General features: G+C 62.6%; 175 protein-coding genes, 3 tRNA genes, 1 other RNA gene and 1 pseudogene (1 of these 180 running past the window's edge). 95 read left to right on the top strand and 85 right to left on the bottom strand.

Translation table 11 applies throughout. From position 1 onward, the window contains the following. Window positions 1-71: 71 nt before the first annotated feature. From P3T43_RS09445 to P3T43_RS09430, 4 genes are all read right to left on the bottom strand, one after another. A complete protein-coding gene (locus P3T43_RS09445; RefSeq protein ID WP_429280770.1) occupies window positions 72-1106 on the bottom strand; it encodes an ABC transporter substrate-binding protein in 1035 nt (344 codons plus the stop codon). A gap of 344 nt (window positions 1107-1450) precedes the next feature. Then, entirely contained in the window at window positions 1451-2134 is a 684-nt protein-coding gene (locus P3T43_RS09440) for a carbonic anhydrase (RefSeq protein ID WP_429280769.1), read from the bottom strand. A 206-nt stretch (window positions 2135-2340) separates the two neighbouring features. Next, window positions 2341-2604, bottom strand: coding sequence for a hypothetical protein (locus tag P3T43_RS09435; RefSeq protein WP_429280768.1), 264 nt, complete (start codon window positions 2602-2604; stop codon window positions 2341-2343). A gap of 254 nt (window positions 2605-2858) precedes the next feature. Then, window positions 2859-3071, bottom strand: a complete 213-nt coding sequence (locus P3T43_RS09430; RefSeq protein ID WP_429280767.1) for a DUF3820 family protein — start codon at window positions 3069-3071, stop codon at window positions 2859-2861. A 124-nt stretch (window positions 3072-3195) separates the two neighbouring features. Between P3T43_RS09430 and P3T43_RS09425 the strand changes: the two genes are divergently transcribed. From P3T43_RS09425 to P3T43_RS09410, 4 genes are all read left to right on the top strand, one after another. Then, entirely contained in the window at window positions 3196-4248 is a 1053-nt protein-coding gene (locus P3T43_RS09425) for an NADP(H)-dependent aldo-keto reductase (protein ID WP_429280766.1), read from the top strand. Between the two features lie 148 nt (window positions 4249-4396). Then, a complete protein-coding gene (mnmH, locus tag P3T43_RS09420; protein WP_429280765.1) occupies window positions 4397-5674 on the top strand; it encodes a tRNA 2-selenouridine(34) synthase MnmH in 1278 nt (425 codons plus the stop codon). 56 nt (window positions 5675-5730) lie between these two features. After that, a complete protein-coding gene (locus tag P3T43_RS09415; protein ID WP_429280764.1) occupies window positions 5731-6789 on the top strand; it encodes a permease in 1059 nt (352 codons plus the stop codon). Window positions 6790-7059: 270 nt separating this feature from the next. Next, complete coding sequence (locus P3T43_RS09410) at window positions 7060-7482, top strand: hypothetical protein (RefSeq protein WP_429280763.1); 423 nt, start codon at window positions 7060-7062, stop codon at window positions 7480-7482. A gap of 127 nt (window positions 7483-7609) precedes the next feature. Here the strand turns inward: P3T43_RS09410 and P3T43_RS09405 are convergent, their stop codons facing one another. Together P3T43_RS09405 and nodI are read right to left on the bottom strand one after the other, a co-directional pair. After that, complete coding sequence (locus P3T43_RS09405) at window positions 7610-8437, bottom strand: ABC transporter permease (protein ID WP_429280762.1); 828 nt, start codon at window positions 8435-8437, stop codon at window positions 7610-7612. 66 nt (window positions 8438-8503) lie between these two features. After that, window positions 8504-9418, bottom strand: a complete 915-nt coding sequence (gene nodI / locus P3T43_RS09400; RefSeq protein WP_429280761.1) for a nodulation factor ABC transporter ATP-binding protein NodI — start codon at window positions 9416-9418, stop codon at window positions 8504-8506. Window positions 9419-9668: 250 nt separating this feature from the next. Between nodI and P3T43_RS09395 the strand changes: the two genes are divergently transcribed. After that, on the top strand, window positions 9669-10139 hold the full coding sequence (locus P3T43_RS09395; protein WP_429271629.1) for a universal stress protein: 471 nt from the start codon (window positions 9669-9671) through the stop codon (window positions 10137-10139). A gap of 139 nt (window positions 10140-10278) precedes the next feature. Here the strand turns inward: P3T43_RS09395 and P3T43_RS09390 are convergent, their stop codons facing one another. The 3 genes from P3T43_RS09390 to lexA form a co-directional block, all read right to left on the bottom strand. Continuing rightward, window positions 10279-10923 (bottom strand): DUF2939 domain-containing protein, encoded by a 645-nt coding sequence (locus P3T43_RS09390; protein WP_429280760.1) that lies wholly within the window; start codon window positions 10921-10923, stop codon window positions 10279-10281. Between the two features lie 213 nt (window positions 10924-11136). Further along, window positions 11137-11481 carry a hypothetical protein gene (locus P3T43_RS09385; protein ID WP_429280759.1) on the bottom strand — a complete coding sequence of 115 codons (345 nt, stop codon included), beginning with the start codon at window positions 11479-11481 and terminating at the stop codon, window positions 11137-11139. A gap of 31 nt (window positions 11482-11512) precedes the next feature. Next, a complete protein-coding gene (lexA, locus tag P3T43_RS09380) occupies window positions 11513-12166 on the bottom strand; it encodes a transcriptional repressor LexA (protein ID WP_429280758.1) in 654 nt (217 codons plus the stop codon). A gap of 290 nt (window positions 12167-12456) precedes the next feature. Here lexA and P3T43_RS09375 point away from each other — a divergent pair, with 290 nt between their 5' ends. The 6 genes from P3T43_RS09375 to P3T43_RS09350 all read left to right on the top strand — a co-directional run bounded on the left by P3T43_RS09375 (window position 12457) and on the right by P3T43_RS09350 (window position 18633). Further along, on the top strand, window positions 12457-13497 hold the full coding sequence (locus tag P3T43_RS09375) for a sulfate ABC transporter substrate-binding protein (protein WP_429280757.1): 1041 nt from the start codon (window positions 12457-12459) through the stop codon (window positions 13495-13497). Window positions 13498-13615: 118 nt separating this feature from the next. Then, window positions 13616-14533, top strand: a complete 918-nt coding sequence (cysT, locus tag P3T43_RS09370; RefSeq protein WP_429280756.1) for a sulfate ABC transporter permease subunit CysT — start codon at window positions 13616-13618, stop codon at window positions 14531-14533. Continuing rightward, window positions 14530-15507, top strand: coding sequence for a sulfate ABC transporter permease subunit CysW (gene cysW, locus P3T43_RS09365; RefSeq protein WP_429280755.1), 978 nt, complete (start codon window positions 14530-14532; stop codon window positions 15505-15507). The genes cysT and cysW overlap by 4 nt, the downstream gene beginning before the upstream one ends. Before the next feature lie 10 nt (window positions 15508-15517). Next, the gene (locus tag P3T43_RS09360) at window positions 15518-16576 is read left to right on the top strand and encodes a sulfate/molybdate ABC transporter ATP-binding protein (protein WP_429280754.1); all 1059 of its coding nucleotides are present in this window, start codon (window positions 15518-15520) and stop codon (window positions 16574-16576) included. Between the two features lie 60 nt (window positions 16577-16636). Further along, a complete protein-coding gene (locus tag P3T43_RS09355) occupies window positions 16637-17563 on the top strand; it encodes a CysB family HTH-type transcriptional regulator (protein ID WP_429280753.1) in 927 nt (308 codons plus the stop codon). Window positions 17564-17598: 35 nt separating this feature from the next. Next, window positions 17599-18633, top strand: coding sequence for an asparaginase (locus P3T43_RS09350; RefSeq protein WP_429280752.1), 1035 nt, complete (start codon window positions 17599-17601; stop codon window positions 18631-18633). A gap of 396 nt (window positions 18634-19029) precedes the next feature. On the opposite strand, the gene P3T43_RS09345 is transcribed toward P3T43_RS09350, so the two are convergent. The 3 genes from P3T43_RS09345 to gcl all read right to left on the bottom strand — a co-directional run bounded on the left by P3T43_RS09345 (window position 19030) and on the right by gcl (window position 22690). Continuing rightward, the gene (locus P3T43_RS09345; RefSeq protein ID WP_429280751.1) at window positions 19030-20100 is read right to left on the bottom strand and encodes a 2-hydroxy-3-oxopropionate reductase; all 1071 of its coding nucleotides are present in this window, start codon (window positions 20098-20100) and stop codon (window positions 19030-19032) included. Next, window positions 19988-20797, bottom strand: coding sequence for a hydroxypyruvate isomerase (hyi, locus tag P3T43_RS09340; protein WP_429280750.1), 810 nt, complete (start codon window positions 20795-20797; stop codon window positions 19988-19990). The genes P3T43_RS09345 and hyi overlap by 113 nt, the downstream gene beginning before the upstream one ends. Before the next feature lie 117 nt (window positions 20798-20914). Then, complete coding sequence (gcl, locus tag P3T43_RS09335; protein ID WP_429280749.1) at window positions 20915-22690, bottom strand: glyoxylate carboligase; 1776 nt, start codon at window positions 22688-22690, stop codon at window positions 20915-20917. A gap of 241 nt (window positions 22691-22931) precedes the next feature. On the opposite strand from gcl, the gene P3T43_RS09330 reads away from it, so the two are divergent. The 6 genes from P3T43_RS09330 to P3T43_RS09305 all read left to right on the top strand — a co-directional run bounded on the left by P3T43_RS09330 (window position 22932) and on the right by P3T43_RS09305 (window position 27026). After that, the gene (locus P3T43_RS09330) at window positions 22932-23846 is read left to right on the top strand and encodes a LysR family transcriptional regulator (protein ID WP_429280748.1); all 915 of its coding nucleotides are present in this window, start codon (window positions 22932-22934) and stop codon (window positions 23844-23846) included. A 173-nt stretch (window positions 23847-24019) separates the two neighbouring features. After that, entirely contained in the window at window positions 24020-24394 is a 375-nt protein-coding gene (gene rpsF / locus P3T43_RS09325) for a 30S ribosomal protein S6 (protein WP_429280747.1), read from the top strand. 38 nt (window positions 24395-24432) lie between these two features. Next, window positions 24433-24732, top strand: coding sequence for a primosomal replication protein N (gene priB / locus P3T43_RS09320; RefSeq protein WP_429280746.1), 300 nt, complete (start codon window positions 24433-24435; stop codon window positions 24730-24732). A gap of 2 nt (window positions 24733-24734) precedes the next feature. Continuing rightward, window positions 24735-25010, top strand: a complete 276-nt coding sequence (rpsR, locus tag P3T43_RS09315; protein ID WP_074264854.1) for a 30S ribosomal protein S18 — start codon at window positions 24735-24737, stop codon at window positions 25008-25010. Window positions 25011-25038: 28 nt separating this feature from the next. Further along, the gene (rplI, locus tag P3T43_RS09310) at window positions 25039-25491 is read left to right on the top strand and encodes a 50S ribosomal protein L9 (protein WP_429280745.1); all 453 of its coding nucleotides are present in this window, start codon (window positions 25039-25041) and stop codon (window positions 25489-25491) included. Between the two features lie 149 nt (window positions 25492-25640). Further along, the gene (locus tag P3T43_RS09305) at window positions 25641-27026 is read left to right on the top strand and encodes a replicative DNA helicase (RefSeq protein WP_429280744.1); all 1386 of its coding nucleotides are present in this window, start codon (window positions 25641-25643) and stop codon (window positions 27024-27026) included. Window positions 27027-27096: 70 nt separating this feature from the next. Here P3T43_RS09305 and P3T43_RS09300 read toward each other — a convergent pair whose 3' ends face one another. Continuing rightward, window positions 27097-27846 carry a class I SAM-dependent methyltransferase gene (locus P3T43_RS09300; protein ID WP_429280743.1) on the bottom strand — a complete coding sequence of 250 codons (750 nt, stop codon included), beginning with the start codon at window positions 27844-27846 and terminating at the stop codon, window positions 27097-27099. 414 nt (window positions 27847-28260) lie between these two features. Here P3T43_RS09300 and P3T43_RS09295 point away from each other — a divergent pair, with 414 nt between their 5' ends. Both P3T43_RS09295 and P3T43_RS09290 read left to right on the top strand, forming a co-directional pair. Further along, window positions 28261-28887: a DUF47 domain-containing protein gene (locus P3T43_RS09295; protein WP_429280742.1), complete on the top strand. Its 627-nt coding sequence runs from the start codon at window positions 28261-28263 to the stop codon at window positions 28885-28887. Beyond that, a complete protein-coding gene (locus tag P3T43_RS09290; protein WP_429280741.1) occupies window positions 28887-29897 on the top strand; it encodes an inorganic phosphate transporter in 1011 nt (336 codons plus the stop codon). The genes P3T43_RS09295 and P3T43_RS09290 overlap by 1 nt, the downstream gene beginning before the upstream one ends. 30 nt (window positions 29898-29927) lie before the next feature. On the opposite strand, the gene P3T43_RS09285 is transcribed toward P3T43_RS09290, so the two are convergent. From P3T43_RS09285 to P3T43_RS09230, 12 genes are all read right to left on the bottom strand, one after another. After that, window positions 29928-30734: an SDR family NAD(P)-dependent oxidoreductase gene (locus P3T43_RS09285; protein ID WP_429280740.1), complete on the bottom strand. Its 807-nt coding sequence runs from the start codon at window positions 30732-30734 to the stop codon at window positions 29928-29930. A gap of 114 nt (window positions 30735-30848) precedes the next feature. Beyond that, window positions 30849-31919: an NlpC/P60 family protein gene (locus P3T43_RS09280; protein ID WP_429280739.1), complete on the bottom strand. Its 1071-nt coding sequence runs from the start codon at window positions 31917-31919 to the stop codon at window positions 30849-30851. A 251-nt stretch (window positions 31920-32170) separates the two neighbouring features. Beyond that, complete coding sequence (locus tag P3T43_RS09275; RefSeq protein ID WP_429280738.1) at window positions 32171-34021, bottom strand: PhoH family protein; 1851 nt, start codon at window positions 34019-34021, stop codon at window positions 32171-32173. Window positions 34022-34365: 344 nt separating this feature from the next. Continuing rightward, window positions 34366-34827, bottom strand: coding sequence for a peroxiredoxin (locus P3T43_RS09270; RefSeq protein WP_429280737.1), 462 nt, complete (start codon window positions 34825-34827; stop codon window positions 34366-34368). Window positions 34828-34847: 20 nt separating this feature from the next. Then, the gene (locus P3T43_RS09265) at window positions 34848-35744 is read right to left on the bottom strand and encodes a polysaccharide deacetylase family protein (RefSeq protein ID WP_429280736.1); all 897 of its coding nucleotides are present in this window, start codon (window positions 35742-35744) and stop codon (window positions 34848-34850) included. 10 nt (window positions 35745-35754) lie between these two features. Then, window positions 35755-36801, bottom strand: a complete 1047-nt coding sequence (locus P3T43_RS09260; RefSeq protein ID WP_429280735.1) for a bifunctional UDP-4-keto-pentose/UDP-xylose synthase — start codon at window positions 36799-36801, stop codon at window positions 35755-35757. Beyond that, window positions 36798-37733 (bottom strand): formyltransferase, encoded by a 936-nt coding sequence (locus tag P3T43_RS09255; protein ID WP_429280734.1) that lies wholly within the window; start codon window positions 37731-37733, stop codon window positions 36798-36800. Before P3T43_RS09255 ends, P3T43_RS09260 begins: the two co-directional genes overlap by 4 nt. Beyond that, window positions 37730-38782 carry a glycosyltransferase gene (locus P3T43_RS09250; RefSeq protein WP_429280733.1) on the bottom strand — a complete coding sequence of 351 codons (1053 nt, stop codon included), beginning with the start codon at window positions 38780-38782 and terminating at the stop codon, window positions 37730-37732. The genes P3T43_RS09255 and P3T43_RS09250 overlap by 4 nt, the downstream gene beginning before the upstream one ends. A 6-nt stretch (window positions 38783-38788) precedes the next feature. Beyond that, window positions 38789-39940 carry a DegT/DnrJ/EryC1/StrS family aminotransferase gene (locus tag P3T43_RS09245; protein WP_429280732.1) on the bottom strand — a complete coding sequence of 384 codons (1152 nt, stop codon included), beginning with the start codon at window positions 39938-39940 and terminating at the stop codon, window positions 38789-38791. 87 nt (window positions 39941-40027) lie between these two features. Further along, window positions 40028-40399, bottom strand: coding sequence for an SMR family transporter (locus tag P3T43_RS09240; RefSeq protein ID WP_429280731.1), 372 nt, complete (start codon window positions 40397-40399; stop codon window positions 40028-40030). Window positions 40400-40424: 25 nt separating this feature from the next. Beyond that, window positions 40425-42107 (bottom strand): glycosyltransferase family 39 protein, encoded by a 1683-nt coding sequence (locus tag P3T43_RS09235; RefSeq protein ID WP_429280730.1) that lies wholly within the window; start codon window positions 42105-42107, stop codon window positions 40425-40427. 241 nt (window positions 42108-42348) lie between these two features. After that, window positions 42349-42723, bottom strand: a complete 375-nt coding sequence (locus P3T43_RS09230; protein ID WP_429280729.1) for an Mth938-like domain-containing protein — start codon at window positions 42721-42723, stop codon at window positions 42349-42351. 382 nt (window positions 42724-43105) lie between these two features. Between P3T43_RS09230 and P3T43_RS09225 the strand changes: the two genes are divergently transcribed. The 6 genes from P3T43_RS09225 to moaE all read left to right on the top strand — a co-directional run bounded on the left by P3T43_RS09225 (window position 43106) and on the right by moaE (window position 49550). Then, window positions 43106-44353: a pyridoxal phosphate-dependent aminotransferase gene (locus P3T43_RS09225; RefSeq protein WP_429280781.1), complete on the top strand. Its 1248-nt coding sequence runs from the start codon at window positions 43106-43108 to the stop codon at window positions 44351-44353. 77 nt (window positions 44354-44430) lie between these two features. Next, window positions 44431-45762: a homoserine dehydrogenase gene (locus P3T43_RS09220; RefSeq protein ID WP_429280728.1), complete on the top strand. Its 1332-nt coding sequence runs from the start codon at window positions 44431-44433 to the stop codon at window positions 45760-45762. A gap of 13 nt (window positions 45763-45775) precedes the next feature. Further along, window positions 45776-47227 (top strand): threonine synthase, encoded by a 1452-nt coding sequence (gene thrC / locus P3T43_RS09215; protein ID WP_429280727.1) that lies wholly within the window; start codon window positions 45776-45778, stop codon window positions 47225-47227. A gap of 320 nt (window positions 47228-47547) precedes the next feature. Continuing rightward, a complete protein-coding gene (locus P3T43_RS09210) occupies window positions 47548-48780 on the top strand; it encodes a molybdopterin molybdotransferase MoeA (protein WP_429280726.1) in 1233 nt (410 codons plus the stop codon). A 27-nt stretch (window positions 48781-48807) separates the two neighbouring features. Beyond that, window positions 48808-49065 (top strand): molybdopterin converting factor subunit 1, encoded by a 258-nt coding sequence (moaD, locus tag P3T43_RS09205; RefSeq protein ID WP_429280725.1) that lies wholly within the window; start codon window positions 48808-48810, stop codon window positions 49063-49065. A gap of 8 nt (window positions 49066-49073) precedes the next feature. Then, window positions 49074-49550 (top strand): molybdopterin synthase catalytic subunit MoaE, encoded by a 477-nt coding sequence (gene moaE / locus P3T43_RS09200; RefSeq protein ID WP_429280724.1) that lies wholly within the window; start codon window positions 49074-49076, stop codon window positions 49548-49550. Window positions 49551-49583: 33 nt separating this feature from the next. Here moaE and P3T43_RS09195 read toward each other — a convergent pair whose 3' ends face one another. After that, the gene (locus P3T43_RS09195) at window positions 49584-50105 is read right to left on the bottom strand and encodes a group III truncated hemoglobin (RefSeq protein WP_429280723.1); all 522 of its coding nucleotides are present in this window, start codon (window positions 50103-50105) and stop codon (window positions 49584-49586) included. A 243-nt stretch (window positions 50106-50348) separates the two neighbouring features. Here P3T43_RS09195 and P3T43_RS09190 point away from each other — a divergent pair, with 243 nt between their 5' ends. Beyond that, window positions 50349-50849, top strand: a complete 501-nt coding sequence (locus P3T43_RS09190; RefSeq protein WP_429280722.1) for an Rrf2 family transcriptional regulator — start codon at window positions 50349-50351, stop codon at window positions 50847-50849. 120 nt (window positions 50850-50969) lie between these two features. Continuing rightward, window positions 50970-53567 (top strand): ATP-dependent chaperone ClpB, encoded by a 2598-nt coding sequence (clpB, locus tag P3T43_RS09185; RefSeq protein WP_429280721.1) that lies wholly within the window; start codon window positions 50970-50972, stop codon window positions 53565-53567. A 243-nt stretch (window positions 53568-53810) separates the two neighbouring features. Here the strand turns inward: clpB and P3T43_RS09180 are convergent, their stop codons facing one another. The 4 genes and pseudogenes from P3T43_RS09180 to P3T43_RS09165 all read right to left on the bottom strand — a co-directional run bounded on the left by P3T43_RS09180 (window position 53811) and on the right by P3T43_RS09165 (window position 63754). Beyond that, on the bottom strand, window positions 53811-54311 hold the full coding sequence (locus tag P3T43_RS09180; protein ID WP_429280720.1) for a YidB family protein: 501 nt from the start codon (window positions 54309-54311) through the stop codon (window positions 53811-53813). A gap of 131 nt (window positions 54312-54442) precedes the next feature. Continuing rightward, a complete protein-coding gene (locus P3T43_RS09175) occupies window positions 54443-55063 on the bottom strand; it encodes a ComEA family DNA-binding protein (RefSeq protein ID WP_429280719.1) in 621 nt (206 codons plus the stop codon). A gap of 174 nt (window positions 55064-55237) precedes the next feature. Next, window positions 55238-57611, bottom strand: a pseudogene (gene pbpC, locus P3T43_RS09170) (penicillin-binding protein 1C). Beyond that, window positions 57608-63754 (bottom strand): MG2 domain-containing protein, encoded by a 6147-nt coding sequence (locus P3T43_RS09165; protein WP_429280718.1) that lies wholly within the window; start codon window positions 63752-63754, stop codon window positions 57608-57610. Before P3T43_RS09165 ends, pbpC begins: the two are co-directional and overlap by 4 nt. A 155-nt stretch (window positions 63755-63909) precedes the next feature. Here P3T43_RS09165 and P3T43_RS09160 point away from each other — a divergent pair, with 155 nt between their 5' ends. Together P3T43_RS09160 and P3T43_RS09155 are read left to right on the top strand one after the other, a co-directional pair. Beyond that, on the top strand, window positions 63910-64368 hold the full coding sequence (locus P3T43_RS09160; RefSeq protein ID WP_429280717.1) for a MerR family transcriptional regulator: 459 nt from the start codon (window positions 63910-63912) through the stop codon (window positions 64366-64368). Continuing rightward, window positions 64320-64742: a carboxymuconolactone decarboxylase family protein gene (locus tag P3T43_RS09155; RefSeq protein ID WP_429280716.1), complete on the top strand. Its 423-nt coding sequence runs from the start codon at window positions 64320-64322 to the stop codon at window positions 64740-64742. Before P3T43_RS09160 ends, P3T43_RS09155 begins: the two co-directional genes overlap by 49 nt. A 149-nt stretch (window positions 64743-64891) precedes the next feature. Here P3T43_RS09155 and P3T43_RS09150 read toward each other — a convergent pair whose 3' ends face one another. From P3T43_RS09150 to trxA, 6 genes are all read right to left on the bottom strand, one after another. Beyond that, window positions 64892-66271 carry an MATE family efflux transporter gene (locus tag P3T43_RS09150; RefSeq protein ID WP_429280715.1) on the bottom strand — a complete coding sequence of 460 codons (1380 nt, stop codon included), beginning with the start codon at window positions 66269-66271 and terminating at the stop codon, window positions 64892-64894. 2 nt (window positions 66272-66273) lie between these two features. Further along, window positions 66274-68046 (bottom strand): ArnT family glycosyltransferase, encoded by a 1773-nt coding sequence (locus P3T43_RS09145; RefSeq protein ID WP_429280714.1) that lies wholly within the window; start codon window positions 68044-68046, stop codon window positions 66274-66276. Window positions 68047-68329: 283 nt separating this feature from the next. Next, entirely contained in the window at window positions 68330-68593 is a 264-nt protein-coding gene (locus tag P3T43_RS09140; protein WP_299635513.1) for a type B 50S ribosomal protein L31, read from the bottom strand. A 164-nt stretch (window positions 68594-68757) separates the two neighbouring features. Next, on the bottom strand, window positions 68758-69609 hold the full coding sequence (locus tag P3T43_RS09135; protein ID WP_429280713.1) for a M90 family metallopeptidase: 852 nt from the start codon (window positions 69607-69609) through the stop codon (window positions 68758-68760). Between the two features lie 467 nt (window positions 69610-70076). After that, on the bottom strand, window positions 70077-71345 hold the full coding sequence (rho, locus tag P3T43_RS09130) for a transcription termination factor Rho (protein ID WP_074298516.1): 1269 nt from the start codon (window positions 71343-71345) through the stop codon (window positions 70077-70079). Window positions 71346-71571: 226 nt separating this feature from the next. Continuing rightward, the gene (gene trxA / locus P3T43_RS09125; protein ID WP_006048864.1) at window positions 71572-71898 is read right to left on the bottom strand and encodes a thioredoxin TrxA; all 327 of its coding nucleotides are present in this window, start codon (window positions 71896-71898) and stop codon (window positions 71572-71574) included. Between the two features lie 375 nt (window positions 71899-72273). Between trxA and ffs the strand changes: the two genes are divergently transcribed. The 5 genes from ffs to P3T43_RS09100 all read left to right on the top strand — a co-directional run bounded on the left by ffs (window position 72274) and on the right by P3T43_RS09100 (window position 77888). Beyond that, window positions 72274-72372, top strand: an RNA gene (ffs, locus tag P3T43_RS09120) — signal recognition particle sRNA small type. A 260-nt stretch (window positions 72373-72632) separates the two neighbouring features. Further along, entirely contained in the window at window positions 72633-75374 is a 2742-nt protein-coding gene (gene dnaX, locus P3T43_RS09115; protein ID WP_429280712.1) for a DNA polymerase III subunit gamma/tau, read from the top strand. Window positions 75375-75434: 60 nt separating this feature from the next. Then, complete coding sequence (locus P3T43_RS09110) at window positions 75435-75761, top strand: YbaB/EbfC family nucleoid-associated protein (RefSeq protein WP_429280711.1); 327 nt, start codon at window positions 75435-75437, stop codon at window positions 75759-75761. Between the two features lie 189 nt (window positions 75762-75950). Continuing rightward, the gene (gene recR / locus P3T43_RS09105; protein ID WP_429280710.1) at window positions 75951-76547 is read left to right on the top strand and encodes a recombination mediator RecR; all 597 of its coding nucleotides are present in this window, start codon (window positions 75951-75953) and stop codon (window positions 76545-76547) included. 117 nt (window positions 76548-76664) lie between these two features. After that, window positions 76665-77888, top strand: coding sequence for a CaiB/BaiF CoA transferase family protein (locus tag P3T43_RS09100; protein ID WP_429280709.1), 1224 nt, complete (start codon window positions 76665-76667; stop codon window positions 77886-77888). Between the two features lie 153 nt (window positions 77889-78041). Here the strand turns inward: P3T43_RS09100 and P3T43_RS09095 are convergent, their stop codons facing one another. Further along, window positions 78042-79016 (bottom strand): NADPH:quinone oxidoreductase family protein, encoded by a 975-nt coding sequence (locus P3T43_RS09095; RefSeq protein ID WP_429280708.1) that lies wholly within the window; start codon window positions 79014-79016, stop codon window positions 78042-78044. 149 nt (window positions 79017-79165) lie between these two features. Between P3T43_RS09095 and surE the strand changes: the two genes are divergently transcribed. From surE to rlmD, 6 genes are all read left to right on the top strand, one after another. Beyond that, a complete protein-coding gene (gene surE / locus P3T43_RS09090) occupies window positions 79166-79924 on the top strand; it encodes a 5'/3'-nucleotidase SurE (protein WP_429280707.1) in 759 nt (252 codons plus the stop codon). Then, window positions 79921-81021 (top strand): protein-L-isoaspartate(D-aspartate) O-methyltransferase, encoded by a 1101-nt coding sequence (locus tag P3T43_RS09085; RefSeq protein ID WP_429280706.1) that lies wholly within the window; start codon window positions 79921-79923, stop codon window positions 81019-81021. The genes surE and P3T43_RS09085 overlap by 4 nt, the downstream gene beginning before the upstream one ends. A gap of 11 nt (window positions 81022-81032) precedes the next feature. Beyond that, window positions 81033-81968, top strand: coding sequence for a peptidoglycan DD-metalloendopeptidase family protein (locus P3T43_RS09080; RefSeq protein WP_429280705.1), 936 nt, complete (start codon window positions 81033-81035; stop codon window positions 81966-81968). 11 nt (window positions 81969-81979) lie between these two features. Continuing rightward, entirely contained in the window at window positions 81980-83068 is a 1089-nt protein-coding gene (gene rpoS / locus P3T43_RS09075; protein WP_429280704.1) for an RNA polymerase sigma factor RpoS, read from the top strand. 4 nt (window positions 83069-83072) lie between these two features. Continuing rightward, window positions 83073-83849 carry a 3'-5' exonuclease gene (locus P3T43_RS09070; RefSeq protein ID WP_429280703.1) on the top strand — a complete coding sequence of 259 codons (777 nt, stop codon included), beginning with the start codon at window positions 83073-83075 and terminating at the stop codon, window positions 83847-83849. A gap of 193 nt (window positions 83850-84042) precedes the next feature. Next, window positions 84043-85347, top strand: coding sequence for a 23S rRNA (uracil(1939)-C(5))-methyltransferase RlmD (rlmD, locus tag P3T43_RS09065; protein WP_429280780.1), 1305 nt, complete (start codon window positions 84043-84045; stop codon window positions 85345-85347). A gap of 209 nt (window positions 85348-85556) precedes the next feature. On the opposite strand, the gene P3T43_RS09060 is transcribed toward rlmD, so the two are convergent. After that, a complete protein-coding gene (locus P3T43_RS09060) occupies window positions 85557-86360 on the bottom strand; it encodes an outer membrane protein assembly factor BamD (RefSeq protein ID WP_429280702.1) in 804 nt (267 codons plus the stop codon). A 161-nt stretch (window positions 86361-86521) separates the two neighbouring features. Between P3T43_RS09060 and P3T43_RS09055 the strand changes: the two genes are divergently transcribed. From P3T43_RS09055 to P3T43_RS09005, 11 genes are all read left to right on the top strand, one after another. Further along, the gene (locus tag P3T43_RS09055; protein ID WP_429280701.1) at window positions 86522-87781 is read left to right on the top strand and encodes an RluA family pseudouridine synthase; all 1260 of its coding nucleotides are present in this window, start codon (window positions 86522-86524) and stop codon (window positions 87779-87781) included. Next, window positions 87778-88644 (top strand): peptidoglycan editing factor PgeF, encoded by an 867-nt coding sequence (gene pgeF / locus P3T43_RS09050; protein ID WP_429280700.1) that lies wholly within the window; start codon window positions 87778-87780, stop codon window positions 88642-88644. The genes P3T43_RS09055 and pgeF overlap by 4 nt, the downstream gene beginning before the upstream one ends. Before the next feature lie 439 nt (window positions 88645-89083). Next, window positions 89084-90934, top strand: a complete 1851-nt coding sequence (gene phaC / locus P3T43_RS09045; RefSeq protein ID WP_429280699.1) for a class I poly(R)-hydroxyalkanoic acid synthase — start codon at window positions 89084-89086, stop codon at window positions 90932-90934. A 180-nt stretch (window positions 90935-91114) separates the two neighbouring features. Further along, window positions 91115-92296 (top strand): acetyl-CoA C-acetyltransferase, encoded by a 1182-nt coding sequence (locus tag P3T43_RS09040; RefSeq protein ID WP_429280698.1) that lies wholly within the window; start codon window positions 91115-91117, stop codon window positions 92294-92296. Window positions 92297-92467: 171 nt separating this feature from the next. After that, window positions 92468-93208: a 3-ketoacyl-ACP reductase gene (locus tag P3T43_RS09035; RefSeq protein ID WP_429280697.1), complete on the top strand. Its 741-nt coding sequence runs from the start codon at window positions 92468-92470 to the stop codon at window positions 93206-93208. Between the two features lie 139 nt (window positions 93209-93347). After that, the gene (gene phaR / locus P3T43_RS09030) at window positions 93348-93929 is read left to right on the top strand and encodes a polyhydroxyalkanoate synthesis repressor PhaR (RefSeq protein WP_429280696.1); all 582 of its coding nucleotides are present in this window, start codon (window positions 93348-93350) and stop codon (window positions 93927-93929) included. Window positions 93930-94109: 180 nt separating this feature from the next. Continuing rightward, on the top strand, window positions 94110-95471 hold the full coding sequence (gene rimO / locus P3T43_RS09025) for a 30S ribosomal protein S12 methylthiotransferase RimO (protein ID WP_429280779.1): 1362 nt from the start codon (window positions 94110-94112) through the stop codon (window positions 95469-95471). Window positions 95472-95474: 3 nt separating this feature from the next. Further along, complete coding sequence (locus tag P3T43_RS09020; protein ID WP_429280695.1) at window positions 95475-96404, top strand: sugar kinase; 930 nt, start codon at window positions 95475-95477, stop codon at window positions 96402-96404. 130 nt (window positions 96405-96534) lie between these two features. After that, window positions 96535-97719 (top strand): beta-ketothiolase BktB, encoded by a 1185-nt coding sequence (gene bktB, locus P3T43_RS09015; protein WP_429280694.1) that lies wholly within the window; start codon window positions 96535-96537, stop codon window positions 97717-97719. A gap of 44 nt (window positions 97720-97763) precedes the next feature. Next, window positions 97764-98405: a hypothetical protein gene (locus P3T43_RS09010; RefSeq protein WP_429280693.1), complete on the top strand. Its 642-nt coding sequence runs from the start codon at window positions 97764-97766 to the stop codon at window positions 98403-98405. A gap of 67 nt (window positions 98406-98472) precedes the next feature. Next, window positions 98473-99660 (top strand): cystathionine beta-lyase, encoded by a 1188-nt coding sequence (locus P3T43_RS09005; RefSeq protein WP_429280692.1) that lies wholly within the window; start codon window positions 98473-98475, stop codon window positions 99658-99660. A gap of 577 nt (window positions 99661-100237) precedes the next feature. Here the strand turns inward: P3T43_RS09005 and serB are convergent. Further along, window positions 100238-101077, bottom strand: coding sequence for a phosphoserine phosphatase SerB (gene serB, locus P3T43_RS09000; RefSeq protein ID WP_429280691.1), 840 nt, complete (start codon window positions 101075-101077; stop codon window positions 100238-100240). Window positions 101078-101529: 452 nt separating this feature from the next. Here serB and P3T43_RS08995 point away from each other — a divergent pair, with 452 nt between their 5' ends. From P3T43_RS08995 to P3T43_RS08985, 3 genes are all read left to right on the top strand, one after another. After that, window positions 101530-102513: a Ku protein gene (locus tag P3T43_RS08995; RefSeq protein ID WP_429280690.1), complete on the top strand. Its 984-nt coding sequence runs from the start codon at window positions 101530-101532 to the stop codon at window positions 102511-102513. A 24-nt stretch (window positions 102514-102537) separates the two neighbouring features. Further along, window positions 102538-105315: a DNA ligase D gene (ligD, locus tag P3T43_RS08990; protein WP_429280689.1), complete on the top strand. Its 2778-nt coding sequence runs from the start codon at window positions 102538-102540 to the stop codon at window positions 105313-105315. Between the two features lie 138 nt (window positions 105316-105453). Then, the gene (locus P3T43_RS08985; protein ID WP_429280688.1) at window positions 105454-105777 is read left to right on the top strand and encodes a hypothetical protein; all 324 of its coding nucleotides are present in this window, start codon (window positions 105454-105456) and stop codon (window positions 105775-105777) included. A gap of 39 nt (window positions 105778-105816) precedes the next feature. Here P3T43_RS08985 and P3T43_RS08980 read toward each other — a convergent pair whose 3' ends face one another. Further along, on the bottom strand, window positions 105817-106779 hold the full coding sequence (locus P3T43_RS08980) for a LysR family transcriptional regulator (RefSeq protein ID WP_429280687.1): 963 nt from the start codon (window positions 106777-106779) through the stop codon (window positions 105817-105819). A gap of 175 nt (window positions 106780-106954) precedes the next feature. Between P3T43_RS08980 and P3T43_RS08975 the strand changes: the two genes are divergently transcribed. Further along, complete coding sequence (locus P3T43_RS08975; RefSeq protein ID WP_429280686.1) at window positions 106955-107977, top strand: zinc-binding alcohol dehydrogenase family protein; 1023 nt, start codon at window positions 106955-106957, stop codon at window positions 107975-107977. A 216-nt stretch (window positions 107978-108193) separates the two neighbouring features. Further along, window positions 108194-108754: a DUF6013 family protein gene (locus P3T43_RS08970; protein WP_429280685.1), complete on the top strand. Its 561-nt coding sequence runs from the start codon at window positions 108194-108196 to the stop codon at window positions 108752-108754. Between the two features lie 33 nt (window positions 108755-108787). Here P3T43_RS08970 and P3T43_RS08965 read toward each other — a convergent pair whose 3' ends face one another. Both P3T43_RS08965 and P3T43_RS08960 read right to left on the bottom strand, forming a co-directional pair. Next, the gene (locus tag P3T43_RS08965) at window positions 108788-109594 is read right to left on the bottom strand and encodes an ABC transporter permease (RefSeq protein ID WP_429280684.1); all 807 of its coding nucleotides are present in this window, start codon (window positions 109592-109594) and stop codon (window positions 108788-108790) included. Beyond that, window positions 109591-110319: an ABC transporter ATP-binding protein gene (locus P3T43_RS08960; protein WP_429280683.1), complete on the bottom strand. Its 729-nt coding sequence runs from the start codon at window positions 110317-110319 to the stop codon at window positions 109591-109593. The genes P3T43_RS08965 and P3T43_RS08960 overlap by 4 nt, the downstream gene beginning before the upstream one ends. Window positions 110320-110508: 189 nt before the next feature. Between P3T43_RS08960 and P3T43_RS08955 the strand changes: the two genes are divergently transcribed. Further along, window positions 110509-113031, top strand: coding sequence for an AsmA family protein (locus P3T43_RS08955; protein ID WP_429280682.1), 2523 nt, complete (start codon window positions 110509-110511; stop codon window positions 113029-113031). Between the two features lie 34 nt (window positions 113032-113065). On the opposite strand, the gene P3T43_RS08950 is transcribed toward P3T43_RS08955, so the two are convergent. Then, entirely contained in the window at window positions 113066-113560 is a 495-nt protein-coding gene (locus tag P3T43_RS08950) for a hypothetical protein (RefSeq protein ID WP_429280681.1), read from the bottom strand. Window positions 113561-113950: 390 nt separating this feature from the next. Here P3T43_RS08950 and P3T43_RS08945 point away from each other — a divergent pair, with 390 nt between their 5' ends. From P3T43_RS08945 to P3T43_RS08935, 3 genes are all read left to right on the top strand, one after another. Next, window positions 113951-115561: a sensor histidine kinase gene (locus P3T43_RS08945; RefSeq protein WP_429280680.1), complete on the top strand. Its 1611-nt coding sequence runs from the start codon at window positions 113951-113953 to the stop codon at window positions 115559-115561. A gap of 101 nt (window positions 115562-115662) precedes the next feature. Continuing rightward, on the top strand, window positions 115663-116142 hold the full coding sequence (locus tag P3T43_RS08940; RefSeq protein ID WP_429280679.1) for a response regulator: 480 nt from the start codon (window positions 115663-115665) through the stop codon (window positions 116140-116142). Window positions 116143-116196: 54 nt separating this feature from the next. After that, window positions 116197-118185 (top strand): response regulator, encoded by a 1989-nt coding sequence (locus P3T43_RS08935; RefSeq protein ID WP_429280678.1) that lies wholly within the window; start codon window positions 116197-116199, stop codon window positions 118183-118185. Between the two features lie 142 nt (window positions 118186-118327). Here the strand turns inward: P3T43_RS08935 and mscL are convergent, their stop codons facing one another. From mscL to mfd, 4 genes are all read right to left on the bottom strand, one after another. Continuing rightward, window positions 118328-118774: a large conductance mechanosensitive channel protein MscL gene (mscL, locus tag P3T43_RS08930; RefSeq protein WP_429280677.1), complete on the bottom strand. Its 447-nt coding sequence runs from the start codon at window positions 118772-118774 to the stop codon at window positions 118328-118330. Between the two features lie 92 nt (window positions 118775-118866). Then, the gene (locus tag P3T43_RS08925) at window positions 118867-119889 is read right to left on the bottom strand and encodes a threonine/serine dehydratase (protein ID WP_429280676.1); all 1023 of its coding nucleotides are present in this window, start codon (window positions 119887-119889) and stop codon (window positions 118867-118869) included. 152 nt (window positions 119890-120041) lie between these two features. Beyond that, window positions 120042-121292 carry an acetylornithine deacetylase gene (gene argE / locus P3T43_RS08920; protein WP_429280675.1) on the bottom strand — a complete coding sequence of 417 codons (1251 nt, stop codon included), beginning with the start codon at window positions 121290-121292 and terminating at the stop codon, window positions 120042-120044. Between the two features lie 119 nt (window positions 121293-121411). Further along, a complete protein-coding gene (gene mfd / locus P3T43_RS08915; protein ID WP_429280674.1) occupies window positions 121412-124891 on the bottom strand; it encodes a transcription-repair coupling factor in 3480 nt (1159 codons plus the stop codon). A 122-nt stretch (window positions 124892-125013) separates the two neighbouring features. Between mfd and ispD the strand changes: the two genes are divergently transcribed. Both ispD and ispF read left to right on the top strand, forming a co-directional pair. Further along, complete coding sequence (ispD, locus tag P3T43_RS08910) at window positions 125014-125724, top strand: 2-C-methyl-D-erythritol 4-phosphate cytidylyltransferase (protein ID WP_429280673.1); 711 nt, start codon at window positions 125014-125016, stop codon at window positions 125722-125724. A 32-nt stretch (window positions 125725-125756) separates the two neighbouring features. After that, window positions 125757-126236, top strand: a complete 480-nt coding sequence (gene ispF / locus P3T43_RS08905; RefSeq protein WP_429280672.1) for a 2-C-methyl-D-erythritol 2,4-cyclodiphosphate synthase — start codon at window positions 125757-125759, stop codon at window positions 126234-126236. Between the two features lie 816 nt (window positions 126237-127052). Here the strand turns inward: ispF and P3T43_RS08900 are convergent. From P3T43_RS08900 to ompR, 4 genes are all read right to left on the bottom strand, one after another. Next, a complete protein-coding gene (locus P3T43_RS08900) occupies window positions 127053-127577 on the bottom strand; it encodes a carboxymuconolactone decarboxylase family protein (protein ID WP_429280671.1) in 525 nt (174 codons plus the stop codon). Between the two features lie 75 nt (window positions 127578-127652). Further along, window positions 127653-128201 (bottom strand): peroxiredoxin, encoded by a 549-nt coding sequence (locus P3T43_RS08895; protein ID WP_429280670.1) that lies wholly within the window; start codon window positions 128199-128201, stop codon window positions 127653-127655. 276 nt (window positions 128202-128477) lie between these two features. Then, window positions 128478-129827 (bottom strand): ATP-binding protein, encoded by a 1350-nt coding sequence (locus tag P3T43_RS08890; protein ID WP_429280669.1) that lies wholly within the window; start codon window positions 129825-129827, stop codon window positions 128478-128480. 44 nt (window positions 129828-129871) lie between these two features. Then, window positions 129872-130606: a two-component system response regulator OmpR gene (ompR, locus tag P3T43_RS08885; protein ID WP_006048917.1), complete on the bottom strand. Its 735-nt coding sequence runs from the start codon at window positions 130604-130606 to the stop codon at window positions 129872-129874. Window positions 130607-130835: 229 nt separating this feature from the next. Here ompR and P3T43_RS08880 point away from each other — a divergent pair, with 229 nt between their 5' ends. From P3T43_RS08880 to P3T43_RS08870, 3 genes are all read left to right on the top strand, one after another. After that, complete coding sequence (locus tag P3T43_RS08880) at window positions 130836-131168, top strand: hypothetical protein (RefSeq protein ID WP_429280668.1); 333 nt, start codon at window positions 130836-130838, stop codon at window positions 131166-131168. A 169-nt stretch (window positions 131169-131337) separates the two neighbouring features. Then, entirely contained in the window at window positions 131338-132951 is a 1614-nt protein-coding gene (locus tag P3T43_RS08875) for a DUF1800 domain-containing protein (RefSeq protein WP_429280667.1), read from the top strand. A 77-nt stretch (window positions 132952-133028) separates the two neighbouring features. Then, the gene (locus P3T43_RS08870) at window positions 133029-134258 is read left to right on the top strand and encodes a DUF1501 domain-containing protein (RefSeq protein WP_429280666.1); all 1230 of its coding nucleotides are present in this window, start codon (window positions 133029-133031) and stop codon (window positions 134256-134258) included. Between the two features lie 126 nt (window positions 134259-134384). Here P3T43_RS08870 and P3T43_RS08865 read toward each other — a convergent pair whose 3' ends face one another. Beyond that, on the bottom strand, window positions 134385-135221 hold the full coding sequence (locus P3T43_RS08865) for a squalene/phytoene synthase family protein (protein WP_429280665.1): 837 nt from the start codon (window positions 135219-135221) through the stop codon (window positions 134385-134387). 232 nt (window positions 135222-135453) lie between these two features. On the opposite strand from P3T43_RS08865, the gene P3T43_RS08860 reads away from it, so the two are divergent. Next, window positions 135454-135540 (top strand) — tRNA-Leu (locus P3T43_RS08860). 222 nt (window positions 135541-135762) lie between these two features. On the opposite strand, the gene P3T43_RS08855 is transcribed toward P3T43_RS08860, so the two are convergent. Beyond that, window positions 135763-136215: a MarR family winged helix-turn-helix transcriptional regulator gene (locus tag P3T43_RS08855; RefSeq protein WP_429280664.1), complete on the bottom strand. Its 453-nt coding sequence runs from the start codon at window positions 136213-136215 to the stop codon at window positions 135763-135765. A 65-nt stretch (window positions 136216-136280) separates the two neighbouring features. Then, a complete protein-coding gene (locus P3T43_RS08850; RefSeq protein WP_429280663.1) occupies window positions 136281-137426 on the bottom strand; it encodes a glycerate kinase in 1146 nt (381 codons plus the stop codon). Window positions 137427-137867: 441 nt separating this feature from the next. On the opposite strand from P3T43_RS08850, the gene tig reads away from it, so the two are divergent. The 5 genes from tig (at window position 137868) to P3T43_RS08825 (ending at window position 144717) form a co-directional block, all read left to right on the top strand. Then, window positions 137868-139214 (top strand): trigger factor, encoded by a 1347-nt coding sequence (tig, locus tag P3T43_RS08845; RefSeq protein WP_429280662.1) that lies wholly within the window; start codon window positions 137868-137870, stop codon window positions 139212-139214. Window positions 139215-139380: 166 nt separating this feature from the next. Continuing rightward, complete coding sequence (gene clpP, locus P3T43_RS08840) at window positions 139381-140034, top strand: ATP-dependent Clp endopeptidase proteolytic subunit ClpP (RefSeq protein ID WP_429272381.1); 654 nt, start codon at window positions 139381-139383, stop codon at window positions 140032-140034. 178 nt (window positions 140035-140212) lie between these two features. Beyond that, a complete protein-coding gene (clpX, locus tag P3T43_RS08835; protein ID WP_074298724.1) occupies window positions 140213-141484 on the top strand; it encodes an ATP-dependent Clp protease ATP-binding subunit ClpX in 1272 nt (423 codons plus the stop codon). Between the two features lie 184 nt (window positions 141485-141668). Then, complete coding sequence (lon, locus tag P3T43_RS08830) at window positions 141669-144089, top strand: endopeptidase La (RefSeq protein WP_429280661.1); 2421 nt, start codon at window positions 141669-141671, stop codon at window positions 144087-144089. 337 nt (window positions 144090-144426) lie between these two features. After that, window positions 144427-144717 (top strand): HU family DNA-binding protein, encoded by a 291-nt coding sequence (locus P3T43_RS08825; RefSeq protein WP_429280778.1) that lies wholly within the window; start codon window positions 144427-144429, stop codon window positions 144715-144717. Between the two features lie 267 nt (window positions 144718-144984). On the opposite strand, the gene P3T43_RS08820 is transcribed toward P3T43_RS08825, so the two are convergent. From P3T43_RS08820 to P3T43_RS08760, 13 genes are all read right to left on the bottom strand, one after another. Further along, window positions 144985-145587: a hypothetical protein gene (locus P3T43_RS08820; RefSeq protein ID WP_429280660.1), complete on the bottom strand. Its 603-nt coding sequence runs from the start codon at window positions 145585-145587 to the stop codon at window positions 144985-144987. A 179-nt stretch (window positions 145588-145766) separates the two neighbouring features. Beyond that, window positions 145767-145979 carry a hypothetical protein gene (locus P3T43_RS08815; RefSeq protein WP_429280659.1) on the bottom strand — a complete coding sequence of 71 codons (213 nt, stop codon included), beginning with the start codon at window positions 145977-145979 and terminating at the stop codon, window positions 145767-145769. Between the two features lie 151 nt (window positions 145980-146130). Beyond that, window positions 146131-146661, bottom strand: a complete 531-nt coding sequence (locus P3T43_RS08810) for a hypothetical protein (RefSeq protein ID WP_429280658.1) — start codon at window positions 146659-146661, stop codon at window positions 146131-146133. A gap of 65 nt (window positions 146662-146726) precedes the next feature. Then, on the bottom strand, window positions 146727-146900 hold the full coding sequence (locus tag P3T43_RS08805; protein ID WP_429280657.1) for a hypothetical protein: 174 nt from the start codon (window positions 146898-146900) through the stop codon (window positions 146727-146729). A 61-nt stretch (window positions 146901-146961) separates the two neighbouring features. Further along, complete coding sequence (locus P3T43_RS08800) at window positions 146962-147123, bottom strand: hypothetical protein (RefSeq protein WP_429280656.1); 162 nt, start codon at window positions 147121-147123, stop codon at window positions 146962-146964. A gap of 75 nt (window positions 147124-147198) precedes the next feature. Beyond that, window positions 147199-147807 carry a hypothetical protein gene (locus P3T43_RS08795; protein ID WP_429280655.1) on the bottom strand — a complete coding sequence of 203 codons (609 nt, stop codon included), beginning with the start codon at window positions 147805-147807 and terminating at the stop codon, window positions 147199-147201. A 281-nt stretch (window positions 147808-148088) separates the two neighbouring features. Next, a complete protein-coding gene (locus P3T43_RS08790) occupies window positions 148089-148400 on the bottom strand; it encodes a hypothetical protein (protein ID WP_429280654.1) in 312 nt (103 codons plus the stop codon). Between the two features lie 2 nt (window positions 148401-148402). Next, window positions 148403-148687 (bottom strand): hypothetical protein, encoded by a 285-nt coding sequence (locus tag P3T43_RS08785; RefSeq protein ID WP_429280653.1) that lies wholly within the window; start codon window positions 148685-148687, stop codon window positions 148403-148405. 85 nt (window positions 148688-148772) lie between these two features. Continuing rightward, on the bottom strand, window positions 148773-149297 hold the full coding sequence (locus P3T43_RS08780; RefSeq protein ID WP_429280652.1) for a hypothetical protein: 525 nt from the start codon (window positions 149295-149297) through the stop codon (window positions 148773-148775). A 2-nt stretch (window positions 149298-149299) separates the two neighbouring features. Further along, complete coding sequence (locus tag P3T43_RS08775) at window positions 149300-151393, bottom strand: lytic transglycosylase domain-containing protein (RefSeq protein WP_429280651.1); 2094 nt, start codon at window positions 151391-151393, stop codon at window positions 149300-149302. Next, entirely contained in the window at window positions 151393-151809 is a 417-nt protein-coding gene (locus tag P3T43_RS08770) for a hypothetical protein (RefSeq protein WP_429280650.1), read from the bottom strand. Before P3T43_RS08770 ends, P3T43_RS08775 begins: the two co-directional genes overlap by 1 nt. After that, window positions 151809-152159 (bottom strand): hypothetical protein, encoded by a 351-nt coding sequence (locus P3T43_RS08765; RefSeq protein WP_429280649.1) that lies wholly within the window; start codon window positions 152157-152159, stop codon window positions 151809-151811. Before P3T43_RS08765 ends, P3T43_RS08770 begins: the two co-directional genes overlap by 1 nt. 14 nt (window positions 152160-152173) lie before the next feature. Continuing rightward, on the bottom strand, window positions 152174-152680 hold the full coding sequence (locus P3T43_RS08760; RefSeq protein WP_429280648.1) for a hypothetical protein: 507 nt from the start codon (window positions 152678-152680) through the stop codon (window positions 152174-152176). A 129-nt stretch (window positions 152681-152809) separates the two neighbouring features. Here P3T43_RS08760 and P3T43_RS08755 point away from each other — a divergent pair, with 129 nt between their 5' ends. From P3T43_RS08755 to P3T43_RS08730, 6 genes are all read left to right on the top strand, one after another. Continuing rightward, on the top strand, window positions 152810-153760 hold the full coding sequence (locus tag P3T43_RS08755; RefSeq protein ID WP_429280647.1) for a baseplate hub protein: 951 nt from the start codon (window positions 152810-152812) through the stop codon (window positions 153758-153760). A 402-nt stretch (window positions 153761-154162) separates the two neighbouring features. Next, on the top strand, window positions 154163-154426 hold the full coding sequence (locus P3T43_RS08750; protein ID WP_429280646.1) for a hypothetical protein: 264 nt from the start codon (window positions 154163-154165) through the stop codon (window positions 154424-154426). After that, window positions 154419-156062: a VapE domain-containing protein gene (locus P3T43_RS08745; RefSeq protein WP_429280645.1), complete on the top strand. Its 1644-nt coding sequence runs from the start codon at window positions 154419-154421 to the stop codon at window positions 156060-156062. The genes P3T43_RS08750 and P3T43_RS08745 overlap by 8 nt, the downstream gene beginning before the upstream one ends. Window positions 156063-156679: 617 nt before the next feature. After that, window positions 156680-157129 carry a hypothetical protein gene (locus P3T43_RS08740; protein WP_429280644.1) on the top strand — a complete coding sequence of 150 codons (450 nt, stop codon included), beginning with the start codon at window positions 156680-156682 and terminating at the stop codon, window positions 157127-157129. Further along, entirely contained in the window at window positions 157126-157695 is a 570-nt protein-coding gene (locus tag P3T43_RS08735; protein ID WP_429280643.1) for a hypothetical protein, read from the top strand. Before P3T43_RS08740 ends, P3T43_RS08735 begins: the two co-directional genes overlap by 4 nt. Beyond that, the gene (locus P3T43_RS08730) at window positions 157692-158195 is read left to right on the top strand and encodes a hypothetical protein (RefSeq protein ID WP_429280642.1); all 504 of its coding nucleotides are present in this window, start codon (window positions 157692-157694) and stop codon (window positions 158193-158195) included. The genes P3T43_RS08735 and P3T43_RS08730 overlap by 4 nt, the downstream gene beginning before the upstream one ends. A gap of 145 nt (window positions 158196-158340) precedes the next feature. Here P3T43_RS08730 and P3T43_RS08725 read toward each other — a convergent pair whose 3' ends face one another. The 4 genes from P3T43_RS08725 to P3T43_RS08710 form a co-directional block, all read right to left on the bottom strand. Then, window positions 158341-158898 carry a hypothetical protein gene (locus P3T43_RS08725; RefSeq protein WP_429280641.1) on the bottom strand — a complete coding sequence of 186 codons (558 nt, stop codon included), beginning with the start codon at window positions 158896-158898 and terminating at the stop codon, window positions 158341-158343. Between the two features lie 116 nt (window positions 158899-159014). Beyond that, window positions 159015-159593, bottom strand: a complete 579-nt coding sequence (locus tag P3T43_RS08720; protein WP_429280640.1) for a hypothetical protein — start codon at window positions 159591-159593, stop codon at window positions 159015-159017. Between the two features lie 53 nt (window positions 159594-159646). After that, entirely contained in the window at window positions 159647-160087 is a 441-nt protein-coding gene (locus P3T43_RS08715) for a helix-turn-helix domain-containing protein (protein ID WP_429280639.1), read from the bottom strand. 171 nt (window positions 160088-160258) lie between these two features. Beyond that, window positions 160259-160948, bottom strand: coding sequence for a tyrosine-type recombinase/integrase (locus P3T43_RS08710; RefSeq protein WP_429280638.1), 690 nt, complete (start codon window positions 160946-160948; stop codon window positions 160259-160261). Window positions 160949-161308: 360 nt separating this feature from the next. Between P3T43_RS08710 and P3T43_RS08705 the strand changes: the two genes are divergently transcribed. From P3T43_RS08705 to P3T43_RS08695, 3 genes are all read left to right on the top strand, one after another. Then, a tRNA-Val gene (locus P3T43_RS08705) sits at window positions 161309-161384 on the top strand. A gap of 34 nt (window positions 161385-161418) precedes the next feature. Continuing rightward, window positions 161419-161495: transfer RNA gene (locus tag P3T43_RS08700), tRNA-Asp, on the top strand. An 86-nt stretch (window positions 161496-161581) separates the two neighbouring features. Continuing rightward, complete coding sequence (locus P3T43_RS08695; RefSeq protein ID WP_429280637.1) at window positions 161582-163513, top strand: SurA N-terminal domain-containing protein; 1932 nt, start codon at window positions 161582-161584, stop codon at window positions 163511-163513. Window positions 163514-163633: 120 nt separating this feature from the next. Here the strand turns inward: P3T43_RS08695 and P3T43_RS08690 are convergent, their stop codons facing one another. Beyond that, window positions 163634-163975, bottom strand: coding sequence for a hypothetical protein (locus P3T43_RS08690; protein WP_429280636.1), 342 nt, complete (start codon window positions 163973-163975; stop codon window positions 163634-163636). A gap of 116 nt (window positions 163976-164091) precedes the next feature. Next, a complete protein-coding gene (locus P3T43_RS08685) occupies window positions 164092-164787 on the bottom strand; it encodes an arylesterase (protein ID WP_429280635.1) in 696 nt (231 codons plus the stop codon). Between P3T43_RS08685 and P3T43_RS08680 the strand changes: the two genes are divergently transcribed. Further along, complete coding sequence (locus P3T43_RS08680) at window positions 164786-165472, top strand: ABC transporter ATP-binding protein (RefSeq protein WP_429280634.1); 687 nt, start codon at window positions 164786-164788, stop codon at window positions 165470-165472. The genes P3T43_RS08685 and P3T43_RS08680 overlap by 2 nt on opposite strands. A 133-nt stretch (window positions 165473-165605) precedes the next feature. Here the strand turns inward: P3T43_RS08680 and pgi are convergent, their stop codons facing one another. The 3 genes from pgi to P3T43_RS08665 all read right to left on the bottom strand — a co-directional run bounded on the left by pgi (window position 165606) and on the right by P3T43_RS08665 (window position 170523). Then, window positions 165606-167228, bottom strand: coding sequence for a glucose-6-phosphate isomerase (gene pgi, locus P3T43_RS08675; protein WP_429280633.1), 1623 nt, complete (start codon window positions 167226-167228; stop codon window positions 165606-165608). Window positions 167229-167500: 272 nt separating this feature from the next. Beyond that, on the bottom strand, window positions 167501-169129 hold the full coding sequence (locus P3T43_RS08670) for an NAD(P)H-hydrate dehydratase (RefSeq protein WP_429280632.1): 1629 nt from the start codon (window positions 169127-169129) through the stop codon (window positions 167501-167503). A gap of 92 nt (window positions 169130-169221) precedes the next feature. Further along, complete coding sequence (locus tag P3T43_RS08665) at window positions 169222-170523, bottom strand: FAD-dependent oxidoreductase (RefSeq protein WP_429280631.1); 1302 nt, start codon at window positions 170521-170523, stop codon at window positions 169222-169224. A gap of 313 nt (window positions 170524-170836) precedes the next feature. Here P3T43_RS08665 and purL point away from each other — a divergent pair, with 313 nt between their 5' ends. After that, window positions 170837-174910, top strand: a complete 4074-nt coding sequence (gene purL / locus P3T43_RS08660; RefSeq protein WP_429280630.1) for a phosphoribosylformylglycinamidine synthase — start codon at window positions 170837-170839, stop codon at window positions 174908-174910. Window positions 174911-175070: 160 nt separating this feature from the next. On the opposite strand, the gene P3T43_RS08655 is transcribed toward purL, so the two are convergent. The 5 genes from P3T43_RS08655 to P3T43_RS08635 all read right to left on the bottom strand — a co-directional run bounded on the left by P3T43_RS08655 (window position 175071) and on the right by P3T43_RS08635 (window position 178969). Further along, window positions 175071-175850 (bottom strand): peptidylprolyl isomerase, encoded by a 780-nt coding sequence (locus P3T43_RS08655; protein ID WP_429280629.1) that lies wholly within the window; start codon window positions 175848-175850, stop codon window positions 175071-175073. 10 nt (window positions 175851-175860) lie between these two features. After that, complete coding sequence (locus P3T43_RS08650; protein ID WP_429280628.1) at window positions 175861-176175, bottom strand: BolA family protein; 315 nt, start codon at window positions 176173-176175, stop codon at window positions 175861-175863. Between the two features lies 1 nt (window position 176176). Next, window positions 176177-176710, bottom strand: coding sequence for a septation protein A (locus tag P3T43_RS08645; RefSeq protein ID WP_429280627.1), 534 nt, complete (start codon window positions 176708-176710; stop codon window positions 176177-176179). Window positions 176711-176924: 214 nt separating this feature from the next. Further along, window positions 176925-177344 (bottom strand): peptide-methionine (R)-S-oxide reductase MsrB, encoded by a 420-nt coding sequence (gene msrB / locus P3T43_RS08640; protein ID WP_429280626.1) that lies wholly within the window; start codon window positions 177342-177344, stop codon window positions 176925-176927. A gap of 68 nt (window positions 177345-177412) precedes the next feature. After that, entirely contained in the window at window positions 177413-178969 is a 1557-nt protein-coding gene (locus P3T43_RS08635; RefSeq protein ID WP_429280625.1) for a protein adenylyltransferase SelO, read from the bottom strand. 130 nt (window positions 178970-179099) lie between these two features. Here P3T43_RS08635 and P3T43_RS08630 point away from each other — a divergent pair, with 130 nt between their 5' ends. From P3T43_RS08630 to P3T43_RS08615, 4 genes are all read left to right on the top strand, one after another. Then, on the top strand, window positions 179100-180746 hold the full coding sequence (locus P3T43_RS08630; RefSeq protein ID WP_429280624.1) for a 3-(methylthio)propionyl-CoA ligase: 1647 nt from the start codon (window positions 179100-179102) through the stop codon (window positions 180744-180746). 154 nt (window positions 180747-180900) lie between these two features. Next, window positions 180901-182985: a 3-hydroxyacyl-CoA dehydrogenase NAD-binding domain-containing protein gene (locus P3T43_RS08625; RefSeq protein WP_429280623.1), complete on the top strand. Its 2085-nt coding sequence runs from the start codon at window positions 180901-180903 to the stop codon at window positions 182983-182985. A gap of 107 nt (window positions 182986-183092) precedes the next feature. Then, on the top strand, window positions 183093-183719 hold the full coding sequence (gene pncA, locus P3T43_RS08620) for a bifunctional nicotinamidase/pyrazinamidase (protein ID WP_429280622.1): 627 nt from the start codon (window positions 183093-183095) through the stop codon (window positions 183717-183719). Window positions 183720-183819: 100 nt separating this feature from the next. Then, window positions 183820-184998 (top strand): acetyl-CoA C-acyltransferase, encoded by a 1179-nt coding sequence (locus tag P3T43_RS08615; protein WP_429280621.1) that lies wholly within the window; start codon window positions 183820-183822, stop codon window positions 184996-184998. An 89-nt stretch (window positions 184999-185087) separates the two neighbouring features. Here P3T43_RS08615 and P3T43_RS08610 read toward each other — a convergent pair whose 3' ends face one another. After that, on the bottom strand, window positions 185088-185594 hold the full coding sequence (locus P3T43_RS08610; protein ID WP_429280620.1) for an LEA type 2 family protein: 507 nt from the start codon (window positions 185592-185594) through the stop codon (window positions 185088-185090). A 171-nt stretch (window positions 185595-185765) separates the two neighbouring features. Between P3T43_RS08610 and P3T43_RS08605 the strand changes: the two genes are divergently transcribed. Beyond that, the gene (locus P3T43_RS08605; protein WP_429280619.1) at window positions 185766-186356 is read left to right on the top strand and encodes a BPSL1445 family SYLF domain-containing lipoprotein; all 591 of its coding nucleotides are present in this window, start codon (window positions 185766-185768) and stop codon (window positions 186354-186356) included. A 119-nt stretch (window positions 186357-186475) separates the two neighbouring features. On the opposite strand, the gene P3T43_RS08600 is transcribed toward P3T43_RS08605, so the two are convergent. Further along, window positions 186476-187462, bottom strand: a complete 987-nt coding sequence (locus tag P3T43_RS08600; RefSeq protein ID WP_429280618.1) for a zinc-dependent alcohol dehydrogenase family protein — start codon at window positions 187460-187462, stop codon at window positions 186476-186478. A 100-nt stretch (window positions 187463-187562) separates the two neighbouring features. On the opposite strand from P3T43_RS08600, the gene P3T43_RS08595 reads away from it, so the two are divergent. The 4 genes from P3T43_RS08595 (at window position 187563) to P3T43_RS08580 (ending at window position 191043) form a co-directional block, all read left to right on the top strand. Further along, window positions 187563-188432, top strand: a complete 870-nt coding sequence (locus P3T43_RS08595; protein ID WP_429280617.1) for a LysR family transcriptional regulator — start codon at window positions 187563-187565, stop codon at window positions 188430-188432. Between the two features lie 196 nt (window positions 188433-188628). After that, window positions 188629-188970: a PadR family transcriptional regulator gene (locus tag P3T43_RS08590; protein WP_429280616.1), complete on the top strand. Its 342-nt coding sequence runs from the start codon at window positions 188629-188631 to the stop codon at window positions 188968-188970. Next, window positions 188967-190151, top strand: a complete 1185-nt coding sequence (locus P3T43_RS08585; protein ID WP_429280615.1) for a DUF1700 domain-containing protein — start codon at window positions 188967-188969, stop codon at window positions 190149-190151. Before P3T43_RS08590 ends, P3T43_RS08585 begins: the two co-directional genes overlap by 4 nt. 94 nt (window positions 190152-190245) lie before the next feature. Beyond that, on the top strand, window positions 190246-191043 hold the full coding sequence (locus P3T43_RS08580) for a BPSS1780 family membrane protein (RefSeq protein ID WP_429280614.1): 798 nt from the start codon (window positions 190246-190248) through the stop codon (window positions 191041-191043). 54 nt (window positions 191044-191097) lie between these two features. On the opposite strand, the gene P3T43_RS08575 is transcribed toward P3T43_RS08580, so the two are convergent. Beyond that, a complete protein-coding gene (locus tag P3T43_RS08575; RefSeq protein WP_429280613.1) occupies window positions 191098-191574 on the bottom strand; it encodes a GNAT family N-acetyltransferase in 477 nt (158 codons plus the stop codon). An 88-nt stretch (window positions 191575-191662) separates the two neighbouring features. Further along, on the bottom strand, window positions 191663-192721 hold the full coding sequence (locus tag P3T43_RS08570) for a LacI family DNA-binding transcriptional regulator (RefSeq protein ID WP_429280612.1): 1059 nt from the start codon (window positions 192719-192721) through the stop codon (window positions 191663-191665). Window positions 192722-192893: 172 nt separating this feature from the next. Here P3T43_RS08570 and P3T43_RS08565 point away from each other — a divergent pair, with 172 nt between their 5' ends. From P3T43_RS08565 to P3T43_RS08550, 4 genes are all read left to right on the top strand, one after another. After that, window positions 192894-193973 (top strand): fatty acid desaturase family protein, encoded by a 1080-nt coding sequence (locus P3T43_RS08565; RefSeq protein WP_429280611.1) that lies wholly within the window; start codon window positions 192894-192896, stop codon window positions 193971-193973. Between the two features lie 46 nt (window positions 193974-194019). After that, a complete protein-coding gene (locus tag P3T43_RS08560; RefSeq protein WP_429280610.1) occupies window positions 194020-194328 on the top strand; it encodes a non-heme iron oxygenase ferredoxin subunit in 309 nt (102 codons plus the stop codon). Between the two features lie 86 nt (window positions 194329-194414). Continuing rightward, entirely contained in the window at window positions 194415-194717 is a 303-nt protein-coding gene (locus P3T43_RS08555; protein WP_429280609.1) for a Dabb family protein, read from the top strand. Window positions 194718-194726: 9 nt separating this feature from the next. Beyond that, a protein-coding gene (locus P3T43_RS08550) for a PaaI family thioesterase (RefSeq protein ID WP_429280608.1) crosses the window boundary here: on the top strand, window positions 194727-195271 show its 5' portion. It continues 43 nt past the right edge of the window; the window shows 545 of its 588 coding nt (coding positions 1-545); its start codon is at window positions 194727-194729; its stop codon lies off the right edge, out of view.

Genomic DNA, 195271 nt, shown 5'->3' with positions numbered 1-195271 from the left:
CTCCAATGCGCCTGAACGGACGGCGTGAAACGCCATCCGTTCAGCACAAAGCGTCGTGACGTCGTCGCGGATCAGGCGCCCGCGAGCGAGGCCTGAATCTTCGACGCGACGTCGGCCGGCACCCACTGCTTCCACATCTCCGGATGCGTGCGCAGGAATTGCGTGGCCATGGTGCTGCCGTCTACCTTCTTGACGCTCATGTCGAGGATGGTCTGATTCAGAAAGTCCATCGGGAACTGGACCTTGTTGAACACGGCCATCAATTGCGGATCGTCGTTGTAGAAGGGCGTCGATACCCCTACCGTCACATGCGAAACCATGTACGACGACGCGCACTGCGACGTGCTGCTTTCGTCACGCAGCGTCTTCCAGCAATCGGCGTTGTACGGCGGCATCTTCAGTTCGGTGAGCTTGTATTTCGCCATCAGCGCAGCCGGACCCCAGTAGTAGAACAGGATCGGCTTGCCGCGCGTGTAAGCGGAAGCAATCGCGGCATCGAGCGCGGCGCCCGTGCCCGGGCGGAAATTCGTGTACGAATCGTCGAGCTTGAGCACCTTCAGAAGACGCGTGTTCACGCGTTCGCAATCCCAGCCGCTTGGGCAGTTGAGAAAGCGGCCCTTGCCGGGTTCTTCGTCATCCATGAATACGTCTTTGTACTTCGGCAGATCGCTCACCGAAGCGAGGCCCGGCGCCGACGGCTTGATGCCGCGCGCAGGATCGCCCTTGACGACGTAATCCGGCACGAACCAGCCTTCCTTGGTGCCGCCCGGCAACGTATCGCCGACCAGCTTGACATTGCCCGACGCAACGGCCTTGGCGGTGATTTCGCTGCGCCCGGTCCATTGTTCGGCCCAGACCTGCACGTCGTTGTGCGCGAGAGCGGTTTCGGTGGCGGCCGTGCTACCGGGCACCTCATCGGTCTTGCAGCCGTAGCCTTTCTCGAGAATCTGCCGCAGGACTTCGGTCGCGAACGCGCCGCTTTCCCACGTGATGCCGGCAAAGTGCACCGTCTTGCCGGCGCCGCACCAGTTGTCGGCCGCGTGGGCGCTGCCGGTCGCGAGTAAGGCCACGCTCAGCAATGCCGCGCGAAGGTGTTTGAATTTCATGATCGACCTGTCTCCTTGTATTGTCTGAATATCTTTTAATTGATCGTGGTCACGCCTGACTGTGACTTCGGAGCCTCGCGGCACGAAGCGCTACGCCCTCCAGAATCGCTGCGCAGTCGATGGTGTAGCGTGATTGTGCGGTTCGTTGCCGCTGGCGAAGAATTGATGTTTTTTGATCTCAGGTATGAGCCTGACTCAACTTCGGGTTTGTACGGAGCGGTGCGAGGGGAGGGTGACAGGAGGCAGACGGGAGCCGCGTCGGGGACCGTCCACCTGCCTTGAGTTGCAGCCTGAAGGCGAGGGTGCTGACGATGTCAGCGCGGCATGGTTCGTACCGGAGTCGTTCAGGTGGCCTGGGCGCGGCCAGCGGATTGATCGACATGGGTCCGTAGCGCACAGGCATCGCGATGCTCCGCCAGCGAAACGAATCGCGGTGGCTTGGCGCTGCCGTCGAGCGCGTCGATTGCGCCGTTTTCGATGTCGTAGACCCAGCCGTGCAGGTTCAGCTTACCCTGCGAGAGGGCAACCGCCACCGACGGATGAGTCTTGATGTTGGCGAGCTGCGCCTCGACGTTGTCGCGCACCAGTGCATTCAGACGCGCCTGCGGCGAAGCATGGGTGCGGGCGGCGTTCACGGCTTTGGCCGAATCGGCATGCCGCAGCCACGCGCCCACCGCGGGCAGATGATCGAGGCACATGCAGGTCGAGATGGCCGTCATCGCGCCGCAGTCGGAGTGTCCGCAGATCACAATGTCCGTGACGCCCAGCACGGCGACCGCGTATTCGACAGTCGCCGAGACGCCGCCGGGTTCCGGTCCATATGACGGCACGATATTGCCGGCGTTGCGGATCACGAACATATCGCCGGGCTCGCGCTGGGTCAGCAGTTCGGGCACCACGCGGCTGTCCGAGCAGGTGACGAACAGCACGCCGGGGTTCTGGGTGTTGGCGAGGCGTTTGAAGAGCTCGGAATGAGCAGGAAAGACCTCGCGCTGAAATTTCAGAAAGCCTTCAATGATGCTTTGCATGAGCGTTTCTCCCGGCGCCGGGGGCACCAAGCATTGACTAAGAGATGAATGGGTTCGACCAAAGGTCCAGGACCGGATTATGAATGATCCGGCGCGCCTGTCGTGGCGATCGGGGTGAGTCGCTCAATGCGGTGATGAAGATCGTTCGGCGCAGCGGGTCGTTCCAGCACGCCGCATGCGCTGTGCATGCGGCACGCGCAGGGCGTTCAGTGGGCCGCGCCGATCGGCGCCAGCAGGTGCAGCGAGTGGTGCAAGATCGGGTACACGCACACGAGGAACGCGGCATACACCGCGGCCATCGTCACGCCGGCGGCGGTGCCCCACACGTCGCGCGAGGCGGGGCCCTGACGGAAGTGGACCGGCAGGCCCACGACGATATAGCCGAAGAGGAAGAATGCAATGACGGCCCCGACGGGCGACATGTCGTGACCGATGTATTCCAGTAGATGAATGACGCTGGGATTATTCATGGAGACAGACAAGATCTGCGGGAGAAACGGATCAGGTGCTATTGATTACAACCGATGGAAACACCAGGGTCAAGCGACAAAAAGTTAGTTTTTTTTACAGAGCAAAGGGTACGCGCGAAGCTTTCATTTTGTATTGAATGGGTGAGGCGATTGTCGACTGCATTTAGAAAAATGAAAGCCTGTTTCTGCCTGACAAAAGCTGCGCCGCTCTTGCCCGGCGTGACTCGGCGCGACTTCCCGACAGCGTGTGCGACTTAACGTTTTTTGAGCGGTTCGATTAACGACTTCAGGCCGTTGTGATCGATCTCCTGCATTAACGCCAGCAATTGGCCGATTTCGCCAGGTGGAAATCCCTGACTCGCAAACCAGTTCAGATAGTGTCCCGGTAAATCCGCGATCAGTCGGCCTTTATATTTTCCGAAGGGCATGACGCGGGTCACCAGCAGTTCAAGTTGTTCCGGATTCATCGCTTTCGCCAAGGAGTAGATGTCGCTGCCGAAGCCGGCGGGCGCATTTTAGCTGCGCTGCAGGCATTGTGCGGCCGTGGTAAGTTCGGGGCTTTTCGATTGTTGAACGAACGGGAAAAGTGCAATGGAATACCGCCGGCTAGGCAACAGCGACGTTGAGGTCAGTTTGATCGGGCTCGGGACGATGACCTGGGGCGAGCAAAACACCGAACGCGAGGCGCATGAGCAGATCGATTACGCGCTCGATCAAGGCATTAATCTGATCGATGCCGCGGAGATGTACCCGGTGCCCCCACGCCCCGAGACGCAGGGCGCCACCGAGCGCTACATCGGCAGCTGGCTCGCTCGGCATCGCGGCGCGCGCGAGAAAATCGTGCTTGCCACCAAAATTGCCGGGCCGGCTCGTCAGCCGCACAACCCGCGCCATATTCGCGGTGAAGGCAACCAGTTCGACCGCAAGAATCTCACTGAGGCGCTCAACGACAGCCTCAAGCGTCTGCAAACTGACTACGTCGATCTGTACCAGTTGCACTGGCCCGATCGCAGCACCATGACGTTTGGCCGCACCGCCTATCCGTGGGTCGAGGACGCGTACACCGTGCCGATCGAAGAAACGTTGTCGGTGCTGGCCGGTTTCGTGAAGGAAGGCAAGATCCGGCATATCGGCGTTTCGAACGAAACGCCGTGGGGCGTCGCGCAGTTCCTGCGTGCGGCGGAGAAGCTCGGCTTGCCGCGCATCGTCAGTATCCAGAATCCGTACAGCCTGCTGAACCGCACCTTCGAAGTGGGGCTGTCCGAATACAGCCATCGCGATGGCATTGGCCTGCTGGCCTATTCGCCGCTGGCGTTCGGCTGGCTGTCGGGCAAGTACGAAGGCGGCGCGCGTCCTGCGGGCGCGCGCATCACGCTGTTCGAGCGCTTCAAGCGTTACAGCAAGCCGGAAGCCGTCGCGGCGACCACTCGCTATGTCGAACTCGCGAAGCGGCATGACCTGTCGCCCGCGCAATTCGCGCTGGCGTTCGTCAATAGCCGGCCGTTCGTCACGAGCAATCTGATCGGCGCCACCTCGCTCGCGCAACTCAAGGAAAATATTGGCAGCGCGGCAGTGAAGCTGTCGCCCGAGTTGCTGGCAGAAATCGACGCGTTGCACGAACGTCAGCCCAATCCCGCGCCGTAACTTCCGGCGGGACACGGCGCACAGGCTGGCGGTAAACGCGAGGCCGCCCCAGCCTGTGCCGGCTCGCCCCATGCGATAATTCGGCATAACCGTTGTCCCCATCCCGGCTGTTTCGTTCGAAACCAGCCTTTCCTCGCGCGTCGTCCCATTGAAAAACCTGCTGGTGTCCCTCGATCAACTGCCGCGCTTCGACGAGATCGTCGACGTGCGCACACCGCTCGAGTTTGCCGAAGATCACATTCCAGGCGCGCTCAACGCGCCGGTGCTGAGCAATGAAGAGCGCGTGATCGTCGGCACGATGTACAAACAGGTGTCGCCGTTCGAGGCCACGCGGGTCGGCGCGGCCATGGTGGCGCGCAACATCGCGCATCACCTCGAAACCACCTTTGCCGGCCGCCCGCGCAACTGGCGTCCGCTGATCTATTGCTGGCGTGGAGGCAAGCGCTCCGGTTCGATGACGACCTGGTTCAACCTGATCGGCTGGCAGGCGCGTCAGCTCGACGGCGGCTACAAGAGCTATCGGGGCTCCGTGCTCGAAGCGCTCAAGCGTTTGCCGGGCCAGTTCGACTACGTCGCGTTGCTCGGCCATACCGGCAGCGGCAAGACGCGGCTGTTGCAGGCGCTGCGCGAAGCGGGTGCCCAGGTGCTCGATCTGGAAGCGCTAGCCTGCCATCGTGGCTCGCTGCTCGGCGCGTTGCCGGATCAGCCGCAGCCGGCGCAAAAAGCCTTCGATACGGCGTTGGTCAGCGTGTTGTCGGGCTTCGACGCACAGCGGCCAGTGTTCGTGGAAGCCGAGAGCCGGCGGATTGGCGCCATCACGTTGCCGCCGATGCTGCTCGAGCGCTTTCACGGCGGCGCGTGTGTGGAAGTGGCAACCACCTACGCCGATCGCATCGCGTTTTTGCTGCAGGACTACGCGCATTTGTTCGATAACCCGGAGTCGTTCAAGCATCAGCTCGACCGCCTGATTGGCCTGCATAGTCGTGAGCAGGTCAAGCATTGGTGTCAGTTGGTCGACATGGGTCTTGAGGGCAATCCCGGCGCTGCCTCGACACGTGCCGAACTGTTCGGTGAACTGATCGAGCGGCACTACGATCCTGCCTATCAGCGCAGCAGTCGGCAGCATTTCAGCCGCCTTGGCGAAGCGGTGCGCTTCGGCTTCAGGCCGAATGCCGCAGATAGTGTCGGACAGGCCACCGCGCTGCTGGCGAGTCTCGCACTGGCAGGTGAAAAGGCGGACGGAAAGCCTGACGGAAAGCCCGATGGGAATGCAACCGAAACGGCCCGTGGCAGCGCGTCCGTGGGCGTCCCGCAACGGACTGGCGGGACTGCGCACGCCTCGCACCCGCGTGCGACGGCCGCCGGCACGACGGAAGACCTGCCTGATGCCGCCGCAGCGCGGCCGGATCCCGTCAAACCCCAATAGTTTCGAGTCGTTTCTGCCTCCACAGTCTTCGCTTCCACCCAGAAAACACTATAACGATGAACACCACACGCCAGACTCAACCCGCATCCGGATGGCTGATTTTTCTGCTGCTCGCCGTCGTCGGGCTCTTTTATGTGAAGTGGTTTCCGTACTACCACCGCGCATTCACGGCCGCCGAGACGCATTCGATCGGCAAATCGATCCTCATGGGCACCGAGGCAAGCCCGCCCGCACCGTCGCTGGCAGCCGCGCTCGGTTATGCGCTCGCTTACGGCAAGGCGATCTGGCAGGCGATGGTGCTCGGTCTGTTGCTCGGTTCGGCCGTGCAGGTTCTGCTGCCGGTGCAATGGATCGCGCGGGTGCTCGGCAAGACCGGCTTTGGCAGCGTCGCGGCCGGCGGTCTGCTGGCGATTCCGGGCATGATGTGCACCTGCTGCGCGGCGCCGGTCGTGGTCGGCTTGCGCCAGCGCCAGGCATCGCCGGGCGGCGCGATAGCGTTCTGGCTCGGCAACTCGGTGCTTAATCCGGCCACGCTCGTATTCATGGGTTTCGTGCTCGGCTGGAACTGGGCCGCGCTGCGCCTCGTGCTGGGCGTGCTGATGGTGTTTGGTCTTGGCTATCTGGTGAACCGGCTCGTGACGCGCGAAGAGGCCGAAGCCGCCGATAGCCAACTGGCGCAGCTTGCTGCACTGCAGGAGCAGGATCGCGGCAATGCTTTCGTGCGCTGGCTGAGGCTCTTTGCCCGCATGGCGGTGCGCCTGATTCCCGAATATATCGTCCTGATCCTGCTGCTCGGTGCCGCGCGCGCATGGCTGTTCCCGCACGTCGGCCCGGAGATCGGTAACGAACTTGGCTGGATCGTCGCGCTGGCGGTCGCGGGCATGCTGTTCGTGATACCGACCGCGGGCGAGGTGCCGATCATTCAGGCGATGCTTTCGCTGGGCATGGGCGTCGGCCCCGCCGGTGCGTTGCTGATGACCTTGCCGCCAATCAGCGTGCCGTCGCTCGCCATGCTGGCCCGCTCGTTCCGGCCGCGTCTACTGACTGTGGTGGCGGTGTCGGTGGTGTTGTTCGGGGTGGTAGGCGGCGGCCTTGCGGTGGCATTCGGCTTCTGAATCCGTGAGCGGCGCGCGCGGTTTTACCCACGTTGCGCGATAAATCTCGCTGTCAGTTGCTGAATCACGACCTAAACTGGGGAACTGGGGCTTGCGGATCGAACTGGGGCATGTTCAATGCGGCTGTGATGCCCACCAGTGGTACGATTCAGCCCGAAAACAATCACAAGCGGCGTGCCCTTTGCGACCTGCGTCAGCGACATGCGCGCAGACGAAGTAGGCCTCCATGGGCCGCCTCGTACACTCGAGCGATGGCAATCAGGAAATCGAATGGCGCAACAAAAAACCAATCCGAAACTTGAACAGGCGCTGACACGCGGGGACCTCGCGATCCGCCAGGCGAACTCGGCGCGTGCCACGGCGCTGCTGCGCGCGTTGGGCAAAATGATCATCGACGCATCGGCGACGATCGGCGTGGAGGCGTTCACGCTCATCCCCGATGGCGATCGCATTTACGATCCCGCCGACGGCCTGTGGCCACAGGAACTGCTGGTGTCGCTCGACGGTCCGGTGGAAGAGTCCGATCCTGACGAGCTGCGCACGGTTCGTCTGATAGCCGACGATCCGGGCACGGTGTTTCGCGTCGAATGGCAGCGCGCGGATGGGAAGCTCGGGCGTCAGGAAGGCGGTCCGTTTGCAACGGTCGCGTTCATCTCCGACGTCGATATTCCCTGGACGGATGACGAAGACTGAGGCCGGTGGGCACGCATTGCGCGCGGTGTTATCCGAAGACTGAGCCGGCAACGCGCGCGCGAGGTGTTGCGGCCGAGCTGAGGCTTGCCCGGCGACGCGCCGCCGCGTCGGATATGTTCGCGCGTGCCTAGCGCATCATCCTGCGCCGGAACAGTACCGCCGCGATGCAGAACGGCACGACCACATAGGCGACCAGCACCGCGACGTGCAGCGCCACGTGGTCGAGCGGGCGGCCGAGCATGGCAGGCCGGATCAGATCGACCGCGTGCGCCAACGGCAGCAACTCCGTCACGAAGCGGGCGACCGGCGGCAACTGGGCAATGGGAAAGAACACGCCGGAGAGCAGCAGCATTGGGGTGAGGGCCAGCGTCTGATAGAACATGAAAAAATCGTACGAAGGCGCGAGTGCCGTGACGATCATCGCCACCGTGGCGAACGCGAGTCCGGTCAGCGCAATGACGGGCAGCGCCAGCAGCATCGACGGGAAGTTCGCATAGCCGAGCGCGCCGGCCACCAGCATGATCGCCACCCCGGACAGCATCGACTTGCTGCCTGCCCACATGACTTCGCCCAGCACGATATCGCCTAGCGTGAGCGGCGTGTGCATGATCGCCTCCCACGTGCGCTGGACGTGCATGCGCGAAAAGCCCGAATACATCGACTCGAAACTGGCCGACATCATCACGCTCGAAGCCACCGTACCGGCGGCGAGAAAGGCGATATACGACACGCCGTCGACATGTCCCACCATCAGGCCCATCCCGAAGCCCAGACCGAACAGATAGATCATCGGATCGGCGAGATTGCCGAACATCGACGCCATCGCCAGCTTGCGCCACACCAGATAATTGCGGCGCCACACGGCGATCCAGTTGACGGCATTGGCGGGGAGCGCCGCGAACGGTTCGCTGGCGGGAGTGGCCTGGCTGGGAGTGTCGTAGGTACGTGCGTCCATGGCGGATGGGGTCGAGGCAGGCGGGGTGGCGGGTACAGTATGTGTGCGGGTGCCGGAGGGCGGCCGTCAGTCCTGCATTTCGCGGCCCGTGAGCCGCAGGAACACGTCTTCCAGGTTGGCCGGGCGGTGCAGATAGCGCAGATCCGCGCGCTGCTTGAGGCGCGCGTGTACCGGTTCCGCGTCGCTGACGTAACAGAACAGCGTTTCGCCGCTGATCTCGGTCCGTTCGGCGAGCGGCGCCAGTTCGTCGCGCAGGGCGATGGGATCCGGACCGTAGATTTCGATCACATCGCAGCCAATCTCCGAGGCGATCAGTTCGTTCGGCGCGCCTTCCGCAATCTTGCGTCCTTCTTCGATCACGCACAGACGGTGACACAGCCGCTCCGCTTCTTCCATGAAGTGCGTGGTCAGAAGAATGGTCTTGCCGCGTACCAGCAACGAGCGCAGGCGCTCCCAGATCAGGTGGCGCGCCTGCGGGTCGAGACCGGTGGTGGGCTCGTCCATGATGAGCACGTCCGGATCGTTGACGAGCGCGCGGGCGAGCGTCAGACGCCGCTTCATGCCGCCGGAGAGTTCGCCGACCCGCGCATCCGCCTTGCTCTCGAGCCGGGCAAATTCCAGCAGCGACGGCACCATGGCGCGGGTCTGCGCCGCGCTCATGCCGAAGTAGCGGCCGAATACCAGCAGGTTCTCGCGCACCGTGAAGTCCGGATCGAGATTGTCGAATTGCGGCACGACGCCCACACGCGCCCGCGCGAAACGGGAACGTGCCGGAATCGGCTCGCCGCACAGGCGGATCGTGCCCGCATCCGGCGCGGCGATGCCGAGCAACATGCGCAAGGTGGTGGTCTTACCGGCACCGTTCGGACCGAGCAGACCGAAACACTCGCCGCGCTGGACGTGGAACGACAGGCCGTCGACGACAGTCTTACCGGCATAGCGCTTGTTGACTTGCAGGAATTCGATGGCGGCTTCTGGCATGGGTCGTTAGGGATTCCGAAGGACGTGAACGGCCGGTAAGGCTGCCCATTCTAGGGCATCGGCGCCCGCGTGTTGACGCTCTTGCACTGCGAGGGTGCGGCTTCTTGCACTGCGGCATGGCACGCGCAGCGGCTGCGTCATAGCGAACGCCGCGCTGGCGCGAAGTTAGCGTTTTCCATCCCTTGCATGCTGAATTGCGGCGCACCATGATGCAGGACAGAGCCGCGATAAACGCGGTAGGGAGAACCAAATGGCGAGCTACAAGAAAATCCTGTTGTGCTACGACGGCTCGCGCGAAGGCCGCAAGGCGCTGCGCTGCGGCGCCGATCTGGCGCTGGACCTGAAAGCGGAAACGCATTTGCTGTCAGTGGTGGATATGCGCTCGAGCATCGCGCAGAGCGCGGGGCTGCTGACCGACGTGGCCTGTGGCAGCTTCGAGAAGACCGCCCGCGACATTCTCCAGGAAGGCGTCGACTGGCTCACCGAGCGAGGCGTCACCGCGCAAGGGCATTTTGCATTCGGCCATCCGATCGACGAAATCGCCAATCTGGCCAACGAACTTCAGGTGGATCTCGTGGTAGTCGGCCACCGATGCCGCACCGGCCTCTCGCGCTGGTGGATGGGCGCGGGGAATACGCCGCTACTCGACCGGGTTTCGTGCAGCATTCTGGTGGCGTGCTCGTCGGTACAGGAACAGCAGCAAGCGGCTGAGGCGGCTTGAGTCTGAGTCTGAGTCTGAATCCGAGCCGGGGTCTGGGTGAGAAGACCAGACTCCGGACGGGTGGAACGAGGCGAGGCTTGCTATTCACGGTTCAGCTTGCCCGCCGTTCGTATTCGGTCTGCGCGTTCGGCTGGCCCCGTCAGTTTGCGTTTAGATCGACCGCAGCCAGCTTCCATGAAAACAGCCCTTCGCGTCGCAGAATGGCGGAGTAACGTGCATCGCCGACGCCATGCTGATAGGTGACGGCGAATTCATTGATGCCGCGATAGCCGGCCGTGGTCTGCGGCGGTTGCGGCGGCGCGGTCGACGGGGTGGCTGGCGCGGGCGCTGCGGGAGCGGGCGCTGAATCTGCACCACCGGCAGACGGATTGGCACTCGCATCCTGCGCTGTGGGCGGGCGCTGGTGGAGATCGCCGCGCGGCGGCATGCCGTTCAATAACGCAGCCACGCCATCCGGGGTTGCATAGGCATCCACCAATGGACCAATCAAGGCTACGCCAATCATTGCGCCAAGCGCTGCGAGCGGATTACCGCTCGCACGGGCTTCGATTCGCCGCGTCAGCAGCCCGCCAATCTGCTCCTTTAGGCTCTCGCGTAATGCCGGATAGTCGACGTATTCGCTGACGGTCTGCGCATCGCGTGCGTCGGCGGCGCGCTTTAGCCGGTCGAGTGCGAGGTAGGGCGAGGCATAGGCGTATCCGAGCACAGCCACGATCACAATCGCGAGGAGCCCAACGATCAGCGGCCGCGCAAAGCCACGTGTTGCAGAGGTTGAAACAGACATCGTGCGAGATTCTCCGCTGTGGGTGATCTAAGGTGGACCGCCGCCGCGAGAAAACGATCCCCGCAAGCTTCACGCGACGTTCCCGATCCACCCATTTCTCAGCGTCAACTGGCGCACGTCTGAAACGGACGACGCATAACGAACAACTCGTAACGAACAACGAACACGGAGAGAGGCCAAGCCTCGGCTTCCGGGTGTTGCGCAACATAGCCTTTATTCAAACAGCGCGTTTTGCACGCCGGCCCGTTCTTCAGCGATGCAATGGTCGATCATCCGGCACACCGCGTCCACCGTGCCGACCATGATGAGACGCGACGGCCCGTGGTAGACCCGCACCGGTGCGCGCCGGGCCGGTTCTGCGGTGTTGAGGCCGGAATTCAGCGAGACCCGCGCGAAGGCTGGCAGCGCCGACGGCAATGTTGAAGTCTGCGGCTCTTCTGCGTCGAATAACGAAGGAGTAGCGCTGGACGCCTCGATGGGTGCGCAGGGCACAAGGCTGCGCAAATGGCGCAGACGACCGAACTGGCGGAAGGGCAGCAGGCGGGCAAGGCGTTCCATGAGTCTCTCCAGGCTTGGTTCAGGTCAGGGTTCAGAACTCGGTGGGGCGAATCAGCCCGACCGCGATGCCTTCCAGTGCGAATTCCGCACTGCCGGCCTGAACGAAGATGTTTTCGTAGTCGGGGTTCTCGGCGATCAGCTCGATACCATTCGGCCGGCGCTTGAGACGCTTGACCGTCACGTCGTCGCCTAGCCGCGCGACGATGATCTGGCCGTCTTTCGCTTCGCTTTTCTTCTGCACGGCGAGCAGGTCGCCGTCGAAAATGCCGGCGTCCCGCATGGACAGCCCGCGCACCTTCAACAGGTAGTCCGGCTTGCTCGAGAACAGCGCCGGGTCGCAGGCGTAATGCTGCGAAATGTGTTCCTGCGCAAGGAGCGGGCTACCGGCGGCCACCCGGCCGATCAGGGGCAGGGACAACTGCATCAGGCTGGCATGCGGCAGCGTGAACTGATGCGGTGCGTCGTCCTGGCCGGCCAGCAACAAACGGATGCCGCGCGAAGCACCGGCAGCGAGTTCGATCACACCCTTGCGGGCGAGCGCCCGCAGATGCTCCTCCGCCGAGTTGGCCGAACTGAAGCCCAGCTCAGCGGCGATCTCCGCGCGGGTGGGCGGAAAACCGGTGCGTTCGATTGCCCGGCGGATCAGATCGAAAACCTCTTGCTGTCGTGCGGTAAGTTTGGTCATGGGGCCACTGTATGGATAGACAGGTGACTGTATTTTTATACAGTATTCGGCGCAATTCAAGCTTTACTTTAAGTTCGTGCCCTGGGTGTCGTGACAGCGCCGCTTCAGGGTGTTCCAGCAGCCGTTTGCGTGCCGCAACGCCGCGCCCAGCTGTCATTACCACTTTTACGTATTAAAAAATGAATAAACATTATTTTTAATGATGAAAGCCTTTCGATAGAGTGGCCTGCAGTTCGACACAAACAACCCGGGACGCACTGTCCCAGCCAACCACGACGCGGAGAAGGTGGATGATCGATCAGGGCACGGGGCTCGCAGGCAAGACCAGGAAACTCATCACGCTACTGGCGTTCGGCTGCGCAACGGCACTCGGCCTGGTGGCCCAGACGGCCGCCGCGGACACGACGCTGCTCAACGTGTCGTATGACCCGACGCGCGAGCTGTACCAGCAGGTCAACCAGGCGTTCGGCAAGCAGTGGAAGGCGCAGACCGGTGAAACGCTCACCTTCAAGCAGTCGCACGGCGGCTCGGGCGCGCAGGCGCGCTCGGTGCTCGATGGCCTGCAGGCGGACGTGGTGACGCTCGCGCTGGCTTACGACATCGACGCGCTCGCCGGCAAGGGCCTCATCGACAAGAACTGGCAGAAGCGCCTGCCAGACAACGCAGCGCCGTACACCTCGACGATCGTATTCCTGGTGCGCAAGGGCAATCCGAAGCACATCAAGGACTGGGACGATCTCGTCAAGCCTGGCGTGTCGATCGTCACGCCGAATCCGAAAACCTCGGGCGGCGCGCGCTGGAACTATCTGGCGGCCTGGGCCTATGCCGAGCATCAACCGGGCGGTAACGATCAGAAGGCCAAAGACTTCGTCTCGAAGCTCTATAAGAACGCCGGTGTGCTCGACTCGGGCGCGCGCGGAGCCACCACGAGCTTCGTGCAACGCGGCATCGGCGACGTGCTGATTGCGTGGGAAAACGAGGCGTTTCTGTCGCTGAAGGAATTCGGTCCGGACAAGTTCGAGATCGTGGTGCCGTCGGTGAGCATTCTGGCCGAACCGCCGGTGGCGGTGGTCGACAAGGTGGTGGACAAGCACGGCACGCGCAAGCAGGCGGAGGCGTATCTGAACTTCCTGTATAGCGAGCAGGGTCAGGAAATCGCGGCCGAGAATTTCTACCGTCCGCGTTCGGACAAGGTGCCGGCCGCGCTGACCGCGAAGTTTCCGAAGCTGAAGCTGTACACCGTGGACGATTCGTTCGGCGGCTGGGCCAATGCGCAGAAGACGCACTTTGCCGATGGCGGCGTGTTCGATTCGATCTACGCGCCGCAATAAGGCGCCAATGGTAGGAAGCGAAGCACGCCCGAAGTGGCGTGCTTTTGCGTCGCACAGTTGGGCCACACGTTCGGCCAACGGTGGCCGCCGTGGTTTTCACCCTGAAAGAGCATCCTGCATGACGACGTTGACCTTTCGCAAGCCAAGCGCGTTACCCGGCTTCGGCCTGACGCTCGGCATCACGGTGGCGTATCTGAGCCTCGTGGTGCTGATTCCGCTCGCGGGGACCTTCCTCAAGACCGCCTCGCTTAACTGGACCCAGTTCGTCCACGCCGTGGCCTCGCCGCGCGTGCTGGCGTCGTACCGGCTGACCTTTTTCTCCGCGCTGGGCGGCGCGCTGATCAACGCGGTGTTTGGCTTTCTCGTGGCCTGGGTGCTGGTGCGCTACACGTTCCCGTTCAAGCGTCTGGTCGATGCCATCGTGGATTTGCCGTTCGCGTTGCCCACTTCGGTCGCCGGCATCTCGCTCGCGGCGGTGTATGCGGGCAACGGCTGGATCGGCCAGTTTCTCGAGCCGCTCGGCATCAAGATCGCGTTCACGCCAGCGGGCGTGCTGGTGGCGTTGACCTTTATCGGTCTGCCGTTCGTGGTGCGTACCGTGCAGCCGGTGCTCGAAGAGTTCGAGCGCGAGCAGGAGGAGGCCGCGGCGTGCCTCGGCGCGTCGCGTTGGCTGACGTTTCGCCGCGTGGTATTGCCCGCTGTGTTGCCGGCGCTGCTGACCGGTTTCGCCTTGGCTTTCGCGCGGGCGTTGGGTGAATACGGGTCGGTGATTTTCATCGCCGGCAACGTGCCGATGAAATCGGAGATCACGTCGCTGCTCATCATCACCAAGCTCGAGCAATACGACTACGCCGGCGCCACGGCATTGGCGGTGGTGATGCTGGTGGTGTCGTTCCTGATGCTGCTGTTGATCAACACGCTGCAGTGGTATCTGCAGCGTCGTACGCGGCGCGGCGCGGCCGCGCCGGCGCTGCCGGTCGTAAGCGCCGCCGCAGGCGCCACAGGCACGACCAGCTCGGCAGGAGGTGCGCGATGAGCAACGACTCCGCAACGCTGCCGCCGCTCCCGCCCGTGCAACGTGCCATTTCGAACACGCAGCGCCGTGCCGATCCGGTGACCGAACCGCGTCTCGTGCGCTGGGTGCTCACGGGCATCGCGCTGCTGTTTCTCGCGCTGTTTCTGGTGGTGCCGCTCGTCGCGGTGTTTTATCAGGCGTTGGGCAAGGGCATTGGCTTTTATTTCGCGGCGCTCGCCGATCCCGACGCGGTCTCCGCCATCAAGCTGACGCTGCTGACCGCCGCGATCGCCGTCCCGCTGAACCTGGTGTTCGGGCTCGCCGCGTCATGGTGCATCGCGAAGTTCGAATTCAAGGGTAAGGCGCTGCTGACGACCCTGATCGACTTGCCTTTTTCCGTCTCGCCGGTGGTCTCGGGTCTCGTCTATGTGCTGCTGTTCGGCGCCCAGGGCTGGTTCGGTCCGTGGCTGCAGGATCACAACGTGCAGATCATTTTCGCGGTGCCGGGCATCGTACTCGCGACGATTTTCGTGACCTTCCCGTTCGTCGCGCGCGAACTGATTCCGCTGATGCAGGCACAGGGCAACGACGAAGAGGAAGCCGCTCACGTGCTCGGCGCGTCCGGTTGGCAGACCTTTCGCCGGGTCACCTTGCCGAACGTCAAGTGGGGTCTCCTGTACGGCGTGATCCTGTGTAACGCACGGGCAATGGGCGAGTTCGGCGCTGTTTCAGTCGTATCGGGCCATATTCGCGGCCAGACCGACACGATCCCGCTACATGTCGAGATCCTCTACAACGAATACAACTTTTCGGCGGCGTTTGCCGTGGCCTCATTGCTCGCGCTGCTCGCGCTCGTGACGCTAGGGCTCAAGCTGCTTGCCGAGCGGCATCTGTCGGCGGAACTGGCAGCCGCGCGGGACCTCCCCGCGCACGCCGGCCCCGCCACTTCAATCTCTTCGACAGCACGTGCGTCGACGCAGCACCCGGTCCAGTAAGGAGTCTTGAATGGGCATCACCGTTCGTAACCTGCAAAAGCGCTTTGGCGATTTCACTGCGCTCGATAACGTCTCGCTCGACTTTCCGCCGGGCGAACTGGTTGCGCTGCTCGGGCCGTCGGGGTGTGGCAAGACCACACTGTTGCGCGTGATTGCCGGCCTCGAATACGCGGACTCAGGTCAGGTCGTGTTGCAGGGACAGGATGTCGCTACGGTGGGCGCGCGCGAGCGCCAGGTCGGCTTCGTGTTCCAGCATTACGCGCTGTTCCGTCACATGACCGTGTTCGAGAACGTTGCCTTCGGGCTGCGGGTGAAGCCGCGCAAGGAGCGGCCGTCGGAGGCGGTGATCCGCGAGAAGGTGCATGAGTTGCTGAAGCTCGTGCAACTGGACTGGCTGGCGCAACGCTATCCTTCGGAACTCTCGGGCGGACAGCGGCAGCGGATTGCGCTGGCGCGTGCGCTCGCGGTCGAGCCCAAGGTGTTGTTGCTGGACGAACCGTTCGGCGCGCTGGACGCGAAGGTCCGCAAGGAACTGCGTAGCTGGCTGCGCCGTCTGCACGACGATCTGCATATCTCGACGATCTTCGTGACGCACGATCAGGAAGAGGCGCTCGAAGTGGCGGACCGCATCGTGGTGATGAATCGCGGCCATGTGGAGCAGGTGGGCAGCCCGCAGGACGTGTACGATCATCCGCAGACTTCGTTTGTCTACGAGTTTCTCGGCGCGGCCAACCGGCTGCACGGCCAGGTCGATCAGCAGGGCTTCGTGGTGGACGGCGCGGCGTTGCCGGTCGCGGCGGCGGCCGGTTTCGAAGGCCCGGCGTTCGCGTACGTGCGGCCGCACGACCTGCAACTGTATCCGCAGGCTGCGGGGCATCGCGACGGCATCGTCGTGGATGTGCGGCGTGTCGTGACGCTCGGCGGCTCGGTGCGCGTCGAACTCGCCGGGCGCGAGGGCAATGTGCTCGAAGCGGAACTGGATCGCGAAGCGTGGCGGGCGCTGCAACTCGCGGTCGGCGACGGCGTAACGGCGGTGCCGCGTGCCCTGCGCGTCTTTCCGGCGCCTTGAGACTGGCTGGTTTAACCTATATTTCAAGAACTTAACTCTGGCTGAACCGGAGACATACAGATGAACTTCCAGCAACTGCGCTTTGTGCGCGAGGCCGTGCGCCAGAACATGAACCTGACCGAAGTGGCGAACGTGCTGTACACGTCGCAGTCGGGGGTGTCGAAACAGATCAAGGACCTCGAGGACGAACTCGGCGTCGACATCTTCATCCGGCGCGGCAAGCGTCTGACCGGGCTGACCGAACCGGGCAAGGCGGTGCACCAGCTGATCGAGCGGATGCTGCTCGACGCGGAGAACCTGCGCCGCGTCGCGCGTCAGTTTGCAGATCAGGACAGCGGCCATCTGGTGGTGGCGACCACCCACACGCAGGCGCGTTATGCGTTGCCCAAGGTGATCCGTCAGTTCACCGAGGTATTTCCGAAGGTCCATCTGGCGCTGCGCCAGGGCAGTCCGCAGCAGATCGCGCAGATGATCATCAATGGCGAAGCGGATATTGGCATCTCCACCGAAGCACTCGACCGCTTCCCGGACATCGTCACGTTCCCGTGCTATTCGTGGCATCACATCGTGGTCGTTCCGAAGGACCATCCGCTGGTGGGCCGCACGAACCTGACGCTCGATGAGATCGCCGAGTTTCCGATCGTGACCTACGATCAGGATTTCACCGGCCGCTCGCATATCGATCAGGCCTTCGCCAAGGCGGGCGCGCTGCCCGACGTTGTGTTGACCGCTATCGATGCGGACGTGATCAAGACCTATGTCGAACTCGGCATGGGCATTGGCATCGTCGCGGCCATGGCCTTCGATCCGAAGCGCGATACCGAACTGGTGGCGCTCGACACCGAGCATCTGTTCGAGGCCAGCACGACCCGTGTCGGCCTGCGCAAGGGGGCGTTCCTGCGCGCTTATGCGTATCGTCTGCTGGAAATGTTCGCGCCGCAGTTGAAGGAAGCGGATATCGCGGCGCAGTTACGCGCCGTGGACTGAGGTCGACGCATGGCGCATGGCTTACAATCGCCGCCATGAATACTTCGACTTCCTCCTCTTCGGTGACGCCGGCGGCGCAAGCGCTGCCGCGCATCGCCGTGCTGGCGACGGGCGGCACGATCGCCGGTTCCGCCGCCGATGTCACCAGTACTTCCGGTTACCAGGCCGGCGTGGTCGGCGTCGAGCGTTTGCTCGAAGCCGTGCCCGCGCTGTCGGGCGTGGCGCGAATCCAGCCTGAACAGATCGCGAGTGGCGACAGCAAGGACATGGCGCTCGCGCTCTGGACCACGCTCGCGCAGCGCGTCAACACGCTGCTGGCAAGCGATGAGATCGACGGCATCGTGATTACGCACGGCACGGATACGCTCGAAGAAACCGCGTACCTGCTGCATCTGACCGTCAAAGGGACCAAGCCGGTCGTGCTGACCGCGGCGATGCGCCCCGCGTCGGCGCTCTCCGCGGACGGCCCGCTGAATCTGCTCAATGCCGTGACGGTTGCCGCGAGCGCGGCGGCGCATGGGCAGGGCGTGCTGGTTGCCTTCAACAACCGGATTCATTGCGCGCGCGACGTCGTCAAGACCAGTACCTATGCGGTCGATGCATTCCAGTCCGTGGAAGTCGGCGCGCTTGGCTGGGTGCAGGACGGCCGCGTCGAATTTCAGCGCAAGGTCGTGCGTCCGCATACCGTCGACACGGAGTTCGTGATCGGCAGCCAGTGGCCGAACGTCGAGATCGTCACGAGCTATGCGGGTGCTTCGCGGATCGGCGTGGATGCGCTGGTGGCGGCGGGCGTGCGCGGCATCGTCGTGGCCGGCACGGGCAACGGTTCGATTCACGCGTCGCTGCAACAGGCGCTCGCGGACGCGGTGAAGCAGGGCGTCGTAGTGGTGCGGTCGTCGCGGGTCGGCTCGGGCCACGTCATGCGTAACGGCGCAGCGCCCGACGATGCGCTCGGTTTTATCACGGCAGGCGCGCTCAACCCCTACAAGGCGCGCGTGCTGCTGATGCTGGCACTCGCGGCGGGCGGCACGGGTGCCGTAGCGTTGCAGAAGATCTTCGATACGTATTGAGAGGACCGCCCGTGTGTCGATTCGTGCGGGGTGATCCGGAGGCTCAATAACTACGCGGCGATAGGGACACACTGTCCTTATCGCCGCGTAGTTATTTGTGGCGCGAAATTTGTGGCGCAAAATCCGACAGCCGGACACCCGACGACGACGTCTGACCGACCAAGGCTTCCCCGGCGTCGCCAGGTGCCGCTGCGGACCCCACTTGCCGCTCTCAGCCCAGAGCGGCTCGATTTGTCCAGTGCGATACGCGTGCCGCGCACCGTACCGGACGCCCCACCTGCCGGTTGCCGTCAAACGCACGGCAACCCATGTTGCTGCTCACTGAGCGCCGCAGCGAAGCTGTGGCTACCTCACGCCCCAACTTCAGCGGCGGCCCAGTGTGCGCCTGCGATGGCGTCAAGCCGCCTTCGCTTCCTTACCCGGCGCCTGAGCGACTTCGAAGTTCGCCATGATTTCCAGCGCGCGCACCATTGCGGAGTGATCCCACGCCTTGCCGCCGTTCGCGGCGCACACGCTGAACAGTTGCTGCGCGCTCGCCGTGTGCGGCAGCGCGATGCCGAGCTTGCGTGCGCCGTCAAGCGCGAGGTTCAGATCCTTCTGATGCAGTTCGATACGGAAGCCCGGATCGAAGGTGCGTTTGGTCATACGTTCGCCGTGCACTTCGAGAATCCGCGACGACGCGAAACCGCCCATCAGTGCTTTACGGACACGTTCCGGATCGGCGCCCGAACGCGCGGCGAACAGCAAGGCTTCGGCGACCGCTTCGATGTTCAGCGCGACGATGATCTGGTTCGCGACCTTGCAGGTTTGACCCGCGCCGTTCTCGCCGATCAGGGAAATGTTCTTACCCATCAGTTCGAACAGCGGTTTGGCGAGCGCGAAAGCTTTTTCCGGACCGCCGACCATGATCGTCAGGGACGCTTCGCGGGCACCGACTTCGCCACCCGACACCGGTGCGTCAAGGTAGTCGACGCCCAGCGCGTTGATTTTCTTCGCGAAGGCCTGCGTGTCGAGCGGGGAGATCGAGCTCATGTCGATCACCAGCTTGCCTTGCGTGAGACCTTTGGCGACGCCGTCGTCGGCGAACAGCACATTGGCGACGTCCGGCGTGTCCGGCACCATGATGATGACGATATCAGCCGCTTGCGCGACGGCGGTTGAGTTCGCGACCACCTCGGTCGTCTTGGCGAGATCTTCGGGCACCGGATATGCGCCGTTGACGAACAGCGAGTGACCGCCCTTGATGAGGTTGCGCGCCATATGGGCGCCCATGATGCCGAGGCCGATGAATCCGATCTTTGCCATTTGTGTATGTCTCCAGTAGGTTGAGGTAGAGTGTCCGGGCGGGGCGCGCTCAGGCGGCCACGTGTGCTGCGCCGCGTGCCTGGCCGGCCACGCGCTGGATCCAGTCCAGACCTTCGGTGGTGGTCGTGCGCGGCTTGTATTCGCAGCCGATGTAGCCGTCATAGCCGAGCGAATCGAGCAGGGTGAAGAGGAACGGATAGTTGATTTCACCCGTGCCCGGCTCGTTGCGCCCGGGGTTGTCGGCGAGCTGGATGTGCGCGATCGACGCCAGGTTCTTCCTGATGGTGGCGGCGAGTTCGCCCTCCATCCGCTGCATGTGATAGATGTCGTATTGCAGGAACAGGTTGTCCGAGCCGACGGCGCGAATCACGTCCAGCCCTTCGGACGAGCGGTTCAGCGCAAAGCCTGGGATATCGAACGAATTGCACGGCTCCACCAGCAACCTGATCCCTTCTTTTTTCAGTGCGGCGGCGGCGAAGCGAAGGTTGTCGACGATCGTCGCATGGGCGCGGCCGGGATCGACGCCGGGGCCGGGAATGCCGACGAGGCAGTTCAGTTGCGGCACGTTCAGGGCACGAGCGTATTCGATCGCGCGACCGACGCCTTCCTGAAACTCGCCGACCCGATCCGGCAGGCAGGCAATACCACGTTCACCGGCTTCCCAGTTGCCGGCGGGCAGGTTGTGCAGCACGAGCTTCAGACGGTTCTGCTGCAGACGCTCGGCCAGTTCCTCGCTCGAGTACGGATACGGGAACAGGAATTCGACGGCATGAAAGCCCGCGTCCGCTGCCGCTGCGAAGCGGTCGAGGAACGGGACTTCGTTGAACAGCATGGTGAGATTGGCTGCAAATTTCGGCATGGTGCTGGGGTCTCGCTGGTCGGTCAATGAAACAGCTTCGATCCGGCGGTGCGGCGCAAACCGCACGCCGTACTGCCTGATCGAGCAAATAAAACTGCTTAGGCTAACTGATCAAACTCAATCGAGCATGCTGATGGCGGTCGGGGCGTCCTGACGCTTCGCAGCCAGTTCTTCGAACTCGTTGATGGCGTCGATTTCGGTGCCCATCGAAATGTTGGTCACACGTTCGAGAATCACTTCGACGATCACCGGCACGCTGAACTCGGAGAGCATGGCTTGCGCTTTCTGCAGCGCCGGCTTGATCTCTTCCGGCTTGAACACACGGATCGCCTTGCAACCGAGACCTTCGGCCACCGCAACGTGATCCACGCCATAGCCGTTCACTTCCGGCGCGTTGATGTTGTCGAACGCGAGCTGCACGCAGAAGTCCATCTCGAAGGCACGCTGCGCCTGGCGGATCAGCCCGAGGTACGAGTTGTTCACGACCACGTGCACGTACGGCAGCTTGAATTGCGCGCCAACCGCGAGTTCTTCGATCATGAACTGGAAGTCGTAGTCGCCCGAGAGCGCGACGATCGGCCGTTGCGGGTCCGCAGCACGCACCCCGAGCGCTGCTGGAATGGTCCAGCCGAGCGGGCCGGCCTGGCCGCAGTTGATCCAGTTGCGCGCCTTGTAGACATGCAGGAACTGCGCGCCGGCGATCTGCGACAGACCGATCGTGCTCACGTAACACGTGTCGCGGCCGAACACCTGGTTCATCTCTTCGTACACGCGTTGCGGCTTGATCGGCACATTGTCGAAGTGCGTCTTGCGCAGCAACCTACGCTTGCGTTCCTGGCAGTCCGCGACCCACTCGCTGCGGTCCTTCAGCTTGCCGGCGGCCTTCCATTCCCTGGCCACTTCGACGAACAGTTCCAGCGCGGCCTTCGCGTCCGAGACGATGCCGAGGTCCGGTCCGAACACGCGGCCAATCTGCGTCGGTTCGATATCCACATGCACGAACTTGCGGCCCTTGGTATAGACCTCGACGCTGCCCGTGTGACGGTTCGCCCAGCGGTTGCCGATGCCGAGCACGAAGTCGGAGGCGAGCATCGTCGCGTTGCCGTAGCGGTGCGAGGTCTGCAGGCCAACCATGCCGGCCATCAGCGGGTGATCATCGGGGATCGCGCCCCACGACATCAGCGTCGGAATCACCGGCACGCCGACGATCTCCGCGAATTCCACGAGCAGGTCTTCCGCGGCGGCGTTCAGCACGCCGCCACCGGAGACGATCAGCGGTTTCGCGGAGTCGTTGAGCAGCGTGAGGGCGGCTTCGATCTGCTTGCGGGTCGCTTTCGGCTTGTAGACCGGCAGCGGTTCATAGGTGTCGATGTCGAATTCGATTTCGGCGAGTTGCACGTCGATCGGCAGGTCGACCAGCACCGGACCCGGACGTCCCGAGCGCATCAGATGAAACGCCTGCTGGAACACGCGCGGCACCAGCGCCGGTTCGCGCACGGTGACGGCCCACTTGGTGACTGGCTTGGCGATCGACTCGATATCGACGGCCTGGAAGTCTTCCTTGTACAGACGCGCCCGTGGCGCCTGACCCGTGATAGCCAGAATAGGAATCGAGTCGGCCTGCGCGGAGTACAAACCGGTGATCATGTCGGTGCCGGCGGGGCCCGACGTGCCGATACACACGCCGATGTTGCCCGGCTGCGCCCGCGTATAGCCTTCGGCCATATGCGAGGCGCCTTCGACGTGGCGCGCGAGCACATGGCTGATGTTGCCTGCCTTGCGCATGGCCGAATAGAACGGGTTGATAGCGGCGCCCGGTACACCGAAGGCGGTGTCGATGCCTTCTTTTTCGAGCACCAGCACGGCTGCGTCGACGGCTCTCATCTTGGCCATGAATGTCTCCTCTGAATGTCTATGAATGCGGATTACGGCGGCTGAGGTCAACTTTAGGCCTGCCCGAAAGGTTTGATAAGATCAGTCCGGGTCGCTTTTTTCGAAACAAAAAGTATGGAATGGTGGCAAGTGTGCGACACCGTGCCGTGCCGTGCTGTGCCGTGAGCCGTCAGGGCTGACGGCGCGGGCCACGCGCGCAATGGACAGCGCACCAGTACCCGCCGCCCGACAGGAGACGACAATGGACCGCTTCAAGCAGATCGAAACCTTCGTGCGTGTCGCCGATGCGGGCAGCCTGGCCGCCGCGGCGATGGAGGAGGGGGTGTCGCCGGTGATTCTCGGCCGGCGTATCGACGCGCTGGAAAAGCGTCTCGGCGTCAAGCTGATGTACCGTTCGACGCGGCGCCTCGTGGTCAGCGAAGAGGGCGCCGCGTTTCTGGAGCGCTGCCGCGGCCTGCTGTCGGAGTGGGATCAGGCGGAAAACGAACTGGCGGCGGGCCGCCGGGCGGTGAGCGGGCACCTGATCGTGTCCGCGCCGGCCGCCTTCGGCCGCAAGCATGTCGCGCCGCTCGCGCCGCCGTTTCTCGCCGACAAACCGGAATTGCAGCTGTCATTCAACCTGACCGACCGCGTGGTGGATCTGGTGCGCGAAGGCTATGACCTGTCGATTCGCATCGGCGGGGCGGTCGATCCGAATTTCGTGGCGGTGAAGCTGGCCTCGAACCGGCGCGTGGTGTGCGGCACGCCGGAATACTTCCGCAAACACGGCAAGCCGAAGACGCTCGAGGACCTGCCGCAGCACAACTGCCTCGCCTTCAACCTGCAAGGGGGCCAGAACCGCGGCTGGTATTTTCGACGCAACGGCAAGCTGGCGACGGTGCGGGTCGGCGGCACGCTCGATTGCAACGACGGGGAATTGCTGCACCGCTGGGCGTCCGAAGGGCTGGGGCTGGGCTGGCGTTCGACCTGGGAAATCCATCAGCAACTCGCGCGTGGCGAACTGGAAACCGTGCTGGACGAGTTCGCGCTGCCGGACTACGACATCCTCGCGGTCTATCCGCAGCAGCGTTATGTGCCGGCAAAAGTGCGCTATTTCATCGACTATCTGAAAGACGTCTACGCCAGCAAGGATTACTGGAATCAGGCCACCTACTAGCGGCTCGGGCGGCCCGCACCGTCTAAGCCCTTGAAAATACGTCTGAATCAGGCGCCCGATTAACGGGATATGTTGCAACCCGTCCCCATTCAGGCTACAATCTTCGGCTTCTCACTTGCCACACCGGTTCCGACGCCCGGGTGGCTTTAATCCACAAGTCATTAGGAGTGTGTATGCGTCATTATGAAATCGTCTTTATCGTGCACCCCGATCAGAGCGAGCAAGTGCCCGCCATGATCGAGCGTTACAAGACCACGATCGCCACGCACGGTGGCCAGATCCACCGTATCGAAGACTGGGGCCGTCGCCAACTGGCCTACATGATCGAGAAACTCGCGAAGGCCCATTACGTCTGCATGAACATCGAATGCGACCAGACCACGCTCGACGAGCTGGAACACGCATTCAAGTTCAACGACGCCGTTCTGCGTCACCTGATCGTCAAGATGAAGAAGGCCGAAACCGGCCCGTCGCCGATGATGAAGGAAGTGCAGCGCGAAGAAGCCAAGAAGGCAGCTGCTACGCAGCCGTCCGAAGCGCAGGCTTAAGACACACTATTTAAGCTACCAGGTAAAGCGTCGTTCTCGTGAATCGGCTGCAACTCTCAGCCAGCGTCGTCGAACGCGAACCGGTGCGGTACACCCCCGCCGGCGTTCCGATCGCAAGCTGTACGTTGCAACACCGCACTGAAGTCGTCGAAGCCGGCATTGCCCGGCAAGTTGAATTGACGATGCCAGCGGTGGCGGCCGGCGAGGCGAGCGGCAAGCTGGAAAACTGTGTGATGGGCGTCGAAACGCTCTTCACCGGTTTCCTGGCAAAGAAAAGCCGCAACGCCAGAACCCTGGTATTTCACATCACAGCATTGCAGGACATTGGAAAGGACTGAACATGCCCCGCCCGACTGGTAAGAAATTCGACAAGCGTCGTCAGCAACAAAATCCGCTCTTCAAGCGCAAGAAGTTCTGCCGTTTCACGGCAGCTGGTGTCGATCAGATCGACTACAAAGACATCGAAACGCTGAAGGACTTCATCGGCGAAAACGGCAAGATCACGCCGGCGCGTCTCACGGGTACGAAGTCGCACTATCAACGCCAGCTGGATACGGCAATCAAGCGCGCGCGTTTCCTCGCGCTCGTGCCGTACACCGACCAGCACAAGGCCTAACCCGACGACGCGACAAGGAGCAATCAGAATGCAAGTTATTCTTCTGGAAAAAGTCGTCAACCTGGGCAACCTGGGCGACATCGTCAAGGTGAAGGACGGTTACGCACGTAACTTCCTGATCCCGAACAAGCACGCACGCCGCGCAACGAAAGACGCTATCGCTGAATTCGAAGTTCGCCGCGCAGAACTGGAAAAGGTTGCTGCTGAAAAGCTGGCAGCTGCTCAAGCTCAAGGCGAAAAGCTGGCAGGCTCGACGGTTCAGATCGGCCAGAAGGCTGGCGTCGACGGCCGTCTGTTCGGCTCGGTGACGAACGCTGACATCGCTGACGCACTGGCCAAGCAAGGCTTCGCAGTGGAAAAGGCGCAAGTGCGCCTGCCGGAAGGCCCGCTGAAGATGGTCGGCGACCACGCTGTGCAAGTTTCGCTGCACACCGACGTGCTGGTCGATGTGACGGTGTCGGTGCTGGGCGAACACGTTTAAGCATCTTCACAGTATTGGCCAGGTAGTTTGACTGGCGGAAGGCAGGTGCCGGGTGACCGGCTCCTGCCTTTTTTGTTGGCCGGTTTTGGTTCGCAAACACGTATCTTTTCGATTTCCTCCGCGCTCATTTACCCCGATAATTCCATCCCATGAACGCACCGTCCAAAGATCCCCAGCTCGAGTCGCTGAAAGTCCCGCCGCATTCGATCGAGGCCGAACAATCGGTGCTGGGCGGCCTCCTGCTCGACAACGCCGCATGGGACCGCATTGCCGACTTCCTGTCGCAGAGCGACTTCTACCGCTATGACCACCGCATCATCTTCGAACACATCGGCAAGCTGATCGCGGCAACGCGTCCGGCCGACGTAATCACGGTCTATGAAGCGCTCGGCACCTCGGGCAAGGCGGAGGAGGTCGGCGGCCTGGCGTATCTGAACGCGCTGGCGCAAAACACGCCGAGCGCGGCCAATATTCGCCGTTACGCGGAAATCGTGCGCGATCGCGCCGTGTTGCGCCGGCTGGTGTCGGTCGCGGACGAAATCTCGGCGGATGCCTTCAATCCGCAGGGTAAAGAAGTCCGTCAATTGCTAGACGAGGCTGAATCCAAAGTGTTCTCGATCGCCGAGGACGGCGCGCGGGGCACGCAGGGCTTTCTGGAAATCGGGCCGTTGCTCACGCAAGTGGTGGAGCGGATCGACACGCTGTATCACACCGCCAATCCAAGCGACGTGACCGGCACGCCGACGGGCTTCGTCGACCTCGACCGGATGACTTCCGGCATGCATGGCGGCGAACTCATCATCGTAGCCGGCCGGCCGTCGATGGGTAAGACGGCGTTCTCGATGAATATCGGCGAGTACGTCGCCGTAGAGTACGGTTTGCCGGTTGCGGTGTTTTCCATGGAAATGCCTGGCACCCAACTCACCATGCGTATGCTCGGCTCGGTCGGCCGGCTCGATCAGCACCGTATGCGTACCGGCCGTTTGACCGACGAAGATTGGCCGAAGCTGACACATGCCGTACAGAAGATGAGCGAAGCGCAAATCTTCATCGACGAAACCGGCGGTTTGAACCCGATGGAATTGCGCTCGCGGGCGCGCCGGTTGTCGCGCCAGTGCGGCAAGCTGGGCCTGATTATCATCGACTATCTGCAGTTGATGAGCGGTTCGTCTTCCGGCGAAAACCGAGCGACGGAAATCTCGGAAATCTCGCGCTCGCTCAAGAGTCTGGCCAAGGAACTCGATGTGCCGGTGATTGCGTTGTCGCAGTTGAACCGGGGCTTGGAACAACGCCCGAACAAACGTCCGATCATGTCGGACTTACGCGAATCGGGCGCTATCGAGCAGGATGCCGACGTGATCCTGTTCATTTACCGCGACGAAGTCTACAACCCGGACAGCCCGGACAAGGGCACGGCAGAAATCATCATCGGTAAGCAGCGTAATGGTCCAATTGGTCCCGTTCGGCTCACGTTCCACGGTCAATTCACGAAGTTCGATAACTTTGCGGGCGCGCAGAATTTCTACAGCGAATAAAACCTGTTGTTCCGGCATCCAGGCCCGCTGAGCGCGGGCCTTTTCGTGTCCACGATGGCCACGCGTCGCGTCATCTCAGACAAACATATTGCCGATAGCTGAATTTTCGCAACGAGGCATAGCGGCCCAGATAGCGGTCGAGGCTGACGAATTGTCGCTGCATGAAGCCGCGCAGCAGGTACAGCGAGGCCATCTGCACGTAGATCATCTCCGGGAATTCCGTGTGAACCTGGAAATGCTTGCGCAACTCGTCGATTTCGCCCGGCGCAAGCGGAGATTCGTCGACGTCTCCGTATTTCGGTACCCAGAACTTGCCGATGACATGATTGCGGAACCACATCATGGCGTTGCTCCGGCCGTTATTTTCGAAGAAGAACGCACGGCCCCCCGGTTTAATGGCGTGGCGCAAGGTCTGCGCAAACTGCCCGAACGGTTCGATGTGGTGAAGGATCATCGCGCCGAACACCAGATCGACCGTGCCTAGCGTCGCAATCTGCAGAGCGGGCAGCTCGACCGGTGTGATGTTGTCGATCCGCTGCTGGGTGCAATAGCGTTTGAGGTTGGCAATGGCAACCTCGCTGAGATCGATGCTGATCACCCTCGCGCCGAGCGAAGCGAAAAACAGCGACGACGCCCCCGAGCCGCAGCCCACATCGACCAGCGTCTTGCCACGCACGTCGCCGAAATGCTCGACCGCGCGTTTGAATACCGCGTTGTCGACGTCGGGAATATCAACGTGATGGGTCGCCGCGTCGCCATGGTTTTGAAACGCTTCATTCCAGAACTGCCGGGCCTTCGCCTGTTGCATGGTTTCTTCCATGAAGGATCTCCTTGGAGCACACGGCGAAATGGGTACGGCACACGGTGGTACGAGGTCTGACGCGGTACGCCGCGCAAGATAGCCGCGACAACTCGACGATGTGTGGTTCGTACGCGCGGCGCGAAGCCCCGTGCGTCTTCCCGCTAATCAGACGAAATACTGTGGCGTCGTTTCGAATGCCAGTGTCATGACGCGGTCCCGCTATCTGGAGTCAGTCGATCCCGGCAGAAGGTTCCATCACAAGACGCCAGCGGGCAGGCAGGATCGGATAGAATCGCGATCTGTCACGGAGCTGTCATGTCGATGAGTGCGGCACAGCATTTCAGACAGTGCCCGTAAAGCCCCGGCCGTTTCGTGCGGCAATGTTGGTAAACGATTGGTTTTGCTGCATAAAATTGCTTTTCGGAGCCCAGAATGTTCGGTCGATTCATGCCCACCGAGGGCAAGTTCTTTGAAATTTTTAACGAGCACGCCAAGTGCATTGTCTCGGCGAGCCACGAACTCGAGCTGCTGATCGACAATCTGCAGGACGCCGAGATCCATAAGCAAAACGTGCAGAAGGCCGAAAAGGCTGCCGACAAGCTGACGCACGAGACGATCGATCTGCTGCACAAGACGTTCATCACGCCGCTCGACCGCGACGAAATCCATAAGCTGATCACCACGATGGACGACATCCTCGACCTGATGGAGGACGTCGCCACCGCCATTTCCCTGTATGACGTGCAGGCCGTGACGTCCGAGGCGAGCCAGTTGGCGCACATCTGCACCGCGACGGCCGAGCGCGTGCAGTTTGCGGTCAGCCTGCTGTCGGACATGAAGCAGGCAAGCCAGATACTCAAGGCGTGCGAGGAAATCGACCGGCTGGAATCGGAAGCCGACCGCGTGCTGCGCGCGGGCATCTCGAAGCTCTTCCGCGAGGAAGACAACGTCAAAACGCTCATCAAGCTGAAGGCGATCTACGAACTGCTCGAAACCATCACCGACAAGTGTGAGGACGTGGCGAACATTCTCGAAGGCATCGTGCTGGAAAACGCCTGATGCAATCGATACAACTTGCTATCTGGGCCGTCGCGCTGCTGGTCGCCGTATCGCTGGTGTTCGACTTCATGAACGGCTTTCACGACGCGGCGAATTCAATCGCCACCGTTGTGTCGACCGGCGTTCTCAAGCCGCAACAGGCCGTCGCTTTCGCGGCGGCGTTCAATGTCGTGGCTTATTTCATCTTCCACCTGAAAGTCGCGCAGACGGTCGGCAAGGGGACGATCGATCCGGCCATCGTTGATCACTACGTGATCTTCGGCGCCCTGGTCGGCGCGATCGGCTGGAACATCGTTACCTGGCACTACGGCATTCCGTCCAGCTCGTCGCATGCGCTGATCGGCGGCCTGGTGGGCGCGGCGCTCGCCAAGTCGGGCTGGCATTCGCTGAACTTCGACGGTCTGATGAAGACGGTGGCGTTCATCTTTATCTCGCCGCTGCTCGGCTTCGTGCTCGGTTCGTTCTTCATGCTGGCCGTTTCGTGGATCTACTTCCGGACGCCGCCCAGCAAGGTCGACCGGCGCTTCCGCCGTCTGCAGCTGATTTCTGCCGGCCTGTATAGCCTTGGGCACGGCGGCAACGATGCGCAGAAGACCATCGGTATCATCTGGATGCTGCTGATCGCCACCGGCTATGCCTCGTCGATCGCCGACGCGCCGCCGCTGTGGGTCATCGGCGGGTGCTATCTGTCCATGGGGCTAGGCACGCTGTTTGGCGGCTGGCGCATCGTGCGCACGATGGGGCAGAAAATCACCAAGCTAAAGCCCGTTGGCGGCTTCTGCGCGGAATCGGGCGGCGCGATCACGCTCTTTATCGCGTCGTTCCTCGGTATTCCGGTGTCCACCACCCACACGATTACCGGCGCCATCGTCGGCGTGGGCGCGACCCAGAAGCTCAGCGCCGTGCGTTGGGGCGTGGCTGGCAATATCGTCTGGGCGTGGATTCTGACGATTCCCGCTTCGGCAGTACTCGCCGCAGCGGGCTGGTGGCTTGGCCACCGTTTCCTGTAACGCCTGATCCCTCTGGCAGCGGCGCGGCCTTCAGATGAGCGGCGCGCTGCCTCCATCCATCGGCACGATCGCGCCCGTCACATAGCTGGCGCGGCGGCTCGCCAGAAACAGCGCGACGTCGGCAATTTCCTCCGGTCTGGCGTAGCGCCCAAGCGGCACCTTGGCCTGACCGCGTGCCAGCGCCTCCTTGGTGTCGATCCCTTGCTGGCCGGCTTCCAGCTTCAACGCTTCTTCGACGCGTTCGGTCAAGGTTGCGCCCGGATTGATGGCGTTGATGCGGATGCCGTAACGCGCGTAGTAATGCGCAAGGCCGACGGTCGCGAGCATCAGCGCGGCGTTGGCAGCGCCGCCGGCGATGTGGATATCGCTGGCCATCTTGCCGCCCATCCCGATGATATTGACGATCGTGCCCGGCTCCGCGGCTTCACCCGATTTCGCGCGTTCCGCCATGCGGCGCAGCACTTCCTGCTGCGGATAGATGTACGGGAAATACTTGGCCTCCATGGTGGCCTTGAAGGCGGCGGCGTCGAGCGTTTCCGGGTCGTAGCGGCGGGCGGCGCCCGCGCTGTTGATCAGCACGTCGATCGGTCCGACGGCGGTGGTGACTTCTTCGACGATGTCTGCCGCGCCATGCGGCTCGTGCAGGTCGGCGCGCGTCAGGTGCACATGCAGGCCCTCGCTCGCCAGTTGTTCGCGGGCGCGGGCGAGATTGGCCGGGTCGCGCGAGACGATCGCCACCTTCGCGCCTTCGGCCGCGAACGCGCGAGCGCAGGCAAGGCCAATCCCTTTGCTGCCGCCAGTGACCAGTACGACTTTGTCCTTCAGTCCAAGATCCATGTTGAGCACCTGCCGTCAAAGGAATATCGGGGACGATAGCAGATAGCATAGTCGCCCGGATTCACGGGCGCTTTCAATTGCAGGAATCAGATGAGCGCAGCGGGCGCTTGCCGCTCAGAAGTTGCCGTTTGCGAAATGGGCGATCGGGTCGTCGCTGGATTGCGTGGGGGCGGGAATGGCTCGCGAGTGGGTCGAGGCGCGCATGATCTGCACGCCGCCGTTCGAGTCGACCTGCTGTTCCTGGCGAGCCGCGACGGAGGCGGGCGGGGGCGGTTCGAAGGCGTCGGCGGCGGCGTCGATGGGATCCGGTGCGCGGGCGACGCTCGCGGGGACGGCGGCGGAACGCGACGGCGCGTCCGCGGCAGATGCGGCAGCGGTCGCATCCATGGCGCTTGCGCTGCCTTGAGGCGGTTCGACGGCAAGGTTCGCGGGTGTGACTGCGCCTGCTTCCCGCGCCTGGGTCTGCGCGGCGCTCATTGCAGAGGGCGGCGGCTCGAAGGCATCAGCGGATGCTGCTACGGGCGTAGGCGCGGGTTGGGCCGCGCCCGCATAAGCCGCTTGCGAGTCCGTCGGAACCGGAGCCCCACGCTGCGGCGACGGGTTAGATGCCTGATAAGTCGGTGTTTCGAACGGCGTCGGCGCGTGCGTGGGCGCAGCCACGCGGCGTATGCCGTCGAAACGCTTGGCCCAGTACGGATTGGTCAGGTAGTCGATACGAACCGTACCGCCCGTCGACGGCGCGTTGACGAACCGCAGCTTGCCCACATAAATGCCGACATGCGAGTGGGGCCGCCCGGTCGTATTGAAGAAGATCAGGTCGCCGGGTGCGACTTCGTCGGGGTCGATGGACTCGCCGCTTCCGCTCATATCGGCGGTGGTGCGCGGCAGATTCACCGAGGCCGAGCGTGCGACGACGTAACGAACCAGGCCGCTGCAATCGAACCCGCTATCCGGCGTATTACCGCCCCAACGGTATGGAATGCCCACGAGGCTCATGGCCTGAATGGAGATTTCCTCTCGCCCGACGCTGTGATCGACGAAGTTTGGAAAGCCCGGCGGCGTGGTGTGCCAGGCGCCATTGGACGCTGTCGACGCACCGCCCGAGCTGCGCGAAATCCGCTGCGGCGCGCTGGAGCAGGCGGCGAGCAGCAGAAGGATCAGCAGCGAAAACCCAAGTCGGCGCATGAAGACAAGGCGAGCGTAAACACTCGCTTAAGGCGGGCGATGTCGCGATGGTAGCCCGTCCACCTTGGCGTGAGCAAGCGAAGTTGATAAATGACTTGAAGTTTACGCGCTAAGTGTTGCTTTGCCGGATGCGAATGCCAGACCTTCCGCACGCTGCCGCACGGGCCTCGATAAACGAAAGAAAGCCGCGCCGGTATGACCCGGGCGCGGCTTTCGGACTTCGGCAACAGTAAAAAGTAAACCGATCGAGCCTACAGGATGTCGGACGCGTAATCCGCCAGACGGGAGCGCTCGCCGCGCGCCAGCGTCACATGCCCGCTGTGCGCCCAGCCCTTGAAGCGATCCACGACATACGTGAGGCCCGAACTGCCTTCCGTCAGATACGGCGTATCGATCTGCGCGATGTTGCCGAGACAAATGATCTTCGTCCCAGGGCCGGCACGCGTCACCAACGTCTTCATCTGCTTAGGCGTCAGATTCTGCGCCTCGTCGATGATGAGGTACTTATCGACGAAAGTCCGGCCGCGCATGAAGTTCATGCTTTTGATCTTCAGGCGCGAACGGATCAGTTCCTGGGTGGCAGCGCGGCCCCATTCACCGGCGGCATCGTCGGTTTTCTGCAGCACTTCGAGGTTGTCGTCGAATGCACCCATCCACGGCTGCATCTTTTCCTCTTCCGTACCCGGCAGGAAGCCGATGTCCTCGCCGACCGGCACCGTGGCGCGCGTCACGATGATCTCGTTGTAACGCTTGTCGTCGAGCACTTGCGCAAGACCTGCCGCCAGCGCAACCAGCGTCTTGCCGGTACCGGCCTGACCCAGCAGCGTGACGAAATCGATCTCCGGATTCATCAACAGGTTGAGCGCAAAATTCTGCTCGCGATTGCGCGCCGTGATGCCCCACACGTTGTTTTTGTGGTGACCGTAGTCGCGCAAGGTCTGCAGCAGGGCAGTCTTGCCGTTCAGTTCACGCACCAGCGCGTGGAACGCCGGCTCGCCGTTCTGCGGTTCCAGATACACGAACTCGTTGACCAGCATCGAGGCGCACAGCGGACCGGTCACACGGTAATACGTGGTGCCTGTCTTGGTGTCCTGCCAGCTCTCCATGCCCTTGGCGTGCTTGGTCCAGAAGTCCTGCGGCAGGGCGCGGATACCGGAGTACAGCAGGTCCTTGTCTTCGAGAACCTGGTCGTTGAAGTAGTCTTCAGCGGGCAGACCCAGCGCGTGCGCCTTGATGCGCATGTTGATGTCTTTCGACACCAGCACGACCTGGCGATCCATGCGATCGCGCTGCAGCGCGCGCACGACGCCGAGAATCTGGTTGTCCGCCTTGCCTTGCGGCAGGCCTTCAACCGGCTCGATATCGGTCAGCTTGGTCTGGAAGTACAGACGTCCGGCGGCTTCGCGGCTGCCAAGGCGCGATAGCGAAATGCCTTCCGACATATCGCCGCCGTTGGCAACCAGTGCGTCCAGCGTGCGGCTCACCTGGCGCGCATTCCGCGCGACTTCCGACATGCCCTTCTTGTGGTTGTCGAGTTCTTCCAACGTCATCATCGGCAGATAGACGTCGTGTTCCTCGAAACGGAAGAGGCAGGTCGGATCGTGCATCAGCACGTTCGTGTCGAGCACGAACAGCTTGCGGGTTTCGACCTGCTCGGCCGCACTGCCGCGTTTTTTGGCGCTGCCGCGGGTGGCGGCGGCCGGCGCGGCCGTGGTGGTGCTGGCCGGCTGCTTGCCGGCGCGCACCACTACCGGTTCGGCTGTGGAAGGCTCGGCGCGTGCTGATTCCTCCCGCGCTGTGGGAGCAGGCACAGGTTGCAGCAAGGCCGCGGTCTGTTTGGTTTTGCGGCCGCGAGCGGGAGCGGCTGGCTCGACGCTGGCGGAAGAAGCTGCCGAAGAGGCAGGAACCGGCCGCAGCGTGGAGGCTGCGTTGGCAGCGCGCGCCATGGGTGTGGCGACGCTGGCGGGGCCGAAATCGGCCGACTCTGCTTGCTCCCCTTCGGTCGTCTGTTTTTTCGCGGACCGGGCGGGTGTGGCGCGGGCCTTGTATTCGTCAGGCGGTAAAAGATTGCCGAGCTTGCTGGGTGCGGTAGGCAAAGGCATGGTTTCCCTCGAAAAAATCGGGTCACATATCGTGCGCCGCCTGTCGCATTCTGCCGGTGTGCCGGAAGGCACACGCAGTTTGCGCCCGGAGGCGCGCTTTCGGTCTAGAAATGCCGGTTCGCCTGAGTTTCGATCGGCTCCTTGACGAGAGCGCGTGGCCGAACAAATGAACGGCTTCGCGCAATTAAAAAAGCCGCCGCCCCGGAAAACGGGGCAAGCGGCTCGACTTCGGTCATCGCGTTGCGCCTCACGGCCTCATCAACAACGTGAGAGGCGTGACATGCGGCGCAGCCGCGGGAAGAATGGGGTGGACAGGCACTCATTGCAGCCCAATATAACGCGCCTCACAGCGCTTGTACAGCCTCCAGAATTTCATCGACATGACCTGGTACTTTCACGCCACGCCACTCGTGGCGCAGGACACCCTCGCTGTCGATGACAAACGTGGAGCGCTCGATTCCACGTACTTCTTTGCCATACATTTTCTTCATTTTGATGACGCTGAAGAGCGCGCAGAGGGTTTCTTCCGCATCGGAGATCAGCGGGAAGGGCAGCTCGAGCTTGGCCTTGAAATTCTCGTGCGAGCGCAGGCTGTCACGCGACACACCAAGGATCTCGGCGCCGGCCTTCCTGAACTTCGGATACAGGTCGCGGAACTGCAGACCTTCAGTGGTGCAGCCGGGCGTGTTGTCCTTCGGATAGAAATACAGCACCACCTTCTTGCCCCGCAGACTGGACAGCGTGATGTCGCCACCGGTTGCGGGGGCGGTGAAGTCGGGGACGGGTTGGTCGACTGCGATGGGCACGAGGTTCTCCGGTGGTTTTGTTATGACGGCTGGACGATCAGTTCGCCGGAGCGCCCTGAAATCTCACCCCACGTGACAGGGTACGATGGCAACGTACTACGGTCTAGCGCGGCGTGGTAATCGCCCATGGTTGCGAACGTGTGACCTTGCGCGCGCCAGCCTTCCAGCAACTGTTCGAAGATGGGCGCGAGCTTTTGCCCTTCGAGTTCGGCGTGCAGTGTGAACACCTGATCGTGCGGATTGTTCTCGGTGCGCTTCAACATCCACGCAGCCACGTTGTCCAGTTCGACACCGTCGACGCCCAGCACTTCGTCGAGCGTGGGCAGCGTGGTCGGCATCTGCACGTGCGCAAGCGGCTTGCCGTTCACCACCGGGAAATAGGGTGAATGGCCGCGTCCGTCGGACGCGTACCGCATGCCCCAGGCATCGATCTGCTCGAAGGCGTGCTCGTTCATCTGCCAGCCGGCTGCACCGTGCGTGACGGGCGGCGCGCCGAAGATATCGACGAAACGCTCATGGCTCTTCTGCATCTGCGCGACGGTCCAGTCGCGCGCCCGCGTGCGCACGTTGTCCTGCCAGTAGACGTGGTCCCACGTGTGGATACCGCATTCGAAACCGGCTTCGTGGATCGCACGCATCTCGGACGACGCCCGCGCGCCGATATCGGGCCCCGGCAGCAGCACGCCGTACATCAATTGCTTGACGCCGTAGTGCTCGACCACCGAGGTTCGCGACACCTTCTGCAGAAAGCCCGGCCGCAGCACGCGGCGCATCGCCCAACCCGTGTGATCGGGTCCGAGGCTAAAGAGAAAAGTGGCGCGCGCCTTGAAGCGGTCGAAGATACGGGCCAGATTCGGCACCCCTTCGCGGGTGCCGCGCAACGTGTCGACGTCGATCTTCAGGACGATACGAGGCAAGGCGCGGCCCTTATTGCTGTTCGACGAGGGCGCGCGCTTCGGCGACGTGGCCGCGATACGCTTCGAAAATCTTGCGCAGCGCTTCGTCGAAAGTCGACTTCGGCGCCCAGTCGAGTTCCTGCATCGTGTTGTCGATCTTCGGCACGCGGTTCTGCACGTCCTGATAGCCCGCGCCGTAGTACGCGCCCGACGAGGTTTCGACCAGTTGCACCTGCTTGGCCGTCGCGGCGTATTCCGGGAATTCCGCGGCGAGCGCCAGCATCTTGTGCGCGAGCTCGCGCACCGAGAAGTTGTTGGTCGGGTTGCCGATGTTATAGATCTTGCCGGTCGCCACGCCGTCCTTGTTCTCGATGATCTTCATCAGCGCGCCGATGCCGTCGTCGATGTCCGTGAAGGCACGCTTTTGCGCGCCGCCGTCGACGAGACTGATATTCTCGCCGCGCACGATATGGCCGAGGAACTGCGTCACCACGCGCGAGCTGCCTTCCTTCGGCGTATAGATCGAATCGAGGCCCGGGCCGATCCAGTTGAACGGACGGAACAGCGTGAAGTTGAGGCCTTCCATGCCGTAGCCCCAGATCACACGGTCCATCAACTGCTTGGAGCACGCGTAGATCCAGCGCGGCTTGTTGATCGGGCCGTACGAGAGTTGCGACTCTTCCGGGTCGAACTGCTCGTCCGTGCACATCCCGTAGACCTCGGAGGTGGACGGAAACACCAGATGCTTGCCGTACTTGACGGCCGAACGGACGATGGGCAGGTTCGCCTCGAAGTCCAGTTCGAACACGCGCAGCGGCTGCTTCACATACGTGGCCGGCGTGGCGATCGCGACGAGCGGCAGGATCACGTCGCACTTCTTCACGTGATACTCGACCCACTCCTTGTTGATCGTGATGTCGCCTTCGAAGAAATGCATCCGTTCGTGGTTGACGAGGTCGCCGAGGCGCTCGGTCTGCATGTCCATCCCGAACACTTCCCAATCGGTCGTTTCGAGAATGCGTTTGGACAGGTGATGGCCGATGAAGCCGTTGACACCCAGAATCAGGACTTTTTTCATGAATGACGGGAAGATTGAATGAGCTGGGTGAATTCGGCTGGGGAGACGACGGACTCGCTGCCCGCGTGCTGGCGCCGCAATTCATGGATGGCGATGGCGCGGCCATCGCCGCACACCGCAAAAACGGCATTATCGCTTACGTGGAGGCCCGGCGGCAAATCCGACCGGAGTGCGCCGGGACGCGCCAGGCGCGCCTGCGCGACGATGAAGCGGTGGCCTTCGATTTCCGTGAACGCGCCGGGATAGGGCGGCGCCACCGCGCGAATCAGGTTGTATATCTGCTGGGCCGGCTGACTCCACTCGATCCGCCCGTCTTCCGGCTTGCGCCCGCCGAAGTAGCTGCCGTGCGCCAGATCGTTCGGCAGATGCGGCGCTTCGCCTGCGAGCAGCGCCGGCAGCACGCGCCACAGCGTCTGCTCGGCGGCCACCGTGACCTTGTCGAACACCTGCGCGGCGGTGTCGTCGGGCAGGATCGGCACCGGCGTCTGGGCGATGATCGCGCCCGCATCCGGCTTGGCGGCCATTTCGTGCAGGGTCGCGCCGGTTTCGGTTTCGCCCTTCAGCACGGCCCAGTTTGTCGGCACGCGGCCACGGTATTTCGGCAGGAGCGAGCCGTGCATGTTGTAGGCGCCGCGCGCGGCCAGCGCGAGCAGGTCGATTGGCAACATGTGGCGGTAGTAGAACGAGAAGATGAAGTCCGGCCGGGCAGCGCTGAGCGCGGCGCGCAGTTCCGCGCTTTTCGGATCGGCCGGCGTCACCGTGGGAATGCCGTAGCTCGCGGCGACCGCGGCCACGCTGCCGAACCAGATGTTCTCGCTCGGGCTGTCCTCATGGGTGACCACCAGCGCCACGTCCACGCCGCGCGCGAGCAGCACCTGCAGGCAGCGCACGCCGACGTTGTGATACGCGAATACGACCGCGCGTGGCTTCATGGGTTGGGTCCCTGATTGATGAGCGGCGCGGCCTGCACCGCCTGCACCACGGCCTGGCGCGGCGCTTCGGCGACGGTGGTGCCGTTGCGCTGTTCGAGAATCGTCTGCACCAGATAACGGGGACGCGCGCGCACCTGCTGATAGATCCGGCCGATGTACTCGCCGAGCAGCCCGAGCGCGAAGATGATCACGCCGAGCAGGAAGAAGGTGATGGCGAACAGCGTGAACACACCTTGCACTTCCGCGCCGATGATGAAGCGGCGAATCAGCAGCAGCACGAACAGGGCGGCTGAGCCCAGCGACAGGATCACGCCGATGAACGACAACCACTGCAGCGGCACGACCGAGAAGCCGGTGACGAGGTCGAAATTCAGGCGGATCAGCGCGTACAGCGAATACTTCGATTCGCCCGCAAAGCGCTCTTCGTGCGCGACCTCGATCTCGACCGGGTTCTGCGCAAACGTGTAGGCCAGCGCCGGAATGAAGGTATTGATTTCGCCGCAGCGGTTGATCGTGTCGATGATGTGGCGGCTGTACGCGCGCAACATGCAGCCCTGATCGGTCATCTTGATGCGGGTGATGCGCTCGCGCAGACGGTTCATCGCGCGTGAAGCCTTGCGCCGGAACAGGCTGTCCTGGCGCTGCATGCGGATCGTGCCCACGTAGTCGTAGCCTTCGCGCATCTTGTCGACCAGCTTGCCGATTTCTTCCGGCGGATTCTGCAGGTCGGCGTCGAGCGTAATGACGATCTCTCCGCGCGACTGCTCGAAGCCGGCGAGGATCGCCATGTGCTGGCCGTAGTTGCCGTTCAGCAGGATCACGCGCGAGGTATCCGGCCGCTTGCGGAACTGCTCGGCCAGCAACGCCGCGGACTTGTCGCGGCTGCCGTCGTTGATGAAGATCACTTCGTAGGCGGTGCCGAGCGCATCGAGCGCCGGATACAGGCGCGCGAACAGCGCGGCCAGTCCGGCCTCCTCGTTGTACACCGGGATGATGACCGAAACTTCCGGCGTATCAGACATCGGGGAGCGATGTTCCGTTTGACTCATTTCCGCTTATTTTCCGTATTGTTCGAAAATTTCATTGACCGCCTGGCACACGCGCGCCACGTCGCCTTCGTTCATCAGCGTGAAGAGCGGCAGCGTGACCGTGGTGGCGCCGAAACGCTCCGCGTGCGGGAACATGCCTTCCTTGAATCCTTGCGCGCGGTACAGCGTGAACAGGTGGATGGCCGGGTAATGCACGCCGGAGCCGATGCCGCGTTCCTTCAACTGACCCATGAAACCCGCGCGGTCGATGGACAGCTTCTCGAGCGGCAGCGTGATCTGGAACATGTGCCAGTTGCTGTTTTCAAGGTCAGCAAGCGGCAGACCCATGCCCAGGCTGGCCGCGGCGCCGCCTTCGAACCCCGCAAAGTAGGCCCGTGCGAGCTTTCTGCGCTGGGCGATGAAACGCTCCAGATGCGGCAACTGGCCGAGACCCACGCGTGCGGCGACGTCCGTGAGATTGTATTTGCCGCCGAGCACGTCGCAGTCCATGCCGTCGAAACCCGTGCGGGTAATGCCTTGCAGCCGGTACTTCTGGGCGAGGATGGCTTCGTCCTCGTTGTTCAGGACCAGCGCGCCGCCTTCGATCGACGTCAGATTCTTGTTGGCGTGGAAGCTGAACGACACGATGTCGCCGAGCTTGCCGATGCGCTCGCCCTTCCACGAGGAGCCGAAGGCCTGGGCGGCGTCTTCGATCACGCGCAGCTTATGGGCGCGGGCGATGGCGTAGAGCCGGTCCATATCCACCGGCAGGCCCGACAGAAACACCGGGATGATGGCTTTGGTGCGCGGCGTGATGGCCTTTTCGAGCAGATTCAGGTCGATGTTGCGGGTCGTCGGGTCGATGTCGACGAACACCGGCGTCGCGCCCGTTTCGAAGATCACGTTGCTGGTGGAAACCCACGAGGCGGGCGTGGTGATGACTTCGTCACCCGCGCCGACCCCGGCGATGCGCAGGCCGATTTCCAGCGTGGCCGTGCCGGAGTTGAAGGTGCGCACAGGACGGCCGCCGCAGTATTCCGACAGCGCGGCTTCGAACAGCTGGTTCTGCGGACCGGTGGTGATCCAGCCGGAGCGGAGCACCTCGGCCACGCCCTGAATGGTCTCTTCATCGATTTCCGGACGGACAAACGGCAAAAACGGGACTGATGACTGGCTCATGAATGCTTCGCTCGAAAGAAATTGGGGCAGCAACCAACAAGGACGGCGTCCGGCAAGGATACTTCGGCAACCTGGGGCGGCGCGAGCCTAGCTGCGCGCCAGGATGACGACGCCGATCAGGATGATGCCGATCCCGACCAGCCGCTGCACCGACAGCACCTCGCCGAACAGATACCAGGCGGCGATCGCGTTGACGACGTAACCGAGCGACAGCATCGGATACGCAATCGACACGTCGACGCGCGACAGCCCGACCACCCACACCGCGACACTGATCACATAGCAACCCAGCCCGCCGATGATCGGCAATTGCGTTGCCAGTTTGAAGCCAATGGGCAGGATGTTCGCACGGGTGAATTCGAAGTGTCCAACGGCATTCGTGCCGGCTTTCAGCAGGAGCTGCGCGCAGGCGTTCAGCGCGACGCCGGCGAGGATACAAAAGAGCGAAATCGGGTTCATCAACGGTCGAGGTCCTGATATGGGGTCATGGCTGCGGTTTTTCTACGATTACCCGCCGCGAGTCGCGCGCGACGATCTGCATGGGCACATGCTGCGCCAGCAACGCATCGTAGCGGCCCGGCGGGAGCAGCGCGAGGGCGTAACGGTCCGCGTCCCAGCGTTTGATCCATTCGTCTACCGTCGGCACCCACTTCTGCGGTTCGACGGATACGCCGAACGCCAGTTCATCCGGATGTTCGACCATGATCATGGTGTGGTCGACGTAGAAGGGCAACGTGTGGTCGAGCACGCCGACCGAGTAGAACGGCGTATCGGCCGGCAGTCTGGCGATGGCGGCCTTGACGGCCGGCGCGAGCGGCGCGCCGGAGCTCAGGCGGCCGAATACATCGTGCCCGGTGCCGGCGATGGTGCCGAGCAGCAGCCAGGCGGCGCCGAACAGCGCCGTGGCGCCGACGATGCCGCTGCGGCTGTGGCGGTTCAGCCACATTGCGGCGAGCGTCAACACAAAGGCGACGCCGAGCGCGGCCAGCACCCAGCTGCGATAGGCGACGTACAACTCGGTGGGATTGCGGCTGTCGCCGAAGCGGCCCATGAACAGCGCGCCAATTGCCGCTACCGCCAGAAACACGGCGTATCCGGCCAGATGGCGGCGCAGCATGGCGGGCGTGACGAGCGGCAGGTACAGGCCGATCAGCAGAGCCAGCGCCGGGGCGATGGGCAGGGTGTACGACAGCAGCTTCGAATGCGAGGCGCTGAAGAACAGGAAGATGAACACCGTCCAGACCAGCATCATCGTGACCGGCGAGAAGCCGTTCGGCTGACGCGGCAGGCGCAGCGCGTGGCGGATGCTCTGCACGCTCACCGACAGCCACGGCAGGAAGCCCACCAGGATCACCGGCACGAAGTAGTAGAACGCGCCGGGGCGGTTCTGCTCGGGCGTCAGATAGCGCTTGAATTGCTGGACGATGAAGAAGAAATTCAGGAATTCCGGATTGCGCTGTTGGACCAGCACGAACCACGGCGTGGCGATGGCGAAGAACAGGATCATCCCGCCGATCAGGTGCAGGCGCTTCCAGACGGCCCAGTCGCGCGCGATCAGCGTGTACAGCACCAGCACCGCGCCCGGCAGGATCACGCCGATCAGACCCTTCGACAGCATCGCGAGCGCCATCGAGGCCCAGCATAGCCACATCCACAGGCGCACGTGGCTGGACGGCAGGCTGGGACGCTGGGCCAGCAGCAGGGCGCACAGGGTCAGCTCCATCCAGAATGACAGGCCCATGTCCAGTGTGTTGAAGTGGCCCATCAGGTTCCAGTAAGGCGAAGTCGCCAGCACGATGGCCGCGCACACGCCGGTGGCGGCGTTGAACACGCGCGCGCCGGTGAAGCCGATCAGCAGGACGCCCGCGAAGCCCGTCAAGGCCGTGTAGAGCCGGGCCTGCCATTCTCCGATGCCGAACCAGGCGAAGCTCAGCGCGTTCATCCACGTTTGCAGCGGTGGCTTTTCGAAGTACTTGTAGCCGTTGTAGCGCGGTGTGATCCAGTCGCCGGTCAGGAACATCTCGCGGGCCATTTCGGCGTAGCGGCCTTCGTCGCTCGGCAGCAGGTGGCGCCAGCCAAGCGGCACGAACCAGATCACGGCGAGGGCAAGCACGAGCAGCAGTAGGGTGCTGCGGTTGAGCGGTAGCCGGGAAGGCATATCGTTCATGGGTTGTTAGCCTGTCTTTTGCGACGCCGCACAGGCGGCGTGTCAGTGTTGTTGGGAGCGTACGGCCGGTTGTGCACGACCGGTAGCGGATTACCTTGCGGACCGCCGGTTGCGGAGGGCCGGTTGCCGACGGCTGGTCACAGACGGCAAGTCGCGTGGGGCTGGCGTCCGCAGGACCGACCGCCGGCAGCCGACGCGCAGTTTACGATACCGGCCCGACCCGGCGGCCGAATTGCGCCGCTTACGCTTCGATCAGCAAAGCCGCCGCGACCTTGCGGCCCTCGGCCATCAGAATGTTGTACGTGCGGCAGGCGGCCTTGAAGTCCATCGTCTCGACGCCGATCCGATGCGCCGCGAGCGCCGCGGTGAGCCGCGGATGCGGGAACCGCAAACGCTCGCCGCTGCCGAAGATGACGACCTCGGGCGCGGGCTCGATCAGCATGGCGAAATGCTCCGCGGTCAGCGCTTCGAACGCAGCCACAGGCCAAGGCGTGACGGCCGTTTCCGGCATCACGAGGATGCTGCCCATATGGCGCTGAAGATTGATTTCGACATAGCCGGCGCCGTAGCCGGTCACGGTGTTGAGGGCGCCGCTGGAATCCTGGTGTAATTTCAAATTCGTTTTCCGAAGTCGTTCTTTCCGGACTGCATGCACTTGGTGCATTGCGGAAGTCGGCCAAAATCCGCTAAATTATAACTTTTTAGCCGCCCGGCGGCGCCCCTTGCTTCGCGTGCCGCCATAAGCCGCACCCGGAGCGGCTGCCGGACACCGGTCAATGCGCCGGTTCTGGCATGGCCAAACAGCTTATCAGGCGCTCCCTTAAGGTAACCTGAGGGTCCTTGAACGGTCCGCGGCAATACCTCGAGCACCCCGGCGCAATCCGCACCGTCAGCACGAATCAGACACATTCGCGGGAGCGCGCCTGAAACGGCCGCTTCGCACCCCGATGCCCAGGCCCCGTGCGTTGCGGGCCGACCCACTATTTATCCAGGATGAAGTGCCCGCCGTGAAACCGATCCTCAAATCCAATAAGCTGTTGAATGTCTGCTACGACATCCGCGGGCCCATCCTCGAACATGCGAAGCGGCTCGAAGAAGAGGGTCACCGCATCATCAAGCTGAACATCGGCAACCTCGCGCCGTTCGGCTTCGACGCTCCCGACGAGATCATCCAGGACATGATCCTGAACCTGCCTGGCTCATCAGGCTATTCCGACTCGAAAGGGGTGTTCGCGGCACGTAAGGCGATCATGCATTACACCCAGCAAAAGGGCGTGCAAGGCGTCGAGCTGGACGATATCTACATCGGCAACGGCGCCTCGGAACTGATCGTGATGGCCATGCAGGGCCTGCTCAACGACGGTGATGAAGTGCTGCTGCCGGCGCCGGACTATCCGCTATGGACGGCCGGCGTCAGCCTGTCGGGCGGCTCACCGGTGCATTACATCTGCGACGAGTCGAATGGCTGGATGCCCGATCTGGACGATATTCGCGCCAAACTCACGCCGAACACGCGGGCGCTCGTGGTCATCAACCCGAACAACCCGACCGGTGCGCTGTATTCGGACGAACTGCTGCTCGGCCTGATCGAGATCGCCCGCCAGCATGGCCTCGTGATCTTCGCCGACGAGGTCTACGACAAGATCGTCTACGACGGCAAGCAGCATACGTCGATGGCGGCGCTCTCCGAGGACGTGCTGACGGTGACCTTCAACAGCCTGTCCAAGAGCTACCGTTCGTGCGGCTACCGCGCCGGGTGGATGTTCATCTCGGGCCTGACCGGCGAGAACCGCCGTCGCGCAAAAGACTATTTCGAAGGGCTCGGCATTCTGGCCTCCATGCGCCTGTGCCCGAACGTGCCCGGCCAGTATGCGATCCAGACCGCGCTTGGCGGCTACCAGAGCATCAACGACCTGATCCTGCCGAACGGCCGCCTGTACAAACAGCGTCAACTCGCGTATGACATGCTGACGGCCATTCCCGGCGTGACCTGCGTGAAGCCGGAAGCCGCGCTGTACATGTTCCCGCGCCTCGATCCGAAAATGTACCCGATCGAAGACGACCAGCAGTTCATCCTGGAGCTGCTGCTGGCCGAACGGGTGCTGCTGGTGCAGGGCAGCGGCTTTAACTGGAAGACGCCGGACCATTTCCGGGTCGTGTTCCTGCCGAATGTCGACGACCTGGCCGATTCGATCAACCGGATCGCCCGTTTCCTCGACGGCTACCGAAAACGCCACGCGGTCTGACGCGGCGTGGGCCCATCGCCCGCGCGCCAGACCTCGACACCTGTTTCCCTTAATCCTTACTCGAAAACACACGCTGCATGGAACCGATCAAAGTTGGACTACTGGGCTTCGGCACGGTGGGCAGCGGCACCTTCACGGTACTGCGCCGCAATCAGGAAGAAATCAAACGGCGTGCCGGGCGCGGCATTGAGGTTGCGCGCATTGCCGTGCGCAATCCGGCCAAGGCCACGGCGGCGCTCGGCAACGCGGCCGCCACGGTGGAGATCACCGATAGCTTCGACGCCGTGGTCGACGATCCGTCCATCGACATCGTCGCGGAAATGATCGGCGGCACGGGTATCGCGCGCGAGCTGGTGCTGCGCGCCATCGCCAACCGCAAGCACGTGGTGACGGCCAACAAGGCCTTGCTGGCCGTGCACGGCACCGAGATTTTCGAAGCCGCGCGCGCCAACGGCGTGATGGTGGCGTTCGAGGCGGCGGTGGCGGGCGGTATTCCGATCATCAAGGCGCTGCGCGAAGGGCTGACGGCGAACCGGATTCAGTACATTGCCGGCATCATCAACGGCACGACGAATTACATCCTGTCCGAGATGCGCGACCGCGGGCTGGATTTCGCGACCGCGCTGAAGGCCGCTCAGGAACTGGGCTACGCCGAAGCCGACCCGACCTTCGACATCGAAGGCGTGGACGCCGCGCACAAGGCAACCATCATGAGCGCGATCGCATTCGGCGTGCCGGTGCAGTTCGACAAGGCCTACGTCGAAGGCATCAGCAAGCTCGCCGCGATCGATATCAAGTATGCCGAAGAGCTCGGCTACCGGATCAAGCTGCTGGGCATCGCGCGACGCGCCGACAGGGGCATCGAACTGCGCGTGCATCCGACGCTGATTCCGGAAAAGCGCCTGCTGGCCAACGTGGAAGGGGCGATGAACGCGGTGGTGGTGCATGGCGACGCGGTCGGCACCACCTTGTATTACGGCAAGGGAGCGGGCGCGGAGCCGACGGCCTCGGCCGTGGTGGCGGATCTGGTGGACGTGACGCGTCTGCATACCGCCGATCCGGAGCATCGCGTACCGCATCTGGCTTTCCAGCCCGACAGCCTGTCGAACACGCCGATCCTGCCCATCGAGGAAGTGACGAGCGGCTACTACCTGCGCCTGCGCGTAGCGGACGTGACCGGCGTGCTCGCCGATATCACGCGCATCCTCGCCAACACCGGTATCTCGATCGACGCGCTGCTGCAGAAAGAGTCGGAGCAGGTGGACGCCAACGGCAAGGGCGAGACCGACATCATCCTGATTACGCACGAAACGGTTGAAAAGCACGTCAACGCGGCGATCCAGAGCATCGAAGCGCTGCAAACCGTGGTTTCGCACGTGACCAAGCTGCGCATGGAAGCGCTGAACTAGGCCAGAGACTGATATGAACTACCTTTCCACGCGCGGCGCCGGAGCCGGCGAGCGCCATACGTTTTCCGACATCCTGCTGGGCGGACTCGCAAGAGACGGCGGCCTGTATCTGCCCGCCGAATACCCGCGGGTCTCGGCCGACGAACTGGCGCGCTGGCGCACCCTGCCGTACGCGGATCTCGCCTTCGAGATCCTGTCGAAATTCAGCGACGACATTCCTGCCGAAGACCTGCGCATGCTCACGCGCCGCACGTACACGGCTGCGACTTACTGCAACGTGCGCAACCACGAAAGCGCCGAGCAGATTACGCCGCTCAAGACGCTTGGTGTCGAGAACGGCGCGCCGCTGTCGCTGCTCGAGCTCTCGAACGGCCCTACGCTGGCGTTCAAGGACATGGCGATGCAGCTGATCGGCAACCTGTTCGAGTACGCGTTGGCGCGGCACGGCGAGACTCTCAACATCCTGGGCGCGACTTCGGGCGACACCGGCAGCGCCGCGGAATACGCCATGCGCGGCAAGAAGGGCATCCGCGTGTTCATGCTGTCGCCGCACCAGAAGATGAGCGCGTTCCAGACGGCGCAGATGTACAGCCTGCAGGATCCGAACATTTTCAACCTCGCGGTGCAAGGCAATTTCGACGGCTGCCAGGATATCGTCAAGGCCGTCTCGAACGATCACGCGTTCAAGGCGAAGTACAAGATCGGCACGGTCAATTCGATCAACTGGGCGCGCGTCGTCGCCCAGGTCGTCTACTACTTCAAGGGCTATTTCGCGGCCACCACGTCGAATGACGAGCGGGTGTCGTTCACGGTGCCGTCGGGCAACTTCGGCAACGTCTGCGCGGGGCACATTGCGCGCATGATGGGTCTGCCGATCGAGAAGCTGGTCGTGGCCACCAACGAGAACGACGTGCTCGACGAGTTCTTCCGTACCGGGATTTACCGCGTGCGCAAGGCGGCGGAGACCTATCACACCAGCAGCCCGAGCATGGACATTTCGAAGGCGTCGAATTTCGAACGCTTCGTGTTCGATCTGCTGGGGCGCGATCCGGCGCGCGTGCTGCAATTGTTCCGCGATGTCGAGGAAAAGGGCGGTTTCGATCTGGCGGCGAGCGGCGATTTCGTGCGGGTCGCGCAGTTCGGCTTCGTGTCCGGCCGCAGCAGCCATGCCGACCGCGTCGGGGCGATTCGCGATGTATTCAAGCGCTACGACACGATGATCGACACCCACACGGCAGACGGCCTGAAGGTGGCGCGCGAGCATCTGCAAGCGGGTATTCCGATGATCGTGCTCGAGACGGCGCAGCCGATCAAGTTCGGCGAGACGATCCGTGAAGCGCTGTTGCGCGAGCCGGAGCGGCCGGCGGCGTTTGCCGGGATCGAGTCGCTGCCGCAGCGTTTCGAAGTGCTGCCGGCGGACGTGCAGTGCGTCAAGCACTTCGTCGTCGCGCATACGGGCGATTGAGGACGACTCGGGGCGGCCGGTTCCTGGGCGCCCGATTCGACGGCCATGGTGCAGCGCCTGCTGGCAGGGCCGGGCACCATGGCCGTTTTACTTGTGGCGCTTGCCACCCGGTTTGCTCCGCGCCAAGAAAACGCCGTATCTGTCGCGTCTGGCGCCTTAACCGCTGCGGTTCGAATCTGGCGAATCCGTCAGCTACGGTCGAAATCTGACCATCAGGTCACGGGCCCCCGTCGACTGGCGCAGACCGCTACAATATTCTTTTCAGTCCAGCGCGCCCCCGACCGATGTCCACCCCTCCATCTACCGCGCCTCGCGCGCCGATGCTGTCAACTGCCGACGCCCTTGCCACCTTGCTCGGCGCCTCCAATGCCGTTGCCGGCGAGGAGACGCTGCCCACGCTCGAGGCGTTGAACCGCGTGCTGGCCGTCGACGTCGTGTCGCCGCTCGACGTGCCGCCGATGAACACCAGCGCGATGGACGGCTACGCCGTGCGGATCGCCGATCTCGCCCAGGGCGAGCGCCGTTTGCCGGTCTCGCAGCGCATTCCGGCAGGACACGCGCCGCAGCCGCTCGTGGCAGGGACGGCGGCCCGCATTTTCACGGGGGCGACGGTGCCGCCCGGCGCTGACGCCATCGTCATCCAGGAGCAGACCGAAGCTGCCGGCGACGCGGTCACGATCCTGCACATGCCGAAAGCCGGCGAGTGGATTACCGCGCAGGGCGCGGATATCCATAGCGGCTCGGTGATCTTGCCGGCGGGTACGCGACTGACGCCGCAGGCGCTCGGGCTGGCTGCATCGGTGGGCTGTGCGGAATTGTCGGTACTACGGCGCGTCAAGGTAGCGGTGTTCTTCACCGGCGACGAATTGACCCTGCCGGGTGAGCCGCTCAGGCCCGGCGCCATTTACAACTCGAATCGCTTCACGTTGCGCGGGCTGCTCGACAAGCTCGGCTGCGAGGTGACCGACTACGGCATCGTCCCCGACGCGCTCGACGCGACGCGCGCGACCTTGCGCGAGGCGGCGCAGGCGCATGACCTGATTCTCACCTGCGGCGGCGTGTCGGTGGGCGAGGAAGACCACGTGAAGCCGGCCGTCGAGGCGGAAGGGCGTTTGTCGATGTGGCAGATCGCCATGAAGCCGGGCAAGCCGCTCGCGTTCGGCGCGGTGCGGCGCGGTGCGCCGGCGGCCGAAGGCGCGACGGCTCCCGCTGAAACGTTCTTCATTGGCTTGCCGGGTAATCCGGTGTCGAGCTTCGTCACCTTCCTGCTATTCGTGCGTCCGTTCCTGCTGCGTCTCGCGGGCGTGCGGATCGTGACGCCGCGTGCGCTGTCGTTGCGGGCCGATTTCACCCAGTCCAAAGGCGACCGGCGCAACGAATTCCTGCGCGCCCGTATCAATCCGGCCGGCGGCCTCGATCTGTTCCCGAACCAGAGTTCGGCGGTGCTGACGTCGACGGTGTGGGGTGACGGCCTGATCGACAACCCGCCCAATCACATGATCAGCGCCGGCGAGACGGTGCACTTCATCCCCTTTTCCGAATTGTTGAACTGACGCCGGCAGCGTCCGGTGACGACCCCGATGAAGATCCAGCTGAAATTTTTTGCAAGCGTGCGCGAGGCACTCGGCGCCGCCGACGAAGCCGTGGAGGTGCCCGATAGCGTCGCCACGGTGGGCGACGTGCGGGCATGGCTGCGGGCGCGCGGCGGCATCTGGGCGGAGACGCTCACCGAGGGCCGCGCGCTGCGCATGGCCTGCAATCACGTGATGACCGACGCCGGCACGCGCCTGACCGAAGGCTGCGAAGTCGCGTTCTTTCCGCCCGTGACGGGCGGCTGAGGGAGACGATGACCGTTCGCGTCCAGACCGAAGACTTCGACCTGACCGCCGAAGTGGCCGCCTTGCGTGCACAGAATCCCAAGGTCGGCGCGGTGGCGTGCTTCGTCGGCACCGTGCGCGATCTGAACGACGGCTGCGTGGTCGAAGCCATGGAACTCGAGCACTATCCGGGCATGACCGAGAAGTCGCTCGCGGCGATTGTCGACGTGGCGCGCGAGCGCTGGCCCGGCATCGAGGTGCTGGTCATCCACCGCGTCGGCAAGCTGTATCCGCTCGACCAGATCGTGCTGGTGGCGACCACCGCGGCGCATCGCGGCGACGCGTTTGCGTCCTGTGAATTCGTGATGGACTACCTGAAAACCGAAGCGCCGTTCTGGAAAAAGGAAAAGACCGCCGAGGGCGAACGCTGGGTCGATGCGCGCGTGTCCGATGACGCCGCGCTGGCACGCTGGGGCATGGGCCCGATCAATACGAAGTCCGAATGAAGCGCGGCGCGCCCGCCGCGCAGAGCCGCTCCGTCAGGGCTCGCTCGGGCGCCCGATGATCTTTGCCGGAAACGGCTCGCCGCGCGGTTCGTCACGCTCACGCCTCGAGGGTGCGATACGGTCGAGCAAATCCTGCTGCTCGGCGGGAATCGTGTAATCCCATCCAAAGCGGCTCAACTGCAGGCTTTGCGCGATGCGCAATGCCGGTTCCATGAAACGGATCGCCGCCGCCGGTTCGTAGCGCGATTCCACCGTGTCGAGAAACAGGTAGAGCCAGTGGCTGAAATGACGAGGCTCGATGCCCGGCAGCGGCTGATGCGCCTGCTGCACATTGCCGCGATACTGTTTCGCGCCGAGCACCAGACTTGCCCAGAACGTGCACATCTTCGGCAGGTGTTCGTCCCAGCGTCCGGCGAGCGTCTGCTCGAAGACAGGACCGAGGATCGCGTCGGCGCGCACACGGTCGTAGAACGCGTAGACCAGCTCGCGGATGTTGGCTTCAGTGGCTTCGGCGTGTCGCGGTACGGCCGGCACGGGAGGAAATAGGGGATTCATACGGTGACCCAAAACAAACACAAAGGCGGCAAAGGTGGCGCGAACGAGTTCAGCACAACAGCGTCACACAGAAAAATACCGCTGCTCGCAGACGATACCATTCAAAATGGCAGCCATTCAGCGAACAGTCCTGCATAACATGCGCGATGCCCGCATGTTATTGCGAAGAGGCTGCGCCGACAACCCTCGCGCCGCTACGGTCTTTCAGAGGATCGCCGCCGCCACTCATCATGACCCGCGCTTATGAGACTGACTGATTACACGGATTATTCATTACGCGTCCTGCTGTACCTCGCGGTCCGCGACGAGGGCCTGGCGACGATCCAGGATATCTCGGACGCCTACGGAATCTCGAAGAATCATCTGATGAAGGTGGTGCAGCGGCTCGGTGAACTGGGCTGGGTGGAGACGGTACGCGGTCGTAACGGCGGCCTGCGGCTGTTCCCGCACTCGGGCTCGTTGACCGTCGGCGAGGTGGTGCGCGCGACCGAAAGCGACTTCGCGCTCGTCGGCTGTTTCCCGGATGGCGTGGGCAGTCATCGCGATTGCGTGATCCAGCCGCAATGCCGGTTAAAGGGTGCGCTGGAAAAGGCGCGCGACGCGTTTCTGGCGGAGCTGGACGGTCATACGATCGGTGAACTGGCCGAGCCTGCGGAGCCGCTGGCGATGTTGCTCGGCATGCGGCAGGTCATTCCTATCGCATTGGCGACGGCGGGAGGCGGCGACGCGGCGGCGGTCGATTGAGCAGGAGAAAGCGGTGGTACGCGGCAATTGTTAAATACTTGCTCCCGCGGGCAAAAAAACGCTTGAAACCCGCAGAAAACGCCTCATTTTGGTGATATTCGAAAATTGGAGGTCTCTTAGATGAGAGTCGACAAGCTCACCACTAAATTTCAGGAAGCGTTGGCGGATGCGCAGAGTCTGGCCGTCGGCCACGACAATCAATACATCGAACCGCTCCACCTGCTGGTCGCGCTGATCGCGCAGCAGGACGGGTCGGCTCGCTCGCTGCTGTCGCGCGCCGGCGTGCATGTGCAGGCGCTGCAAACGGCCCTGAACGACGCGCTGACGCGTCTGCCGCAGGTTCGGGGGACGGACGGCAACGTCCAGATCGGCCGCGAACTGACCGGCCTGCTGAACCAGGCCGACAAGGAAGCCCAGAAGCTCAACGACACGTTTATCGCGAGCGAGATGTTCCTGCTCGCGGTGGCCGACGACAAGGGCGAGGCCGGGCGTCTCGCGCGCCAGCATGGCCTGTCGCGCAAGTCGCTCGAAGCGGCCATCGCGGCGGTGCGTGGCGGCTCGCAAGTGCATAGCCAGGACGCCGAAAGCCAGCGTGAAGCGCTCAAGAAATACACCGTCGACCTGACCGAGCGCGCGCGCGCCGGCAAGCTCGACCCGGTGATTGGCCGCGACGACGAAATCCGCCGCTCGATCCAGATCCTGCAGCGCCGCACCAAGAATAATCCGGTGCTGATCGGCGAGCCGGGCGTCGGCAAGACGGCCATCGTCGAAGGACTCGCGCAGCGTATCGTCAACGGCGAAGTACCGGAGACACTCAAGGGCAAGCGGGTGCTCTCGCTCGATATGGCGGCGCTGCTGGCCGGCGCCAAGTATCGCGGCGAATTCGAGGAGCGCCTGAAAGCCGTGCTGAACGATATCGCCAAGGACGAAGGTCAGACCATCGTCTTTATCGATGAAATCCATACCATGGTCGGCGCGGGCAAGGCCGAAGGGGCAATGGATGCGGGCAACATGCTGAAGCCGGCGCTGTCGCGCGGCGAGCTGCATTGCGTCGGTGCGACCACGCTCGACGAATATCGTAAGTACATCGAAAAGGACGCGGCGCTCGAACGCCGTTTCCAGAAAGTGCTGGTGGACGAGCCGTCGGTCGAGGCGACCATCGCCATTTTGCGCGGCCTGCAGGAGAAGTACGAACTGCATCACGGCGTGGACATCACCGACCCGGCCATCGTCGCGGCGGCGGAACTGTCGCATCGCTATATCACGGACCGTTTCCTGCCGGACAAGGCCATCGACCTGATCGACGAAGCCGCTTCGAAGATCAAGATGGAAATTGATTCGAAGCCCGAAGAAATGGACCGGCTCGATCGTCGTCTGATCCAGTTGAAGATCGAACGCGAAGCCGTCAAGAAGGAAAAGGACGAAGCGTCGCAGAAGCGCCTGCAATTGATCGAGGAAGAAATCGAACGGCTCGACCGCGACTATTCGGACCTCGAAGAAATCTGGACCGCGGAAAAGGCGGCGGTGCAGGGCAGTGCGCAACTGAAGGAAGAGATCGAGAAGACCCGTGCGGAAATCACGCGGCTGCAACGCGAAGGCAAGCTCGAGAAGGTGGCTGAGTTGCAATATGGCAAGCTGCCGGGACTCGAGGCGCAACTGAAGGAAGTGACCCAGGCCGAAGCAAAGGAGCAGAACAATCCGACCCGTCCTCGTCTGTTGCGCACTCAGGTGGGCGCGGAGGAAATTGCCGAAGTGGTGTCGCGTGCCACCGGCATTCCGGTTTCGCGCATGATGCAGGGCGAGCGCGAAAAGCTGCTGCAGATCGAAGCCAAACTGCATGACCGCGTGGTCGGTCAGGACGAAGCGATTACCGCGGTCGCCGATGCCATTCGCCGTTCGCGTGCAGGCTTGTCCGATCCGAACCGTCCGTATGGCTCGTTCCTGTTCCTCGGCCCGACCGGCGTGGGCAAGACCGAGCTGTGCAAGGCGTTGGCGTCGTTCCTGTTCGATTCGGAAGATCATCTGATCCGTATCGACATGAGCGAGTTCATGGAGAAGCACAGCGTCGCGCGGCTGATCGGCGCGCCGCCGGGCTACGTCGGCTATGAGGAAGGCGGTTACCTGACCGAGGCGGTACGTCGCAAGCCGTACAGCGTGATCCTGCTCGACGAAATCGAGAAGGCTCACCCGGACGTGTTCAACGTGCTGCTGCAGGTGCTCGACGACGGCCGCATGACCGATGGCCAGGGGCGCACCGTGGACTTCAAGAACACGGTGATCGTGATGACGTCGAACCTCGGTTCGCAGGTGATCCAGTCCATGGTGGACGAGCCGCAGGACGCGATCAAGGATGCGGTGTGGGAAGAGGTGAAGCTGCATTTCCGCCCTGAATTCCTCAACCGGATCGACGACGTCGTGGTGTTCCATGCGCTCGATCGCTCGAACATCCAGTCGATCGCGAAGATCCAGTTGCAACGGCTGCATGAACGGCTCGCGAAGCTCGACATGCAACTGGTCGTCTCGGACGAGGCTTTGGACCTGATCGGCAAGGTGGGCTACGATCCGCTGTTTGGCGCGCGGCCTTTGAAGCGCGCGATCCAGCAGGAGATCGAGAATCCGGTCGCGAAGCTGATTCTGGCCGGCAAGTTCGGTCCGAAGGATGTGATTCCGGTCGAGGTGGAAGACGGCAAACTGGTGTTCGACCGGGTAGTGCATTAAGCGGTTTGGCGGGTATCGCCAGGCAATGCTGCGTTGTGCCGGTTCGCGCCGGTTCGTGCCGGGCGAGGGCGGATGACGAGAGCGTCTAAGCCTCGCAGCATGCGGCACACGGTGACGTGATCTGTACGGCGGCGAAGATCGCACCTCCTGATGGGCGAAAGCAAAAGGGCAACAAATTTCGATTCGTTGCCCTTTTTATTTGTCGCGACGCATTGATCGCGCCGTGCGTGCTGCGTCGACGCGTTAAGCGTCGCGTTTGCCGAACAGCGACTCCAGACCGCCGAGTGCGCCTAGCACGCTCGTTGCATTCAACTGGCCTTCTGCCGGGACTTCACCCGTGGGCGTCGCCGCGTTGACGACGTGCGGCAGGACCTGCGACAGCAGTCCGGCGATCTGATCGGGCTGCACGCCAGCCTTGGCCGCGAGATCGTTGACGGTATCCGAGCCGAGCACGCTATGCAGCGTATCTGCCGAGACCGGCTGATTCTCACCGTTGCTGACCCACGAACTGATGATGTCGCCCGCGCCCTTGTCCTTGAACTGCTGGATCAGGCCATTCAGGCCGCCCGGCTGATTGTTGACGAATTCGAGCGCGGTGCTGATAAGGGCTTGCTGGCCGCCGCCTGCGGGCGACTGGCCGAGCAAGGAACCGAGTGTGTCGAGTAGGCTCATGACGGTCTCTCTTGAATGCCAGCGCGTGGTACTGACGCTGGCGGGTGAAAACGCCGCGCGGTTGCGCGGCACCGGATGGATAGGTAGCAGGGCGTCGGCGTTAGCGTGTGCGCCCAGTTGAACGACCTCAGTGCACTACGTTCACGATTCCCTGACGATGTTCAGGTGAGCGAAGCTGCGGCAGCCGATTTACCCGACGACGTTCAGGTGCCCGAAGCTGCGGCCGCCGAGGCAGCCTTGCTCTTCTTTGCCTTCTTCGATTTCGCGGCCTTGCCGTCAGAGGCCGCAGCCGGTGCGCTTGCCACTGCGGCGGCAGGCGCGGAGGCAGCGGCTGCTGCGGAAGCGGCCGCCTTGGTTTTTTTCTTCGACTTCGCCGCTTGACCGGCCGATGCCGCAACCGGCGCACTCGCGGTAGCGGTCGCCGGTGCTGTAGCCGGTGCCGCTGTCGGTGTTGCGGCCGTCGTGGCGGCGGGGGCCTTTGCCGCCGGTGTGCTCGTGCTGGTCGTACTGGACGTGCCGGACTTGGCAGCGGCCTTGGTGCCGCTCGGCGCAGCGGATGAGCCGTTGATCGTGAGGCCCGCGGCTTCGAGATTGGTTACCGACTTCGTACCGATGCCCTTGACGCGGGCCGCGAGATCGTCCGCGTCCTTGAACGGTCCATTCTTGGTGCGTTCGTCGATGATCGCTTTCGCGTGTACCGGGCCGATGCCCTTGACGGTTTCGAGCGTGGCCTGATCGGCAGAATTGACTTCCACCGCGGCGGCGAAGGTGGCTGACAGCGACAGGGCCAAGGCAACGCACAGCATCAGCAGCTTCTTCAGCATGGCAAGCACTCCATTGAGGGCAAAAAAGTTAGCCGGGAACGGACGACGCGTTCAGTCAGCACACGCTGCGCTTAAGCATAGGACAATTCGCGCGCCCTTTTTATGAAAGCCGATGATTTATACCGATCGATTTCTGACAAGTAAATCATCGTGAAGATTATTTAAACCTTTTGCCTATTTCGTAGACCTTTGTGATGCGATCGGTGTCGCAAGGGTGCTTGTGCCTGCACCTGCACCTGTACCTGTGCCCGTGCCCGTGCCCGTGCCGGACGTGCGCACTGCCGCGCCGCGCACTTCGAAGCGCACGGAATCGGCGACACTGCCGTCGGCATCGACGAGTTCCAGCAGATGATGGCCAGGCCATGGCAGCCACGGCACACGCGAGGCACGCCCGAGCGTCTTGCCGTCGAGACGCCATGTGCTTTGTGTCGACGCACCGCTCGCGCGCTGGAACGAAATACGCTGGCGCGCTGCGGGAATATCGGGGTCGAGCGCGAAGATGGTGCCGTCGGTGGGCGCGCCGATATGCGCTGCGCCGCGCGTCGAGACGCGCTGGACGGCGGCGTCGGCATTCGCTGCGAGCGCGACGACCGGCGTTTGCATGCCGCGCAGGAACCAGTCGTCACGGGCGGGTTCGACGCCATTGTCAAACGTGACGCGCGTTTGCATCACACCCGGTGGTGCGGCGGGCGGCGTGCTGGGCAAACGCCGATGCAGATAGCCGACGATCGCGGCCCACACTGGCGCCGCACCGCTCACGCCGGACACGTCCCACATCGGCGTGCCGTCCGCATTGCCGACCCACACGCCCACCGTATAGCGCGAGGTAAAGCCGATCGTCCAGTTATCGCGCATGTCCTTGCTGGTGCCCGTTTTGACCGCGGAGTAGAAGCGCGTGGCGAGCGGGCTATCGAAGCCGAAGGTGCGGGTGCGCGCATTGTTGTCGGAGAGCACGGTGGCGATGATGAAACTCGCGTCGGCGCTGAACACGCGCTGGGTCGTCGTCGCTGCGGTGTCGCCTGGCGCGGGCGGGCGGCGCGGCAGATCGACCGTGGCGCCGGTCACGCCGCCGTTCGCCAGGGCCCGGTAGGCGTTGGTCAGGGCGAGCAGAGTGACGTCCGCGCTGCCGAGCGCGAGGCTGTAACCGTAGTAATCGCCGCTTTGCGTGAGCGGCAGACCCAGCGCGGTGAGTGTTTTCGCAAAGCGATGCGGCGTCACCATCACCAGCGTGCGCACCGCCGGCACGTTCAGCGATGAGCCGAGCGCCGTGCGGACGCTGACCCAGCCCTTGAAGTCCTTGTCGTAGTTCTGCGGGATATACAGGCCGCCGCCGGCCGCGAGATCGAGCGGTGCGTCGTCGAGCAAAGAGGTCGTGGTGAGCCGCCGTTCGTCGATGGCCTGCGCGTACAAAAACGGCTTGAGCGTCGAGCCGGCCTGACGCAGTGCGAGCACCGCGTCGACGTCGCGCGCGCCGGATAGCGCACCCGACGAGCCGACCCACGCGCGCACCTCGCCGCTGGCGTTATCGAGCACCACCACGGCGCCGTCCTGCACGTTACGCGGATGCGCGCGCGCGTTCAGTTCGAGCAGGGTGCGCGTGAGGGTGTCGCGTGCGAAACGTTGCAGGTTCGCGTCGAGGGTCGACCTCACGCGCGCGCCGGCGAGCGGATGCACCTCGGCTGCGACGCGCCGTGCGAAATGCGGCGCGAGACGAGCGTCGTCGGGGGGGGGGGGAAAGCGTGGCGGGCGCGGGACGCGCGAAGGCCAGTTGCACGAAACCGGCGAGGTTCGCGCATTGAGCGGCCGCCTGCATGTCGCGCAGGATCCGGCAGGCGCGTTCGCTGACTTTCGCGTAGGGGCCGTTGGGTGCGCGGATCAACGCGGCGGCCACCGCCGCCTCACGTTCGTCGAGCCCGGAGGGCGCCTTGCCGAACAGCGTCATCGAGAGCGCCGCGAGGCCGATCGTTTCGCCGCGAAACGGCGCCAGATTCAGATAGGCTTCGAGAATCTGGTCCTTGCGCCAGCTACGTTCGAGCCGTAATGCGCTGACGGCCTGGCCGGCCTTCTGCGCGATCGAACGTTGTCCTGAACGTTGCGGGTCGTCGTCGAGCAGGCCGGTCAACTGCATGGTCACGGTCGAGGCGCCGCGCGTGCGGGTATTCCACAGATTGGCCCAGGCGGCCCCCGCTGCGCCGCGCCAGTCGACGCCGCTGTGTTCGTAGAAGCGTTTGTCCTCGGAAACGACGATGGCCTCGCGAAACGCCGGCGAGACGTCGGCGAGCGCGACCCAGTCGCCGCGCCGCTCGCTGTGATCGATACGCGTGCGTTGGACGGTCTCGCCGTCGCGCGCCAGCAGCACCCAGTCGGAGCTGTGCCAGCGGGCGTGCACCTCGTCGAAAGTGGGGAGCGCGAAGACGCTATGCGAGAGGCCAAACAGGCTGAAGCAAACGGCGATGCGGGCAAGCGGGCGCGATACTCGCCACACCACGTTGCGCCGCCCGCCGCGCTTTGGTTTGCCTGCACGCCAGCCTGTTTCAGACGTGTTCATTTCGACGCCGCGGAAACCGTGCCGGCTGCGGGCGCCACCACCACCGGCGAATTCGGCAACGCACCGAACGTCGCGGGTGCGTAGAGCGCTTCGACCCGCGTCGGCGGCAGACCAAACGTGCCGACGTTGTTGAGCCGCACCGTGTACTCGATCGAAAATTTGCCCTTCGGCAAGTAATCGTAGTACGCCCGATAACCGTCGAAACCGCGTTCGATAAACGCCGGCCACGCGGCACGACCACTGCCGTCGCCCGAATCGCCGCTGTTTTCACCTTGCGTTGCCGCTTCGGAATCGCGACCCAGACCTGAACCGAGAATGGTCGCGCCCGCCGGCACCGGATCGTTCACGACCACCCAGGTCATGTCGGTCTGTGCATCGATGTCCAGATGCACCCGCACCACGTCGCCGCGCGTATAGACACCTTTCACAGCCGGGTCGAGCGGGGTGAGGGTTTTGGTGATGCGGTAGCCCGCCGCGAATGGCGTTTTCAACGGCACGGCGGCGAGGCTTTCGATCGTCGCCCACGGTTTGCCGGTGCCGTCGTGCGTCAGCGTGAGCGGCGCTGCGGTGCCCTGATTCGCAGGGGGCCACGGCAGAAGCTGGCTGCGGGTGTCGCGGGTTTGCGTGGCGGGCGTGGCGGAACTCGCTGCAGGCGCGGCAGCCTGATTCCACGAGATCGTCTGGTCGAACGCGCCGAGTTGCAGCCGGGTCTGGCCGGTGACGGGCGTGCTCTCGAACACCTGCGAGAAGCGCTGGATTGCGAACGAGCCCCACACGTTAGCGGTAGTGGTTTGCCAGGCGCCATTGCGTTGCAGCGCCAGCAGGCCGCCGACGAGACGCGGCATCTCGTCCTTCCACGTGGGCGAGTCGACAAACATCAATGCGGTGCGTGCCGCGTTGTCCTCGGTACTGGTCATCAGCCACCACAGATCGTCGTCGGCCGCGGTGGAGAACGTGAGGCGCGTGCCCTGATAGGTGAGCCGAGCCCGCAGGATCTGTTCGAGCTGGGCGCGCTTGTCGTCACGCTGCGGGATCTCCGGCACGCGCGACAGGATCGCGTAGTAGTCGAGCAGCGCCGAAGTCGGCCATTGGTTCGGCGCAATCTCGATCGAGCCGAGCATGCGCGCCTGTGCCATCCCGAAGCGTGACAGCGCTTCGAGCGCTTCCAGCTTGCGTAGGTCGAGGTCCTTGCGCGGCGCCCAGGTGTCGCGCTGGAGTTTGCCTTCGACGAAACTCACCAGACCCGCTTCGAGCTTGCCGCGCACGTCGTCGGGGAGCGCGAAACGCGGATCGAGTTTCGCTGCTTCGTCGCTCGCCGCGAGCAGATAGGCGGTGAGCGTCGGGCTGCCCTGGCTGCGGCTGTCGTCGGCGGGCGGGAAGTAGTTCGCGAGGCCGTCGCCGTCGAGATAGACCGGCATCTTTGCCACCACCGCCTGCCATTGCGCCGGGTCGCGCAGACCGATGGCGCGCGAGGTCTGCTGTTCGAGGCAGTTGTACGGATAACGTTTGAACCAGCGACGTACGCCCGGCATGCCGTCGGCGAGCTTCGCCTGCAACGACACCGCGATGCCGCCGCGCGGCACACCGGCCTGCGTCGTGCTCGCGTCCGGCGGTGCGGCGACCGGCAGCGACAGCGTGCCGTCGACCTGCGCCAGCGTCGCTTGCTGGACGGTGAGCGGTACGGCGGCGCTCACGTGCTGGGCGATCTTCAGCGCATCGCTCGCGTGCGGTCCGCCTTGCTCGACGGCGGCCACCGTCCACGTGAGCGCGCCCGAGGGCGTGTCGGCGAGGTCGTTGGGCGTCGTCACGGTCCATGCAAGTTCGCGCGCCGAGTCGGCGGCGAGATCCACGCTTTGCGGGGCTAACCTGAGCCCCGGCACGTTGGGTGTGACGACCACTTTCATCGCGCGTGCAGTGGTATTGCGCAGCGTGAACTGCGCGCGGAACACGTCGCCTTCGCGCACCAGCGGCGGCAAACCGAAGATCAGTTGCAGATCCTGCGTACTGCGAATCGAGGTGCTGCCAGTGCCGAAGGTGCCCGGGCCGACCGCGGCGATCGCGACGATCCGGAAGCTCGTCAGGGCGTCGTTGAGCGGCACGTCGAGCGCGGCTTCGCCGTTGGCGTCGAGCGTGACGCGCGGATTCCAGAGCAACAGCGTGTCGAACAGTTCGCGCGTCGAGCTGTGGCCGCCGCCACCGCCTGCCGGCACGGCTTTGCGTCCGAAGTGACGGCGCCCGACGATCTCCATTTGCGCGGTCGAAGTTTCGACGCCATAGGCGCGCCGCTGCAGCATCGCGTCGAGCACGTCCCAGCTCTGGTTCGGCATCAGTTCGAGCAGGGCTTCGTCGACGGCGGCCACGGCGATCTGCGTGCCGGCCGGCGCGGGCTTGCCGCCCGGCATCTGCACGTGCAGCCTGATGTGTGCCTTGCCGCGCACGGTGTAGGACTTCGCATCCGGTGTGACGGTCACGGCGAGCTTGTGCGCCGCCGTGCCCACCTTGATTTCGGCCATGCCATAGCGGAACGCCGGCTTCGACAGGTCGACGAGCGGCGTCGGCGCTTCGTATTGACGCCCCTCGTACCAGAACGCGCGGGCCCACTCGAGCGGGGCCTTCCAGCCCCACGTGAAAAACGAATACCAGGGCACTTCGTGGATGCGGCCGCGCAACGCCAGCACCGACACATACACGTTCGGCCCCCACGCTTCATTCACTTTCAGCTCGACGGTCGGGTCCTTGCCGTCCAGTTGGACCACGTGGGTTTCGAGGATGCCCTCGCGTTCCACTGCCACCAGCGCGGTGGCGAAGCGAAACGGCATGCGCACCTGGAAGCGCGCGGTCTCGCCGGGCTCGTATGCGGTCTTCTCGGGCAGAACGTCGATGCGGTCGGTGTTCTCGCCGCCGAACCACAACCCGTCTTCGCGCGTCACCCATACCGAACTGCTCGCGCTCGACACGTTGCCGTCGCCGTCTTTGGCGGTGACCACGAGATCGATGTTGCCCGCGTCGCGCAGCTTCGCATCGCAGGTCATGAGGCCGTGGTCGTCGCTCTTGCCGCTGCATAGCGAGCCGAGGTCACGGCTTTCGGTGTGGTTGTCGTAGGCATAGAAACCGCCGACCATGCGCTTGCGCGAACTGGTCGTGATGCGCGCGAAGCCGTGCACGTCGAGCGCCACACCCGCGCGCGGCTTGCCTTGCAGATCGAGCGCGAGCGCCTTGACCGGCACCGTGTTGCCGACCGACACCCATTGCCCCGATTTGATGCCCGCGACGACCGCGGCCGGCCACAGCGTGGCGCCGCCGGAAAGCGTCTGCACCTCGCCGTTCGGATCGGCGAAGGTGGCTTCGAGCGCGAGGCGTTTGGGCGCGTCGACGTGGGGCAGATTCTTGAGCGTCAAGGCGCCGGAGCCGTTGCGATCGAGCGTGACTGCCTGCTTGTCGGCGATCAGTTTGGCGCCGTCGTCGGCGGGTTGCTGCGCGTCGCTGTCATCCTCGTCCGAGGCGAAGGTGTCGTCGCCGGTGTGCGGCGTGTAGGGCGTGAAACTGAAATCGGGGAAGCTGTCGGTAAAGCTGGGCGAGGTGTTTTTGAGCAAGGCCGATACCTGCACCGGCAGATTCGATGCCGCGCCCCCCGACACATAGTCGATCTGCAGGGCAAGCGGTGCCGCATTCGCGGCGACCAGCGGATGGGCTTTTTCGTCCCGCACGGCAATCGTGCCTTTGAATACCGGCAAGCGGAATTCCTCGACGCGGAAGCTGCCCGATTCATAGCTCATGGATGGCGCGGCGCTGTTATCGCTGTCGCCGGACGCGTCGCTATCGTCGCTGGAGCTGTTGGAACCGTTGGAGCCGTTGGCGTCGTCGCTTCCGCTGCCGTTCGCCGCGCCGGAGGACGCGGTTGCGTTCGGGTCGCCATCATCGAGCGTGACACTGTATTCGCCCAGCTTCGCGGCGACCGGAATCGTGAGGGTCGAATCGGCGCTGTGGTCGGCCGCCCATTTGAGCGGCAGATGATAAGTCTGGCCGCTGCCGACATGACGAATCGTCACCCGGGTCGGATACTTCTGCGGATAAGCGAAGCCGTGCAGCGTTTCGACCCGCATCAGATGCTTCATCGAAACCGTCTCGCCGGCGCGTAGCAAGGTCCGGTCGAACACGGTATGCGCGCGCACCGTCTGCTCGATGCTGGTGTCGGTGGGCACATTGAAGCGCCAGGACTCGATGCCACGGTTCCAGTCCGAGCGCACGAAGGCCATGTCGGGGCCGGTCTTCGGATCGTCGACACGCGCCGAGACGAAGAAGCCTTCGAAGCTGCCGTCGCCGCATGGCTTGACCGGCGAGAGCGGCTTGCCGATGGCCAGCACGCCGTGTGCGTCGGTCGTGCCTTCGGCGAGCGGGGCGCCGTTGCAGTCGCTGACCTGGATGGCGGCGTTCGGTACCGGCTGGCCCCGGTCGAGCGAGGTCACCCACACCACGCTGTTTTCCCGCCCTTGCTTGAAGTGCACGCCCAGGTTGGTGACGAGCACCGCCGTGCGCACGTACATGGGCGCGTGCTTGCTGAGCAGCGATGCGCCAAGCGCGGGTGAAGCCAGTTCGATCACATAGAAGCCGGGCTTCGTCACGGGCACGCCGACCACTTCGAATGGCCGCAGCGCCTTCGGGTCCTCCTTCGGCAAGGCGAGGGTTTCGACGCCGCGCTGTCCGGCGAGTAGCGACAGCGAGCGGATGTCGATTTCAGGGTCCTTCTTGCTGCTGTCATCGTCGCCGGAATCGGCTGGGGCACGCGGCACGTATACCGGATTCTTCGAGCGCGCGAGCAGTCCGGGCATCAGCGAGTCGATGCTCGAGCGATTCATCGAATAGCCGTCGAACCGGTCGACCAGACGCATCCAGTTGCGGATATCGGTGTCCGCATCGACACGCAGCGTGGTGAATTGCGCGCTGCCGGCATTGAGCCCGGCCACATGCAGGTCCGCTTCGACGTTGCGCAACGTCACCGGCACGAGCGCGGGCATGTCCGGTTCCGCAAACCGCTCGACGATGCCGAACGTGCCCGACGAGAATTTGGCCAGCGGCGGCATCGGCGCCGTGTGGGTCTTGAGCGGGAACAGGTCGGTGTTGGTCAGCGCGCGGCCACTGACGTCGTGCAGATTCGCAGGAATGTCGATCGTGAGTTCCGCGTGCTCGGGCAGCGGTGCGGCAAATTCGACCGTGGATGTTTCGGAATCCTTGTCATCCGGTTTGAAGAATGGCGAGATCGTGCCGCCGGGACCTTTCAGTGTGAGTTTTTCGGCGTCGGCCCGGCTGATGGGCGCGTTGAAGCGCACCTGCACCGGCCGCAGCGGCGTACACGGCGCCTTGGCGTTCTCGCGCTCGCACGAGAAGCTGGCAGCGAAGGGCTCGCGCACGGTGTAGTCGAAGCGCCGCTCGACGTCGTTGGTAAGGCCGCTCGGACTTGCCACTCCGGCGCCGTAAACCAGTTGCATTTTGGTGGCCGAAGGCAGCGTCTGCTGACACTGAAGCGTCAGGACGCGCGCCGCCATTTTTTGCAGGCGGAAGTGCTTGAGGAGCGCTGCGCGCGCAGCAGCATCGAGATTTTTGACAGGAATGCGATTGCCGAGACCGCTCGATTCGCACCAGACATGCTCATGCACCGATGCTTCCGTGGCCGGCCCGTTCAACTGCAGGACGAACGCCTGGTCTTCTTCGATCTCGCCACTGTCCGGACGAACCTCCTGGACGAATGGGCCGCCCGTTTGAAACGCATAGCGGTGCGGACCGGTGATGGCGTGGCCGGCGAACGACTTCAACCCGTCGTTGAGATCGACCGTGCAACTGACGCCCGGCGGCAAGTCCGCAGCGAAGTCCCATGCCCAGGTCTTGTCATCGACCCAATGTGCCTCGCCGGTACTCGCGGCCGCGTCGTTGCAATGCACCTGTGCGGGAGCCGGCGCGGTGGGTGAACCGAAGGCGATCATTGCTTCGTCGAACTTGACGACCACCTGGCGAACCTGCGTCACCTTGCCTTGCGGTGTGACGCGCGTGATGCGTGCTGCATCGGCGTGCCACGAAGCGGTTGCCAGTAGAGCGAGCGCCGCTATCGTTGCCCCTATCCACGTTCGTCTGAGGGTGTCGCTTCGCATCGATCGGGCTCCTGTTCGCGCACAGAGTGCTGGCGATTCTACCGGACGATCATCAGTATCCCAAAGCGTGTCAAGTGTCAGAAGATCCTGAGTGGCAATGACATTGCAAGCCGCTTGACTTAGAGTGCACTCGAAGTCCTAACCTGAGTTCCGTCATGTCAAAAGCACTCACCATCGGTCAGGTCGCTGCTACCACGGGCGTCTCTAAGCACACGCTGCGCTACTACGAACAGGCAGGCCTGATTCGGGCCGTCGGCCGCACGCAGGCCGGTCATCGCCTGTATGCCCCCGCCGATCTCGACTGGCTGCAGTTCGTGATGCGTCTGAAGGCGACTGGCATGCCGATCGCCGGGATGCAGGCGTTCGCCGCGTTGCGCGCGAAAGGACAGTCCACGATCGGCGCACGACGCGACCTGCTGGCAACGCATCGCGATGCGGTGCTCGCGCAGATCGCGGAGTTGCAGACTAACCTCGCGGCGATCGTCGACAAGATCGCCTATTACGAGGCGGCTGAGTGCACGGTGACACGACCGGTCGACCCCCCTCAATCAGACAAGGACTCACCATGGAACACGCACACGACGAGCGCTACACGCGGGGCTGGAACAAGCTGAAGGAGATCGACGGAGCCACCGGCGAACGAGTGATTGCCGCACTCGCACCGATCGCGCCGGACTTCGGGCGGCTGTTGATCGAGTTCGGCTTCGGAGATATCTACAGCCGGCCGCAACTCGATCTGCGTGCGCGAGAGATTGCGACGATTGCTTCTCTGGCGACGCTCGGTTGCGCGCAACCTCAACTGAAGGTGCATATCGAAGCCGCGCTGAATGTGGGTTGCACGCGTGACGAAATCGTCGAGGTGTTCATGCAGATGGCGCTCTACGCGGGATTTCCAGCCGCGCTGAATGCGCTGTTTGCCGCGCGCGAGGTGTTCGGGCTGCGGGATGAACAGGAGGGCTGCGCAGACGCGCTGAGCGAGGTGGTTTGATGACGTTGCGCAGAGGTGAGCCGGGAAGTTTGATGACGTTGCGTAGAGGAGCAGTGACATTTAAGAAGTCTTCGCCGTCGCTTAAAACGCAACTAACGGTCAATTTCTTCGGCTCCCTCCGGCAACAGCGGGCCAACCCGACCGATGCGTTACGCAGGCTTATCCCTCTGCGCTTCAAAACCCGCCTGCAGATACCGCCGGCTAACCGAGCGCAAGTAGATCAACAAGCCGGAACCGGCAATCGCGAGACTCGCCACATTGGCGACCCAGAACCCGCGAGCGCCGGTCAACCAGACCGGGATGGCGCCGCCGATATCGAAACCGAGCAGATACCCGCCGCCCAGCCCGACGCCCCACAGCGCGACGGCATAGATCACCGTAGGCACGACGGCCACCTTGTAAGCGCGCAGCATGAAAGCGGCGGTCACCTGCAGCGAGTCGAACACGTGATAGAACACCACGATCAGAACCAGCGGCATGGCGGCAGCCGCGACCTGGGCGTTCGGCGTGTAGCCTTCGATGATGAGCGGCCGCAGCACGAGTACGATCAGGCCATAGCAGCAGGCAATCGACACTGCCATTAGCATGCCGTGCCGCGACAGCGTGCGCGCCGCTTCGTGGCGATGCGCGCCGAGCGCTTGCGCCACGAGGGTGGAGCTGGCAATGCCAATCGACAGCGGCGTCATATACAGCACGGCGCCGATGTTGCCGGCAATCTGATGCCCGGCGAGCGTCGTGGTGCCGAAGCGCGCAATGAACAGCGCCATGAAGGTGTACGACGTGACTTCGATCAGATACGAGAGTCCCATCGGAATACCGAGGCGCAACTGCGCCACCTGACGGCGCCACACAGGCCAGCAGAAGCGCGAGAAGATCGCGAATGGCCGGAACACGTCGAGCCTCGCCATCAACAGCATGCCGACGATGGCCAGTGTCCAGTTGATCAGGGTACTGGCGAGCGCGCAGCCCGGGCCGCCCAGCGACGGCACGCCCAGACCGCCGAAGATGAACCAGCGGTTGAGTGGAAACTTGAGCAGGAGCGCGCCGACCTGCAGGATCATCACCAGCCGTGGCTGGCCGACCGCGTTGGTCAGCGAACTGTAGATGCGAAACGTCAGGCCGGCCGGCAAGCCGAACGCGAGTATCTGCAGATAGGCCACGGTGCGTTCGTGCAAGGCCGCCGGGATCCTGGCAAGACGGAGGATCGGTTCGGGGAAATACAGGACCAGGAAACCGGCGGTCATCAACGCCAGCGCAAGCCAGAACGACTGACGCACTTCCTCGCCGATCTCACGATAGTGCCGCCCGCCGTAGAGTTGGCCGGCAATCGGCTGAAGGGCGGTGAGAATGCCGGTCAGGCCGATGTAGACCGAGATGTAGATCGACGAGCCGAGGCCGAGCGCCGCCAGGTCGATGGCGGAGTAGCGTCCCACCATCGCCGTGTCGATCACGCCGAAGGCGATGATCGCCAACTGCCCGATCAATACCGGCCAGGCGAGCGCGGCGATTTTCCGCACGTCAGCAAACATGATCAGTCCGTGCTGGCGGGAGCGGCTTGCTTCGGACGCCAGGCGCGGTGTCTGGCGGGTGGCTTTGGACGGTCGATGCGCACATACAGGCGGAAGCGCTCGTCACGGTCGGCGACGCGGCGGCCTTCCCACACCAGCTTCCAGACGAAGTTCGACATCGAACTCGGTTCGCCGTAATCCTGCGTGTCCTGGCGCAGGATGACATCGCAGTCCTGATCGAACGCAAAATGCATGTGGCCGAAATAGGCAAACGTCGCGATCTGCGCATTGCCGAGGCGCACCGGCGAAATGCAGCTGTAGTCGTCCGGCAGATGGCTTGCGATCTGTTCGGCTACGTCCTTGTAAGTCCGGCTGTAGTTGATGATGGGCAGCCACAGCGTCATCACGAGCACCCACATCAGCGTCGTCCCGGCGCTGGACAGCACCACGCTGCGCCACAGGACTTTCGGATGGCGCGCGAGGCGCCAGCGAACCAGCACGAACCAGCACACCGTCACCGCAACCGCGCAGATGAACGACAGCATCTTGAACTGCGGCACGAATCCCGGCGCGTAGCGGGCCATGTTGCGGGCGAGCGGCGCGGGGAAACCGGTGAGACCGGCGATCCAGAATAGCCAGACGGTGCTGCCGAGGATCGTAAAGCTGAGGAGCGCGAACCAGTCGATGGCGTTGATGGTGCCGCGATTCAGCGTAGGCAGCGCGAAGGCGGCGAGCACCGCGAGCGCCGGCAGCAACAGCATGAAGAGCAGGTTGGTTTGATGGCTCTGCAGCACCACGAGGATCAGCAACGGGGTGATCACCGAAAGCGGAATCGCCACGTGCGGAGCGCGGCGCAACCCGGACCAGCTGAACCACGACCAGATCGCCAGCGGCCATGCGGGCCACGTAAAGAGCGGCAGATTTTTCAGCGCATAGCGGGCCACCGAGCCGGGCGGTCCGGCAAACGCGTTGATGCTGGTGCTCACCCACTGGTTGAGGTACCAGACGGCGTCGTCAGGATAGGCGGATAGCGCGGCAACCGGCCACGACAACGACACCACCAGTGCGACCGGCAAGCCCGCCAGCAGCAGCCAGCGCGTGCGCGCGGCCGGCACGACGATGGTCATGACGAGCGTGCCGAGCAGCAACGCCGCCACCAGCACGGGATTGCTCGCGAGCGCCACCAGCCCGAGCGCGAAGCCCCAGAGCAACGCGCCTTGCACGGGCTTGTCGATCATTCGCACAAGGCCGTAAAGAAGCATCGCAATGCAGACAAACTGCACGAGCTGCGGCGTGGTTTCGTGACCGCGCTCGGCGAGACCGAAGCAGGCGAGCAGAATCAGCAGCGCGCCGTCAGCGAGTGTGCGGCCGTAGTCGCGCGGTTCGGGCTCGCCGCCGAATGCGTATTTGAACGGCTGGACCTCGGGACGGCGGCCCAGCAGATAGGCGGTGTACCAGACGAATGCGCAGGCGCCGCAAAACAGCAAACCCGTAAAAACGCGCGAGGCGTTGCTGGCGTCGACCCAGGGCGCCAGCGCACGGATCGAACTGGCGCCGAGCCAGTAGCCGAGCGGGCCGTTGTCGGTCAGGTATTTGCCGACCAGGTTCGGAAACAGCCAGTCGTGCGCATTGCCCTTGGCCATGGTCCACATGACGCCGAAGCCGGCTGCATCCTCGTTCTTCCACGGATCGCGGCCGAACAGGCCGAACGAGGCGTAGACGATACTGATGGCCAGCAACAGCCAGCGCGGCAGGGCGCTGGTAGCGGAGGCAGTGAGGCGAACGACGGATCTCATGCGGATATGTTGATCTCGGATAAACGCTTCGGCCAGCGCCGGGCAGGGTGCCCGGCAGCACGGCCGATTCGCAGCATCCGGCATTGTAGACGTGGCGCACAGCGCGCGTCACGGTCAGTAACGGCCCGCAACGTTGCGCACCGGCCTGTAACGAGTCGCGCAGGGTGCGGATGCGAACTTGGGAGAGCACCGGCTCCAGGAGACAAAAAAGGGCAGCTTACGCTGCCCTTTTTTGCTGATGCCTGAATACGCGTCCGGCTTGCAGCCGATGACGAGGCAGATATTACTTGACTGCCTTGCCCGTAGCGCGCGTGCCGAACTTCTTGTTGAACTTCTCGACGCGGCCTGCCGTATCCATGATCTTTTGTTGACCGGTGTAGAACGGATGCGATTCCGACGACACTTCGATCTTGGCGAGCGGGTAGGTCTTGCCTTCGAACTCGCCCGTTTCGCGGGTCTGGATGGTCGAACGGGTCACGAACTTGAAGTCGATCGACATGTCGATGAACAGCACTTCGCGGTAATTGGGGTGAATGCCTTCTTTCATGGTCTTTCCTATAGTCTGGCGGTAGCCAACCCGCGTGCAGCCGCCAAAGCGGAAGCATTTTGGCGCGAGCCACTTGCCTAAGGTCGAAAAACGGCGATTATGCCAGAAAATCAGTCGGTTGACGACTTTCGCGGCGGTTTTTTCAATCCCGGTCGGCCGCTTTGCTAAAGGGCCGGGCCGGTCGAGGGTGCTCCGGGCAACGCGCCGGTCCGCGCCGGATCTTGCCGGTAGTAACGGGCGAGCAGCCGGTATAGCTCGGGGTATTCGGCTTCGAACGCATGCGGCTGGACAAACAGCGCCTCGCTGCAAACGGCAAAAAATTCCGATGGATGGTCCGCCGCATAAGGATCGATCAGCGATTCCCGCTCGAAACGCGCCCAACGGCGCTCCGGCACGGCATCGACCCGGGCGCAGAAGTGATCGTAGGCGTGGTCGAACACTTCGGCCCAGGTGGTGGCGTCGAGTGGGGCGTGCCAGCGACGAAACAGCGGTGGATGGCCGTCGGCTTCGCCGTTCAACATGTCGATCTTGTGCGCGAATTCGTGGATCACGACGTTATAGGCGTCCGCTCCGTCCGTCATCTGTGCGTCTTCCCACGACAGCACCACCGGGCCGCCTTCCCAGGCCTCGCCGCTGGCGTCGTGCTCGACTTCGTGGACCACACCGTCTTCGTCCTCGACGGTCTTGCGGATCACGAATTCGCCCGGGTAGACAATCACGCCGACCCAGCCGCGATAGAGGTCGAGGCCGAGATTGAGGACCGGCAGACAGGCCTGGGCTGCGATCGCGACAGTCATCGCGTCGGTCAGCTCCAGTTCGTGCGCGGCCGAAAACTCCTTCTGCGCGATGAAGAGGCTGGTCAGTTCGCGCAGTCGAACGAGGTCCGCGGGTTCCAGGTGCTTGAAGAAGGGTAGTCCGGCGAGCGTTGCTTGCCAGAGCGGATCGTCAATCGGATGGTTGCGCAGCGCCCGCTCGCGGCGGCGCGCGTCGAACCAGTGGGTGAGTTTCGTTAGCATCGTTCAGTCGGTTTGCTTTTTCTCGCGCGGAAAATGCCGGGATGTACGGCTGTGTCAATCACGTAATGAAGCCGGTGAGCGAAGGGGGGGGAGGCAATCGCCATCGTCCCTTGTCGCATGAGGTTTTTGAACCGGTAGCCGTGTCTGAATTCTGCGATAGCGAAGATTCTAAACGTCAGATTGGTGGCTGGCAGCACGATAAACAGTAGACAGCGGCGCGCAACGAGGCAAGGGCAACGGCAAGGGCAAGGGCAAGGGCAAGGGCAAGGGCAAGGGCAAGGGCAAGGGCAAGGGCAAGGGCAAGGGCAAGGGCAAGGGCAAGGGCAAGGGCAACGGCAAGGAAGCGTCGCACGTGCCAATAAGGTCTGGCCTCGTGCGTTTGCTACGGACGAAAAAAAACCGCCCACCTGAAAAGTGAGCGGCTTTGCGGGAGACTGTGCGAATCGCCTTCGACGCGCGGGCCAGTATCAGCTTCCGCCGCCGCGACGCATCATGTCGAAGAACTCGGAGTTGCTCTTCGTCTGGCGGATCTTGTCGAGCAGGAATTCCATGGCTTCGACTTCGTCCATGTCGTGGATGAACTTGCGCAGCACCCAGATCTTTTGCAGGATCTCGGGCTTGATGAGCAGTTCTTCGCGACGTGTGCCGGACTTGTTCAGGTTGATCGACGGGTAGACGCGCTTTTCTGCGAGACGACGCTCAAGGTGCACTTCCATGTTGCCGGTGCCCTTGAACTCTTCGTAGATCACATCGTCCATGCGGCTGCCGGTTTCGATCAGCGCAGTACCGATGATGGTGAGCGAGCCGCCTTCTTCGATATTGCGAGCCGCGCCGAAGAAACGCTTCGGACGTTGCAGCGCGTTGGCGTCGACACCGCCCGTCAGCACCTTGCCCGAAGCCGGCACCACAGTGTTGTAGGCGCGCGCGAGACGCGTGATCGAGTCGAGCAGAATCACCACGTCGTTCTTCATTTCGACGAGGCGCTTGGCCTTTTCGATCACCATTTCGGCAACCTGGACGTGACGCGCAGCGGGTTCGTCGAACGTGGAGGCGATCACTTCGCCGGCCACCGAACGCTGCATTTCGGTCACTTCTTCCGGCCGTTCGTCGATCAGCAGCACGAACAGGATGACGTCCGGATGGTTCTGCTTGATGGCGTGCGCGATGTGCTGCAGCATCACGGTCTTGCCGGACTTCGGCGAGGCGACCAGCAGGCCGCGCTGGCCCTTGCCGATCGGCGCGATCATGTCGATGATCCGGCCCGTGACGTTTTCTTCGCCACGCATTTCACGTTCGAGCAGCAACACCTTGTTCGGGTGCAGCGGCGTCAGATTCTCGAACATGATCTTGTGCTTCGAGGCTTCCGGCGGCTGGCCGTTGACCTTGTCCACCTTTACCAGCGCGAAATAGCGTTCGCCGTCTTTCGGCGTGCGCACTTCACCTTCGATCGTGTCGCCGGTATGCAGGTTGAAGCGGCGGATTTGCGACGGGCTGATATAAATATCGTCCGTGCTGGCCAGATACGAGGTTTCCGGCGAACGCAGGAAGCCGAAGCCGTCAGGCAGCACCTCGAGCGTGCCGTCGCCGAAGATCGTTTCGCCAGTTTTGGCGCGCTTTTTAAGAATGGCGAACATCAATTCCTGCTTGCGCAGGCGGTTCGCACTTTCGATCTCAAGGCCATTGGCCATCTCGATCAATTCGGAAACGTGCAGAGTCTTAAGCTCGGATAAATGCATACGGAGAACCCGCAGGAGAAGGTGCGACCTGAAATGAAATCTGGGAGGAGAGTGAGCGGAACCGCTCAAGGACTTAAGCGTCTTTTCGACGTTTTGCGGATTCTAGCATAGCACACGCCAATTTCAGCCGGCGTGGCGTCACAGCATCTTATTGTTATGCGTGTTGTCGGCTGACAACACGCACTCAGAAGCGCGCAGGCGCGCGCTTGAAAACTACCGCGGCGAATTACAGATTGCCGTCGAGGAACGCGGTGAGTTGCGACTTCGACAGGGCGCCAACTTTCTGGGCAGCCACTGCGCCGTTCTTGAAGAGGATCAGCGTGGGAATGCCGCGCACGCCAAACTTCACCGGCGTGGACTGATGTTCGTCCACGTTGATCTTGGCGATCTGCAGGCGGTCAGCGTAGTCCTTCGCGACCTCGTCGAGGATCGGTGCAATCATCTTGCACGGACCGCACCATTCTGCCCAGAAGTCGAGCAGTACCGGTTTATCGGATTTAACGACGTCCTGTTCGAACGATGCGTCGCTGATATGCTTGATTTGTTCGCTCATATATGAATACCTCTCTCGGATCGAGGCCCACGTGATGTGCTCGCCACGATACACCAAACTAAGAAAACTTCTGTTCGCATTGCCGCAAAGAGACCCACACGGGAACATTCGCAAGCGCGCCTCTCGAAGCACTCCAAAATGCCCAGAATGCTCGGCTTTGCGGGACATTCGTACGTCAGTTTAGCCTAAATTGCTATGCGTTGCCGGTGGTGATAGTACTCATACAGGCAGTAGGGACAAGGCTCACCAGTAGAGTGCCGGTTTCTGTTACGCACCGTATCTGGTGGTTGCTGGCGCGAACACAAGTGGGTGTCCATCTAACTTTGTTCGCTTTAACAGTCGCGCGGGCCGCCGACCAATGGTAGAATCTTTCGTGACGGGCCTCCTCGCATGGAGGGGTGGTCAACCTGGTCAGGTCGGGAACGAAGCAGCCACAGCCGCTTTCCACCAGTGCCGAGGGTCGGGCTCGTCACCTTCCTTTTTTTCGTTGCTGGTTCATTGCTTGCTGTTTGTTTGTCATGCAGCGAGTGCAACGATTCCCCGTCGTGTTTTCCTGTTGTTCCTCCGCTGGTTTCCTTGTCTTTGCTGTCACCGGTCGATTGTTCCGGTTGCGCACGCCCGTTTCCCACTATTTTTTTCTATCGGTCCGCTAGCCATTTTCAATGAATCGGCGACGTGCGTCCGTGCGCTGTCGATTCACCTTTGCGCGCAATCGTTACTGATACAATTTCCCGATGACCTATCAAGTTCTCGCACGCAAATGGCGACCGAAGGATTTCGCTTCGCTCGTCGGACAGGAACACGTGGTGCGCGCGCTCACGCACGCGCTCGACGGCGGCCGTCTGCATCATGCCTATCTGTTTACCGGCACCCGTGGCGTCGGCAAAACTACACTCTCACGCATCTTCGCCAAGGCGCTCAATTGCGAAACCGGCGTGACGTCGACACCGTGCGGTGTGTGCCGCGCGTGCCGGGAGATCGACGAGGGGCGCTTCGTCGATTATGTGGAGATGGATGCGGCGAGTAATCGCGGCGTCGACGAAATGGCGGCCTTGCTGGAGCGTGCCGTGTACGCGCCGGTCGATGCGCGCTTCAAAGTCTACATGATCGACGAAGTGCACATGCTGACGAACCACGCGTTCAACGCCATGTTGAAGACGCTGGAAGAACCGCCGCCGCACGTCAAATTCATTCTTGCCACCACCGATCCGCAGAAGATTCCGGTCACGGTGCTATCGCGCTGCCTGCAGTTCAATCTGAAGCAGATGCCGGCTGGCCATATCGTCTCGCATCTGGAGCACATCCTCGGCGAGGAACACGTGCCGTACGACGCTCAGGCATTGCGCCTGCTGGCGCGCGCGGCGGACGGTTCGATGCGCGACGCGCTGTCGCTCACGGATCAGGCCATTGCCTATTCGGCCAACCAGGTCAACGAGGAAGCGGTGCGCGGCATGCTGGGCGCGCTGGACCAGAGTTACCTGATCCGTCTGCTCGACGCGCTCGCGGATGGCGACGGGCCGGCCGTGCTGGCGTTGGCCGATGAGATGTCGCTGCGCAGCCTGTCGTTTTCAACCGCGCTGCAGGATCTGGCCAGCCTGTTGCACCGGATTGCGTGGGCGCAGTTTGCGCCGTCGTCGGTGCTCGACGAGTGGCCTGAAGCGACCGATCTGCGGCGCTTTGCGCAAGCTTTGAGCGCGGAGCAGGTGCAATTGTTTTATCAGATCGCGACCATTGGCCGGAGCGAGATGGGTCTCGCGCCCGACGAATACGCCGGTTTCACGATGACGCTGTTGCGCATGCTGGCTTTCGAACCGGCGCCGACTGGCGGCGGTGGAGCGGCGCCGGCAGGGCGTCCGGCGGGTGCGTCCGGTGCGGGCGGCGCGAAGCGCAGCGGCACGCCGGTTGTGGCCGCGCCGCGAGGGCCGGCGGCGTCCGTGAGCGCAGCTACTGCGGTGCCATCGGCGGCGGCAGTGCCTGCCATGCCGAGCGGTGACGCGATTGCAGAGTCAGGCCGGCCTGTTCAAGCCGGACCGGCTCGCGTGGAGTTCAATCCGGCTGCGCGGCCCGCGCCTGCGCAGGAAGCGGGAAACACGAGGGGTCACGCGGCGGTAGATGGCGCCGCTCAGACGGTTGCTGAGACCGGTCAGGCAGTCGATCAAGCGGTTGTTCAGGCAACTTCTCCGAGCGCCGCGCATTCGCACTCGGAGCGCGCGCCGGCCGCAGGTGAGTCGAGTACCACGGTGGCATCTTCGGCAGAGGAGAGCGAGTCGGCGATTTCCGGACGCGATGTGACGGGGGCCCAAGACGCTGAGTTCATCGCAGATCCGCTAGTCAATCTTGATGCAGGCTCTGATGGCATTGCAACTGGAGCGGCAGCAATCGCGACCGCCGCGCCGGTGATAGACCCGGTGGAATCGACGCAGGCACCCGCAGCAGCGACTCCGACCCCGACTCCGCCAGAGCCGCCATCAGCAATACGCGCGTCGGCAATCGCCGACACCGGAACGGCATCGGCGGCGCCGGCCGCGACGCCAGCATCAAGCTTCAAAGCAGCGGCTCAAGCCCCGTCATCCACAGCAGTAACCCCTGTCATCCAGGACGGTGCCGCCCCGCGCCGCGCAGGTGGCGCTAGCGCCGCTCTCGACGTGTTGCGCAGCGCCGGCCTCAAAGTATCATCGGATCGCGGTCGTGCCACTGCCGTCGCGGCCAAACCCGCGCCCGCTACCACGCCCACGGCGGCGCCCAAGCCTGCCGCCCCCCGCGTGAACGTCCCGGTGCCGACGCCGGGCGCGCCGCGCCGGACGCAGGAAGCCGCGCCCGTACGCGCTGCATCGCCGGCGGCCCGCAACGGCGGGCAGGGTGGTTCCTCCGTGCCGCCGTGGGACGACATGCCGCCGGACGACTTCGTACCGCTCTCTGCAGAAGACGATTATTTCGGCCCCCCCGACGACGGCTACATGCCGGTATTCGACGCGGGTCCGGATGACGTGCGCGTTCCGTCTGCTGCACCCGCTCAGGCCCCGGTCGACACACGTCCGTTGCCGCCCGCCGTGCCGCTCGACGCCATCGGCTTCAACGGCGACTGGCCGGCGCTTGCCGTAGGCCTGGCGCTCAAGGGCATTTCCTACCAGCTTGCCTTCAACAGCGAACTGATGGCGCTCGAAGGCGCCACCCTCAAGCTCAATGTGCCGGTCCCGCAGTACGCCGAGGCTTCGCAGGTCGTCAAGCTTAAGGCCGCGTTGGCCGAACGGCTCGGCAAGGAAGTCGAGGTACTGGTCGAAGTGGGTCCGGCGCGCCGCACGGCCGCTGCATTCGACGCGGCCGCCCGCGCGCAGCGTCAGAAGGACGCCGAGCGCGAAATTGGCTCCGACCCATTCGTGCAATCGCTGATCCGCGAGTTCGGCGCGAGCATCGTGCCGGGCTCCGTCAAGCCGATCGCAGCGGACGCCGCCGGCGGCGCCTCGTCGACTCATTGATTTACGGCGCATCATGGCGCCATATCCCCACATTTCACGCTATCCAGAAGGAGCATGTCCATGATGAAAGGTCAACTCGCAGGGCTGATGAAACAAGCCCAGCAGATGCAGGAAAACATGAAGAAGATGCAGGACCAGCTCGCGCTGATCGAAGTCGAGGGGCAATCGGGTGCGGGTCTCGTCAAGGTGACGATGACCTGCAAGAACGAGGTGCGCCGCGTGACGATCGATCCGAGCCTGCTCGCCGACGACAAGGACATGCTGGAGGACCTCGTCGCTGCTGCCTTCAACGACGCCGTGCGCAAGGCTGAAGCCACCGCCCAGGAAAAGATGGGTGGCATGACTTCCGGTCTGCCGCTGCCGCCGGGCTTCAAGCTGCCGTTCTGAGCGCCTGCATCGCTCGGATAACCGGCTGGACCGGCCGCTGCGGGCGTCCTGCGGATCAACCGCTGACGCTTTCCGTCAAGCCGGCCGGCAAGCCGGTGCCACGCGCTCAGGCGTAGCACCGGCACGCCGGCCGTCATGTGTCCGCTGCCAGAGCGTTACGCCCCACTTCTACGACCTCGCCGATTCCGCATGAAACAACCTTCCGCCTTGTCGGCTCTCGTCGAAGCGCTGCGTGTGCTGCCCGGTGTCGGGCCGAAATCCGCACAGCGTATGGCGTATCACCTGATGCAGCACGACCGCGAGGGCGCGGAAAAGCTCGGCCAGTCGTTGCTGTTCGCCACCGAGCATCTGCAGCACTGCGAAAAGTGCAATACCTTCACCGAGGCGCAGATCTGCGAGGTGTGCAGCGACGAGGAACGCGATCCGGCGCTGCTGTGCGTCGTCGAAACGCCCGCCGACCAGATCATGCTCGAACAGACGATGACCTATCGCGGGCTCTACTTCGTGCTGATGGGCCGCCTGAGTCCGCTCGACGGCATCGGTCCGAAGGAGATCCATTTCGACCGGCTCGTCAGGCGGGCCTCGGATGGCATTGTGAAAGAGGTCGTGCTGGCGACCAATTTCACCAACGAAGGCGAAGCCACCGCGCACTACCTCGGGCAGACGCTCAAGGCTCGCGGGCTGGCCGTCACGCGTCTCGCGCGCGGCGTGCCGGTGGGCGGCGAACTCGAGTATGTCGACGCCGGCACGATTGCCCGCGCGATGCTCGACCGCCGTTCGCTCTAGCTCTGCGCCCTGCGTAGCCGAACCACGGGCGACGTCGCCCGATACGGCACATAGGCCGCTGCGGCAACGAAGGCAACTGGCCAGCGCGGGCATCGCCCACCATGAGGACACGAGACCATGAGTGCAACCCCCGACGCGACACGTCCCACCGGCCCGCTCGCGGGCGTGAAGGTGCTCGAACTCGGCACGCTGATCGCCGGCCCATTTGCCGCGCGCTTTCTCGGCGAGTTCGGCGCCGAAGTGATCAAGATCGAAGACCCCAAGGGCGGCGATCCGCTGCGTAAATGGCGCAAGCTGTATCCGGAAGTCGGCGGCACCTCGCTATGGTGGGCCGTCCAGGCCCGCAACAAGAAGTCCGTGACGATCAATCTGAAAGCCGAAGAGGGCAAGGAGATCGTGCGGCGTCTGGCGAAAGAAGCGGATATCGTGGTCGAAAATTTCCGCCCCGGACTGCTGGAAAAGCTGGGGCTGGGCTATGACGTGCTGTCCGCCGAGAATCCCGGTCTCGTGATGGTGCGTCTGTCAGGCTACGGCCAGACCGGACCGTATCGCGACCGTCCGGGATTCGGCGCGATTGCCGAATCCATGGGCGGTCTGCGTCACATCACCGGTTATCCGGATTTGCCGCCGCCGCGCATCGGCATCTCCATCGGCGATTCGATCGCGGCGCTGCATGGCGTGATCGGCGCGTTGATGGCCATGCATCACAAGCAGGTGAACGGCGGCAAAGGGCAGGTGGTCGACGTTGCGCTGTACGAAGCGGTCTTCAACATGATGGAGAGCGTGGTGCCCGAGTATGGCGTGTACGGCATGGTGCGCGAGCGCACGGGCGCCTCGTTGCCGGGCATCGTGCCTTCGAACACCTATCCGTGCCGTGACGGCAGCGTGGTGATTGGCGGCAACAGCGATCCGATCTTCAAGCGTTTGATGGTCGCCATCGAGCGCGAAGACCTCGCCAACGATCCGTCGCTCGCGCATAACGACGGGCGCGTGCCGCGCACGCAGGAAATCGACGACGCGATTGCCGCGTGGCTCGCTACGCGCACGATCGACGAGGCGCTCGAGGTGCTCAACGCCGCGGATGTGCCGGTGGGCCGCATCTACAGCGTCGCAGATATGTTCACCGATCCGCAATTCATGGCACGGCAGATGATCCAGCGCTTCAAATGGCAGGACGGTAAGGAAATCACCCTGCCTTCGGTGACGCCCAAGCTCTCGCAGACGCCTGGCGAAACGCGCTGGCTCGGCCCGGAGCTTGGTGAACACACCGACGAAGTTCTAGGCTCGCTCGGCTACGACGCGCAGCAGATTGCCGCGTTGCACGCCCAACAGATCGTGTGAGTGGCCGAGCATTCGGCGGTGGTGTGCAAGCGCGGCGCGCGGTACGCAATGAGGGTGTGCCGTTGAGGCAGCGCGTCGGGCGTATCGGACAGCGGATGGCGTGCCGTCAGGCAGCGGCACGCCATCCGCTTGCGTCACGCCAGCCGCCCCGGACTACGGCGTAATCACCACCTTACCCACCACGCGACGCTCGGCCATCTCGCGCAGCGCGCGTCCGGTTTCCTCGAGCGTGTAGTGCGCCGAGACGTACGGCCGCAGCTTGCCTTCGCCGATCCAACCGGTCATCTGTTTGAAGGCCGCTGCATTGTGATGCGGTTCGCGCTTCGCAAAGTCGCCCCAGAACACGCCGACGAGACTCGCGCCTTTCAGCAGCGCGAGGTTGAGCGGCAGTCTGGGAATCTCGCCGTTCGCAAAGCCCACCACCAGATAACGGCCGCGCCAGCCGATACTGCGGAACGCCGGTTCTGTGTAGATCCCGCCGACCGGATCGTAGATCACGTCCGGGCCTTTGCCGTCGGTGAGCGTCTTGATGCGCTCGCGCAGGTCTTCAGTGCTGTAGTTGATCGTCGCATCGGCGCCATGCTTCACGCAGATGGCGAGCTTTTCGTCCGACGACGCCGCCGCGATCACCCGCGCGCCCAGCGCTTTGCCGATCTCCACTGCCGCAAGACCGACGCCGCCTGCCGCGCCCAGCACGAGCATGGTTTCACCGGCTTTTAGCGCGCCGCGATCGACCACCGCGTGGTGCGACGTCCCGTAGGCGAGCGTGAAGGCCGCCGCCACGCCAAAGTCGATGCCTTCGGCCAGCGGCACGCAGGTCGCCGCCGGCGCCACCGCCTGCTCGGCGAAGCCGCCCTGACCGGTAAACGCGATCACGCGCGCGCCCGGCTGAAACTGCGTCACACCAACGCCGACCGCGCGCACGATGCCGGCCACTTCCGAGCCCGGCGTAAAGGGCAGCGGCGGCTTGAACTGGTACTTGTTCTCAATGATCAATACGTCGGGAAAATTGACGCTGGCCGCCTTGACGTCGATCAGGAGCTCGCCGGCTTGCGGCGTAAGGTCGGGCAGTTCTTCGACCACCAAGCTCTCGGGCGGACCATATTGATTGCAGCGAATCGCGCGCATCGCGTCTCCATGTCGAACGGGGTTCACCCCGGTATTCTGAAGTGTAAAGCAAGCCGAACGACCGTGCGTTTCTGTCGTGTCGCAGACGTCGCACAGGCGATGCCTGGCGTGTCGTTCGCGCGTCTTCTTTCCTCGGTTACAATCGCCGCATGCGAATCCTACTCAGCAACGACGACGGCTATCTGGCGCCGGGCCTTGGCGCGCTTTATGAAGCGCTGCAGGCCTTCGCCGATGTCACCGTGATGGCACCCGAGCAGAACTGCAGCGGCGCGTCGAACTCCTTGACGCTGTCGCGGCCGTTGTCGGTGCTGCGCTCGTCGACGGGTTTTTATTACGTGAACGGCACGCCAACCGACTCCGTGCACATCGCTTTGACCGGCATGCTCGACCACACGCCCGATCTGGTGGTGTCGGGCATCAACAACGGCCAGAACATGGGTGAGGACACGCTGTATTCGGGCACGGTCGCCGCCGCCACCGAAGGCATCATGTTCGGCGTTCCCGCCATCGCGTTTTCGCTGGTCGACAAGGACTGGGTCCATCTCGATGCGGCGACGCGGGTTGCCGCCGAAATCGTGGCGCATTACTGCGCGAATCCGCTGGCTGGAAATCCGTTGCTGAATGTGAATATTCCCAACTTGCCGTACGAGCAACTGCGTGACTGGCGCATCACCCGCCTCGGCAAGCGGCATCCATCGCAGCCGGTGATCCGCCAGACCAATCCGCGCGGCGAACCGATCTACTGGATCGGCCCGTCCGGTAGCGCGCGCGACGCGAGCGAAGGTACCGATTTCCACGCCGTCGCGAACGGTCAGGTGTCGATCACCCCGCTGCAGCTCGATCTGACCCACACCGACATGTTGCCCGCGGCGCGCGACTGGCTGCGCGCCGGGAGCGGCGCTTCATGACCAGCGAGCGCGCAAAGCGCTTTCCGCTTGGCCTCGAGGATCTGAAGCGCGAGCCGCGCCGGCCCGAAGGACGCCCCGGCGAGGTGCGCGCGGCGAACCTCGCCGCTGCGACCGACGCGCGGGCGAAGACGTCGGCGCGCGGCGAGAGTGCCGGCAAGCGTACTGCACAATCAGCGGCCAAAGCGGCGGCGCCGGTTTTGGTCCAGCCGGTGGTCAAGCCAGTAAGCAAGCCGGTGGCCAAATCCATCGTCAAGCCGGTGACCGACTCTGTGGCGAGGCCGGCGGTCAAGGCTGCGCTCAAGCCTGCGGCACCGGTCGTCGCCAAACTGAACCCGAGCCCGGCAAACCTGCTGGTCAACCGGCCGGCGCCCAAGCCCGTTGCGCCGCGCCCGAACACGAGGCCCGCGGAACGCAGCTCGGCTCCGAATGTGGCATTAAACAGCGCGCATGCGTTGACTTCGGAACGGGTTCGCGAACGCATGGTCGAACGCCTGCGGGCAAACGGCATTACCGATCAGCGCGTGGTGCATGCAATGTCGGTGGTGCCGCGCCACATGTTCGTGGACCCGGGGCTCGCCACCCAGGCTTATGAAGACGCGGCGTTGCCGATCGGGCATCACCAGACCATCTCCAAGCCTTCCGTCGTCGCGCGGATGATCGAGCTGGCCGCCGCCGGCCGAACCCTCACGAACGTGCTCGAAATCGGCACGGGCTGCGGTTATCAGGCGGCGGTGCTGAGCCAGGTCGCACGCGACGTGTATTCGATTGAACGCATCAAACCGCTATACGAACGCGCCAAGACGAACTTGCGGCCGCTGCGCATCCCGAACATCCGGCTGCACTACGGTGATGGCCGCATCGGTTTGCCGGCAGCCGCACCGTTCGACGCGATCGTCATCGCCGCGGCAGGGCTCGATGTGCCGCAAGCTCTGCTCGAACAGCTCGCGATCGGCGGGCGCCTCGTCGCGCCGGTCGGCACGCAGGACGGTCAGACGCAGCAGGTGCTCACGCTCGTCGAGCGTACCGGGCCTGCGCAATGGCGCGAGTCGCGGCTTGATCGTGTTTTCTTTGTACCCTTAAAATCCGGAGTGATCTGAAACCGATGAGCATGAGCAAGTTGCGCGCGATGCAAAGAACCAGCCTGAATGTCCACCTGTCCGTAGCCCAGCGTAGCGTGTGCGTGGTCGCGCTGTCCCTGTTGACGGCCTGTGCGACACGGCTCGATAACGCGCCTGTCGTCGATCGCTCGGGCGACCTTGGGACCGCGTCGGCGCAGGCAGCGGCGGCACCCGTGCCGCTGGGTCCGCCGCCTCCGGGTTATTACCGGGTGAAGCCGGGCGATACGTTGTATCGGATCGCTCTGGAAAACGGTCAGAATTATCGCGACATCGCGACGTGGAATAACCTGACCAACCCGAACCAGATCGAAGTCGATCAGTTGCTGCGGGTCGCGCCGCCGGGCGCGAATCTCGCGGCAATCACGCCGGGCGTGGCCACCGCCCCGGTGGTGGGCGGCGGCGTGCAGACGGCGCCGCTTGGCGGCCCGTCGGCTCCGGCTACGGGCCCAGGCGCTGCGGCGGGCGGCACTGCGGTGCCGCCGGTCTACGGTGCGGGAACGGCCGTCACCCCGAATGCGCCGCAAGCGGGCGCGAGCGATAGCAGCGCGGCACCGGCGAGCAACCTCGCGTTTGCCTGGCCGGTACGCGGTCCGATTCTCGGCACGTTTGACGACTCCACGAACAAGGGCGTCAATATTGGCGGGGCGACTGGCGATCCCGTGAAAGCGGCTGCCGACGGACGCGTCGTTTATGCTGGAAATGGGCTGCGCGGATACGGCAATCTAATTATCATCAAGCATGATGCAACTTATCTCACGGCGTATGCACATAATCGCGCTTTGATGGTAAAAGAGGGAGACGCGGTGACCAAGGGGCAGAAGATCGCCGAAATGGGCAATAGCGATTCGGACCGTGTAATGTTGCATTTCGAAGTTCGCCGGCAGGGCAAACCTGTCGACCCACTGAAGTACTTGCCGCCGCAATAAGCGATACGACCATGCCGAAATCGAAGCGCCGCCCACCGCAAGCCGAGTCTGAGAAGATCAGTCGTGCCACGCAACTTACGGTGGAGGACGGCGGTGCTTCGGAGGTCGAAGACGACAACGTCGAGGATCTCGATAACGCGCGCGATCTCGACGAGCGCCAAAGCGGTGCAGAGGAAGCCGGTGATTCGCGTACGAGCGACGCAGCGCCCGACGCCGACGATTTCCGCGCCTTGCTGCAAGCCGAACTCACGGCTGACACGATTCAGCACTACCTCAACCGGATCAGCGTCAAGCCGCTATTGACGGTGGAGGAAGAGCAGCGCTACTCGCGGCTCGCCAAGGCAGGCGAGTTCGAGGCACGCCAGGTCATGATCGAGCGCAATCTGCGGCTCGTCGTCAGTATTGCGAAAGGGTATCTGAACCGCGGCGTGCCGCTGCTCGATCTGATCGAGGAGGGCAACCTCGGCCTGATGCACGCCATCGAGAAGTTTGATCCCACACGCGGCTTCCGTTTTTCCACGTATGCCACCTGGTGGATCCGTCAGAGTATCGAGCGCGCCATCATGAATCAGGCGCGCACGGTGCGTCTGCCGGTGCATGTGATTCGCGAGCTCAACCAGGTGCTGCGCGCGAAGCGCCATCTGGAGAAGAACTCGATGAACTCCGGCGACGCGGCCGACCGCCGCGACGCCAGTATCGACGACATCGCGTATCTGACTGGCAAGACCACGGACGAAGTCACCGATATCCTCGCCCTGAACGAGCACACGGCATCGCTCGACGCCCCGCTCGATCTCGATCCGGCGAGCAGCCTGCTTGATCTGCTGTCGGACGACCAGAGCCAGTCGCCGGACGCCGAGGTGCAGCATCGCGAGCTGGAAACGCTGACCCGTGCCTGGCTTGCCCGCCTGTCCGACAAGCATCGTCACGTGATCGAGCGCCGCTTCGGCCTCAATCATATCGAGCCGGCCACGCTCGAAGAGCTGGCCGACGAAATGGGCCTCACGCGCGAGCGTGTGCGCCAGATCCAGCAGGAAGCGCTGGTTCGCCTGAAGCGCTTCTTCGCCTCCAACGGTGTACGCAAGGACGCCGTTTTATAAACCGATGACACCGATTCTTGTTTTCGACATCGAGACGATTCCCGATGTCGCCGGCATTCGCCGCCTCGAAGATTTGCCCGCCACGCTCACCGACGCGGAAGTCGCCGAGCATGCCTTTGCCGCGCGCCGGGAGAAGACCGGCAGCGATTTCCTGCCGCACCATCTGCAACGGATTGCGGCGATTTCCTGTGTCTTTCGCGACAACAACGGCTTTCGCGTGCGCTCGCTCGGCACGCTGGAAGACGGCGAAGCGGCGCTGGTGCAATCGTTTTACCGGGTGATCGAGAAGTACACGCCGCAACTGGTGTCGTGGAACGGCGGCGGGTTCGATCTGCCGGTGCTGAACTACCGGGCTCTCGTCAACGGCATTCCAGCAAGCCGCTTCTGGGATCTCGGCGAGGACGACCGCGAGTTCAAGTGGAACAACTACATCAGCCGCTACCACGCGCGCCACACCGACCTGATGGACGTGCTGGCCATGTACCAGGCGCGCGCCAACGCGCCGCTCGACACGCTCGCCAAGCTATGCGGCTTTCCAGGCAAGCTCGGCATGGACGGCGGCCAGGTCTGGCACGCGTTTCAGGATGGGCAGATCGAACAGATCCGCAATTACTGTGAGACCGATGTGGTCAACACGTATCTGCTGTATTGCCGCTTTCAGTTGATGCGCGGCGGTTTTTCGCCTGAGGAATACGCGGACGAAATCGCTCTCGTGAAGAGTGCACTCGCGCAAGAGCCATCCCCGCATTGGGCGCAGTATCTGGCGGCGTTCGATCAGTAAGCGTTTTGCCGCGCAGTGGGCCGCGCTACAATCTCGCCTTCCCCCATAGTCTGTCAGGAAGCCGCAGGTGTCTCAGAGTGCCCACAAGCGTGCCTCGAACCGCTCGTTCAGAGGCAAGAAAAAAGCGTCCGCCGAAGCGGATGCGTCTGCCACACCCGTTACAGCCCCGATTCTGGATGTCGAATCGCTCGACATGGAAGCGCGCGGCGTAGGCCGTACCGTCAACGAAGACGGCACGCCGGGCAAGGTGATTTTCGTCGAAGGCGCGTTGCCCGGCGAGCGCGTCACCTATTTGAGCTACCGTCGCAAACCGAGCTTCGAGCAGGCGGAAGTGGTCGACATGTTGCGCGAGAGCGTGATCCGCGCCAGGCCGCAGTGTCAGTTCTTCGGCACCTGCGGCGGTTGCTCGATGCAGCACCTCGACATCCGCGCGCAGATTGCCGTCAAGCAGCGCGTGCTCGAAGACAATCTCGCGCATCTGGCCAAGCTGCGGCCCGAAACGGTGTATCGGCCGATTCATGGCCCGTCGTGGGGATACCGCTACCGCGCGCGCCTGACCGTACGTTATGTCGCCAAGAAGGGCGGTGTGCTGGTGGGCTTCCACGAGCGCAAGAGCAGCTTTATCGCCGATATGACCTCGTGCGAGGTGCTGCCGCCGCACGTCTCGGCCATGCTGGTGCCGTTGCGCCGGCTGGTCGAAGGCCTGTCGATTCGCGAGCGCATGCCGCAGGTTGAAGTCGCGGTTGGCTCGACTGTGACGGCGCTGGTGCTGCGCATTCTGGAGCCGATCAACGCCGCCGATGAGCAACTGCTGCGCGAATTCGCCGATGCCCACAACGTGCAATTCTGGTTGCAGCCGCAAGGGCCGGACTCGGTGGCGCCGTTCTATCCGCTCGATGGCCAGCTCGACTACACGCTGCCGGAATACGACATCCGCATGCCGTTCAAGCCGACCGACTTCACGCAGGTCAATCACCAGATCAACCGTGTGCTGGTGAGCAGGGCGCTGCGCCTGCTGGCGCCGTCGCGCACCGATCGCGTGCTGGATCTGTTCTGCGGCATCGGCAATTTCACGCTGCCGCTTGCGCGGATTTCGCAGGAAGTGGTGGGCATCGAAGGTAGCGAGGTTCTGACCACGCGGGCGCTGGCGAATGCGGAAGAAAACGGCGTGGCGGAGCATACTTCGTTCGCCTGCCGCAACCTGTTCGAATTGACCGCCGACGATATGCGTGCGCTCGGCCATTTCGACAAATTCCTCATCGACCCGCCGCGCGAGGGTGCGCTGGCGGTCGCGAAAGCATTGGCTGAGATTGCTCAGAGTGGCGACGGTCCGCTGCCGCAACGCATCGTCTACGTGTCCTGCAACCCGTCGACGCTCGCGCGCGATGCCGGTCTGCTGGTTCACGAGGCCGGCTATCGGCTCAAGGGCGCGGGCGTAGTCAATATGTTCCCGCATACCTCGCACGTGGAATCGATCGCGCTGTTCGAGCGCGACTGACCGGTTCGTGTGGCGGGCGCACCCACATGCCGCCTGGCGTGCGGGTCGCGTCATGGCCGCAGCTACACGCAAGGCGGCACAGCGCGGGACTTGACGGCGCCCATGTAGAACGCACAAACAAAAACGCCACGACTTTGACAGTCGTGGCGTCTTTGTTTGCTCAAGCGTTGATCCGGATTAACTGCAGCAACGCGCTTGCGGCGTGTGGCTTAGAACTGCCACCACGATTTTTGCTGACCCGGCCGGGCGTGCCCGGTGATGTACGGGCTGTCCGGGAACGTGCCGGCCAGCACGCGCTTCGTGTCGTCGGCCAGTTGCGGCTGATCGAGCTTCTGGTACGAGAGCATCATGATGTGCAGCGCGTCTTCGATGGCCGGAGCATTCTTGTAATCCTTGATGGCGAGCTGAGCGCGGTTGATGGCGGCGACGTAAGCGCCACGGCGATAGTAGTAGTCCGCGGCGTGAACTTCGTGCGACGCCAGGGCGTTTACGATGTAGCGCATGCGCTGTGCGGCGTCCGGCGCGTACTTGCTGTCCGGATACTTGTCCACCACGACCTTGAACGCATCGTACGACTCGCGCAACGACTTCGGATCGCGCTCGCTCATGTCCTGACCGGAAAAGCGTCCGAACAGACCGAGGTCGTCGTTGAAGTTGATCATGCCTTTCAGATAGTACGCGTAGGCGATATCGGGATGACCCGGGTGCAGCTTGATGAAGCGGTCGATGGCCTCGTTCGCGGCGTCGTTCTCGCTGTCTTTCCAGTTGCAGTAGGCTACGTTGATCTGCGCTTGCTGCGCAAAGTGGCCGAACGGGTCGCGGCCCTGGAGCATCTCGAAATATTTTGCGCACTTGCTCCAGTCCCCGGCGGACAGCGAGTCCTGCGCCTCCGTATATAATTTGTTGTTCGCCCAGGTTGCCGTTTCATCGGTCTTTTCCGGCAAACCGTGGCAGGCTGCCACGACGGCGATGGCCGCGACGCAGGCGAAGTAACGCGCCACTCGGGTGGCCATGCTTCGGAGTGTGGTCCGGGTTGCCGTGCGGGGTGCCGTCTTTAGGGGTGCCGTCTTTAGGGGTGCCGTCTTTAAGGCCGCCGTCTTTTGGGCCAATTCGATAATGATATTCAAGGCTCGCATTTTCCAGTCTAGCTTTACGTCCAGGTGACCCAGACTCAATGACCCGTTCAAATAATCCGGTTCCCGCTACTGGTACCCGGAATAGCAACAAAGATTATAGCCCAAGCGCTGACCCCTCCGACGCGTTGGGTAGTGATTCGTTAGATGATGATCTTGACGGCGACGCGCTTGCGCCGCCCGAGCCCGCAGGCGAAGTGGCGACGGTGGCCAGCAAGGCCGTGGACAATTCGCCGCGCGTGGTGACCGTGCCCGACGAACTGGCCGGCGAGCGGCTCGACAAGGTGTTGGCCAAGGTGTTTCCAGAGTTTTCGCGCAACCGGTTGCAAAGCTGGATCGAAGCCGAGCGCGTGCGTGTGGATGGCGTGCCCGCAAAGATCCGTCAACCGGTGCCGCTCGGCGCGCACATCGAACTCGTGCCCGATCTGCTGCCCGAGCAACTGGCCTTCACGCCCGAACCGGTGCCGCTCGAGATCGTCTACGAAGACGAGACGCTGGTGGTCATCAACAAGCCTGCCGGCATGGTGGTGCATCCGGCGGCCGGCAACTGGAGCGGCACCGTGCTGAACGGGCTCCTGTATCGCTATGGCGAAGCGGCGTCCGGCTTGCCGCGTGCGGGTATCGTGCACCGGCTCGACAAGGAAACCTCCGGGTTGATGGTGGTGGCGCGCACGCTCGAGGCGCAGACCGATCTCGTGCGGCAACTACAGGCGCGTACGGTCAAGCGCCGCTATCTCGCGCTGGTGTGGGGCAATATGCGCGAAGAGGGCACGATCGACGCGCCGATTGGCCGCGATCCGCGCGAACGCACCCGCATGGCGGTGGTCACGAGCGCTGCGGGCAAACCCGCACGCACGCATTTCCGGCGCGTCGATTCAGCCATCTGGCAGCGGCAACCGGTGTCAGCGATCCACTGCGACCTGGAAACCGGGCGTACTCACCAGATTCGCGTGCATTGCGCGCACATCGGTCATCCGTTGCTGGGCGACCCGGTCTATGGGCGCGCGCGCGGCAAACGCTCGGTCACGCCGTTGCCCGATGGTTTCGCGCGCCAGGCGCTGCATGCGTGGCGTCTTGGCCTGATTCATCCGCGGACCGGCCGCGAGATGCAATGGCGCGCCGAGGTGCCGGAGGATATGGCGGCGCTGTCGGCTGCGCTGGGCCTCGGCCGCGACGACGAAGGCGAGTTCGACGAAGCCTATTACGAAGACGAGGAAATGGCAGGTTACGAAGCGTCTTGGGATGACGAAGGTGACGACGAGGGCAACAACGAGGACGACCGCGAGGACGACCGCGCATGACGCCGCCTGAATCGGCGCGCTCCGGTGCGAGCCTGCCTGAGCTGACGCTTACCGATGTGCTGCAGCCCGGCTGGCGCGTTGCGCCGCGCGTCCGTGCGCTGATGACCACGCGTACCGGCGGGGTGAGCTTGCCGCCCTATGGCCGCTGGCATGACGGCGTCGACGTGCCGGGTGGCCTGAACCTCGGCCGGCTGGCCGGCGACGATCTGCTGTGCGTCGCGGCCAATCGCGCGCGTCTGGCCGGCTTGACGGGCGGCGCCGAGGCGGCGTGGCTCGAGCAGGTGCACGGCGCTGAGGTGGTCGACGCGCATGAGGTGCTGATGCGGGCGCGCGCGGGCGAGCCGCTCGTGCGCGCTGACGCCAGCGTCACGGATCGGCCGGGCACTATCTGCGTCGTCATGATTGCCGATTGCATGCCCGTGTTGCTGTGCGACGCCGCCGGCCGTGCCGTGGGTGCCGCGCATGCGGGTTGGCGCGGCCTTGCCTCGGGCGTCGTCGAGAAAACGGCGCAACGCGTCGCCCAGCTCGCGGGTACGGATGCGGGTTCGCTGCACGCGTACCTCGGACCGTCGATCGGACCCACGGCGTTCGAGGTGGGTGCAGACGTGCGTGACGCCTTCATGAATGGCGTCGACGATTTGCAACGTGACGCCACGTCGCAGGCATTCGTGCCACGTGACGACGCGCCGGGTAAATATCTCGCCAATCTTCCCGCGCTGGCACGCTTGCGTTTGCAACGTCTCGGGGTGACGCAGATTAGCGGCGGTGACGCATGCACGGTGACGCAGCGCGATCGTTTCTATTCTTACCGGCGTGATCGCGTAACGGGCCGCATGGCCGCGCTGATCTGGCTTGCCGACTGATCGGGCGCGGCTGCAAGCGCCGCTTGCAGCCATAACCAGTGGGCATCGTCAGGGTTTGTTCGGAGTCGGGCAGCGGGAATTTTTGCTGCGCCGCTAAAGACGCTCGCACGAGCGGTCAACCTTGCCAGAACACGCTTTCAGAAGCGTCGCCAATTCTTGAATTAAATGCAAAAAGGCCCTGCATTATGGGCCTTTTACATTTTGGCTTCATCCGTCCTTGAAAGCTTCGATAACGTGATGAAATACATGGGGAAAACGATAATTAAAAAAATATCGCACTGCGGCAAAATCGGGATCAAGCATTGACATGCCCTGCGATGGGGAGCAAGAATGTCCTCCACACACGGGACAGGGCGTGACGAGGTCGCGAGCAATCGCCCACGTGCGTCGGAAACCTGCCTCTCAACCGTCCGTCAGGACTCACCGGTCAAAAGCAGGTATGGCAGCATCTCAACATTCCTCGACTTCCTCAAGCACGGACTCCACGACGGAGCGTTCCCAGCAGCAGGCCAGTGCAGCTCCCGCCGGAGCGCAGCAGTTATTCGACGCCTGGATCAATGCGTGGCGTTCGCTGGGCGTGCCGGCCGCTGGCGCACGTGCGGCGTTCCAGATGCCGCAGATGCCGGCCATGCCCGACTTCGCCAACGCCGCGGCCGCCATGGCGCCGTTCGCCGGTCTGAAAATGCCCACTGCAGCGATTCCTTCGGACCGCTTGCAGAAGCTGCAATCCGACTATTCGCGCGAAGCCATGCAGCTGATCCAGCAGGCGGCTGACACGACGCCGAAGATCCCCGAACTGAAGGACCGCCGTTTTAGCTCGGAGGCATGGAGCGCGACGCCGGCGTATGCGTTTACCGCCGCATGGTATCTGCTGAATGCGCGTTATCTGCAGGAACTGGTCGAGGCGCTCGATACCGAACCGAAAGTGCGCGAACGGATTCGCTTCGCGGTCCAGCAGTGGACCGCGGCGGCTTCGCCGAGCAACTTCTTCGCGCTCAATCCCGAAGCGCAGAAGACCTTGCTGGAGAGTCGTGGCGAGAGTCTGCGCCAGGGCGTGGCGAATCTGCTGGGCGACATGCAGCGCGGCAAGATTTCGCAGACCGACGAATCGCGTTTCGTGGTCGGCAAGAATCTCGCGAACACGGAAGGCTCGGTGGTGTTCGAAAACGACCTGTTGCAGTTGATCCAGTACAAGCCGCGTACGGCAACCGTGCGCGAGCGGCCTTTGCTGATCGTACCGCCGTGCATCAACAAGTTTTATATCCTCGATCTTCAGCCCGAAAATTCGCTCGTCGCCCACGGGCTCGACTCGGGCCATCAGGTGTTCCTGATTTCGTGGCGTAACGCGGATGCCTCGGTTGCGCATAAGACGTGGGACGATTACACCGAGGAAGGTGTGCTCACGGCGATCGAAACCGTGCGCAAGATCAGCGGCCGTGAACAGATCAACACGCTTGGGTTCTGCGTCGGCGGCACGATGCTCGCCACGGCACTGGCCGTCGCTGCGGCACGCGGCGAACATCCCGCTGCGTCGATGACGCTGCTCACCGCCATGCTCGATTTTTCGGACACTGGCGTGCTCGATGTGTTCGTCGATGAAGCCCATGTGCAGATGCGCGAGCAGACCATCGGCGGCAAGAACGGCACGAAGCCGGGTTTGATGCGCGGCATTGAATTCGCCAACGCGTTTTCGTTTCTACGTCCGAACGATCTCGTGTGGAACTACGTCGTCGACAACTATCTGAAGGGCCGCACGCCGGTACCGTTCGACCTGCTGTACTGGAACAGCGATTCGACCAGCCTGCCTGGACCGATGTACGTCTGGTACCTGCGCAATACGTATCTGGAAAATCGCCTGCGCACGCCGAATGAGCTGACCGTGTGCGGCGAAAAAGTGGACCTGTCGCTGGTCGATGTGCCTACCTTCATCTACGGGTCACGTGAAGACCATATCGTGCCGTGGCACACGGCCTATGCCTCCGTGCCTTTGCTGAGCGGGCCGCTCGAATTCGTGCTCGGTGCGTCGGGGCATATCGCGGGCGTGATCAATCCGCCGGCCAAGAACAAGCGCAACTACTGGGTGCTGCAAACGGAGGACAAGAGCTTGCCGGAGAATCCGGACGACTGGTTCGAAGCGGCGACGGAAGTGCCTGGAAGCTGGTGGCCCGAATGGACCCGCTGGCTCGATCAATATGGCGGCAAGAAGGTGAAGGCGCGTGCTCAGGCGGGCTCGGCTGACTATCCGGTCATCGAGCCGGCGCCTGGACGCTATGTAATGCAACGCGAGTAACGTAGATTAGGCGACCAACGCGATTGACGCTGGCGATGTGATCAGGCGGCGTGGATTGCAAACAGCGGCAAAAAGCGGCACGAAAGCACAAAGCGGCACTGAGGAAGACTGAGCAGGTGAACGGATTTTTAACTTGACGGGCGGTGGAGTAATCAGCCGCGATGCCCGGAGGAAATTGAAATGACTGATGTAGTGATCGTATCGGCCGCGCGTACGGCAGTCGGCAAATTTGGTGGTTCGCTGGCGAAAATCGCTGCACCCGACCTCGGCGCACTGGTGGTTCGCGCCGCACTCGAACGCGCGGGCGTGAAGCCCGAGCAGGTCAGCGAAGTCATCCTGGGCCAGGTCCTGACAGCGGGTTCCGGCCAGAATCCCGCGCGCCAGGCGTTGATCAAGGCAGGTTTGCCGACGGGCGTGCCTGGCATGACGATCAACAAGGTGTGCGGTTCGGGCCTGAAGGCCGTGATGCTGGCGGCCAACGCCATCATCGCCGGTGACGCGGACATCGTGGTGGCCGGCGGCCAGGAAAACATGAGTGCGGCACCGCACGTGCTGCCGGGCTCGCGCGACGGCTTCCGCATGGGCGACGCCAAGCTGATCGACAGCATGATCGTCGACGGTCTGTGGGACGTCTACAACCAGTACCACATGGGCGTGACGGCTGAGAATGTCGCGCGCGAATACGGCATCACGCGCGAACAGCAGGACGCGTTCGCCGCACTTTCGCAGAATAAGGCGGAAGCCGCACAGAAATCGGGCCGTTTCGATGATGAGATCGTGCCGGTCGAGATTCCGCAACGCAAGGGTGAACCGCTGCGCTTCGCGACCGACGAGTTCGTGCGCCACGGCGTCACGGCCGAATCGCTGGCCGGTCTGAAGCCGGCCTTCTCGAAGGAAGGCACGGTCACGGCCGCGAACGCGTCGGGCCTGAACGACGGCGCAGCTGCGGTACTCGTGATGTCGGCCAAGAAGGCCGAAGCGCTCGGTCTCAAGCCGCTCGCCCGCATCAAGGCCTATGCCAGCGCCGGTGTCGATCCGAAGGTGATGGGCATGGGGCCGGTACCGGCTTCGCGCCGCTGTCTCGAGCGCGCAGGCTGGAGCCCGTCCGACCTGGACCTGATGGAAATCAACGAGGCGTTTGCCGCACAGGCGCTCGCCGTGCACCAGCAAATGGGCTGGGACACGTCGAAGGTCAACGTGAACGGCGGCGCGATTGCAATCGGCCACCCGATCGGCGCGTCCGGTTGCCGCATTCTCGTCACGCTGCTGCACGAAATGCAGAAGCGCGATGCCAAGAAGGGCCTGGCTTCGCTGTGTATCGGCGGCGGCATGGGCGTGGCGCTGGCAGTCGAGCGCGCCTGAGTGGAATGAATGTCGCCGCGCGCCGTCTGGCCAGTGGTCAGGAGCGGCGCGTCGTGTCTGGTGTGGTGGCCTCGCCAGCCGGTCGCCCGGCGGCAGCGAAGATGAAGCGGTACAGGCGAGGGACGGGGCTGCCGGTCGGCGCCTCGGAAAAATGATAATGGAGCGTGGTTTATGGCACAGCGAATTGCATATGTAACGGGCGGAATGGGCGGCATCGGCACGAGTATTTGCCAGCGTCTTCACAAGGAAGGCTTCAAGGTCGTCGCCGGCTGTGGTCCGAATTCCCCGCGCCGCGTCAAGTGGCTAGAAGAGCAGAAGGCGCTGGGTTTCGACTTCATCGCCTCGGAAGGCAATGTGGGCGACTGGGAATCGACCAAGATGGCGTTCGACAAGGTGAAGTCCGAAGTCGGCGAGGTCGATGTGCTGGTCAACAACGCGGGCATCACGCGCGACGTCGTGTTTCGCAAGATGACGCATGAAGACTGGACGGCGGTGATCGACACCAACCTGACGAGCCTGTTCAACGTCACCAAGCAGGTGATCGACGGGATGGTCGAGCGCGGCTTTGGGCGAGTGATCAACATTTCGTCGGTGAATGGGCAGAAGGGTCAGTTCGGGCAAACGAACTACTCGACCGCGAAGGCCGGCATTCACGGCTTTACGATGTCGCTGGCCCAGGAAGTCGCCACCAAGGGCGTCACGGTGAATACCGTCTCGCCGGGCTACATTGGTACGGATATGGTCAAGTCGATCCGCCCCGATGTGCTGGAAAAGATCGTCGCGACGATTCCGGTGCGCCGTCTCGGCCAGCCGGATGAAATCGGTTCGATCGTCGCGTGGCTCGCGTCGGACGAATCGGGCTTTTCGACGGGAGCGGATTTCTCGCTGAATGGCGGGTTGCATATGGGCTGATCCGTGGGGCGCGCGGTCGCAAGACGGTGCGCTACAGGGTTCAGGTGTTTCCGGCGGCGTCTCGTACCTGCAATCGTGGCCCGATTGTGTGTGCGGCAGGACGCCGTTTCCGCGCTTCAATGGCGCTCAAAGGCGTTAAATGACCACTACTACTACAAAGAAAACTGCCGAACGACTCATCAAGAAATATCCGAACCGCCGGCTCTATGACACCGAGACAAGCACGTACATCACGCTGACCGATGTCAAACAGCTCGTGCTGGATCAGGAGGATTTCAAGGTCATCGACGCGAAGAGCAACGAGGACCTGACGCGCGCCATTCTGTTGCAGATCATTCTGGAAGAAGAGAGCGGCGGTCTGCCGATGTTCTCGTCGTCGATGCTGTCGCAGATCATCCGTTTTTACGGACATGCGATGCAGGGCATGATGGGGACCTATCTGGAGAAGAACATCCAGGCGTTCATCGACATTCAGGCCAAGCTCGCCGATCAGTCGAAGAACCTGTATGAAGGCAAGGCCATGAATCCCGAGGTCTGGTCGCAGTTCATGAACATGCAGGCGCCGATGATGCAGGGCATGATGACCAGCTACATCGAGCAGTCGAAGAACATGTTCGTGCAGATGCAGGAACAGATGCAGAACCAGGCGAAGAATATGTTCAGCACGTTCCCGTTTACGCCGGCCAACCCGCAGACGGATCCGGAGCCGGAGAAGAAGTAGCGGCGGCACGGCGATGCGCCGTCCGGCTCGGGGCCGGGCTGGCGAAATTGCCGCCCGAAGGGCATTGCGGGCTGGCCGGGGAAAGCTGAATGGACGTGCCGCGGGGTACAATGCGAGGTTACGTTTACCGCCATCCGCCGGACCGCCCCTATGTCGCAAGCTTCTTCCCCCATTTCGCCCATCAGCATCGCACCGAAGGTCGGGTTCGTTTCGCTCGGGTGCCCCAAAGCCCTCGTCGACTCCGAGCAGATCATCACGCAACTGCGCGCCGAAGGCTACGAAATCTCGGCTACCTATGACGGCGCGGACCTCGTGGTCGTCAACACCTGCGGCTTCATCGACGAAGCCGTGCAGGAAAGTCTCGACGCAATCGGCGAGGCGCTCACTGAAAACGGCAAGGTGATCGTCACCGGCTGCCTCGGCGCGAAGAAGAGCGCGAGCGGCTCGGGCCTGATCGAGGAAGTTCATCCTAAAGTGCTGGCCGTGACCGGCCCGCATGCGCTGGGCGAAGTCATGCAGCACGTGCACACGCACCTGCCCAAGCCGCATGACCCGTTCGTCGATCTGGTGCCCGCCGCCGGGGTGAAGCTCACACCGCGTCACTACGCGTATCTGAAGATTTCCGAAGGCTGCAACCACCGCTGCACGTTCTGCATCATCCCCTCCATGCGTGGCGACCTCGTCTCGCGTCCGGTTGCGGAAGTCATGCTCGAAGCGGAAAACCTGTTCAAGTCCGGCGTGAAGGAACTGCTCGTGATTTCGCAGGACACGAGCGCCTACGGCGTGGACGTCAAATACCGCACCGGTTTCTGGAACGGCAAGCCGATCAAGACACGCATGACCGACCTCGTGGGCGCGCTCGGCGAACTGGCCGCGCAGTACGGTGCGTGGGTGCGTCTGCACTATGTCTATCCCTATCCGAGCGTCGACGAAGTCATTCCGATGATGGCCGAAGGCCCGTTCAAGGGTCACGTGCTGCCGTACCTCGACGTGCCGTTCCAGCATGCGCATCCGGAAGTGCTGAAGCGCATGAAGCGCCCGGCCAATGCCGAGAAGGTGCTGGAGCGGGTGCGCGCGTGGCGCGAGATCTGCCCGGACCTGACGATCCGCAGCACGTTCATCGCCGGCTTCCCGGGTGAGACGGAAGAGCAGTTTCAGACGCTGCTCGATTTTATTCGCGAGGCGGAACTGGATCGGGTCGGCTGCTTTGCTTACTCGCCGGTCGAAGGCGCCAGCGCCAATGAACTCGACGGCGCCTTGCCCGACGAAGTGCGCGAAGAACGCCGCGCGCGTTTCATGGAGGTGGCCGAGCAGGTGTCGGCCAAACGGATCGCGCGCAAGGTCGGCAAGACCTTGAAGGTGCTGGTCGACGAAATCAATGCCGATGGCGGTATCGGCCGCACGGCCGCGGATGCGCCGGAGATCGACGGGGTCGTCTATATCGCCCCGACCACCAAGGCCTCGAAGCGCTACAAGGTGGGCGATTTCGTCTCGGTGAAGATCACCGGCGCGGACGGTCACGATCTGTGGGGCGAGGTGTAACTCATGTCTATGGCGGCGAGCCCGGCAATCCTCGCGTTCGGCGAGGCGATGATCGAATTCAACCAGTCGTCGAAGGACCAGCCGAGCTATCTGCAAGGCTTCGGCGGCGACACGTCGAACTTCTGCATCGCGGCTGCCCGTCAGGGCGCGACAGCGGGTTATGTGTCGGCGGTCGGTGACGATCATTTCGGGCGCCTGCTACTCGATCTGTGGCAACGCGAGTCGGTGGATACGTCGATGGTGAAGCTCGACCCGCACGCGCCGACCGGCGTCTATTTCGTCTCGCACGGCCCGGAGGGACATCAGTTCGACTACCTGCGCGCGGGTTCGGCTGCCAGCCGTTATGCACCGCGCGATTTGCCGCTCAACGCGATTGCCGCCGCGCAGATGCTGCATCTGTCCGGCATCAGTCTCGCTATCGGTGTGAACGCGTGCGACGCGGCGCTGGCCGCGATCGGGCACGCGCGCGCCCATGGTGTGCGCGTCAGCTTCGACACGAATCTGCGCCTCAAGCTATGGCCGCTCGCGCGGGCGCGTGCGGTGATGATCGAAGCGATTCGCCATACCGACATCTGCCTGCCGAGCTGGGATGACGTCACCGTTCTGACAGGGCTCACCGGCCGCGACGAGATCGTGGATTACCTGCTCTCGCTTGGGCCGCGGGTCGTCGCACTGAAGCTTGGCAAGCAGGGCGTGTATGTGGCTACACCCGACGAGCGCCGCGAGGTGCCGGGGCGCGTGGTGAGCGCGGTCGACGCAACCGGCGCGGGCGATTGCTTCGGCGGTGCGTTTATCGCCCGTATCGTGGCGGGCGACGATCCGTTCGCAGCGGCCGGTTACGCGAATATGGCAGCGGCGCTGTCCACGCAAGGCTTCGGGGCGGTTGCGCCGATTCCCGATCGCGGCGCGGTCGAGCAGGCGCTGGCCGACTGAACCGGCAAGGTCACTCGAGCCTGCGTGGCTTGACGAAACATCCCGGCAAGGAATAAGACACAAGGCAGTCAGAAGTCGTCACCGTGACTGGCCGTCCAGATCACTTTTCAGAGAGCAAGAGGAGCGAGCGATGCAACGGGAAGTAGTGGTGGTGAGCGGCGTACGTACCGCAATTGGCGACTTCGGCGGCAGCCTCAAGGACTTCTCGCCGGCCGACCTCGGCGCACGTGTGGTGCGTGAGGTGCTGTCGCGGGCGCAGGTGACGGGCGACGAAGTGGGCCATGTCGTGTTCGGCAACGTGGTGCATACCGAACCGAAGGACATGTATCTGGCCCGCGTGGCAGCCTTGAACGGCGGCGTCGCGCAACATGCATGCGCGCTCACGGTGAACCGTTTGTGCGGCTCCGGCTTGCAGGCAATCGTCTCCGCCGCGCAGAGCGTGCTGCTCGGCGACGCGGACATCGCCATTGGCGGCGGCGCGGAAAACATGAGCCGCGCGCCGTACGTGATGCCGGCCGCGCGTTTCGGCCAACGCATGGGCGACGCGCGCCTCGTCGACATGATGCTCGGCGCGCTGCAGGACCCTTTTCAGGGCATTCACATGGGTGTGACCGCCGAGAACGTCGCGCAGAAATACGGCATTTCGCGTGAGGCGCAGGACGCCCTCGCGCTGGAATCGCATCGCCGTGCGGCCCATGCGATCAGCAGCGGCTATTTCAAGGAACAGATTCTGCCGATCACGATCGCGTCGAAGAAGGGTGACATCGTGTTCGAGCAGGACGAACACGTGCGACTGAACGCGTCGCCGGAAGACTTCTCGAAGTTGAAGCCGGTGTTCGCGAAGGAAAACGGCTCGGTGACGGCCGGCAACGCGTCCGGCATCAATGACGCAGCGGCGGCGGTCCTGCTGATGGAGCGCGGGGTCGCAGAACAGCGCGGCGTCAAGCCGCTTGCGCGCCTCGTGGCGTACGCACACGCGGGCGTCGATCCGGCTTACATGGGCATCGGCCCGGTGCCGGCGACCCGCAAGGTGCTCGAGCGGGCCGGCCTGACGGTCGCCGATCTCGACGTCATCGAAGCCAACGAAGCGTTTGCCGCTCAGGCGTGTGCGGTCAGCAAGGAACTCGGGCTCGATCCCGCGAAGGTCAACCCGAACGGCTCGGGCATTTCGCTCGGCCACCCGATCGGCGCGACCGGCGCATTGATTACCGTAAAGGCGCTGTACGAACTGCAGCGCATCGGCGGGCGTTACGCGCTCGTGACGATGTGCATTGGCGGCGGGCAGGGTATCGCGGCAATCTTCGAGCGGATCTGAGGCCGGGCGCACGACGCCTGGTCTTGTGCAACAGGAAGGAACGGATGCTGGAATCGAAAGCAATCAGGAGCGGCGCGCGTGGACGCGGCTGGCTCCCGGGTGCCGCAGCGGTGCTGCTGCTGGCCGGCGCGGGCGCGTTGCTGCCCGCACAAGCGTGGGCGCAGAGCGATGCGGTCAAGGAACTGGCCGCGCCGCCGCCCATCCAGTTGCCGCTCAGGCCGAGCGCGGAATTTGCGAAATTCCCGCGCTACGCCGGCACGCTGGGCGCACGTCAGATCGTGTTGCGGCTGGGAGCGAAGACCGACGATCCGTCCGGCGTGCACGGCGAGTATCAGTACACCGATACCGGCGAAGTGATCCTGATCGCGGGTGACCGTGACGGCGAAACCCTCGAAGTGGAGGAGTCGAACGACGGCACGCACATCACGGGCAACTGGGTTGGCAAGTTCGCGGCTGACGGTTCGCTGGCGGGCGACCGGATGAACGTCGACGATTCGGATCCTCAACCCTTCGACTTGCGGCCGCTGGCGGCCGGGCAGCCGGTTCCGGCGCCCACTGCGGCAGCCCAGCCGCCGGCCACCGCAGCGAAACCGGTGGCACCGTCAGCACCTTCGTCACCGGCGGCTTCCTCGGCAAACGGCGGGCATACGGTAAACGGGGTGAGCAACCTCTCGATTGGCGAGTAAGCCGGCAAACGAGCGCAACCCTATCCGCTCGTTCCATTGTTCTGTTTTGGTTTTACGCGAAATCACCATGACTCAATCCAAATCCACGCGCGGCCTGCAAACCCGCATCGTACGTGCTGAAGATCAGATCACGCCGGGCTTCGAATCGTTCGCCGTGCCGGTCGCGCGCGCCTCGACGGTCGTGTTTCCCGATCTCGCCGCGATGCGTGCGTGCGACTGGCGCAACGACGCCCAATGGCGCTACGGCCTACATGCCACACCCACGTCGCTTGCGTTGGCGCAACGGCTGGCGGCTATCGAAGGCGGCAATCACGCATTGCTGCAACCGTCGGGTCTGTCGTCGATTTCCAATGTTTACTTCGGCCTCGTCAAGGCCGGCGACGATGTCCTGATCCCCGACAACGTCTACTCGCCGAACCGCGAGCATGGCGACTGGCTGGCGCGCGACTTTGGTATTACCGCACGCTACTACGATCCGATGATCGGCGCGGGGATTGCCGACCTGATCCAGCCCAACACTCGGCTGATCTGGCTCGAAGCGCCGGGCTCGGTGACGATGGAAGTGCCCGATGTGAGCGCGATCACGGTGGCGGCGCGAGCCCGCAATGTCATCACGGCAATCGACAATACCTGGTCAGCAGGGCTCGCGTTTCGCCCGTTCGAGCATGGCGTCGATATTTCGGTGCAGGCGCTCACCAAATATCAATCGGGCGGCGGCGATGTGCTGATGGGCGCGACGATCACGGTCGATCGTGAATTGCACCTGAAATTGAAAGCGGCGCGCATGCGCATGGGCATCGGGGTGTCGTCGGACGACTGCTCGCTGATCCTGCGCAGCCTGCCGAGCATGCAGGTGCGCTTCGAGCAGCACGATCGCAGCGCGCTGGCGATTGCACGGTGGCTGAAGACGCGTCCGGAGATTGCCGCGGTGCTGCATCCCGCGTTGGCGGATTGTCCGGGGCACGAGTTTTACGAACGCGATTTCACGGGCGCCGGCGGCCTGTTCGCGGTGGTGTTCGACGGCCGTTACACGCCGGCTCAGGTCGATACGTTCTGCGAGTCGCTCGAACTGTTTTCCATTGGCTGGAGTTGGGGCGGCGCTCACAGTCTCGTGATGCCATACGACGTCGCCTCGATGCGAAGCGCCGCGCAGTGGCCGCATCGCGGCACGCTGGTGCGCTTCTATATCGGGCTGGAAGAAGAGGCCGATTTGCGCGCGGATCTGGAGCAGAGTCTGAGCGCGCTGGCTTCGTAACTGCGGTTGCGCCTTCGGCGCGTGAAGGCCGTGAGCGTGAGATAAGCCCATCGTGACGTCGTTTCGGTGGGCTTTTTTGCGTCGATAGCGGGCGGGGGCGTTGGCGAGATGCGTTGGCCGGTCGGACGAGTAGCCCGGGTGAAAACCTGACGCTACGATGGAACATATCGGGTTATTGCGCGGTCGCCATACGTCGAGCTTCAATGGATCTCTTTTTCTGGTTTTTGCTAACGATAGGCGCGCCCATTGTCGGGCCGATTTTCACCCTGGCACTCGCGGCCGCAACGCATGGGCATGTCGTTGCGCGGCGACTCATGATTGAATCGGTCAAGGACGGCCAGTTGCTATGGTCGGCAATGACTCTCTCGGCCTCGGCGATCTATGAGGCCGTATCGGCTCTGGAGGCAAGCGGTGCAATGCCGGTGCCCCAGTTTTGCATTGCCATGTTTTGTATGACTGCCTTCGCCAGTTCAATCATCATCATGATGGAGACGACGAGGACCTTTAGCCTCGCGCTCCGTTTCACGACAACAGAGGAACGTAAGCCATCCGAAGTTTTCTCGATGGCTTACGTTTCTCAGAACAACCGCAACAACCCATCCAGTCCCACATGGTTGAATGCAACATTCGCGGCTTCGCGCACCACCGGCTTCGCGCGAAACGCCACGGATAAGCCGGCCTCGGCCATCATTTTCAGATCGTTGGAGCCGTCGCCCATCGCGATCGCCCGGCTCGGTTCGATGCCGAGCGTCGCACAGGTTTCGAGCAGCGTCCGCGCCTTGACTTGCGCGTTGACGATTTCTCCCGTCACCCGTCCAGTCAGCTTGCCATCGACAATTTCGAGCGTATTGGCTCGCGTGTAATCGAGGCCGAGACGGGCTTTCAGCTTTTCGGTGAAGAACGTAAAGCCGCCGGAAACCAGCAACGTTTTCAGACCCGCGGCCTTCGCGCCGGCCAGCATCTGTTCGGCCCCGGGCGACAGGCGCAGACGCTCTTCATAAACGCGTTCCAGCGCGCTCGCGTCGAGCCCCTTGAGGAGCGCCACACGGCGCGTGAGGCTTTCGTTGAAATCCGCGATTTCGCCGCGCATCGACGCTTCGGTGATCGCGGCAACTTCGGCCTTCAGACCGCAGAAATCCGCGATTTCGTCGATGCATTCAATCGTGATCAGCGTCGAGTCCATGTCCATCGCGACCAGTCCGAAGTCGCGCAACTGCCGGCCAGGTTCGATAAACGCGTAATCCAGTGCGTGCGTGCTGCAGTAGATGTCGAGATCGGCGCGTTGGGCCGGATTTACGTTCGCGATGCGGATCGCGTAAGCGTCGATGACAGAGGCGCGCGAGCCGCGTGCGAGCGCGACGAGCGTCTTATGGTGGTCGGCGGACAGGGGCGCGGAGCTTTGTATGACGAGGTTCATGACGACGCAGGAAAGAGCGCGCGGCGCGCGCGGAAAATCCCATTATTGTACCGGGTCGCTGCGCTGAAATGACTTCCGTGGTGGTGGTGTCGGTGCTGGCGCGGGTCCTTCAACTGCCGCTGCCGTCACAGTTGCCGCCGCAGACAAGCCCCGCACATCGTTGCCCGCGATGTCGATCCCCAGCAAATGGCGATCGACCTTTCCCGGCCGTAGCTTTTGCCAAAGCGGCGTAAGAGTTACAGGGCGAGTTGCCGCGCCACAGTTGCACTCCGTGCCCGCCTGAGGGTTTGCTCGGCTGAGCCAGTATCTGAAGCCACCGCCCTCGGCCGCCGTCTGAGTCATCGCCTGTGCCTCCGCCCAGGCCAGCGTCTGCGTTACCGGCTGAGCGACCAGCCCCTCCAGCCGTGGCACGCTTGATGCGTCACCGTAAGTCCCGCCCCTTGGAGCGCACGATGTCACACATGATCTGGAAAGGCGCGATCAGCTTCGGACTCGTGCACGTGCCGGTGCAACTGTATCCGGCCACGCAGTCTGAGAAAGTGGGCTTCAATCTTCTGGACAAGCGTTCGATCGACCCGATCGGCTATCGCCAAATCAACAAGCGGACCGGCAAGGAAGTGACGCGCGAGAACATCGTGCGCGGCTTCGAGTACGAGAAGGACAAGTACGTCGTGCTGTCCGACGACGAGATCCGCTCGGCCAATCCGGAATCGACGCAAACCGTCGATATCCTCGCCTTCGTCGAGGCGCCCGAGATCTCGTTTCTGTATCTCGACACCCCGTACTTTCTCGCGCCGGATCGCAAGGGCGAAAAAGTGTATGCGTTGCTGCGCGAGGCCCTCAAGGCGTCGGGCAAGATCGGCGTCGCGAACGTCGTGCTGCACAACAAGCAGCATCTGGCGGCGCTGATTCCGGTCGGTCCGGTACTCGCGCTCAATACGCTGCGCTGGTCCGAAGAGGTGCGCGATTTCAACGAATTGAAGCTGCCGTCCGAAGACCCGAAAAAGGCGGGCGTGACCGCGCGCGAGTTGGACATGGCGAAAAAACTGATCGACGACATGAGCGATAGCTGGAACCCGTCGACTTATCACGACACTTTCCGCGACGACATCATGACGCTCGTGGATCGGAAGATCCGTGCGGGCAAGACCGAAGCGATCACCGATGTCGAAACGCCTCGGGAGTCGCGTCAGTCGGCCGAGATTCTCGATTTGTCCGATCTGCTCAAACGCAGCCTCGGGCGCGGCAAGAACAAGGCGGGCGGCCGCTCTCAGGCAGTGCAGGACGATGACGACCCCGAGGAGCCAGCGACTCCACGGCGTCGCAAGACGGCCACGGCGAAACGCGCGAACGGCGCAAATGGCACGCGTGGCGCCGGCGCGCGCTCGGCTGCCACGCGTAAAGACGCCCCGGCTCGCAAACGCAGCGCCGCCTGACGACGCGTTCAGGACGGCACGATCATGAGCGACCGGCTCGACCCCTACCACCGTAAGCGTCGCTTCGACGAAACGCCCGAACCGTCCGGGCGGGGCACGTCGAAGGCCGCAGGCGGCAAGGGTTCGTCGCGCAGGCCCGCGCAAGGGCTGTCCTATGTGATTCAGGAGCACGACGCGCGACGTCTGCACTACGACTTTCGGCTCGAACTCGACGGCACGCTATTGTCGTGGGCGGTGCCCAAGGGGCCGAGTCTCGACCCATCGGTGAAGCGGCTCGCCGTGCATGTCGAAGATCACCCGGTCGAATATGGCTCGTTCGAGGGCGAGATTCCGCCGGGAAACTACGGCGCGGGATCGGTCATCGTGTGGGATCGCGGCACGTGGGAGCCGGATGGCGGCGTGGCTCACGCACGCGAGTCGTATCAGGCGGGCAAGCTCAAATTCACGCTGGCGGGCGACAAGCTTCGCGGCGGCTGGATGCTGGTGCGCAGCCCCATGCGCGGGAGCGGCGACAAGGAACAGTGGCTGCTCATCAAGGAACGTGACGACGCGGCGCGCAGCGAGGCTGACTTCGATGTGCTCGCCGAGCAACCGGGTAGCGTGCTCGATCGAACGGCCGCGGGCGGTGCGGGTAGGGGCGCTGCGCGGACAGCGGCGCGCGCCGCAAGCGTCGCCAACGCCAAAAAAACCGACATCGTCGTCAACCGCAGTGCGGAGTCGTTGCGCACACTTGCGGCATTGCCTGCGATCGAGGGCGCAAAGAAGGCCGCTTTACCCGCCACCTTCAAACCGCAACTGGCCACGCTGGTCGATAGCGCGCCGCCGGGCGACGAGTGGTCGTACGAGATCAAGTTCGACGGCTATCGGGTGCTCATGCGTGTCGATCACCGCGCAGCGAAACACCCCGTGCAGGTCTACACGCGTGCCGGCAACGACTGGAGCGCGAAATTCAGCAAGCAGGTCGGCGCGCTCGCGCAACTCGACCTCGACAGTGCATGGCTCGATGGCGAGGCAGTCGTGCTCGACCACAACGACGTGCCGAACTTTCAGGCGCTACAAAACGCCTTCGATGCGAACCGTCCGCAAGACATTGTCATTTACCTGTTCGACCTGCCGTTTCTGAACGGCTACGACCTGCGCGGCGTGCCGCTCGTGCAACGCCGCGCGATCCTGCGCGCGCTGCTCGAAGGACAGGACAATGCCATCCTGCGCTTTTCCGAAGACTTTGATTTCAGCGCTGACGATCTGCTGAAGAGCGCGTGCGATATGGCGCTTGAAGGGATCATCGGCAAGCGGCGCGACAGTCATTACACGTCATCTCGTGCCTCGACGTGGATCAAGCTCAAGTGCCGTCGTCGTCAGGAATTCGTGATTGGTGGCTACAGCGAACCGGCGGGCAGTCGGGCGGCGTTCGGCGCGCTGCTGCTCGGCGTATATGACAGCAACGGCAAGCTGCAATACGCGGGCCGGGTTGGCACGGGCTTCGACGCGGCGCTGCTGCGTGAGGTGAAAAAGGAACTCGACAGGCGTGAACAATCACGCATGCCGTTCGCCGCAACACCGCGTGAACGCAGCCGCACACCGGTTCACTGGGTGAAGCCGGAGCTCGTTTGCGAATGCAACTTCGCGGAGTGGACCGACGAGCGCATCGTGCGACAGGCGTCGTTCGTCAGTCTGCGAAGCGATAAACCGGCGCGGCAGATCGTCAGGGAAACGCCGCACGAAGGAGCCGATGTGGAACGAGACTCGAGTGAACGTTCATCGGATACGCCCGCGAGAAAGCGCGTGGTTAAAGGTGAGGCGAAGAGTGCGGTGAAAGATGCCGCGAAGGGCACGGCGAAGAGTGTTGCTAAGAGCGCTGCGAAGCGTGTTGCGAAGCGTGCCACGAAAAAAGCCCCAGCCACCGACTCAGTAGCCAACGTGCGGATTTCCCATCCGGATCGCGTGATCGACAGGCAAACCGGTACCCACAAAATGGATCTCGTGCAGTACTACGAATCGATCGCGGACTGGATGCTGCCGCACTTGCGGGATCGGCCCGTCTCACTGGTGCGTGCGCCGGACGGTATCGGCGGCGAGCTGTTTTTCCAGAAACACAGCCAGAAGCTGTCGATCCCGAACGTCACCCAGCATGCTGGACTCGATGCCGGTCATCCGCCGCTCATCACGATCGAGTCGCTCAAGGCGCTGATCGGCGCGGCGCAAATGGGCACGATCGAGCTGCACACCTGGAACGCACTGGCCTCCAACATCGAGAAACCCGACCGCGTAGTGTTCGATCTGGATCCCGACCCGGCACTCGGCTGGGACCGGATGATCGAAGCCGCGCAACTGACGCGCACGCTGCTCGAAGAACTCGGCCTCGTCTCGTTCTGCAAGACGAGCGGCGGCAAGGGGCTGCATGTGGTCGTGCCGCTCGCCAAGCAGGCGGGCTGGGACGAGGTGAAGGCATTTTCGCAGGCAGTCGCACAGCACATGGCCGCCACCTTGCCGAAGCATTTCGCCGCGAAGATGGGCCCGCAAAACCGCAAGCGCAAGATCTTCGTCGATTACCTGCGCAATAACCGGGGCTCAAGCACGGTGGCGGCTTTTTCAGCGCGGGCGCGGCCGGGCCTCGGCGTGTCGGTGCCGCTCGCGTGGGACGAAGTCGACAGCACGACGGCGGGCGATCAATGGACCGTCGCCAATCTGCATGAACGGCTCGCAGCGCTGCACGAGGATCCGTGGGCTGGCTACGCAAAAACGCGTCAGCGCATCACGGCGGCAATGAAGAAACGGCTGGACGGCGCGGACCTGGATTGAGTCGAGGGCGCGGTTTCTCCGGCGCGCTCGAACGCAAGCGAGATGCGGGCGGCATGCAGGCACTATGCAGGCGATATGCAGGCGGTAACCCCCGGGCACGCAGGAAACCGAAACAGGCAATCACTAAAGGAGGACGCAATGAAGACATCACCGCAAGTGTCGCAAGGCGGCACCAAGCCGCACACGCATGACAAGACAGCGGATCCGCACGCGAAACAGGGCGTGCGCGCGGGACAGGACGATGAGGCACCGCTCCCGCATGAAAGCGATCAGAACGTCGAATCGCAACATGAGGACGAGCCACGCAGCGTGGGTAAGCAGGCGCATCGCGATCTGGCGCGCGGCATGAAGGATACCGACCGGCGCGGCGGCGACGAGTACCAGCAAAAGACGCAGAACGACGCGCACAGTAACGAGAATTCAGACGGCAAGGTGCCACGCGAACCGCACGGCAAGCGCTAAAAGTGCGCGCATCATCCGGCGATGCGCCTCGCGACCCGTTCAGTCGGGCGCGACGTCCCAGTACGGCGGATCGTTGAAGTGTGCGGCGAGAAAGTCGATCAACGCCAGCGTCTTGGGCGGCACGAACGTGCGGCTCGGGTAGACGGCCCAGATCGCCACGGTATCGGCGAGCGGGTAACTGTCGAGGATCGTCACGAGTTCGCCGCTACGCAGATAAGGTGCGACGTCCCACGTGGATTTGAGCGCAATCCCGAACCCGGCAAGCAGCGCGTCGCGGATCACTTCGCCGTTATCGGTGGCGAGCCGCCCGCCCACGCGCACGTCGACGCGCCCGGCAGGTGTTTCGAAGGCCCACGTATGCTGGTCCGACAGGATCACGCACTCATGCTGTGCGAGTTCCGCCGGATGATGCGGCACGCCATGCGCGGCCAGATAAGCGGGCGCGCAGCAGATGACACGCCGGTTCACGGCGAGACGTTTTGCCACCAGCGTCGAATCCTTGAGTGTGCCGATCCGGATCGCCAGATCGACGCCTGCATCGACCAGATCGACGAGGTGATCCGAGAGGCGCAGGTCGACGCTCACGCCCGGATAGCGGCGCAGAAATTCGGGAATCGCCCGCGATACGTGCTGGCGCCCAAACGACGATGGCATCGATACCCGCAGTCGTCCCTGCGGCTCGGTTTGCGCCCGTCCGACCGCGGCGCGTGCCGCTGCAGCGGCATCGAGCAGCGTCTGGGCCCGCGTCATAAAGATCTCGCCGTCCTGGGTCAGGCTGATACGCCGGGTGGTCCGATGCAACAGGCGCGCGCCAAGCAGGCGTTCGAGTTGCGCGAGCCGCGCGCTCGCGACAGCGGCCGACAGGCCGAACTCGCGGCCAGCTGCCGACACGTTGGCCAGTAATGCAGCCCGAACGAACAGCGCGACGTCGAGCAGGTCCAGCCGTTCACGCTCGTGAAATGCTGGCGAGGGAAACGAAGCAGAGGCGGCAGCGGATGTCATTCTTCTGATTTCCAAGAAAATGTTTAAGCCATTATGCCTGTTTTAAATAAGTAAATATCATCCTAAGATCATCACAGTCTGAGCGCGATAGAGTCGGGCTTCGGGCCACCTGCAAGCCCACGGCGACGGAATGGCTCTTTATCGCGCATCCCTTCCAAACGAATCAGGAGTTGTCATGAAAGCTGTCGGTCTGCATCGCTATTTGCCCATCGACCATCCCGAGGCATTGCTCGATGTCGAGCTTGCGAAGCCGGAAGCAGGCGGTCGCGACCTGCTGGTCAAGGTCGAGGCGATCTCGGTGAACCCGGTCGATTTCAAGGTGCGCTCGCCGAAAGACACCGTGGAAAAAGCCCCACGCGTGCTCGGTTGGGACGCGGCCGGGACGGTCGTCGCGGTGGGTCCGGAGGTCACCTTGTTCAAGGTCGGCGATCCGGTGTTTTATGCCGGCAGCATCACCCGGCCGGGCGCGAACAGCGAATATCACCTGGTGGACGAACGGATCGTCGGCCGCAAGCCCGCATCGCTCGACTTCAGTCACGCCGCGGCCTTGCCGCTGACTGCCATTACCGCGTGGGAGGCGCTGTTCGACCGGCTCGGCGTGTCGCCGCAAGGTGCGGATAAGGGCCGTTCGGTGCTGATCATCGGCGGCGCGGGCGGGGTCGGCTCGATCGGCATTCAACTGGCGAAGCAGCTTGCCGGCCTGGCGGTGATCGCGACGGCCTCGCGTCCGGCGTCGGCAAAGTGGGCGACCGAACTGGGCGCGGACCACATCATCGATCACTTTGGCGACATGCCGGCCCAACTAAAGAAAATCGGCTTCGAGCAGGTCGACTATGTCCTGATATTCAACGATACGGACAAGCATTTTCCGGCAGCGGCGGCCGTCATCAAACCGCAAGGCGGCATTTGTACGATTGTCGAAAACAGCGGGCCGCTGCCTGTCGAGTTGCTGAAGGCCAAAAGCGCCGCGTTTCACTGGGAGTTCATGTTTACGCGCTCGATGTTCGGGACGCCCGACATGATCGAGCAGCACAAACTGCTGACCGAAGTGGGCCGCCTGATCGACGCGGGCACCTTGCGCACCACCGTGGGCGAGGATCTGGGCGAGATCAACGCAGACAACGTGCGGCGTGCGCATCGGTTGCTGGAAGAAGGGCGTGCCATCGGCAAGCTGGTGCTGACCGGTTTCCCGGCGTAAGGGCAGAGGCGGTGATGGGCCGCTGCGGCGGCTGCTGATTGTGCGGAAATCGCGACATGATGTCCGCAGAAAATGCAGCGCCGCAAGCGGGTTAACACCCGATCCTCGGAAAGCGCGCTCGGAGCCGCTTGGCGTTAGACTGGCAGGGCTCCCACGCAAAGATAGCCGCGCATCGCGCCTCGCGAGGGTGGCGCGGCACAACGAGGAGGTGACAACATGAGCCCGTGCTTCAGACGCTCCGCCGTTTCCGTTGCTGCTTCAGTGGTTGCCGCACTGGCCAGCGCGCTTGTCCCGCTGGCCCATGCGGCCACGCCGATCACGGTGACCTCACAGGCCGCGACGGACGGGCCGATCCGCTACACCGTCAAGGTCACGTCGAAGCAGTTCGGCAATGCGCAGGAAACGCGCACGATCCGCTCCGGCGAATCCGACGATTTCACATGGAAGACGGTGCCGCCCGGCGGCCCGGTCGCGGCGGTGGACGAGTGTCCCGCCGATGCGTCGCTACCCGTCGATACCAACGGTGCGATGATCCGGCAAACGCAAATCCGCTTTGCGCCGGTCGTCGCGAACGACGGGACGGCCACCGTCCAGCTCAGCTTCCAGGCGCAGACGCCACACGGCACTAAAACCGTGACGAGCGGGGGCAAGACGCTCAAGTGTCCGAACGGCGTGACGGTCAGTCAGATCGTGCGTTTTACGATGCCGACCAATGGCAGCACGAAAACGCTCAGCCTGAACGACGGGACCCAGGTGGCGGTATCGGCGAAGCGCTGAGCCGCCTGGTTTGCCGCGCGGCACCTTGCCTGACTAACGTCCGGCTGCGGCGCGCTCTATCAGTCGCGATGCCAGAAACCGCTGGTCCGCAGAGAACAGCCGCCGGTACGTCAGCAGCACCGCGCCCACCGTGCCGAGTGCGGAAGAGGCGGCGATCAGGAACATGATCACGATCTGATAGCGCACCGCCTGCAGCGGCGACTGCCCGGCCAGCACCTGACCGGTCATCATGCCGGGCAGACTGACCACACCCACGACGGCCATCTGGTTGAGAGTCGGAATCATGCCGGCCCGCACGGCCTGGCGTGCCGGCCCCTGAGCGGCTTCCCAGCGCGTGGCGCCGAGCGCGAGTGCCATCTCCACGCGGTCGCGACGCGCGGTCAGCTCTTCGGTCATCCGCTCGATACCGAGCGACACGCCGGTGAGCGTGTTGCCGAGGATCATGCCGAGAATCGGGATGGCATATTGCGGCTCGTACCACGGATGAATCCGGATCACGACGAACAGTCCCACCGCCGCCACCAGCCATGAACTGACCCAGATCGACAGCACGCTGTCGCGGCGCTGACCCTGGTAGGTGAGCGCGCCGCGTTGCGCGCCCGCGAAACCGGCGATCAAGGTCATCAGCACCATCAGCGGCAGAACGACAAACCAGCGGTCGAACTGGAACACCCAGCCGAGCACGTAACCGATCGCCAGCAACTGTACGATGGTCCGCACTGCCGCCCAGGCCAGCTTGCGTTCGAGATCGAGCTTGAGCAGCACCGATACCGCGCCGTTCACGACGATCAGCAGCGCCGCGATCGCCACATCCCACAGGCTGAGGTTTTGCAGGGTCATAGGCGAGGCTCCAGGTGATCGTCGTGGGTCGTCGAGGCGTGGCTCACGGCGGCTTCATCGAGCACGCCGGCGCGCATGATCAGATGACGCGAGCTCATGCGTTTTGCCTGCACCGGATCGTGCGACACCCACACATACGCGCCAGCTCGTCCGCTGGCGTTGAACCATGCTTCTACGAGGCCTTCGATGGCGAGTGACGACTCGGGGTCGAGCGAGGCCGTCGGTTCGTCGAGCAGCAGGATTTCGGGGTCGAGTTGCAGCACGCGGATCAGTGCGGTGATCTGCGCCTCGCCGCCCGACAGTTCACTCGCACGCTGGTCGAGAAAGCGTTCGCCCCGGCCGGCCCGAGTGGCGAGGGAAGCGGCGCGCGCACGATCGAACCGGGCGTCGCGATAGACCTTCAGCGAGAACGGGTAGCGCAGATTATCTTCAACGGTGCCGTCCAGAATCGCCGGCCGTTGCCGGATATAGGCGACGTTGCGCCGGTAATGCGTAATCGACGCGCGTCCGACGGGCTGGCCATGCCAGGCAATCTGCCCGCCGGCGAGCGGATCGAGCAGCGCGAGTGTGCGTAGAAATACGCTCTTGCCGGAGCCCGATGGCCCGGTGACGGCGACCCGGTCGCCCGCATGCAGCGCGAAGCGGGTGGGTTGCAGCAGCATGTGCCCGTTTTGCGGGTCCTGCCGGGCAATGTCCGAGGCATCTACGAGGGGCGTGTCAGTCATGATGGGGAAGGTAGGTCATGGCCAGAATGCCGCGCGTGCTTCGCGAATCTGCAGCGTGCGGACGCAGCGTCGAACCTGCGCCGGGCGCGTTGCATCGCGCCAGATACGCCTGACCGACGTGCGAGGCACGCTGAACCAGGCATGCTAACTGCTGTCCGATACGCAAAACAGCAAGAACCGGAGTGTCTCATGGCAGCATCGCGCACGATCGGCAAGATCATCGCATGGTTAGTGGCGGTCATCCTCGTCCTGATCGCCGCCCTGGCGATTTTTATTTTGACGTTCGACTGGAATCGCGCCCGTCCCTGGGTCGACCAGAAAGTAAGCGAGGCAATTGGCCGGCAGTTCGTCATTGAAGGCGATCTGAAACTGGGCTGGCGTCACCCGGTGGGTGAAACCGGCTGGCGCGGCTGGGTTCCGTGGCCGCGTTTTTCGGCGGCCAACATCACCATAGCGAATCCTGAGTGGAGCAAACAGCCCCATTTCGCGACGCTCGATGAGATCGACTTCGAGGTGGAGGTGCTGCCGCTGCTCGCGCATGACATCGTGATTCCGGCCATCCATCTGGTGAACCCCTCGGTCGATCTCGAGCGGCTGCTCGATGGACGTGACAACTGGACGTTCAAGCTGAAGTCGTCGGCCGGCCCTTCCGAGTGGACGCTCGATCTGCACGATGTCGCCTTCGACAAGGGCACGATCGCGCTCGCCGACCAGCAGAAGAAGGTGGAGATGCAGGTCGTGGTCGACACGCTCGGCCAGGCGATTCCCATCGGCGAGGTGATGAAGCAACAGGAAGACTCTTCGCGCAGCGCCTCGGCGCAGGTGGTGGGCAAGCAGGGGGCCAACAAGCTCGCGGCCCAGTCCAACGCCATCGCGGCGTCGGAGGCTGCGGCGGCGTCCGAGGCGGCTGCGGCATCGGGAACCGCCGGCGCGTCCGCCGCGACGGGCGCAAGCGGCATAACGGGCGCATCTGCTACGACGAGCGCATCTGCTGGGTCCGATGCCATCGCTGCCGCTCCGAGCCACGGCGCTTCGAGCACTTCGTCAGCGGCCAACCCGGCGAGCAACACGACCATGACGTCCGCCGCGTCCGCGCCGATCAACCCGGCCAGCAGCGTGGGCGCCGGCGCGCGCCCACCGGTGCCGCCGTACGCGATCGGCTGGACTGCCAAAGGCTCGTATAACCAGACGTCCGTGTCGGGCAGCGGCAAGCTGGGCGGTGTGCTCGCGCTGCAGGACGTCAACCGGCCGTTCCCGGTTCAGGCAGACGTCAAGTTCGGCGACTTCCTCCACGTGGCAGTCGTCGGCACGCTCACCGATCCGGCCCACCTCGCCGCCGTCGATATGCGCCTGTGGGTGCAAGGCACCAGCATGGCGCGTCTGTATGCGTTGACGGGCGTGACGTTGCCCGATACGCCGCCGTATGCCACGGACGGCCGTCTGGTCGGCCAGTTCAAAAGCAGCAACAGCGTCTTCAAGTATGAAAACTTTACAGGCCGGGTGGGCGGCAGCGACCTGAACGGTTCGCTGACCTACACGGCGAGCAAACCGAGACCGCAGTTGCAGGGTGATCTGGTGTCGAACCTGCTGCAGTTTTCCGATCTTGCCCCGGTTATCGGTGCCGATTCCAACGCCAGTAAGGCCAAGCGGGGCGATGCGACGATGCAGCCGGCCAACAAGGTGCTGCCGGTCGAGCAGTTCCGCACCGACCGCTGGAAAGCGATTGACGCCGACGTCAAATTCACCGGCCGGCGCATCATCAAGAATCCGAACCTGCCGATCACCGACCTCTACACGCATGTGGTGCTGAGCGACGGAGTGCTGTCGCTGGTGCCGCTTTCGTTCGGTGTAGCGGGCGGCACGCTGTCCTCGGAGATTCATCTGGACGGCGGCACGACGCCTTTGAAGGGCCGCTTTGCGACCTCGGCGCGTCATCTGAAACTCAAGCAACTGTTCCCGAACTTCAAGACGATGCAAAACGCACTCGGTGAAGTGAACGGGGACGCCTCGCTCTCTGCAACCGGCAATTCGCCGGCGGCATTGGCCGCCACGTCGAACGGCGAAGTGAAGGCACTCGTCACCGACGGCACCGTGAGCCGCTTGCTGATGGAAGCGGCGGGCCTGAACGTGGCGAATGTGGTCTACGAAAAGCTGTTCGGCACCGCTGATGTGAAGATCAACTGCGCAGCCGCGGATTTCGTGGTGACCGACGGCGTGCTCGATCCACGCGTCTTCGCGCTCGATACCGACGACGCCGTGATCGACATCGACGGCAACGTCAATCTGCGCGACGAGACCATGAATCTCGGCGTGCATCCGCACACGAAGGGCTTCCGCATATTTTCATTGCGCTCGCCGCTGTACGTGAAGGGGACCTTCAAGGACCCGCATGTGGGCGTCAATGCCACGGCGCTCGCGCTGCGCGGCGGCGCAATGGTCGGCCTCGGGCTGATCAATCCGTTTGCCGCCCTGATTCCGTTGATCGCACCCAGCAACAACAAGCCGCTGCCGTGCGCTCAATTGCTGGCGAATGTGCGGACGAAACCGGCCGCGCCGCCGCCGGGACAGAAGGAAAAGGCCAAAGCGCCGTTGTCGCTGGATGGCGCGGCGTCGGCTACGGCGCCGGCCTCGACCTCAGCGAAGGGCTCGGGCAAGACTGCCGCGCCGGCGGTGCTGTCGCCGGCGAGTGCTGCTATTTATAAGGGCAGTTAAACGGAGGGGGTACCGCTGGCGTAACGCGGAAGAATTAACGCAATGAACGCGGCGCTGCGTCGCCGGCCGCATCCTGCCGCCGCACGCCGCGGCGCGCACCTACCGCACGGGTGGCACCGAATTCGGGCAGGATCCGGCTGCGCGCACGGCTCGCGAACACCAGAAAACCGAAGCCGTCGGCCTCGTACCAGTAGCCGCCGTTTTCCAGTCCGTCGAGCGGCTGCTCGAGAGCATTGGCGATCGATTCGATGCAGCGGCGCCGCAACTCGGCCGGCGCCGGGTAGGGCGGCTGTGCGCCCCGAACACTGCACAGGAGGAGGTCGAGGCCGGGCAGCACATGGGCGTAGAGCACGGGCTCGTCCTGGGCGCGGGCTCGCGCGATTTTGGTGTCGAGCTGGCCGAACGGTTTGAAATGCCGCAGCACGGCGAGGAACGACTCTTCGCCGTCCACCTTCGCGCGCCTACGCTTTTTCGGGAAGGACATAAAAATTCGCCTGAAAAAGAATTGCAAGAAACGCAGCGTCCTCATGCGACCACTCCCGGCTTCGCGCCGCCGCACGTCGATCTTTTATAGCATACGAAAATGCCGGACTCACGGTGATTCGACGATCAATCTGCCGCACACCCATCCGCACGAATCGTGCCGAATCGCCCTGCCGCGCGCATTCGCATCCCAGCACCTATCACCAGACTTCTGATTCAATGATAGTCGCACGGGCCGCGTACGTGCGTCGTTTGCCATGAAAAAAAGACGGTTTTATGTTGCCCAGCGCTTCAAGGGCGGCAGATTGAAATATCCCGGCTTCACGTCGATAATGACCCGGTTCTGCTGCGGCGGTTCGGCGGCCTGTGTCGCGCGGGGGCAGCGCGCAGTTCACCGCCTTTCGCGTGCCGCGTCCGGACAGACAACCAGGCGTTCATGAAACTATTCACCAAGGGTCTGCTGCTGATCGCCGTGCCAAGCGTCGTCGAGCTGGCGTTGCTCGGCCTCGTCTTCGATACCCAGCAGCAGGCGGCACAAGCTGCGCTGTGGGTGGCCAATAGCAAGCACATCCTGTATCAGTCGTCGTCGCTGATCGACCCGCTGCTGCGCCAGGCTGCGCGGGTCCGCACGGGCATGGTGGTCGGCGATCCGATGTTTATCGACCGGCGCGCGGCGTGGGTCGATCTCGCCGACCGTCTCGATCGTCTCGAACAGCTGGTGGTGGACACGCCGCCGCAAGTCGCGCGCGTCCAGACGATGCGCGCTCTGGTCGACGCTTACCGGACCCAGGCGGACGCCATCTCGCGAGGCCTGCACGACGGGCGCAGCGTGGCCTCGTATGCGGCGCTCGAGGGCGATGTGGTGCCGCGCCAGGTCGCACTCTTTCGCGACCAGCTCGACGCGTTCATCGCGGAAGAGTCGCGGCTCGACGCCGAGCGCAGCGCGTCGCTCGCGCAGACGCGGGCGCGCCAGCAATATGCGCTGATCGCCGCCGTGCTCGGTTCCATGCTGATCTGGGGCATCACCGCGCTGGTGTTCGCCCGCAGCATTGGCCGCCGTCTCGAAGTGCTCACCGGCAATGCCGAGCGCCTCGGCCACGGCCGGCCGTTGAGCGCGCCGCTTTCGGGCAATGACGAGATCGCCGGGCTCGACGCCATCCTGCACGAGACCGGCGCGCGTCTGCGCGCCGCCGAGCAGGAGCAGGCGGTGCTGAAGGCGCGGCTGGAGGCGCGCGCTAAAGAACTGGCCGGGGTCAACGAGGCCTTGCGCCAGGAGACCCAGGACAACGAGATGTTCATCTACAGCGTGTCGCATGATCTGCGCTCGCCGCTCGTCAACCTGCAGGGCTTTTCCAAGGAACTGCAGGTGTCCTGCGACGATCTGCGCACCACCATCGAAGGCTCCCGCCTGCCTGCGGATGAGGAGCAGCGTCTGACGCGTGTGCTCGACAGCGACGTGCGCGAGTCGCTGTATTACCTGCGCACCGCCGTGACGCGCGCCGCGGCGATCATCGAGGCGCTGTTGCGCATCTCGCGGGCTGGGCGGCTCGAGTATCAATGGCAGCGCGTGAGTATCGGGCGGGTGGTGGCGCACGTCGTGGATGGCCTCGCCGGTGCGATCGAAGCGCGCGGCGCGCTGGTCACGGTGCGTGAGTTGCCGCCGGCGTGGGGCGATCCGGGTGCGATCGAGCAGATTTTCAGCAATCTGATTGGCAATGCGCTCAACTTTCTCGATCCGGACCGGGTGGGCCGCATCGAGGTCGGGGCATGCGCGCCTGAACCGGAGGGCGCGCGCGAGCCGCCGGTGCTCCGCACACGCACGTATTATGTACGCGATAACGGGCTCGGTATTCCCGCAGCCTATATGTCCAAAGTTTTCCGGGCCTTCCAGCGCCTGCATGGCGAAGTGGCGAAAGGTGACGGCATCGGCCTCGCGCTGGTGCGGCGCTTGGTCGAACGGCACGGCGGGCGGGTCTGGGTAGAATCGGCAGAGGGCGCCGGCTCGACGTTTTTCGTCGTGCTGCCCGAACAGCCGGCGCGCCTGTGAACCGGACCGGTCGGAACGGCGCTGCGCCGCGGCGTCCAGACCGAAAACATGCAACATAAACAAAAAGTCACGCACCTGCGAAGTGCAGGCACGGAGGCAGTATGAAGAATGGGGAAACGGTCGGTATCATTCTGATCGAGGACGACGACGGACATGCGACCCTCGTCGAACGCAACCTGCGCCGCGCGGGTATTTCGAATGGTTTTCTGCGGTTTGCCGACGGACAGCAGGCGCTCGATTATTTTTTTGGCGATCCGCCGGCCGGCGACGCGGCCAGCCAGCTTCCGCCGCGCCAGGACCTGACGAACTTCGTGGTGCTGCTCGATCTGAAGATGCCGCGCGTGGACGGGTTCGAAGTGCTGCGCCGCCTGAAAGAAGCCCCGCAGACGGCAGCCGTGCCCGTGATCGTCCTCACGACCACGGACGACCCGCGAGAAATCGAACGCTGCTATGAACTGGGTTGCAATGTCTACATCACGAAGCCAGTCGAATATGACGCCTTTATCGAGGCGGTGCGCCGGCTCGGCTTCTTCCTGCAGGTGGTGAAGCTGCCGCAGGGCCAGCGGCTGGCCGCATCGTAAGAGGCATAGCAGCGTGAAGTCTGCCAGAGTGGACCTAGCCATCAAAGAGCCAGCATGACCGAAGACGTATCCACGCCGTCAGCAGCCTACGTGCTTCTCGTCGATGACGACGAGGGCATCTTGCGTCTTGCGCGCAAATCGCTGCAACGGGCCGGTTGCCGCGTGACGCTCTGTGCGGACGTCGTGAGCGCGCGCGAGCGGATCACCGGCGGCGAGCCGGATCTGCTGGTGCTCGACTACCAGTTGAACGGTCCGGAGACCGGGCTCGACTTCTTCCGCCGTCTGCGCGCCGAAGGCGTGCGGATTCCGGCGATTCTCGTCACCGGTTTCACGGACGAGTCGCGCGTCATCGAGGCGCTGCGCGCAGGTGTATCGGACGTGGTGCCGAAGTCCGGCGATTACCTCGACTATCTGCCGGAGGCCGTCGAACGCGTGCTTTCCCAGGTGCGCCTGCAAAAGGCCTCCGCGGAAGCCGTGTGGTTGCGCGATCGCGAACTGCATTACCGGACCTTGTCGGAGGCGCTGCCGCACCTCGTGCTGACCTACGGCGCCAACGGCGACTGTGATTTCCTGTCGAAGCAATGGCTCGAGTACACCGGTCTCGACGAAGGTCACTCGTATGGTCTCGCCTGGCTCGAAGCGGTTCACGCGGACGATCGCGAGGAAATCCGCCGGACCTGGCTCAAGGCGGTCAGAAGCGACGCGGGCGACTATCGGCATGAATTACGTATTCGCCGTCACGACGGCGAATACCGTTGGTTCGACGTCCGAATCGTCGCCATGCGCGATTCCGATGGCGTGGTCAGAAAGTGGTTCGGCAGTTGCACGGACATCCATCCGCAGCGCGAGGCGATCGAGGAGCGCGAACGTCTGCTCGCCTCGGAGCAGGCCGCGCGGCACGCGGCGGAAGAAGCGAATCGCGCCAAAGACCGGTTTCTGGCGATGCTTTCGCATGAACTGCGCACGCCGCTCACGCCGGTGCTGGCCGGGGCGCGCGTGCTCGAACTGATCCCCGAACTGCCCGAGCAGGCCCGCTCGTGCGTGCTGATGATCCGCCGCAATGTGGAACTCGAGGCGCGCCTGATCGACGACCTGCTGGATCTCACCCGGGTGGCGAACGGCAAGCTGCGTTTGTCGCTCGAAACCGTGAATGTGCATGAGGTCATCGACAGCGTGCTGGAACTGTTTCGCAGCGAGATTCAGGTCAAGCAGCAGGATGTCCACGTCGACACGGCCGCTCAGCACCACTATGTGCTGGCGGATCGCGCGCGGCTGCAGCAGATGCTGTGGAACCTGATCCGCAATGCCGCCAAGTTCACGCCGGACGGCGGCCACATTTACGTGCGCACGCGCGACGAACGCATGCACGTGCAGATCTCGATCGAAGACACGGGAATCGGCATCGAGCCCGAGCAGATCGGCAAGCTCTTCAATGCGTTCGAGCAGGGCAACCAGAACATGACCCAGCAATTCGGCGGGCTTGGATTGGGACTGGCCATCACGAAAGCCTTGACCGATGTCCACGGCGGCACGGTGCTGGCGAAAAGTCCGGGGGCGCACTGCGGCGCGACCTTTATCATCACCCTGCCGACGGCCGCGAAGCCCGCGGAGGAAGCGGTGGTACCGGCGCCGTCAGTCAGGCATCCCGCCGGCCCGCTGACGATCCTGCTGATCGAGGATCACGTGGACACGGCCGAGGTGATGGCACAACTGATCCGCAGTCTCGGACACGAGGTGAGCGTCGTCGGGCTCGTCGCCGACGCGCTGGCCGCCACGCAGTCGGCAACCTTCGATCTGATCGTGAGCGATGTGGGCCTGCCGGACGGCACAGGGCTCGATTTCATCAAGGCTTTCCGCGAGCACTCGGATGTGCCGGCGGTGGCTTTGACCGGCTTTGGCACCGACGAGGACGTCCGCCGCTGCATCAGTGCAGGCTTCACCTCGCATCTGACCAAGCCGGTCAATTTCGGGCAGCTCGAACAGTTGATCGAGACGGCGGCGAATCAGAAAGCCAAAAAATCCGCGGGTGCTGATTCCACGTAGTGCGAAGGATTGGTACGCGTAGCTCGCGTTTGATTCTCAATGGGCAACCAAAAAAGGCCTGCTGCGACATATCTCGCAGCAGGCCTTTTTGAGTTTGTTTGCGCCTGTAAACCGCAAAGCCCTGATAGGGCTCAGAGACGCATCAGCGCGGCGCGTTCTTCAGCGAATCGCGGATTTCACGCAGCAGCAGCACGTCTTCCGGCGTCGGAGCGGGCGGCGGTGCTTCCACAGGAGCCGGCTTGCGCAGGTTGTTGATGAACTTCACCATCAGGAAAATGATAAACGCGAGGATGATGAAGTTGATCAGCACCGTGATGAACGAGCCATAGCCGATTGCAGCCACGCCCGCTGTTTGCAGGTCTTTATACGACTCCGGGCTGCCCTTGAAGCTGGCTGGAATCTCACCCAGGCGGATGAACTTGTTGGAGAAGTCGAGCCCGCCGGTAGCGACGCCGACGATCGGCATGATCAGATCTTTGACGATGGAATTAACAATCGTGGAGAATGCGCCGCCGATAATCACACCGACCGCGAGATCCATTACGTTGCCCTTGAGGGCAAACTCCTTGAACTCCTTGACCATGCTCATCGGGGATTCCTCCATGAAGTCGATGGCGCCATGATAGCCAACGTCCGGAGGATAGGGTAGTGCTTTGGTCCTGATTCCCTGGGCTGAAGCAACTATGACCCAAGGGCGCGGGCGCGTTCGATATGCGCCGCAAAACTGACCGGATCGATATTGGTGCCGCACAGCAGCACACCGACGCGCTTACCCTGCAGCGTTTCGCGCAACGGCCCGAGCAGCGCCGCGGTGGCGGCTGCGCAGGCCGGTTCCACGGCGAGCTTCAGCTGGTTGAAGAGCGTCAGCATGGCCGAGCGCAACTGGTTGTCCGTGACGGTGACCAGCTGGTCGATGTGACGCCGGCACAATTCGTAGCTGTACTGTTCGGTATGCGGCGCCATCAACGAATCCGCAATGGAGGACATGTGCCCCATCTGAATCGTATGGTTCGCCGCGAAGCTCTTGCCCATGGCGTCCGAGCCGTCCGGCTCGACCCCATACACGTGGATGCGCGGATTGGCGAGCCGCAGGGCCGTCGAGACGCCGGCAGCGAGACCGCCGCCGCCAATCGGCACGATCACCGCGTCGAGATCCGGGCTTTGGGTGGCCCATTCGTAACCGAGCGTGGAAGTGCCCAGCACGGTACGGTAACCGTTGTAGGGATGGACGAAGTAACGGCCTTCTTCGGCTTCGATGCGGCGTACGATCTCGAACGCTTCGGTACCGTTCTCGGCCACCACCATTTCCGCGCCGTACTGACGACATAGCGCGATTCGCGCGGGGTTGGCTGAGCGGAATACGACGACCTTCGCGCCGATGCCCAGCCGCATGGCGGCATAAGCAACCGCGACCGCATGATTGCCGCCCGATACGCAGGTCACGCCCGCCGTGCGCTGCGCTTCATCGAGTGCTAGCAGGTGGGTGAACGCGCCGCGTGTCTTGAAGCTGCCGCCTGCCTGGAACAGTTCGAACTTGAAGTTCACCACGGTGCCTTCCAGCGACGAAAAGTCCAGTTTGTCGAACACCGGTGTGCGTGCAACCCACGGCGTCAACGCAAAATGCTGCGTGGCGATGTCGTCGAGCGTGGGAATCGGCTCGCCGTCGATGGTGTGGTCGGTATGCTGCGGCGTGGCGGTGGACATGGCGTGGGCAGATAGCGTTCGTGATGTTTGGAGTCGGGCGGCCCTGATTCAGTTCAGTTCAGATCGGTCCATTCAGGCCGGCTGGCTTCGATGCAATCGCAGAGCGATTCAGCCGCGCACTCGAGCGCGGCTTCAATCTGGATTGCACGGACTCAATGCGCGTGTGCGTCGACCGACATGCTGTGGATGACCTTGCCGAGGAAGCGTTCGCAGGCGGCGAGTTGTTCGAGCGCAACGAACTCATTGGCCTTGTGCGCCTGCTGAATGTCGCCAGGCCCGCACACGATGGCCGGAATGCCTGCCAGCGAAAAGAGCCCCGCTTCGGTGCCGTAGGCGACCTTGCGTTTGTCCTGGTCGGCGGTCAAGGCACGCACGAGCTGGGTGATGGCAGCCTGCTCCGACGAATCGAGCCCCGGCGCCGCGGCAATCTTCGAGAACTCGATCGCCGCGGACGGATGCTCGCGCAACATTTTCGGCAGCAGCGTTTCGCGGGCGTATTGATCGATGCGCGCAAAGATCGGCTCCGGGTCGAGTGTCGGCAGATTGCGGAACTCGAACTGGAAGCGGCATTCGGCCGGCACCGTGTTGATCGCGTTACCGCCTTCGATGGTGCTGGTCTGCGCCGTCGTGAACGGCACGTCGTAGAGTTCGTCGAACGGGCCTTGCTCGCGGAACTGGTCCGCCATATCGCGGATGTAGCAGATCAGGCGCGCCGCGTACTCGATGGCGTTCAGTCCTTGCGGTGTCAACGAGGAATGGGCGGCCTGGCCGCGCACGCAGCACCGGTAGGTGTTGATGCCCTTGTGCGCAATGATCGGACGCATGCTGGTCGGCTCGCCCACGATGCAGCCGTCCGGCTTGATGCCGCGTTTCATCAGGTCTGCGATCAAAAGCGGCGCGCCCACGCAGCCGACTTCCTCGTCGAACGACAACGCGAGGTGAAGCGGTTTGGCCAGCCTCGTACGCAGCATGTCGGGCACGAGCGTCAGCGCCGCGCCAATGAAGCCTTTCATGTCGCAGGTGCCGCGGCCATAGAGTTTGTCGCCGCGTATTTCGGGCTTGAACGGATCGCTGTCCCAGTTCTGTCCGTCGACCGGCACGACATCCGTGTGGCCGGACAGTACGATGCCGCCATTCGTCTCGCCGTCGTGGGCAGGAATGGTGGCGAACAGATTGGCCCACTTGCCGCTCGCGTCGTGGGTGAGCATGCCTTCGATACCGAGGCCGCGCAGTTCGTCGCGCACGGTTTCGATCAGGCCGAGATTCGGATTGCGGCTTACCGTATCCATCGATACGAGGCGTGTAACCCAAGGGAGCGAAGCGGGAGAGGAAGCGTGCGCAGAAGGTGCGGCGGAAGAGGCGGGCGTTTGTGCGAGAGGCGCTGAGTCAGCGACGTGAGACATGACAAGACTCCGGCTTTTAAGTCTTTCGATCATACCGAAAAAACCCGGGGCCGGGCTAAACCACCACGATGCCGGGTGCGGCTTGCGCACCGCAGCATCGTGATTGGCCGGGCTGTCTTCTAGCGCGCCGCAGCGCCAGTCGTGCCGCGTGTGGGTGTGCCGAGTGCCCGCAGCGTTTCTTTCACTGTAGCTACACGTACGGCCAGATCGGGGGTGCGGGTCTCGATGCGCAGCTTGTCCTGGCCGGCGAGTTTGATGTGCTTGTGTTTCTGCACCATTTCGATGATCCGCATGGCGTCGACCGGCGGATTGGGAATGAATTGCAGGCCGATGACCGCTTCGCCGGCATCGATTTTCGAAATGCCGAGCGGTTTCGCGGCGAGCCGCAGACGATGCGTTTCGACCAGCGCATGAGCCTGCGGCGGCAACTTGCCGAAGCGGTCGATCAGTTCCTCCTGGATGCCATCGATCGAATCGTTATGTTCGCAGTTTGCGAGCCGTTTGTAGAGCGACAGGCGCTCCTGCACATCGGCGCAGTAGTCCGCGGGCAGGATCGCCGGGGCGTGCAGATTGATCTCGGTGGTGGCCGCGAGCGGCGCTGTGAGATCGGGTTCCTTGCCTTCCTTGAGCGCCCGCACGGCGTCGTTCAGCATGTCCGTATACAGCTGGAAGCCGATCTCCTGGATCTCGCCCGATTGCTTGTCGCCGAGCACTTCGCCGGTGCCGCGGATTTCCAGGTCGTGCATGGCCAGATAGAAGCCCGAACCGAGTTCTTCCATCTGCTGGATGGCTTCGAGACGGCGCTGCGCCTGCTTGGTCAAGCCTTGCGGGTCGTGCACCAGCAGATACGAATACGCCTGGTGATGCGAGCGGCCCACACGGCCCCGCAACTGATGCAATTGCGCGAGGCCGAACTTGTCGGCGCGGTGAATCAGGATCGTATTGGCACTCGGCACGTCGATGCCGGTTTCGATGATGGTCGTACAGAGCAGCACGTTGGCGCGCTGCGCGACGAAATCGCGCATCACCCGTTCGAGTTCGCGCTCGTGCATCTGCCCATGCGCGACGGCAATGCGGGCTTCGGGGACGAGCGCCTCGAGCATCTGCCGGCGATTCTCGATCGTCTCGACTTCGTTGTGCAGGAAGTAGACCTGGCCGCCACGCTTCAATTCGCGCAGCATGGCTTCGCGAATCACACCGTCTTCCTCGCGGCGCACGAAGGTCTTGATCGCGAGGCGCTTTTGCGGCGCGGTGGCGATGATCGAAAAGTCGCGCAGGCCTTCGAGCGCCATGCCGAGCGTACGCGGGATGGGCGTGGCGGTGAGCGTCAGCACGTCGACTTCGGCACGCAGAGCCTTCAAGGCTTCTTTCTGGCGCACGCCGAAACGGTGTTCCTCGTCGATGATGACGAGGCCCAGACGCTTGAACTGCACATCCGACGACAACAGCTTGTGCGTGCCGATCACGATGTCGATGCTGCCGTCGTTGATCTGCTGGATCGCGGCGCTGATTTCCCTGGTCGATTTGAAGCGCGACAGTTCGGCGATGCGCACGGGCCAGTCGGAGAAGCGGTCCGTGAAGGTCTGCGTATGCTGTTCGGCGAGCAGCGTGGTCGGCGACAGCAGCGCGACCTGTTTGCCGCCCATCACGGCGATGAAGGCCGCGCGCAACGCGACTTCGGTCTTGCCGAAACCGACGTCGCCGCAGACGAGGCGGTCCATCGGCTTGCCGCTCGTCATGTCGCCGATTACGGCGGCAATCGCCCCGGCCTGGTCGGGGGTTTCTTCGAAACCGAAGCTTTCCGCGAATTTCACGTAGTCGCGCGGATCGAGCTTGAACGCGTGGCCTTCGCGGGCGGCACGGCGTGCATAGAGGTTCAGCAGTTCCGCGGCGGTGTCGCGAATCTGCTGGGCAGCGCGGCGCTTGGCCTTTTCCCACTGGCCCGAGCCGAGCGAGTGCAGCGGCGCGCTTTCCGGATCGGCCCCGCTGTAGCGCGAGATCACGTGCAACTGCGACACCGGCACGTACAGCTTGCTCTCGCCCGAATATTCGAGGTGCAGGAATTCGGTTTCGCCTTCGCCGAGATCCATGGTCACGAGGCCCATGTAGCGGCCAATGCCGTGTTGCGAATGGACCACCGGATCGGCCACTTTCAGCTCGGACAGGTCGCGCACCATCGAATCGACGTTACTGGCCTGTTCCTGGCGACGCCGTCCGGCGCGCCGCGCGAGCGGGCCGTACAGTTCGGTTTCGGTGACGATGGCGATGCCTTCGGCCGGCACCGCAAAGCCGCTGGACAGCGGTGCCACGCCGAGCGCGTAGCGTTCGTCGCCGCTCAGCCAGTCGTTGAAGCTGTCGCTCGAGGTTGGCCGCAGACGATTGTCGGCCAGCAATTGCAGAAGCGTTTCACGCCGGCCAGCCGATTCGGCGGCGAACAGCACGCGATTCGGCGTCGTCTCCAGATAGGCGCGCAGCGCTTCAATGGGGTCGTCCGCGTGACGGTCGATGGCCAGGTTCGGCAGCGGCGTGGACCAGCCGCCGCCGGCATTGGCCGGCAGCACGAGGCGCGCGAACGGCTTGGCGAGCGTGAAGAAGTCGTCGTCCGAGAGGAACAGGCGCTGCGGCTCCAGAATCGGCCGATCCCGGTCGTGCGAGAGGAAATTGTGGCGCTGCTTGGTGTCGTTGGTGAAGCGCTTGATGGCCGCATCCAGATCGCCGACGAACGCCAGTTGGGCGCGCTCGGGCAGATAGTGGAACAGCGTCGCGGTTTCTTCGAAGAACAGCGGCAGATAGTATTCGATGCCCGCCGACGGCACGCCGTTGCCGATGTCTTTATAGATCGAGGCGCGGCTCGGGTCGCCTTCGAACACTTCGCGCCAGCGGCTGCGAAAGGCGGTGCGAGCGGCTTCATCGAACGGGAATTCGCGGCCCGGCAGCAGACGCACGTCCTTCACCGGATAGAGGCTGCGCTGCGTGTCGGGGTCGAATGCACGGATCGAGTCGACCTGGTCGTCGAACAGGTCGATCCGGTACGGTAGCGGTGAGCCCATCGGATACAGGTCGAGCAGCGAGCCGCGCACGCAATATTCGCCTGGCCGCACCACCTGGCTGACGTGTTCGTAGCCGGCCAGTGTCAACTGGGCCTTCAGCTTGGCCTCGTCGAGACGCTCGCCCTGCGAGAACGAGAAGGTGTAGGCCGCCATGAACGAGGCGGGCGGCATCCGGTAGAGCGCGGTGGTGGCGGGCACCAGCAGGATGTCGCAACGGCCCTCGCCGAGGTCGTGGAGGGTGGCGAGGCGCTCGGAGACGAGATCCTGGTGCGGCGAGAAAGTATCGTAAGGCAGTGTTTCCCAGTCGGGCAGCAGGCGCACGCGGGCTTCGGGGGCGAAGAAGCTGATTTCCTGCGCGAGCCGCTGGGCGTCGACCGCGCTCGAGCAGACGACCGCGAGGAGCGGCACCTGTTCGCGATAGGCCAGGTGGTAGCGGGCGATCAGCAGGGCGTCGGACGAGCCGTGCGTGCCGTCGAAGGCGAAACGCTGGCCGGCCTTGACGAGCGCGACGGGCGGAGAGGACTGCGATGATGCGGCGATGTCTGGCATAAAGGGGAAAAGGCGGCCGGTGGGTCACACGTGAGCGGCAAGTTTACGCGTGTCATGGCGTGGATGCGAAGGACCTATTATAAAATCCGTCCTTTACTTTGACTTTTGCGGCGTCCGCACCAGTGACTTCACGTCTTTTTGCTCTGATTCCATGTGCAGGCACCGGCAGCCGGTCCGGCGCCACGATGCCCAAACAATATCGCACTGTAGCCGGTCGCGACATGCTGCACTATTCGCTGGCCGCGTTCGACGCCTGCAGCGAGTTCACCCAGACCTTGCTGGTGATCGCCACCGACGACCAGCATTTCGACGCCCGCCGCTTTGCCGGCCTGCGGTTCGCTGTGCGCCGCTGTGGCGGGGCGTCGCGCCAGGCCTCGGTGCTGAACGGCCTGCACGCGCTGGCGGAGTTCGGCGCCCTCGACGACGACTGGGTGCTGGTCCACGACGCCGCCCGGCCGGGGATCACCCCGTTGCTGATCCGCACATTGACGGGTGCGCTCAAGGATGACGCGGTGGGAGGCATCATGGCGCTGCCGGTGGCGGACACCTTGAAGCGGATTGCGCCGGACAGCGGTGCGCGGATCGAGCGGACCGAGCCACGCGACGGGCTCTGGCAGGCGCAGACGCCGCAGATGTTCCGGATTGGCATGTTGCGCGAGGCGATCTTGCGGGCGCAGCAGGACGGGCACGACCTGACGGACGAGGCGAGCGCGATCGAGTGGCTGGGCCATGCGCCGCGGCTGGTGCAGGGCAGCTTGCGCAATTTCAAGGTTACGTATCCGGAAGATTTCGACCTGGCCGAGGCGATTCTTAGCCGGCCGGCGGCTTCCTGACGAGTTTTATGGTTGATAACGGACTTCAAGCTATGGATTTCAGAATCGGACAAGGGTATGACGTGCATGCGCTCGTGGAAGGGCGGCCGCTCATTATTGGCGGCGTGACGGTGCCTTACGAGAGGGGCTTGCTGGGGCATTCGGATGCGGATGTGCTGTTGCATGCCATTACCGACGCACTGTTTGGCGCTGCCGCGCTGGGCGATATTGGGCGGCATTTTTCTGATACCGACGCGAAGTTTTCCGGGGTGGATTCCCGTGTGCTGTTGCGCGAGTGCGCGGCCCGGGTAGCTCAGGCTGGGTTTGCGATTGGGAATGTGGATAGTACGGTGATTGCGCAGGCGCCTAAACTCTCGCCTCATATTGAAGCCATGCGCGTGAATATTGCTGAAGATCTGAAGCTGCCGCTTGACCGGGTTAATGTTAAGGCCAAGACTAATGAGAAACTTGGGTATCTTGGTAGGGCTGAGGGGATTGAGGCTCAGGCTGCGGTTTTGTTGATCAAGAGGTGATTGGTTTTTTGCCTGCGCGGCGGTTTGGCTGGGTTCTTATGGTGTTGGCCTTTCCTTGTTTTGTTAGTGGTCTATTCGCTTCGCCCCTGTGCGGGGCGGCACTTACTTTCTTTGCCGCCGCAAAGAAAGTAAGCAAAGAAAGCGGGCTCACACCGCCAGCCAGTAGTGAGCCATCTCTTTTGTGTACCGGAAACGGCCCAACACGAGACGCGCCCCCGCACCACCCACGCTAGTGACACAGCACTCATCCGTTCCAGCGTAGCGCTACGCGCCCCGCCGTCGGGTTTGCCCGGAAAGGTAGGCGTGCGAAGTATATAGCGTGTGCCATTTGGCTTGCCGGAACACAAGATATCCAGGCCGCAAAATGTTGTTGAAAAATTCCAAGAATAGTTCGGATACCTACAGACTTTGCAGATGCCGTTATGCCCAACGGCGGGGCGCGTAGCGCAACGCTGGAACGGATGAGTGCTGCGTCACTAGCGTGGGTGGTGCGAGGGCACGTCTCGTGTTGGGCCGTTTCCGGTACACAAAAGAGATGGCTCACTATTGGCTGGCGATATGAGCCCGCTTTCTTTGCTTACTTTCTTTGCGGCGGCAAAGAAAGTGAGTGCTGCCCCGCACAGGGGCGAAGCGAATAGACCACTAACAAAACAAGGAAAGGCCAACACCGCAAGAAACCAGCCAAAAAAGCGCCGCAAGCAAACACACCAACAACAAAATCCCAAGCGCCGGCAGGCAAAAAAACCAGCCAAACCGCAAAAGACGCCACGCAAACCCCCGCGCAGCGCCCCAACCCCAAAATACAAAAAAACCAGATTACTTCTGTTCAGCCACAACAACCTGCGCGACCGCATTAACAACCGCCGCGATGCGGCCCACATCCCGCAATTGAGTGGAACTCATCCCCTCACCAACAAGCGTATCAAAATGTGATTTAACGCAAAAATGGCATTTACCAATAATAGAAGCGGCAAGCGCATACATCTCAAACCGCCGCTTGTCGACGCCGCCATGCGAAGCATAAGCATTCATTCGCAACCCGGCCGGCTGCGATTTCAAATCGGCATTGTCTGTCATCTCGACATACGGATACCAGACATTGTTCATCGCCATCAAGGCAGCAGCCGTCAGCGCGCCATTGATCTCCTCAGGCGACAACACCCCCGAATTGCGAATCGCCTCGACCAGCACCGGGCTCTTCGCAGCAAACGCCGCCGCGAGCGCAACGCCCACCGCATCCGTGCCTTCCAGGGAAGACCGCGCAATCGTGCCGTCCAGATTCAAACGTATGTCTTTAGCGTAATCAGGAACAAGCGCTTTAATCGCAGACAAGAATTCCATTGATATCTCCTATCAGGTTGCCGATAAAAAAGCCCGCTGGCTCTTTCAAGCTTAGCGGGCTTCCCACTGCAACGCTTACAGCGTTGCGCCGCCAACGGCACGGTTGCATGCGCACAGTTCGTCCGTTTGCAGACCGTCCAGAATACGCAGCACTTCTTCCGGGTTACGGCCGACGTTCAGGTTGTTCACCGAAACGTGCTGGATCGTGTTGTCCGGGTCGACCACGAACGTTGCGCGCAGCGCCACGCCTGCTTCCTTGTCGCGCACGCCCAGTTGGTCGATCAGTTCGCCCTTGACGTCGCCGAATGCGTAATGGTTCAGCTTGCTCAGGTCTTTGTGCTCACGGCGCCATGCCAGCTTCACGAATTCGTTGTCCACGCTGCCGCCCAGCAGGACAGCATCACGTTCCGCGAAATCATTCGCCAGCTTGCCGAATTCGACGATTTCCGTCGGGCACACGAAAGTGAAGTCTTTCGGGTAGAAGTAAATGATTTTCCACTTGCCCGGGAACGACTGTTCGGTGATTTCTTCGAACGCCGACACGCCGTTTTCTTCGTGATTGTTGAAGCCCGGCTTGGCTGCGGTGACGGTGAACGCTTCGAGTTTGTCGCCAACGGTTTTCATGCGGAATACTCCCTGTGAAAGGTTGCCAATGAGTGAATAAAACAGCCTGTTCAAGCTACCTGCTTGCTGTAACGAATGCGTTACAAAGGAGAAATTATAACTCTATTGATGCATCGCATCAATAGTTTTTAACTAATAAACCGGATAGTTATTCTTCACTGCGTCGATAGATTGTTCAAATGTCACCGCTTCCGATGCTTTCGCGGCAAGAGCGTTGCGCGGAGGGTGAGGGCGGTCGTGCGCTGCAGCATGCGACCGGGTAACGCAGGCGGCGCGCTAGGCGCCCTTGGCGAGCGGAAATTCGATCGTGACTTCGAGGCCCGGTCCAGGAGTCCGGTTGCGCAGGCGCAGACCGCCGCGATAGCGGCCCACCAGGCGCTGCACGATCGCCATGCCGAGACCCGTGCCATTGGCCTGCGTGCGCGCCGAATCGACGCGGTAGAACGGCCGGGTCACGAGCGCCAGCTGATCTTCCGGGATCCCCGGTCCTTCGTCGACCACGGACAGCTCGACGCGCGCATGCGATACCCGCGTCTCGAGGATCACGTGCGGAATGCCGTCACCTTCGCTCAGTCCGTACTTGCGCGCATTCTCGAGCAGATTGCCGATCACGCGTCGCATATCGGTCTCGTCGGCTTCAATGACCGCTGACGGCGCAAGCCGCGTGATCAGCCGCATGCCATCTTCAGACGACATGCGCGCCGCCAGTTCCTGTGCGATCACGGAAAGGTCGACCGGTTCGGGGACCCGTTGCACCGGTCGCGCGTAATCGAGGAACCGGCCGATGATCATGTCCATCTGCTCGATGTCGTCGACCATCGCGTCCTTGGTCGTCTGGTCCGATGGGCTCATTTCTGTTTCGAGCCGCAAGCGGGCGAGTGGGGTGCGCAGGTCGTGGGAGATACCGGCGAGCATGAGCGCGCGGTCGGCCTCGAGCTGTTCGAGGTCCTGCACCATCTGGTTGAAGCTGCGATTGGTTTCGGCGGCGACGCCCATGCCGCGTTCGGGCAGTAGTTCCGGCGATTGTCCCGAGCCCACTTTGCGTGCGGCCATGGCGAGCCGTGCAAATGGCCGATTCACGAGACTCGTGATAAAAGCTGCGCCGAACAGCGACAGCGCCAGCGCGAACACCCCCCAGCCGGCCCATTGCAGTCCCGTGGCGTTGTCTAGCTGGTCGCGGTCGAGCGCTACCCAATAGTCGTCATCGTCGATCTTGAAACTGATCCACACGCCGGGAATGTCGTTGACCGATTGCGCGATCACCGTGTCGTCGCCAAGCCGTCCGCGGATGTCGTGTTCGATCAACCGGTTGAGCGACTCGTCCGGTTGCAGTTTGTACTTGTCAGTCGTTTCGCGCGGATACACGCGCACCCCTTCATTGCTCTCCAGATCCTGCAGCAGCGCACGCCGCAGGTCGGGATCGGAATAGAGGAGTGCGGTACGCGTGAGCTTCACGATGGCGACGAGCTGCAGCGCCACGCGCTGCGCCCGCGGCTCGCGTTCGATCACGCGGAAGCTCTGGAACCAGGCGGCGAGACTGACTGCGATCAACAATGCGATCAACAGAAAGGTCCGCCAGAAAAGGCCGCCGAACGCGAGCGTCAGGAGGCGCCGGTCGATCCGCATGGGCCCTTCTTATCTGAGAACAGAAACGGAAAGCGCGGACAAGCTCAGGCTGCGCCGTCGGGAATGAACACGTAGCCAAGACCCCAGACGGTCTGAATGAAACGCGGGCTGCCCGGGTCGGGCTCGATCAGCTTGCGCAAACGCGAAATCTGCACGTCGAGGCTGCGGTCGAACACTTCGTATTCGCGGCCGCGCGCCAGTTCCATCAGCTTTTCGCGCGACAGCGGCTGGCGCGGATGACGGGCGAACACCTTCAGCACGGAGAACTCGCCGGTGGTCAGCGGAATTTCCTGGCCGGCTTTGGTCAGCGTGCGAGTGGCCAGGTTGAGCGCGAATTCGCCGAACTCGAACACCTCCGTGGTCTCGGACGGCGCACCCGGCAACTCGGACGGCGACTGGCGACGCAGCACCGCGTGAATCCGGGCCACCAGCTCGCGCGGGTTGAACGGCTTGGGCAGATAGTCGTCCGCGCCCATTTCGAGGCCGACGATACGGTCCACATCCTCACCTTTGGCCGTGAGCATGATGATCGGCGTGCGGTCGTTGCTGCCGCGCAGACGCCGGCAGATCGAGAGCCCGTCTTCACCCGGCAGCATCAGGTCGAGCACCAGCAGGTCGAAACGCTCGCGCACCCACAGCTTGTTCATGGACGGCGCGTTTTCGGCGACGTAGACGTTGAAGCCCTGTTCGCCAAGGTAACGGCGCAGAAGATCGCGCAAACGCGGATCGTCGTCGACGACGAGGATTTTCGAAGGGTTTTTGGTTTCCATGGTCGGCATCTTAGCGCGATTACAAAGGGGCGCGAGTTTGCATCAATTCGCGGGTTACAGTCAGTTACAAAATTTACCCGCACTGTGGCACGGCGTAAAGCGGTGGCAGGTAGACTGCTTTACTGAATGCGGCTGTTCGGTGGATACTTCACTCGACTAAAATTCTCGCTCCCGGCTTCTTTCCGGGGTTTGTACACGCATTTAGGGTAGCCGGTTGCCGCACCACGAAGGGAACAAGATGAAGGGAGGGGTTTGGCCGAATCTGCGCCTAAGCGTGATTGCGCTGGCAGTGGCCGGTAGCCTCGCGGCCACATTAGACCCTACGCTCGCCCATGCCCAGTCCACCGACGAACGGGCATCGTCCGCACACGCGCCTCATTCCCGAGGCCCCAAACTACCCCACCAGCCTCACACTCCCGACGTCGATCACCCTGCTTCAGACGCCATGATGCGCACTGCAGTTCCCCCCGATCTCGATCAACGTCGTCGCGACGGTCATATGACGCCGGAAGAACGCCGCTTGCTGCGCCAGCATATTGAAGACGCCGTGCGTGAGTTGTACAAGCGCTAGGGCGCCTGTTCCCAGCGCCCCTTAACGCGTGCCGCAACATGCGTGAAAAATTTCGTTGCACTTCGTCCGTCAACTTTCCCGCCTGATCTGCCGTTGAGTCGGCAGAGGGGACCATTGCATGGAGGTGGGCAGGTTCAAGCCGCCACCACCCGACCACGGACAGCTGACAATGAAAATGCCGTTCACGTTGACTCGCGGGTACTCGGTACCGTTGCTTGCCGCGGCCGCGGCCGCGGTTGCGACACTTGCGGGCCCGCTGCCGGCGGTGGCGCAGAACAGCAGCACTGCCCATATCCAGGGTACCCCGCACACCCTGCGCGCGAAACGCCATCCGCCGGCGGTCAGTGCGGAGGATTCATCCGGGAGCTTGCTCGACGGCAACGACGCGCGCTTTTTCCTCACGCGGGTGGGCTTCGCACCCGACAACGCTGAAGCCGTCCAGTATGTCGGCCTGACGCGCGTGCAGGCGGTCGACAAGGCACTGGCGGCGCACACCGAAGCCTCGACACCGATGCCCGCATGGGTGCTGGAGCCGATCCCGACGCGCGACGAGCGCAAGCTCTGGACCCCGGATCAGCGCAAGGCCGAGCAACGCACGCGCAACCAGCGTTACGAAGAATTGCGCGCGTGGTGGGTCCGCGAGATGCTGGTCACGTCGTCGCCGCTGACCGAGCGCATGACGCTCTTCTGGCACAACCATTTCACCTCCGGGCAGGACAAGGTCGGCTATCCGCAGTTGATGGCGCAGCAGAACATCCTGTTTCGCCGCGAGGCGCTGGGCAACTTCGGCGAACTGCTCCACGAAGTCGCAAAAGACCCGGCCATGCTGCAGTACCTGGATGGCGCGGGGAGTCGCAAGGGCAAACCCAATGAGAACTTTGCCCGCGAAGTGATGGAGCTGTTCACGTTAGGCGAGGGGCATTACTCGCAGCAGGACGTGTCCGAAGCCGCGCGCGCCTATACCGGATGGACGCTCGATCCGGACACCCAGGGCTATCTCTGGCGCGCCAACCTGCACGACGATGGCGTCAAGACCGTGCTCGGCCAGAGCGGACCGTTTGACGGCGATCAGGTCCTCGACATTCTGCTGGCCCAACCCGAGACCGCCACCTTCGTCACGACCAAGCTGTGGCGCGAGTTCGTTTCCGACACACCCGACCCGGCGCAGGTCGCGCCCATCGCAGCCGCTTTTCGCGCAAGTCATTACGACGTCAAAGTCGCGTTGCGCGGACTCTTCCTGAGCGATGCGTTCTGGGACGACAGCAATCGCGGCGTGCTGGCGAAGTCGCCGGCCGAGTTCGTGGTGGGGACGCTGCGCGAATTCGACGTCGGCTATGACAACACGGCGCCGTTCGCCGGCGAAATTCGCAGCCTGGGCGAAAACCTGTTTTATCCACCCAATGTCAAGGGCTGGCCCGGCGGCACGGACTGGATCAACAGCTCGACACTGCTCGCGCGCAAGCAGTTCGTCGAACAGTTATTCCGCGCCACCGAAGCCGCCGCCCCTCAGCACGTCAAAAATGGCATGAACCTGGATCCAAAGAACGCAGCGATGCTGCAGCGTGCCATGGCGCGAGTGGGTCAGGGCGGAGTACGCTTCGATATCGACACGTGGCTCGCCCAGTACAACACCGCGCCAGCGGCCAAAGCGGGCTTGTCGGCGGAGTTGCAATTGCAGCACGCGGTACTGCCGCTCGCACCGGTCGACGCGATCGAGACCGATTCGACCGCCAGCGCTTATCTGGAGGCGCTGTTGATGGATCCGGCCTACCAGCTGAAATAAGTGGTCATGCGCAGTGAAGCGAAGCGGCAAGAGCCGCGAGGTGCATCTGGCGTCGCTATAACCGAACGAGGAGCAGCATGAAACGGCGCGACTTTCTTTCGATGGCCACCGCGGCAAGCGCCGCCTTCTGGTTGCCGCGTGCGTTCGGCGCGCAGACGCCGGGCCAGCCTGCCGGTTCGGTGCGCGCTGGCACTGGCGACTACGGCAATCTGCTGATCCTCGTGGAGTTAAAGGGTGGCAACGACGGTTTGAATACCGTGATTCCGTATGCCGATCCCACCTATTATCAGTTGCGCAAGAACATTGGCATCAAGCGTGACCAGGTGATCCAGCTCGATGAGCGCACGGCCTTGCACCCTGCATTGCAACCGCTGATGCCGCTGTGGCAGAGCCAGCAACTGGCGATCGTGCAGGGCGTCAGTTATGTGCAACCGAACCTGTCGCATTTCCGCTCGATCGAGATCTGGGACACGGCCTCGCGCTCGGACCAATACCTGCGCGAAGGGTGGCTGACGCGAGCGTTCGCGCAGCGCGCGGTGCCGCCTGGCTTCGTGGCGGATGGCGTGGTGATCGGTAGCGCTGAGATGGGGCCGCTCGCCAACGGCGCGCGGGCAATTGCGCTGGTGAACCCGGCGCAGTTCGTCAAGGCGTCGCGCCTCGCGATGCCGGTGTCGCTGCATGAGCGCAACCCTGAACTCGCGCATATTCTCGACGTCGAGAACGACATCGTGAAGGCGGCAGCCCGGCTGCGTCCGGGTGAAGGGCAGTTTCCGTTGAAGACAAATTTTCCTGCGGGCGCGTTCGGAAGCTCGATCAGGACCGCTATGCAGGTGCTTGCCGCCGGTGACACACCGCAAGGCCGGCCGCTGCACGGACAAGGTGTGGCGGTGATCCGGCTCACGCTGAATGGCTTCGATACGCACCAGAATCAGCCTGGCCAGCAAGCCGCGTTGCTCAAACAACTGGCTGAGGGATTCGCGTCGCTGAAGTCGGCGCTGGTCGAACTGGGGCGCTGGGACAATACGCTGGTCATGACCTATGCGGAGTTCGGCCGCCGGCCGCGCGAAAATCAGAGCAACGGTACGGATCACGGCACCGTCGCGCCGCATTTCGTCATGGGTGGACGGGTACGCGGCGGATTGTATGGCGTGCCGCCGGTTCTGACCCAACTCGACGGGAGCGGTAACTTGCCGGTGGGTGTCGATTTCCGCCAGCTGTATGCAACCATCCTCGGACCGTGGTGGGGCCTCGATGCCTCGGCCGTGCTGCAACAGCGTTTCGAGGTAGTGCCTTTGTTGCGTGCGTGAGCAGTGCGGTGCCTTTGTTGCGTGCGTGAGCGGTGCGGTGCCTTTGTCGCGTGCGTGAACGGTGCGTCGACGCCGCCCGCGTATCATTGGCCTGCGCCCGCGCCGCGTCGTACTGCAGAGCAGCGTCTAGCGTTGGCGCGCGGCGCGCCACGCGATCCACAGCTTACGCACGGGCGTCAGCGCAATACGTTGATGCAGCACGTGATAGCCGTCCCGTTCAATCTCATCCAGCAGCGCGAGTGCCAGCGCGGCTTGCGCCCGCAAGGTGCGCTGGGTGCGCCGCTCGCCAGCCGGCAGCGCGGCGAGCGCGGTCTGGATGGCGTCGCGGGCACGGCGGGTCTGAAAGCGCATCAGTTCGACGAACGCGTCGCTGTATTTGCGGTTGATCAGATCGGCTGCTGTCACGTTGAAGCGTTGCATCTCGTCGATCGGAATATAGATGCGCCCGTGCCGCGCGTCGTCGCCAAGCTCGGCAACCAGTTGGGCCAGCATTAGCGCGTGGCCGAGCGGCGCGGCCCAATCAGCGGCCCCGGCGATATTCTGGGCGGTCGCGCGTGCGATCAGCGCGGCAAACGTGCCGCCGACGCCGTGCAAATAACGGCGCAGATTTGGGAAGTCGAGGTAGCGGGCCTGGTCGAGGTCCATTTCGAACCCCGCCAGCAGCGTTTGCAACGCCGGACATTCAGCCTTGGCGCCGTCATCCAGGTGGGCTGCGAGCGCCTTTGAAACCGGATGCGACGGCGTTCCCGCAGCCAGCGCCGCGATTTCGTTTTGCCACCAGGCGAGCTTGGTGCGGCCAATGGCCGGGTCGCTGGTCTCCTTCACGGTTTCCTCGAATTCGCGGCGTAGCGCGAACAGGGCGGTCAGGAGCGGCTGGCGTCCCGCAGGCGCCTGGCGCAGCGCGTAATAGCTGCTCGAACCGGGGAGCGCCGCCTTCTGCTGGCAATATTCGTCGAAATTCACTTGAATGGAATGTGGGGAGGCTGAAGCCGGAGCAGCACGACGTGTATGCCGTGCGGACGTTAGCCAAAAATTGTAGCATCGACGCGTGCCGGCCAAATGCAGACAAGCGCAAATCTATCGGTTAGAATCTCGCGCTTACGCTTTCGGACGTGTGCCTGACCAGCTTGATCGGCGGGGCGCGAACGTTGGCTAGCCAGACATCGGGCGCGGCGTGCAAACGCTTCACCCGGCTGCGAGGATGGCGAAATTGGTAGACGCACCAGGTTTAGGTCCTGACGCCAGCAATGGTGTAGGGGTTCGAGTCCCCTTCCTCGCACCACGTATTTGTGAAAAACCCCGCCAGTCGTCGACTGGCGGGGTTTTTTGCTTGCGGCGGCGTGGAGCTGTGTGCGTGTGTGCGGTCGTGTAAGGCGTGCGGCGCGGCCCAAGGCAATTTGCCGCGTGGACAGTCACCTCCAGGCCGGTGCGGCATCACATTCCAAACGGGTTGCTCGCACAACCAGTACGGCCTGATCTTCCACGTGCCGGCGACACGCTCACACTATTCGGTACGCGCCTGCGCGCTCTCGATAATTCTGTCGAGCGCGGCACCGAGGACCTCTCTCTCATCCTCGCTGAGGCAATCGAACAGATCGGCGTTCCACTTGCGGGCGATCGGCATGACCTTGCGATATAGCTCGCGTCCTGCAGAAGTCAGGGAAATGAGCACGACGCGTCCGTCTTCCTCGCTGGCTTCCCGCTGCACGAGCCCTTGCTTGATGAGCGCTTCAGCCGCGCGGCTTGCCTGGCTTTTGTCGAGGTTGGCGTGCCGCGCCAGATCCATGATGGAAAACGGTCCGAACGATCCCACCGACGCAATCACGCGGGCCTCCGGTACGGTCACGCCAAGTTTCTCCTGATAGCGCTCGCCGATGCCGCGCTCGGCGAGCTTGTTCAGGACATGCAGGCGATACGTCAAAAACTGTTCGAGTCCGGCTTTGGCGGAGGCCTTCATGGTCGTCCCGATGTCGAGTGGAGGCGGAAGTGGCGCTGTGATTGTTGCCGCAACCGTCTCCCCGGTCAACGCGTGCCGTACTTCAGGCGTGTTAGTTGCTCGGCCTCGTTGGCGAGCAGGGTGGCCGCGTCGCGGATCGCGACCTCGAGCGTGATCGGACCGGGCGCCGGCGAGAAACAGCCGCTGAAGTGTTCGGACAGGCGCGGCAGCGCGGCTGGGTCGACCCCGCCGGATAGCAGCGTGGCCGGCACGCCCGCGGCGCGCGCATGGCCGCAGGCGATGAACGGCGCCTTGCCGTGCAGGGTCTGCACATCTGAGCGTCCTTCGCCGGTGATGAGCCAGTCTGCGCCGGCGAGCGCGGCGTCGAGGCCAATCAGTCGCGCGACTGTTTCCGCGCCAGGTTCGAACTGCGCGCCGAGCATATGCAGGGCGAAGCCGAGGCCACCCGCTGCACCCGCGCCGGGCAGGTCGCGCGCGGTGCGTTGAAAAGCCGGTTCGAGCAGGTCGGCAAAGTGGGCAAGGGCCGCGTCGACGCTTGCAATCTGTTCGGGCCGCACGCCTTTTTGAGGTCCAAAGATCGCGGTGGCGCCGTGTTCTCCAGTGAGTGGGTTGTCCACATCGGACATGCCGACAAACGACGCGTCGGCTAGCCGCGCGTCGAGTTGCGACACGTCCACGCGAGCGACGCGGGCCAGTTGCTCCGGGGTTGGCTCGAGTTCGCGGTCCCCTGCATCGAACAGCCGCACGCCGAGGCCGGCTAGCAGGCCTGCACCGCCGTCATTGGTGCTGCTGCCGCCTAGCGCAATAAAAAACCGCCGCACGCCGGTATCGAGGAGCGCGCGGATCGCTTCGCCCATGCCGCGCGAGCTGCGCGCTTCGACCGCTACGCCCATGCCGACCGGGTCGGTAATGCCCACGATCTCGGCCGTTTCGACGATCGCGCTACCGTCGGCGAACAGTCCCGTCGCCGCTTCCCGGACGGGCCCTGCGGCGCCGCGCACGGTAAGCACGCGACGTTCGCCGCCGCCGGTCAGCATGGCGTCGAGCGTGCCTTCGCCACCGTCGGCCATCGGACAGATACGCACCGTGGCGTCCGGCCGCGCGCGCGTCACGCCGGTTGCGATGGCCTGCGCGACCTGTTCGGCGCTAAGCGAACCTTTAAAAGAATCGGGAGCAATGACGACGACGGGCGCGGACGACGGGTTCGGCATGGTGTCTCTTGATAGTTGGATGCGAGGCGATGGCGGAGCGGGCGGGCATGGGCCCGAACGCGTCCGTTAGCTTATCAGCATGCCGCGCGCGGCTGAATATGTCGAACGGCATAGCCGGCATCGAACGCGCGGACCGCGACGGACGCCGTTCGCACCGTGGCGGCGACGGCTGCAGGGCCCCCAACAAACCCAAAGCAGCCTCAAACCGCCCTCAAAGCAGCCCCAAAACCGACAAAAACAGGCGCGAAACATCGAATCCCGGCTAAGCGTGCGAATAGTTTGCTAAAATATTCGGCTCTTTAGACCCAAACCGTGCTGCCGGTGGCCTGCAAGCCCGCGGCGCAGGCGCCGAATTGATGGGACGCGCGATGCCAAGCGACATCGAAAGCGGCACGAAGAAGATAACTGATTCGCTCGAATAATTTTAGGACGATTGAAGCCATGGCTAACGTTGTTGAAAACCTCGGCAAGCTCGAACGCCGCGTCACGATTTCCCTGCCGAAGGACGCAGTGCAGAAGGAAGTGGACTCGCGTATCCGCCAACTCGCGAAGAACGTGCGCATGCCGGGTTTCCGCCCGGGCAAGGTGCCGCTCAAGATGGTCACGCAACAGTATTCGGGCCAGGTGGAAGCCGAAGTGCTGAGCGACAAGGTCGGCAAGGAATTCTTCGACATCAGCCGCACTGAAAACCTGCGCGTCGCCGGCCAGCCGAGCTTCGCACCCAAGGTCGATGCGGCAGAAAACGACTACGCTTTCGACGCCACCTTCGAGGTGTATCCGGAAGTCAAGCTGGGCGACGTCGCCACGGCTGAAATCGAACGCACCACGACCACCATCAGCGAGGCGGAAATTGACCGCACGCTGGACATCCTGCGCAAGCAACGCGTGCATTTCCACGCACGCGGCGAATCGGGCGAGCACGGCGACGGCGGTGCGGACACCGCAGCGAAAGACGGCGACCGCGTCACGGTCGACTTCGTCGGCAAGATCGAAGGTGAAGTGTTCCAGGGCGGCACCGCGGACGATTTCGCGTTCGTGCTCGGCGAAGGCCGCATGTTGCCGGAATTCGAAAAGGCAGCGCTCGGCCTGAAGGTCGGCGAAGCCAAGGAATTCGATCTGGCATTCCCGGCCGACTATCACGGCAAGGACGTCGCGGGCAAGACGGCGCAGTTCACGATCACGATGAAGAAGATCGAGTGGCCGCACCTGCCGGAAATCGACGGTGAGTTCGCCAGGTCGCTCGGTATCGAAGACGGTGATCTGGTCAAGATGCGCGCCGAAATCAAGGACAACCTCGAGCGCGAAGCGAAGCGTCGCACGCAATCCATCGTCAAGAACCAGGTGATGGACGCGTTGCTGAAGATCTCGGAACTGGACGTGCCGAACGCCCTCGTAGGTCAGGACCAGGAGCGCCTCGTCGAAATGGCGCGTCAGGACCTGACGCAGCGTGGCGTGCCGAACGCCGCGGACGCGCCGATCCCGGCAGAAATGTTCAAGGAACAGGCTGAGCGCCGCGTAAAGCTGGGCCTCGTGCTTGCCGAACTGGTCAAGGCAAACAACCTGCAGGCGAAGCCGGAGCAGATTCGTGCCGAAGTGGACGAATTCGCGAAAAGCTACGAAGACCCGAAGGAGGTCGTCCGCTGGTATTATTCCAACCAGCAGCGCCTTGCAGAAATGGAAGCCTACGTCGTCGAGGCTAACGTCGTCGATTTCGTGCTCAGCAAGGCCAAGGTCACGGACAAGGAAGTGAGCTTCGAAGAGTTGGCAAGCGCAACGGCGCAATCGTAAGCGTCGCTGTAGCGGCGTGCCGGCTGTCGGAGCGACGGCCCGCACGCCGTTTTTTTCTTAAGCGTCGCGTTGGTTGCATTGCGTCGGGTTTTACGCACTTGAATATTACGTCGTCGTACTCACCTGTCCGGTACCGAATAAATATCCCCAGACAAGGATCCATTGCATGACCTTTCGCGCCCAAATGCTGGACACGTTGACCTCCCAGTCGTCACGGGATCTCGAAGCGCAGGCGCTCGGACTGGTGCCGATCGTCGTGGAAACGAGCGGCCGTGGCGAGCGCTCGTATGACATCTACTCGCGTCTGCTGAAAGAGCGCGTGGTGTTTCTGGTTGGTGAAGTGAACGACCAGACGGCCAATCTCGTCGTGGCACAGTTGTTGTTCCTTGAAAGCGAGAATCCGGACAAGGACATCAGCTTCTACATCAACAGCCCGGGCGGGTCGGTTTCGGCCGGGATGGCGATCTACGATACGATGCAATTCATCAAGCCGGACGTGTCGACGCTGTGCATGGGTCTTGCAGCCAGCATGGGCGCGTTCCTGCTGGCGGCCGGCGCAAAAGGCAAGCGTTTCACGCTGCCGAATGCACGTGTGATGATTCACCAGCCGCTGGGTGGCGCACGGGGTCAGGCGTCGGACATTGAGATCCAGGCACGTGAAATCCTGTATTTGAAGGAGCGGCTGAATCAACTGCTCGCGCATCATACGGGCCAGCCTGTCGAGCGTATCGCACGCGACACCGACCGCGACAATTTCATGTCCGGCGATGATGCTCAGGCGTACGGTCTGGTCGACCAGGTGCTGCACAAGCGTCCATGATCCGGTGCGTTCTCGCCCTATTTGAAGGGCGGGAACGACCGCGTTTTTGGTGTGAAATAATCAGATTCGTCCAAACGCCTGCGGCAAGCGCCGTCACTGCCTTTGCTCATTCGCCCCAACTGCGAGGCAGGGGCAAACGGCGTATCATGTAATCGAGTGTCCGGAGGCTCGCACATCTATGGCGGACAAGAAAGGTTCAAACAGCGAAAAGCTGTTGTATTGCTCGTTCTGCGGCAAGAGCCAGCATGAAGTCAAAAAGCTGATTGCAGGCCCATCGGTCTTCATCTGCGATGAATGTATCGACCTGTGCAACGAAATCATTCGTGATGAAGCCGCGGGCGCGGGTATTGAAGCGGGCTTGTCCAAGTCCGATCTGCCGAGTCCGCAGGAAATTCGCGAGATTCTCGATCAGTACGTCATCGGGCAGGAACGCGCGAAGAAGATTCTTGCGGTCGCTGTTTACAACCACTACAAGCGCCTCAAGCACCTCGACAAGAAGGATGAAATCGAGCTGTCGAAGAGCAACATCCTGCTGATCGGCCCGACCGGTTCAGGTAAGACGCTGCTCGCACAAACGCTCGCACGACTCCTGAACGTCCCGTTTGTCATTGCCGATGCAACGACGCTGACGGAAGCCGGCTATGTCGGTGAAGACGTCGAGAACATCATCCAGAAGCTGCTGCAAAACTGCAATTACGAAGTCGACAAGGCCCAGCGCGGGATTGTCTACATCGACGAAATCGACAAGATCAGCCGCAAGTCGGACAACCCGTCCATCACGCGTGACGTGTCGGGCGAGGGTGTTCAGCAGGCCCTGTTGAAGCTGGTCGAGGGCACGATGGCGTCGGTGCCGCCGCAAGGTGGTCGTAAGCATCCGAATCAGGATTTCATCCAGGTCGACACCACCAATATTCTGTTTATTTGCGGTGGCGCGTTCGATGGCCTCGAAAAGGTCATCGTCGATCGTACGGAAAAGACGGGCATTGGTTTCGGCGCGAGCGTCAAGAGCAAGCAGGACCGTGACGCCGGCGAAGTGCTGCGTGAAGTGGAGCCGGAAGATCTGATCAAGTTCGGTCTGATTCCTGAACTGATCGGTCGCCTGCCGGTGGTCGCCACGCTCGGCAAGCTCGACGAAGCGGCACTTATGAAGATTCTCGTCGAACCGAAGAATGCGCTGGTGAAGCAATATCACAAGCTGTTCAATATGGAGCGCGTGGAGCTCGAGATTCGTCCGGGGGCGTTGCAGGCGGTTGCGCGTAAGGCAATCCGTCGCAAGACGGGCGCGCGCGGTCTGCGCTCGATCCTGGAACAGGCGTTGCTTGATGTCATGTACGAGTTGCCGGCGATGAAAGGCGTCAGCAAAGTCATCATCGACGACAACGTCATCGACGGCGACGGGAAACCGTTGCTGATCTACGAAGACGCGCCGAAGGTTGCTGGCTCGAACTGATCGGCTTAAAGGTTTTGCGAAAAAAGCCGTTCATGGCAGCGTGAACGGCTTTTTTGTTTATCTTGGGTTAGGATGGTTGTGTTTCCTTTGGAGTCACTGAACTTTTCCCACACGCGGAGGCCTTGTAATCGTTTTTGCAGGCCTCACCTATCGAACGAACTGATACCACTCATGGGGAAATGAAATGTCAGGAACCCAACTCCTCCCGCCGGAACGCACTACGCTCCCGCTGCTCCCGCTGCGTGATGTAGTCGTTTTCCCGCACATGGTGATTCCGCTCTTCGTAGGCCGCCCGAAGTCGATCAAGGCTCTCGAAGCAGCGATGGAAGGCGGCAAGCACATCATGCTCGTCGCCCAGAAGACGGCTGCGAAAGATGAGCCGACCGAAAAGGACATGTACGAAGTAGGGTGTATTGCCAACATCCTGCAAATGCTGAAGCTGCCGGACGGTACCGTGAAGGTGCTCGTCGAAGGCTTGCAGCGCGCGAAGACGCTCTCGATCGAAGAGCAGGAAACGCAGTTTTCGTGCGAAGTCATGCCGCTCGAGCCGGACCACGCCGACAGCGCTGAAACTGAAGCGCTGCGTCGCGCGATCGTGTCGCAGTTCGACCAATACGTGAAGCTGAACAAGAAGATCCCTCCGGAGATTCTGACCTCGCTTGCGGGCATCGACGAAGCCGGCCGTCTGGCCGACACGATTGCAGCGCATCTGCCGCTCAAGCTCGACCAGAAGCAACACATCCTCGAGATGTTCCCGGTCATCGAGCGCCTCGAGCATCTGCTCGCGCAACTCGAAGCTGAGATCGACATCCTGCAGGTTGAAAAGCGCATCCGTGGGCGTGTGAAACGCCAGATGGAGAAGAGCCAGCGCGAGTACTACCTGAACGAACAGGTCAAGGCTATCCAGAAGGAATTGGGCGAAGGCGAAGAAGGTGCGGATCTCGAAGAACTCGAGAAGCGCATCACGGCCGCGCGCATGCCGAAGGAAGCCAAGAAGAAGGCTGATGCCGAGCTGAAGAAGCTCAAGCTGATGTCGCCGATGTCGGCCGAAGCCACCGTCGTGCGCAACTATATCGACACGCTGATCGGCCTGCCGTGGCGCAAGAAGAGCAAGGTCAACAACGACCTCTCGAATGCAGAACGCGTACTCGACGAAGACCACTTCGGTCTCGAGAAAGTCAAAGAACGTATTCTCGAATATCTTGCTGTCCAGCAACGTGTGGACAAGGTGAAAGCGCCGATCCTGTGCCTCGTTGGGCCTCCGGGTGTCGGTAAGACGTCGCTCGGTCAATCGATTGCACGCGCAACGAATCGCAAGTTCGTCCGCATGGCACTCGGTGGCGTGCGCGACGAGGCCGAAATTCGCGGCCATCGCCGGACCTACATCGGTTCGATGCCCGGCAAGATCCTGCAAAGCCTGACCAAGGTCGGCGTGCGCAATCCGCTCTTCCTGCTCGACGAAGTCGACAAGATGGGTCAGGATTTCCGCGGCGATCCGTCGTCGGCGTTGCTGGAAGTGCTCGATCCGGAACAGAACCATACGTTCGCGGATCACTACGTCGAAGTCGACTTCGATCTGTCGGACGTGATGTTCGTGGCGACGTCGAACTCGCTGAACATTCCGCCGCCGTTGCTCGACCGGATGGAAGTGATCCGTCTGTCGGGTTACACCGAAGACGAGAAGGTCAGCATTGCGCAACGCTATCTGTTGCCGAAGCAGAAGAAGAACAACGGCCTGAAGGAAGGCGAGGTCGATGTCACGGAAACTGCAATCCGCGACATCATTCGTTACTACACGCGTGAAGCGGGTGTTCGTTCGCTCGAGCGTGAAATTTCGAAGATCTGCCGCAAGGTCGTGAAGATGCTTCTGCTGAAGAAGGCAGAGGGCGCCGTGAAGGTCGACGGTAGCAATCTCGACACATTCCTTGGCGTACGCAAGTACGACTTCGGTCTGGCAGCGAAGGACAACCAGGTTGGCCAGGTCACGGGTCTCGCGTGGACGGAAGTGGGCGGCGATCTGCTGACCATTGAAGCCGCCGTGATGCCGGGCAAGGGCAACGTGATCCGCACGGGTTCGCTCGGCGACGTGATGAAGGAATCCGTCGAAGCGGCACGTTCGGTGGTCCGTTCGCGCTCGCGCCGTCTCGGTATTAAGGACGAAGCGTTCGAGAAGCAGGACATCCACATCCACGTGCCCGAAGGCGCGACGCCGAAGGACGGTCCTTCGGCCGGTATCGCGATGACGACCGCGCTGGTGTCGGTGCTGACCGGTATTCCGGTGCGTGCCAATGTGGCGATGACTGGCGAAATCACGTTGCGTGGTGAAGTGCTGCCAATCGGCGGTCTGAAAGAGAAGCTGCTCGCAGCGCATCGCGGCGGCATCAAGCTGGTGCTGATCCCGGAAGAAAACGTCAAGGATCTGACGGAGATTCCGGACAACGTGAAGAACGCAATTGAAATCGTGCCGGTCCGCTGGATCGACAAGGTGCTCGAACTTGCGCTCGAACGTGTGCCGCAAGCGTTAGTGGAAGAAGAGCCAAAGCCTGCCACGCCCGTCGCGGCAGAGCCCGGTAAAGAGGCCGCAACGGATGTGGTGAAGCACTAAGTCATTTGATGCCGTAGCTAGTCTTCGGATCAATAAAAACCCGCGGCATGGTCCGCGGGTTTTTTATTATCTGAGGTGAATTCACGGATGCATTCCCCATGCTTCCGAAGGGCGTTTCCCACTCTATGGGTCAATGCCTTCGCTCTAAACTGCAGAATCGTCCTCATATTCAGCAGCCGCAAGATTTGGTTATCAAATGATGCGAAAAAGTCCCCTCTAATCCGGCGCAACCCCGCTTGACACAAGGGTTTCGGCCAATTCTAATTGACTGGCTCGGCGTCCTTGCCGTGCCGCATGGATACTTGGCGCTAAAAAGCGCCTTTACGATTGCCCAAAAATATTCTCGGGGGTTGGAATGAATAAGACGGAATTGATCGATCACGTTGCACAACAAGCCGACATTTCGAAAGCGGCGGCAGGACGTGCATTGGATGCCGTGATCGATGGCGTTAAGGGTACGTTGAAGAAGGGCGGTTCGGTGACACTGGTGGGCTTTGGTACGTTCGCGGTCGGCAAGCGCACGGCGCGCACGGGCCGCAACCCACGCACGGGCGCAGCGATCAAGATCAAGGCTGCAAAAGTGCCGAAATTTAGGCCTGGCAAAGCGCTAAAAGATGCGCTAAACTAATCGACTTGCTGCTTGAGGGTGATGCGGTTTAGAAGATTGAGAAATCTGAAAAGCGCGGCACCGTATAAGCAGCAGGCAGAATCGCGGAGCGGGTGCTTAGCTCAGTTGGTAGAGCGGCGCCCTTACAAGGCGATCCCGTCTAAGGTTTCCGCCTGGCGTTCCAAAGATTCTGCTGCAAAATCAAGGGTTTACGGCTTTCAATGCTGTAAGCCCTTTTTTCATTTCTAGCCTTTCTGTGCTCGCGGCGTCCCATCATTCGTCCCACGTCTAAGCCGCTGAAGCGCATTCTAACGCCTCTTTGACGACTGGGGAAATAGAGCCCCATCGCTGGCCGCGCTCGATCTTCGAGATTGTCGCAGTACATACGCCGTGCTCGCGCGCCAGCTTCGACCGTAAGCCCCATTCGGATCCGCGTTCAGATAGTGTCGAGCGGATCGCGGCGACGCTGGCCGCGCTAAGTGATGCGTTGGCATTACCTTCGCCGCGCCGCGCCGCCTTGACCGATTCTGTGCGGCGTATGCCTGTGTTTGCTTTTCCTGCTGTCGGCGAGCGGTTCAAAAGCTTCTCCGGACATTCGTCGAGAAAGAACGATAGCCAGGTCTGTTCCGTCGCTTCCAGCTTGTCCAGTTCATAGACGCGCGCCAGCAAAACGAATTGGTGAGCGTCGATACCGTGAGTATCGAACGAGGCTTGAAGGTTTACGTTTTCGTGACAGCCGCGCCGGCCTTTGCTGCGGTGATCGCTGAACCTGCGGCCTACTCGTTTGGACGCGCCAAGGTAGAAACGACCGTCCGGAGCGACGATACGATAGACAGCCGCGACGGTTCGCAGGGGATTCGGTTTGTTATGGGGCGACTTGTGTTTTGACATGCGCGAGGCTCCAACTAAGGCTTGGGAGTCTCGCGAGTTCTGGCGAGGGTAGTGCTAGGCTGTTTCGCTGGCCGGTCTGCCGGTCAACTGCGCGAGGATCGCGACTTGGGTAGCGCCAGCGGGTCGGCCCGTGACGTGAAAGGCGAGTATAGAGTAAACCCTATGGTGTACGCAACTAGTCAGCGCTTCGACATTAGCTCTTTACGAAGCCTTTCCATGCCAGCAGTTTCGACGCCTGACGCACGGCCGCGCGTTTGCGAACCGGTGATCAAACGATAGTTGGCGAGGCGCACGGCCGGCGACATGGTCTCAAGAAAATTTTTGATAGCAAGCTTCGCCAACTGTTCGCGGCTAGGCGTCGCGTAGTTGTTGATATCGTCGGAGCGGATCATTTCGTTTTCCTCTTGAATTTCTCTTTAAGGTGTTTGAACAGGGCTTTACTCGCGGCCCACGTCCTGAACATCGCCCACGCCAGCATTAGGGTATGCAGTGCATCGGCAATGAAAGTACTAGGCAGTTGCGGTCCTGTGCCTTGATCGTTGTTCACGCGGTCACCCGTCCGATAGCGCACTCTACGTCTTCGATCGCGCGCTCAATCACGTCAGGCGGTAGATTCGATGCACGAAGGTGAGCGGCCGCCCAATCGCAGTAACCGTCTATGATTTCTTCGCATCCAGGAAACTCGCGAGCCCGCGCTGTGTCCAGGGTTGCTTCAATCGACTTATCGATAGTCGCGTCGCTGATCAGGTCGCGCGAATGCAGGTACATCAGGCCAGCGAGCATAATCCGTATTAGTTTGTGCGGCCCCATTTTGACCCCTACACACATTCTCGAAAGGGCGTTTGAAATCGGCACCCCGAACGGACCTGCAACGAATGCGAGCATATGTGGGTTTTTAACGATGCCGTCCCTTGTGAAATGTGCGGAAAACTGACGAACTCCGCGACCGTCTTTCATGACGTGATAAAAGGCTTCGACGTTCTCAAGTGATATAGTCGAATCGGCGCACGAAGTGAGAACGTAGAGAACGGCGTCTCGACGATTCATCTTGCCTACCAATTGAGTTTTGCACATGATAAGGATTCCAGATTTAATGTTGAAGATTGAAGGCGGCCCGTGCTGGCGCCGCGATACAGGCGTTACTTTCCGGTAAGCATCTTCGCCGTGAGCGCGGCGACACGTTCCGCGAGTTCTGCTTTCGGCAACGTAGAATCTTCAGCCAGAAGACTTATTGCCGCTTCAAAGTCGGCAACGCTGGCGAACTCGACCGCGCCGTCTTCGCGCGACCGGCAATTGATTTTTTGCGTGTCCATGTTTAGTTATCCTGTTGAAATTGGAAAGTGCGCGGCCCGTGCTGGCGCCGCGAGTACTCGATTACTGTTGACCCTTCAGGCGCGGCTTCGTCTTGAACAGCGCTGCGGCTTCGGCGAGTGTCGCGCCAGTATTGACGGTTACGGGTTTGGCTTCTGGCTCGACGGGCTTCGTCGCTTCGGCTACTGCCTGCGTTGCTTCGTTGGCTTCGGGGATGGTCGACATGATCAGGTTTCCTAAAGTGATGGTTTGGTGAGAGGGTTGCGGCTTCGTGATGACAGCCGCGTATTCAGGTAGTTGTTAGCCTTTAAGTGCGCGCATGAAATCGCCGACCGGATCGGTTGACGTGGTCCGGTCGAGACCGAATCGAAGGCGGATCGCTTCGAGCTCATCGCCGTTCGCTATCGCCCGTTGCAGTGACTGTTTACGCGCGTTCGCTTGCTCGATTTGCAAACGCGTTGCAGCGTCGACTGTCGGAACGTGCAAAGAAGATACGCTTTGAGCGTGTGCCAGAATGGCCTTACGGCCCGCATCAGTTGCCGCAGCGTCGAGCGCGCCAGAAGTAGCGCCACTGTGCGGAACCTGACCGCTGTTCGTTTCCATCGTGTCGTCTTCCTCACCCGCCGCGACGCTTTCGGCAGTAGGCACGACTTCGGCTTGTGCCGCCTGCGCTGCTGCGGTCTTTTCGGCCTCGTTCTCGCGAGCGAGACCATTACACTGCGCCAAAACTTGCTGTACTGCGGCGCAGGCGGCACGCCAACATTCCTCGACCTTGCCTTGCAGTTCCGGCGGAATATCGACACCGGCCGCATCCTGTGCCAGCAAATTGGCGCGAACATCGCGAACATACGAAAGGCCATTACATACCTTGTATGCAGTTATGGCGAAGTCGAGCGTTTTGGCGGCCATTGCAGGCGACATTTTGCCCGTGAATTTCTCACCCTTGACGGTCGAAGACTTCGCGGCGCGTTGCGTGGATCCCGCGTTAGAGCCGCGATCACCATCGGGCTTCACCGCAGGAATACCGTTGACGGTAGGTTGCACGCGCACACCTACGCGCTTGTCGGCTACAGCGAAACCCTTGTTCGCGCGGGTAGGGTGACGATTGGATGCGGACATTTGTTTGCACTCCTGAGTGATTTGCATACAGTATAAATCACAATTTGCTATTTAGGGGAAAACCCTACTACTTATTTTTCGGATTTTTTAGCCTCGGCCAGAACGTCGCGGACTTCTTCAGCTACGCCCTGAACGATACTGAACACGGTCAACATAGGCGCGGCCATGCGCACGGCGGATCCGCTAGTTGTGTTTCGAAACCCCATTTCGCGCATGATCCCGAAGAGAATTTTTGCTGAAGGGAAGTCGTCGAGCTTGAGCAGTTCGGCGGCCGCCTTCAGGTCTTCATATCCGTATGTCAATTCGGATTGGCCGGCGTTGCGTGTGACACCATAAGTCAGGCAAGCCGCGATCAACATGCTTACTTCCTCTTTTCCGAACATGATTAGGCTTCCTCTTTTTCCGCCTGGCATGCCGCGACAAAATCATCGCGGGTCTTCGCGCACATTGCCTCAAAGTCAGCCATGGTGATAACGAACCGGCCTTCACGGTAGGTAAAGCGCATATTCAGCATTGCCATACGCAGCGCAGCGCGATCCGCAACCGTGGTTTTCGCAGTCTTCCTGATCGTTTCGATAAGGTCGTCCACGTCTACGCTTAAATCGCCGTTAGGGTGCAACGTTTTGTTGACGATAAAGAACGCGTGTTGGATTTCTTTGTGGTTCGACATGGGTCGAGCCCCCTTAAGTTGGTGAGGATACGGCCTAAGTATAAACCCTTAAATCGCAAAAAGCTATTCTTAGGCCGGAATATTTTTAGCGCCGCGACTTCGCTTCCTTGGCGGCCCGATACGAGGCGTCTGCCTGCGTGATATTGGCGGCCATGTTGACGTCAAAGAGGCGTATCGCATCTTCTAGCGAGTAGTACTCTTCTAGCTCGCGCAAATTGGCTTTACCGCTGTTGATCAGGCTGGCGATGATCGGATCGATACCAGGCGCAACGCGGGCTTCAACGTCGCCGCGCAGGTATCCGGGAACCTTGAGCGGCTTCCAGTCGCGCATAAAGCCCGTGTTGACTTCCGACCATGCGAGCAAGACCGCTTCCAGCACGGCGTGCGCAGGGACGAAGCCGGTACGCTCCTTTATGTGCTCGTTAACCTTGGCGCGTGTGTCGAGCCTAAGCCATTCATCTTCGCCAGTCTGGATTTCCAGCAACCGGCAAACTTCCATAGCGTCAGGCGGGCCGGCCCGGTTGATTTCCTCGAATGCGCTTACAGCACCGGTTTGAGTGGTGCGGAAGCGCAAACCTAGGACTTCGAAGGTTTTCAGTTTGCGCGCCATGGTTAGATTTTATCCCCCGTTCTCATATCGTTAAGAACCTGCTGAAAGGTCTTGCCGAGCACGTCTTCCACTCTGCGTTCGAATTCTTTTTCGTCAAAGCCCTTGAAGCCGTTGAGGTTGACCGCAATGTTCGGCGAGCCGATCGCGATCGTTTGCCCCTGTGTGAGTGACGTTTGGCCGCCTTCACGCGAGCGGGCCAACACTTCAGCGCCGTTCGCTTCAAGGTTGCGTTCGTTTAGCGCTGCGGTCTTCAATCGCTGCGCGGCGGCCTGTTTCTGAACGATATTCATACCGCCAGCATTCGCGGCCTGATACGCGTTCATAAACTCAACTTTCGCGTCCGACATGGCACGCTGATAGCCAATGTTTACGTCGCCTTTGTTGTACGTGCCGCGCAAAAGCATTTCGGGCGTAATGCCTTGCCCGTGCATGCCGGCCGCGATCGCACCGGCAACGTCACGAAGGCGCGTTTGCGCAAAACTTGCCGTCTTACCCATTGTCGAGTTGTTCGCATTCGCGACGGGGTGATATTGACCCGTACCCATCGAACCACGGTAGAAGCCGTTAACCTTTGCGACATAGGCGGGGTCTGAGTTGCCGTTGTAATTGTTGAGGCCGCCAGTGATATCGCCGTGCGCCCGGTCGATTGATTCGCGAAGCACGCGAGCGCCTACCTCGATATTCGCGGCCGGGTCCATAATGTCTCGCCCGTTACCGTATGCTTTCCAGTTGCCATGATTGATCTGCATCAAACCCTTTGCGCCTGTCGGGCTCGTCTTGCCGTTTTCACCGGTTGATTCGGTCATCAGGACGGACCACATAAGCGCGGGATCAAGGTTGTATTTCTTCGCGCTCGCTTCGATAAGCGAGGCATACGGGCTCGACTTCCAATCACCGGATCCGCCACTACCCGGAGTAAAGGTTGTTCCGCCCCCTTGCGCGACGCGGCCGGATGCAGAGCCGCCCATACCACCGGCCGCGCCTGACTCGCCGGCTAGGGTAGCGTCCACGGTCTTTTCGTCGAGCGTGGTAGTGAAGGCATTCACTGACGATTGGAACAGTGCAGCGGCGCGCGCAAATTCCGTCGAAGCGTCAAACGTCGTCTGTTGAGCTTCCTTATCTTTCTTCGCATCTTCGACGAGTTTTTCGCGTTGCTCTGCGACGCCAGCGATCGCCGCTTGCGTATCTTTCAGTACGCTATTGTTGGGGTCAACCGGACCACCATCCGCAAGCATGGCACTGTCACCCATCTTTTTCATCCACGCGAGCCAACCACCATTCGCGGACGGGCTAAGAGCTTTACCTGTCGCCTTTCCCATCTCAACCATCGTCGCGGCGAAGCCGACAGAGAACTCTTTGATGGCGCTTTTACCCTCGTTGAACGTCGTGTTCAAATCCTTAAGATTCTGGTTGTACTGCTGAATGTTGGCGATCTGATCATCGCTCATGTTGATCTTGCCGGCGTCCGCACCCTTGCTGCGCATTTCGTCAACCATGCGCGGGTCAAGGCCGCCATACGTCATACCGAGTGCTTCGGCTTGCCCCTTGTCCATACCCTGAAAGCGCTGCCCGATCAAGCCTAGATTGTCTTGAACGGATGAGCCCACGTTGCCGCCCATCATTGCGAGCTTGCGCGCTTCGGCGCCTGTCGGGTCAATGCGCGCGGCAGAAACCAGGTTCGCCATACTGCTTAGACTGTTGTCGACCGTTGCTCGATCAACATTCCCACTTGCGGTGAGACTGCGCCGAAGACCTTCCAGGTTGGTAAGGCTTACACCTGTTCCGTAGGCAATCTTAAGATTGGCGTTGTATTCGCCTACCTGATCGGATGCAAACTTGATTGCGAGCCCTACAGCCGTGATTGCCGCGCCAACAGGACCGGCCGCGCTTGCCAGTTTCCCCAGTGAACCGATAGAGCCGCCAATCTCGGACGTCAAGCCCTTGAAGTGTTGCGTAAACTCCTTCAGGTTCTTTGAAGACTTTTCGTGTGTCTTATCAACGCCGTCCATCTTCTCGCGGAGCTTGTTGAGCCGATCTATCGAGTCTTTTAGCTCCACGGTGTACTGAAGTACGAACTTGTCGAGATCATCGGCCATTACTTGGACTCCTCAATATTTTTAGCCATCAATTCGAGCATCGGGCCATACATGCGAACGACTTCGCCCAGGAAGCCGGCGCCCATCTGTTCGCCGATCGCGGCATACTTCGGCCCCAATGCATCGTCTACCACCTTCGACGTGATGCTATTGAACGCAAGGCACGATTCAACCAGCTTATCCACGTCAAGCCATGACTTCAGCGCGGCGTTAATCGCTCCTTCACCGGCAAGCGGTCGACCATCGATCGATACATAAGCGAGCACGCGAACGATGATCCGGCGGCGCTTGACGTCATCGTTGGTCTCATGCACTTCGAGCCATTGGTGTTTGATTTCGAACCCGTCAAGCGCGTTGAACTCGCCTAGCGTCGCTTCGCGGCCATCGGCCAGTTTTACAATGTTCGCGGCTTCCATCACTCGCTTTCCTGTGTGAAATGTTGATCGATGTTTTTCGATACCATGGCGACCACTTCGGCCGCGTGCATGGCGCCCCTGAATATGTACTGGCGACTTCCTCCGGTAAACTCCCATGGGGTAGCGCCGGCCGCGATCATCGCGCGCGACAGAACGTTCTTCGGGATCCTGTTGAATCCCTGAGACTGTGCAACCGTGCGAACGTCGCGGCCATGTACGTTAATCTCAAGGGTATCGCGCTTACGGCGCATTCGCGTTGCCGCGATGATCGCGGGTAGGGCGCGGTAAAGCTTCACGGTTAGAAGCTTTCCATCTTCGCCGCACCATTCGGTGATTCGTGAGCGAACCATTGCTTAGTTCCGGGTTAGTCGAAATTAGGCCGGCAAGAGCCGACGCGCGCACGTTCAATGCGACCCTGTTCGAATTGCGTAAACTTCAGCGAACGGAGCGCCGCGAGTGCCTTGTCTGAGCGTGCCTTCTGGAACGTCGATTGCTCGCCAGCGTCGAGCCTGCATTTCGTATTGAGCATCAACAGCGATTCGGTACAGGCGTGTGCGATACGATCCCGAACGCGGGTTTGCTCTTTCAGAATGTTCTTAGCGCCTACAGCCGCAATCACGTCTTCGACCATGCCGGCGAATTGGGTTGTTAGTTCGAAGCCCGCCATAAGCGCTTCTACGGCGTCAGGGTGACCGCTCAATTCGTCAACCGTACATGCGGCTTCACGCGTCGAGAAACCGAGCACGCGTAACGCGCAATAGGTCGACAGCGAAGCGCGCGATACGATCGCGTGAATGGTCAAGGGATCGTCGAGCAATTCGGCGGCCGTATAGGTATTCGAGTCATCTTTGATTCGGATAGTGTTTAGCATAACTAAGTATCCTTGTGATGTGAGCCGGGTTGGTGTTTACCATTATAGACATGGCGTTTCTAAATTGCTATAGCAATTTGCGATTCTTTTTGATACACTGGGGATAACTAAACGTTAGGAATGCCAATCATGCCAATCGGTCAGCGAACCCTTCAGGTCAAGTTCACAATGCCGAATGGTTCGATTGTGACGCTTGACGACACGTTGGATCTGCACGTACATATCAAACGAAACGCGTACGTGACTCAGACGGTGGCGGACATTACCGTTACGAACCTGTCGCAAACGCTGCGTCAAACGTTACTGTCACGGATCAATGCGTACACAAACAATCGCGTACAAATCGGCACGGCCAACGGCGCGCAGATAGAAAGCGCATGGATTCCCGTTGAAATCGTCGCGGGGTACGCACAACCGTCTAACACGACCGTAGGTGCGAGCTACCAGACGGCGACCAACGCGGCACCTATCTTCACTGGACAAGCATTCCTGTCGCGGCCGATAGGGGATTTTCCAAACATGGGTGTGAACATTCTGGCCGCGACAAATCAGGTCGACAAGACTCGCGTTCCAACCGCATGGCCTGGGGGTCAACAGACATTCGCCTATATGGTGCAGTGGGTAGCGAGTCAGATTGGTTGCAACTACATTTGCAACACGTCGGTTAATGACGTGCTCGTTACGAATCCTTTTTCGGGTGCGATCTATGTCGGTCAACTGGTTAAAGAGCTTGCTGCGTTAGTGCCGGCGATCGGGCCGCGTGTCGAAGTCTTCATTGATATGGACGGCACGCTAGTCGCGCGTGACCTTGGCGCCACCATCGCAAATCAGGCCGCTATCACCGTGGATGAGTTTATCGGCCAGGTGGGCGCGACAGAGCAGGGGATTCGTTTCAAGACGCTTCTTGACCCGCGCATTCGCCTGATTTCTAACGTTCAGGTCCAGTCGACACAAAGCCCATGGTTTAACAGCATTGGATGGGTTCCGTTCAGTCTTGAGTATGACCTGACGTCGCGCGACGAGGCTTTCTATCTAACGGTTGACGCCGTGCCGCCTGCGAATGCTGTTCTCGCGTTCTAATCCATCTTTAAATAGGATAACCAACCATGTTGAACACAATCGCAAACATCGTATGCGCCGGTTTCTGTGCCTATGACCTTATGGTTTTCGGTCACTGGTTCTTTAAGAAGAGGAGTGCGGGCCGCGCGGCTTAATGCGGTTGATATCCTAGTGGTTTTGATACCATGATAAAAATAGGTTTCCACTACTAGGGTCAAATTGCTTGATTACCGGGGGTAAACCCTATATAGTCAATCCGTCGAAATCGTTCGAAGCCATTCGAAACATTTCGACCCTCAGAAAGGCCGGGGCTCTATCCGGTGCGCCAGGTGGCGCAACTGCGATAGGCAATTGCAGCGGCCAAAAAATTGGCCCACTAAGCGCTGTCAACGCCGTGGGCCAAAGATATCTGAGGTGTTCAGTATGTCAGATTCCCCATCCGTAAACAAGCGGCTTTTTCGCAATCGGACAAGCCTGCAAAACACCCTTTCCCAGTACTACTCGGACGCGATTGCGTGCGTCGACCTTATTCACGGCGATTTCAGCGGCGAAGTCGTAATTAAATTCGTGGGCGCCTATATCATTGCGCGCGCCTCGATCGCGGCCGGCAAGATCCCCAACGTCGAAGGTACGGGCGTTCGCTATATGGTGAGAACGGCCCTTAAGATCGGGGGTCACCATGGCTAAGAAAATCGCGCCCCCGACAGAAGCCGAAGTGAACTCGGAAGAGTTTCAGCTTGAAATGCAGGGCTTCAGCGCGGCCGCGCTTGAAAAAGCCGATGCTATCCGGGCTTCGAGTGTCGAGACGTTCAAAGAAAAGGCGCTGATCGCTGCAAATGCGGCTCAGATTCCCGATATCGTAGAGCGCGCGAAAGAACTCGAAGACGTCATTCAGTTTTCAGACGTGCGAAAGGTCCGCATGGGAGATCAATACGTTGCCGTGCCTGAGCCGACGGATACGAATAAACGCGTGGTGCTCGACTATCTGTTCAAGGGTGCCGAAGCCAAGCCGCACTTCGATAAATTTCGCGGCCGCATCGTTGATCATGCCGGCGTGATCGTAGATGACTTTTACAGCGGTACGGCCTTCCTGAACGCCTATAACGCCGTGGGTCTTCGCAAGCTTAAGCTTAAGGAAGTGATCGAGGCCGTGCGCGCCTATGCGCTCGACCATCGCCAGAACGACCTTTCCGAGCGCATAGACGGAATTGTTTCTAATATTGAATGGGATGGTAAAGAGCGACTGTCGACAGCGTTGATTGAAATGTTCGGGTCTCACGACACGGAGCAGAATCGCATTTTCGGCCTGTACTTCTGGACGTCGCTCTATTGCCGCATGATGTTTCCGGGTGAGCTCGCGCCGATCGTCCTGGTACTCTGCGGCGCGATGGATTGCGGCAAATCTTATTTTGGCAAATTGCTTGCGCGCATGTTGACCGGCGACGATCAAGCCGACTCGATTCAGTTCAATCTCGACAGCAACCGGATCGACTTCCTTCGCGATATCACCGGCCAGTCGGTAGTGTGTAACCTTGGCGAGCTAGCTGGCGCCAACCGTGCCGAGCTAAACCGCACAAAAGATTTCATTACGCGCACACACGATTCGTTCAGCTTTAAATTTGAAGGCTCGCTGTTGACTCCGCGCCAGTGGATCTGTATCGGCGATATCAACAAATACGAAGCGGTCTATCGTGATCCTAGCGGCAATCGCCGACTGTTCGTTATGCACTGCGGACAAGGCGACGATATCGAAGGCCAACCGCAGCAGATCCAAGGTTTCAAGGCTAACTTCGACGAACTGAAAAACGGTGGCCTGTGGCAACTCATGGCAGAAGCGCGGCACTGGCTCGAAAACAATGGCGGCCTTGACGGCTATCGCGACATGGTTCGTAGCGCTTCGAAAATGGTGTTTGAGCACAGCCAGAACGAAGTGCAAAACGATCGCGGGACGATTCGTGACGACAGCGTTGCACCGCATATCATCGCGGCTTTGAGTAATGCACCGTGTCGTGAAATCAAGGCGCGCGACGGATCCGGTAAGACGTTCGTTTTTTACGATCGCTCCGACCTGATCACGGCCATTCAGGCGGCCGCAACGCCGCTCGATCCGACGAAAGAACGGCGATTTTTGATGGACCTTGCCAAAGCGTGCGGTATGAAAGGTGGCGGGATTCCGGCTAAACGGGAGTCCGGACGCGTACCGGGCTTCGCTTTCTATGACCATCAGACCAAAGCGGCGTTGCTCACGGCTATCGGTGCGGACGGGGAAGCGGACGAGGCTAGGGTAATCTCCGGAACTGTAAGGAAGGTGGAAGGATTCTAAGACCGGTTTTGCAGAGTAACACCCACGCGGCGCATCCCTAAAGGTGCGCCGTTTTCGCTTCTGGATCACCGATCGGCGCGTAGTGCGGCTTAGTGCACTAACGAGGTAGCACTAAGGGTATCGGCCGCAAATGCCCGCCAGTAAAGGCTCTAGCCGCGATTTTGCCCCTTAGTGCTAGTGCTAGTGCTTAGTGATTTCGCCGCGCATAGAGCATTAAGACCTGTATTCCTGTGTGTATATATAAATTCATTTCACTAGAGCACTAAAGCACTAAGGGTAAATGTAAGGTGATGGAAGTCAATACTGGCGCGGCTCACAGCGATTTTTCCTTAGTGCAATTCCTTAGTGCTTACAGTTTTATAACCAATGGCGTAGCACTAAGGAATTGCGACCAACTCGCGGCAAGGCCCGCGCGAGTCCCACGCCAAATACTGGCGCGGCTAGGTCAGGGCTCCCACGCCTCAATTAGGCGATTGTCGCGGCGGTGCAGTCTCTAACTGGACTGGTATTAGCGTGCCAGTATGACTAGGTGTTTTCCTATTGCCGCCGAGCTTGACAGATTGATATTTGTGTGTTTAGGCCGTATAATGTCGTCACATTTCCACGGGGAATAAACCATGTCCAACGTTACCGCGCTACCCGTCGAGCAAGGCGCCCCCACGCGCCACCTGACAGCCGATCAGCACGCGATTCTGGATAAGTACCTTGAAGCGATCTTTCGCGGCCGGTCTGACGTCCAGGCGGCCTCCGCTTGTGGCGTCCCAATGCAAGGGATCTTGGCGTGGGTTGAGACCGCAGAAGCAGACCCATACGTTCAGTTTCGCCGCCGTGAGTTTTTCGGCCGGCTTAACGTTACGAAGTATTGGACGAAAGGTCATAGCGTGGTGACGCTCGCCGGTATCATCAATGACCCGCTGGTGCCAGCTAAAACCAAGGTAACGGCACTGGCGCTTATGTCGCAGCTACAAGGTCATATCGGCACGCAGAACCCGGATGAAAACCCGCGAGGCGTGAAGGATCCGCACGCATTCCTGAAGGGCGTATTGGCGGCGGGGAAGCGGTCGTGAGTATCGAACTAGACGAAGGCTCGCGCGTGCTGCTTTGCGAGATTGCGGAACAGCACGGCGAGCACGTCGCGGAGCGTGCGCTGTATCGCATGTGCTTGCGCGATCCCGAGCTAGAGCGCGGTGGCGTCGATTCGTTCTATCGTCAGAACCCGGCGGACGAGCCCGAAGAGACCCAACACATAGCGTCAGACCTTGGCGTCGCTTACGAGGCGAACCATACATGGATGAGCAACGCGATTCGCACCACACTAGGCGGCTTCGACTGGACGCCAGCAGACCTTACGCCAGCCTGGCGCGCCTTTGTTGAGGGTCTGGTATTGGCAGACGAACGAAGCCAGCAGAAGGCGCTTTTGGCCGTTCTGGAATCGTCGCCGGAAAATGAGCCGTTTCTCGAAGACTTGTTTGCGATTTGCGAGGCGATCAACGATGCACGGCCGTTTGCGCTGAAGCATCAAAGGAATGGACGCTGGCCGGATCCGGCAAAGCAGGCGGGCGACCCGCTGAGCCCTGTCGAGCTTGCCCTTGATCTGAAACTGAAAACGAACGATCTGGAGCCCACACAATGAGCCTGAGAGAAAAGCTTGTCGAGAGACTGAGCACGAAGCCCGCGAGCGAGCCCGCTGCAACGTTCTTCAGCGATCCGAAGGGTACGCAGACCCGCAAAAGTCCCAAAGGCGCCAAAGGGCGGAAATCAAGCGCCAAGCCGCGCCCTGAAGAGGCGATTGATACCGCGCCGGCCGTCGAATCCGGCGTGCAGCTACAGACCGAAATCGAGCGGCCGAGCGTCGCCGTGCATCGCATGCTTGAGCGTGCATCGCAGATTCAAGGGTACGGTGACGCACAGCCAACGAATGCGACTAAGTCGGACACGTTCCGCCGGCCGGGTTTGTATAACTCGCTAGGCTTGCGCGGTAACGGCCCGATGCACTTCAGCACGCACGGCGGATCGAGGCATGATGAGGCGTTGAACCAGGCGCGCGCAGCAGAGCGGGAAGCGAAGAGGGTAGAGCAGGAGTCGCGAGCCCTGCGCGGTCTCGATTGGCTGTCGAAGATCCTTGGCGGGTAGTCCTAAGCGTTTCACGTGAAACGATAAACCGTATATACCGTTTATACGGTTTTGTCCTGAAGCCCAAAAGAAAAGCGGACGCTCTATAAAGGCGTCCGCTTCGTCTACCGTAAAGGCGCGGCGATCACATGGGACAACTGAGAGGCTATTTCACTTTCTTTGCATCCTCGCATGCTTCTACGAAGGTCATGTAATCATCGGTTTTCGCGCCAAACTCGCTGTATTCGGTTGAGAACTCCCCCGCGTTTGGCTCGCTGAATACCTTGTGGCCGTCTTTCGCGTAGTAGGAGGATCCCCCAATCTCAAACTGCAACGCGCTACATTCGCCCTTCAGGCGCCAAGTCACAAACTGGTTGTAAATCGTATCCGCCGGACTTAGGTCTTGAGAGCTTCCGCTAGGCCGAATAAGCGGATTGCCGTCGCTGTATTCTGTGCGCACGGTTACATAGAATGAACCGTCATCGTTGCGCGTAATATGCGCCGTGTCGACATATTCAGTCTCGACGTGATCATTTCCATTGTCATCGGTATTTGTGCGGGTCCACGTTTGAACCCATGGGTTTGATACGGGCGTCGCGGTATCGCTCGATACCTGCGGTACTACTGCCGGGGTAGGCGCCGGCTGTACGGCGTGTGCGAACCATACAACGAAGGCCGATCCGAACGCGATCAGCGCAGCAGCTAAAGCGATCTTCTTATACATGATTAGGTATCCTATATATTTTCTGTGTACCAGGCGATACGCGGTATCAATCGCCTCATAAGGGCGCCCGCTTCGTTGCCACACAAGGCGCGGCTATCGCGTGGGACAACTGCGGGTCAAAAAACCTTATACGTCCGGTCGTTCCCGCTATCCCAATGAACGATAAACGCTCCCCAATGATTGGTCGGATACGCACAACCGAACGTGGTCGAACCGGCTTGCGCGTTGCGGGATAGAAACCCCTGTCCGTCCAGACAATGAACGGTTGAAATCTCGACGTGCGTTCCCGCGACGTGACGAAGCGCGGCCGTTTCGTATTCGCTTTGGTTGGCCGTGAAAGAGGCAAGGCCCGCCGGCATACCTTCGGAGTCGCGCGCCGCCGGTACGGGTTGCGAAAGGGTAGGGTCAGGCTTACCCGCGAGCCGCGCCACAAGCTGAACGTCCACGCATGGCCCTGTAAGAACGCCGCCATTGGCGAGCGATTGACGGCACCGTTCGGCGATGGACGGAAGCCTGTTTCCGTATGCATCAATGCGCGGCGCGACCGCCTGGTTATACAGGCCGATTGCAGCGGCGTTGCGGCCTGTGCCACCGCTTTGACTGGCGAGCGCCGCATCAGTCGAATAGTCACTTTGAGCATGGGCGCCGATGGGCGCGAGCAAGGCGACAGCAACGATGAGAATTTTCTTAAACATGGTTAGTTATCCTGGATATTGAAAACGCGCCAATGTTCGAGCGCGTGTGCTGGTTAGCTGAGTTGAATCTGCAACGTCAGGTCGAGTGCAGTAGACTTTACGACTTCGGCGAAGGTCATGCCATTTTTCTCTGCTGTTGCATGGGTCGAGTTTGACCACTCTGTATTGGCGATGATTCCGCCAACGATCGCATTGAAAAGCGCCCGATCCGGCGTCGCGGCGACAGCCTTAGACGTTGGCTCGCGAGCATCAATGTTTTCTCTGCGAAATGCAGCGAGCGCTCTACTATCGCCGGCCGGAACGGTGAACATTTCGGAAAGCGTCAGGCCCATCACAGCGGCCAGGCGTTCGAGCACGGGACCGGTAGCCGATACCGCGCCAGTCTCGATCTTGCTCAGGGTCGACACGCCAGCCTTTTCCGACAGTTCCGCGATGGTAAGCCCGCATGCAACGCGCCAAGCCCGGATAGCGGCGCCGATTTGGTTTTCAGTCATGATTCGTCCTATGTTGTCCGTCCGCGAAAATGCATCAGGTGACTAGAGAATATGGCATGTCGTGCATTTTTACAAGCATAATATGCACTTTGAAGGCACGACATGCATTTTCGGCTTTATCTCATGTCCCACGCCTTATCTGACGGGTCTTCCTACGCCTTTGAGAGGCGTTTAATCGAGCAACGAGACAATGTCGTCCGCGCGGAGGTGGACGTATCGCTGAAGCATCGCCAACGTTTTGTGACCGGAGACCGCCTGCAATTGCACCGTCGTTAACTTGCGCGCGAGGCGTGAGCAGGCGGTATGCCGTAGGTCGTGAAACCGGATATGAGGGATTTTCGCGGCCCGCACGGCGCGTATGAACGCGTGCGACAGGTCCAGGGTATCAAACATACAATCGGATCCGCCGGGTAGGGATCGAAGCACGGCTAGTGCGCGGCTCGACAGCGGCACGTCCCGAGCGCAACCATTCTTTGTGTCGTGAAGCCGGCACGTGCGCCGATCCCAGTCGATCGAGTCGCGGCGAAGACTCAGAATCTCACCCTGGCGCATGGCTGTTTCGAGCGCAAACACTACGGCGCCGTGCAGGTAGACGTTTGTCGACGCGAGACAGGCCGCCAGCAATGGACCTTCCTCGTCTTCCCTGAGCACGCGATCCCGTGCGGCCGGCGCCTTTGGACGCTTGACCTTGACGACAGGCACGGCGATACCCCAATCGATCGCCCGATTCATCGCAGCGCGGATAATGTTCAGTTCTTTCAGGACCGTACCGGGCTTGACGAGTGCCAACCTTTCATCGCGGAAAGCCGCGAGAGTGGCGGGGGTGATATCGGCCGCGCGTACCTTGCTGATCGGATGCATCAGAAATCGTTTGATCCGGTTTGATTCGTCAGCGCTCGACTTGTGCGCCGGGACGCAACGCTGATCGTAGAGCTTCAATACATCGCCCAATGTCTCAGTCTGCACAGGGGCGGCCGGCTCGACAGGTCCGTTATCCCATTCCCGCTCGACGGATCGCGCCCATTTGACAGCGTCCGCGCGTACACTGAATGTTGACGATTTCGGGGGAAAGCCTAGCCTCCGACATTTCACCTGAAACGATACATCGCCCTTGCTATTGACGCGCTTTGTAATGGTTGCCATAATTCGTGTCCCTGCTGTGTCCCATGACGCGGAACGGAGCACAGTAGATAGGCCGAAAGGCTTATAGAATCGCGGAGCGGGTGCTTAGCTCAGTTGGTAGAGCGGCGCCCTTACAAGGCGTAGGTCGGGAGTTCGAGCCTCTCAGCACCCACCAGTTCCCGGTTCGGCATGCAGCACACGTAGTATAAGGAGTGGTAGTTCAGTCGGTTAGAATACCGGCCTGTCACGCCGGGGGTCGCGGGTTCGAGTCCCGTCCACTCCGCCAGTATCCTTGAAAGGCGAACTCCGGTTCGCCTTTTTTATTGCCCGCTGTTGTAATATCGGGCGTTCCGTTTTTGGCATCCTTAACGCATGCTCGATTTCTTCCGCAATCATAAACGCCTGATGATGTTCATGCTGATCCTGGTCATCGTACCGGGGTTGGGTTTTGTGGGTATTCAAGGCTTCCGGGGCTTCTTTGACGAGAGCGCAAACGTCGCGAGTGTCAACGGGCACAAAATCACCCGGGCCGCGTATGACGACGCCATGCGTCAGCAACTGGATCGCGCACGCCAGATGCTCGGTGCGCAGTTCGACGCGAAGATGTTCGACACGCCTGAGCGTCGCAAGCAGTTGCTCGATAGCCTGATTGAACAGCGCGTGCTGGTCGACGAAACGCAACGCCTGCATCTGACCGCTTCCGACGACGCAGTGCGCCGGACGTTGATGAGCGATCCTGTCATTTCATCGCTCAAGAATCCTGACGGTTCGATCGACGTGAGCCGCTACAAGGAACTGCTCGCCATGCAGGGCATGACGCCCGATCAATATGACGAGCGCGTGCGCTATACGCTGGCAACGCAGCAATTGCCGGGCAGCATCGAGGGTAGTGCCTTCACGTCGAAGACGCTTGCACAAACCCTGACCGCACTCGCCGAGCAACAGCGCGAAGTGCAGAGTCTCGCGTTCAATCCGCATGACTATGTGGAAAAGGTGCAGCCGACGGATGCGCAATTGCAGGCATACTACGATGCGCATCGCAACGATTTCGCCACGCCCGCTACGGCCACCATCCAGTACCTGGTGATGTCGCCGGCCGCGTTGGCTGCGGGTATGCAGCCTTCGGATGCGGACCTCAAGAAGTATTACGACGACAACATCGCGCACTATCAGACCGCTGCGCAAATGCGTGCGAGCCTGATCCTGGTCTCAGTGGCACCGAACGCAAGTGCGGACGACAAGGCCAAGGCGAAGCAGAAGGCGGACGGGTTGCTGGCTGAGGCGAAGGCTCATCCGGACGACTTCGCGAAGATTGCCGAGCAGAATTCGCAGGATCCGGCTTCGGCGTCGAAGGGCGGGGATCTTGGCTATTTCGGCCGCGGCATGATGGCCGGTGGTCAGGCCTTTGATGACGCCGCGTTCAAGCTGAAGAAGGATGAAATCAGCGATGTCGTGCCGACAGACGTGGGCTTGCTGATCCTGAAGGCGACGGACGAAAAGCCTTCGGTCACGCAGCCGTTCGACACGGTCAAAGACTCGATCGCGAAGGACCTGAAGACGCAACTGGCGGCCAGGGCATTCAGCGAAGATTCGGATGGCTTTACCTCGGTGGTCTATGAACAGGCCAAGAGCCTGCAACCTGCGGCCGATAAATACAAGCTGCAGATCCAGACCGCCACGGTGACGCCGCAGCCCAACGCTGCGCTGCCGCCGGACAGTCCGCTGAATAACGCAAAGTTCTTGAGCGCAGTGTTCGCGAACGACTCGGTCCAGAGTCATAACAACACGCAAGCCATCGATGTGGGCAACAGCACGCTGGTTGCCGCTCACGTCACCGACTACAAGCCGGCCGCCGTGCCGCCGCTGGAGTCGATCAAGGATGCAGTGCGTCAGAAGGTCATTGCGGTTCAGGCCGATGAACTGGCGCACAAAGACGGCATCGCGAAGCTCGCCGAGTTGCAGAAATCGAATGCCACCACTGGGTTCTCGGCGCCTGTGAAGGTTTCGCGCAATGATGCGCAGGGCTTGCCGCCAGCCGCACTGAGCGCAATCTACAAGGCCGACTCGCAGAAATTGCCGGCTTACGTGGGCGTCGATCTGGGCGATGCGGGCTATGCCGTGTATCGCGTGAATGCCGTCGTGCCGGGTGCGCCGATCGATCCGCAACGTCTGGCCGCTGCGCAACAGCAGATCGCTCAGGCTGAAGCGCAGTCCGACGTCGGCGCGTATGTCGAGGCGCTGCGCGCCCGGTCGAAGCTCAAGTTCTATGGCTCGCTGGATAGCGGGCAAACGGGCGGCGACTGATCCCGAGAACGTGCGGCCGCGTAAGCGGCGCACGTCAGCGATACAAAAAACCCCGCAATTTGCGGGGTTTTTTCTTATCCGGCGAGCAATTCGCGGGACCGATAGACAGAAAAGGCTACCTTAGAGGCAACCGGTGATCGCGCCAGTGGCGTCGCTATTGGCACCGCCGTTGGAACGGAAGCCAACCCATGTGCCGGAGCCGCTATAGGCCGGACGCACCACGGCCGCGGCGCCGGTAGGCGGTTGCTGGCCCGGTACATAAACGTCCATGGCCTGGTCGTTGGCCATGGTGTCTTGCGAGACGACTTGCTGCTGCGATCCGTCAGCCCACTTCTGGGCGATACATTGCGCAACGGCTTTAGGGGGTTGCTTGCTTTGCCCAACCGATTGCACGCCAGCCGGCGGTTGAGCGGCGCAGGCAGAAATGGCCACGGTCAAAGCGATAAGGGGTAGGAATTTCACGTTATCTCCTCACAAAGGCGCTCGGGACGAGCCGGATTTCGCGGTCAGCGAAAATGTCTGAGCGACATTCCCTACGCTCGTGCCCAGTCGGTTCGCAACAAGATGTAAGAGCCTTGTCAGTGTGAGGGGCTGTCGTGCAGCAGGGGTTTCAATGTCGTCCACACGTTATCGAGTAGCACGCCTTGTGCCTGCTGGGTGGGATGCATCTGATCGGACTGGAACATCTCCGGTTTGTCCGCGATGCCCGCAAGGAGAAACGGCACGAGCGATGTGTGCAGTTCCTTCGACAGTTGCCCATATACCGCGTGGAACTTTTGCGTGTAGTCCGGGCCGTAATTGGGTGGCACGTACATGCCGACCAGCACGACCTTCGCATGACCTTGCTGCGCCACTTCGACGATCGTGCGCAAGTTGTCTTCGGTCGTGGCGATCGGCACGCCGCGCAGGGCGTCGTTGGCACCCAGTTCGACAATCACGATGCTGGGTTTGAGCCGCTGCATCAGTTCGGGCATGCGCGCACGTCCGCCGCTGGTGGTGTCGCCACTGATGCTTGCATTCGCAACGCTATAATCAATGCGCTCGCTGGAGAGGCGCTGGCGCATCAGCGCGACCCAACCCGTGTCGCGCGGTAGGCCGTACTCGGCGGAGATGCTGTCGCCGAGCACCACGATGACGGGTTTGGCCGGCTCCGATGGCACGGCGGCATGAGCCGCAAGCGGCAGCGTCGCCGCCATCATGATCACGCCGAGGGCTGTGTTCAACGCAGCGGCGCCACGTGCCGCCAGGCGCACTTTCAATCTACGCCTCACCATGCAAAAGAAAACTGATCCAGTCATCGAAGTGCGGGGGTTGTGCAAGAGGGTTAAGGATGCGACGGGCGAGCTGACGATTCTCGACCATATCGATCTTTCAATCGAAGGCGGCAGCAGCGTGGCAATTGTCGGTGCATCCGGGTCCGGCAAGTCTACGCTGCTAGGTCTGCTCGCAGGATTGGACAGCGCGACCTCGGGGTCGGTTCGGCTGCTGGGTCAGGAACTCACCACCTTGAGCGAGGATGAGCGCGCCGCATTGCGTAATGGCTCAGTCGGCTTCGTGTTCCAGTCGTTTCAATTGATGCCGCATTTGACGGCGCTCGAGAATGTGACCTTGCCGCTCGAGCTGCAAGGCGGTATCGTGGCGCGCGACGCGGCGGCGCGCGCACGGGGCCTGCTCGAACAGGTTGGACTGGGGCAGCGCACCCGTCACTATCCGAAGTTGTTGTCGGGTGGCGAGCAGCAGCGCGTCGCGCTGGCGCGGGCCTTTGTCACTCATCCTGCCATCCTGTTTGCCGACGAGCCGACCGGCAGTCTCGATGCCGCAACCGGACATGCGGTGATCGACCTGATGTTCCAGATGAATCGCGCCAACGGCGCGACCTTGATTCTGGTCACGCACGACATCGAACTTGCGCGTCGTTGCGACACGACGGTCACGATCGAGGCAGGGCGTCTCGCCTGAGGCTGACGGCGCACAAAAGAAAAGCGGGCCGTAGACGGCCCGCTTCACACGGTTTCCTTCAGCGTTCAGTCAAGTGGCGACGCTGACGCAAGCACGACACGTCGCCCACTTCACCTCAAACGCCGCGCCTTGATTAGCGCTTCAAAGCCGCACGCGCACGTGCGATCAATGCCGTGGTCGACGAGTCGTGCTTGCCGCTGTCGACGCTTGCCGAGGTCAGGTCGGTTTCGACGACCTTGCCGAGGATCTTGCCCAGCTCGACGCCCCACTGGTCGAACGAGTTGATGTTCCACACCGTTCCCTGCACCAGTACCTTGTGTTCGTAGAGCGCGATCAGCGCGCCGAGCGAGCGCGCCGTCAGCGCTTCGAGGATCAGCGTGGTGGTGGGGCGGTTGCCCGGGAACACCAGATGCGGCGCGAGTTCCGGCTTGTCGGGACCGGCCACCTTCTTCGCTTCCTCCAGCGTGCGGCCTAGCATCAGTGCTTCGCTTTGCGCAAAGCAGTTCGCGAGCAGCTTCGGATGGTGGCTTGCGAGCGGATGTTCCGGCGTGAGCACGGCGACGAAGTCGATCGGGACGATTGTCGGACCCTGGTGCAGCATCTGGAAGAACGCGTGCTGGCCGTTCGTACCCGGTTCGCCCCACGTCACGGCGGAGGTCGGGTAGTCGACCATCGCGCCGTCGAGTCGCGCGGACTTGCCGTTGCTCTCCATCTCCAGTTGCTGAAGGTACGACGGCAGATAGTGCATGGCCTCGGAATACGGCGCCACCAGATAGCTTTGCGAGCCGAAGAAGTTGCGATACCAGATGCCGATCATGCCCATCAGCACCGGCAGATTGCGTTCGAGCGGCGTATCGCGGAAGTGCTGATCCATATCGTTCGCACCGGCGAGCAGTTCGTCGAACTGTTTCGGGCCGATCGCGATCATGATCGACAGGCCAACCGCCGACCACAGCGAATAGCGGCCGCCCACCCAGTCCCACATCTGGAAAACGTTCTCTTTCGCGATGCCGAACTTGACGACCTCGGCCGGGTTGGCCGACACCCCGACGAAGTGTTTCGCCAGCGCGCTTTCCGGGCAGCCTTTTTCAATGAACCAGTCGCGCAGCGAGCGCGCGTTGGTCATGGTTTCCAGTGTGGTGAAGGTCTTCGAGACGATGATGGCGAGCGTCTCTTCCGGGTCGATCTGCTGCATCACGCGGTACAGATCGGCGCCGTCGACGTTCGACACGAAGTAGGTCTCGATCTCCGGCGCGGCCAGATGATGCAGCGAGTGCACCACCATCTTCGGACCGAGATCCGAGCCGCCAATGCCGATGTTCACTACATGGCGGATCCGCTTGCCGGTGTAGCCGGTCCAGGCGCCGCTGCGGACCTGATCGGCAAAGGCCGCCATCTTGGCGCGTTCGGCCGTGACCTCGGCATGGAACGGCGCCTTCGGATCGCTCGCGCGCAAGGCGGTGTGCAGGACGGCGCGGCCTTCGGTCGGATTGACAATCTCACCGGCGAACATCGCGTCGCGGCGTTTTTCGACACCGGCTTCGCGTGCGACCTGCACGAGCAGCTTGAGGGTTTCGTCGGTGATGCGATGTTTCGAGAAATCGGCCGCGAGACCGCCGCCGGCAAACGCGAAGCGTTCGGCACGGGTGGGAGCGGGATCGTTTGCCGGGGCAAACCAGTCGCGCATGTGCGCATCGCGAATCTGTTCGTAATGGGCTTGCAGCGAGGACCAGGCGGGGAGCGAGTTCAACGTCATGGGATCGTCCGTCTAACGTAGGGGCACGAGTGAAAGGCAGTGCGCAAAGCGCGGCCGCGGGGAGGTTCCGGCACGCTGGCGGGCTTCGGGTTCGCAAGGGTTCCCGGCTGGCCAGCGCAGTTATTCAGTATAGCGGCCTTGACGGCAAGCGCGCAGGGAGTTGGGCAGCGCATCCAGATAGCGGGATGGAATCGCTGCGCAAGGCGCGCGGGCGCCGGTCATGCGAGGCGCGAGCGGTATTCGGGTGGCACACGAGCACCACTCGCCGGTGTTCACGCCGCGTAAAACATCCGGTTCAACAGCTTGCGAACCATGGGTGCGAGTTCGCCAGCGGTGAGGCCCGCCGGTCCGTCTCCCTGTGCCGTCAGCGTGTCGGCGGCGAGGCCGTGCAGGTACACCCCCGCCAAGGCCGCCTCGTAAGGCGGCAGGCGCTGCGCCAGCAAGGCGCCGATGATGCCGCCGAGCACGTCGCCGGTGCCGCCGGTGGCGAGCGCGGCGTTGCCGGTCGGATTGAGGGCGAAGCGTCCGTCCGGAGCGGCGACGATCGTGCCGGTTCCCTTCAGCACGATTACGCTGGCAAAACGCGCCGTCAGGGCACGCGCCGCGGCGAGGCGGTCGCGCTGCACGGTGGGCGCATCGCAGCCGAGCAGGCGCCCGGCTTCAAGCGGATGAGGCGTGAGGACGCAGGGATCACCCTGCGCGCCACGCGCGGCGACCCTGGCTGCCAGCGAGGCATCGGCTGCCAGCAGGTTCAGCGCGTCAGCGTCGAGCAGCTTGGGGACGTCGAGGGCGAGCACGTCGTTGAGCACCTGAGTGGCGCGTTCGCGGCTGCCCATGCCGCAGCCGATCGCCAGCGCGTCCATCTTGTCGAGCGGCAGATCGTCGACGGGGTGCAGCATCAGTTCGGGATGCGGCGGATCGTAGGGCGGGGCGCCCGCGCCGAGCAGCGCGACATGCACTTTTCCCGCGCCGGTATAGAGCGCGGCGCGCGCAGCAAGAATCGGCGCGCCGCACATGCCGGTGTCGCCGCCGACCACCGCGAGGCTGCCAAACGAGCCCTTGTTGGTCGAGAAATCGCGCGCCGGCAAGAAGGACGCGAACAGCGCCGGGGCATTCAGTTGCATGGCGGGGCGCACGGTGCTCGCCACCTTCTCCACGCTGATCGGCGCGACGATAACCGTGCCTGCCAGGTCGCGTCCCGAGGCCATGAAGAGACCCGGTTTCGCACCGATGAAAGTGACGGTGTGCGAGGCGCGTACCGCGCTACCTGCATTGCCTGCGCCGACCACGTTGCCGGTATCGCTGTCGAGGCCGCTCGGCACGTCGAGCGCCAAAACCCGGCCTTGTTGTTTCGCGCGTTGCGACAGGTGGTGCGCGAGCGTCGCGAAGACGCCTTCGAGCGGCCGCGACAGACCGATCCCGAACATCCCGTCGACCAGCCAGCCATAGCGCTCGAATGACGTTGGCGGCGTGCCGGTGATCGCGACGCCGGCGGCGCGTGCTTCGGCGAGCGCCCAGCGGGCGTCGTCCGGTTTGACTTCGACGGGCATGCAGACTTCTACGGGGATGCCCGCGCGCTGCAGTTCGCTGGCGACCACCAGCGCGTCGCCGCCATTGTTGCCTGGGCCCGCGACGATCCAGACCGTGGCAGGCGGCGCCGCGGCGGGATCCAAAGCGATCTGTTCGCGCAGAAAGCGGGCGGCGGCGCGCCCGGCACGCGCCATCAGCGTATGGGGCGGCAAGCCGGCCATGGCGTCGGTCTCGATCGTGCGCAGATTGGCAAGCGAGAGGAGCGCGAGCGGGCGGTCATCCGGGCTCAGCAGAATGGGCGGCTCGGCGTCATGGGACGATGCTGCGGGCGCCACGGCTGTGGCATGCGTTGCAGGTGTAGCTTCAGTCATGGCAGTCTCAAGCGAGGTCCCCTGAGGGCGTGGAACTGTCATGGTAGTTTGAATGCGCGCGGGCCGGTTGAATTGCTCGGCGCGCGCCAGGCTCAGCGCCCGAAGCGCTCCGGTCGCAAGGCGGTGAGCGTTTCCGCCGGCAGTTCCGGTGTATTGCCACTGATCAGATCCGCCACCAGTCTGGCGGCGCCGCACGCGAGCCCCCAGCCGGCCGGGCCGTGTCCGGCATTGACGAACAGGCGCGGATGCAGCGCATTGCCGACGAGCGGCAGCCCGTCTGGCGAGAGCAGCTTGAGGCCGTCCCAGGACAGCGCCGCAGAAATTTTCGCGGCACCCGGAATCCAGTCGTGAGTGGCCTGGCCGAGCAACGCCAGCGCATCCTTGGTGACCGCTTCGGAGAGCGGCTTGTCGGTTTGCCCGGCGGCTTGCAGCACCGCGCCGCCCGCAATGCGCAGGCGATGGTTCATACGCGTGATGGTGATGCGCTTCACCGCGTCGACGATGGCCACATGCGGCGCGCATTCCTCATGCGCGATCGGCGCGGACAACGTATGCAGGCGCAGCGGGTGCAAGGGCAGCCGCAAGCCGAGCCGCTCGAGCAGCGGCAGCGTGCCGGTGCCGGCCGCGACGACGACGGCATCGGCGTTGATCACGTCGACTTCGCGGCTCGAGGTGACTTCGCCCAGCCGCGGCGCCAGTTCGACGGCAGCGCGTTGCCCGTCGAGCCGGATGGCTGCGACTTCGCGGTTCAGCATGAACTGGACACCGCCCTCGGTATCGAGCGTCTGCTTGACGAGCTTGGCGAAGAGCGGGCAGTTCGCGGTGCGTTCGTGGTCGAACAGGACGCCGCCCGCGAATTCGGGATCGGTTGGGACTGAATGTTCGTAGGCCGCGCACTCGGCGGGCGTCAGCACATGATGCGGGACTTCGTATTGCCGCAGCAGTTCGAGCGCCGGCTGGGTCTGCTGCCATTCCTGCGCGGAGCGCGTCAGATACAGCACGCCTTCCGACTGTTCGTATTCGAGTCCGAAGCGGGCTTCGATGTCGGCCATGGCATCGCGCGAGGCTTCGATTAGCGGCCGCAGCAGTCCGTATTGCCGGCTAAAGGCGCCTGGCTCCTGCCAGCTGGCGAGTTGTTTTTCGAACAGACGTGCAGCGCCGTTGAACCCGGTCTTGCGGATCACGCCGCTTTTCGCGCCTTGCCGGCTATGCATGAAGGTCGGCCCGAACCAGACGTCGAGCGGCGTGGGCAGCACGGTACCTCCGTGGCCGTAAGTTGCGCCTTGCGCGACGGTCGCAAAGCGTTCGACCACACATACGCGGTGACCGGCAGCACGCAACTGATAAGCGGTGGCGACGCCCACAATTCCGCCGCCAATGACGATGACATCCATGTTTGATTCGATTTGCCGGCAGAACGCGAAATGGTGGCGTTCCCCGTAGGCGTGACATGCGGCGCAGGCGAAGACTGGCTGCGCCGATCTGATGAAAGGGCGAATGATAGCAGTCAAACAGGCCCGATGCGCAGGCGCCGGCGTATCCCGGAATTGGCCGGCCGGCCCTTGCGAAGCACGCCAAAATGCCCTCGACATGCCATCTGGACGCGTCTGCCAAGGCCGCCGGAGGGTCTTCCCGGGGTATAATCTCGGACTTCCCTTTCGCCTCACGTCGCCTGCACGCGCGACTCATAGACGCAACGTCAAGTCCATGGCCCACTTCTCGTGTTTCCCCGGCGCTTCGGCCCTCTCCGATTTCCGTCAAACCCGCCTGCTCGAGACGCTTACGCGCATCGATCCCAACATCACCGGCGTGCGCGGGCAGTATCTGCACTTCGTCAATTCGCAGACGCCGCTTGCGGCTGAAGACAGCGCGAAGATCGAGGCGCTGATGCACTACGGCGATCCGTTCGCGGATGCGAAGGAGCGCGGGAGCGCGGAGACCTTCCTCGTGGTGCCGCGCTTCGGCACCGTGTCGCCGTGGGCCAGCAAGGCAACGGACATCGCGCATCACTGCGGTCTCACGCAGTTGCGGCGTATCGAGCGCGGCGTCGAATACACGGTCACGCTCAAGAGCGGTCTGCTGGGCGGCAAGAAAGCCCTCTCCGACGCAGCTCGCGAGGCCGTGGTGGCCGCGCTGCACGACCGTATGACCGAGAGCGTGGCGCCGTCGCGCGACCACGCCATGCATCTGTTCGACGAACTGCCGGCGCGGCCGCTGCAAACCGTGGACGTGCTGGGGCACGGCCGCGGCGCGCTGGAAACCGCTAACACCGAACTGGGTCTGGCGCTCGCCGACGACGAGATCGAGTATCTGGTCGACGCTTTCACGAAGCTCGGCCGCAACCCGACCGACGTCGAACTGATGATGTTCGCGCAGGCTAACAGCGAGCATTGCCGTCACAAGATTTTCAACGCGGACTGGACTATCGACGGCGAGAAGCAGGACATCTCGCTGTTCAACATGATCCGCAATACCGAGAAGCTGAATCCGCAGGGCACGATCGTCGCGTACTCGGATAACTCGGCCATCATGGCGGGCGGCGTCGCGGAGCGCTGGTTCCCACGCAAGCCGGGCGCGGCAGGCGAGCTCGCTGAGCACTACGGCCGCCACACCGAGCTGACGCACACGCTCATGAAGGTGGAGACCCACAATCACCCCACCGCGATCTCGCCGTTCCCGGGTGCCGCGACCGGCGCCGGCGGTGAAATCCGCGATGAAGGCGCAACGGGCCGCGGCGCGCGTCCGAAGGCGGGTCTGGCGGGTTTCACGGTGTCGAACCTCGACTTGCCGGACGCACGCGAAGCTTGGGAAAACGCCCGTGACGCCGTGCAGCCGGTCGGCCACCGCAACCCGGACGACGCGCAGGACGTGTATGGCCGCCCCGACCGCATCGCCTCGCCGTTGCAGATCATGATCGACGGGCCGCTCGGCGGCGCGGCGTTCAATAACGAATTTGGCCGGCCCAATCTGGGCGGTTATTTCCGGGCCTACGAGCAGAACGTGGCAGGGGTGGTGCGCGGTTATCACAAGCCCATCATGATCGCCGGCGGTATCGGCAATATCTCCGATCAGCACACGCATAAGCACGATTTGCCGGAAGGCTCGCTGCTGATCCAGATCGGCGGCCCGGGCATGCGCATCGGCATGGGCGGCGGTGCGGCCAGTTCGATGGCAACGGGCACGAACACCGCCGAGCTCGACTTCGACTCGGTGCAGCGCGGCAACCCGGAAATCGAACGGCGCGCGCAGGAAGTCATCAACGCCTGCTGGCAGCTTGGCGAAAAGAACCCGATCCTGAGTATTCACGACGTCGGCGCGGGCGGTTTGTCGAACGCCTTCCCGGAAGTGGTGGACGGTGCGGGCAAGGGCGCGATCTTCGAACTGCGCAAGATCCAGCTGGAAGAGAGCGGCTTGTCGCCGCGCGAGATCTGGTCGAACGAAGCGCAAGAGCGTTACGTGCTGGCCATTGCCCCGGCTGATCTGGCGGCATTCGAAGCCATGTGTGAACGTGAGCGTTGCCCGTTCGCGGTGATCGGCACGGCGACCAGCGAACGTCAGCTGAAACTGCTCGACACCGAACAAAAAGATGACAGCGCGCACCAGCCGGTCGACATGCCGATGGAAGTGCTGCTCGGCAAGGCGCCGCGCATGCACCGCGATGTGAAGCACGTCGGCAAGACGCTGCTGCCGGTCGATGTCACCGGCGTCAACCTGTCGGAAATCGCCGTGAGCGTGTTGCGTCACCCGACGGTGGCGAGCAAGTCGTTCCTGATTACCATCGGCGACCGCTCGGTGGGCGGCACGACGGCGCGCGACCAGATGGTCGGGCCGTGGCAGGTGCCGGTCGCCGACGTGGCGATCACCACCATGGACTACGCCGGTTTCCGCGGCGAAGCCATGACCATGGCGGAGCGTACGCCGCTCGCGGTGATCGATGCGCCGGCCTCGGGCCGCATGGCGGTTGGCGAGGCGGTGACGAACATCGCCGCGGCGCCGATCGCCTCGCTCGACAAGCTGAAACTGTCGGCCAACTGGATGGCCGCCTGCGGCAGCCCGGGCGAAGACGCGGCGCTGTATGACACGGTCAAGGCGATCGGCATGGAACTGTGCCCGGCGCTCGGCATCAGCATTCCGGTGGGCAAGGACTCATTGTCGATGCGCACCAAGTGGGAAGATCAGGGCGTGGCGAAGGAAGTGGTCGCGCCGGTGTCGCTGATCATTTCGGCCTTCGCACCGGTCGAAGACGTGCGCGGCCATCTGACGCCGCAATTGCGCCGCGTCGAAGAAGCGGGCGACTCGGTGCTGATCGCGATCGACCTGGGCCGCGGCAAACATCGCCTCGGCGGCTGTATCCTCGCGCAGGTCACGCAGCAGGTTGGCGACACGACGCCGGACGTCGACGATCCGCAAGATCTCAAGCAATTCTTCGCCGCGATCCAGGCGCTCAATAGCGACGGCAAGCTGCTCGCCTACCACGACCGCTCGGACGGCGGCCTGTGGGCGACGGTGTGCGAAATGGCGTTTGCGGGCCACGTTGGCGTGTCGCTGAATGTCGACATGCTGACGCTCGATCCGCATCACGAGTTCGATTATGGCGACGCCAAAGACTGGGCCAAGCAGACCAGCGGCCGCCGCGAAGACCGCACGATCCGCGCGCTGTTCAACGAGGAACTGGGTGCGGTGATCCAGGTGCGGGCACAGGATCGCGACGCGGTGCTGGCCGCGCTGCGTGAGCATGGCCTGTCGACGTGCTCGCATGTGATCGGCAAGCTCAACGAACGCGATGCGATCGAAATCTACCGCGACGCGAAGAAGATCTACGAAGCGACGCGCACGGAACTGCATCGTGCATGGAGCGAAGTGAGCTGGCGCATTTCGCGCCTGCGCGACAACCCGGCTTGCGCGGATGCGGAATACGACACGCTGCTCGATGCCGCCGATCCGGGCATCACGCCGCATCTGAGCTTCGATCCGTCGGAAAACGTGGCCGCGCCGTTTTTGAACAAAAGCGCCCGCCCGCGTGTCGCGATCCTGCGTGAGCAGGGCGTCAATTCGCACCTCGAAACCGCGTACGCGTTCGATCGCGCGGGTTTCGACGCCTACGACGTGCACATGAGCGATCTGCTGTCCGGTCGTGCCACGCTGGCTGACTTCGCCGGCGCGGTTGCGTGCGGCGGCTTCTCGTATGGCGACGTGCTCGGTGCGGGCGAAGGCTGGGCGAAGACGATCCGCTTTAACGCGCAACTGGCGGATATGTTCGCGGCTTTCTTTGCTCGCAAAGACACGTTCGCGCTGGGCATCTGCAACGGTTGCCAGATGATGAGCAGCCTCGCGTCGATGATCCCGGGCGCCGAGGCGTGGCCGAAGTTCACCCGCAACAAATCGGAAAAGTTCGAGGCGCGCTTCTCGCTGGTCGAAGTGCAGCCGTCGCCGTCGCTGTTCTTCACCGGCATGGAAGGCTCGCGTATTCCGGTGGCCATCGCTCACGGCGAAGGTTTCGCAGACTTCTCGCAGCAAGGCGACGCTTCGAAGGCAGCAGTGGCCATGCGCTTCGTCAATCACCGTGGTGAGGCGACGGAGCAATATCCGTTCAACCCGAACGGCTCGCCGGAAGGCATTACTTCCGTGACGACACCTGATGGCCGCTTCACCGTTCTGATGCCGCACACCGAGCGCGTGCATCGCACGGTGCAAATGAGCTGGCATCCGGAAGGCTGGAGCGCGAATGACGCCAGCCCGTGGCTGCGCGTGTTCCAGAACGCGCGGCGCTGGTTGGGCTGATCCGCATCGCATGACGCTTCGCTGAGCGCTGAGCGTCAGAAACAACAAAGCCGCCCGAGGGCGGCTTTGTTGTTTGCGGATCAGGCGAAACCCACTGCCTGGTCCATCAAGCCTCAGATACGCGGCAGCGCCAAAGCATAGCTCCGGCGCCCGATTCCGCTTACTGAACCTTGGCGTTCTTGCGCAGGCTTTCTTCGAAGGCTTGCAGCTTTTCCTGCTGGATCTGCTGGACGATCTGCGGACGAACCTGCTCGAGCGGCGGCGGCGTGATGGCGCGCGTGTCGTCGAGACGGATGATGTGCCAGCCGAATTGCGTGTGCACCGGCGTGTCAGTCATCTGGCCTTTCTCCAGCTTTTCGGCCGCCGCGGCGAATTCAGGCACATACGCCTTCGGATCCGACCAGTCGAGGTCGCCGCCGTTCTTGCCCGATCCCGGATCCTTCGAGAATTGCTTGGCGAGATCTTCGAAGCTCGCGCCGGCCTTGATCTTGGCGATCAGGTCTTTGGCCTGGTCTTCGTTGTCGACGAGGATGTGGTGCAGGTGATATTCCTTGCCGCCAGCGTCCTTCACGAGCGAGTCGTAGCGGGCTTTGATTTCTGCGTCGGTGGGCTGGTTGTTCTTCAGGAAGTCTTCGATCAAAGCGCGCAACACGACGGTCTGCTGGGCGACGGCGACTTGCGCCTTGACGTCCGGACGCGCCGGGATGCCACGGCGAGACGCTTCCTGCATCAGGATTTCGCGGTTGATCAGTTCTTCGCGCACGGCGGCCTGCAACTGCGGCGAGTCCTGCTGACCCTGATGGACCAGTTGCTCGACGAGCGCGTCGACGCGGGTTTTCGGAATCGGCGTGCCGTTCACGACGGCGATGTTCTGTGCAAATGCAGGCGCAGCCGCAAAAGCGGCCAGCAATACCCAGAGACGGGTTTTCTTCAAGGTCATCGGAAGTTTCCTAACGGGACAGCAAATCGAATTCTTCGGGCGTGTACGCCGTGATTGCGAGGGCGTGAATGCCGCGCTGCATGGCATCGGCCAGCGCATCATACACCAAGCGGTGCCGTGCTACGCGGGCCTTTCCGGCGAATGCAACTGCAACAATCGTGACGCTGTAATGACCGCCTGCCGAGGCCCCGGCGTGTCCCGCATGTTGTGCACTGTCATCGCGCACGCTGATCGATGCAATCGGCGCGAGCGCCGCGGCGAGGCGCGTTTCGATCAGCGCGAGGCGCTCAGCCGGCGTGGCGTGCAGGAAGATGTCGTCGCTCATGTCACTCCTCTTCCTTCATGTACTTCGAAAGCCACAGGCTCTGGCCGACAATGAACACCACGAGGCACCCGGTCGCGCCGAACAGCTTGAAGTTCACCCAGGCGTTGGTTGAGAAATGGTAGGCCACGAACAGGTTGAGGATGCCGAGCAGCACGAAGAACACCGCCCAGATCACGCTCAACTGGCTCCAGATGCGGTGCGGCAGCGTGATCTGCTTGCCCATCATGGCTTCGATCAGGTTTTTGTTCAGCACCAGCTGCGAGAAGATCAGAGCGACCGAAAACGCCCAGTACAGCACGGTCGGCTTCCATTTGATGAAGGTGTCGTTGTGCAGCACCAGCGTGGCCCCGCCGAACACCGTGACGATGCCGAGGCTCACCCACAACATCGCGTCCACTTTACGGTGACGGAACGCCACCCACGCGATCTGCACCAGCGTGGCGACGATCGCCACCGCGGTGGCCGGGAAAATGCCCCACAGCTTGAACGCGACAAAAAACAGGATGATCGGGAACAGATCGAACAGGAATTTCATTATCTGAGCGGGGACTTGGAAAATAAGCCAAAAATGGGCGCGGGCTGCAAGGCATGTCATGCCCACGGCAGCGTCCATCGTATGTGTGCTCTGTATAACCGTCGCGGCGGCCGGCTAGCGGCCGGCGCCAGGTCGCCGGTTCGCAAGCTGGATGAAGGATTGTGCCGCTGAGCGGCCGCGTGCCGCCCAGCAACGCCGCCAGACCCGTGTTGCGTTACTTGGACTCGAATTGTAGCGCAGCCGAATTGATGCAGTAGCGCAGTCCGGTCGGCGCCGGACCGTCTTCGAAGACGTGGCCGAGATGCGCGCCGCAATTCTTGCACTGCACCTCGATGCGCAGCATGCCGTGCGAGCGGTCGGTTTTCTCGGCGATCACTTCGCCGTCGATGGGCTTGAAGTAGCTCGGCCAGCCACAGCCGGCGTCGAACTTGGTGTCCGATTCGAACAGCGGCGTGCCGCAGCAGACGCAGTCATAGATGCCGCGATCCCAATGATCGTTGTACTGACCCGTGAACGGGCGTTCGGTGGCGGCGTGACGGGTCACCTGATACTGCACTTCGGACAGCTGCTTGCGCCATTCAGCGTCGTCTTTCTGCACGGCAGGAGCGGGGGTGTGGGTGTCGTCTGGGTTCATGGTTCGGTTCCTGTCTCGGGTTCGGTGTCTATCTGGCGCTGGTTAGGGGCGAATGCGGGCGTGAGGCCTCATGACGAGCAACTGACTTCCAGCGAGCTCGCCCAGTCGGGCGGCAACGCAGCATACGCCTCGTGCTCCGGTTGTTCGTCGAAGGGACGGCGCAGCACCGCCGCCAGCCGCTCGACTTCCGAAAAGTCCTTCTCCCTCGCGCGGCGAATTGCCGTTTCGGCCAGGTGATTGCGGAGAATGAATTTGGGGTTCACGCGGTTCATTGCAATGGCGCGCTCGGCGTCGTCGAGTGTTTCTTCGGACAGCCGCGCGCGGTACTCGTTCACCCACACATCGAACGCGGCGCGGTCGAGAAACAGGTCGCGAACCGGCGCATCGCCGCTCGCATCGTGCTTCGACACGCGCGCCAGATTGCGGAAGGTCAGCGTGAAATCCGCGCGGTTCGCCTGCATCACTTCGAACAGGCGGTTGGCGAGTGCGTCGTCGCCGGGCCGTTCGGTCTGCAGGCCGAGCTTGGCGCGCATTCTGGCTTCGAGAGCGGGCGCAAACCGGTCCTTGAAGCCTTCGAGGATGCGCTGCGCATCCTTCACCGCCGCCTCGCCGCGCACGCTTTCCTCGTGCTGCTGACCGAGCAGCGGCAGCAGGCCCTGGGCGAGGCAGAAGAGGTTCCAGTAGGCGATCTGCGGCTGCATCCGGTAGGCGTAGCGGCCTTGCGAATCGGAGTGATTGCAGATGTAGCCGGCATCGAAGCCGTCGAGGAAACCGAACGGACCGTAGTCGATCGTGAGGCCGAGGATCGACATGTTGTCCGTATTCATCACGCCGTGGCAGAAGCCGACCGCCTGCCATTGCGCGAGCAGGTCAGCGGTCGAGACAACCGCCTCGTTCAGCAGCGCAAGATACGGATCCTCGGCCTCCTTGCAGTGCGGATAGAAGCGCTCGATCACGTGATCGGCCAGCGACTGCAACGCGTCGACCCGGTCGTTCGAATAGAAATGCTCGAAGTGCCCGAAGCGGATGAAGCTGGGTGCCACGCGCGTGACCACCGCCGCGGTTTCGACTTCCTCGCGCCGCACCGGCTGATCGGAGCCGGTCACGCACAGTGCGCGTGTGGTGGGAATGCCAAGGTGATGCATCGCTTCCGAGCACAGATATTCGCGGATCGACGAGCGCAGCACCGCGCGCCCGTCGCCCATGCGGGAATAGGGCGTGCGTCCCGCGCCCTTGAGTTGCAACTCATACCGTGCGCCGCCGTGCTCGACTTCGCCGAGTCCCAGCGCGCGGCCGTCGCCGAGTTGGCCGGCCCACACGCCGAACTGATGGCCGGAGTACACCGATGCATACGGCATCGCCGCGGCAGGCCATTCGCGCGTGGTGTTGCCGCTGAAGAACGCAGCGAAGGCGGGGTCGTCGGCCAGCGTGGCGTCGAAACCGAGCAGGGCGGCGGTATCGGCAGAAAAGCCCACGACATACGGCGCGCTGAGCGGCTGGGCCGGCAGGCGGGTCATGAACACGCTGCCGAGTTGTGCAAATGCGTCATTGCGCGGGTTGCCGAGCGCTTCGGCAAGCGCCGCGATCGAGCCGGACAGGCCGGCAATGCTTGGGGAAAACGACATGTTGAGCGCCTCTGGATTAACCGATATTGTAAGTCGGCGCCCGCGGCGCTGCTGGCCGGCCGCCAGCCCGGCGCCGCGCGGCATCCAACCTGAGAGAGAAGACGGAATCACCGCGAGGAGACCGCTGCTTATGACGACGCCGTTGCTGGGCCAGATGATGGACATGCCGCTCACTGTGTCTTCGCTGCTGGCGCATGCCGCGCGGCATTTCGGCGACACGGAAATCGTTTCGCGGCGCATCGAAGGCGACGTGCATCGCTATACCTATCGCGACTGCGAAAAGCGCGCAAAGCAACTGGCGCAGGCCCTGATCGCGCTCGGTGTGCAGCCGGGCGAACGGGTCGCGACGCTCGCATGGTGCGGGTACCGGCATCTGGAGGCGTACTACGGCACGACCGGCTTCGGTTCCGTGTGTCACACCATCAACCCGCGGCTCTTTCCGGAACAGATCGCCTACATCGTCAATCACGCTGACGACAGCTATGTGCTGTTCGACATCACGTTCGCCGCGCTGGTCGACACGCTGGCTCCGCAATGTCCGAAAGTCCGCGGCTGGATCGCACTGACCGACGACGCGCATCTGCCCGACATGCAAACGCCGGTGCTCAGCTACGAGACGCTGCTCGCCGCGCAGGACGGCGCGTACGACTGGCCGCTGCTCGACGAACGCACGGCTTCTTATCTGTGCTACACGTCCGGTACGACCGGCAATCCGAAGGGCGCGCTGTACTCGCATCGCTCGACCGTCCTGCATGCCTACGGCGCTTCGCTGCCGGATGCGATGAGCCTGTCCGCGCGCGACTCGGTGCTGCCGGTGGTGCCGATGTTCCATGTCAACGCATGGGGCATTCCGCACGCCGCGCCGTTGACGGGCGCCAAGCTGGTGTTTCCCGGCAAGGACCTCGACGGCAAGTCCCTGTACGAGTTGATGGAGGCCGAGCGCGTCACGTATTCGGCCGGGGTGCCGACGGTCTGGCTTGGCTTGCTCACGTATATGAAGCAGGCCGGCGCGCGCTTTTCCTCGCTCAATCGCACGGTGATCGGCGGCTCTGCCTGTCCGCCCGCCATGCTGCGCACCTTCCAGGAAGAGTATGGCGTCGAGGTGATCCATGCCTGGGGCATGACGGAGATGTCGCCGCTCGGTACGCTGGCGAAGCTCACATGGGAGCAGTCGCAACGCTCGCCAGACGAGCAGCGCAAGTTGCGCGAAAAGCAGGGGCATGTGATCTACGGCGTGGACATGAAGATCGTCGGTTCGGACGGCCAGGATCTGCCGTGGGATGGCGTCGCGTTCGGCGATCTGCATGTGCGCGGTCCGTGGGTGATCGACCAGTATTTCCGCAAGGACGAATCGCCCCTCGTCGACGGCTGGTTTCCGACCGGCGATGTTGCCACGATCGACCCGGACAGCTTCCTGCAGATCACCGACCGCAGCAAGGACGTCATCAAGTCGGGCGGCGAGTGGATCAGTTCGATCGATATCGAGAACGTTGCGATCGCGCATCCGGCCGTGGCCGAGGCGGCGTGCATTGCGTGCTCGCATCCCCGATGGACCGAGCGTCCGTTGCTGGTGGTGGTCAGACGCAAGGGCGCCGAAGTCACGCGTGAGGAGTTGATGGCCTTCTACCAGGGCAAGGTGGCGAAATGGTGGATTCCCGACGACGTGGTGTTCGTCGACGAACTGCCGCATACCGCTACCGGCAAGCTGCAAAAGCTCAAGCTACGCGAGCTCTACCGCGACCATGTGCTGCCCTCCGCGCTGGAAGGAGCGCTCTGAGCCACACGGGCGTCCATCCCAGGGCAAACCCTTCGCTTCAATAAATTGAACGAGCGTGCTTTTTTGTGTATTCTGCTTGTTGACCCGGAATGTCGGACAATGAACCGGCACAGGCAGCGTCCGATGCGCTGCCTTACCGCATGGAGGCAGGCAGATGGCAGTGGACTACACGACTCATGACGGCGTCGCCGTCATTACGCTAAACAATCCCCCGGTCAACGGGCTCGGTCTGTCGACGCGAGCCGGCATCGTCGAAGGGCTCGAGCGCGCGCAGAACGATCCGGCCATCAAGGCCATCGTGCTGACGGGCGCCGGCAAAGCCTTCTCAGGCGGCGCGGACATCACCGAATTCAACACGCCCAAAGCCACTCAGGAACCCACGCTCGCCACGGTCATCAAGGCCGTCGAAGGCAGCGCAAAGCCGGTTGTCGCGGCGATCCACAGCGTCGCCATGGGCGGCGGGCTGGAACTCGCGCTCGGCGCGCATTACCGCATCGCGGCACGCGGCGCGCAGATCGCGCTACCGGAAGTCAAACTGGGCATTCTGCCCGGTGCGGGCGGCACCCAGCGTCTGCCGCGCGCCATCGGCCTCGAAGCCGCGCTCAACATGATCGTGTCGGGGGCTCCGGTGATGTCCGAGAAGCTCACCGGCGCAGGCCTGTTCGACGACGTGGTGGAAGGCAATCTGGCCGAGGCTGCCCTGGCATTGGCGGGCAAGGTCGGCGCACAGGCTGGGCCACATCCGAAAGTGCGCGATCGCAAGATCGAACATCCGAATGCGGAAGGGTTCATCCAGTTCGCACGCAATAGCGTCGCGGCGATCGCAAAGAATTTCCCGGCACCGCACAAGTGCATCGACGCGGTCGAAGCAGGTGTGAAAGAGGGCTTCGACAAGGGCCTCGCGTTCGAACGCGAATGCTTCATGGCACTCGTGCAGACCCCCGAAAGCCGCGCGTTGCGTCATGCGTTCTTCGGTGAGCGCGCCGCCAGCAAGATTCCCGATGTGCCTGCGGATACGCCGGTGCGCGACATCAAGCAGGTCGCGGTGATCGGCGCCGGCACGATGGGCGGCGGCATCGCGATGAACTTCATCAACGCGGGCCTGCCGGTCACGCTGCTCGAAACGAAACAGGACGCGCTGGATCGTGGCGTCGCAACCATCCGCAAGAACTACGAGGCCACCGTCAAGAAGGGCAAGTTGAAGCCCGAAGCGCTGGAACAGCGCATGGCGCTCATCACGCCGACGCTCTCGTACGAAGATCTGAAGCATGCCGACCTGATTGTGGAAGCCGTGTTCGAAGAACTCGGTGTAAAGGAACAGGTATTCAAGCGTGTGGATGAAGTCGCGAAGGCGGGCGCGATCCTCGCATCGAACACCTCCACGCTGGACGTCGACAAGATCGCCGCGTTCACGAAGCGTCCCCAGGACGTGGTCGGCATGCACTTCTTCAGCCCGGCCAACGTGATGAAGCTGCTCGAAGTGGTGCGCGGCAAGGAAACCGCCAAAGACGTGCTCGCCACCGTCATGCAACTGGCGAAGAAGATCAAAAAGACCGCAGTGGTGTCGGGTGTGTGCGACGGCTTTATCGGTAACCGGATGATCGAGCAATACATTCGCCAGGCGCTTTTCATGCTCGAAGAAGGCGCGCTGCCGGCCCAGGTCGACAAGGCCATCGAGAAGTTCGGCTTTGCGATGGGCCCGTTCCGCATGAGCGATCTGGCGGGCAACGACATCGGCTGGGCCATCCGCAAGCGCCGCTATCTGGAGCATCCGGACATGCACTACTCGAAGATCGCCGACCGTCTGTGCGAGACGGGGCGCTTCGGGCAGAAGACCGGCGGCGGCTGGTACGACTACAAGGCGGGCGACCGCACCGCGTATCCGTCGAAGCTGGTGGACGAGATGATCGTCGGGTACTCGCAGGAAACCGGTGCGCGACGCCGCAAGATCAGCGACGCGGAAATCGTCGAGCGTCTGGTGTTCGCGCTCGCCAACGAGGGCGCGAAGATTCTCGAAGAGGGGATTGCATCCAAGGCCTCGGATATCGACATGGTTTATCTCACGGGCTACGGCTTTCCGCTGTGGCGCGGCGGTCCCATGCTGTACGCGGACACGGTGGGCCTCTACAACGTCGAACGGGCGATTCGCGGTTATGCCGCACGTCCGAACGGCGATGCGTGGCAACTCGCGCGCAGCATCGCGGAGCGGGCTGAACAGGGGCGCGGGTTCAACGGCTGAGCGGCTGAACCGATGAGCGGCTGGGCCTGAACCCGGGCAACGCGAGTGAAGCCCGGGTTGCCCGGCCCGCTGATCAAAAGCTAAGCGAGACAACACGAGGTACCGCGATGAAAGAGGCCGATGAAGTATTGCTCGTCATCGACGTGCAGAACGATTTCATGCCAAACGGCGCATTGGCTGTTGCGCAGGGCGATGAAGTCGTGCCGGTCATCAACCGGCTGGCGCGCGGGTTCAGTCATGTCGTGCTGACGCAGGACTGGCATCCGGCTTCGCACATCTCGTTTGCTGCCAATCACGCGGGCCGCGCGCCGTTTGACATGCTCACGCTGCCGTATGGCGAGCAGGTGCTGTGGCCGACGCATTGCGTGCAGGGCACGCCGGGCGCGGCCTTGCATCGCGACCTCGACATTGCTCATGCCCGGGCGGTGATCCGCAAAGGGCATCACGCCGCGGTCGACAGTTACTCGGCGTTTCTCGAAGCCGATCGCAAAACGCCCACGGGCCTGACAGGCTATCTACGTGAAACCGGCGTGAAGCGGGTCTGGTGCTGCGGCCTTGCGACTGACTATTGCGTCGCATGGTCGGCGCTCGATGCACGGGCAGCAGGATTTGAAGTTGCGCTGATCGAAGACGCTTCACGCGCCATCGATCTCAACGGTTCGCTCGAGGCTGCATGGCGCGATCTGCTGGCAGCAGGTGTCAAGCGTGTGCAGGCCGCGGAAGTCGCGGCGTGAGAAAGGCGTGAAGCGTTGCGAGCCGAGGGGCTGGCAACGGGCGCGCCGCATGCGAACGGGCCGGACGAACCCCATTTAACATTGAAAGCAGGAGACATGCATGACTGACGCCGTAATCGTATCGACCGCCCGCACGGGTCTTGCCAAATCGTGGCGCGGCGCTTTCAACATGACGCACGGCGCGACGCTCGGCGGGCATGTGACGCAAGCCGCGGTCGAACGGGCCAGGCTCGATCCGGCCCGCGTCGAAGATGTGATCATGGGCTGCGCCAATCCGGAAGGCGCGACGGGCGGCAACATCGCCCGGCAGATCGCCTTGCGCGGCGGCCTGCCCGTCAGCGTGCCGGGCATGACGGTCAACCGTTTCTGCTCGTCGGGTTTGCAGACCATTGCGCTCGCCGCGCAACGCGTGATTGCCGGCGAGGGCGAGGTGTTCGTCGCAGGCGGTGTCGAGTCGATCTCGTGTGTGCAGAACGAGATGAACCGCCACATGATGATCGAAGGCTGGCTGAACAAGAACAAGCCGGAGATCTACTGGTCGATGCTGCAGACCGCTGAGACGGTCGCCAAACGCTATTCGATTTCGAAGGAGCGTCAGGACGAATACGGCGTGCGCTCGCAGCAGCGCGCGGCGGCAGCCCAGGAAGCCGGCAGGTTCAATGACGAGATCGTGCCGATGACGGTGCTCGCGGGCGTCGCCGACAAGGCCAGCGGCCAGCTCCTCACGAAGGAAGTGACGATTGCCGCCGACGAAGGCATCCGGGCCGACACGACGCTCGAAGGCGTCTCGAAGATTCGCACGGCGCTGCCGGGCGGTGTGATCACGGCCGGCAACGCGAGCCAGTTCTCGGACGGCGCATCGGCGTGCGTGGTGATGAACGCGAAGGTCGCCGAACGCGAAGGGCTGCAGCCGCTCGGGATTTTCCGCGGCTTTGCGGTGGCGGGTTGCGAGCCCGACGAGATGGGCATCGGGCCGGTCTTCGCAGTGCCGAAGCTGCTCAAACAGGCAGGGCTGAAAGTCGAAGATATCGACCTGTGGGAACTGAACGAGGCGTTCGCCGTGCAGGTGCTGTACTGCGCCGACAAGCTCGGTATCCCGCACGACAGGCTCAACGTCAACGGAGGCGCGATTGCGGTTGGCCATCCGTACGGTGTGTCGGGCGCGCGTTTGACGGGCCATGCGCTGATCGAAGGCAAACGGCGTGGCGCGAAGCGGGTGGTCGTGACGATGTGTATCGGCGGCGGCCAGGGCGCGGCCGGCCTGTTCGAAGTGGTTTGAGCGCGAGGGTGCGCGTTGCCGGGTCCGGCGACGCGCAGCTTTCGCGGGTGCCGCCGGCACCGGTTACGTTAGCGCGGCTGCGGCACGCTTCACTGTCCCGCTAGCCCGAGTCCGGGCAGCGACAACACGCCTTGATCGAGGAAGCGCGCGCCGCCCGTCAGGCCGCCCGCCAACCGTCCGCGCAGGACGTAGGGATACTGCCCCGGCGGCGTATCGCTGCCGGCCAGTGAGAAGGCCTGACGCAGGACGGTAAAGGCAGGCACCGTCAGCGGCACGCTCACGATTGTCTCGCCGTAACGGGGCACCGTGCCGCGCTGATCGCTGACACCGCTGGCAAACGCCTTGCCGTTCAACTGCAGATCCACCGAGACACCGTCGAAATCCAGCGCGTCTTCGTTGGGATTCTGGATCCGCAGCTTCACATTGAAACGCATCTCCATTCCCTGACTGTCGAGCGGCTCGATGCCGGCTACGCTCACGCGCAACGGATCGTGCCCAAACCACCCGGCGCAGCCGCCTAGCGTGAGTATCGCGAGCAATCCGAGGGCGAGAAAGCGGGCAGAGCGGCCAGACCGCAACAGACGAAGTAAGGGCATAGCGGGCACCTCGTGTCGAACTGGGTTGGGCTTACGCGGCATTCTACCGGCACGCCCGCCATCCACGAGCACTATGAAACAGTTGCAGAGCGATCGAAAACGGACTTCAATGCCGTACTAACGCGATTCGTGACAGCCATCGATCAACCCTGTCTTCATAGGAAAGCCACGATGCACCGACGTCAATTCATCACCGGCACCAGTGTGTTGCTCGCCTCGAGCGGACTCACGCTGGCAGGCTGCACCACTACGCCGCTCGGCTCAGGCGAGACCGCCGAGGACTACACGCAACAGCGCAATACCATCAACGCCGGAATCGATTCGACGCTCACGCGCTTGCAGGGTACGGTGCAGGGTTCGCAGGAGATTCTTGCCAAAGCGCGCGGCGTGCTGGTGTTTCCCTCGGTGTTTGCGGCGGGTTTCTGGTTCGGTGGGCAGTACGGCCAGGGCGGACTGCGCGTCGACGGGCAGACGACGGGTTACTACAGCACGGTTGCCGGTTCGTTCGGTCTGCAGATCGGCGTGCAATCCAAGGCGATCATTTTCGCCTTCCTGACCCAGGACGCGCTCGACCGTTTCATGCAAAGCCAGGGCTGGGCAGCCGGCGCGGATGCCACCGTGGCGCTGGCGAAAATCGGCGCGAACGGCAATCTGGATACGTCGACGACCTTGAGCCCGGTGGTCGCGTTCGTGCTGACCAATGCGGGGTTGATGGCTGGCATTTCGCTGGAAGGCACCAAGGTTTCACGGCTGGTGATCTGAGCGCGACGCGCACAGCGCGGCCAGCCTGTCGTGAGGCACAGGCCGTTCGCTGGTCGCTGCTTGTCACCGCTGGTCGCCGCCGCTCGCGGCCGGTTGCGCTCCGGGCAGGATCGACTGCCTCAGTCGATCTCGACCACTACTTTGCCGCGCGCCGTGCCCCCAGTGATGGCCTCGTAGGCGAGTTCGGCGGAACCCAGATCGAAGCGGCGAGGATCGAGGCGCGGTTTGAGCTTGCCTGCTTCCGCGAGCCGTGTGGCTTCGCGAAGCATGGATCCATGGTGAGCGCGATGCTCGCCACTCAGGAGCGGATACAGCGTGAACACGCCCGAATAGCTCGCCTCGCGGAACGAGAGCGGGGCGAGGGCATGGGTTCCCCAGCCCAACGCGCTCACCACGTGGCCGAAATGTTTGACCGCGGCAAACGATGCATCGAGCGTCGCGCCACCCACCGTATCGACCACCAGCTGAAAACCTTTGCCGTCCGTTGACGAGGCCACGTACTGCTCGACGGTTTGCGCCCGACGATCGATCGGTGTCGCACCCAGACTCGCCACGAAATCCAGATCGCGCGTGCTCGCGGTGGCGAACACTTGCGCGCCAAGCGCATGCGCCAGTTGCACGGCGACATGGCCGACGCCGCCCGCGCCGCCCTGAACCAGGACGGTTTGCCCGGCCTGCAGCCGGGCCCGGTCCACGATGCCCGCATACGCGGTGATGAAGGCGAGCGGCAAGGCGGCGGCTTCACGCATCGACAGATTCGCCGGCTTTAGCGCAAGCAGGTTCGCATCGACGGCTGCGTATTGGGCCAGCGACCCCTGGATGCCGCCGACGCCGCCGGTCATCCCATACACCTCGTCGCCCACCTTGAATCCGCTCACGCCATCGCCGAGCGCCTCGACCACGCCCGCCATGTCGATCCCCAGCACCAGCGGCAACGGGTGCTTCGCGTGGTCGGCGCTGCCGGCGCGAATCTTGGTATCGAGCGGATTCAATCCGCTGGCCGCAATCCGTATTAGCACCTGACCTTGCGCAGGACGCGGGCGGGACAGCTCGGTCAGTTCGAGCGGGCCGTGGTAACGGTTGAGGACGAGGGCGTGCATGGACATGGCGATTTCCTTTCCGGTTGAGTGAACATTGCAACAGGTCCATACTCGTTCATGCGAAAAGGCATGTAAATCAACGTTATTGAATTCGAGTCAAACAAAAATGAATGGACACGAACTGGACTGGAGTGATGTGCGCGTGTTTCTCGCGATTGCCCGTTCCGGCACGCTGGGCGCGGCGGCGCGGCAAACCGGCCAGACCCAGCCGACCATGGGCCGGCGCCTGCGCGCACTCGAGGAGGCAACTGGACACGCGTTGTTCCAGCGCACCCGCGACGGCTTCGTCCTGACCGACGAGGGCACGTCAGTGCTGGCCTACGCCGAGCGCATGGAAGAGGAAGCGCTGGGCTTCACGCGGGCGCTGGCCGGCAAGGACGCGCAATTGACGGGCCTGCTGCGCGTGTCGTCATCGGACTGGTTCGGCATACACGTGTTGACACCGGTGTTCGCCCGCTTTCTCGAGCAGCATCGGGGCGTCTCGATCGAACTGGTGACGGATTCGCGCCGCTACAACCTCGCGCGCCTCGAAGCGGATCTGCTGTTCCGCATCACGCCTTTCGACGAAACCGATGTCATCCAGCGCAAGCTGATGCACATGGACTACGCCTTGTACGGACGCCTCGATCTGGTTGCGCCGCAGCCAGGCGACGGGCAAGGTCACACGCTGATCACGATGAACAGCGCCTTCGAAACGCTGCCCGACGTGGCGTGGGTCACACGCATGTTGCCGAATGCGCGGATCGCGTTTGCCAGCAACAACCGCGGCGCGCAGGCGCGGATGTGCGCGGAAGGCGGCGGCTTTGCGGTGCTGCCGTGTCTGCTCGGCGACTCGACCCCCGGACTGCGGCGCGTCGATCTCGGCGAGGCGCCGCCGGGTCGGGACGTCTGGCTCGGCTACCACCGCGATCTGCGCCGGGTGGGGCGCTTACGGGCCTTGCTCGACGCGACGATCGCGACACTCGGCGACGGCTGAAGGGACTGGCTCACGTAACGCCAGCCTCAGGCCAATTCTCATTCCAGGCAAATTCCAGAGATATGTATAGAACGGTACCTTGCATAAAACAGTAGGGGCTGCTACATTGCAGTCATGGTCATCGCGGCCATCAGTCCGTCCGGTGACAGTGCATAGCACGGTACCTTGCAACGCACACTACAAACCGTAAAAGCCGATGAAAACGCAGTTGAAAAAAGGAACGCTCGATATGTGCGTGCTGGCCGTCCTGGCTCGCGGGGACAGTTACGCCTACGAGCTTGTATCGACCCTCGCCGAGACGATGGAAATCAGCGAGGGCACGATCTACCCGCTGATGCGCCGGCTGCAGGCCGAGGCATGGGTGTCGACCTACCTCGTCGAGTCGAACTCCGGGCCGCCGCGCAAGTACTACTCGCTGACGGGCAACGGCCGCAGCAGTCTGCTGGAGATGGAAGAGGAATGGCGCAGTTTCGTGGACGAAGTGAACGGCGTACTTGAACAACCCGCCACAAAAATGAACCCAGGGGAAAACCCATGAAGCAGGACGTATTCATTGAAGCGCTGCGGCGGGAATTGGGCAGTCTGCCCAAGCCGGCGGTCGATGAAATCATTGCGGATTATCGCGAGTACATTGGCGACGCGCTGGCCGCCGGACGGCGCGAGGAAGATGTCATCGCGGCGCTTGGCGACCCGGTCAAACTCGCTCGCGAACTGAAAGCGCAGGCGAACTACCGTCAATGGCAAGACCGCCGTTCGTTTGGCAACCTGATTCGCGTGATCATGTCGATCTCCGCGCTCGGCCTGCTGAACGTCCTGCTGCTGATCCCGTTCATACTGTATCTGGCCGTGCTCACGGTCGGCTACGTGGTGTCGGCAGGACTGACGGTTGCCGGACTGGTGGGTGTGATCGCACTAAGCGGCCATCATTTCTTCGGCAAGACCGCGCGAGATGCGCTGCCGTTCAGCTTCAGCACTAGCACTAGCACCAGCCGCAGCGCCAGCGAGACGGCGCAAACGGCGCAGACGGCGCAGACGGCGCAAACGGCACCTGGCGGCGCCTCCGCGACGAAGGACACCGACGACGCCGACGACGATAGCGACGACGAAACGCCGACCAACCTGAAGAGCCTGAAAATCGTCGGCGACCGTTTCGTTTTCAATCTGAGCGACGACAGCAGGCTGGAAGTGGTCACGCGCGCCGGCGCGATCCAGATACGCAACAACGGCGGCAAGCTCCGCTTCGAGAGTTCGTCCGATGCCGCGCGGCACCTGTTGACCAACGATGCGGACGGCACGTGGAGCATCGCTCGCGACGACGTAGTCACGCTGCAGTTGAAAGACGACGACGAGAAAGTATCGTTTGTCCGATCCGCCAGTGACCCCAAATCGGGCGTGTGGGACATCTCGAGCGACGACGGCGACAACGTCAAGCTGGAGCAGGACGCGCGTGGCAAGACCCGTCATCTGACGGCGAAGAGCGGCCAGGACTCGGTGGACATCAGCAACGGCAACGTCGCCATCAATGACGGTCACGACGTGATCCGCGTGAAGGCATCGGAAGGCGAATACACCTACGCAATCGTGATGTTGCCCATCGGTCTGCTGGGTCTCGCGTTGTGTATCTGGCTGACACGGATAACGTGGCGACGCGTGGCACGCTACGTGAAACGGCAGATCGACGTGGTGTCGGAAAGTCTCGACCGCCAGCAGACGTCCTGAAGAAGCGCAGGTAATACCCGGACCTCGAAGTGCCGGGTATCCAGACACTTAGTAGTACGGATAAACACTTTTTGCTTTGAAAGAGGAAATCGTCATGAACATCGATTACCCAAGCATCGCTTCCAGCAGAGCGCGCCTCCATCGCGCACCGGCACTGCGTTTTTCCGGTGGAAGAGAAGTCAATCCCCTGCGTATTGCCGACTGGCTGATGTGCGGCTTGCGCGCCGCCGGCGTTCAGCCGGTGTTGTGGCTCAGCGTGTTGCTGATCTGCGCCGATTTCGCCACGGCATTAGTGTTCCTGCCGCTGTTGCGTCCGCTGGCGGTGCTGCTGGCGCCGCTCGTCGTGGGCGGGCTGATGGTGCTTCAGGACGGCGCCGCGAGGGGCGAACCGGTATCGCTGCGTGACGCGTTCGCGGCACTGGCGCGGCGCAGCAACGCGCTATGCGTGATCGGACTGTATGGCGCGGCAATCGTGGCCGTCGGCTACGTGATTCTGCTGGCGACGTTCCATGTCTCGCTGGACGCTTCGGTGACGGCGAGCGGCGTGCATAGGCTGTCGATCAGTTACGGCGGCGATCATGGCGTGCGGGGCGCGCTCGAATCGCTGCTCGGCGCGTCGATCTTTGCGGTCGCGATTGCCTCCGCCTGCTTCGCTCCGGCACTCGTGATGCTGCACGACATGACCCCGCACGACGCGATGCTGGCAAGCCTGAGCGGCGCCGCGCGCAACTGGCCCGTCACCGTGATGTACTTCGCCGCCATGACGGTGGCGGTGCTGTTCGCGCCAATGGTGCCGCTGGCGCTGCGCGCTTTGGTGCTGACGCCGCTGTTGACCGCGGTGCCGCTGCTGTCGATCTACGGCGCTTACCGGGATGTGTTCCTCGGACGCTGAGCGGGAGGCCGCGCGGCGAGGCTTTCTGCCGGACTGAAGAATACCTCGCGCCCGCTACCAGGCCGACGCGTTCGTCTGCGCAGTCAGATCCTTCTCCATGAAGACACTCAGCGGATCGGGCCGGTAATCCGCAAACGGCTCGCGGACGACGAAGCCCGCGCGGCCGTAGAGACCGAGCGCCGAATGACTGTCGATCCCGGTTTCAAGCCGCAGCCAGCGCACGCCGTGTGCACGCGCCTCGCGTTCGAGTCGCGCGAGTATCGCCCTGGAGAGGCCCTGGCCGCGGGCTTCGGGTTCCACCCACATCCGTTTGATTTCCGCCCAATCGCCTTTCAAAACCACGGCACCGGTCGCCAGCGCCGCACCCGATCCGTCGCGGGCAACGTGAAACAGCACGCTGGGTTCGCGCAGCGAATCGAGCGGCAGGAGGTGGTTACTCTCGGCGGGATAAAGTTTTGCGGCTTCCGCGTCGCCATGCTCGAGCAAGGCAATGATGTCGGGCTGGGCAGGATCTTCGATGGCGATATTCATGAATGACGAATTTTTTGTAAACGAATGGTCAGGCAGGCAAGAGCTTATCAAAGGTGGGCGTGCGCGCCACTATCGTTTTTCTCGCGCGTCAGGGCCGCAGATAGGGGCTGTGCCTGACATTGGCGGAGCAGAATACGCGGAACTCGACCGGCTCGTTCGCGGGCGCGGCCTCGACGACCCCGCAGGCATGCAGCACGTGCTGCAACGCTGAGATCACCTGGCCGTCCGGGTCCTGATCGATGACGATATCCATGATGCCGGCCTCGATGTATTGACGATGCACGTCGAGCATCTCATGTCCGATCCACGTCACCTGTCCGGCGAGGCCCGCCTGACGCAAGGCGGCCTCGATGCCGGCCGAGCCGTAACCGGTGCTATAGATGCCGGCCAGCGTGCCGCGTTTGAGTGCTGCGCTTACGACGCGATAGCAGCGGTCGTCCTGATCGAGCGATTCCATGGATGAGATTTCGCACGTCAGATGGCCGAAGTTTTCGCTAAGTTGCGCGCGGCACCCTTCGACGCGGTCGACATGCGCGCGATAGTCGAGCCGGCCCGGCAATAGCAGCACCCGCCCGGGATGCCGTGCGAGACGGCCGATAAAGTAGCCGGCCGTGCGCCCCGCACGCAGGTTGTCGATACCCGCGTAATGCAGCCGCTCGATGCCGCCGATATCGGTGACCATGGTCGCCACCACTTCGCCGCGTGCGATCGCCGCCGCGAGCGCGGTGCGCACGTCGGGGGTGTCCTGTGCCGTGACGATCAACGCCGCGCGCCGGTAGCGGGGGCGGCCGAGCGTCTGCGGCAGGCGCGCCTCGTCGGCGGCGGACAGCAGCACCCGGTGCACGACGACACGCCGGTCGAGCATCTGCATGGAGCGCTGCAGCGCCTCGCGCAGGCGGTTGAAGAACGGCAGGTCGTTGGCGGGCAACAGCACGTCGATATGGACGAGCCCATGCAGGGTGTCGGGCAGGACGCGCGGCACAGCGAGTTGCCGCGCGGCGGCGACCACCCGCTCACGCGCCTTGGCCGACACGCTGCCGCGTTCGTTCAGCACGCGGTCGACCGTGGTCGTGCTGACACCGGCCAGTTCCGCGATTTCGACGAAGCGCGCCGTGCGCTTACGCCACCGCGGGGTTTCCTCGGACACGGTTTGCCTCCGGCTCGACGGGGCGGTGCGGGATCGCAGCGCCATGGCTACGCTAGAGGAGTGGCGAAATTTCGTCAATCTTCCCGTTGAGGCACGCCGTCCGCCCGCCTATTTTTCATCTTGCGAGCTCCACGCCGGACGAGGCGGAGCCGACCTGAACCAGGAGACACAGGTGGCGAATACGCAGACAGAAGCACAGGCGCCGGCGAGCGCGGCGCGCGACGCTTACCGGCTGATCGGCGGTGCGGGCGAACGGGCGCGGGCGGCGGGCCTCGTCAATGCCGAGTGGTACAAGTGTCCGGTGCCGCGTCCGGTGATGAAGCAGTTGATGCAGCGCAGCGATACGCCAGCGCTTCGCGATACGCTGCTCTGGTACGCGGCGATCCTCGCGAGCGCGGTACTCGCCGGATTGGCGTGGCACGCGCACTCGTGGTGGGCGATCCCGGCGTTCCTGCTGTACGGCACGCTGTATTGCAGCCCCGCCGATTCGCGCTGGCACGAAGCCGGGCACGGTACGGCCTTCAAAACGCGCTGGATGAACGACGTGCTCTACCAGATCGCGTCATTCCAGGTGTTTCGCCGCGCAACGGTATGGCGCTGGAGCCATGCACGCCATCACACGGACACGCTGGTCGTCGGGCGCGACCGGGAAATCGCCGCGCCTCGGCCCACCGACTGGCTCGGACTCGCGCTCAACGTGTTCGCGATCAGACACGTCGCATCCGAACTGCCGAAGATGGTCAGCGCGGCGTTTGGCCGGGTCGGCGCGGAAGAGGAGACCTACGTTCCCGCATCCGAATGGCCGAAGGTGATCCGCGAGGCGCGCGCCAGTCTGTTCGTCTATGCGCTGGTGATCGCGGCGTGCCTCGGCCTGCACTCGATCTTGCCGTTGTTGTATATCGGACTGCCGAGCCTTTACGGCGCGTGGCTCTACCTCTATTTCGGTCTCACGCAGCATGCGGGCATGCCGGAGAACGTGCTCGACCATCGCCGCAACTGCCGCACGATCATGATGAATCCGCTGTTCCGCTTTCTCTACTGGAACATGAATTACCACGTCGAGCATCACATGTTCCCGATGGTGCCGTTCCATGCCTTGCCGCGCTTGCACGAGACGGTCAGGACGGACATGCCGCCGCCGTACCGCAGCAGCCTCGCCGCGTACGCGGAGATCATTCCGGCGCTGGTGCGGCAGACCCGCGATCCGTCGTATGCAGTCGTGCGGCCGGTGCCCGGCACCGCGCAGGCCTGACCCCGCACGACCCGGCACGCCCCTCAAAGAAACTCTGGAGACCAACATGACGCAATGGATCGATGCAGCCGCATTCGACGCTATCGAGGACGAAGACGTGATGCGCTTCGATCATGCGGGCCGTACCTTCGCGATCTACCGGGTGGAAGACCAGGTCTATGCGAGCGACGGTCTCTGCACTCACGAGCACGTCCATCTGAGCGACGGCTTCGTGATGGGACACGAGATCGAATGTCCGAAACATAACGGCCGTTTCGACGTTCGCGATGGCCGGCCGCTGTGTGCGCCCGTCTGCGAAAAACTGCAGACGTATGCGGCGAAGATCGAAGGCGGACGGATCCTGATCGAGGTTTGACGAGCGGGTTTCCGTAACTTTGGACGGCGCGATCAAGGTAGGGTAAGGTATTGAGCCAATTAACTGGCGCGAACCGCAGGAACCCTATGATTCGACATATTGTGATGTGGAAGTTGAAGGAATCGGCAGAAGGCGCGAGCCGCGCGGAAAACGCGGCGAAGCTCAAGGAAAAACTCGAAGGCTGCCGCGGTATCGTCCCGGGCATCCTGCATCTCGAAGTGGGCCTTGCCGAGCCGGGTTTCGAATCCACCTACGACGTCGTGCTGGTGTCCGACTTCGCCGACAAGGCGGCGCTCGACGCCTACCAGGTTCATCCCGTGCACCTGGCGCTCAAGGGTTTCGCCGGCGCCGTGCGTGAATCGCGCGACTGCGTCGATTACGTCGTCTGACCCACGACAATGACTGATCCGCAGAAAGTGGGGGGCGTCCACTCGGCGGCCGGCGCTCCGGGGGGCGGCCATCCGGCGGCCGGCGCGCCGGAATCCGCCCATCCCGCCGCACCCTCGGCCACGCCCGGCGTCGGCTCCCACGCCCAGGCTGTACTCGAAAGTCCTTTCGTCGACCGTCTCGGCGTGCAACTGGTGTCCGCTGCGGACGGCGTCAGCGAAGTGATTCTGCCGCTTGCGCCTGATCACATGAACACGTGGGCGGTTGCCCACGGCGGCGTGACGATGACGCTCGCCGATGTCGCGCTGGCGATGGCCGCTCGCAGTCTCGCGGGCGACGGCGTCGGGGTCGTTACCGTGGAAATGAAAGTCAACTTCATGCAACCGGGGCGCGGCGAGTTGCGCGCTTTCGCGCGCGTGCTGCATCGTTCAACCACAATGGCTTATTGCGAAGGCGAAATTCGCGATAGCGAAGGCCATTTTGTTGCGAAGGCGCTCGGGACGTTCAAGTACATGAAGCGTCTTGCCGTGGGCCGCGAGGTGACGCATCAGCGTCT

Origin of the sequence: Paraburkholderia sp. GAS41 (assembly GCF_050436545.1) — a bacterium.
Classification (GTDB): domain Bacteria; phylum Pseudomonadota; class Gammaproteobacteria; order Burkholderiales; family Burkholderiaceae; genus Paraburkholderia.
Note: the sequence above shows the minus strand (reverse complement) of the source record. Positions and strands in the feature narration are given on the sequence as shown.

Coding starts and splice junctions, on each gene's coding strand:
- P3T43_RS08750 (WP_429280646.1), top strand. CDS start 154,163: ATGTCAGATTCCCCATCCGTAAACAAGCGGCTTTTTCGCAATCGGACA.
- P3T43_RS09085 (WP_429280706.1), top strand. CDS start 79,921: ATGACCAGCGAGCGCGCAAAGCGCTTTCCGCTTGGCCTCGAGGATCTG.
- P3T43_RS09195 (WP_429280723.1), bottom strand. CDS start 50,105: ATGAATCCCCTATTTCCTCCCGTGCCGGCCGTACCGCGACACGCCGAA.
- P3T43_RS08965 (WP_429280684.1), bottom strand. CDS start 109,594: ATGACCCTGCAAAACCTCAGCCTGTGGGATGTGGCGATCGCGGCGCTG.
- P3T43_RS09385 (WP_429280759.1), bottom strand. CDS start 11,481: ATGGAACGCCTTGCCCGCCTGCTGCCCTTCCGCCAGTTCGGTCGTCTG.
- P3T43_RS09110 (WP_429280711.1), top strand. CDS start 75,435: ATGATGAAAGGTCAACTCGCAGGGCTGATGAAACAAGCCCAGCAGATG.
- ispF (WP_429280672.1), top strand. CDS start 125,757: ATGGATTTCAGAATCGGACAAGGGTATGACGTGCATGCGCTCGTGGAA.
- P3T43_RS09140 (WP_299635513.1), bottom strand. CDS start 68,593: ATGAAAGAAGGCATTCACCCCAATTACCGCGAAGTGCTGTTCATCGAC.
- clpX (WP_074298724.1), top strand. CDS start 140,213: ATGGCGGACAAGAAAGGTTCAAACAGCGAAAAGCTGTTGTATTGCTCG.
- P3T43_RS09430 (WP_429280767.1), bottom strand. CDS start 3,071: ATGAATCCGGAACAACTTGAACTGCTGGTGACCCGCGTCATGCCCTTC.
- P3T43_RS09190 (WP_429280722.1), top strand. CDS start 50,349: ATGAGACTGACTGATTACACGGATTATTCATTACGCGTCCTGCTGTAC.
- moaD (WP_429280725.1), top strand. CDS start 48,808: ATGAAGATCCAGCTGAAATTTTTTGCAAGCGTGCGCGAGGCACTCGGC.
- hyi (WP_429280750.1), bottom strand. CDS start 20,797: ATGCCGAAATTTGCAGCCAATCTCACCATGCTGTTCAACGAAGTCCCG.
- P3T43_RS09285 (WP_429280740.1), bottom strand. CDS start 30,734: ATGGATCTTGGACTGAAGGACAAAGTCGTACTGGTCACTGGCGGCAGC.
- P3T43_RS08960 (WP_429280683.1), bottom strand. CDS start 110,319: ATGACTGACACGCCCCTCGTAGATGCCTCGGACATTGCCCGGCAGGAC.
- P3T43_RS09010 (WP_429280693.1), top strand. CDS start 97,764: ATGCTGGAATCGAAAGCAATCAGGAGCGGCGCGCGTGGACGCGGCTGG.
- gcl (WP_429280749.1), bottom strand. CDS start 22,690: ATGGCCAAGATGAGAGCCGTCGACGCAGCCGTGCTGGTGCTCGAAAAA.
- ligD (WP_429280689.1), top strand. CDS start 102,538: ATGAGCGACCGGCTCGACCCCTACCACCGTAAGCGTCGCTTCGACGAA.
- bktB (WP_429280694.1), top strand. CDS start 96,535: ATGCAACGGGAAGTAGTGGTGGTGAGCGGCGTACGTACCGCAATTGGC.
- rpoS (WP_429280704.1), top strand. CDS start 81,980: ATGCCGAAATCGAAGCGCCGCCCACCGCAAGCCGAGTCTGAGAAGATC.
- lexA (WP_429280758.1), bottom strand. CDS start 12,166: ATGACCAAACTTACCGCACGACAGCAAGAGGTTTTCGATCTGATCCGC.
- P3T43_RS08710 (WP_429280638.1), bottom strand. CDS start 160,948: ATGCATCCGATCAGCAAGGTACGCGCGGCCGATATCACCCCCGCCACT.
- P3T43_RS09290 (WP_429280741.1), top strand. CDS start 28,887: ATGCAATCGATACAACTTGCTATCTGGGCCGTCGCGCTGCTGGTCGCC.
- msrB (WP_429280626.1), bottom strand. CDS start 177,344: ATGAACCCAGACGACACCCACACCCCCGCTCCTGCCGTGCAGAAAGAC.
- P3T43_RS08630 (WP_429280624.1), top strand. CDS start 179,100: ATGACGACGCCGTTGCTGGGCCAGATGATGGACATGCCGCTCACTGTG.
- P3T43_RS08945 (WP_429280680.1), top strand. CDS start 113,951: ATGAAACTATTCACCAAGGGTCTGCTGCTGATCGCCGTGCCAAGCGTC.
- P3T43_RS08605 (WP_429280619.1), top strand. CDS start 185,766: ATGCACCGACGTCAATTCATCACCGGCACCAGTGTGTTGCTCGCCTCG.
- P3T43_RS09260 (WP_429280735.1), bottom strand. CDS start 36,801: ATGAAAAAAGTCCTGATTCTGGGTGTCAACGGCTTCATCGGCCATCAC.
- P3T43_RS09425 (WP_429280766.1), top strand. CDS start 3,196: ATGGAATACCGCCGGCTAGGCAACAGCGACGTTGAGGTCAGTTTGATC.
- P3T43_RS09150 (WP_429280715.1), bottom strand. CDS start 66,271: ATGTTTGCTGACGTGCGGAAAATCGCCGCGCTCGCCTGGCCGGTATTG.
- P3T43_RS08810 (WP_429280658.1), bottom strand. CDS start 146,661: ATGTGCAAAACTCAATTGGTAGGCAAGATGAATCGTCGAGACGCCGTT.
- lon (WP_429280661.1), top strand. CDS start 141,669: ATGTCAGGAACCCAACTCCTCCCGCCGGAACGCACTACGCTCCCGCTG.
- P3T43_RS09330 (WP_429280748.1), top strand. CDS start 22,932: ATGGACCGCTTCAAGCAGATCGAAACCTTCGTGCGTGTCGCCGATGCG.
- P3T43_RS09435 (WP_429280768.1), bottom strand. CDS start 2,604: ATGAATAATCCCAGCGTCATTCATCTACTGGAATACATCGGTCACGAC.
- P3T43_RS08670 (WP_429280632.1), bottom strand. CDS start 169,129: ATGACTGAAGCTACACCTGCAACGCATGCCACAGCCGTGGCGCCCGCA.
- P3T43_RS09240 (WP_429280731.1), bottom strand. CDS start 40,399: ATGAACCCGATTTCGCTCTTTTGTATCCTCGCCGGCGTCGCGCTGAAC.
- P3T43_RS09395 (WP_429271629.1), top strand. CDS start 9,669: ATGGCGAGCTACAAGAAAATCCTGTTGTGCTACGACGGCTCGCGCGAA.
- P3T43_RS09345 (WP_429280751.1), bottom strand. CDS start 20,100: ATGACGGCTACATCGGCTGCGAATACAAGCCGCGCACGACCACCACCG.
- rlmD (WP_429280780.1), top strand. CDS start 84,043: ATGGAAGCGCGCGGCGTAGGCCGTACCGTCAACGAAGACGGCACGCCG.
- P3T43_RS09175 (WP_429280719.1), bottom strand. CDS start 55,063: ATGCTGAAGAAGCTGCTGATGCTGTGCGTTGCCTTGGCCCTGTCGCTG.
- P3T43_RS08770 (WP_429280650.1), bottom strand. CDS start 151,809: ATGGAAGCCGCGAACATTGTAAAACTGGCCGATGGCCGCGAAGCGACG.
- nodI (WP_429280761.1), bottom strand. CDS start 9,418: ATGCCAGAAGCCGCCATCGAATTCCTGCAAGTCAACAAGCGCTATGCC.
- P3T43_RS08695 (WP_429280637.1), top strand. CDS start 161,582: ATGCTCGATTTCTTCCGCAATCATAAACGCCTGATGATGTTCATGCTG.
- P3T43_RS08880 (WP_429280668.1), top strand. CDS start 130,836: ATGAAGGGAGGGGTTTGGCCGAATCTGCGCCTAAGCGTGATTGCGCTG.
- P3T43_RS08890 (WP_429280669.1), bottom strand. CDS start 129,827: ATGCGGATCGACCGGCGCCTCCTGACGCTCGCGTTCGGCGGCCTTTTC.
- cysT (WP_429280756.1), top strand. CDS start 13,616: ATGACGACGTTGACCTTTCGCAAGCCAAGCGCGTTACCCGGCTTCGGC.
- P3T43_RS09220 (WP_429280728.1), top strand. CDS start 44,431: ATGGAACCGATCAAAGTTGGACTACTGGGCTTCGGCACGGTGGGCAGC.
- P3T43_RS08575 (WP_429280613.1), bottom strand. CDS start 191,574: ATGAATATCGCCATCGAAGATCCTGCCCAGCCCGACATCATTGCCTTG.
- P3T43_RS09080 (WP_429280705.1), top strand. CDS start 81,033: ATGAGCAAGTTGCGCGCGATGCAAAGAACCAGCCTGAATGTCCACCTG.
- P3T43_RS09390 (WP_429280760.1), bottom strand. CDS start 10,923: ATGTCTGTTTCAACCTCTGCAACACGTGGCTTTGCGCGGCCGCTGATC.
- P3T43_RS08870 (WP_429280666.1), top strand. CDS start 133,029: ATGAAACGGCGCGACTTTCTTTCGATGGCCACCGCGGCAAGCGCCGCC.
- P3T43_RS09055 (WP_429280701.1), top strand. CDS start 86,522: ATGACCCGTTCAAATAATCCGGTTCCCGCTACTGGTACCCGGAATAGC.
- P3T43_RS08685 (WP_429280635.1), bottom strand. CDS start 164,787: ATGGTGAGGCGTAGATTGAAAGTGCGCCTGGCGGCACGTGGCGCCGCT.
- purL (WP_429280630.1), top strand. CDS start 170,837: ATGGCCCACTTCTCGTGTTTCCCCGGCGCTTCGGCCCTCTCCGATTTC.
- moaE (WP_429280724.1), top strand. CDS start 49,074: ATGACCGTTCGCGTCCAGACCGAAGACTTCGACCTGACCGCCGAAGTG.
- mscL (WP_429280677.1), bottom strand. CDS start 118,774: ATGAGCATGGTCAAGGAGTTCAAGGAGTTTGCCCTCAAGGGCAACGTA.
- P3T43_RS09275 (WP_429280738.1), bottom strand. CDS start 34,021: ATGCCTTTGCCTACCGCACCCAGCAAGCTCGGCAATCTTTTACCGCCT.
- phaC (WP_429280699.1), top strand. CDS start 89,084: ATGGCAGCATCTCAACATTCCTCGACTTCCTCAAGCACGGACTCCACG.
- P3T43_RS09070 (WP_429280703.1), top strand. CDS start 83,073: ATGACACCGATTCTTGTTTTCGACATCGAGACGATTCCCGATGTCGCC.
- rpsR (WP_074264854.1), top strand. CDS start 24,735: ATGCCCCGCCCGACTGGTAAGAAATTCGACAAGCGTCGTCAGCAACAA.
- serB (WP_429280691.1), bottom strand. CDS start 101,077: ATGAACCTCGTCATACAAAGCTCCGCGCCCCTGTCCGCCGACCACCAT.
- P3T43_RS08590 (WP_429280616.1), top strand. CDS start 188,629: ATGAAAACGCAGTTGAAAAAAGGAACGCTCGATATGTGCGTGCTGGCC.
- P3T43_RS09280 (WP_429280739.1), bottom strand. CDS start 31,919: ATGCGCCGACTTGGGTTTTCGCTGCTGATCCTTCTGCTGCTCGCCGCC.
- P3T43_RS09210 (WP_429280726.1), top strand. CDS start 47,548: ATGCTGTCAACTGCCGACGCCCTTGCCACCTTGCTCGGCGCCTCCAAT.
- P3T43_RS09245 (WP_429280732.1), bottom strand. CDS start 39,940: ATGAGCCAGTCATCAGTCCCGTTTTTGCCGTTTGTCCGTCCGGAAATC.
- clpB (WP_429280721.1), top strand. CDS start 50,970: ATGAGAGTCGACAAGCTCACCACTAAATTTCAGGAAGCGTTGGCGGAT.
- thrC (WP_429280727.1), top strand. CDS start 45,776: ATGAACTACCTTTCCACGCGCGGCGCCGGAGCCGGCGAGCGCCATACG.
- P3T43_RS08635 (WP_429280625.1), bottom strand. CDS start 178,969: ATGTCGTTTTCCCCAAGCATTGCCGGCCTGTCCGGCTCGATCGCGGCG.
- rplI (WP_429280745.1), top strand. CDS start 25,039: ATGCAAGTTATTCTTCTGGAAAAAGTCGTCAACCTGGGCAACCTGGGC.
- P3T43_RS09445 (WP_429280770.1), bottom strand. CDS start 1,106: ATGAAATTCAAACACCTTCGCGCGGCATTGCTGAGCGTGGCCTTACTC.
- P3T43_RS08615 (WP_429280621.1), top strand. CDS start 183,820: ATGACTGACGCCGTAATCGTATCGACCGCCCGCACGGGTCTTGCCAAA.
- P3T43_RS08895 (WP_429280670.1), bottom strand. CDS start 128,201: ATGAAAACCGTTGGCGACAAACTCGAAGCGTTCACCGTCACCGCAGCC.
- P3T43_RS09360 (WP_429280754.1), top strand. CDS start 15,518: ATGGGCATCACCGTTCGTAACCTGCAAAAGCGCTTTGGCGATTTCACT.
- ompR (WP_006048917.1), bottom strand. CDS start 130,606: ATGCCGACCATGGAAACCAAAAACCCTTCGAAAATCCTCGTCGTCGAC.
- P3T43_RS08755 (WP_429280647.1), top strand. CDS start 152,810: ATGCCAATCGGTCAGCGAACCCTTCAGGTCAAGTTCACAATGCCGAAT.
- P3T43_RS08585 (WP_429280615.1), top strand. CDS start 188,967: ATGAAGCAGGACGTATTCATTGAAGCGCTGCGGCGGGAATTGGGCAGT.
- P3T43_RS08580 (WP_429280614.1), top strand. CDS start 190,246: ATGAACATCGATTACCCAAGCATCGCTTCCAGCAGAGCGCGCCTCCAT.
- P3T43_RS08985 (WP_429280688.1), top strand. CDS start 105,454: ATGAAGACATCACCGCAAGTGTCGCAAGGCGGCACCAAGCCGCACACG.
- P3T43_RS08655 (WP_429280629.1), bottom strand. CDS start 175,850: ATGACCTTGAAGAAAACCCGTCTCTGGGTATTGCTGGCCGCTTTTGCG.
- P3T43_RS08610 (WP_429280620.1), bottom strand. CDS start 185,594: ATGCCCTTACTTCGTCTGTTGCGGTCTGGCCGCTCTGCCCGCTTTCTC.
- P3T43_RS08725 (WP_429280641.1), bottom strand. CDS start 158,898: ATGTATAAGAAGATCGCTTTAGCTGCTGCGCTGATCGCGTTCGGATCG.
- P3T43_RS08740 (WP_429280644.1), top strand. CDS start 156,680: ATGTCCAACGTTACCGCGCTACCCGTCGAGCAAGGCGCCCCCACGCGC.
- P3T43_RS08800 (WP_429280656.1), bottom strand. CDS start 147,123: ATGTCGACCATCCCCGAAGCCAACGAAGCAACGCAGGCAGTAGCCGAA.
- P3T43_RS08955 (WP_429280682.1), top strand. CDS start 110,509: ATGGCAGCATCGCGCACGATCGGCAAGATCATCGCATGGTTAGTGGCG.
- P3T43_RS09250 (WP_429280733.1), bottom strand. CDS start 38,782: ATGAGTCAAACGGAACATCGCTCCCCGATGTCTGATACGCCGGAAGTT.
- P3T43_RS08975 (WP_429280686.1), top strand. CDS start 106,955: ATGAAAGCTGTCGGTCTGCATCGCTATTTGCCCATCGACCATCCCGAG.
- P3T43_RS08665 (WP_429280631.1), bottom strand. CDS start 170,523: ATGGATGTCATCGTCATTGGCGGCGGAATTGTGGGCGTCGCCACCGCT.
- P3T43_RS08785 (WP_429280653.1), bottom strand. CDS start 148,687: ATGTCGAACCACAAAGAAATCCAACACGCGTTCTTTATCGTCAACAAA.
- P3T43_RS08925 (WP_429280676.1), bottom strand. CDS start 119,889: ATGTCCACCGCCACGCCGCAGCATACCGACCACACCATCGACGGCGAG.
- P3T43_RS08850 (WP_429280663.1), bottom strand. CDS start 137,426: ATGCCGAACCCGTCGTCCGCGCCCGTCGTCGTCATTGCTCCCGATTCT.
- dnaX (WP_429280712.1), top strand. CDS start 72,633: ATGACCTATCAAGTTCTCGCACGCAAATGGCGACCGAAGGATTTCGCT.
- phaR (WP_429280696.1), top strand. CDS start 93,348: ATGACCACTACTACTACAAAGAAAACTGCCGAACGACTCATCAAGAAA.
- recR (WP_429280710.1), top strand. CDS start 75,951: ATGAAACAACCTTCCGCCTTGTCGGCTCTCGTCGAAGCGCTGCGTGTG.
- P3T43_RS09405 (WP_429280762.1), bottom strand. CDS start 8,437: ATGGACGCACGTACCTACGACACTCCCAGCCAGGCCACTCCCGCCAGC.
- P3T43_RS08790 (WP_429280654.1), bottom strand. CDS start 148,400: ATGTTCGGAAAAGAGGAAGTAAGCATGTTGATCGCGGCTTGCCTGACT.
- pncA (WP_429280622.1), top strand. CDS start 183,093: ATGAAAGAGGCCGATGAAGTATTGCTCGTCATCGACGTGCAGAACGAT.
- P3T43_RS08650 (WP_429280628.1), bottom strand. CDS start 176,175: ATGAGCGACGACATCTTCCTGCACGCCACGCCGGCTGAGCGCCTCGCG.
- P3T43_RS09375 (WP_429280757.1), top strand. CDS start 12,457: ATGATCGATCAGGGCACGGGGCTCGCAGGCAAGACCAGGAAACTCATC.
- P3T43_RS08600 (WP_429280618.1), bottom strand. CDS start 187,462: ATGTCCATGCACGCCCTCGTCCTCAACCGTTACCACGGCCCGCTCGAA.
- P3T43_RS08760 (WP_429280648.1), bottom strand. CDS start 152,680: ATGCTAAACACTATCCGAATCAAAGATGACTCGAATACCTATACGGCC.
- P3T43_RS09040 (WP_429280698.1), top strand. CDS start 91,115: ATGACTGATGTAGTGATCGTATCGGCCGCGCGTACGGCAGTCGGCAAA.
- P3T43_RS09255 (WP_429280734.1), bottom strand. CDS start 37,733: ATGAAGCCACGCGCGGTCGTATTCGCGTATCACAACGTCGGCGTGCGC.
- P3T43_RS09305 (WP_429280744.1), top strand. CDS start 25,641: ATGAACGCACCGTCCAAAGATCCCCAGCTCGAGTCGCTGAAAGTCCCG.
- P3T43_RS09095 (WP_429280708.1), bottom strand. CDS start 79,016: ATGCGCGCGATTCGCTGCAATCAATATGGTCCGCCCGAGAGCTTGGTG.
- rho (WP_074298516.1), bottom strand. CDS start 71,345: ATGCATTTATCCGAGCTTAAGACTCTGCACGTTTCCGAATTGATCGAG.
- clpP (WP_429272381.1), top strand. CDS start 139,381: ATGACCTTTCGCGCCCAAATGCTGGACACGTTGACCTCCCAGTCGTCA.
- trxA (WP_006048864.1), bottom strand. CDS start 71,898: ATGAGCGAACAAATCAAGCATATCAGCGACGCATCGTTCGAACAGGAC.
- P3T43_RS08680 (WP_429280634.1), top strand. CDS start 164,786: ATGCAAAAGAAAACTGATCCAGTCATCGAAGTGCGGGGGTTGTGCAAG.
- P3T43_RS08625 (WP_429280623.1), top strand. CDS start 180,901: ATGGCAGTGGACTACACGACTCATGACGGCGTCGCCGTCATTACGCTA.
- P3T43_RS08560 (WP_429280610.1), top strand. CDS start 194,020: ATGACGCAATGGATCGATGCAGCCGCATTCGACGCTATCGAGGACGAA.
- P3T43_RS08820 (WP_429280660.1), bottom strand. CDS start 145,587: ATGTCAAAACACAAGTCGCCCCATAACAAACCGAATCCCCTGCGAACC.
- surE (WP_429280707.1), top strand. CDS start 79,166: ATGCGAATCCTACTCAGCAACGACGACGGCTATCTGGCGCCGGGCCTT.
- P3T43_RS09440 (WP_429280769.1), bottom strand. CDS start 2,134: ATGCAAAGCATCATTGAAGGCTTTCTGAAATTTCAGCGCGAGGTCTTT.
- P3T43_RS08745 (WP_429280645.1), top strand. CDS start 154,419: ATGGCTAAGAAAATCGCGCCCCCGACAGAAGCCGAAGTGAACTCGGAA.
- P3T43_RS08855 (WP_429280664.1), bottom strand. CDS start 136,215: ATGAAGGCCTCCGCCAAAGCCGGACTCGAACAGTTTTTGACGTATCGC.
- P3T43_RS08875 (WP_429280667.1), top strand. CDS start 131,338: ATGAAAATGCCGTTCACGTTGACTCGCGGGTACTCGGTACCGTTGCTT.
- argE (WP_429280675.1), bottom strand. CDS start 121,292: ATGTCTCACGTCGCTGACTCAGCGCCTCTCGCACAAACGCCCGCCTCT.
- P3T43_RS08595 (WP_429280617.1), top strand. CDS start 187,563: ATGAATGGACACGAACTGGACTGGAGTGATGTGCGCGTGTTTCTCGCG.
- cysW (WP_429280755.1), top strand. CDS start 14,530: ATGAGCAACGACTCCGCAACGCTGCCGCCGCTCCCGCCCGTGCAACGT.
- P3T43_RS09410 (WP_429280763.1), top strand. CDS start 7,060: ATGGCGCAACAAAAAACCAATCCGAAACTTGAACAGGCGCTGACACGC.
- P3T43_RS08805 (WP_429280657.1), bottom strand. CDS start 146,900: ATGGACACGCAAAAAATCAATTGCCGGTCGCGCGAAGACGGCGCGGTC.
- P3T43_RS09135 (WP_429280713.1), bottom strand. CDS start 69,609: ATGCTAACGAAACTCACCCACTGGTTCGACGCGCGCCGCCGCGAGCGG.
- P3T43_RS08950 (WP_429280681.1), bottom strand. CDS start 113,560: ATGAGGACGCTGCGTTTCTTGCAATTCTTTTTCAGGCGAATTTTTATG.
- tig (WP_429280662.1), top strand. CDS start 137,868: ATGGCTAACGTTGTTGAAAACCTCGGCAAGCTCGAACGCCGCGTCACG.
- P3T43_RS09350 (WP_429280752.1), top strand. CDS start 17,599: ATGAATACTTCGACTTCCTCCTCTTCGGTGACGCCGGCGGCGCAAGCG.
- P3T43_RS09100 (WP_429280709.1), top strand. CDS start 76,665: ATGAGTGCAACCCCCGACGCGACACGTCCCACCGGCCCGCTCGCGGGC.
- P3T43_RS08815 (WP_429280659.1), bottom strand. CDS start 145,979: ATGATCCGCTCCGACGATATCAACAACTACGCGACGCCTAGCCGCGAA.
- pgi (WP_429280633.1), bottom strand. CDS start 167,228: ATGACGTTGAACTCGCTCCCCGCCTGGTCCTCGCTGCAAGCCCATTAC.
- P3T43_RS09300 (WP_429280743.1), bottom strand. CDS start 27,846: ATGGAAGAAACCATGCAACAGGCGAAGGCCCGGCAGTTCTGGAATGAA.
- P3T43_RS08900 (WP_429280671.1), bottom strand. CDS start 127,577: ATGGAATTCTTGTCTGCGATTAAAGCGCTTGTTCCTGATTACGCTAAA.
- P3T43_RS08775 (WP_429280651.1), bottom strand. CDS start 151,393: ATGGCCGATGATCTCGACAAGTTCGTACTTCAGTACACCGTGGAGCTA.
- P3T43_RS09145 (WP_429280714.1), bottom strand. CDS start 68,046: ATGAGATCCGTCGTTCGCCTCACTGCCTCCGCTACCAGCGCCCTGCCG.
- P3T43_RS08720 (WP_429280640.1), bottom strand. CDS start 159,593: ATGTTTAAGAAAATTCTCATCGTTGCTGTCGCCTTGCTCGCGCCCATC.
- P3T43_RS08765 (WP_429280649.1), bottom strand. CDS start 152,159: ATGGTTCGCTCACGAATCACCGAATGGTGCGGCGAAGATGGAAAGCTT.
- P3T43_RS09035 (WP_429280697.1), top strand. CDS start 92,468: ATGGCACAGCGAATTGCATATGTAACGGGCGGAATGGGCGGCATCGGC.
- P3T43_RS08995 (WP_429280690.1), top strand. CDS start 101,530: ATGTCACACATGATCTGGAAAGGCGCGATCAGCTTCGGACTCGTGCAC.
- P3T43_RS09415 (WP_429280764.1), top strand. CDS start 5,731: ATGAACACCACACGCCAGACTCAACCCGCATCCGGATGGCTGATTTTT.
- P3T43_RS09005 (WP_429280692.1), top strand. CDS start 98,473: ATGACTCAATCCAAATCCACGCGCGGCCTGCAAACCCGCATCGTACGT.
- P3T43_RS08780 (WP_429280652.1), bottom strand. CDS start 149,297: ATGGCGCGCAAACTGAAAACCTTCGAAGTCCTAGGTTTGCGCTTCCGC.
- P3T43_RS08715 (WP_429280639.1), bottom strand. CDS start 160,087: ATGACTGAAAACCAAATCGGCGCCGCTATCCGGGCTTGGCGCGTTGCA.
- P3T43_RS09235 (WP_429280730.1), bottom strand. CDS start 42,107: ATGAACGATATGCCTTCCCGGCTACCGCTCAACCGCAGCACCCTACTG.
- P3T43_RS08970 (WP_429280685.1), top strand. CDS start 108,194: ATGAGCCCGTGCTTCAGACGCTCCGCCGTTTCCGTTGCTGCTTCAGTG.
- P3T43_RS09165 (WP_429280718.1), bottom strand. CDS start 63,754: ATGCGAAGCGACACCCTCAGACGAACGTGGATAGGGGCAACGATAGCG.
- P3T43_RS08935 (WP_429280678.1), top strand. CDS start 116,197: ATGACCGAAGACGTATCCACGCCGTCAGCAGCCTACGTGCTTCTCGTC.
- P3T43_RS08555 (WP_429280609.1), top strand. CDS start 194,415: ATGATTCGACATATTGTGATGTGGAAGTTGAAGGAATCGGCAGAAGGC.
- P3T43_RS09020 (WP_429280695.1), top strand. CDS start 95,475: ATGTCTATGGCGGCGAGCCCGGCAATCCTCGCGTTCGGCGAGGCGATG.
- P3T43_RS09355 (WP_429280753.1), top strand. CDS start 16,637: ATGAACTTCCAGCAACTGCGCTTTGTGCGCGAGGCCGTGCGCCAGAAC.
- P3T43_RS09160 (WP_429280717.1), top strand. CDS start 63,910: ATGTCAAAAGCACTCACCATCGGTCAGGTCGCTGCTACCACGGGCGTC.
- P3T43_RS08645 (WP_429280627.1), bottom strand. CDS start 176,710: ATGAAATTCCTGTTCGATCTGTTCCCGATCATCCTGTTTTTTGTCGCG.
- P3T43_RS09155 (WP_429280716.1), top strand. CDS start 64,320: ATGGAACACGCACACGACGAGCGCTACACGCGGGGCTGGAACAAGCTG.
- P3T43_RS08795 (WP_429280655.1), bottom strand. CDS start 147,807: ATGGCCGCCAAAACGCTCGACTTCGCCATAACTGCATACAAGGTATGT.
- P3T43_RS09060 (WP_429280702.1), bottom strand. CDS start 86,360: ATGGCCACCCGAGTGGCGCGTTACTTCGCCTGCGTCGCGGCCATCGCC.
- pgeF (WP_429280700.1), top strand. CDS start 87,778: ATGACGCCGCCTGAATCGGCGCGCTCCGGTGCGAGCCTGCCTGAGCTG.
- rpsF (WP_429280747.1), top strand. CDS start 24,020: ATGCGTCATTATGAAATCGTCTTTATCGTGCACCCCGATCAGAGCGAG.
- P3T43_RS08730 (WP_429280642.1), top strand. CDS start 157,692: ATGAGCCTGAGAGAAAAGCTTGTCGAGAGACTGAGCACGAAGCCCGCG.
- P3T43_RS08980 (WP_429280687.1), bottom strand. CDS start 106,779: ATGACATCCGCTGCCGCCTCTGCTTCGTTTCCCTCGCCAGCATTTCAC.
- P3T43_RS09295 (WP_429280742.1), top strand. CDS start 28,261: ATGTTCGGTCGATTCATGCCCACCGAGGGCAAGTTCTTTGAAATTTTT.
- P3T43_RS08940 (WP_429280679.1), top strand. CDS start 115,663: ATGAAGAATGGGGAAACGGTCGGTATCATTCTGATCGAGGACGACGAC.
- mfd (WP_429280674.1), bottom strand. CDS start 124,891: ATGCCAGACATCGCCGCATCATCGCAGTCCTCTCCGCCCGTCGCGCTC.